Consider the following 181,855-nt stretch of genomic DNA (forward strand, 5'->3'; position numbering starts at 1 on the left):
CATTCAGGTGAATTCGAAAATTGAAAGTCCGGGATTAGTCGATTCCGGTGTCAATAGACCTGAAAGCGAAGTTATAAAAGATTAAGGAGGCAGAATCCATGCTGTGGGGAGCTCTAATCGGGATCACGAGTATTGATCTTGATGGAATGGCCAAAACTTCGGCACTTTCGAAAAGAAAGAGCCGCGTTCGTCGTACTTACAGTCATCGGAAATGCACTTGCCTTGTTGCTGCTATTTAATCCCGAGGTACCCGGTCCTACGCAAATGTTCGAAGCGCTCTATAAACCATTGTCGGGTTTTCTTGAGTAAATTTTTGGTTCCAAGCTTTTGCAGCACTTGGCTACGTTGATGATGTGACAACCGACGTGGGTAGAGAACTGTCATCATAGCATGAGTCACAGCTTTGTTGGGATCAAAACCAACCATGAAACGACTCCTAGTGCAAAAAGGCCAAGTCCTCGATATAAGGAAAAAATGAAATCTACAGTGGTGGTGCATATGTAATGGATAACGCAATTCAGAGGACAGAGATCGCTACATTTGCAGGAGGCTGTTTCTGGTGTATGGTGCAGCCGTTCGACACACTACCCGGGATTGATTCTGTCATTTCCGGTTATACAGGCGGCCATACTATAAATCCGACCTACCAAGAAGTCGGTACGGAAACGACAGGTCATGCCGAAGCTGTTCAAATTACATTTCAGCCGGAGTTGTTTCCTTATGAGCGACTGCTTGATATCTATTGGCGGCTAATTGATCCCACTGATCGTGGCGGACAATTCGGGGACCGTGGCTCATCGTACCGAACCGCGATATTCGTACATAATGAGGAACAGCGCAAGAAGGCAGAAGCCTCTAAGCAAGCGCTGCAGAAGAGCAAACGATTCAAGAAGCCGATTGTGACCGAGATCGTACCAGCGGTGCAATTCTTTCCTGCAGAGGATGAGCATCAGGATTATTACAATACGCACCGAAGATCCTACAATCTGTATCTTGAAGGCAGCGGACGAGAAGAATTCGTCGAACGAAACTGGAACACGAAGAAAGACAAGGATCATCTGCGTCAGCAGTTAACGGAGCTGCAGTATAGGGTTACACAGAATAGGGAGACAGAACTTGCATTTCAGAACGAATATTGGAATAACGAGCGTAAGGGGCTTTATGTCGATGTCATAAGCGGCGATCCGTTGTTCAGCTCTAGGGACAAGTACGATGCGGGAACCGGCTGGCCTACCTTCTCAAAGCCCATCGAAGAGGGCTGGATTCGGAAAGAATCCGATCTAAGCAATAGTCAGGTGCGAACGGCGCTGCGCAGTCGAATATCCAAATCGCATTTGGGTCATCTAGTCCAAGATGGTAACAAGCCTCAATACCGCGTCAATTCCGCTTCATTACGCTTTATTCCGGTAGTACAATTGGAGACGGAGGGGTACGGCCGCTATATGCCCTTTTTTGAATAAATAACTCAGGGTCCGAGACGGTGGAAAGCTGTGTTGAGATGTCCCGTTTAACGACTGGACGTGCTTTTTTTATGTACATTTGTTTACATAATTAAAATTATGTATCTATATATAGCGCGACATCGTATGTGTTGATTGAGTTATTTAGAGGCGATCCGGAATGTGTTTGGGAAGAAATAATGATGAATGATCAAGCGAAAAAACAATGAAGTCCGCGGAAAACGCGGACTTCATTGTTTTTATCGGATCTAGTTCATGTCATTTGGCGATGTCAAGAACCTTGTCCGATAGCCGACTTCGACAACTATCACAAGGAAATATTAAGCTCCATGGCAGTGTTTCTGATGTAATCGGCAGCTTGCCGATACTCTTCGTTGGTCGACAGATGCTCGATGATCAGCGTAGTATCCGGATGCAGCTTGTTCAATTCCGTGAGGAATGTTCGATAGTCAAGATTACCTTGACCCGGTATCACCTCGTCCAGATGAACCGTTAAATGACTCTTCAACAAAATGTCCTTTGCGTGACAGTTTCGAATAAAAGGACCGAGCTTTGCGAAAAAGTCGCGTATCATGTCGCCGTTGCGGTAATAAATACGAGGACTGCTGATGATATTCACCGGGTCGAAGTGTACTCCGAAGCCTTTGCGGTCGATTGCCTTGATCAGAGAGAGGTAAGAGTCCGCGGAATCCGGGTAAACCCACGGCATCATTTCCAACGCAAATACCGTGCGCTCCGGTTTAACGGCATCGATGATTTCACGCGTCGTGTCTACGATCAATTCAAACGTTTCGCTGCTGAAATTTTCCGGATCCGGCCCATCCCATTGCTGGCCTCGTGATCCTGCAATATTGAGGCAGCAATGAGCGCCAATCCGCTCGGCAAGCTCCAATCTTTTGATACAGTACTCTATGGCTTTGTGTCTTGTGTTTTCGTTCCGACTGATCGGGTTGCTCCAGGCGCCAACCTCGGAAATTAAGATATCATATTTTTTTGCTATTTTCAGATAATCATCAAGCTCGGCAATGTCTTCTTCTCCGCTGATGGGGCAGGTTGTTGCGCGAAAACCCGCATCTTTGATCGCATTCGCCCAGCTCTCTGGATTTTTTTGTTCAAGAAAGACCTGACCGCCCAGCCGCATTGGAATCCCATCCTTTTATTAGGTTCATATATTTGATTGAATATTTGTTTGTAAGTATAACATAAACGCGTGTTTACACAATGGCGATTATTTCACTCGCTCTATTATATACTATTTATAACATTGACAGCGTTTTAATGCGTTGTGTATGATGAGACCATAAAACCGTGTTCACAAAACTGGGCAATATATTGGCAGGGGAAGGAGAGCTTTTACATGTTTAACGTCAAAGGCCGCTGGGCACTAATTACAGGTGCAAGCAGAGGAGTAGGTTATCAGACAGCCATTTTTATGGCGAAGCAAGGATGCAACCTAATTCTGCACAGCAGAAAATTAGAACATACAAAAGAGGTAGAGCAAGCGGTAAGAAAACTTGGCGTTGAGGCATATAGCGTCGAGGCTGAACTTGCAAATTACGAAGAAGTAGCAGCCATGCTGAATGAAATTGAAGCTAAGGAATTCCCAGTAGATATCCTATTCAATAATGCCGCGGTGCAAATTGCTTATAGAAAAGATTATTGGGAGACGCCGGTTGAAGATTTTGAAAAGAGCTTTCAAATCAATTTTATTTCTATTGCAATGATCTGCAATCGCTTGATCCCTAAGATGATCGAAAGGGGCTACGGCCGTGTCATCAATACAACAAGCGGAATAAAGAATGAACCGGAACAGGCCGGGTATGCGGCAAGCAAGGCAGCCCTTGATAAATTCACAAAGGATTTGGCATCAAGACTTGAAGGAACCAATGTTATGCTGAACCTGACGGACCCCGGCTGGTGTAGAACGGATTTAGGCGGGCAGCATGCGCCAAATGCAGTGGAAAGCGTGATCCCAGGAATCGCAGTCGGCGCCTTTGCAGACGACAAAAAGAGCGGACGATTTTTACATGCACAGGCATTTACCGGAATGTCATTAGAGGAAGCTGTTGCAAAAGCGGAGTCAATGGAGGCAAATCCTTATATCATTTAACGTAAGCGGAGGCGAAGATCATGAAATATAGACGTTTAGGGAAGACGGACTTGAATGTATCTGTAGTAGGCATAGGCACGTGGCAGTTTGGCGGGGATTGGGGCAAAGAGTTTACGCAATCTGAAGTTGATGGCGTGTTGACACGCGCGAAAGAGCTAGGCATCAACCTAATCGATACGGCAGAGTGTTACGGTCCGCATCACCGCTCCGAATCTTTTATCGGTGATTTCTTACGTCGCGACCGAAGAGAGGATTGGGTAGTGGCATCGAAATTCGGCCACTGTTGGCACGATCATTGGAACCATGCATGGAGCGTTGCCGAAATTCGCGTACAATTGGAAGAATCGTTAAAAGCACTTCAAACCGATTATATCGACCTCTATCAATTCCATTCGGGAAGCGACGAGGTATTCAACAACGACGATCTATGGACGATGCTGGATAAGCAGGTACAAGCGGGCAAAATCCGTCATTTAGGCATTTCGATCGGTGCGAACGATAATATCTACCAGACCGCAAAAGCGACCGAGATCAACGCCAAGGCGATCCAAGTCGTATATAACCGAATAGATCAAGCCGCGGAACGCGAAGTTTTCCCGTCCTGCATCGAACAAGATCTTGGCGTTCTTGCACGTGTTCCGCTTGCGAGCGGTTATCTAAGCGGCAAATACAAGCCTGGAGCAACCTTCGTGGACAACGTGAGGAGAGGTCACGATCGTCAAGATATCGACAGAAAGTTGGCGCTGGTTGAGCAGATACGGGAAACGGAAGTACCTGAAGGTATAGGCATGGCAGAGTGGGCATTGGCGTGGTGCCTCCAGCATCCTGCGGTTACCTGCGTCATTCCGGGGTGTAAAAGCAAAGAACAAGTAGAGGCAAATGCGCGTGCAGCTGAGCTTGATTTTGTCAAATAGTTTGAGTGCAAAAATAGATGAAATAGTATGAGCGTATGTAGGGGCGACTTCGTGAATAGATGAAGGCCCCTTTTTGTATGTTTTGATCGTTAATGCAGGTAGCGTACAAATATTGACAACGTTTGAATGGCATGGTTATGATGAATTCGTGAACGCGTGTTTATTAAGAGGGTGGGCAGTAACTTGAAAAAATCAGAAATCAATAGCTCCGAGATTGCCCGGCTTGCCGGGGTATCCAGAAGTACGGTAAGCAGGGTTATAAATAACTATTCAAACGTACCTGCTGAAACGCGTGACAAAGTTTTGAAAGTGATTGAAAAATATAATTATTTTCCAAATGCTTCCGCCCAGGTTCTCGCGGGGAAGCGTGCTCGCACAATTGGGCTCTTTCTCATTGATCAGGGGAACGTTTCTAGCGATATTTTGACGAATATGCTGATCGTAAGCGTGATTGAACATGCCTCGGTATTGGATTATTACGTCTTGACTCACATTATTCGTAATGCAAAGGATACCGAAGTGATTCGAAATGTCAGGGAAATCTTCTATCAACGCAGAATCGACGGAGGAATCTTTATCGGAGCAGCGAATCGTGAACCGTTCATTGAACAGTTGATTGACGAGGGCTTTGTGGTAGGTGTCGTTGACCAAGAACTTCCGGATCACCCCGAGCCCAACCGGATCGTATCCAATTTTAATAATGATTCGGGCATGAAACAAGCTGTAGCGTATTTGGCCGGGCTCGGTCATAGCAGAATTGGAGTCGTCAATGGCGACATGAATCGTCTATCCGGCCAGACGAAGTACGAGGGCTTCAAAACGGCGATGCGAATGTGCGGTCTGCAGGTGAATCCGAAGTGGGTGATGGACGGCGATTTTCACGAGACAAGCGGTTATAATGCCATTCAGACGCTCCTCGGTATTGAGTCTGAGCTGCCTACAGCGATTGTAGCCGCGAATGACAGCGTAGCGTTTGGGGCAATTCGGGCGATTAAAGAACATGGGCTGCTTGTACCCGACGATATCTCCATTATTGGGTTCGATGATCATGCCCTCAGCGAAAAACATCACCCGCCCTTGACGACGATACGCGTCGATTTTAGCGCTATGCTGAAGCGCATGACTACCTATCTGATCGAAAAAATCGAACAGAAGACGCTGACTGTGAAAGAGATCACGCTTGATTGCAGTCTGGTTGTTAGAGAATCTTGTCGTAGAATTTAATTCATAACAGAGGAGAATGTCGGATGAAGCGATTAAAAGAGCCCCGTAAAGAAGTAGGAAGAAACGTAACTAGTATCCTGGAAACCGTAGATGTGCGAAGCGGCGATCGCAGCGTCCTGGCCGAGTTCGATTATCTGATAGAGGCGCCCAATTGGACCCGCGACGGCAAATATCTCATCTATAACAGTTTGGGGCGTCTTTATGCATTTGACCTCATTACGGGGGATAGCAAGGTCATCGAATCGGGATTTGCCACTCAATGCAATAATGACCATGTGCTTTCACCTGACAACTCCCATGTAGCGGTAAGCCATCATACATATGAGGATGGCCAGTCCCGCATTTATATCTTTTCATTGAAGGGCGGCAATCCGGTGCTTGTCACTCCGATGGCTCCCAGTTATTTGCATGGCTGGTCGCCGGACGGAACCACGCTGGCTTATTGCGCCGAGCGGGATGGTGAATATGATATCTACGCCATTCCCGTAAACGGAGGCATCGAAACGCAGTTAACGCATACGGCCGGACTTAATGACGGACCCGAATATTCACCGGACGGCAAACACATTTGGTTCAATTCCGTACGCACGGGTCTTATGCAGGTATGGCGCATGAATGCCGATGGCAGCGAGCAGATTCAGATGACGTTCGATGAGAGCAACAATTGGTTTCCGCATATCTCTCCCGATGGAGAAACGGTAGCCTATATTACTTACCGCAAGGGCGATGTCGCTCCCGGTGACCATCCCGCAAACAAGGATGTTGAAATCCGCATCATGCCCAGCTCAGGCGGCGAATATCGTACCCTTGTCAAGCTGTTCGGAGGACAGGGAACCATTAACGTCAATTCCTGGTCTCCCGACAGCAGTCGAATGGCATTCGTTAGCTATAGAATGAAGGAAGACAATTAGATTTGAATGTGCACCTGGATGTTTGGGTGCACATTTTTTATTGGTAGAGGCACGGGTCTTTTCAATATACTTGTTTGCACCCCCTAACGAAAAACTGTTGACATGAAATTTAACGGACTATATAATCTGGGTAAATAACATAATTTAATACTTTTATAAAAGTATTTACACTGATGCTTGTTAGATTTAAATAAAGCACAGAAGAATTGCGCAAAGGTACAACAACGAGCTAAAAAAGCCACTTAAAGTAAGCTTTTTATATACTTAATTAATTTCTTAAATAAACACATTATATAAAACTAAAAGATTAAAAGTGAATTATAGTTGTTGGTAACACGATGGACCTACATTAGCAGCTTCCACTTGGTTTCAGGGATGTGCTCGTTCTGCCTCATCACTGGCGATAAAAAGCACAGAGAAGGGGAGATGACTATGATTAGAGTTACAGTATCGAATGAAAATTATCGTGAAAAAAACCAGTTCTTATGTCAGCAAAAACTATCCAAAAGGGAGTCGCTTTGCACTGGCGTGGATCGGTGAAACCCTTATTGACAGCCGATTCTCCGTAAGATAGTATGTGGATGACAGCACATTAAATAAAGCCATTTAAAAAGCTTTTTATTTTGTAATTCACATCTAAGCGTTTGCAGGGGAGAGATTCCTATGAGTAACGGAATTATTTTGAAGAAAAATAATGTTCTGAATGTCATTAAGACAATTAAAAATTATGGTCCTATCACCAAACTCGATGTGGCGGACAAGACGAAGATGACTGCCGTGTCGATTCATAACTTTATTAGTGAATTAATAGCCAAAGAGATTCTCATAGAATACGGTAGTGCAGAATCAAACGGAGGACGAAAGCCGGTACTTTACAAATTGAATCCCAGTTTCGGATATGTTATCGGTCAATGCTTGACTTTAACCGGCATAAAAACTGCCTTGTTTGATTTTAGCATGGAAAAAAAGGTTGCGCGGGAAGTCTCTTTCGAGAATTTGTCCGTTACGGAAGTCATTAATCTCATGACAGAGCAAATCAAGAATATGATGGCGGATTACGGATCCGAATATAAACAATGCCTTGGCATCGGTATCACGGTCCCCGGACAAGTTAATCCTGAAAGCGGCACGATTAACAATCTTACGAATATGCCGATGTGGAACAAGGTTTCCTTAAAGACCATGGTCGAGCAAGAAGTGAAATTGCCGGTCTTCGTTGAGAACGATAATAAAGCTACGATCCTAGGAATTAAATGGATGGAAGAAATCAGTGAAAATTCATGCATCGTTTATGTTGCGATCAGCAGCGGTGTGGGTTCAGGGATCCTATACAACGGAGAATTATTCAACGGAAAACATTTCAGTGCTGGCGAGATTGGGCATATATCGGTACAGTATGACGGCGAGATGTGCAATTGCGGAAACAAGGGCTGTCTGGAATTAATGATCTCGGATAAAGCAATAGCTGCAAGGATAAAGCAGGAGCTGGAAAAAAGTGAATCTACGGACCGCATCAAACCATGGCTTACGGCGGACTGGAATATGGAGAAAGTAATACGATTAGGCGAAGAAGGGCATCCAATCGTCATGGATGTTTTGAAAGATATTTGCAACTATATCATCATTTGCATCGACAACATCGTTAAAGTGTATGATCCGGAAGAAATCATCTTTGAATGCTCATGGCTTCAAGCTTTTCCAGAATTATTGGAAGCTGCTGCGGAACAATTCTTTAAAAGAACCCATTGGACAGATAGAAAGCAAGTCAGAATTAAGTTAAATAAGACGAAGGATGTCTTTGAGATCGGAGCAGCCACCTTGGTCATCGAGGATCTGTTCAAATTAAGCGCGAACAATAAATTATTGCTTTAATGAGTAACCCCCAACATAAAATATTGCAAAAATGAACCCCTTGTTTTTCTTCTCAATGCCTCTTTTGATCCGACCGACCGCTGCGAAATCGAACAATAAACTCACGAAAATTAAAGGGGCGCCTGAACAATGATTCGGTGCCCCTGTTTGTCCGAATTTTTGATATCAACTTCAATTATTCGATTAGGGGAGTCTATTCGATGAACGATTGGTATAAACGATCATGGCGGCGCTGCATTATTGATATGCATATAGGCGATAGTGACGATCGGTATTTAAGCAAATTGGACGTAAACCGGTATGTCGATATGTTCAGGCTAAACAAGGTCGATTCGGTTATCGTTATTGCACAAGCCATGACAGGGCTGTGTTACTACCCGACGAAATACGGAGAGATGCACAAAACTCTCAATGGCCGGGATATTCTGGGCGAAGCGATTCGTTCATGCCGTGAACAAAATTTGAATATCGTGCTGTATTACACGCTGATCTTTGATAATTGGGCTTTCTACAACCATCCGGAATGGCGTATTATCACGGCGGACGGGAAAGAGCTGGATGAGAAGCTCTTTGGAAGAACCAAAGTCGTATGTCCCAACAATCCGGAATACCGGGAATTGGTTGTGAAGCGGGTTACGGAGGTTGCCAGTCGATATGACTTCGACGGCATTCGATTCGATATGACATTCTGGCCTCACATATGCTATTGCAAGCATTGCCTGGATAAGTATGCCGGGGAGACGGGAGGAGAGCCTCCGCGGGTCGTGGATTGGCAGAACCCGGAATGGGTGCGCTTCCAACGGACTCGGGAGAGATGGATCAATGAATTCGCCCAAATGGCCACTTCTCTTGTGCGGACGATCAAGCCTGACGTCACCGTCGAGCATCAATCATCAACCTATACTTTTTCATGGAAAGAAGGCATTACATCGGACTTCAGCAAAAGCAGCGACTTGCTGGAAGGGGATTTTTACGGCGGCCACGCCGGCGGATCGTTCGCCTGCAAATTATTTTATAATCTCAGCGATCATTGGCCGTTCTGCTATGAAACCTCGAGCGGCGTTTCTTTGCAGGACCATATGACCATCAAGAGCAAGGCTTTGCTGGAAACGAAGGTCAGCATGGCGCTTGCGAACGGCGGAGCATTCCTGTTTATCGACGCGATCGACCCGGTTGGGACATTTCGTCATGAAGTGCATGCCACGATGGGGGACATTTTCAAAAATACGGAAAAGTACTTGCCGTACCTCGGTGGAGAACTTTGTCAGGAAGCTGCGATTTATTTCAGCACCGAATCGAAAATGACCTTCGACGACAACGGGAAGCCTGTCATGAAAGCTTCGGGGAAATCCCCCCATTTGGATGCTCTCATGCAGACGACCGGCGCTTTAATTCGCCATAATATCCCGTTCGGTGTTGTCACCAAGAAAAACATCCATGATCTTTCCAAATACAAAGTTCTGATCCTGCCTAATGTATTAATGATGGATGATGAAGAATGCGCCGGCATCCGCGCATATGTGAAAGCAGGCGGGAAAATTTATGCCAGCAAATTTACTTCATTAACAACCAAAGACGGCAACCGCCTGGACAATTTTATGCTAAGCGATGTATTCGGTGCGTCTTACGAAGGGGAAACAGCTGAAAGCTTTACTTACATTGGAGGAATTGGAAACGGGTCGGAGCTTCTTGGCGGTTCGACCACAGAATATCCGCTGAGCCTATATTCGTCGCAATTGACGGTTCGCGCTTCCGATGATGCGGATATACTTGCGAAAACAGTGCTTCCATTCGTTCATCCGAAAGAACATCGGTTTATTGCTTCCATTCTCAATCATCCGCCGGGCAACGCGACGGACTACGATGCAGCCATCCTGAATCGTTATGGTCAGGGTTTAAGCTTATATATGGCCGGAGACCTGGAAAATTCGGAGTTTCATGAAGAAACCTTCGCGGGGCTTATCCGGTTTCTTGCCGGAGAGCCGTTCACGGTTGAAAGCAACGCGCCTAAACCGGTGGAGCTGACGACTTTCCACCAGCCGAATCGGAGCAGGTATATCGTTAACATGCTTAATTTCCAGGATCCGATGCCGAATCTCCCGGTCTATGATATAAATGTCCGGCTGAGAATAATGGATCGTTCCATTAAGAGCGTCCTTTCTATAACGGATGGAATAGAGCTTAACTTTTCCGCGACCGGCGGGTTTGCTGAATTTACTGTCCCTAAACTCGAAACTTACCAAATGATTGAGGTTCGATATTGAGGTCAGGTTACAAGGGATGGATTATAGCCGAGGAAGAAGCATCATGGATCGTGGGACGCAAGGAAAGAGAATCGCAGCTGCCCCAAAACAGGATCTATTTGGAACGGATAACATTTTCTAATGAAGTAGAAAGGAGGAACGAGAATGGGAACGTATAAAGTTGCGATTGCTGGTCTTGGAACGCGGGGGAAAACCCACCTAAAGGGGTTTTTGGACAACAACGACCGTTTCGAGGTGATTGCTTTATGCGACATCAATGAGAAAATGTTAAGTGAAGTCTCGGAAACATCGGGAATCCGGCGGATTTATACGGATGCGGATTCGATGTTGGCCCATGAAAAACCGGATGTGTTCTGCTTCGCCACGCTTCCGGATGTACGAAGCTCGATGGTAGAGCTTGCGGTAAAGCACAAAGTAAAAGCGCTCGCGTTCGAGAAACCGATGGCGACCTCCCTGAAAGAAGCGCATTACATCACTTCCCTGTGCAAGGAGAACGGAATCAAAGCCATTGTCAGCCACCAGCAAAAATATTTGACCTCCTTCCAAAAGCTGAAGTCCATCGTCGACTCTGGGGAAATCGGAGCAATCACCAAAATACATGCCACTACGATTCCCTGGCTATCTCAGTTGGGCACCCACTTCATGGATTATATGATTTGGATCAATGGGGGAGGCAAGGCCAAATGGGTGCTTGGCCACGTTCACGGGAAAGATAAATTGTCGGATCACCATCCTTCGCCCGACTACATGCTGGGCAAGGTCCAGTTTGAAAACGGCATTCACGCCTATATTGAATGCGGTTACTTGAGCCCTTCTTTCATGAAGGATAAATTCTGGGCGGATAACCGGCTGACCGTTCATGGAACCCACGGCTACGCTTGGGCAGACTCGGACGGCCGTTGGGGAGGCTTCACCTCCGCAACCAAAGGGGATATGGTGATCGGGGAAGGGCCTGACTGGGATGCTCAGCAGCATCTGATTCAAACCCCGTACCTTAAAGATCTTGCGGATTGGCTCGATGACGACAGCAAGGTTCATTCCTGCAATATCGAAACCAGCTATCACGGCTATGAAATTTTGGAAGGGTTGGGTTTAAGCGCGCTGGAGCACAGGCTTGTAACGCTGCCGCTTCTGTCGCCGGAATCGATTGACGTGATCGAGCGTATGAAATCCGAATTGCCTGAATAATTTGAAAGGGGCTGAATCCTTGTTCAAAATTACGTTCATCGGTGCTGGTAGTTTAACGTTCACGCGCAATTTCTTATCGGACTTAATGACGTATCCGGAGTTTGACGGCAGTGAAATCTGCCTAATGGACATCGACGAAAAGAAGCTTGGAATGATGGATGCGCTGGCCAGAAAGATGATTGCACAAGAGTCGTTAAACATGCGGGTGCACTCGACAACGGATCGTCGGGAGGCGTTGCGGAACGCCGATTATGTCATCATCACCATTCAGGTTGGAGGGCTGGACGCGTTTGCTCTTGATATAGAAATTCCGCGCAAACATGGTGTTTTGCAATGTGTCGGAGATACGATGGGACCCGGTGGAGTGTTTCGCGGGCTGAGGCATTTGTCCGTCATTTCGGAGATATACAAAGAACTCGAGGAAGTAAGCCCGGACGCGCTTGTCCTGCAATATTCCAACCCGATGGGAATCATATGCCGTGCGGTCGCGGCCTCTTCAAGCATCCGCACCGTGGGGCTTTGCCATTCGGTTCAAGGCACCTCGGAGCAATTGGCACAATTTATCGGCGCTCCCTACGGTGAGATAGATTACTGGGTAGCCGGAATCAATCATATGGCCTGGTTCCTCGAATTCAATTGGAATAGCAAAGATGCCTACCCCTTACTAAGGCAAAGCTACAACGATCCGGAAATCTACGGGATGGAACCGGTCCGTTTTGACCTCATGAAGCATTTCGGATATTTCGTTACGGAGTCGAGCGGGCATGCATCCGAATACTACCCTTATTTCAGAAAACGGCAGGAGCAAATAGATGAACTGGTTACCAAATTCACTCATCCGTCCACGGACTGGTACGGCTTTGGCCGGACTGCGGGAGCCTTGGATTATACCCGAAACGAGAGAGTGGCGGATTATTACCAATTTTTCGAGAAACAACTTGCTCCGGATGCAAACATTCCCATTTGCCGTTCCAATGAATACGGCGTACGGATTATCCATGCCATAGAAACCAACTCGCTTCTGCGCATCAATGGAAACGTAACGAATAACGGCAGTATCTTCAATTTGCCGAAGGAAGCGTGCGTAGAGGTTCCGTGCATTGTGGACGCTTCGGGGATTCGTCCCTGCATCGTGGGTGAGCTCCCGGTGCAGCTGGCAGCGCTGAATCAAACGAATTTGAACGTTCAAGAACTCGCTGTACAGGGCTTTTTGCACAGAGACAAATCTCTGATTTACCAGGCCGTCAAGCTGGATCCTCTTGCCGGAGCCGCATGTACGCTGGAGCAAATTGATTCCTTGGTAACGGAAATGTTCGAATCTCAGGCTGAATGGCTGCCGCAATTTAAGAGTTAACGGCAAGGAAAGACATGAATGATATTGATATTTACGGAGGTGCGTGATGTCATTCGTAGATCAATACAGAGAAGAAGGCTATGTTTGTTTGCGAAATGTCCTCTCGGAACAGGATCTGAACCCCGTCATTGGCGTGATATCGAAATTTATAGACCAGAAGGCGAAAGAGTGGTATGCGGAAGGCAAAATTTCAGACAAGTTTGAACACCTTTCCATTTATGACCGCTGGGCCAAGATTAGCAGCATGCATTATGAGAATAAAGGGCTTATGAACCTCGAGCTTTTCTCCCGGGAAGTCTATGATTTGATCCGCAATCCGAAATTGGTCCAATTCGTAGAGCAGGTTGTGGGCCAAGAGCTTGCAGCGAACGGCGACTGGTGGGTACGCTCGAAGCTGCCTCATGAGGATAAAACCACATATCCCTGGCATCAGGACAGCTTTTACTATGGCGGACAAGATGCGTGGAATCCGGATTTTCATATCCTATCCGTTTGGATTCCCCTTCTGGACGTCGACACCGTAAACGGCTGCTTGCAGCTGATCCCGGGTAGCAATAAATGGGGACGCGTCCCGTTCCAAATGAATGAGCACAATCATTTGGTTCCCGCCATAAATGTCGAAGAGAAGGGCGAAATTCTTACGATGGAAATGCAAAAGGGTGATGTTCTGTTCTTCAATCAGCTCACGTTACATCGTTCGCTTCCGAATCTTTCCGAACATGTCCGATGGTCGATCGATCTTCGCTACAGCCCGGCCAACCAACCTTTTTCCTGGCATATTGATCCTGATTTCGGCAAAAGATTTCCGAATTTGATTGTGAAACGGCCTTCCGACCCCTCGAAAGAGACGACATGGGAACAATGGTATGACCGCCACTTGAACCGGATGTAGAGAAGCGGTCGAATTGCGGCTTTCAGGTGCTATACGAACCTATTAAAAATACTAACATCTGCAATATCTGAAAGCGGTATCACTCAAAAATACATAGGAGGACAGCTTATACGAAGAAAGAGGAAAACCGTGTCATTGATGTGACGAAGCAAGTGGCGGATTAAACACATCGATTTTTAAAATAAGGAGCTGATCAACCTTGTTTAATATTAGAGATTTTGGAGCTGTTGGAAACGGGATCCAAGATGATACCGCAGCGATTCAATCGGCCATTGAAGCTTGCCGTGCAAAGGGCGGCGGCCAAGTAGTCGTACCGCAGGGGACTTATTTGTGCTCGCCATTTGTATTATATTCCTATATCAATTTACACCTGGAATCGGGATCCGTTCTTTTGGCTACGACAGACCTCTCGAAATATCCGGATAATATTGAAAATCAAAGGGCCGGAATGATTCGGGCGATAGATGCAAAATCCATCTCTATCACCGGAGTGGGAACGATTGATTTGCAGGGTATGAAATTTATGGATGCTTCCCGTGCTCGAATAGGTGACGCTGGTGTCCTCGACTACGATGAAATGCGTACGCGCCAGAAGGAAACATTCAGAAAAATGGATGACGGCGTAGAAGACGGTCCCGCACTTGATCTAGAACGTCCGGGGAATCATATGCAGTTCCACCGATGCGAGAATATAACGATGCGGGATATCGTGATTTTGGATTCGCCTCAATGGACCGTCCAATGTACTGGCTGCCAAGATATCGTGATATCCGGTGTTACGATTAAATCGAATCTCCTTATTCCAAATTCAGACGGGATCCATTTGCAGAATTGCCAACGTGTCCGTATATCCGACTGCCATATTGAATGCGGCGATGACGCATTTGCATTTACAGGATACGGACCCGAAGGCAGTTTTACTGAGGATGTAGTGGTCACAAATTGTACGTTGATTTCCCGATCCTCTGCCATTCGCATGGGTTATGGCAAATCGAATATGCGGAACATGCTCTTTAATAATATCATTATAAAAAATTCCAACCGCGGCATTGCTGTGTTCCAACGGGATGCAGGAATCATGGAGAACATCATCTTCTCCAATTTCGTAATCGAAACCCGACTGCACACTGGACACTGGTGGGGACAAGGCGAACCGATTTCTATCACTTCAACGATTCACAATTCTGCCGAAGGCTTCGGTAAAATAAAGAATGTTCTTTTCAGCAACATCTTCGCGAAAGCTGAATCCGGGATGCTGCTGTACGGATGTCCGGAAAGCATTATCGAAGATGTGGTTTTCGACAACGTTCGTTTTGAAATCACTCCGAGTAAGCTGGCGGAGCGATATGGCGGCAATATCGACCTCAGACCGGTCAAAGATATCACTTTCGGTTTGTTCGAACATAAAGAATGCGGCTTATATGCCGAAAAAGTCAACGGCTTGAGGGTGCACAATTTTAACTTGCACTGGAATGGAAATCCGCCATCTTATTTCGAGCATGGCCTCGAATTTAACGATTGCGAAAATGTGGTCGTGGACGGGTATACGGGCAAAGCCCCTCACCAGTCCGAGAAAAGCCGGTCGATTTGTGTTGAACGCTGCAACAAAGTAACAGTAAGAAATTCCGATGATGCTTCTGAACTCTTGACATCGAATTAATTTAAAAAGAACGAACAGGGCGGTGGGGGGCCAACCCCTCACCGCTTTCCTCATATCCTTTTTTGGAGGGGAACAGATGAACGGAAATACAATGGCAAAAGAAAAATATGAACAGTTGATGCGGGATGGATATTGTGTATTCGAACAAATACTGGATGAGCCGCTGCTGGAGCAGCTACGCGACAAAACCAACGATCTACTCGATAGGCAATCAGAAGAATTAACCAGATCTCTCCGTAATATGGGGAGCGATATTCCTGTAGAGGTAGACCCGTTTTTCGCCGAATTGATTGCTTGGCCGAAGGCATTGGAAGCTCTGGCTTCCTTGGGATTTCCCAAAGCTCGATTCAGAAGCGGTTATATTATCAGCAAACCGCCGCACAGCCCGAGACTGTTCTGGCATCATGACTTTTCCGAGTGGACGGCTCCGGATGGTTTCGGTCCCCTTCCGCAGATGGTGTTCCTTATGTATTATCTGGTGGATACGACGCCGTTTAACGGTTGCCTGCGGGCGATCCCGGGTTCACATGTAAACGACAACCCGCTGCATGATGAGCTGCTCCAGACGGCTGATGCCCACTCCGCTCACATGAGGAGTACGCTTGACCTGGATCAGCCGGCTTTCTCCTTCCGTCCCGACGAGGTTGATGTTCCGGTCAAGGCAGGGGACTTGCTGATCGGAGATTCCAGATTGCTTCATGCCGCGCACGCCAATCAGTCGGATGTCCGCAGGACAGTCATTACCTTATGGTACCATCTGGATGTGGAGGCTTTATCGGAAACGGTTCAAGCAGCCTATGCGAAGTATAATATGAAGCTTTCTGAAGGATGGCAAAAATGGCCGGAGGAGGCAAAGAAGAAGGTCGAACCACTCTTTGCCGTTTATGAAGGAACCGCCGAACCCCTGATGGGATCCCGGAAAAGACCCAAGCGGGGGTATGGAAATCGAACGTAGCTCAGTCGATTGGAAGTCATACCGTATTGGTCATAGAACAAGAGTATAAACAGGGAGGCTAATTAAAATGAGCTCAACAGTCAAATCTGCTGTTATCGGTTATGGCATGGGGAAGCATCATGCGTACCTTATGACGGAGGCGGGAATTGATTTTGTCGCGGTATGCGAGCCTGATCCGTCCCGGAGAGAGCAGGCGAAAATCGATTATCCGCAAATCCGTACTTACGCGAGTGTTGACGAATTATTGGCACAGCCTGATATTAATTTAGTCGTTGTCGTTACGCCGCATAATACGCATGCCGATTTGATCAGGCAGGTGTTGGAAAGCGGGAAGAACTGCGTTGTCGACAAACCGTTCGTCATCCACGCATCCGACGCATGGGCACTGATCGATCTAGCCAAACAAAAAGGCGTTATGTTGTCGATCCATCATAACCGCCGTTGGGATGCGTGGTATGTAACAGCGCAGCATATCATTCAGCAAGGCTTGTTGGGTGATATCTTCAGCGCTGAATGCGACTTTAGCGGCTTCGGACATCCGGGGACGACTTGGCGTTCATTCAAAGAAGCATCCGGCGGAGCTTTCTATGATTGGGGCGCCCATTATATGGACTGGATGCTGGGAATCATCCCCGGGAAAATGAAATCGATCCGCGGCTATGCACAGAAACGGATGTGGCACGATTACTCGAATGAAGACCATCTGGACGTCATGATTCAATTTGAAAGCGGCGCCGTTGTACACGCTCAATCCTCCAACATCGCGTATGCCCCCAAGCATTCATTCCGCATATTGGGAACGAAGGGGGCAATTGTTTGCACCAAAGGGGAAGGCCCAGAGGAAGAGAGAATCATTCGACTGTACTCGGAAATAGATGGAGTTCTCGTAGAGACGCAGGTTCCGTTTCTATATCCGTATGGAGAGAAAGCAAGAGATGCAAACTGGAGGAAGTTTTACGATAATATTCTCGATCATTTGACGAATGGAGCGGAGTTAATCGTCAAACCGGAGCAGGTTGCACGCGTTATCGCTGTTCTCGAAACCGCGACCAAATCGGCCGAAGAAGGACTCGAGCTTCCCGTGCCGTTCGAAAACTAATTTTAATAGTAGACAAGGCTGCAAACGGAACGCGTCTATCGGCGCTTCCGTTTGCAGTTTTTCGGGAGGAGACCTATCATGAACGATAACTTTAAAACGAAAGAAGATATTTGCGCACATTTGGGCGATGATTACGCTCGTTTCTTGGGAGCCATAGTCCCCCCCATCTTCCAGACCTCAATCTTTACCTTATCCGATAATCAAGGCTATGCGTACACGCGGGGTGCAAACCCCACCACGGAAATCGCCGAGAAGAAAATCGCCGCATTGGAAGAGGGGGAGGAAGCCAGATGCTTTTCTTCTGGAATGGCTGCCATCAGTGCATCGATCATGCGGGTATTGAGCAAGGATGGGCATGTGATTTGTCCTTTGAACGCCTATCATCCGACAAGGGTATTTCTTAGTGAATATTTGCAACGCTTCGGTGTGGAAACCACTTTTGTTTCCGGGACATCCATAGAGGAAATCGAGCAGGCGATTCGGCCGAACACCCAATTAATCTTTTTGGAAAGCCCTGTATCCTATGTATTTACCATGCAGGATATGGGAGCCATCGCAGAGCTCGCCAAAGCCCATGGGATCAAGACAATCATTGATAATACATGGGCAACACCGTTATATCAGAATCCTTTGGCTTTCGGTATCGACATTGTCGTGCATTCCGCCTCCAAATATTTGGGAGGGCACAGTGATATTGTTGCCGGGGTTGCGATTGCCAGCAAGCAAATGATAGCCGAGCTTACGCAAGAGCGGCTTCTTTACGGGGCTTGTATGGATCCGCATCAATCCTGGCTGCTTCTGCGCGGCTTGCGTACACTTCCCGTTCGCATGCGTCAGCATCAGGAAAACGCGATGAAGATTGCAACATATCTGGACCAGCATCCTAAAGTCACGCAGGTGTTGCATCCAGGTTTGCCGAGCCATCCTCAGTATGAATTGGGACGTAAACAATTGACGGGATACACCGGGTTGTTCGGTTTCTGTCCGACGGGCAGTGCCGACGCCATTATGGAGATGGTGAACGGGCTGCGCCACTTTACAAACGCCCCTAGTTGGGGAGGTTTCGAAAGCTTGGTAACGACACCCGGTGTAGGGATGACGGGAGATCAGTCGAAGCTGACCGGAATCCCGCAAGGGCTTCTGCGGGTTTCCATTGGACTGGAGAACGTTGATACTCTGTTAGAAGATTTAGAGCACGGTCTAAGCAAAATTTGAATAAAGGCGAGTCATACAACTGCTGAAATGGAATCTCAACGAATGATCAGGATGAGAGAAAGGAAGGTGCAAAATCTTGAGCCGATTCATGATTTCATGTACGACTTGTTCGTTAAGAGGTTATGGGAGAGACGAAATTCTAAGCACCTTCGAGCATGCCCCCCAAGCAGGCTTTAAGTACTGGGGCCTTGCCGGCCCTCCTTTATGGACGCTTGGCGCCGCACGCTGGTTTGACGCGGATAAGGTCCACCGCTACTCCACCCAAAGCGGTTTCGTCGGTTGTACCGAAGCATACGGCCCCTCATTCCCGACAGATTCCGTCGAGTCGGCGGAGCTGGCTGCGGCAGACGTCGCCCTGATGTTCGACGTAGCCGACGCGGTTCAAGCCCCTCTCGTCGTCATTACAGGCGGCAAACCAAACGGAGAAACCGGACTGCGGGCGGCCGTCTCCGGCATTCGCCAAATGCTCCCTTTGATTCGAAACAAGCGGGCAAGGCTAGCCCTAGAGCCGCATTTCGGTTCGCAGTTTCAGACTAGAGCCGATTATGACTACTTGTTCTCGCAAATCGACGATTCTCGCGTAGGGATTACGATCGATACCGGCCACTTCCATTCGGCCGGCGTGGACTGGAAAGCGATCATCCGCGATTTCGGAAGCAAAATTTACAATATTCATCTCAAGGATCATATCGGTAAACAATCCGTCGAAATCGGCAAAGGGGAGATCGATCTTCACGGACTGATCGAAGAGCTGCACAAGATCGATTATAAAGGTGCACTGGCTGTGGAAATGGAAGTCGAAGACCCGCAAAATCTGCCGCAATACTGCAAGCAATCTTATTCTTATATTAGCAAGCTGGTTAAAGAAGTAACAGGAGAGGACGCTTTGTAACCGCAGCTTGATGCATAAACATGCAAAGCCTGCATGCCGATTCGGCGTGCAGGCTTGTTTTCATTCGTTTAATGGACCTTAACCGCCTATCGGCTCCTTCCACCAATCCAAAGGTCCGTTCAAATAGGCTTTATCTTCTTCGATCCATTCTTTCCACTTGGCTTCATTGGGTAAAGTAAAGCCGCTATTCGCACGGCTTTTCTCAATTTGTCCATTAACGCCAAGCAAACGCAAGATACGGCGATCTTTCAGTTCCGCAGCTTTTTGAATCAGCCGCTGAATGTTGGGTCCGTTAAAATTACAAGTAGGTCTATACCAAGAATACGTATACATCCCGCCCATTAATATACGATTGACGTTCGAAGTATTGGGAGTGCCCGAATGCAAAATGCCGGAGAATATAATCACATCACCGGCCTTCAGGGAAAGCAGGACTTCATCCGGATGAGGTTTAAATTGATCTTCCGGATCGATATAAATTTCGTTCCGATGGGATCCGGGAATGACTCGTAATGGCCCGGTTTCCTCGGTCATATTCTCCAGGTAAGTCAGCGCCAAGGCTTGGCGCGGAATCTGATAGTCCATGCCGTTCGGAGCAAACCCATACATATCGCGATGCCATCCACTGACCCTGCCTGCTGAGGTCTCTTTAGGTTGGGGGTGGAATCCATTTAAATTGGCATCGCCTATTTGAACAAACGGTCCCATGACAAGCTCCAAGAAATCCAAAATGTCAGGGTGTGCGGTCATGGCCAGCATGGTTCTCGGTCTGCGTTCCACCATGTCAGTAATGACGTAAGTGCCTTGTTCGCGGTCTCCATAAACTTCCTCTCGAACCTGTTGATAGGTTTCCTTCCATTCATCAATTTGTCCTCGATCGAATAGTTGAGGCAATATCGTGAATCCGTCTCTCTTAAATTGTTCCAAATGCTTCGCGAAATCTATAGTACCAGCCAACATCTCCCAGCTCCTTCTTTCAAACGTTTTTGATCATAAACGACCAATGAGCATTTGCGCATCTTCGTCTCTAACAGTACATGTATATAGAGTAATTTCAGATAAATTTGTTTTTTTTCGAGATTTTGTTGGATCATTATAGACCACGGATTTCGGCAAGTTCATAGCGTGCAGAGTACCACTTTCGGGGAGAGTGGTTAATCCATATGTTCTGAGCTTAGGAAACAAACATCTCAAAAAGCACTAACAAAAAACTGTTGACACCAAATTTGACGCACTATATAATTCATTTCAAGATCATTAATTAATTCTTTTATAAAAGTATTTTAATTTATGTTAAAAGACCTAGAAGCGTTGCGTAAAAGTTCTCGATCAACTCTACAGCTAGATCATTTTTACTCTTGATGGTCAGACCCTGCCCCAAACCGTTTTTCTGTCGGAAGTAGGACAGAAATCCCGCACTTGCTCTTTCCTTCTTCATGTGCATATCGCCTGCCTATACCCGAAAGGCGATTTCGACAAAGTCGATTCCACCACATCATACTACAGTGCAACCGGCAAGCCTTCAGACTATTAGAAAAACTATCAGGACGAACACATTAAGCCGGCAATCAACGGTCTGAAGTATTCGATAATTGAATCAAACAGAAGAAGGAACCGCTTCAACATAGCTGTTCCTTCTTCTGTTTATATGGATTCCAATCACTGGGCTGAAGATCAATTTGACGATGGAAACGGTCGATTTAACGCTTATCGCAGCAATTATAATTCCCATGAGCATTTCGGGGTTACTAAGGAGAGGGTCAAATTGATCAATCATAAATTGGCTGTAGCGTTATTCACCTTGCGGGACGTGCTGCCGAACCGGCTTCCAGAAGGACTAAAGAGGCTGAAAGAGATGGGTTGTGTCGGCGTAGAAACCGGGGACTACTTCGGCTACACGGTTGAAGAGATTGCCGAAATGCTAAAGGAAACCGGCATGAAAATGGTATCCTTACACAGAAGTTTGGAAGATTTCTCCGATCCGGAGTGCTGGGAACGAATAGTCAAGGATGCCCGTCTGCTGCAAACCGAAATTCTGGTTTTTCCCGGGACCGGGCCGGACTTTACGGTGGAAAGGTACAAAAAACATAAGGAACTGTTGGATGCAACAATCGTAAAGGCGGCGGAAAACGGTTTTCGGATCATCATGCACAATCATAATTGGGAAGTTAACACTCAAATAGATGGTTCGAATGGGCTGGATTATTTGCTTGGACACGGTAAAGAGGACAGCAAGGCTCTGGCGGAATTCGATATCTATTGGTTGGCCAAAGGCGGTCAAGATCCTCTTGCGTTCATCAGCAAATATCCGAACAGGGCCCCGATCCTTCATATGAAGGATATGACGGGCGATGAAAGAGGAACGTATGCCGAAGTCGGAAACGGAATTATCGACGTTCCTGCCATTATCGCCTGGGGTGAGAAAAACGGGGTCGAGTGGTATATGGTTGAGCAGGATGAATGCCCTGGAAATCCTTGGGATAGTGTACAAATGAGCTTGGAATATCTGCAGGGATTGAAACTGAAATAAACAAAATACCGCTGAACTTTAATCAATAGGAGCTGATTCAAAGTGAAAGAGAAACTAGCGGTAATCCTCGACATTTTATACCCTGTTCTGACGAAGGAGCGCTCCGTACTGGTCAATACGGTAAAAGGAAAGTGAATTGAGGAAGGAGGAGATTCGGTGAATTTGACGCATAGTGATGTAGAGAAATATCATCGCGATGGATATTTGCTGGTGGAAAATGTATTCACTCAGCAAGAAGTCGATTATATGCTTCATGAGATCGAGCACGGTGAAAAGGTGTCTGCTTTGACGGCGGAAATGAGCGATAAGCGGGGAAGGAAGGCGAAGCTGGCCATTTGGGAAGACCTTACAGACGACATCTGGTCGGCCGTTTCTACGTGTCCGCGAATCGCGAATTCGGTTCGAATTTTACTGGGTGAAGAAATCTCTTTTTATCATGGGAAAGTGATGCTGAAGAAAGCGCACGAAGGAGGTGCGTGGGAGTGGCATCAGGATTACGGATATTGGTACCCTAGCTTTATGTTTCCGCATATGATCAGCGCTTTTACGGCTCTCGACGAGGCAACTTCCGAGAACGGTTGTTTAAAGGTGCTGAAGGGCTCTCACAAGCTTGGCCGAATCGACCACGGAATGCTTGGCGGCCAGTTGGGGGCCGACCTTGAACGATTAATGATGGTTGAACAAACGTTGGAACAAGTCGAGGTTCAAATGAAGCCAGGCTCCGTACTGTTTTTTCATTGCAACCTGCTGCATGCGTCAGGCCCTAACCTTTCCGATCAACACCGGCGCTCATTCATTGTCTGTTACAACGCGTTATCCAATCCGTGCACCTTAGACCAGGTGGACAGGAATTGCATACCGGTTCCGGCAGGCAGCGACAAGCTTTTTTAAAGGGATCTTAAAGGATCGAGTAGATGATAAAGGAGGAAGTCAAATTGGAACAACGGATTGTGTTTACCGGAAAACAACAAGTGGAGCTTGAGACGTATCAACCTGAAGAGGTAGGATCGGGTCAAGTTGGTGTGAAAAGTTATTATTCTTTATTGAGCACCGGAACAGAAAATATTGCGTTTAATCAGGTTTTTGAGAAAGGGACCCATTGGGCGGGCTGGGTAAAATACCCCTTCTATCCCGGCTATGCGGTTGTAGGGGAAGTCGTAGACATAGGGGAAAATGTAACATCGATTCACAAAGGTGATTTGGTCGCTCTACGCAGAGGGCATGGCTCCTATCATATTGTTTCGGAAGAAGAATGTTTCCCGATTCCTTCCGATATGGATGCTAAGGATGCCACATGGTTCGCTTTGGCGAAGATTACATTCTTGGGAGCTAAAGCCGCGAATTACGGTATGGGCGAAAATATACTGGTTATTGGAGCAGGGCCGGTTGGGCAAATGACGCTTCGTTGGGCTTACGCGCTTGGAGCGGAGCGCATCATCTCCACTGATTTCTTTGAAGAGAGGCTTACATATTCACGACAAGGCGGCGCAAGCTTCGTACTGGACCAGCCTGTTACGGATTCCGTTGATCGGATTAAGTCCCATTTTGACGGGAGACTGCCGGATATCGTCATTGATTCGACAGCAAACCCGAAGGTTCTTAAATCCGCGTTAAGCTTGGTTAAGACGCAAGGTAAAGTTGTCATTATGGGGGATTGCGGAAGATTTTCGGAACAGGAATTGATCAGCGATGTCGTTACCCGAGGAATTACGATCGTTGGCGCACATGACGGGTTGGCAGTTGGGGAGTGGAACGCGCATCGGATTCATCGTTCATTTTGCAATTATGTCCAATCCAAACGCTTTCATCTAGAAGGACTGATCTCGCATGAATTTAGGCCAAACGAGTGTGTCGAAGCTTACCGTACTGCAAACGAAGCCATTCGACAAACGATGGGCATTTTATTCAATTGGCGTTAATTAGGTAGAGCGACTTATTCGAAGGAGTGTGCTCGACGTGATATTTTCCCCTTGTATTGATATTATCTTTTCTCATCATGACCTTTCCTTCTCGGAAAAAGTACGTAAAGTACATAAACTAGGTTATTCGGCATATGAGTTTTGGAGCTGGACCGATTTGGACTTGAATGAAGTAGAAAACGTACAAAACGAATTGGGAATCAAGGCAGCCACTTTTATCGCGAACGCGTCTCCTTTGATTCATCCGAACTACCGTAGTCATTATGAAGAAGAAGTCATCAGGAGCATTGCTGTAGCTCAACGCCTCGGGACGAAAAACCTGCTGACTCTCACCGGTTGGCAAACCTATGACGAAATTCCGCGGGAATCGCAATATCAAAGTATTGTCGAGGGGTTGAAAAGAGTGGCCCCCCATTTAGAACAATCCGGGATCACGATCGTATTGGAATCCTTAAATGAGTTTGATCATCCAGGCTATTTTCTGCGTTCCTCTCAAGAAGCTTTCAGTATCATTGACGAGGTGGGAAGCCCGAATATAAAAGTGCTTTTCGATATTTACCACCAGCAAATTTCCGAAGGCAACCTTACTCCGAATATTATCAATAATCTTGATAAGATCGGTTATTTCCACATTGCCGATCATCCTGGCCGCAACGAACCCGGAACAGGTGAAATCAATTATCACAATATCCTTCGGGCTATCGAACAGGCTGGTTATACAGGCTTTCTCGGGTTGGAATATAAACCTGAAATGGATCCCGAGCTGAGCTTACAGACATTTAAAGAGAATTACATCCTAATCTCCAAGTCCAGCTCAAGATGAATCCAAATCATTGGAGGGGTATTGGTGAATCCATCTTGTTTGAAGTACGCCTTGACTGAGGAAGAGAGAAGGACGTTCAATGAAACCGGATATTTGATCGTGGAGAATGCGTTGTCCCCCGAGCAAGTCAGGATGCTGACGGCGGAATGCGACCGAGTACACCAGCAAAAGATCAGAGAAGGATATGACCCGAAAACGGTGCTGACTCATAAAAATTTTGTTCCCGACTCCGATTTATTTCTTGATATGGTCGACTATGAGAAGATTTTGCCGAAAGTTTGGGGCGTTCTAGGCTGGAACATTTACTTATATCACGCCAGTATGATGTTGACGCCTCCGACTGGACTGGAAAAGAAAGAGTACACGTTCAGCTGGCATCAGGATAGCGGACAGGTGAATCATGAACCGGAATTTCACCCGCGGCCGCGTTTATCGCTTAAGGTGGCTTACTTCTTGTCCGATGCCTCGGAACCGGACCGTGGAAATTTATGGCTTATTCCCGGAAGCCACTTATATGAAAACTTGGAGTTACCAGAGAAAGGCCAACCCGAAGGAGCGATCCCGGTTTGCGTTAAGCCGGGTACGGCAGTCTTGTTTGATAGACGGATATGGCATGCAGGAACCATGAACTGGTCGGACATCACGCGCAAAGTACTTTTTTACGGTTATGGATATCGTTGGATTCGCACGCGGGAAGAAACCACAGTAGAGCAATTATGGGATAAATGCGATCCGATTCGCCGGCAACTGCTCAGTGCGGCTGTGAACTGCGACGGATATTATACTCCGACTGACGAAGACGTCCCATTGCGAACGTGGCTGAAAGAACATCAACCGAAGATGGCTTAATCAATGACTTGAGTGATCCGGTGAATATCTGGGCAACTACGGTGTAACATGAAGCATGTTCACCCAAATGAGACAAAGAGGGAGATAGGTATGAAAATCACAGACATTAAGAGCGCGGTTATAGGCGAACAGATCGTATTGAGAGTATGCACGGACAAGGGTATTGACGGCTTTAGCGAGATGGAGAAAAAGGATTATATAATACCTTTGATTCCGTTTTTTGCAGATGTAATTAAGGATTGCGATCCGACGAACGTGGCTTCCGTCGTTCGTCGTATGCGCCGTCTTGGTGGTTTTAAACCTTGGGGTAAAATCATGAGCGCGATTGAAATGGCAGTATGGGATATCGCAGGCAAAGAAGCCGGCCTTCCTGTATACAAACTGCTAGGCGGTAAGGTGCGCGACAAAGTTCGGATATATAACGGAGGCGTTGTCAATCCAAATCCACCGCACCCAATCGCTGATACGCCGGAAAAAGTCGGCGAGAATATTCTTGCACTGAGCGAAATGCCTGAAGGCTTGACAATTGTGAAAATGGGAATTGGATTTCATGGCCACTTCCACGAGAAGAATTTCGACTTAACCGATTATACATATAACGCATATCCCGATCCAAATGACAAATTAACTCCTTTCAAAATCGGTGGATTGCTTACTGAAAAAGGACTCGATTTGTATGTTGACTACATTTCTAAAGTCAAAAGCGTCATAAAGGATCGAGTAGGGCTTGCACTTGACTGTGGTCCCGGTATGACAGCTATCGATGCATTAAGGTTGGCCAAGGCTGTCGAGCCGCTCAACGTTCTGTGGTTGGAAGACACCATCGCTGGAGATTTCACACCATACACGCTTGCACATATTTATCGCGATATCACAATGCAAACGACGACTCCGATTCACACGGGGGAACAACTTTACCTGCGTGAAAATTGCCGCGAGCTTATTGAGACGCGCGCGATCAACGTAATCGGTCCTGACCCGGCGGATGTTGGCGGAATCGCGGAATTAAAATGGATTGCTGAATACGCTGATCTGCATGGAATTATGATGGCTCCGCATGGTGGTGGTGACGGAATATTTGGTATGGCGGCGTTGACGCACGTATGTTCAACCATGCCCGATAATTACATCGCCTACGAATTCCCACCAGGCAGACCAAGCTGGTACTACGATATCGTCGAAGGGTTACCAGATCAATTCCTTAGGGACGGACATGTACAAGTTTGGGATAAACCCGGCCTTGGCGTTGAATTTAATATAAACAAAGCGTCGAAATATCTCGATCCGGAAGATAGAAACTTCTTCTTGAAATAACCAATAGCCGCAATATGAGCCGGGGCTTAGGAAACGAATATCTTAAAAAGCTCTAACGAAAAAACTGTTGACACCAAATTTTACGTACTATATAATTCATCTCAAGATCATTAATTAATACTTTTATAAAAGTATTTATATTTATGTTCGTTAGTAGAATCAACCGAAAAGGTACATACAAAATAGCATACGGGAAGTGTAACGGAAGAATTCATGATTTGGCGCTGATCTACAAATGCGACAACAATTTGAAAGCGGTTACGAATAATTTCTTTGTAAAGATAGCTCATCAAATAGGGGGATATCTAATGAAGATCATAGACGTTAAGAGTGCAATTATTGGTACCAATATCGTAGTAAGAGTAGTCACTGACAAAGGTATTGATGGCTATGGCGCGGTTGAGTATGGCAAAGATTATGTACAGCCATTGATTCCGTTTTTTGCAGAAGTAATTAAGGGCTGCGATCCTACGAACGTGGCTTCCGTCGTGCGTCGTATGCGCCGCCTCGGCGGTTTTAAACCTTGGGGCAAAATCATGAGTGCCATCGAAATGGCGGTATGGGATATAGCGGGCAAAGATGCCGGCCTCCCTGTATACAAACTTCTTGGCGGTAAGGTTCGCGACAAAGTGCGGGTCTATAACACAAACTATGTCAATCCAAATCGACCTCACCTAATCGCCGATACGCCGGAAAAAGTCGGCGAAAATATCCTTGCGCTTAACGAACTGCCAGAAGGCTTTACAATTGCGAAAATGGGAGTCGGGTTTCACGGCCACTTCCACGAGAATATCAGCTTAACCGATTACACCTATAACGCATATCCCGATCCAAACGACAGATCTCCTTATAAGATAGGTGGACTGCTTACTGAAAAAGGACTCCATTCGTGTATCGACAGAATTGCAAGAGTCAAAGACGTCATAAAAGATAGAGTAGGGCTTGCAGTTGACTGTGGCCCCGGTATGACATCTATCGATGCGTTAAGGCTGGCCAAGGCTGTCGAGCCGCTGAACCTTTTGTGGTTGGAAGACACCATCGCTGGAGATTTCACCCCCTACACGCTTGCGCATATTTATCGCGATATCACAATGAATACGACGACTCCTATACATACGGGGGAACAACTTTACCTGCGTGAAAATTGCCGCGAGCTTATTGAAACGCATGCGATCAACGTAATCGGACCTGACCCGGCGGATGTTGGCGGAATCGCGGAATTGAAATGGATTGCTGAATACGCTGATCTGCATGGAATTATGATGGCTCCGCATGGTGTAGCCGACGGACTCTTTGGTATTGCGGCGTTGACGCACGTATGTTCAACCATGCCGGATAATTACATCGCCTTCGAATTTGGTTCTTGCATGCCCGAATGGTGGTATGATATCGTCGATGGGCTGCCGGATCAATTAATTAGGGGCGGACATATAACAGTTTGGGATAAACCTGGCCTAGGCGTTGAATTTAACATCAACAAAGCGTCGAAATATCTCCGTGAGGAAGATAAAACCTTCTTCTTGTCGTGACCAATAACCGCAATTTGACGGGAATCATAGTTGATTAAAGGCAGTTGCCAGTCTAGGAATTTATGATCTTATTCCAGACCGCAACTGCTTTTTTTTACGAGCTACAGGTAAAATCATTTAAAGGAGGAGACCATTGGTGAAAGTAGCAGTAACAGGTGCAAACGGCAGAGTAGGCAAGAAAGTCGTACAGGAGTTGCTTGAGCATCAACATGAGGTGAGAGCAATAGATTTGCATTCGTGGGAAGGGGATGTCCTGATAGAGCATAGGATTGCAGATATTACGAATTTTAAACAAATTATGCAGGCAATTAACGGTTGTGATGCGGTTATTCATCTTGCTGCAATTCCTGGGCCCAGAGATGATCAGGATGGCGAGGTGTTTCAAAATAATGTAATGGGTGTCTATAACGTAGCCTTGGCCTGCGGTTTATCAGGCATTCATCGGCTGGCGATCGCTTCGAGTGATTGTGCATTGGGCTTTGCCATGGCTCACCAAAAGATTAACCCGGTTTATTTGCCTTTTGATGAGAATCACCCGGCAGCACCGGATGACGGATATGGTTTATCTAAACTGGTAGGAGAACAGGTAGCTAAGGGCATCGCTAAACGTTTTGGTATGTCGATCGCTTCCTTACGCATAAGTGCAGCTATAAAGCCCGAAGAGTATTTAAGTGATTCTTTTATTGAACATACGACCTCATTGAAACCAAGTGGTAATTTCTGGTCCTATACTGACATTCGAGATTGTGCGCGCGCATTCCGTCTTGCCATCGAAGCCGATTTACAGGGACATGAGGTATTCCATATCATGGCGAAATATAGTTCATCAGCGATCCCATCACAGCAGTTGATCGATCTGTATTATCCGAATATCCCGCTCAATAAGCAATATACCGCAAATGAGAGTTTTCATGATTGCTCCAAAGCGGAAAAAATCCTTGGATTTGTGCCAAAGTATCGTTGGGATGTAGATTAATAAAGTCTATTACAATATCTAAATGCCACGGAGAATTTTTTTTAAACACTATATTAATTCCTTTAATAAAGAAATTATTCGGAACATGAATACGGAAGTGATCTACAGAAGCGGGGCGCATTATCGGCAGGCTGATAAAGAGGGAGATTAATGAAAGGAGATGATCGGACTGAGGAAAATTCGGATAGGCGTAATAGGCGGGGGAGGATTCTCACGAGCCTCGCATATCGTCAACTATAAAAAACTTAACGACAAGGTTGAACTGGTTGCGCTCGCAGACGTAAACGAGCAAATTGTGAAACAAAATCTAGACGAATTCGGGTTTCAATACGGTTTCACTGATTATGCCGAAATGCTGGCCGATGTAGAACTGGATGCGGTTAGCGTATGCACACCGAACAAGTTTCATGCTCCGGCGACGATTGCTGCATTAAATGCCGGCTGCCATGTGCTTTGCGTCAAGCCGCCAGCAATGACCGGTGCAGAAGCGATTGCAATGAAAGAAGCGGCGGATAAGGCCGGAAAAATTTTAACTTATGGTTTTAATTTTAGACATACGAACGAGGCGCAAATTTTAAAGCGTTTTGTCGATGCCGGCGAACTGGGGCGCATTTACACCGGTCGCGTTTCCGCTCTTCGCAGAAGCGGGATTGCAAGCTGGGGTGCATTTACGAATAAAGAACTGCAAGGCGGAGGACCGCTCATCGATATCGGTGTGCATATGCTCGACCTCGCGCTGTATTTGATGGGCTACCCGAAACCGAAGACAATAATGGGCGTGACTTACCAAGAACTCGGCAATCGTCCGTTGACGCCGACTTGGGGAGGAAGATGGGACTATAAAAATATTTCCATCGAAGACATGGCGACGGCGATGATTATATTCGAGAATGGTGCGTCGCTTCAGCTGGAAACGAGTTTTATTGGACATATGAAAGAACTTGATGTCATGAACATAACATTGCACGGTACCGAAGGGGGCTGCAACTTCTCGCCGCTTTCCATCTTTCAGGACAAGCATGGAACTTTGATTGATATTACTCCAGCTTACATACCGGATTCAAATGCCGGCAAATCAGAAATCGAAACGTTTGTCAATGCCGTCTCCGGACAAGGTGAATTGATATGCACCGCTGATGAAGGCATTAAGGTGCAGCAAATTATCGAAGGCATATACCGCTCCGCCGAAACAGGAGAAACTGTGCATTTTCAATAATATCTCGACCACGGTATAACCCATACATCTTGGATTGCGGAAAAGCGAAAGGTCGATGCATCATTCGTTCTATTCATCTATACACAAACGAAACTAATTAATGATATCTAAAGTAATCATTTTGTATATACAAAAGAAATAATCATATGATGATCATCATATGATCATAATACGATCATATATAATCATAGAGTCAATCAGAAAAGTTTTATAACGTAGTTTGCTGTGAAAACGCTAACAAATAAAGAGGCAGCATTTAGACTTGGTGGAAGAAAAGGTGGTGTACCGTGGCCTTTCTCCTGATGACGCTCGTTCAAATGAATGAAAGCGATTGCAGTTAACTTTCTTAATGATTAAAAAAACACCTACATAGTGATAAAGAAAGGGGTATTTCAACTCATGAATGTCACCAAATTTTCAAAGCAGTATGTGCTGCACTTATTTTTAATACCTGCGTTGGTACTCACTCTGTTGTTCAATTATGCGCCGATGTTTGGCAATGTCGTAGCGTTTATGGATTACAGCATGTTCGACGGCTGGATGGGGCTGGGCAGCCCGTGGGTCGGATTAGACAATTTCAAAACTTTCTTGAGTGAACAGTGGTTCTACGACCTGGCGCTTCGCACGTTGACGTACAGCATCTCCATTCTAATCTTCAGCTTTCCCGCTTCGCTGATTCTGGCGCTGCTGCTTAATGAATTGAGAAATCAATTGTTCAAGAAGATCGCCCAAACCGTCTCCTATATTCCGCATTTTGTGTCCTGGGTCACGGTAGCAGCCATGCTTTATATGTTTCTCAGCGTCGATATGAACGGACTCGTGAATAATATCAAAGTTGCGCTGTTTGGCGGGGAACGGCTTATCTTTATGCAGGATACGAAATTGTTTTTACCGCTGCTCATTGTAACGCAAGTATGGAAAGAGATGGGTTGGGGGTCAATCCTCTATTTGGCGGCCATTTCCGTGATCGATCCTCATTTGTACGAAGCAGCCGCGATCGACGGTGCGGGACGCTGGCGGCAGATGATTCACGTCACTCTTCCGGGGCTTGTACCGACAACGGTTGTATTGATGATCTTTACTTTGGGCTCGTTGTTCGGCGGCAATTTCGATCAGATGTTCAATATGCAGAACATCGTTATTCAGGATCAAACGAATATCATCTCCACCTACATCTATTATCAAGGTGTAAAAGGGGCACAGTTTTCCATTTCGACTGCGGTCGGTCTGTTTGGCGGAGTAATCAGCTTTATCCTGCTAATGATAGGCAACTACGTAGGCAAAAAAATCAGCAATACGTCGATCGTATAAGTTAGGGGGAACAGATACAGATGGCGAATGCAAGTACGAATACAAGAACGAATGCAAGTGCGAATGCAAGTGCAGTAGATACAATGCCAGCCGTGCGGAAACGCCATAAAATCCGAGTTTCAACAGGTGAGCGAGTTTTCGATACGTTAAATATATTGTTCATGCTGGTGTTGATTGCTATAACCATATATCCATTCTGGTATATCATCGTCATGTCATTAAATGAGGGTAATGATGCGATGGCCGGACCGATCTGGTTCTGGCCTCGGAAATTCACATTGATAAATTATGAGTATGCGTTGAATAATCCCTACTTAATTCAATCTTTTTTAGTAACGGTTGCCCGTGCGGTGCTAGGAGCACTCCTCTCGATTTCCGTTCTGCTGCTTGCCGCTTATGCGTTATCAAAACGGTATCTGAAATTCCGCAAGACCTATATCTTTCTCTTCATGATTCCTTTATTCATCGGCGGCAATGTCGTTACCAATTATCTGGTCATTGCCAAATTCGGATTGTTGAATAACTTTCTCGTTTACATTTTACCGGGAGCGTTTAGTTTCTTCTTCATGATCATTATCCGCACCTTCATCGAACAACTGCCCGAAGGGATGGAAGAGTCGGCGATGATTGATGGAGCCGGGTACCTCAGGGTCTTTTACCACATTATTATTCCGCTGGCGAAGCCGATCCTGGCCGCTATGGCATTTTTCGTGATGGTGTCCGCCTGGCTGGATTTCTCGTCGAACCTGTTTTATATAACCAAGAAATCGTTGTATGTCATGCAGTACTGGCTATATCTTGTGACTCTCGGACAGAGCAACACCGATTTTATGGATGCAATGAAGGTAGGTGCGGCGATACAGAATGCAGCCCAAGGCGTTTCCGCCCAGCCGACGCCGCAAGTTCTGAAAATGTCTACGCTCGTTATTGTCACTTTGCCGCTCCTGTTCATATATCCGTTCTTCCAGAGATTTTTTATCAAAGGGATGCTCGTTGGTGCAATCAAGGCTTAAACGGTTGAACCTCCTTCGAGACACCGGTTCTTTGTGGTTTGCTCACAGTGGGGCAGTGCACGGCAACACTGTGTCAAATAAAAAAATTAAGGGGTGTACATTCAGGTATGAGTAAGAAACACAAGTGGTTATCTCTCTCTCTGTCGATTGTACTCATTCTCTCGCTTATTGCTGCGTGCAGCAATAACAACGCAACATCGAACAATACAAACGGGAATAAAAACGCAGCGACGAACGATTCAAACAACGACACAGCGACGAACACAAGCAGTTCGAATGACACAAGCACGAATACGGGCGATGCCGTCAGCTCCGATGATCCGCCCGAGCTGGCAAACTGGAAGGAATTGACTTTAACTGGGGTGTGCAACATGCAAACGACCAGTTACGTTCCGGGACAGGATGTTCTGACGCCGATCTGGCGTGCAAAGACGAAGGTTAAACTTGATTGCAGCGAACACAGTACTGCCGGTGGGCCGACGATACAGCAGAGGCTTGCGGCCGACAATCTGCCCGACTCGATTTTAACGAGCGGCGCCGGATTTGGTACGGATAACTACAAGCTGTTGAAGGGTGCAAATAAGCTTCACGTCATTACCAAGGAAGACATCGAGAAATGGATGCCTAGGTATGTGAAACGTCTGGAGAAATATGGCGTTACTCTCGATCAGGTGATGGAAGCCAACAAGGATCCCGAGGACGGAAAAATGTATGGTCTTCCAATGGGGGGGGCGATTGGGGCTTATCCGGGCTTGCAAGACACCCGTTTGATGGATTTGGGCTGGGTAAATCAGTACAATGCCTTTTTCCGCGACGATATTCTCAAGAAGATTTTTCCGAACGCCAGAACGGAAAAAGAGCTTAGACAATTGTATGTGGAAAAGAAAGGCCAGCTGACCTATGAGGATATGACCTCCGACATTCCGATCAACAGCATGGACGATATGCTCAACTATTTGCGTAAAGTGAAAGAGTTGAACATTAAAGAAGGCAACAAACCGGTATCGGCCGTTCTGCAGTCTACTACGACAAACATCAACTCCGTACTGTGGTCGATGTTTACGTTCCCGGGATGGTTCTGGTCGGAAACGGGTGAAAGAGTGCAGAAGGACGGCGTGCTGACCTACTCGCCGATGACACAGGAATACAAGGATTACTTCAAATTCTGGAACACGGCATACAATGAAGGTTTGGTCGATCCGGAGTCCTTCATTATGAAGGACGACCAGTTGAACGCGAAAATCATCAACGGCGAGCTAGCGGTCTTCAGCGGATGGGGACCTATCGCACAGGCTCGCGACGTGGTGAAGAAAGAAAATCGCCCTTATGGTTATAGAATGATTCCGTATTTTCCAAACTCCGAGTTGGTTACCAAATATCAGGATTTAAGGTATAGACCGGCAAGCCTTAACGCTGGTGTTGCCATGTATCTGATTACGACAAATATAAGCGATGAAGATTTGCCGCAAGTATTGAACTGGTTTGACTGGAATTCAAGTGAAGAAGCGGCAGATCTGCGCACTTGGGGTCTTCCTGAATTCAGCACCGGGACGGGCGCGGACAGAAGGTTCAAACCGGAATACAAGGCGCTTGAGGATTGGGCGGTTCGCGGGATCAAGAGCGATAAAGATGGATGGTATTACGGTCTGCGGGCGGCAATTGACGGAGACCCGAACAATGGCGTTCCGTATGTAAACCATGAAACGCAAATGGTAAGCATGCTTTATCCTTATGAGCTCGCGCCTGCGCTTGTATATCCTCCTGACTTGACTGAGGATTTTAACATGGAAGCTTTGCTCTCTGCTTTAGAACACAAACATTTCAGGGATATGGGCATGAAATACTATCCGCAACAGGGCTGGTCGTTTGCCGATCTTGACCCTAAGGGCGATTTTGACAAACAAGATGCCAACAAAGCTTATTACAGCCAAACCGGGAAAACTAAAATAGCTAAACTGATAACCGGAAAGCCGGGAGACTTTGAGGCGAACTATGCCGATTATATGAAAATGTACGATGACCCATTATGGAAAAAAGAATGGGCAGCTATGCAGGATCGTTATAAAAAGCTCTATGATGAACACATAAAACCGGCAATTGATAGCGTGCAATAGCAAGGCGTAAAAGAGGGAGAAATCGCATCAGTCGCTGCTGTTTCTCCCTTTTTTTCATTTTGATATGAACGTCGGGGAGTTGAAATAATTGATGGCGGAGTCAATAGATTTAACCAAACACGTGGCTGAATTTCAAGAAAACGGTTATACCGTCTTTCACGGGCTTTTTGACAAAGAGCAGGTTGCGAAGTGGAAGGATGCTTTCCATCAGCATCGGATCGAGCTGTTCGGCGACGTCGTTCATCCGCACAATATTAATATTCCGGACATGGTGGAACGATCTCCGGATCTCATGTTATCTATGTCGGCGAACGGTATCCTTTTGGATTTTCTCGAATCGATCATGGGACCCTTCATCCAAATCGGCAGTCATGGGTTCAACGGACTCGCTCCCCAGCCCGAAGAGGCAGTCAAGAGTGCAGTGGTCGGCTGGCATCGGGACCAGTTTAATTTTATGCCCAGAGGTACCGATTATCAAATTCCGCGTCAAGTTCTGGCTCTTACCTATTTGGAAGATATGACTGCGGAAAACGGCCCTTTGCGCGTGATTCCCGGTTCCCATCGGAAGACGATCGAAATACAGCCTCATGAACGTTATTTGCCGCATCCAGATGAAGTGGTTCTTTCGCTTAAAGCTGGCGACGTGATCGTTTTCTCTGGTGTACTGCACTCCGCCGGTTACAATACTTCGGATAAGTATCGAATCTGGTTGGGAGGGATGTATGGTTTCAGCTGGTACAAACATCCAAATAGCAATTTTGACGGGCCTAATGTACGGCGTTTGATTCAACAGGCTGCTGAAAGAGACGACCGCCGCATGCTTCGGTTGCTTGGCGTTTTTGGGTTGATGGATCAGGGCAGAATCAACTACGGTTGCCTCGATCCGGATGAGGTGAAATGGAAAAAATGGATAGAAGAGGATAAAGCCGCATTTAAAGGTCCTGCCGACTGGTGGAAAACCCCTTTGGGCGTATAGTAATGGCGAGCGGAGAATACCCCGCCCGTTTTATTTGTCATTTGCCTAAATCCGAGCGGCATACCGTTAAACCACAATCACTTCAACCCCGGCCTGATCCAATTTAGTAACGATATCGTCGGAGATCCCGTCGTCTGTTATGAATTTGTCCACTTTTGAAAAATCGGATACGAAGCTGAAAGAAACTTTATTGATTTTGCTGCTGTCCATAACCACTATAATTTCTTTTCCGCATTCCATCATGATCCGCTTGCACTCGGCTTCGCCGGCATTTACGGTAAATAAACCTTCTTCCGGCATCATCGACGACATTCCGATAATTACCCTGTCGGCGCGAAATAGACGAAGCGTCCGTTCGGTGATCGAGCCAATCATCATTCCCGTGCTGCGCCGCAGCTCACCACCGCATACGATAACATTGCACTCATTAAAATTCATAAACTCATCGGCCAGGCTCATGGAGTTCGTGACGATCGTCAAATCCTTTTTCATTCTCAGATGCTTGGCTATCTGTAATGTGGTACTCCCGCCATCGATCATAATCGACTCGCCATTGCGAATGAGTTGTGCGACGAACTGGGCAATCCGCTCCTTCTGGCTGCGATTACGCATCTCCCTCTCTTTGAGAGGAGGTTCATCAAGGCCGTTATCTATTGGAATTGCACCGCCATGCGTTCTGCGAATGAGACCGCGTTCTTCCAGTTCGCTCAAATCTCTGCGAATGGTAATTTCGCCAAGATTGAATTCTTTGGAAAGTTCCGCTACACTAACCCGATTTTTCTTTTGGATAATCTCAAGGATTCTATTTCTTCTTTCTTCGACATATATTTTCTCTTCAAAAGTCAAAGGCCGCCCCTCCCGAAACATTCTGAAAACGCTTTATATACTATAATATAGCACTAGAATTTAACTTCTTCCACATAAAGGGTTTTCGCTTCATTTACCTGTAGAAAGTAGGGTGAGACAGGATGAACAGGAATGTCACGGCTAAAGTAAAACGTGAACAATTGATCAGAGACGGTTATTGCGTAATCGAGAATGTGCTAGACGATGAGCTGCTGCAAGGATTAAGGGATGCTACGGAAAAGTTGATCAAGAAACAGACTGAGGAAGAGATCAAGGCGCATCGGTCTATGGGAAGTGATATTCACATTTTCAAGGATCCATTCTTTGTCAAGCTGATTCTTTGTCCGAAAGCTTTAGAAGCGCTTGCATCATTGGGATTCCCGAATCCGAAATTTACCAGCGGCCATATTATAAGCAAACCGCCGCATAGCCCCAGGCTGTTCTGGCATTTTGATTATGCCGGTTGGGACGATCCGGGTTGCTTCGGTGAAACGCCGCAGCAGTTGTTTCTAATGTATTATCTGGTGGATACGACCCCCTATAACGGTTGTCTTCGTGTCTTGCCCGGATCGCACCGGCACGACAACCCGTTTCACGAGGAATTGGGCGAAGCGCACACCTTGGAACTAAGGGCGGGGAAAAATATGGATTCTTCGGCATTTTCATCGCGTCCCGATGAAATCGACGTTCCGGTGAAAGCGGGGGATTTGTTGATAGGGGATGCCCGGCTGATTCATGCCGCCCATGCCAATCAATCGCCAGAACGCAGGACAGTGATCACCATGTGGTATTTTCCCGACTTGGAGGCTTTATCGGAACGCGAACAAGCTTTTTATGCAGGGTGGGGTAAAACAGCCCGAATGTCGGAGGATTTGAACGAATGGCCTGAGCATGTGAGGCAGTTGTTGGAGCCGATGTGGCCGCGTTATGAAGGAAATGCGCAGCCATTTGCCTTTAATCGGATACGTCCAATGCGTGGAGAGTAAATGAATGTAAACGGAGGGGAAAGGGAGGCTCTTTATGTCTCACGATGAAAACCATGATTTAACGGATATCCAGATCGAGCACTACAAACAGAATGGATATTTACTCATCGAGCAACTTCTGTCATCTGAAGAATGCGATGAACTTAACCGAACCGCAGCGGATATCGTAATGGGCAAAATTCCGCTCGAGGAAGGCAACGGGTTTGAGATGGAGCCGGCGGCCGTATCGTTGGGACTTGCTTCGCAGACGAATCCGGATCCGGCATATCTGTTCAAAATCGGCCATCGCATTCATGTCAGCAATCCTGTATTTCGGCACTATGCCATGTGCAAGAAGATTACCGACGCCATTGCTTCGTTGATCGGGCCCGATCTATTGTGCGTTCAAAGCATGTACATCGATAAGCCCAGAAAGATAGGGATCGGCCAACCTTACCATCAGGATTCGCATTATATCCGGATGGAACCGGATACACTGATCGGTGTCTGGATTGCTTTGGACGATGTCGACGAGCAGAACGGCTGTCTTCATGTGATTCCCGGAAGCCAGCGGGAAGAGGTTCATCCTCATGAGACGGCGATTGATGTTCGGCAAAAGCAGTTGTATCTGGAGGTACACTCGGCTAGAAAACGACCTGAAATAGCCTGTCCACTGCCGAAGGGAGGAGTCGTTTTCTTTCCTGGAACGATGCTTCATCGCTCGGGAAATAACATAACGGCGGATCGTCAGAGAAGAGCGTATGTACTGCATTATTGCAATGCTCGTTCCATTTTGAAACATAAACCCGAATACGAGCAATATTTGCTGGTTAGAGGAAATCATTACTGCGGTTCATGATCGTTATCCGGGTTGAAATAATCCAATTAGAAATGAGTGTTGGGAAAATGAAAATCGGTTTTCGGTCATTCATTACCAAGCGGGATATGGAAATAGCCATGCGACTCGGCATAGAAGTGATTGAAGTGAATTGGGAGATTGTGACGAAGTCGCGGGCGGATGAGGTAAAAGGCTTATTGCGAGAATACGGGCTGAAACCTTCGGCAATGACCGTTAGTTCTACCAGTACGCCTACGGATTTAGAAGGGTTCAGAAAAGACTTCGAATTCGCTGAATCTATTGGCTGCGCTGTTTACGTCGCGCATTTGGGACCGCTTACATATAAGGATCGTGATGCTATCGCGGCATTTAAGACATTTTGGACACCGATCTGTAAAGTTGCCAAGGATAAAGGTGTTAAGATAGCGGTGCAAAGCTGCGGATTGGACCCGGAATCATGGGACGTTATGCTGGAGGCGGTTCCGGAATTCGGATTGAAATACGACCCCTCGTTCTCGGCCCAAGCGGGCAGGAATTATCGGATGGAAGTCATCAAATACGGCAGTTTCATTACCCACATTCACTCAAAAGATGAAATTGCCCTCAACCGTACATCCAATTATGAAAGTGGAATTACCCACTTCCGTTATGTCCCTTCGGGAATGGGAGATATTCATTGGGCCAGCATCATTGCCCTGTTATACGAGGCCGGGTACAAGGGTGACATTGCGATTGAACCTCATTCAGGCTATTGGATGGAAAATCTTGAACAATGTCTAAGTCTCTCCAAGCGGCACTTGGAACAGTTCATTGTTTAACGGCGAGGGAACAAATTTTTAGACGATGATCCAGATTGTTTAATGATATTGAACCCTACTAGAATCATAAGGGGCTACATAGGATGGATGATTCAATAAAATTCACAGGACTTCCCAATCCCTGCGGGGTCGGAGAATACGGTGTTAAGGAAAACGCGAAGAAGCTGCTGCGTTTCTTATATTTTCATCAACAGCTTATGCTTATCGGCTGCGGGCAGCTCCCGGCGCGCGCCGATTGGGAGCTGAAGCAAGGAATCGGGCGCCATGCCTATGAGGATGGCATGGCAGCCTCGGCACTAAGGATAAGAATAACCGAACTTAGGACACCGGCCCATTCGCTCGGCAAGCTCTCGGATCCACTAATGGAGCTGTTTTTCGATGAGCTGATCCATGTCCGAAGCGATCTGGAATTTTCAGTGCTGATCTATGGATTTGTGAAACCAGAGCTGCTGCGAATCTACCGCGATTACATCCGGAAGACACAACAAATTGTAGATCATCCTACAGTTCGAATGCTTCGGCCGATCATTTGGGATTTGGAGGAGCAAACGGCCTGGGGGGAGAGAATGATAGCGCACCTAAAGGCAAAGGAATCGCTGGATCCGGACCAAGAGCAATATATCGACTACCTGAAAGATATCGTGCAAACGGCGGGCGGTTTCGACGCGAACGGCGATAAATCATTTGTTTTTCCGGACCGGCGCCGCTCACATACGCCCTATGTTCTGCCTGCAAAGTCAATCCGCGACTCTTCCATGGGTCCGTCTGTCAGCTATCGAACCGGAATGGGGATCCCATTTGATAACCCTGATCAAGAAGCTCTGGCAGACATGATGCGAATAAGGCAGGAAGAAATGGGCGCTGCGGAGACGATCGCCGGCGTTATTTATTCCCAGAAGGGAATGGATTGGGAATTTTATACGGATTTGGCTAGGCATTTGTGGGATGAAATCAGACATACCATGCTTGGTCAAGCGGCGCTGGAAGCGGAAGGATACAACTGGCGAAGCCGCCCCCAATTCGTGTCGGACTATAACTTCGTATTCCCCAAAGTCCCGGCGGTACGGTATGCGTGGCTATCTCTCGGAGTAGAAGAAAAGGCGATGAAAAGGCCGGGAAAGGTCGGGGAATACGAGTTTTGCCGGGATGTCGTCAAGCATCCATTAATGACGCTATTCCAAGATTATGATTGGGCGGATGAAGTGGTCCATGCGCAGCTTGGGAGGAAATGGACACCCGCCATGTTCGATGAGAATTTGGAAACGATCAGGGGAATTGCGCTTCCGCTCGCTGCCGAAAAACTCGATTATCAACAACAGCTTAAAAATTCGCGGGATACGAATCCAAAATAGGAGTGATCTATTCATGGGACTTAAAATCGGCGTCGTCGGAAGCACAGGCTTCGCAAGCGCTTTTATCCCTCTGTATCAAGCGCACCCCCTTGTGGAGGAGGTGGCCGTAGCAGAATTGATTCCGGAACGGCGTCAAGAAATCGCGGAGAGATATAACATCCGCAGGACCTTCTCTTCCCTCGATGAATTATGCAAAAGCGACGTTGATGCCATCGCTATCTATACGAACCGTCATCTGCACGGTCCGCATGCGATACAAGCCTTGCGTGCCGGAAAGCATGTATATTGCGCCGTCCCGATGGCTTCCAGCCTGGAGGATATTCAAACCATCCTGGAGGAAGTGGAACAGCGGGATTTAATCTATATGACCGGCGAAACCAGCTATTATTACCCGTCGGCCATTTATTGCCGCAATCGCTTCAAAAAGGGAGATTTCGGCAAAATCGTGCATGCGGAAGCCGCTTATCTTCATGATATGACTCACGGCTTCTATGACGCTTATCAACATTCTGACGGGGTTAATTGGAAAAAGGCAGCCGGTCTTCCCCCGATGTATTATCCCACTCATTCCGTCAGCATGGCCATATCGGTGACCGGGACCTACGCCACTCATGTTGCTTGTTTGGGATATGTCGATCAGCACGATGACGGAGTATTTAAGGCGGGAGCAAATTATTGGGACAATCCTTTCAGCAATCAGACCGCATTGATGCGAATGGCCGACGGCAGCACCATGCGGATCAATGAATTCCGGCGCGTAGGCTGGATTGGCGTAGGGGAACGGAGTGTCCACATGAGCCTCTACGGCACGCTCGGCAGCTATGAAGAACAAGCGAATGCCCAAGGCTGGACATCGCTGAACAGCGAGGATATCACGGATTTAACCGAGCTTCTCGCCTGCAGTGAAGCGCCTATCGGCGATGAGCACGATTATTTGCATCAATATACGAGACGGGACTATTACTCCTGTGTTTCTAAGGTTCACCCGGTCCATCGACTTCCGGATGAATTCAAAGGACTTCGGAACGGCCACGCCGGATCGCATCAATTTTTGGTGGATGATTTCGTGAAATCGGTGTCCGCGCATAAGCTGCCTCCGAATCATGCCTGGAATGCGGCCAAATATTGCGCTCCCGGATTGGTAGCCCATCAATCGTGCTTGCGCGGCGGCGAAATGCTGAGCATTCCCGATTTCGGCTCGCCTTCGGCGAAATGGGAGTATCTCAATCCCGATGGAGAGTACTCATTTTGATAATTAGGACAAAGCGAGATTTGAAAGAATGGAGTGGTTTTGCATGTTGATGAGGCCGCTTACAGACGAACAAATCAATCAGTACGAGAAAGACGGTTACGTTATTATCCGAAATGGGTGCAGTGAAGATTTAATTGATGCCTTTAATGCGCACATTTATACCATTCGCTCGGCAAAAGAAATTGCGGATTGGGCGGTACCGGGCAAAACCTGGACGGATAAGGACCGATTTTCCACCCGTTTATTCAATCCGCATAAGCAAGACGGATTTTCTTTGCAAATGATTAAGCTGCCCATTATCAGGGGGGCGCTTTGCCAGCTGATGGGGGACGAGGCGGTTGGCATTCAAAGCATGTATTTCTTCAAAGAGCCGGGGGCAAAAGGCCAGGCCGCCCATCAGGACTACTATTATATTAAAACGGAGCCGAATACGATGATTGCCGCCTCCATAGCCATGGATAAAACGGATGAAGAAAACGGATGTCTCTGGGTGATCCCGGGAAGCCATAAGCTTGGGCTGTTAACCCATGGCGAAGTGAAGGATTTAGTCGAACATGAACATTGGACCCACGAGACCGAAGGCATCGATCTGGGAAAACAGATTCCGGTGATTATGGAAAAGGGTGATCTATTAATCTTTCATAATCTGCTGATCCACTCTTCCACTCTCAACAGGTCAACCAACCGTTGGCGCAGGTCCTATGTATGCCACTATGTTCATCATGCATCATTTGTCGGGCCGGAGCATCTGAGGTTTAAGACGCCTCTTATTCGCGAAAATATGCGATTTTGAGGGGAACACGCCTACACATTCTGACGGAATTTTGGAATTCAATAACGGCTTTTTAAGAAGGGGGAGCTAATGTGTCTGAAGTCATCCATAAAAGAGATTATAGTCTCCTAGGAACAGAAGGCAAATTGGCGGAGGAAAAAGGACTGGTATCGGCTGATTGGTATACTTGCCCGGTACCCAGTAAACGGCTTAAGGAGTTAATGAAACGAAAGGACGGTCCCGCTTTACTTCACACGTTCATTTGGTTCGTTCTCCTTGCCGGCTCAGGGATCGTCGCATATTATGCTTGGGGCACTTGGTGGGCGATCCCCGCCTTCTTTCTGTACGGCATTCTATACGTCACGCCTTCTGATTCCGGTTGGCATGAGTCCGGCCACGGCACCTTGTTCAAAACTTCATGGCTCAATACGGTTATGTTTCGGCTGCTTAGCTTCATGACCTTCAAAAATGCAACGGTGGGGCGCTGGAGCCATGTCCGGCACCATTCCGATACCATTGTTGTAGGACGTGATCCGGAGACTCCTGTAAGGCCGCCTGTTTACTATGTTTTACTCATGGAATTCCTAAGATTGAACGGCGCTCCGAAAGAAATGATGAAGATCTTTCTGCACTGTTTCGGTAGACTGGATAAGCAAGAACGGGAATTCGTCCCTGTTTCTCAATACCGCAAGGTCATTTGGGAAGCGAGAATAACCATGACACTTCTATTGGGCGTAATCGTTTGGTCCATCCTCATAAAAAGCATGCTGCCTGTCATGTTCATTGTATTGCCGATGTTCTACGGAACCGCTCTTTCCTATTTGATCACCATGGCACAGCATTTAGGATTAAGCGAAGATGTATTGGATCACCGTTTAAACACGCGGACGTACTATATGAATCCAATTTTTCGGTTCCTCTATTGGAACATGAACTATCATATCGAGCATCATATGTTTCCTTTGGTTCCTTTTCACGCGCTTCCGGCTTTGCATAAAGAGATGAAAGACGATTGCCCGGCGCCATACCCCAGCCTCTGGGCTGCGCTTAGGGAGATTTATTCCTTACTTGCCATCCTGAGAAAAACTCCGTCCTATTGTATCGTCCGCCCTCTTTCTGACAAGGCACGCCCTTACAGATTCGGACCTCAGGATAATCAAGAGCAGCAAAAGTATGGCTGAAAAATATGGCGTTAGCATTTATATTCATTCACGAAATCCGTCTTCTTGTGTTAACATGAGGTTAGAAATTCTATTGGTAAGGGGTGGAACATATGGGATTACATATGAATGATGGAAGTAAAAAGCCGCCTCGGATCGAAATTCACCAAGCCATGTGGGGGATGGTCGGGCTTGGGGAGAACGGTCGTGAATGGACGATCGAGGAGAAACTGGACAAAATCGCTGAGGCGGGCTTCACGGGAATAGCCGGGGTTCCTGATTCGGAATCGTTTAAGAAGAGGGTAGAACGTTATGGATTGAAATATGGCAGCGGGGGATTTCCATGGACCGCAGACGATCTGGAACCCATGCTGATAAGAGCTAAAGAGCAAGGAGCCATGTATTTCAATTCTCAAGTTCTTGATAATTTCGTCATTGACGAAGAGGCGATTCGCAGGCTGGATCAGATGACGGAAACTGCGCTGCGGGTCGGTCTTCCGCATTTCGTAGAGACGCACCGGGGCCGAATCACGCAGGATTTGATCCGTACTGCGGCCTATGTTAAGGCGATCCCCGATTTGAGGCTCACGATTGATTTCTCGCATTATGTTGTGAACGGGGAATTGGACGGTTTTGTGCCGGAAACAGCAGCGACGGCGGAATCTTACTTTCAGCTTTTGTTACAAAGAGCTTCTAGCATTCATGCGCGGATTTCCAATGGCCATCAGGTACAGGCCGATATTGGGGCAGATGGTAACGAGACGCAAGCCGAGAGATTCTACAAGTGGTGGGAAACGGGGATGCGCCATTGGCTCAAACTAGCCGGTCCCGGCGACATTTTCCCGTTTATCGTTGAACTAGGGCCACCGCCGTATGCACTTGCAAGAACGGTGCGCAGCTACGCGGATACTGAAATAACTGACCGCTGGCAGCAATGTTTGGCTATTAAGAAGCGGATGGAAAGCATCATAGCGAGCTTGGCGGCGGAAACATAGGGTGCCCGATCAGACTCCGGTTCTGTAAGAGTTAGAAAGAGTCGTGTCTAGGGACACAAGTCTTCCTACATAAATGATTGAGTGAAAGCTTGAGAAATCAAGCTTTTTTCTTTTTTTATGTTGGTGTAAGAGGGCAAGAACATATATCTATTTGAACCCGCATTTGAGGTATCGACTGGCAACTCCCTCATTATGTTCTTTCAATGGTTCGGCTTACGAACGGTCTGGTTTATAAGAGGAAGCCTTTTTATGGCTATTAAGTTAACATAAATATTATTATGTATCATACATTTCATTCCGTCCCGATCGCTTTAGGCCAGCTTCTTCAAAATACGGGTCTTTACAATATACTTGTTTGCACCCATGTGTATACCTGGCACCAGGCTTTCTCCGCATATCGCGCATCCTGCTGCCGTGAATCACTTACTCATCTATCTTTCGCTCGGCCGTCTGATCTCCTTTAGCTACTCCGGGGGACGTTCTGCCACGTATCTTTTCATATTTCATTCGTGCATCGGGGGATCTTTTGCCACCGTCGACCGATTCTTACTGCTTGTCTGCCATTTTTTTATTGGTTTTCCCGTTTCTACCCGGTTTTCGCGCTTTGCGCGGCGTCCGCCCCGACGGTCGGATTTAGTAACTTGATCCGGATAAAGAAGTAGGGAGGGGGACTTCAACTAGGTACGTACTTAGCCAAAAGATAAACACGAATATAGTTGAAAAGTTGCAGATCTGCGACTGGATATGAGTCTAGGTACAGACAACAGAGGAAGATCAGGTATAAAGGGGCAAGATAAGAAGATTGAAGTGAGGTGGCGAGTTCATAGTAAGGGTGGAAACAAGTATAGTGATGGCACCCATATTGTGGTATAATGTGGTTTAGGAGGATTATTATGTAAGGTATTCTTTTTCTGGAGGAATGGGGCGCGGAAAGCGAGAATTACATAAGAGGTGGTGAAGATGATGAATCAAACGATGATATTAGCGGCAAAGCTCTATGAACACAATGCCGAAAATCGTATGGCATTTTATTGCCTCATCCCTGGTGTAAAAGAAGGCTGCATGGCACTCAACATGGGGTACGGCAGAGCTGATCGTGCTTTTTGGTCTGGACTTCACAGAGTCGTTTCTATTCTTCATCGCTCCTACCGCAGTTTCAGTATTGAACTGGCCGTATCTCCTGCACTGTTTTCTTTAGTCGGAAATGCAAGACCAAACGTTCTTGCGATGTTAGAGGAATTTGCTTCGTTTCGGCACATTCTTTGCGATCCTTATCATGAGCGCCTGGATACAGTCCATAAACTTAGCATTGTAGATCCCATAAAACAGGGTGAATTAAAAGGATACAAACTCAAAGAAGTGGACGCAGCCGAGCAAAGCTCTCCTAACATTGAAAGAGAGAATCGGAGGAAGTTTGACTATTATAGCGACTTGACCATGCCAAGTGAAGGCGTTGTGCTTGATTTTGAGACAACTTCTCCTATTGTAGAGTATGCCAAGATCATTGAGATTAGCGCTATAAAATTCAAAGACGGCCAAGTTATCGATTCCTTCCATACCCTAGTCAATCCGAAATCGAAAATCCCGAAGCAGGTTAGAGAGCTAACCGGTATCACCGATCAAGATGTTTCTGAAATGCCGACATCCTTCCAAGCTATCAAGCAGCTCAATAAATTCCTCGGTGGGGTGCCAGTGCTCGTTGGCCACAATATTCAATACGATTATCGCGTCTTAAAGGCGATGTCCCTCAAAGCAAAAACGCGTTTGTGGAATGGCAAGCTGCTTTGTACGATGAAGCAAAGCCGGCAGTTGCAGCTGCCGATCTCTAACTATGACCTAGCCACACTTTGCGAAGTATTTGAAATTGTGAATGAGCAGCCGCATCGTGCCTGGTCGGATACAAAAGCTACATTTGAATTAATGAAGTGTATCTATCATTCGCAAATCGTTTAACTTTTCTCTATTAGATAGGAGGACAAGTTATGCCACGCAATGAAAATCCGATTGAAAAAACAGAGTCGTTTGGGCATGTCGTTAAAGTACAGCAGGTCATTGATTTTATGGTTCTTTCCGACCTAATGGGAGGGCAGAGGTATCATAGTGAAATGGAACAATTCATTACCCAAACGTTTAATGGTGTCGGCGTCAATGACGCGTATTTCAGCAACCGTTTAAAGGCACTTTTCGAAGCTGGACACGTCACGCGGCACTGGGACGGCGATAACCGGTACAATCGATTCTACCGAATTACGGATTCGGGCATGGAATACTTTAAGCTTATGCTCCGTGAGATGCCGGAACGGGTGAAACGTGCAAAGCGTGTTTACGATAGCTTTGACTCGTACATCGAGAAGTTCGGGAAAATGAATTTGAAATAGGGTGGGGGGATCTCCATGAATGAGTTCAACTACCAGGAAGTGATTGCGCGGATCAAAGAGCGTTTTCCTGCAGGCACGGTAAAACAGCGGGAAGATATCGGCCGCGCCTACATTCCCAACCAAGTTTATAATGACCGAGTGGAAGTAGCTACGCAGAGCCAATGGAACCAAGAATTTCGGGAGGTCGAGATCAATGTCCCGCATCGATACGTGAAGGTCGTTGCCCGAATCACGATTGGCCCCCACTTCCGTGACGGCATCGGCTTTTGCGAAATAAACATAGATGAGAGCGGTAAAGCTAAGAGGCTGGCAACAGCGGTTGACCAAGCAAAGGCTGAGGCTGTTCGTGAGGCACTTGATACATGGGAAATCGGCTGGCAGGACCTTGCACCGTACTATCAGGACGCGAAGGATTGGGGGAGCAACCCTGCGCTGCGGCATCTGCTCAAGACAGCCCCGCCTGCATTGCACGACACGAACACGCAGTCGGCATCGATGGTGGATCGCAAGTGTATCTTCTCGAACTGCGGCGTCAAGCTGTCTCGAGATGAATGGGAACTGCTCGGATATATACCGAACCTTGATCGTACTAGAATGACTTATTGTTATTCTCATATTCCCAAACACATCAAGAAGAAGATCCCTGCGGAGAAGATCGAGGCTTTTGATCGTAAAGCAGGCGATCGGTAACGATAATTGAGTAAAAGAAGGGCCTTCGAACGGATAGTTCGCAATACTCGTGTACCATTCGCCAACGAATTTGTAGTATTCCTCGGGCGTCATAGGAGGGATGCTCCGGTTCGTCGGCACATAGCGCACTGTGCGCGCAAAGCCGCAAAACCGCGTCCTCTCCAATGGGCGAATCTCCGGCCCGACGCTACCAATATGATGAAGCATTAACCAATCCATTCCGTCTCGCACATCTGCAACTCGAAGCTTTGAATAAATCGCCATAATTTCCGCTTTGTTCGCTGGCAATACGTTCACACTCCCCGAATAGTTGTTCGTGAGAAAAAATTGGATAAAAAAGGCCTCAGCACGTAGTATAGGACAAATCTGGAAATTGTCAATCAGTTGCCATGAAGTCAACGTTCATTACCAAAAGGAACAGCTTCGAGTGTAGGTGTGTTGTTATCAACAAAGTTAACTCGTGCGTTTAAACGAGATAATCTCGGCCGTAGTAACAAGAAAAAGAAGGACGGCTAGCCGGGTAAACTGCTTATGCAAATTTCTCTTTTTTTTACTCAAACTGTAATCAAATATGATACAGTTAGGTTATCCATATTAATGACAGGTGGTGCACGATGAGCTTTGCGATCAGTGATTGGGTACAAGGCAAAACGCAACGATCCTAGACTTTATCGAGCTGGGCGCTGTCCACGCGTGACGAAGAATGGTTCGCGGAGCTGACGGAGCGGCTGCACGAGGTCGTGCAAAAGCAAGTGAGCGGCAGCAACAACGCTCCGATTCTGTATAAACGAGATAATCTCGGCCGTATCATCAGATGAGGCTAACGGCTTGTCATCCGATGTCGTGGTGCACAATGAGCTTTGCGATCAGTCAGTTGTAAGAGGACATAATTCAGTATTCTTTATATGTTTATAATGGAGCGGATAACGATGCAAAATCCGGCTTCACCCCAATTGTTGAATACCTGAATCACAGGTTATAAGCTTTACCACAAGCAAACTGCTGCATGAGCTCATTCTTGTATGAATTAGATGATGATGTTGTTTAGAGGCAGGATAACGTGGTGCTACCTTGAGGCTAATGAGGAAAAATAGACGATTGATCGAGATTATATGGATTGTATGATGGCGACAGGAGTACATACCGTAACAAGAACACCACATAAGATAATATCGAGTTTTCTTTTTTCAAAAGAGTAATGTATCTGTAAAAGTGGAGGTTATCAACATGAATGTTTGGAAGTCCATCCCAATACTTCGGTCTAGGAATCGTTTAAGAAATGTGTATATGGTTTTAAGCCAAAATAGCGATCACGAGAAGAAGAGTTTCCAAAAAAATATAACACCTGTGAAACAAAATAGAATGAAAGACGCACCTCTAAAATCAAAATCTAAAAATAATAATTCAATTCGAGAGAAACGCATACAACAAGGCATGAGAATGAACAGTTCCTTTAATGAATTGGATATCTTAGATTAGCGATTCAACTCGTTGACCTAATAATGATAAGACCATGAGTGCGTTCGTCCGGCGAGTACATTGGACTCCGCGGTTATGCGTGGACTTTGGGTAATTGGGAACGTTCCGCAAACGAGTATCAGAACACTTGAACTCCCTCGGTACGTCCTTGACATTTTGAACTGTAACTCATATAATTACAGTAACGAGAAAAAAGAAGGACGGCTAGCCGGGCAAACTGCTTATGCAACGTCCTCTTTTTTTACCCGAACTGTAATCAAGTAAGTTACAGTTTGGTTATCCATTCTAATGACAGGTGGTGCTGACGATGAGCTTTGCGATCAGTGATTGGGTACAAGGCAGAACGAAGGACGGGGAACTTATTCAAGGATTTATTACGTCGATGAACGAAGAACAAAACATTGCAAGTGTTTATGTCGTTCAATCCGATCACGATACGGCGGTCGGCACTACGGTCGCCGTGTTGAGCAGCTGGATCAAGGAGCAGCCTGCGGTGCAGATGCTGGACTACGAGGAGCCGATCCTAGATTTTATCGAGCTGGCGCTGGCCACGCGTGACGAAGAATGGTTCGCGGAGCTGACAGAGCGGCTGCACGAGGTCGTGCAAAAGCAAGCGAGCGGCAGCAACAACGCACCGATTCTGTATAACCGAAATAGTCTCGGCCGCATCATCAGATGAGGCTAATGGAATATCAGGCTTGTCATCCAATGATCATATTGCGTATCTTACAAATAGGTTATATTAAGAGAGCCTTGCCAAGCCTGGTATTGGGCTACGTGCCTTAGAAGAGAACAAGAAACCCGCTCCTTTTTGGAAGCGGGTTTCTTGTTCCTGCTTGCGTGACAGTCCGCTTTAAGAAAAGAAACTGCTCATTAACTGTCGGACAACAAGAATTTTGCATGGGAATGTAGCCATATCAGAACTCTCGGTGAAGTTTGGTAAGTATATAAATCAATTTGGTGCAGTCTAAGGAGATTGCTTTTGATCTGTTCAGCTCCCTAGAAATGATTCAGTTTCCTTACTCAGGCTTATGAATTAGCAGGATCCTTTTCTTCGTCGCGATCTCATGGTTTTTCTGTCCTTATGTAATATTGTTTCATATTTTATATATATGATATATTCTGCTTGAACGTGACGCGTTGGGGGTGATCCTGCTGCAAAAAGAGAGGTGTTGCATTTCAAGTCCGCGCTGACTCAATTGATTCCGAGACCCGACCTGGGCTCCGTTTTTCTCTTCCACAACGCCGTCTGGCACCGCACCTACACGTATGATGACGATTACGACCGCTATACCATGCACATTAGCTGCCCCTGCCGCTGATTGACGGCTCAAACTGTCTGATTGCCCTCACTGAACTGACTGCTCTCATTAATTGACCACTTCCACTGTATGACTGCTCGCACTGACTAACCTTTGCAAGACGAATGCACCCAAAGTCGAATAAGCAGCGAGCCGCCGTTTATAACATGGACTTGGAGGGATTCTCGAATGCTAAATGTCGCCATGCTCAGCAAGTGGCATGTTCATGCCGACGGGTACGCCAAACACCTGCAATCGCTTGGAAACGCTAACATTACGGCCGTATGGGATGAAAACAAGGAACGGGGTAGCGCTTGGGCGGAAGAGCTCGGAGCCGGGTTCGAATCCGACCTTAATGCGCTGCTCCGCAGGGAAGATGTGGACGCCGTTGTCGTCGACGCTCCGACGAGCATGCACGCCGAAGTGATGATCGCCGCCGCGAACGCGGGCAAGCATATTTTCACCGAGAAAGCGATGGCGCTTACCGTCGCGGAATGCGACCTTATCTCGGCGGCTGTCCGGCAGGCAGGCGTCAAGTTCTGCATTTCGTTCCCCGCCCGGACAAGACCGCATCATCTGTTCGCCAAGCAACTGCTGGACGAGGGCCAACTCGGCGCGATCACGCTAATGCGCATTCGGAACGGCCATGACGGCGCGCTCCGTAATTGGCTGCCCGACTACTGGTACGACGAGAAACTAGCTGGCGGAGGTGCCATGATGGATCTCGGCTGCCACCCGATGTACCTGGCCAGCTGGCTGCTCGGCCAGCCGAAGCGCATCACGTCGATGTTCAACCATTTCACGGGCCGAGCAGTCGAAGACAACGCGCAATGCTCGATCGAGTTCGCGAACAATGCGGTCGCGCTGCTGGAAACCAGTCTGGTCACTTACCGGACGCCGCCGGCTTTCGAGCTGTACGGAACGGAAGGAACGCTCATCGTCTCCGGGGACAGCGTGCAAGTCGCATCCAAGAATGCCGATTCTCCGCTGCAGGGCTGGATTGCGCCCTACCGGCTGCCCGAAGCGCAGCCGCTGCCGTTGACTCAATGGGTGAACGGCGTCCTGAACGACGGGCCGATGCCCTTCGGACTGGAGGATGGCACGAAGCTGACGGAGCTGCTAGAAACGGCCTATATTGCGCATCGCGAGCGAAGAACGGTCGAGTTCAAGCAGCCGGGAGGGATGTAAGCAATGCGTATAGTCAAGATAGGAATCATCGGATGCGGCATGATCGCGAACGGCAAGCATATGCCGAGCCTGGCCAAAGTGGAACAGGCAGAGATGGTTGCTTTCTGCGATCTGATCGAGGAACGCGCGCGCGAAGCCGCCGAGAAGTACGGCGCGCTCGGCGCCCGGGTATTCACGGATTACAAACAACTGCTCGCCATGGAAGAAATCGAAGTCATTCATGTTCTGACGCCGAATATCTCGCATGCCGAGATTTCGATCGCGGCATTGGAGGCCGGGAAGCATGTCATGTGCGAGAAGCCGATGGCAAAAACCGGAGCCGAAGCGAAAGCCATGTACGACGCTCATGTCCGGACCGGGAAGAAGCTGACGGTCGGCTACCAGAACCGGAGCAAGGCGCAGTCCCAGCTGCTGAAGAAGCTGATCGAGAACGACGAGCTTGGAGAAATCTATTATGCCAAAGCGGTCGCGACCAGACGGAGGGGCGTCCCCACATGGGGCGTGTTTCTGGATAAAGAGAAGCAGGGCGGAGGTCCGATGATCGATATCGGCACCCACTCTCTGGATCTCATCCTCTGGCTGATGAACAATTACGAGCCGGAAAGTGTCGTGGGCAGCGTCTTCCACAAATTAAAGTATACGGAGAATGCGGCGAACGAGTGGGGTTCCTGGGATCCGAAGGAATTCGAAGTGGAGGATTCAGCCTTCGGCTATGTGAAATTCAAGAACGGCGCCGTCGTTTCGATCGAAACCAGCTGGGCGCTCAATGTCGCCAAGACGGAAGGGTCGTATTTGTGCGGCACGAAGGGCGGAGCGGACTTCAACGGCGGCCTGCGAATCAACGGCGAGCGGGACGGCAGCCTGTTCCTGAACGTCATCGACGTGGATCCGAAGGCGAGGGAACGCTTCAGAGGCGAGAATCTGACGGACTTCGAGTACGAAGCCAAGCAATGGATCGACTGCATCGTGAACGATGCGGAGCCGCTCGTGAAGCCCGAAGAGGCGATGGTTGTTTCGGCGATTCTGGAGGCGGTCTATATTTCCGCCGGAACCGGGAAGCCGGTCTACTTCGACTGACCGGACGGATCGGGAAGGGGAGGACGGGAAGCCGCCTCCCTTTCATTCGCTCGTTCCGATGTCGGGTGACAAGAATATATATGCTTAAGAAGCCGCGTGGTTGCGGCTTTTTTCTTTTTAACGATATATTGGAGAGTGTTTGGTTGAAAAGTATCCAGAAAATTATTTCGAGCATTATACACGGATACGATGATAGCCGTAAAGGCCTTTATGCTCCTCGTAGATGCTCTGAATGAGGAGTTTAAGTTCTGCATCAGGATCAGGCTTGTCTAACTATTTTAATTTTCGGAGTCATCAGTCAAACCGTCTAATTAGTATGGTGACTTTTTGGAACTGATGCCCTCTTGGCCAAAGGGATGTCTTGGTTGCTGTTTATTCAAGCATAGAATTGCCATATTCGATTATTACCGTTGTAAATCACCTGATTGATAAAAAACTACGTGATTATTTGTATAGAGCTCATTAGACAATTGATTGTAATTTTCTTGCTTATATAAATAGGACTGGAATAAAAAGGATAAAAATAGAGACATGTATAAACAATGAGAAGTCTCATATAATTTTGGATATATTCTTTTCTAATACAGAGAAAAATGTTAAAGCTCAGTTACCGGTACATCTTTGTTGGCCTCACCTTCTACAATCTAGGCATGAGCTTCTCGGGATCCAAAACTAATGACTCCCGCGGGACTATAGATAACGATTGGCTTAGTCTCTAAAAAAGAAATGGGGAGCATTACAATATCAAGATTTACAATGGACAAAGAGCATATGGAAAAAGCAACGATTAAAGTAAGTGAAGAAAACACATGGAACCTAATTGAGGTTGGTCAGGTTTATTTCATTACTTATAAATGGACAAAAAAATCTAGTCCTACATTAGATCAAGTCGATATAGTGAAAAATTACAATCCGTCAGATTTAAAAAAGCTCAAGAAGAACTTTTTCACAAAACCCGTATTTTATACATATGTCAGTCAGGCTGCCGAGTTGCGACTCCCCCTCGTCCAATTTGGCTTTGCTGATTAATTTCCCAATTTTGTTATATGCGTTGTCCATACTACGACCAATATAATACCAAACCCGGATCTCATTCTCATTTTTATAATGAGCATACATCTCATCTGCTCTAAAGCTAGCATCGCTTAAGACAGCATAAGCTCGACCAATGTTGTTCGTCTATAATTCTTAAATGGAAATGGTATCCAGTAGCCCATTCAGTTCCAGGTTTTAATTTTAACTTAGATTTTGCTATTTCAACTAAAGTTGGCGAGTCAACTTTAACATCATCGAGATTGACGAGTTCATACTGATTCAAGCCCTTATGAATAAAATTATTAGTTATTCTTTTTTCGGAAACAGATAATATAAGGGTTTCTGTTCGTTCAGGGTTTATAAATACTAAATTCCAATTAAATCGTCTCCCATTAAATCCTCTAGAACCACCTTTGTTTTCATCGACACTGGTAATCCAAGCTAACTTACCATCCCTATTCCATTCTTTCGCCTTTACTACTCCAATTTGAAGCGCTTCTTTTAATGTTATTTCGTTCTCGACTGTTTTACCAAATGCTTGATTCGGCAAGAAGCTAAACAAAAATGTGAGCAGCAGAATGATTTTGATTAGTTTCATAAAAACCCCTTCATTACAAGTTATCTTTACATTTTTCCCAAATAATTCTTTACTAATCTGCCCGTTAGCTGAATAAGCGCAGATTCTGCCGGCAGCCTCCTTTGAACTCCATCTAACAAAAAAGCCGCAACCACGCGGCTTCTTAAGCATATATGTTCTTGTCACCCGACATTTTTGTACCCGTTATTATCAATCATGTCAGTCAGGCTGCCGATATTGGCAGCCTGTTCAATATTGTGTTGTTTTTGTACCCGTTATTATCAATCATCAGAGTATCATCAGATCTAATTCTCTTTCGAATAGAAAAAAACAGGTGATGGTTAACCGTCACCTGTTTTTTTTCTATTCTTTGTATTCGAGGATGTCGCCGGGCTGGCAGTCGAGCGCTTTGCAGATTGCCTCCAGCGTGGACATGCGAATCGCTTTGGCTTTGCCGTTTTTGAGAATCGAAAGATTTGCCATCGTAATCCCGACTTTTTCGGACAGTTCGGTTACGCTCATTTTCCGCTTGGCAAGCATGACGTCGATGTTGATTTCTATCATACCGTCAGCTCCTGTTCGTCTTTCAGCTCGATCGCTTTTTGAAGCAGCTTCTCCAGCACTGCCGCAAACACGGAAATGACGACCGGCGCGCAGATTGCAATTAGTCCCATGACCATGACGCCCGGCGCATCCGCTCCGTCAGCTACGAAGTAGAAAAGCGGAAGCTCGCATGCAAACATGAACGATACGACAACGGCTGACCGCTTAATTTTTCTGAGCGCCAAAACGGATTTTTCCGAAAATGCCGTATTTTTATCGATGTACATCAGAAGTTTGAATGCCTGAAACAGCGTGAAGACATACGCAATGGAAGCCGCATACGCTGCTAAGGCGGAAAGATAAACCTTCACTTCCGGAAAATCCGGCATCATGCTATGCGCCATCGCCGGCAGTCCATAAAAGCACATGACCAGCGCCGGCGCTGCCATTACAAATAGGACGATCTTTAAAAATAACGTCTCTTTTTTCATCACTTTCACCTCGTCTTTGATTTTAACAATTATTTTATCGAATTACAATAAAATTGTATTGTTTCCTCTTTCATTAGAACAAAAGCAGCCGATCGTTGTGATCGGCTGCATGAGTGAATCGTTAAGTTATCGTGCCCGTTTGCTTATTTACTACGATTCATTTTCTTATCAAAGAAATCATTTAACTCTGACCCATTCAGAATGTATTTAGTCAGTGCGTTACCTGACTTCACATCATTTCTTGTTACATATACATTCTTTTGGTCATACTGTATCCGGATTTCGTAGTTAGATTTTAATTCAATCCCAATCCCTGCTACGAGAGCTGAAGTGTAGTTTTCCACTTCGGTAATCTCATTTTCTGGTACGGAATTAAACCAAGAGAGAATTTCATTAACTTCAAGTTCGCTTAAAGTGACATTCTTCCATTTCCATGTTGGACCATCCTGAAACCCAATTGTCATTTTTACATTTACCACTTCATTCGATGCAATTTCTTTATGTGGAATTACAGGTTCTTCTATCGACTCTTCGCGGTCGTATAAAAATAACAGTACAAGCCCCAAAAGCACAATTCCAAAAATTATAGCAAGTGACTTTTTATTATTAACCAAAACTTCGCTCCTCCTCAATATATGAATCAAGTTTAGGAACGTTCAATAATTTGATGTTCAACTTACCCAAAAATCTTCCGACTAAATCCCTTCCGACCCAACTGGTTAAGAAAGTCTATTTTTCTTCTTTCATAAAAATCACTTGCATCCCCCCGTTCAAAATACCAAATACAATCAATTAATATGCTTAATTTATAAACATCAAACAAATGTTCAGCTTCATTTGTCGTTAACGGTCTAAAGGAGTTATACGTAAACACAACCTTCTTCGCTTGATCAAAATTTAGTCCGTGGTCTTTATCACGACGCCATGCCGAATACTCGATTAATCCAATTAAATCGAAGAGAAGATATGTATAATTAGCGTCGTCAAAATCCAACAAAGCGCTAACTTCATCATCTATAAAAAGCACATTGGAAAAGTGAAAATCAGCATGACACACTCCCATCGGCAATGCCGCTGGAAGCTCTAATTTACCCAATTCATTTTCCAACCACGCCAGCTTTTGATATGCATTATAATTATTAATGCGCTCGGCTACCTCACCGCCTAATTGCCGACACCGCTCCGCGTTATAATTCAATCTCATGTCCTTATGGACGGGCAAATAATTTTCCGTAAGCTTGTGCAGCTCCGCCACTTTTTGAATCAGTTTCTGTTGCTGTTCGGCAGTTGGTTGACCGATGTGAGCACCTTCCATACATTCAAATATTGCGTACGGCTTGTGTTTGCAATTCCCGACATAACTCCCCTGATTGTTTTTATATGGTGCTGGGCAAGGATAATTGTGCTCCTTAAGGTAGAGAAGCAAGTCCATTTCGAACAAGACAGCTTCGGGAGGGCGATGCTCATAATATCGGAAAACAAATTTTCCCTTTGTTGTGATAATCCCTATGTTTGTTTGTACTGTACCTCCAGAAAGAGAAAATGAGCTAACAAATTTCCCCAAATCATACTCCTCAACTATTTCTGACAACTCGCCTTCGGAAAACTCCGTTTTGATCGCCATAATAATTCTCCTTTAACAGTGGAACTCTCCTGATTTAAAACTCTCTCAAGGTTTCTCCCCCTTGCATCATATTCCATTATAGTTATTCTATGATGTAATTGAGCAATCCTGCCCATAAACGTAATGAAGCCACCGATCGTGCCGGCAGCTTCTACATAGTTGTATTGAGAAAACCATGCCGATTTCACGCCTCAGCTTGTAGCTTGTCGGTCACGTCGATGTCGTTGACGGACAGACTGCCGCTCGTAAGCTCTTCCCCGTGCCGGACGGACCAATGACAACGACGACTTCACCCTTTGCAATGTGCAGATTGATGCTTCTCAGGACATGAAAATCGCCAAAATGCTTCTCCACGTGCTGAAATACAATCATCGCACTCCACTCCCTTCGCCTTGCAGACAACTATAACGAAAACCTACGCTATCCGAATGAATCCGAAATTACCATCGCGATTCTTTTTCCATTCGGTGACTTCGGCTTAAGTTAAGATAGCCTCCTCGTCGGGGGCATGGTAAATTAATCTTATGGCCGAGCCTCTGAGGGTCGGCGGAAGAAGCGAAAGAACGGAGTGAGCCCATGAAATCTGTAATTGGTTGGGGTTTTATCGGAGCAGGCGGAATTACGAAGCGGGTTATGAACGACTTCAAGGAATTGAGCGATGCTAAATTGGTCGCTGTGTTTTCCCGTACGGAAGCTAATGCGGTGCAGTTAGCGCTGCCTTACGGTGCAAAGGCTTACACCGACTGCGAAGCCATGATCCGGAACCCGGAAGTGGATGCCATCTATGTCGCCACGCCGCACCATCTCCATATGGAACATGCTTGTTTGGCACTTGAATTAGGCAAGCCGGTGTTATGCGAGAAGCCGTTCGCTCCGAATGCCGCGCAGGTTCGGAAGATGGTTGAGAAAGCGAGAGAAACCGGAACGTACCTTATGGAAGCGATGTGGACCCGATTCTTCCCGGTAACGCGCAAGGTCATGCAGTGGGTTTCGGACGGCGCCATCGGAGACGTGCATTACTTAACGGCGGACTTCGGATTCTCTGCTGCGGAGAACCCTCAATCGCGCCTGTTCAATCCCGATATGGCCGGGGGCAGTCTGCTCGATGTCGGCGTTTACGCAGTCTCCTACGCCTCGATGGTTTTCGGCTCCAAGCCCATCGAGGTGCTCAGTCGTTCCCGCTCCACTTCTACTGGAGTGGATGCCCGAATGGCATGCTTGCTGGAATATGAGAACGGACAGATGGCTTCGCTCTTCTCTTCCATCTCGACTTCGACGCCGCAAGAGGTTCGCATCATCGGAACCAAGGGCCATATTGAAGTTCCGCGGTTCTGGTCCCCTAGAGAAGCCAGATTAATCATAGGGGATCGGCTTGAGGACACAATCAAGGATGAACGGATCGGGGAAGGATTCGGCTATGAATTTACAGCCGTACATGAAGACTTGCGGGCAGGCCGGAAGGAGAACGCCTTGATCACGCTCGACGAATCGATCTCGGTCGCCGAGACGCTGGATACCTTAAGAGCCCAGTGGGGGCTTGTCTATCCGTTCGAGGGGTAAGCTGTCGTATTTGGGGGAAATAACAACCAAAATAGAAATAGAAATTGAAAAAGTAATTAGAAAATAATAAAGCCGCCTGAATCGGGCGGCTTTTCTTCATTCTCAACAAAATGCCGGTAACGAACGGCGGCCTAAGATTTTGCCGGCAGCCTCCTTTCAAATCCGTTTCACTGAGATCCATTATCAACTGCGGTTAACAGTGTAAGTTCATGTCCTGATTCGGCTAACGATAAATGTTCTTGTCACCGGCTTTTGACAAGAACATTTATCGTTAAAAAGAAAAAAACCGCAACTATGCGGCTTCTTAAGCATCTATGTTCTTGTCATCCGACACGTCTCTAGTTGTTTAAGTCGTAGTGTATAAAGACTTATCTAGTCTCCAGCGAAGCTCTGCAATGACTGGATAATGATCTGAGACATCCGAAGGTTGTACCCAAGCTGAGGCTTGTTCGATCAGCATGTTTACAAAGATATGATCGATCTCTCCACCATTATCTTCTGTTGAATGTTTTTTCTGTAACGCGATTTTTTGCCAACGGGATTTCAATTGTTTCATTAAAGGATCGTCCATCTCCATATTAAAGTCCCCAGCTATGATCGCAGGACGTTCAAGCTTGTTTAAAGCGTCCCAAAGAATCGGGATCTGCTTCATTCGTTCCTTTGTATGTACCCCTAAATGGGTATTTAATACGGTGACCGATTCCTCTCCTATTTGAAGTCTTGCAGTTAAGGCGCTCCTTCGCTCTATAGACCCACCAATATACTTGATTTCTTTTGAAATAATCGGATAGCGGCTCAGAATGGCATTACCATATTGGACAATGAGGAGGTTCACACTAGGAGAGAAGCAGGAATACATCCTGAGCTGTTTGGCCAGCTTCTTCAACTGATCTTTAAAGCCACTCTGAGGTAAAAAACGATCAACCCCTTGTAGGGTAACAACATCTGCATTCGCTTTCGCTATCTCTTCTACTAAGCGACGCAAATTGGTTTGCCCATCCATGCCTTTTCCGTGTCGTATATTATAGGTCATTACTCTCATATTTAAGATAGTGTCCACCGAATTCACCACACCCTGCTCATTTTCACGAAATGACTGGCTCTAGCCGACAAAAAATTCCTAAGTAGTTTTTATCAAAATTAATTAAATTAGTCTTAATATTGATTCTTTCCAGCTCCATTGTCATCTTAATGATGTGATTTTCATCCACTCTTTCGAATGTTCTGCCAGAATTTTGATGCTGTATTTTTGGTTGCTTACTTATAAATTTTATTGTCCAATACAATCACTTTTTGTCCATTTGTGGCCTTCCCTGTCTTCCCTGTTTGTTTCGTGTTTTCAACCAACCGGAAAATTTGATCACAGCATTGTTTGGCACCCATGACTAATAAGGGTACACCTATAAAATCAATTTTTAATCCTCTGGAGAAGAATCCTCCTATTGACATGACAATGGGTACGGTTGGTGATGTATTGGAGAATATGATGGTCTCATCAAATTGATGTCTGCTTTGCAGTAATAATGTTAAGTCTTTTAAAGCAGGAACAACAAGCTTCGAGGATTTTCGTCCTATTGTGTAAACGGGGTTCTTATCCTCATCTATCCCGTGATAGATGAGTTTTCCGAAATCTTTTTTAGTTAGCTTATTGAAATAATTAACGTTTAATATTTCCCTTGTCGATAATTTTAGTTCGGATTGAGGTAATTGTTTTAAATGATAAGCAGCTGCCAGAGATGTAGTATGTGTCCCGCCATAATCATTATAGATATAAATCATAATCAGCCAGCCTCCCTAGACATTGATGGGCCGACTATTTTCAATAGCCGGCCCGTTCTTTGATTTATTACATTTTCCAGCCGCTTTGCGCACCACCAAGACTTTGCTCAGCGATCCGAACTAATGATGGATCCGCTTATTTTCCTAGCATTGTAAGTCGTGAGGTTTGCTGGAAACCAAGTTCCTGAGCAACCTCAAACTTCATTTGATCGAGCGCATGAGAAGGCATGGGGATCCACTAGCGTATTTTTAGCCATTTAGTAATCCCTAATTTAGGATTAACATTAATTTCCCCTTCACCAATATAATTGATTTTCGGTCCCAGATCACTACCGATTACTTTGGCATACACCAGAGATTCACGAATTATACCGTCTGTTCCTTTAATGTTTTTGCCGAGCCGGCTAATTGCTTACATGATTCCATCGCTTATCTATTCGTGAAAACCCTGTGTTACCTTTTGTTTCGTAGACCATACGGTAATGTAATCAAGTTCTTGTCCTCATACGGCAATGTTACCAAGTTCTTGTCCTGACATTTGGACAAGAACTTGGTAACATAAAATAAAAAATCCGCGGAAACCGCGGATCTTCATGAATCAATGTTTTTGTCCCCCTAAATCATTAATGGCATAAATTATCTAACATTTAATCATGTCTCCTCCCCTCCCCCCCTAGTCCATAGGTCAAAAAGCGCATACTTGCGATCTAAGGCAATTGACTTGGCATCGGGCATCACCGGCTAGCCATCCTTATCAGACTTGATGGTGATATTCAAATGAAAAGCCGTGCGCAAAAATGTATTCAGGTTTCCTAGTTTTTGTGAAAATTAGTTGTTTAATTGTTCCTGGTTTTTTCTAAAATATCAACTATACTGGTTAATCCATTTTTTCTTGCTATTTCCAAAGGAGTCTTTCCGTTTTTATCTTTAATATTAATGTCTGCACCGTGTTTAATTAGTAAATTTGTTATGTCTGCATATTTTTCCCCTCTGTTAGGGAGAAATGTTACTTCATACAGAGCGGTATATCCTAATTTATTAATATGGTTAACTTCTACATCTGTTTTTTCCAACAGTATTTTTGCCACTTCATAATATCCTTGTTCGCAAGCAGGTATTAATGGAGTTCCGCCATAAATATTTAGAAGCTTCATATTTGGTTTATATTCAAGCAATATTTTAACAACATCAAGTAAGCCATTCGCAGAAGCATAATTTATAGGATTTCTGTCTTCAGTATGAATACCGTAAGCATTTACATCAGCTTTGTTTTCAAGCAAATATTTCACTACAGCTGGGTAATTATTCATAACTGCTACCATTAGTGCCGTCTGGCCGTTTACATCTTTTTCGTTAATATCTACACCATTTTCAATAAAAAATCTTATTTTGTTTAAATCTCCATTTGCAATTTCTTTAAAAAATTCTTCAATCCTGTTCATTTAGCACATCGTTATTTAATATATTGAAATAAATTATTGCCAAAATAACTTTATGATAAGTTTGCCATTGGTCGATAATGCCGCTCCCAAGGGAATGTAAGTATTATTGTTAAAAAGTTCTTTTAATAGGAGATCTACCTAACGTAATTATAGTAAGGTAGAAAAAGAATGTATAATAAATAAATCGTTATATTATATAGTACGTAGGCTATTAAAATAGAAGCTGAGCTGACGAAACGCGCAGATGCGGCCGATGGCCGCCTTCATTATGCGATTTCCTGCCTATCGTCGGGAAGGAGATCAAGTTCTTGTCAAATTCGGAAATGGGATCAAGTTCTTGTCACTTGGTTTTGACAAGAACTTGATCCCATAACATAACAAAGCCGCGATTTTACGCGGCAATTAATGAGATAATGTTCTTGTCACCCGACAGTTCATTTCATCCGAACAATTGACGGATATTCGCCCGTTCTCCACGCGTTCGACAGCGCCTTGAAAGGTCTTAGTCTTCTGCTCCCAGTAGCCTGTAAGCGCGATGGCAGCCGCAAGCAGCGCGACACCGGCTAACTCTTGTTATCCATCTTTTCGCATTTATCATGCAAAAATCTTCGTTTTTACTATGGCCGCTCTACGTCATCGCCGGGATTGATACCCCAATATTCGGACAGTTGCATGGCTCTCGACGAAATCTCGAACCCTTTCCTGCTCTTGCCGGTGACGACGTCGATCCGGATGAAAAAAATGTATACGCATGCTTCATTTCTCCAATACACGAAAATCCCCTGCCGGCCGACTAGCCGACAGGGGATTTTCGCCGGGCGACGAAAGATTGAGCCCCTGCTGCCTCAGAGCGATCACCCGCGCGCCGGCTCCGCCATCTCCAGGCGCGCCTTGGCACTCAATGCTGCCAAATGGTCGTCATTGGCCATCACCTGTTCCAAATGCACCCTGCGTTCCGGCGACGCCGTGTTCATCATCGTCTCGGAGAAGGCGCGGTCGATCCAGAATCTCGCAGCGCCGGCGATATAGTCCCGCAGCTCCTGAACGTCTTCTTCCGCATAACGCTGGCACATGTTGATCGTGAACATTCTGCGGCTCGTATTGCCTTTCCACGAAGAATGGAAGATATTGTGGTCGAAGACCAGAATATCGCCCGGCGTCACGTCCAGCACTTGCGCCGGCACGTCGGCTCCCACGACATCCCATGTCTTCAATGAATCTCTCATTCTGAACGTCAGATCATCACCGTATTTATCATGCAGCCAATGAGAGCCCGGAATTACGCGAAGCGCGCCGGAGTCCCCGCCCAGCTGGTCTAGGTAGAAGGCGATCTTTATATGCCTGTATTTCTCATGATAACCGTCGCGGTGCCAGCCCGTGTCGCCGGTGTAATAATTACCGTCGCTGCCCATGTAATTGAAGTCCTCACCCAGTAATGCCCGGCCGATCGCGAGAATGCGAGGATCGTCGAGCAGCACGGACATCCGCTGATCGATGAACGGTACGATGCACGTCCGCTTCGTACCGTCATGCTTGTTCTCCTCCGGAAACGTCTTCGTAAATTCATCGATGATCCAGTCCAGGCGGTCCGCCATCAGCTGCGGAAACTTGAGAAATCCGAACGTCTCGAAGAAATCGATTTGCGCTTGGCTTAACTGCATGCTTCACCCTCCGCTTATTTGAGTCGATGAGATACTTATGTTCCGCAAGAATGCGTTTTCAATTAACACTTTCCACCTTGCTTCGACAACTCCTGCACGCATGCAAAAAAACTCCCCCACTTCAAAGGCTATGCAGGTAGCTGCGTCATAAGAAGAGAGAGAGTTTGGAATTCGGAAGATGCCTATTTCAAAAGGTCATGGTCGACATAACGCGCGCCGTTCAGCGCCGTCACCTGCCTTAACGATCGTATGCATGTTGACGCCCGCGCAAGTGCCGGCAGCCCAGATGCCTTCGACGTTGATACGGCGAATACAGACTGTTCTCTAGCGCGTTTTTGTCCTTCTGCCGATGCAGCCAGGATGATATAATTCCTGCTCTTTCGGGGTCACGGGATTGTATAGATGTTCTTGTCCTAGTACGGCTTTGTATAGAAGTTCTTGTCTTGAGCAAACGCAAACGACAAGAACATCTATACAATAAAATAAATAAGTATTGATGTTCTTGTCGTCCGACAAAAGTCTCTCCTTTCGAGTAAAAGGAGCAGTCAACTTAACTGCTCCACTTCATTATGGGTCACAATGATCCAGAAACGATCGCTCCTCCGAATAAAACCGCTTCACGCTTTGATCTCCGCGCTACCGCTTCCGCAGAGCAACCGGCTTGCACGAATACGGCGTCGGCTACATCGCCAACCGCAGGCCAGACACGTTTTCCTTCGGCGTCGAGTGGTATCACTCCTCCGGTGATGAAGCCGAGCGCCTCGGCGAGCGAGCGTTCGTCAATATAACGGTACAGTTCCGCTAAACGTCCGGCCTTCTCCAAATTGTCGCCGATGCCGAACGGCGACCAGTGGTCGGTGATGCTGTCATTGCCGAGCTCGACCTTGACGCCTTTATCTTGCAGCATCGGAATCGGCATCTGAACCGCACCGATCGGAACGGTGGATGTAACCGAAATACCGAGTGCGGCAAACCGCTCCGCAAGCTCGGCGGCCGCTCCCGCAGGGGCCCCTGCAAAACCGAAGGCGTGGCTCACAGTCACTCTCCCTTGCCAGCCGGCTTCCTCCGTCAGATCGGCGAGTCTGTTCATTGTGAAAATACCCAAATGATCCCTGTCGTGAATATGGACATCGATCCCAGCGTTCGCCTCGACGGCAATGTCCATAATCGTCTGCAGCGATTTTTCGATGTTCTCGTCCACGGTAGCCGGATCGACGCCGCCCACGAAGGCAGCGCCTTGACGCATTGCTTGCCTGACCAAATCCGCAGCCTTGGAACGCAGCAGTCCGTGCTGCGGGAACGCGACGACTTCGCAAGATAGTTTACCGGAGAACGACTCCAGCGCCAGCATCGTCGCTTCCAAGTTTTTCAGTCCGATTACTGGATCGATGTTGCAGTGGGTACGGACATGCGTGGAACCGAATCCGAGCAGCAGGTCGAGCATTTTCTCCGCTCTTTCCCGCGCCGTAGGTAGCAGCTTCGGAAGGAGCTCCCGCTCTTCTTCTATCCGCCCGAAAATGTCCGCTACCGGTCTGACCGCTCTCCAGGATCCGCCATAATACGTTTTGTCGATGTGGATATGCATCTCTTTAAACGAAGGCAGCATCAAAAGCTGCTTTGCATCCATGATCGGCAGGTCACCCCATTGCGGAGGCGCATCGGATACGATTTGCGCGATTTTGCCGTCTTCAATCCGAATATGGCAAATTTCCGTCTCCGTACCCGTCACTCTGTCGTTCTCGTATTGATATCCGCTTTCCAACCGAACATTTGCCAGCCAATAGGTCAAGCTCATGATTCCATTCATCCTTTCAAAGGTAAATTGGTTTTTAATCCGGAGACTTGCCCGACTCGTCAGTCAAAGCTTCCCGAAACTAACTTCCCCTTGTACATGACGGCGGGTCGATTCGCTATTCTGGCTACGGCTTCCGCGGAGCAGCTTGCTTCCGCGAATACCATGCTCGCTTCGTCCCCAACTTTCGGCCAAACGCGCTGTCCTTCGGTATTCAGCGGAGTTATACCGCCTGTAATGAACCCCAGCGCTTGCGATAAAGAAAGCTCGTCGACCCAACGGTAACGTTCGGAAAGACGCCGCGCTTTCTCCAGAACATCGCCATTGCCGAAAGGAGCCCAGGAATCATAGAACCCGTCACAGCCTAGCGCAATCGGGACTCCCCTTTCGCGAAGCAGAGGTACCGGAGGGATCAGCCTGTTGATGGGGGCCGTGGACATGACGGATATCCCCAATTCCGCAAAAATGTGCGCCATTTCACTCGCATGCTCGTGCGGAACTTCACCTAGGGCGAATGCATGACTGACGGCGACTCTGCCCTGCCAACCGGAATCTCGCGTCAACTCGGACAGTTTCTTCATTGTATACCATCCCAAATGGCCCGGATCGTGCAGATGCATATCGATATCCGCGCCGCTCTCCACCGCAATGTCCATCATTTGATCCAAAGACGCTTCGATCCGGCCATCGACTCCAGCGGGATCAATCCCGCCAACCAGTGTGGCCCCCTCGCGCATCGCTCCTCTCATTAAACCAGCCACCTGTTCGCGCAGCAATCCATGCTGCGGGAAAGCGACGATCTCGTACGTGAGCTTATCTTCGAAATGTTCCAACGCCTGCCGCACAGACTCCAAATTTTTCAGACCGATGTACGGGTCGATATTGACATGGGTGCGTACATGGGTCACTCCCGATTGAACGAAAAGGGTGAGCAGCAGTTCCGCTCGTTCTTTGATGGTTTTTACTAATATCGGAAGTTCTTTCGCTTCCAGATCCAATCGTTCGATCAGATTTTTCACGGGTGTACATGGTTTCCAAGGTCCTCCCAAGTACGTCTTGTCCAAGTGATTGTGCATTTCTCTAAAAGGCGGAAGCGCCAAAAGGCCTTTTGCATCCTGTTTGTGAAGATCCGTTTCAACGGCATGCGCGGCGGACACGATGCGGGCAATCTTTCCATCTTCAACCAGAAGCTGGCACGATTCGCTCTCCGTCTCCGTAACGATGCCTTTTTCGAGCCGATACCCGCTTTCCAGGCGAACATTCGTTAACCAAAATGCGTTGGGCTTCATGCGGCATACGACCTCCTTCTGCTGAACAGACCTATCTTCGTCCAAGGGAACCGGCTACGATCATCCCTTTGTACATCACGGCTGACCGATTCGCTCTTCTGGCCACCGCTTCGGCGGAGCAGCTAGCTTCCGCGAACACCATGCTCGCCTCGTCCCCCACTTTCGGCCAAGTCCGCTGACCTTCTTTGTTCAGCGGCGTTATGCCGCCGGTAATGAACCCTAGCGTTTCGGCCAGCGCCAGTTCCGTGCTTCTTCCGAAACGCTCCGCTAAACGGCCCGCACGCTCCAATATATCTCCGTTTCCGAAAGGAGACCACGAATCGAAAATGTTATCGCTCCCTACCGCTACCGGCACCTTCTTCGTTTGAAGGAAGTTGACCGGCGGAATCGCTCTGCCGATCGGCACGCTCGTAATGATCGTGATTCCGAGTTCGGCAAGCATTTGTGCCACTTCGTCGGCTTCCTGTCCGGCCATATCCCCTAAAGCGAAAGCGTGGCTCACCGATACTCTGCCTTGCCAACCCGCTTCTTCCGTGAGCGCCGCCAGTCGCTTGATGGTCGTAAGACCCAGCCTGCCCCCATCATGCAGATGCAAATCAACGTCCGCGTTCGCTTCCACCGCAAGCTCCATCATTCGCTGCAAAGACGCTTCCATGTTGCCGTCGACGGTAGCCGGATCGACGTTGCCCACCAAGCCGGCTCCGCTGCGCAGCGCTTCCCTGACCAAATCTGCGCACTTGGTGCGGAGCAGTCCGTGCTGCGGAAACGCCACAATCTCGTAAGACAATTTGCCTGCATAAGCAGCCAGCGCCTCTTGAACCGCCTCTAGGTTCCGGAGGCCCGCTTCCGGATAAATGTCAACATGAGTGCGAACATGCGTCGAACCGGCCCGCAACAAGATGCCGAGCAGTATTTCGGCTCGCTCCTTCATCGTTGTTGACAGCTTGGGCAGCGTGTTCTTCTCGATCTCGAAACGTTCAAATATCGTTGACGCTGGACGAATCGGACGCCAACGGTCGCCGAGCAGCGTCTTGTCCAAATGGCAATGCTTCTCAACGAAAGACGGTAGCACGAGCATGCCGCGCGCATCAAGAACGGACAGCGCTCTATCTGATTTCGCTTCATCGGGCATTGCTCTATGCGGCGTCTCGATCGCCGGCGCGATTTCCGCAATCGTGCCGTTCTCAATCCGCAGATGATATAAATCCGTCGCCGTTCCCGCGATGGAACCGTTTTCTTTTAAATGTCCAATCTCCAAACGGACATTCCTCAACCAAAAATCCTCTTGTATAACCTTCGCCTCCCTATGTGCGTACATTCTATCGGGTTTGTTCAGCTTTCAGCAAAATTTGCTCGATCTCGCTATAGCCTCGCCTCTTGGCATGCGCGAGTGGTGTTACGCCGTCCTTGTCCGCAATATGTACATCGGCCTCATGATCGACTAACAGTTGTACGATTTTTTGATGCTTTTCTCTTCCGTTACCTAGAATGACCGCTTCCAATAATGCTGTCCAATGCAAATTGTTGATGTGATTGACATCTATATCCGAATGAGTAAGAAGTTCATTAACTACTTCAACATGTCCACGATCCGAAGCTGGGATGAGCGCCGTCCCCCCATACCGGTTCGTAAGTTTCGTATCTGCATCGGCATCAATTGCAAGTTTTACGATATCGAGCAAGCCTTCCGCTCCAGCATACAAGAGAACATTATTTAAGTTGTTATCGCGGATGTTAATGTCCGCACCTTTTTGGATAAGAGCCTTTACCATTGGGACATTATTGTTGTAAGTCGCTGCCATGACGGCTGTTCTTCCGCGTTCATCCGTTGCATTGATGTCTGCTCCGTCTTGAAGCAGTTTCAGAACGATTTCAGTGTCTCCTTTCTCTGCCGCAATAATCAACTGTTCGTTCATCATTTCCACCTTCTTTTCTTTAATTATCGTTTCTTTCGGTAAATTCTGCGAGGAGTTCGGAACCGTACGACACGCGGTAAGCAAAATAACAACTACTATCATGAAGAGGCGATACATCATCAGACTCCTTTTTCCCTCTATACAACTATGCTAACATGATAATAACTATATGAAAAATATATTATAATTACGTTTTACTTAAGTTTTTCATATATATAAATGAGGAGGCTTTCGACAATGGACATCAGACAACTGCGATATTTTATAGCGATTGTGGAGGAAAGGAAAATTTCCGCTGCTGCGAAAAGACTCCATATCTCTCAACCGCCATTAAGCCAATTATTGAAAGCAATGGAGGAGGAACTCGGCTCAACATTAGTAGAAAGAAGTGGTAAATTTTTAGAAGTAACAGAAGCAGGTAAAGCCTTGTATAAATATGCCTTACAAATGGATCAGTTAATGGAAGAGGCTAAATTGGAAGTGAAGGAAGTTGGAAACGGGGTAAACGGTAGACTAAATTTAGGAATCAATACGTTTTCGGATGTCGAGTTGCCTGATCTCCTCAATCGATTTCGTAAACAATACCCGAAGGTGACTTATAAAATTCAACAAAATGAATCGGCTCATCTTTGTGAATTAGTGAGAGACAGGGTAATCGAACTTGCGATTATCCGCTTGCCACTCGAGCTAAGCCATTTTTCAGTTATGCACCTGTATACCGAGCCGTTTTATTTTATTACATCCCAAAATCAAAGACAGTTTGACCATGAAGTATCGCTTGCGGACATTCAAAACCATCCACTCCTATTACCAAGTACCCCGGGATTAGGCGTGCACTATTTAATTTTGGAGTCATTTTCCAGGCTCCATCTACGCCCAAACATTATTGGCGAATGTTCCGACATTATGCTTTTGATGGATTTGATTTCATCTGACTTTGGCGCATCGATCGTTCCTGAAACACTGCTTAAACGGTATAAAGGGTATTCTATACATGTTCACAAAATCTCCAGCGTTACTGAGATATCTTCCCCTGTCGGATTCATATGGTTAGAGAATCATTGCTTATCAAAAGCCGCTCAAAACTTTGTCGATTTATTCAAAAAAGAAGTAATGTACGCACAGCGACATGTGCTTCATGATATCTATTGAAAAGATATGGGAATTTACAATTATCGTTTCGAACATAAACGAAACAACGTTGCACTCAACCGTTCTGATCGGAAGTCGGGTGAAGCTTCGATACGAGGACGACGACTCCTGTGAGAGCTATACGGTTGTCTTTCCGAATGAAGCGCAGCCCGAATTGAATCGGATTTCGTTTCTTTCCCCGATCGGGAGAAAATTACTGCTGTCGAAAGTCATGCAGAGCCATGAACTCGATATACCTTTGGGCGTAATAAAAATTAATATTGAAGGTATTCAATTTGGAGGGTGATTGTGTGATACAAGTGAAAGAATTTATCGATACGGATAACTCCTTTGCAGAGAAAAAGGTCAATCAGTTTCTAGCAACACTCGATGAGAGTCAAGTTGTTAATATTTGTTATGGATCGGTCATGAAGGCAGCTCTGAACGGCACGGGACAGCAGAGGAGCTCGATTCTGGTCGTGTATAGAACGAGTGAATAGTTTGCTCCATCATGCAGCATGAAGGGATTCTGCCGGCTGTTTAAACTAGCGGAACGTTTTACCCGATCAGCTTTACACCGAAATGGGGCTATCCCAAAAGTCATCAATGATGACAAAGGGACAGCCCCTTTCTCTTAAAAGCAATTGGTTTTAACCGCATTCACTGCGCAGGCGAATGTTCTTCCAATCGCGGTTGTTCCCGGATTCCCCCTAGATACAATGAATTGATTTTCGGTGCCGACCTGCACATTGTGGCCAGGCGTTTAATTTAAAGGACTTCAGATTTTTATCCTATCCCATGGGGATGATATTGATTGTTTTTTCTATTGTTGCATACCTCAATATTACTTTTGCTTATACATTTATTGAAGAAATATGGATGCCATACGCATCAACATTTGGGCTATTATTGCCTTTGTTATTATTAGGTGTGGCTACTATACGCTAAGTAAAATATTACAGTGCGTTCATATCACTATTATTTCGCTATATGTCTTATTTTTCCAATAGTCTCAAATGCCTATTTTTGATTTGAATGTTTGCATCATTCCGTTAAAATTCATTTGAATACCCTTTATCTAATGGTAGCCCCATCTATAATCGCCTTATTGACTGAAACGAACAGCTCTTGCAGGTTATTGGTGCTTCCTTGGGCACCTTTCTCCAAAGCTTCTCGTTTATGCTCCGGTAGATTCGATCCGGCATAAATAAAGAAAGGCGTTAAATTACCCATCTTGCGGGTCGATTCCAATAATACATAGCCTTCTCTAGGCCCTTCAAGCCTGCCCATATCTGAAATAATGGCTGCAAATTTATTGTATCTGAGCATATCAAGTGCTTCATTTGTTGACTTTGCTATAGAAAACTTCAAACCGAGCTCTTCGAAAGCTTTTCTTTCCATAATATTGTTATCTGGATTGTCATCGACCCAAAGGATTCGTTTATGCCAGAGACTCGAAGACGCGCTGCTATTAGGAGCAGCTGCTTTGATGGCACCAGCTATTTTGTCGGGTATATTGTCAGGCAATTTGTTGATGTCCATTTTATTATCTTTCAGTTGTCTTCGAATCGTTGCTTCAGTTAATGCCGAGGCAACACGAATAAAGTTGTGTTCATCGCGATAATCGCTCGGACTGTACAATTTTCCAGTGTGGCGGCTAACCAACCATGCGAATACTCCGAGGACCAAGACAGGAAAACAAACAAGAAAATAGATGATCGGCAGCCTCTCTTGCGTAGTTAACGAATTTGAAAAAACAATGATTAATGAGGCGAATCCATATACCAACACGATAAACAGCGCTATGATTCCCAGAGGATTTTTCGACAAGCCTTTCGCAGTGTCTCCAAATGATTGAAAATCGCTCATAAATTGATGGTCACTTCCTACTTTTTAGGCATAGGTAATAATTCTAAACTATGTACCGCCGTGAACGGCTTAACGGTTTCAGGGATATATAGCAAATATTGCGGTGTTTAATATTTCCATGTGTGATTACAAATTTATGCGATACTTTATTGACCTATGACGCCAAGGCAGTATGGGTAACATGGAGCGGGATTCGAGATGACGGAAATTCATGCGTATGAGTGTTCGATATTCAACTGAGTTGATCAAGTGGGCCATCTTCGCGACTGTCCTGCTGCTCCAATAAAATGATGTAAAAGAAAGAAGAAATCCGCTGTTTCAGCGGATTCTTCTTTCTTTATATTCGATTACATCGGTTGAATGGGATTGTCCTTCAAGATATCTTCCACTTCTTGGTAGCCATCAAGGTAGGCAAAGTTATATCGCGCTGGAAGTGCGAACACATATTTGTCATTGCGAGTTAGTTCGCTTGGTCCCATAGGCGCTGCGCCGATGAAAAATTTCTCCTGCTGAAGCGCGTTCCATTGATCGATCGTAAAGACATAAATAGGGATGTCCTGTCTAGGCTTGTCAGCTGTCCATTCGGGATGGCGGATGCCGATGGACGCGCCGCTTTCTGCGACCTTACCATCTGTCGCATCCTGACCATTCCATTTGTCCGTTACGATCGTGTACCCTTTCCAACTGTCCGGCAGCGTGAAACGGAAGCCATATTGGGTATTCTCATAGACGGTTTGGTGAACTTGATTCGCTTGTGCAACGATTGGTACTACCTGTTCAGCATGATTCGCTCTGTTTGCGGACACTATAGCCGGTACGGATACGGCGACTACAGCAACCAGCAGCAGCAGCGCTGCGGCTCCCTTGTTTTTCTTTTTCATGTTCATTTCCTCCTCAAAAGCTTTTCGTTTTTATTTTGACCTTAATTCACTACCGCGAGCGGCCAGTGAGACGAAATCGCTTTCGTAAATCTTATAAGGCCTCGGTGTCGTCATAGCTTTAAACATGGATACGAAATAAGGTACGTCCCAAAATTGCGCAAATCGTAGATGACGCCGGATTTATTGACGCCGAAGCCATATCCGCCTCTTCCCATGCCGAGATTGTACATTTCGTAATGGTTGCCTTTCAGGTCACCGCCTACATCCGGTTCGCCTCATTTGGGATTTTTCCTACGCTCGCAAGCTTGTAGATACTCTTAATTTAGCCCTCCTGCGAGTTTGTGCTAGCGCTGGCTGCTGCCGCGTGGACATTCGAATGGGAGAGTGCCGTCATGGAGCTTACCGCGATCAATCCGGTCAAGGCCAGCTTTGCGGCTAATTTATACGAGTGTTTCGATTTGTTCAACACATAAAATTTCACCTCTTATTTTATTGGAGACAAGCGACGGTTGGCTTACAACCTCATATTACCCAGACCAGCCTCGAAAGGAATGACAGACAGGTAACGAAACAGTTACAAGTAGGTAACGAAAGATTTTACATGTAGGAATGACAAAAGATGATGGTTTGGGAGATTTGTCCGTATGCAAAGCGACACGGGGCAATATTGGAATGCATATTGGAATGCATTGCGAACTTTGTCTGAGGAAGCCTCAATGAAGCGTAGTCGGTCATTTCAAGCTGGGCTACCTTCAGCATGCGATTCCCTGTCTTTCGACAAAAAGCCGCTAATGTGGATTCAAAGAAATAGGCATTAGTAAGTTCAAAATAAATTCTTCCTGAATAGTATGTCAGAGCCTGGTTCCAAGGAATCTATTTTGCCAGAGGAGGCGAAAATCCCATGGCGCTCCGTGTAAAGATCGAGTTGCAGCAGATCGATCTCCACAAGCTCAATGAGCCTTTCAGGAATGAATATATCTTTCGGATCAAGTTTTTTGGTGATTTGATCGTTTTTGAGCGGAAGCAAACCACTTCTGGGGCAGCGCTTTTCCCGATATCATTCCATTACAATGAAACGATCGTCGACCATACTTTTATCGAGGTTGAAAACATGCCTTATCAATTCACGTTGGATGTACGAGTCGTCGAAGATGATCCCTTCTTTGATGACATTGCAGAATCATCTTTCTCTTTCTCTATTGAACCGCAAAATGCGCAAAGTCCGTTTGCAATGAATTTTAGCCCTAGAATCAAAGATGACAGCGAAGGAATCGATGCGACTTTCTATTTCCTGTTCCAATTGGAGCCGACGTCGTCGCCGCCCATACCTTGAATGAACCATCCCCCATCCCCTTGTACATGCCGCTAGTTGAACAAAGGCAGCCGATCGTTCCTGGTCAGCTGCCTTTGTGTATTTGTTGAGCTATCGTTCTCGTTAGCTCAACGAATTCGACGCTGTTGCCATCGAACCATCGCTTATCTAAAAGTTTACTTCGGATGCTGTTTTAATTCGTTACAATTTCGCTGATTACTTTCTTGCCCCGTAACCCAGTATTTGATTTATAGATCCGTCAACGTATACGACAAATGGTCCTAGCATCGCATCGCGAGTGGAATTAAACGTAACTTGATATAGGTTATCCACTTCTGGCGCGTTTCCATCGGCCTGAACGATTTCGTTTGATAATTGTCGTTCCTTATCATGCTGACGCATGTTATGATGTGTTTATTGAAAGTGCTTACATTTATTTACTACTATAAAATAATGAGAGGACATGCCATGAAATCTATGAGATTTGATATCTTAACAATCCAAGATATCCTCGAGAAGCATAGCCTCGGACGAATTGATCGTATAGAATATTCGGATCGGGGAATCGTGAATCCGTGTGTTTTTATTAACGATCATTATGTAGTTAGAGTAAATGCTAGAGACGTGGAGCTCCCGAAATTTGACAATGAGCAGCAAGCGCTTCGAATGATGAAATCGGAAGGCATACCGGTTCCAGATGTTTATGTATTTGATAACAGCCATGAACATTTACCATATGAAATATTGATTACAAGCAAGATGCCAGGCATTGATATATGGAAAGCATTGGAGACGGCTACCGATGAATCAAAAATCAAGATGGCATACAACTCGGGCGTTTTACTTGCCAAAATTCATGGTATTGGGCGGGATGAGTTTGGAGAGCTTGCTCTCTCGTCTAATAATCAATATGACAGCTGGCAGCAGTATCTAGTAGAAGGCATGAAGCAAAGAACCAATCGTTGTCTGAAGCTTGGAATTTTAAATCCTGAGGAAGCCGAGCGTTATGTCTTCGTATATAAGAGAGCAACTAGTTTGTTCAGTGGAATATCAACAGCATCGTTGGTTCACAACGACTATCACTTTGCGAACATGCTGTGCGTAGATGGAGAGATTACAGCTATTCTAGATATGGAGTGGTCGATTGCCGGCGATCCGGAGTTCGACTTCAAATCGCTGCATTTCAAGGATGTATTCACGGATGCATCGGAGATGCAGCAGGCATTCATGGCAGGTTATTCAACCCTACGCAAGCTGTCACCTTTATTTGATATCAAGCAGCTATATTATCAGCTCTTTGAAACAGTCGAGCTCATTTCGGTGTCCTATCTGCACTGGGGAGAAGAATCCTACCAGGGGTTTAAAGCTAGTGCCAAGTCATGGTTGGAGCAGATTGAAGCTTCATGGTCAACAGGATACTAGAATTAATCATGATTCATAATCTTACGTCATATGTTTTGTCTTTTTATCGTGCCCATTAGCTTAACGGTTCTTTTCAGAGACGCTGAATTTGGTTACGACAAACCCACGATGTATTGTATTTTCAAACCAAATAAAAACCAGATCTGTCTTTTTGTCATGATGGATTTCCCCTTCAACTTTTATTGTATAACCACCTCTCGGTCGCTTTTGTATGTCTTTTACAGTGAATGGTTTATCAAACGTGTATCCACCTGTGCCTGGCACAAAGTATTCTTCCTGCAATACACTATGTACTTTCCGCTGCAACTCAAGAATAAGAACACGTTCTAGCTGCTCAACACGGGTTTTCGGTTCCATGGTAAAGGAATTTTCTTTTTGTAATTCATTAATTGAACTTGAAGATGGCTGAGCAGCATGACAAATCGGAATACATACAAATAGAGATAGGAAAACAGTAACAATAATTTTCATTTTTTGAACCCCCAAGCAAGTCTTATCTTCGATTTAAAGGGTATTTTTTCCTTGCTTCTATGATATTATCCTCTCCATGATCGAAACAGGCTGCCGATATTGTTCGGAAGCCTGTTCAATGGTGTGTTACTTTCATTGTTCTAGAAGGTAACCACTCTAACATGGCTTCAATTATTTCCCTTGACTCCTCTGTCTCAAAATGACTAGAACTTGATCCGATAACTAAAGAAGTCCGCGATTTACGCGGACTCCGATTCCCTATTTCCAGGCTTCCAGTTTTATGGCTACCTGATCCATTTGTCGGCAGCCTCATTCCGATGTTATTGAACTCTCCCGATAGCTTAATTGCGATAAAACCGATTTCGGCAGTTTGCAAACTACGCTATAGGCGGGATTAAACGTGTTGGCAATTTCATATTCCACTGCCTGTCCCATCAACAAGCTGGCTTCCGAAGACGTTAGGCCGAAATCTTCCTGCAACAGCCGATACATTTCGGTCGTTGCATGTTGAAGCGCCTGGTCAAGCGGCCGTGCATTGCCGATACAAAACCAATACGTATCGGATTCACCTCTCGGCCAGCCTATCATTTTTCCTTTTTGAACGCTTACTGTGAACCGAACATCCATAGATATTTCGAGTCCTGTACCAATGATTTCACCATCGCCTTGCAAAGCATGTCCATCACCTAAATAAAACAATGCACCTTTGGACGACACCGGAAAATAAACTGTAGTGCCTGCGACCAGTCCTTTATAGTCCATGTTTCCGCCATAGTCGCCGCTCGTAGCAGTTGAGATGAACTGACCATTTGAAGGTGCTACACCAAAACAGCCTAGAAAAGGCCGCAAAGGCAGCTTCAATTCAGCCAGCCCCGGAGATGGCTCCTTGAGATAAGCAACCCCCTGTGAAACATCCACCGTCCAGCGTACGATGTCCGATGCCGGCAATGAAGCAGCAACAAATGGTTCGATAACTGCTGGGGCAAGCATGTTGGTTGTCCAAGCCCAATCGCGGTTCGGAGTGATTGATTCGAATTTAACCGCTAGCGTATCACCGGGCATCGCTTCTTCCACATAGAAAGGTCCTGTCATTGGATTCCCGCGAGTAGCTGCGCTTTCGCCGTTGATATCCCAGCCTCTTGCATCGACTGTCGTCGTAATGACCGTATCCCCATCCCGAATCGTCAATATAGGTGGATGCTGGCCTATCGTATTATAGTAATGTTGCGGTATGAACTGAAAAATCATGACTACTCCTCCTTGTCAATTGGATCGTCTATTATTTCGACAACTGTTATAAATTCCCTACCCCAGCTTAACAGTGATTGAAGAAAAGCGATTGATTGGATCTATAGCTGTGCTCTCGTGCCCGTTAGTTTAAGGAATTAACTGCAGCATTAGCGCAATAACCAGTTGTTGACCTACAAAATTAGTGTTGGTACAATCTATAAAACAAATTGGAGGAAAAACCATGGAAGCCATCTTACAACAACTTAATTATAGGATTACGGATGTTCCATCCAGAATCCATACTGATTCTGAACTCGATTTTTCTATTCGTACCCGACCCAATAGTTGGTCAAAAAAGGAGATATTAGGGCATCTGTGTGACTCCGCACTTACAAATCTACAGCGATTTGTGCGTTCTCAATATGAATCTCAACCTTACTCAGTGTTAAAATACGCCCAGAATCATTGGGTGGAACTCATGAATTACCAAAACCTAAGTATTGATCACATTTTGACTCTTTGGGTTATATTGAATAAGCAAGTAGCTGGAGTCATTGCAAACATTCCTGAAGACAAGTTGCTATATTTATGCGACATTGGAGAAGAAAAACTTGTTACGTTAGAGTGGCTTATAAAAGACTATGTTGAGCACTTGGATCACCATCTCGAACAAATTTTTAGTACGTAACTGCCCGTTAGCGGAACAGGCTGCCAACAATGTTGGCAGCCTGCTGCCCGCTCACCCTCCATTTTCCATTTCGAAAGTTCTATATTAAGAATCAACACCGAAGCGACCTGTTTATAACGTACTAAGCCGTAGTTCATAAAAATACTGCACAATAGGATGCTTTAATTTTATCTTTTCGCGCATGTTTAAAATCCGCTTTTTTCCAATCCGTCTATCCACCAATGCTAGAACATTTATTAAGATATCATTGCTCTCTATGCTTTCCTCAATAGAACGGGCTAAAAACCTAGTGGCTTCAACATTAAAGTTTGATTTACTTAAGGTTGACTGTGCTGACAAAAGATCTTTTGCATATTCCGATATTTTTCTACCTCTTGCAATTACTTTTAAACGCTCCTCGGGAACTAGCCCCTTGGTATCTTTTCTGACCGCTTCAATTTCTTCATTGTAGATAGGAATTTGAATATCCGAATCATTCTTAATTTCCAGCTCCGTCTGATACCATCTGATTAACGAAGTTACATCACTCATATTGAATACGTTCTTTTTATCTACCGCAATATAACAAGTTCCTGCTTTATCGGGTAAATAACGGTAGCTGGTTGCAAGATATTCGACCCTCCCAATTAATGCAGGACAGAGAAAACTCTCCAGTTGTTGCTTCAATTTGCTCCAGGACATGTAATCCACCTACGTTCTAAATTGTTAATACCTATAAAGGAAGTCATTCTATTATATCCATAATACAATAACTAACACATCGAATATAACGCGAAACAGGCTGCCATAATAATGGCAACCTGTTGTCATTTAGCGAAGAGTATCATTAATCATCAATGGTTTTTTCGGTTCTGGTTTATTTGCTCATCCCAACGATGCTCTGGCACAAATCCAAGGATTTTTCCGCTTTGGAGCAATCATGAAAACTCTCATTTGCGGATACGCGGACTTCATTCGGACAATGTTCTTGACAACCGACATTTGCTCTACTTCGTGATTCCCGTCTCTTCAATATCCATCTTTACTTTTATTTTGACGTTTAATGAGCTATATTCTTTTTTCCATTCCTCTTCGTTCCAATTTCTCGTTTTGCTCCTAACGAAATCCCCCAAGCCGAGCGGGTCGATTCCTTCTTTCTGAAACTTTTCGATAAGTTCGGTTCCAGAATCGATGAGATCTTTTTCGAAACTAGTTTCGATTTTCTTAATCATTTGTCTAGTCAAGGTCACCGCCTTTGAATCGACAATTCGGGCTTTTAACCGAAGGTTCAACGAAACGTTTGAACCTTCCGTATCTTTCTCGATCCGAAAACGCACTTTTGAGCCTATAACTTCGACTGCAACATACGTTCCGTTGTTCAGCTTCGTCTCAAGAGCACCGTGCTTCACATTTTCCTTAAGCAGCTTCATGACCCGCATCTGCTTTTCGTTCAGCTTCGCGACATATTTGTCATCCTTGAACAAAGCTAGACCGGCAATGTAAATGTGATCATCCTTTATTTGAAGCATTGGCAAATAAGGATCCATTCCTTTGCCCAGATAGGCGTACCCGAACTCATGAAGATTTTGACTGGGAACAAGCTTGTTCCGTTCGTTCATGTCGAGCAAGTTATACAAGTACAACCCTTTTTCTTCATCCGAGCTGAAATTTTTCCGCAGCACTTCCTTTGCATTTCCGTCAACAACGGCCAAATACATCCTTCGAGAAGCTTGTGCGTCGCGCAAAACCATATCTAACTCGTTCCGTACCCCTTTTGCCGCCAGATCTGTTCCAATTAATACCACCGAAAGCTTTCCCGCATTGAGGGGTTTGTCCATTCGAGTGTTCATTAGCTCGATAATCCCCACGCTTGTATGGCCGACCTTCGAGAGCAATTGATTGGAGATCGAGCCGGGTTTGCCGGTCTGAAACCTGGTCGTCGCAAGCGTAATTTCGATTTGATCGTTCTGAGCTTCATCGAAGGCACAGACGATAAACAAGGTAATTCTGTCCAAGATCTGTTGATTGGCGCACCCGGTTAATAGGAGACAGCTGACCGCAAGCATAAGAAAAATACGGCTCATACCGTTCTTCCCGCTTTCACTCTGACCATATCGACTAAAAAAACAAACGGGATGTACGCAAATATCATGTAAAAGCCGATTTGGGACAGCAGGTCTTGAAAAGCTTCAATATGATTGCGCCCTGCAATCAGGCTTACGGCGACAAACACCAAAATCAAGAATATCGGCAGAACGGTCCGCTGTTTAACGGCAAACATGATTTTGACTGCCCTGCTAGAAGCCCAAATACATAGGCATATAATTGGAATCACGAAAAAAATTTGGGCAGACGCGCCAACGAATTCGAATCGATCGATAAAAGGGAACCGTACAAATTTATATTTGGTCAATTGCGGCCATATTTGAGTGGATAATTGTTCGAATTTGAACAATAACAATGAAAATAGAACAACGATGAGATAGGATACCGTCGTAACAAAATTGGCCAAGTGCGCCCATTTTTCCGACTTTTCAGGCGTTTTAATGAACGTATACACGAAGAAAAGTATTTCTACGCCAACATAAGGAAATGCCAGCTCCTTGACCGCCATAAGAAGCTCATTCAATGAATGATCCATGACAGGCGACAAATTATTGAAATGAAAATAACCTGCCGTAAATAGCATGGCTGCGATTAATAAATGCCGCAACAAGCTAAACAAACAGATGCCGACGATCACCCGAAAACCGCCGGCAACGATATAATAAACAAGAAGAAGCAGCACCGACGCCAACAGCCATGTCGCAAGATCGGGAAACAGCCATACTTGCACGATTTCGATAAATAGTCTCAGCAACAAGCTTGCATGGAGCAAAAAATAAACGATGAAAATGAAATTTAGGCCTCCACCCGCCCATTTTCCGAAAAATCGCCGGTGAATTTGAATCAGATCCGTCTCGTTGCGGTTAAGAATGCGATAAACCATCCAAATGACGACGTGGAAACACAGCCCGCAAAGAATGACGGAAATCCATGTGTCGTGGCCGGCTAATTGGATGGGTTTGATCGACATGTTGAGATACTCGGACCCGAACTGCATCGAATGAACCAACGGAAAAACGAGATAAGGCGATACGGTAAAACGCGCTTGTTCCATTGCCTTCATCTTGCCTCCCTCCCAAAGTTCATTCGTCTATGTCTTTTTTTCTGTTCAATTGTTTCTTATCGACTCTCACGGGTCTTTGCGACCTGAAGTAGCTTAATCGATGATGAAACTTAGAGTAGGAAGGTCGTATCACGGTATCGTACGCATCCGAAGCGCGAAAAGGATAATACGGAACGAGATAAGGCATCCCCAGAGACGTTAATCGCAGCAAATGCGCACAAATGGCAATGGTGCAAATAAAAATGCCTAGCAGCCCCCCTAATTGCGCGGAAAAAATAAATGGGAATCGAAGAAGGCGTATGGTGGCGCTCATACGAAATATGGGGGTAGTAAAGGATGCCAACGCCGATAACGCTACGATAATCAATAAAAAGTTACTAGTCAGCGCGGCCTCGACAGCCGCGGTACCGAGAACGATACCTCCGACAATACCTATGGTTTGCCCGATTTTCGTAGGCAATCTGGCGCCAGCTTCCCGAAGCAGTTCAATGACAAGCTCCAAAATGAGCACTTCCACGAAAGGAGGAAAAGGAACATTGATCCTCGAAGAAACGATCGTGGGCAAAAAAACGTTCGAAATGCCCTGACCGTGATAGGTCATCACGGCAATATACAAGGGGGAGGCAAAAACTGAAAATAGCACGGAAGACATGCGAATGATCCGCAAAATCGAGCCAACGATCCATGGCAAATAATAGTCTTCGAACGTAATAAAAAAATACCCCAGATTGACCGGTGCAAAAACCGCAATCGGGGACCCGTCCATCAACACGCAAATTTGCCCCGATGAAACGGCCCAAGCCGCATAATCCGGCCTTTCGGTCCCGATCGTCAGCGGGAATATGGTGTTGGAGTTATCTTCAATCATTTGTTGAAGGATTGTGATATTCGTAATTTGATCGAATTGCACATCCGCTATGCGTTGAATGCACGTATTTAAATATTGTTCGTTCGTTAATCCCTTTATGTAACATACCGCTACCCTCGCCTTTGATAATTCCCCCACTTCAAGCTCCTTAACGCGCAGCTCGGGAAAGGGGACGCGCTTGCGAATCAAATTGAGATTCATGTCCAACGATTCCACGAAAGCTTCTTTGGGCCCTTCCACCGTAAATTCGATTTCGGGCGCCGAGATGCTTCGTCCCTTGGATGCTACGGCATTGACCACCATGCATTGATCGGGTTGAAGGCCGTATTGAATGGCGACATATCCCCGCAGAAGCTTGTTTTGAATAGTATCCCAGTCGAAGGCTATTTCTTTTTCCCCAACCGGGATGGAACGGTACAAGTCATCGAAAGACAGGTTCGAATCGTTGCTCAGAGGACCTAGGATATGATCGTGCAATACTTTTGGTTCAATAAGGGAATGAAAATAGCCGATAAAAATGGGCTCATTGTTCGTTGGATGTTCGTAGCAGACGAAATCTGATGATTCGCTAAGCTCCTTCCATTTTCGAGGGACCGAAGTCATTTCTCATCACTCTTTTCCTGCATGTCAATGTCACAAATTCATTGTCTCTCTGCGAGTCGAAAATTATGCAATTATCCCTGATTACTGCGATTCCGCCAAAACATGAAAAAGCCAAAAGAAGCTATTCGTATCGCTCCTTTTGGCTTTCTATCGATCGGAAATGCTTATGCATTTTCTAACATGACAGCTACTAAGACCCTCACACGCAAGAATCGCTCATAGTTGCATAGCCAACGATGTACTTCTGCAAAACGTCTTTACTTTGTTGTCCGACTAATGTTTCTACTTTATATCCATCTTTAAATAACATTAACGTTGGCACGCTCGACACACCGTATTCAGTTGCGAGTTCTTTCTCCTGATCTATATCGACTTTGGCTACAGCAGCTTGATATCTTACTTCTTGAGCTAGGCTATGATCAATGGAAAGCTGTTCGTGACAAGAGTCGTTTCCGGGTTTATAGAAGTCTACTAGTGTGATTCCATGACTAATTTGTTCCCTAAACGTTTCTTTGAATAATGAATGGACCTCCAACCTTACGACCTCCTCATGTAGTTACAGCTGTTGATAAGCCTTAACCGACGATGTTCGAGATGACTTCAATATTGCCTCGAGTCGCTTTTGCGTAAGGACAAACCTTATGCGCTTCATCGACGACTTCTTGCGCGATGCTGCGCTCTACTCCTTTAATCGTAATGTCCAGCGTCACAGAGAGCGCATAGCCGTCATTCGCATCCTTGCCGAGCGTGACGTTAGAAACAATGGAAATACCTTCCGATTTGATTTTTTTCAAACGAAGGACGGTGCCCATCGCGCCTTCAAAGCAAGCCGCGAATCCTGCGGCGAACAATTGCTCCGGATTCGTTCCCTCTCCGTTACCGCCTATTTCCTTCGGATATCGCAAATCTACATTCAGCCTGTCATCGCTGGAAACCGCTTTGCCATCTCTTCCGCCTTGAACAGTTACAGTTGCTGTGTATAGTTTCTTTTCAATTTTGTTCATTTTCGCATATTCTCCTGTTCATTATCTTTTGTGGACACATCATCTAGGTTATCATTGTGTTTTTGTGTTCATTAGTATACATCGCGAATATCCACGTTATCCTATGCCTGCGGATTACCAGTAGTAGCAATCCAGGTATTGTTCATTCTCCTCAACCCATTTCCCATATGCCTGCATGATTTCATTTATTCGGGAATAAACGCCCCATAAGTTAGTCATCACTAAATTGCGCAGCATATGCCCCATATCCTCTCCGAACAAGATCGGCTTTCGGAATAAATGCCATGGATGCGGAGTTCATGCAGTACCGTTGTCCGGTCGGCTGTGGTCCATCGTTGAACACATGGCCAAGAAACGAATTGGCGTTACGGCTTCGAACTTCCATGCCAGTAATTGCCGTAAATAATCCATAGCTTTTAAAGACCACGTTGTTTGATATTAAAGGCTTCGTGAAGCTAGGCCAGCCTGTATGCGCATCGTATTTATCTTTGGAACTGAACAAAGGTTCGCCTGAAACAATATCGACGTATATCCCCTCTTCATAGTTATCCCAATATTCATTATGAAACGGCGGCTCGTCCGCACCTTTTTGGGTTACGTTATACTGGATTTTCGTTAGAGACTTTATTTTTTCTTCTTTGTCGAAGTCACCATTTAAGCTATGAGCGGAGCAAGTGTTCATTTTGCTAACGAGCCGGCTGTCCAATAATTCCCCAATAAACTCGTTTCTCATTGTTTATCGTCCCCCTGAAATAGTTTGACGTATTTCACGTATCCGTTTTGTGCCAGTTCGTCCTTCGGAATAAAGCGCAGCGATGCGGAGTTCGTGCAGTAGCGAAGTCCCGTCGGTTCGGGACCGTCTTCGAACACGTGGCCGAGGAATGAATCCGCGTAACGGCTTCTCACTTGGGTCTCATCCGAGATGAATCCCCCGACTTCCCGGTAGACCACGCTGTCCGGCTCCAAGGGTCGCGTAAAGCTAGCCCAGCCCGTACCGGCGTCGAACTGGTCCTTCGAGCTGAAGAGCGGCTCTCCCGAGACGATGTCTACGTAGATACCGTTATCAGTGTTATTCCAATACGCATTTTGGAACGGCGGTTCGTCCTGATCCTGCTGCGTGACCGCGAATTGCAGCTTCGTCAGCGATTTCAGTCTTTCGTCTTTATCGATTCGGAAATACGGGCTTTCCAGCTCTCTCACCTCTCGGTCATCGCCCCATACGCGTTCCAGGAACGCCTCTCGTCCGGAGGCGACGTCGTTGTATTTGTAATCGTCGGGATGGGTTCTGAAGAAATTTTGATGGATGTCCTCGGCTTGATAGAACTCGGAAACCGGTAAAATTTTCGTCACTAGCGGCTTATCGAACTTGCCTTGCGCCGCCAGCGCCGCTTTCGAAGCTTCCGCGGCTGCCTGCTGTTTCTTGCCGTCGTAGAAGATGACCGAACGATATTCGTTCCCGCGGTCGGCGAATTGCCCCTCCGCATCAGTCGGATCCGTGTTGCGCCAGAACACTTGGAGCAGTTGATTGTACGAGATCCGGCTCGGATCGTACCGGACCTGGACGGCTTCGAGATGCCCCGTCGTTCCCATGGATACTTTCTCATAGGTGGGATCGGTCGTATGTCCGCCCGTATAGCCGGTAATGACGTTCAAGACGCCGTCCAGCTTCTCGAACGGAGCCTCCTCGCTCCAAAAGCAGCCTCCGGCGAAAACGGCGGTCTTGGTGTCGCCGGCAACCTTTTCGACAATGTGATTCACTTTATTCGTCATGCCCTTCGCCTCCGCAGTATCGCGTTTGTGATACGAGCCATATGCGGCGAACAACACCATGGCCATCACCCCAACGGGAAGCACGATTCGTTTTAATCTCATAAGCCTTCACCTCCGACGGAATCCACCCAAGCCCGCACATGCGCTCAGTAATTCAAGAAGCAATTGAGTTCAAAAAAAGAGCCGACCACCAGCACCAGCAGAAGCGACACCGTCACGATCCGAAACGTTAACCTGACCTTTTTCTCCGCCATCATGTCCACTCTCCTACGCTTAATGAGCTCAACCGAAGGATGCGCTGCTGCGCTCGCCTTCGATCTTGCACCTTGATCTTACCAAGGATAGCGGACCGCCAAACGTGTTGAAGGTCATGAATATGCAGAAAAAAAAGCATCGCCTTCGGTCATCGCGCATGACGAATTTCATGCGCTATGCCAAAAGTAATGCTTACCGTACTCAGATCGAATGACGAACCGCATACACGGCTGCTTGCGTGCGGTCGCGCAGCCCCAGCTTCGCGATCACGTTCGAGACGTGATTTTTCACCGTGCCTTCCGTGATCGATAGCGTTTCCGCGATTTCCTTATTGTTGAAGCCCTGCCCCAGCCGTGCTAGCACTTCTTTTTCCCGTTCGGTCAGCAGCGCCAATTCGTCGGGCGTTTCTTGTCGGCTCGATGGAGGCGCTTGGTCCGCATGCAGCTCCGGCATTTTTTTCATTTCCCTTAGCAGCATCGCCGTAATGTCGGGCTGGAGCACCGTCCCACCGTTGTAAACCGTTTGGATCGCGCTTACGATTGCTTCCGAGGGCAGGTCCTTTAATAAATACCCTTGAACGCCTTTCTCCAGCGCCTGCAAAATCAATTCCGCGTCGTCGAACGTGGTTAGAATCAGCACCTTGGTTTCCGGGAAGTGCCGGAGAATCAACTCCGTCCCTTCCACACCGTCCATGCCGGGCATTCGGATATCCATCAGCACCACGTCCGGCCGCAGTTCGACGACTTGGTTGTAGGCGTCTCTTCCGTCAACAGCCGTCCCCACCACCTCCATGCCCTCTTCCAGGCCGATGATGGTCGCAAGCCCTTCGCGCATGAGACGCTGATCGTCAACGATAAGAATTTTCAATCGCTACAGCTCCGTTTCCGCCGGAGAAATACGGGAAGCGAACGTCGACCGCGAAGCCCGTTCCCGGCTCCGTCCCGACATGCACTTCTCCGTTCCACTCCTGTACTCGTTCCTGCATATTGATCAAACCGAAGCCCGGATTGAGCTCCCCTGGCGTTTCGCCGTCGTTTCGGATGCGAAGCGAGAATCCGCTTTCGGCATAGGCCAGCACGATCTCGGCTTTCCTGGCATGTCCGTGCTTCTGGGCGTTTGTAAGGGATTCCTGCACGATGCGATACGCCGTCAATTGAAGCTTGCCCGGCAGCTCGACAGGCTGGCCTTCCACATGGAGGGTCGTTTTCACTTCGGCCCACTTGGTGAACTCCTGCGCGAGCTGTTCAAGGTGCTCCTTCAGCGAGGTCGAGCGGACCGGCTCTTCGCGGATCGCCCGGACCGACAGTCGAATCTCCTGCAGCGACGCGCGAATCAAGTTCTCGCATTCCGCGTAGGTTTGTTCGCTGCGCTGCGGATCCACCTGGCTTAATTTCCGCGCCGCCTGCATTTGCACGAGAAGCGCCGTCAGCTTATGGCCGACCGTATCGTGTATCTCGCGCGCGATCCGGATCCGCTCCTTGGCCGCGCCCCACTCTTCCGTTTGCAGCGCGTACGCCTGCAACTGCGCATGAGCCTGCGCCAATTCCCCGAACAGCTTCAGCGTATTGTCGCGCGCGTTCCGTTGAACCTGGATCAGAACGCTCACGATGCCCGCGAACACGATAAAAGACCCGGTCGTAAAATAGCCGATTTCATCCAATTCCCGGTAGACATACCAATCCACGCTCCCCATCGTGATCGCGTAAACCAGCAGCAGCAATAGACAGGTCAAGATGATCCTGCGGGTACCCTGGACGAACATCAAAATCGCCAGTGCCGTAATACCGACGAAGAGATGATTCGGGAAGTTCCCCCCGATATAGATATAGCCGTACGCCGCGGATATGACGAAATCGAGGATGAGCAGGTGAAATAGCCCGCTTCGCCGCCTGCTCCTTCTCAAGTAGACGTAATTGACGAACATAAAGGCCGCGATGGAGATGAAAATAAAGCTGATTCTCCAAAACAGGTCGATCGAATAATCAAAATAAAAGATGCCGGCCATGGCTAAATTAAGAAAGAGCTTGGTGCCGAAAATCAACTTCCACGTTCGGGAATCGCTCCATCCGCCTCCGGCGGTCGTCTGGCTCTCGACGTTCGTTTCCTTCATAGGCTTGCAACCCGCTCCCCTCTGGAATGATGATGGCTTCTTTAAAGTACCATGCCGGTTTCGACAAAATCAAACCCCTCCAACGGCCATCATGAATACCGCGTACAGCGCGGATATATTTTTCGATTCAATGTTCATGTCAACCGACAGTTGCACTAATGAACGTGAAAACAGTTTTTTTCCACTAAACACAAAAAAGCCGCGATTTTACGCGGCACATAATGAGATAAAGTTCTTGTCATCCGACACATGGCTGTGACAAATAAGGTTAAGAGATCCTGAGCTCGGTTCGTTTATAAAAATTAAAACGTATTATATACATTTTCACATTCTTCCGCGGTCGGTTCATAAAAGCAGTGCTTCTTCCATCGTCCTACGAACGGCTGATTATACCAAGTTGGCGGACATGGTCCGGGATTTTCAAACGATCCTGGACGGAAATACCATAGGGAGAATTTGGCTGGCCAATTCCGCTCCCCATTCACAGTCCGCTGTGCCAGACGGCGTTCCCTATCTCTTGCGCTTTGATAGTACATACCATGTTGCAACGCTTCGAACGCGTGCGGCTGGTTGATCATTTGAGGAATTGTCCGGATTCCTTTAAAATCAGAGCAATTCGCTCTTATTCGGTTGATGCCAACATTTCCAACAAGGAGCATGCCCATCTCGCCTTCGGTCTCAGCTTCAGCTCGAAGCAACCTTGCCAGCATATCAATATCCTGTTTCCTGGCCTTTACGACTGCCATTGGCTCACCTCTTTTTATTTCTAGACTCATCATATTGTACGTGAAGCGGATGTGTTCCTCTGTCAAAGTAGTGAGCGATAATAAATAGCCAATCCCCACAATTTCTCACTGATCACCAAAAATCCACTTCTCTCCATATCGATTATCGAACCCGCCTCCAGGACTCTGATCATGGATATTGTTGATGGTCTTAACACCTCGATACCAAGCAATGTGCCTTGTATTTCCTATTGTATATTCGATTTTAAAGACGATATTGTAATTTCCTGCTTCTGATTCAAATGGAGTTAAGTCTTTCTCCACATTCATTTTTTCAATTAGAATAACTTGGCCACCTCTTTGCTCAATCACACGAGCAATTTCTTTCTTTAAATTATCATCATGCAATTTTGCAACAATTAATACGAGTGGTATGCCAATTAATAATGTCACAATGATTGATCCTAACATTGCTCCCTTTTGCTTCCTAAACAATATCGAAACAATAACTCCAGATATTATCGTGATCAGTAATATAACTACTAAAATTGTCATCACGGTTCCCATTTCTTTTGTATGTCCTCTTTCTCAGGTATTTAAGGAATGGTATTCACGAAGTTCGAAATTCCATCCAAATGATTCGATCCAGGTATTTGTCATCGCCAAATGACAAGAACTTGATCCGATAAACCAAAAAGCCCGCGTATTACGCGGACTTCATTCGGACAATGTTCTTGTCAAACGACACTGTTTTGGAACCTTGCTCTAGCGAATTCGTAGAACGCCAATGCTTCGTTCAGTGTCCCGAATCCAGCCTGAGCCATGGTGCTGCTGCCTCCGCCTTTGCCGCCGTACGCCTCTAGATGTTCCTTGAAAAATGCGCCGCAAGAAAGCTCGAATCTCCCGCTATGCGACAGTACTACTTTCAAATCAGCAAGATCGGCGAGCAGCACGGGATCGTTGGTCAAAGACGTGAGCTTTATCGCCAGGCTTTGCATATCTTTCAACGGCTTGTTCTCAAACTGATGCGCGATCAAGCAGCTTTCCTGCAATTCCAAGAGCTCTCGCGCGACAAACGAATCATTCTGCTCCTTGAGAGCGGCCATTTCTGTTTGAAACTGTTTTTGCTCTTGCTCCCACTTTTCAACGCGAGCAATTATTTCATCTTTACCGGTATTGAATTTTAAAGACAGCTTCCCTATAATCCCCAAGCAATCGTTAAATTCCTTTAAGGCGCGGTTACCGCATTTGAATGAAATTCGGGTATTCCCTTTCATCTTTTCCGTTCTCAGCAACTTGATCATCCCGATTCCACCCGTAGACGAAACATGCGTCCCGCCGCATGCATTGTATTCCACCCTCTCAATTTCGACAATCCGTATGTTCCCCGACACTTTCGGCGGCTTTGCCAGCGGCAAACTGCCAGCCTCCTCCTCGGAAACCATATAACTAGCAATTCGGTGATTATCGTAGATGGCCTGGTTCACTTCCCGTTCCAGATGGGATAGCTGCTCCGGGGTTAGCTCGGGCTTTGCCACATCGATAGTCGCGAATTCGATGCCCAAGTGAAAGCTTAGCGTCATCGCATCAAATAACTTTAGACAGACCGCCGACAGCAGATGCTGACCGCTATGCTGCTGCATATGATCGAATCTTCGTTGCCAATCGATCCGGCATGACGCTGCCGAACCCTCCGGCAATCGCTCTACTTTATGCAGCACTTCATCTTCCTCGCTAATAACATCCAGTACAGGGACACCGTTAATCTTTCCCGTATCGCAAGGTTGGCCCCCTCCATGAGGATAAAAGGCGCTTTCCTCCAAGAGGACATACCACCCATCATCTCTCTTGAGCGACTTCGTAATGTTCGTCTCCCATTCGGTTACATAGGAAGAATTATAATACAATCTAATCGTCATCGTTCAATCCCTTTTCTTTCGCATAATCACTTCTCATTCTATTTTATCCTTTTGATTCTGAATTAATAGGTCCAGCCACCCGTTAGCGGAAAAGGCCGCCGTTATTGTCGGCAGCCTTGTTTCGAGTTATCAATTCAACAAACGTACATACTATTCACTAAATTCTTTGTATTCATTAATGTAAAAAGCTACATAACCGCAATTTGAACAAACGGCTGCTTTAGTTTTTGCAGATACTTTGTTGAAAAGTCCTTTTCTCTTTTTAGATATTTTAATTCCAGCCAGATCACCTTCAACTTTAATGTTACAATCTTTTATCATTTCATTTTGACATTGATTACATTTCATCTATATACCTCCTTTGGTTTTTACTACTTGTTTCTTTAGATACGAACAAAAAAATGTATAGTTTCACCATAATTCCCCCTCCTTCATTAGTTTGTACGGTTTTCCGATTCCGAAGGAAATTGTGATCCCATCGAAAAAACGTTACGATAGAGTCAACAGCGAGATTAGCAGACTCCGTTCGCCAAATCGATCGACGAAATCCGAGGAGGAATCGAAAATGGAATACACCCGCCTGGGCCAAACCGGCCTGGAGGTATCCAGACTATGTCTGGGCTGCATGAGCTACGGCATACCGTCAAGAGGAACGCATTCGTGGACGCTGGACGAAGAGCGGAGCCGCCCCTTCATCCGCAAGGCACTTGATCTAGGCATCAATTTCTTCGATACCGCCAACGTTTACTCGGACGGCACGAGCGAAGAAATCGTCGGGCGCGCGCTGATGGATTTCGCCCGGCGCGAGGACGTCGTCATCGCGACCAAGGTTCACGGCCGCATGCGGACCGGCCCGAACGGCGCCGGCTTGTCGCGCAAAGCGATCCTGAGCGAAGTCGACGACAGCCTGAGAAGACTCGGCACGGACTATATCGATCTCTATCAAATTCACCGCTGGGACCCGCATACGCCGATCGAAGAAACGATGGAAGCGCTGCACGATGTCGTCAAGTCCGGCAAGGCCCGCTATATCGGTGCTTCGTCCATGTACGCCTGGCAGTTTCTCAAAGCGCAATTCACGGCGGAAAAGCACGGCTGGACAAAATTCGTCAGCATGCAAAATCATTTGAATCTGCTGTACCGCGAGGAAGAACGGGAAATGCTTCCGCTCTGCCGGGATCTCGGCGTAGGCGTCATCCCGTGGAGCCCGCTGGCCCGCGGCCGCTTGACGCGCGGCTGGGACGATATCAGCGAAAGGTCGGAAACCGACGCGTTCGGCAAGACGCTGTATACGTCCGCCGTCGAGTCGGATCGCGCGATCGTCGAACGCGTCGGGCGCATCGCGGCCGAGCACGGGGTATCGCATGCCCAGGTCGCGCTGGCCTGGGTGCTAAGCAAATCCGCGGTCACAGCGCCGATCATCGGCGCGACGAAGGCCGGTCATTTGGACGACGCGGCCGCGGCGCTCTCGCTTGCGTTGACTTCCGACGAAATCCGGGAGCTGGAAGAGCTGTACGTGCCGCATCCCGTACTGGGCTTCCAGTAACACGGGAACGCGTGCAGCCTGCCCGGACGTGACTGTGCCCGCGGAAAGAGCAAGCCCAGTAGCACGTTTGCGCTTGATACAGCACCGAGAGGCGGCCTCCGAAATTTCGGAGGCCGCCTTCTTCATGGCCGATCATCGCAGCAACAGGTTCTGTCCTCAAAATCACCTAGGATCATCTGATCCAGCGTCGTGCCGACGTTTTGCACGCAATCGATACTCCTTTCGTTATGTTCTCGCCTATCACTCGCGCAATCCTTGAACCGGTTGCTATAATACGAGATGAAGGAGTGAGCCATGATGAAACGATTCATTGACAGCCCCATTCGCAACGAGGAAGAACGCAGCCGTGCCTTGCTCGTCGAGCGGCTGGCAGCCCGATTCGCGGAGCGAGCGCCCCGGTACGATCGCGAGGGCTCGTTTCCGTTCGATAATTTTGCCGACTTGCGGGAGAACGGATATCTAAAGCTGACCGTTCCCCGGGCTTTCGGCGGCGACGAAATCCCGTTGTACGAGTTCGTCCTGCTGCAGGAACGGCTTGCTTACGGGGACGGCTCGACCGCGCTTGCCGTTGGTTGGCATCTCGGCCAGATCATGCATTTGCGCACGACCGGAAAGTGGCCGGCAGTGACGTTCGAAGCACTGTGCCGCTCCGTCGTGAAGGAAGGCACGATGATCAATACGTTCGCCAGCGAAGCGTCCTCCGGCAGCCCGAGCCGCGGCGGCCGTCCGGAAACGACCGCGGTTGCCGCGGACGGAGGTTGGCGGATCACGGGACGCAAGACGTTCAGCACGCTGTCGCCGATTCTCGACCGTTTTGTCGTATCCGCCTATATCCCGGATGAAGACTGTACGGCCGACTTTCTCGTCCATCGGTCGGAGCGGGTGTCGATCGTGGAAACATGGGACACGATCGGGATGCGCGCGACGGGCAGCCATGACGTCGTGCTGGACGGAGCTTTCGCTGGCGCGGACAGCCGGCTGACCGGCAAAGGCACGGATGACGGCGGCGGCTGGCTGCTGCATATTCCGGCCTGCTATATGGGCATCGCCCTGGCCGCGCGCGACTATGCACTCGCATTCGCCCGCACGTATAAGCCCAATTCCTTGGATAAACCGATTGCAGCCCTCCCTGCCGTTCAACAGACGATCGGGGAGATGGAGGTCGAGCTTCGCACCGCCCGCACGCTGTTGTATGAGTCGGCCGACAAATGGGACAAGGAACCGGCGGAACGGACCGCGATGAAGCCGGAGCTCGGCCTGGCGAAATATACGGTCACGAACAACGCCATCCGCGTCGTCGACTTGGCGATGCGCATCGTCGGCGGCACCAGCCTGTCGCGCGCGAATCCGCTGGAGCGCTATTACCGCGACGTCCGCGCCGGCTTGCACAACCCGCCGATGGACAGCTCGGTCATCCAGACGCTGGCCGCGTCCGCGCTTGGCGAGGGTTCGCCTTCGTAGGCGAGCCGCTGCTGATGATGCACGGCCGACGCCATCGCGCTGCGTCTTGAAACAAGGCGCCTTCGGCGTTATTATGCGCGCCGGGGGCACGGACCGCGCGAGGCTGCTGAGCTAAGGTCCTGTAAATACAACGGACACAGAAGCCGCTAGATTCTACTAGCGGCCTCTGTGCCGTTCATGGACGTAAAATTTAAGACATTCAAAACAAATCGTCATTCGCCCGCTGCGTCGCGTTGACGTCCCCTTTCAGGAAATATTCATACTTTCCGAACCGGGTCAGCGCCGCTTTATCGGATTGCCATACCCATTCGTCGATTTCGGTTTGGCATCGGTGAGCGCGGAACGCGGCAAGCTTAGCTGCGTTGTGCGCCTGCACGTCGACACGGACGACGTCCTTTTTGGTGTATCCGTAACGCTCCGGACGCTCCATCGCGTCGCCGAACGTAATGTAGTACAGCGCTCCTTTGTCCGCCGAACGCCGGAAGGCGGCCGTCGCGGCCTTGCCGATCGCGCAGTGGTCCGGATGTCCGCCGTACCGTTCATGGAACGTCAGCACGACGTCCGGCTCCACTTCGCGGATAAGCGATTCGATGCGCCCGATCAGCGATGCTTCGTCCTCGAATTCAACGGTTTTGTCGCGGATGCCGAAGAAAATCAGCCTTCCGATGCCCAGGCAGTCGCAGGCTTCCCGCAGCTCCTGCTCGCGGGCGAGGGCCATCGTTTCGCGATTGAGGTACGGCGGGTTGCCCATTCGGCGGCCCATATCGCCCTTCGTTGCGCTTACTAGCGTGATCTCGACGCCTTCGGAGGCGTATTTGGCCATCGTGCCCCCGCAAATAAACGACTCGTCGTCGGGATGGGCGAATACCGCCAGCAGCTTGCGTTTCGGCGCTTGTTCATGGTTCATTCCGGAAACGGCTCCCTTCCTAGATGCAGCGCTACGTTCATGCGCCCTCTATCGTCATAGCCAGCCAGCAGCAGGCGGCCCTGCCCGTCCACCTCGAAATGCGTGAGCGCTTCCATCCGCAGCCAGCCATGGCCGTCGAAACGGAGCGCGGCGCGGAAAGACCCTTCCCCAGCGATAAAAGCGTGCGTTACCCGTACCTTGAAATTGCGAACGAACAAGAATGACGTCGCTTCGCTGTGGACATAAGCCTCGGCCCCGATGAATTTCCGGAGCTCGGCCTCCGCTTCCATTCTGTTAATAGGGATCATGGCGCGAATCTCTTTTCTATAGTGATTTTGACTTCCAGCTTATTGTAGCACGGGAGGCATGCCGCGTTCGATTGCCGTCTTGGCCCGAATCGGCCGCTCAGCCTCGATCCTGGGGCATGAAGGAAGAAAAGTCCGAGGCGTGCTCGCGTTTCCTGTAATTCTAGCGGCGAAGCAGCTTCGTTATTGCTTCTTTCGCAAAAAAAACCCGGGTCGTATAAACTTATACGACCCAAGGTTTTATGTCCGTGATTTAATTAGCTCCTTTTGGTGCCGTTGGATTTTTCTCAACAGAAACGATTTCCCCGGTTTCGGCGTTTACAAATACCGCGTAAATTTCGCTCTTATAGCCGTGATCTTTGCCTGCCTTTACTTTCCGTTTCGCTTCGATGATTTCGTCGTCGGAAAGCTCATCCATTTCTGAATTTGAATAGGTTATAAAATAGAACGTTCCTTCCATGTCTACTCGGGTGCCCAAATCATAGGAAATTTTAAAGCCGCTTAATGAAACCTTGAATTTTTCTTGAATCGCTTTCTCCGCAGTCACAACCGCTACCTTTAGGCTCACCGGCGCATCTTTGATTTGTGCAATTTCGGGCTGCTGGTGTTTACCGGTGACCTCCACCTGTTGAGCCTTGTCAAATGAAGAAGCATTAGCCGAAATCACACTGTTTCCTGCAACCAGAACGGCTGCTACTCCTAGAGTCATTGCTGCAGTGACAAACTTTTTTTTCATTGTTGATTACCTCCAATATTTTTTGGTGTTTCGTAGCTACAAACCAACTATAATGGAGCCGCGTAATGAACTAATCTTCAAGTTGTAACGGAGTTGTAAAATAAACGGAGACCCTTGTATATTCATTTTCTTTTGAATCGATTTGTATGTTAGCATGATGGAGCTGGGCAATCTGATTGCAGATGGATAAGCCAAGCCCAATCCCACCCAGTTCTTTTGAACGGGATCGGTCCACGACATAAAACGCTTCCGTAATTTTCGCAATATCCTTCTCAGGTATGCCTCTGCCATTATCCAAGACTTCAAGCACAACGCCTTCGTGGCCATGGTAACTTCTCAATTTGATCATCCCCCCGGACGAGGAAGCTTTGATGCTGTTTTCAACAAAATTAATGAACATGGACTGCAGTAGCTCCTGATCCCCATAGACTTCATCGGCCAAGCATTCACGTATGATCGTCATCTGCTTTGCCTCTAGATGATGCCGCTCCATATTTGCCACATATGAAAACAGTTTCTCGATATCAACGGGTTTCAAGGCAATCTCTTCACTCTTCAAATATAACAATTGCATCAATTTTCCTGAGAGAACATCAAGCCGCGCAATATGCTCATAAATGTACTGGACCGCCATTTTCCTTTCTTCCTCATTATGATTGGCATGATTTAAAAACTCGCTATATCCCTTAATAGCCGTAATAGGTGTTTTTAGTTCATGAGTGAGGTTGTTGATGAATATTTCTTTGTCTTCGCTCGCCTTGTTGATCGTGTCAATATGATTGGAAACAGCATCAGCCATCCTGTTAAAATCTTGGGCTAATTCCCCAAATTCGTCGTTTGCTCCCACTTTCACTCGTTGATCATACGCTCCTGCGGCAATCGCCTTTACGCCTTTGTTTAACCTGCGAATAGGTGCGGTCAATTGAATTAAAAGAAAAATAAGCGCCGCCGATAAAATCAATGAAATCACAATGCTCAATTTAATGAAGTACTGCCGTAAAGTAACATGATAGTCTTGCAAATACTCCGATTTTCTTGACATAACGAGTCTTAAGCCCTGGAATTCCATTTTCCCGCCGATAAACAACCATAGCTCGTCATTCATTTTTCTGTAAACGGAATGGTATGGATCTCCCCGCAGCTCTGCCCGATCCCCTGTGAATTGATAGGCATTGGAAAAGATCAATTGATCCGCTTGGTAAACCTCTAAAAGGATATCCTCTTTATAATAATTTTCCGCAAAACTAGCGATTACCGTTTCATAGTTGGTGCTGCCCGTGCTTTCCTTATATACGCCAAGGATATAGCTTAATGAATTTTCAATGCTCCCGTATACGCTCACACCTCTTGAGATATCCAACTGTTCGTTTAATTGGTAGCTCTTTTTGAGAAGAGCATAGGCTCCGAGGTCGAAGGCGATCAGAAATACAATCAACACGCTCAGATACGTTTTCTGCCAGAATTTCACCTCTACACCTCTAGCCTGTAACCGTATTTATAAACCGTTTTGATCCGGTTCTCCCAATTTAGTTTCTTTCTCAGCTTCTGAATATGCACGTCAACGGTTCTTGTTTCTCCATAAAAATCGAAACCCCAGGTTTGCTCGATAATTTTCTCGCGGGATAGCGCGATATTTTTATTTTGCACAAGGAGATCTAATAATTGGAATTCCTTATTGGTTATTTCGATTTCTTGTCCATGGACAGTCACAATATGCTTTTCCAAATCTACTATGGTGTCATCCAGCCTAAATTCGTTTGCGGCCTTTTGGTTTCTTCTTAATACGACATGGATGCGAGCAATGAGTTCTACTGCTTCAAAAGGCTTGACTATATAATCTTCCGCTCCGATCTCCAAGCCATGCACTTTATCAGAAACCGTATTTCTTGCGGTTAAGAAGATAACCGGTACGCCCCGTTTCACAATATCCTGCACGATTTCAAAGCCGTCCCTGCCAGGCAGCATCACGTCCAGGATGACTAAATCGATTCGCATTTCATTTAATGTGTTCAATACTTGATCTCCACTATACAATTGAACATACTCATGCCCGACCATCTTTATATTTAAGGCAATCAAATCGTTAATTGCCTTCTCATCATCTACAATCAGTATTTTCGCCATAAGAATACACCCCTACGTAATGATAGCAATTCGGTAATTGAAAGTTATCATAGAGTTGTAAAATTCTTTATTCTATAGTCTTAATCCATATCAGTTTATCCATTCAAAAGAGATGAAATACAGACAGACTGATTCGCCTCTAATTAAAAAACCTTGGATCGTGTTATACGACCCAAGGTTTTATGATTTTGTGTTACCAAGCAGCTTCCTCCGCCAAGATACCTTGAAACAACTTGATGGCCTCCACCTTGGTTTCTTCTCCTAAATCATCCCTGATCCATACGGTTCGAGCACACTCAATTAGATCTTGAAGGACCCTTTCTAAACGGTAGTAGGCGAGCACCTTCTCATCAACCTCTACGGCTCCGTACCCCTGAAAAAATGCCTGGGCATATGGATGACTGACAAAAATGAAATCACGCTCTTTGGGAGCGAGCATCACCTCGTCCCAATCGATTACAAACACTTGCCCAACCTGATCTCGGATCAAATTGGCCGGATGCAGATCCGCGTGACAAATTACATACGGGATTGTTCGCGACTGGAGCAACCCTGCCAGCTTTTCCAATGAAGTCAACTTCGAGTGTATCGTCAACCTATGCTCTACCCAAGAAGCATGTAGTGTGCGATCCAATGTACTTCCGCTTTCAAAGAGTGCAAGTTGTTCCTCAAAGTACCGTATCCATCGAACATATTCCGTCGGATCAAAGGTCTCCTGTCGGAGCGGCTTAAATCCTTCAGGCGGCAAAATGATCTGGTGAATCCGTTTTAAGATGGTCCCCAACGTCTTCCACTGCTCGGCTAACATCCCGATGAAGCTTGACTCTCCGTTGATAAAGGGATAGACAACGACAGTCCAATCCTCTAGATGGGTCCACAGGGTACCGCTCCTGGTAGAAAAGGGAGCTACGACGCATGTAATCCCTTGCTCGTTGAGATATCGAGGAACGAGATATTGCGGTTCGTATAAAGGCCTAGACGTGACTTTGAGCAAATAGGCGGTTCCATGCTCGCTAATGACATGATACACTGCGGAGCTGTAATCAAGTCCCAGCGGAAGAAACTCAAGTGTGGCGGGAGTCAAATCATACTGTTCCCTTAGACAAGATCGAAGATGTTCCTCTGAAATCCTCGGTGAATTGCGAATAGTTCCATTCATCCCTTCTTTGACAACGAATGCTTCCAGACAATCTTACCCTTTAGTTGAAGCTACTTGAGATACAATTACTGTTCAAGTCCTTCAAAATTGCATCGCCAATCAGACACCCATGCGGGAAAATACCCTAATCGGTGAGCTACTCTCTGTGAAGCAATGTTACTGGCGATGACATCATAACTCGGTATCTCTCCACGTTCCAATATTTCCATAGTTAACCTGTTTACTAGATAACTAGCCAATCCCAAATTACGATATTCGGGTAATACTTCTATGCCAATTTGCCACAGTTTTGCACAGGTTTTGCTTGCTCCTGCCACACCGACAATTTCCCCATCTTACTTTGCAAGCACAGCTAGATCAGTCTGCCAGGGAAGATTCGTATCATATATTATTGCTTCATTGAATCTTGCAACATCAAATAAACGGACCACTTCTTCTCGCTTAATCAGTTCAAATGAAAAAAAATTCGGCGGTGACATTGGCTTTATTCTTTTTACATCAGGCAGAAAATGCAAGTAAAGACCTCTGATAAATGGTAAGGAGAATACGGTATCCCTGTTAATGCCCTGCATCTGTGTTTTTGCAATGAACAACCGTTCGGGTGTAGCCGATACTACAATTGATTTTCCCATGGACAGGATTTCGAAATACCGTGCCTTCCTCGGGAATGGTCTGCATCCGGGATTTTCTTTAGCTTCAACAAAAATAATGCTGTCCTTTTCGCCGTTCAGGTCATCGATTGAGCAATTCAGGTCAATTGCAAGTTGTGATTGCACGTTGAACAGCATTACTTTTTGTGTCATCATCATCGTTATCCTTCCTTTTTCTTCATAACTCCATAATACCACAATATGGATGGGTTCTTTTGTTTGAGTGAGACGATGAGATCTCGCATAAACGTGACCGTATCGATTATTATTTGGTGCCATTAATCCGATAAAAAAAAGCCCGCGAATTACGCGGACTCAACGGCTACATCATATTTCTCGGCAACCTTCATCAAATATTGTTCGATATTATCGTAATCCCCGACCTTGTTGCTGGCGATGACGATTGGATCATCGACGCCTCTGATGTGCATTTCGATCGCTTTCACCTCAACGGTGCGAAGAAGCTTCCTTACCTTTTCCTTCACCCTCACCAATCGCTCAAGCTTGTAATATTCGATCGTTTGGGCGTCAGTTCCCTTTTCCAGCTTTAACATCATTTCTTCTGCATCCAGATTCACATCTACTGCTTGTGGCAATTCAATCATCCTCCCTTGTTTCCAAATGGATAGCGTCATGTCTGCCGGCTTATCATCAATTAACCCATTCATGGCACTTTGACTCACCTTGCTCCAACTCCCCAGCCCACTTTCGCCTCTGGCGCGGGTCGGACTTCATTCGGAAACTGACAAAAACAAAAAAAGATCCGCGGAAATCGCGGATCCACCAATTGTTACCAGCTTATCTACAAGGATATTTAGGTTTGGTCTAGTACTCCTGTAGTCTCCTGTGATGCGATTTGTTTCTGAGCTTTGGCAACTTCATTATTTTCGTGGTTAAATTCGTTGTTTTCGCTGAATTTACTATTGTTTTTCTGGTTCTGTTCTTGTTGCGATAATGCTTCTTGTTCCTTCATCATATCCTCCCTCTGCAAGCCGCGCATCGATCTTATTCTTGTTCGGTATCCATATTGGCTGCGACATCAAAAACATTAGATTCCGGCACTTGTGTCATGTCTTCCGTTTGTTGTACCCATTTTCCCATATTCCGGTACCAGTCTTCAAAAGAAGCATCCAGTTGCTGCTCGCGCCCAAGGTCCTCATTAACATCTGAATCAAATTCCGTATTTTTATTGAGATTGCTATTGGTCGGTTCTTGCTTTGATTGTCTTTCCATTCCTTTTCACCATCCCTCGCTTTAGGCTGGATTAATGAATGTACAATTATGTATGAAAAGTTATTTTACTCCGGATTCGACCCTTTCGTTTCCATCCCCAAAACCAGCACGGCGAAGGCTCCGATCAATATGGCAACGAAAAATATCATGAAAATGGATAACAGGGGCATTTCCCTCCCAACCAGCATGCCGACAAGAAACGGTCCGATAACTCCTCCGACGCGCCCGAAGGAAGCCGCCAAACCGACGCCGGTGGATCGGATCGAGGTAGGGTACAGCTCGGGCGTATAAGCGTACATGGCCCCCCAAGCTCCGAGATTAAAGAACGAAAGACAAATTCCTGCGGTAAGCAGCGATGTCACCGTCTGGGCCGAGCCGAACCAAATCGCGCTTGCCGCAGTGAACAGCAAATAGGTAACGAGCACAAATTTGCGCCCGAATCGTTCGATGAAATAAGCTGCGGTGAAATATCCGGGAAGCTGGGCGAGCGTCATGATCAGAACGTACTGAAAGCTTTTCACGAGCCCAAAGCCCTTGAGCACCATCACCGTCGGCAGCCAAAGGAATACCCCATAGTAGGAAAACACGACCGTAAACCACAAAATCCAAAGCATCACAGTTGATTTGCGATACTCGGCCGACCAAATTAATGCCACGCGTTCTCCGATCGGCGGTTTTCGGGCATCTTGATCTACATAGCGAGGCGAATCCTGAATGGCCTGTCTGAGATATAACGCATAAACGGCCGGAATCGCGCCTATGACGAACGCTATCCTCCAGCCGAAATGAGGTATGACGAAGTAGGAGATCAGAGCCGCGAAGATCCATCCTGCTGCCCAGAAGCTTTCCAGGAGTACGACAGCACGTCCCCTTTCTTCGGTAGGCATCGTCTCGGAAACGAGCGTGGAAGCAACAGGGAGTTCTCCCCCGAGGCCGAATCCGGTTATGAAACGCAGAATGCACAGAATGACAAAGCTTCCCGCCAAAGCAGAAAGCCCGCTAGCGGCCGAGAAGATGAGAAGCGTATACAGCAGCACAGCCTTGCGGCCGTACTGGTCTGCAAGCAATCCGGCCACAGCGGCACCGGCAGCCATTCCGATCGAGTTGATCGCAGTCAAGAGACCGATCTGCTGCGCCTTCAAATGCCATTCCGCGGCTAATGCCGTCACAATGAATGAAATGATGCCCACGTCCATCGCATCGAACAGCCAGCTTAAGCCAACGCGGAACAGAAACCTCTTTTGATTAGAATCGTTGAGTAGAGCGGTTTTTTCCATTTCAAGCACTCCTCCCGGTCTTCCGAATTAAGCATACCTGTATGATTGTCAAATACTTCCTCATTGATTCCGCGTGTATCGGCCATTTCCCCAACAAAAAAACACCCCGCTTGTTAGATGGCATCTAACAAACGGGGTGCAGTTCATTTACGCGGCCTTTCTTACGTATCGGCTGTAGCATTAGATGTCGATCCTTGTCCAGACCGTCCCAGTAAAAAGTATGCGAGCATTGCAGTGGTGCTCGACGCGAGTATAATGAGGCCCAATGGAACGGCGGTATCTTCTCCTGCAATGCCAACGAGCGGAGCGACAACCGCACCTAGAAGGAATGGAACGACGCCAAGCAATGCAGCTGCACTACCTGCCATGTGAGCTTGACCCTCCATCGCAAGAGGAAATGCAGCCGTTGATGTAATACCGATTGCAGCTACAAAGAAAAACAATGGAATCACCAATGAGAAAAGCGGTCCATGGACCGTGGCTACCACTAAAACAGCGACGCTAGCCAATAAGGCAAGCCCTAAGCCGAATAAGAGGAAGGCTTGTTCGGATACGCGATGCGCCATCCGTCCTACGATTTGGGAGCCGATGATTAGGCTGATGCCGTTCGACCCGAACAGAAGAGCAAATACGGTGGGGCTGACCCCATAGATATTTTGATAAATAAAGGGCGTTCCCGAAACGTACGCGAATACCCCCGCGATCATAATGCCCTGAGCCAGCATGTATCCTAAAAATTGGCGATCTTTCAAGAGCAAACCATAGCTGCGCAGCTGAAACGCGAAATTTATAGGACCTCGTTTAGCCGTAGGCAGCGTTTCCCGAAGACGCCATTTGGTCATCGAAAATAAGTACGTTCCAAGCAGAGCCAACGCGATAAAGACGCCGATCCAAGACGTTAATGAAAGCATGCCGCTGCCTGCGACCGGAGCCGCGAGGGGTCCCAAATTGCCAACAAGCACCAGCAACGAGAAAAATTTGGTTAGCTCGTTACCGCTGTACAAGTCCCGTGCAATCGCGCGAGAGATGACAATGCCCGCTGAAGCTGCAAAACCCTGCACAAACCGGAATGCGATCAATAGCCCTATATTGGGCGAAAATGCACATGCGAGCGATGAGGCGACGTAAAAGGCCATCGAAATAAGCAATGGATTTCGCCTGCCGTATACATCGCTTAGCGAGCCCATCACGAGTTGGCCTACGCCGAGTCCCAGTAAACAAGCGGTTAGACTGAACTGGACTAGTGATGCAGTTGAATCGAATTGCTCTACAATCTCCGGGAATGCCGGCAAATACATATCGATAGTAAATGGCCCTAGTGTCGAAAATAAGCCCAGCAGCAAAGCCAGTCTAACTACGGACTGATCGCTGTTATTGGCCATGACAATCTCCCCTATTCTTCTTCAAAATGTCCAACTAAAGAGAGGCACGCCGATAATGGCGTGCCCCATAATAGTAGTAAGAATATAAGAGCGGAGCGGGAACGTCAAGCCCCAATCTTGCTTGATTTCGACAGGCTGGATACCCCTGTTCGCAATCTATCTTTCAAGTCTGAGTAAATTCTCACTATTTTCTCATAAAGTGCCAAAATGGCCGTTCTAACGGAAATTTTTCTCTCAGAGGAAAAGATTAGGATTTTGGATATGTGATAGATTGAAATCCGGGAGGGATTCACATGTCTGCAAAGTCTAATCTACGAAAAATTATGGCCATTGGCCTATGCACCGCTATCGGATTCGGAGCTTTAAGCATCGGACAAGCTTCGCTTCTGCCGAAAGCAGCTGCCGCAACCGTCTATGAAACGAAGGTCACGTCCGGAGTGAATATGCGCGCAAGCGCTAGCACGAGCGGCCGCGTCGTCCGCCTTATTCCGACCGGTGAATCGGTTCACGTCATTTCCCAGGTAAATAGCTATTGGCTTAAGGTCACCGATAAACGTGGAAATACCGGCTACATATCCGCAAACGATAAATATACTAGCTATGACGGTTCAAGCTCATCTTCTTCTTCGTCAAACACTTCAAGCTCTAGCAGCGCGAAAGCCGATCGCGTAATCGACATCGCCAAAAGCTATATGGGCCGCGTCCACTACGATTTCGGAACGCGCAATCCGTCGAGGCTGATCTTTGATTGCTCGTCGTTTACGGAATTCGTGTTCGCAAAAGTAGGCGTAGATCTTAAGTGGGGCACGAGATCCCAGAAGTACCAAGGCTCTTACGCGAGCAAGAGCAGTCTGCGCAAAGGCGATCTCGTCTTCTTCGATACGATCGGAAGCAACAACAAAGTCATCAATCATGTCGGGATTTACATGGGCGGCGGTCAATTCATTCACAATACCCCGTCCAAAGACGGGCTTGCGATCAATTCACTGACTTCCGGCTATTGGTCCACGCATTACGTAACAGCTAGACGCGTACTCTAGTCGGGTGGAAGAAGAATGCGGAACAGGCTGCCGAAATGAGTCGGCAGCCTGTTGTTATTGTGCTAGTCAAAACGTATGCCTACCTCTTAGCTTTGCTTCGAGTTTATCATTTCCAAAAATATAGCATTGAGAAAATGGCGAAAGTTACTTATTTTAAAGAAGCTTTCGTTTTTATTTTGTGCCAATAAGCTGCTAGATATGACAACTAGATTAGAGGTGGATGATGAAAAGATCGATTCTTGCATTGTTGTCGCTATTGTTCGTATTCACTTTAGCTGTTCCGGCCTCCTATGCGGCACCTACAACGATCCAACTGTTTCTTGACGGTCAAAAGCTAAGCTCGGCCGTTGCCCCCCGCCTGATCCATCAGACCACGATGGTGCCGATTCGCGTCATCGCGGAAGGTTTAGGCGTTAATGTAGAATGGAATAAGAAGAGCCAGATCACCACCCTCTCCAATGAAAAGACGACAATTGTACTACCGATTAACGGTGCTTATGCGATTCTGGGCGGAAAAACGATGCCTTTGGAACAGCCGGCAATCATCATTAATGGAGTAACGTTGCTCCCGATTCGTTTCGTCGCCGAAAACCTAGGTCTTGTCGTGAAGTGGGATGCTTCAGCTTACGCTGTCAGTTTATGGAGATCGAATAGCGGGGTATCCGGCAGCGACCCGGCCGCCGATCCGAGCGTGCCCGCTATACCTCCGGATCAATATCCTGCGCTGCAAACGATTCAATTGGAAAATAATCAACTAACTATAGCAACCGATGGGAGCTTCTCTCCTAGCGTTACCACATTGACCAATCCGGATCGTCTGGTCGTCAATCTTCCGGGTGTAACGTTTAAGGGGCCCATTAGTAAGCCTGCCAAGAATACAATGGGTGAAGTATCGAACATCTCTCCTGGCAACCCTTATATTTCGGATATCCGTTACATCATGAAGGATCCGGAAACATCAACCATTCAAGTCGTAGCGTATTTAAAACAGAAAGCGAGCTACCAGATCCAAAACACCGGCGACCCTTCTAAGCTGGTCATTCGTATTAATTCGGCATCATCCGCAAAACCGGATTCGAAGTCGGCGATCTATATTTACCACTCGCATAATCGGGAATCGTGGATCCCCGAATTACCGTGCGTAACGAACCCCGATCTCGCATACAATGCGACAACCAATGTCTCCATGTTAGGGGCACGGTTGACCGGTATCCTGCAAGCGATGGGCGCGGAGGTTTATCATACTGCCTACGACTACAATTCTATTTACGGAAACCAATTCAATTACGCGAAATCATACGTTTATTCGGAAAAATCGATTATCAATCAACTTGCGCTGCATCCGCAAATCAAATACGTATTTGATATTCATCGTGATACGAGTCCCAGAAGCGAGACGACTGTCAACATTCGCGGCACGAATTATGCCAAAATATATTTTGTGATTGGGCTCGAAAATCCGAATTGGAAGCAGAACGATGCCTTCGCCAAAAAAATACTAGCTCTGGTCAAGGCCAAATATCCGGGTTTATCCAGAGGGATCTTCTATAAAGATAAAAGCGTCGGCAACGGATGGTATAATCAAAACTACTCTCCTACCAGCGCATTGATCGAAGTCGGCGGAACGGCAAATACGCTTGCTGAATCTAATCGAACGATGGATATTTTGGCTCAAGCCATAAACCAAATCCGTTTGAGCGGGAAATGAGTTACTTACAGACATAATGCTGATGTCGTTTTCCAAGTAATTTCGTTTCCATCCCAGAAGCTGTTTAAGTAAAACTAACGTAAAGAGCAGATTGCCTGATCCGCAGCAATCTGCTCTTTGTATTAACCTGCTATTATTGGTCTTCTTGTTTTACAGATTGCTCAACTTCTGTCAGATCTGTTACAAGCCCTACATTTTTAATATCATTTATTTTTTCTATAAACTTCGCTTCATCTAATACTTGAACTTCGCCTTCTGAAATGAGTAGTTCATTAGTCCTTGCCTTATCCTCAATATCGGATAAGAATGTCTCAGGATATGCCCATTTCATCAATTTACCTGAACCTAGATCTTGATAGATACCTGTTTCTTCCCCTAGAATCCAATAAGTATTAAAATTTTCATATGCTTCACCAATAGCTTTTTTCAAGTAAAGAATATATGAATCTCCAGATTTAAATAATTTGTTATTATTAAATTTCCACTGACTATTTCCTGCTTGCATAACATTTATCTCTTTCAGATCGGTCTTATTCAGGAAATCTTCAACAACTTCAGCTTGATACAACGTTTTTTCTGACGGTTCATTTATCTCTTTTATCTTACTAGTAATTTTGACCTTAGCAATTAAATCTGCCTTACTTACGGCCTCATTAAGAGTATAAGCCTCAACCTCCGCATGTATTGTTCCTACTTGCTGAGGCGAAGAGAAGCGGTTTGGTTTTGAGAAGATCCTCCATTGTTCGCATCGGGCACTAAATACATTGATCCAAATACTGCCATGCCCATACAAATAGTCATCACTGTTATTTTTCTCTTTGATAATTTCATTCTTCGACTCCCTTACTCTCAGTTATTGATAACAATAGAATTCTATTAATCTGTAACCCCGTCTGAGTCTTTAAGCATTTTAAAACCAGTACTAATCATTCTCGCGTTATTTTTGATGTCATTTGCATACCTCACCTTTTTCTCAACATCGCAATTATATAAGACTTAATTAGCGTGAACTTCTCTAGGCATCGTCCTTATTTGTTTTCTTAAAATTTTGTTGCACTCATTAATAAGAATATGTATACCATGTTTTGAAGAAAGCCGGCTTTCGTAAGGTATGTAATGAAAAGTAACTTTTCAAAGGTGAGTAAAAGTTCCCCATTCCCCTTAGGAATCTACTATAAAGATAAAAGCGTCTGTAACGGGTGGTATAATCAAAACTACTCTCCTGCCAGCGCACTGATCGAAGTCGGCGGAACTGCAAATACGCTTGCTGAATCTAATCGAATGATGGATATTTTGGCTCAAGTCATAAACCAAATCCGTTTGAGCGGGAAATGAGTTACTTACAGACATAATTCTGATGATGTTTTCTAAGCAATTTCGTTTCCATCCCAGAAGCTGTTTAAGTTAAACTAACGTAAAGAGCAGATTGCCTGATCCGCAGCAATCTGCTCTTAGTATTAACCTGCTATTATTGGTCTTCTTGTTGTACAGATTGCTCAACTTCTGTCAGATCTTTATTATCAAAAGCTTTCTGAAAGGTATTAATTCCGTTGTAGTCATCTCCGTCATAGACTACTTTATTTGAAATGACATTGAATTTTCCTTGATAAACTCCTGCAATAGTATACGCATCTTCTGTTATAGGCCCTACATACTTTTTCAAAAACAATAACAATTTATCACTTTTTTTAGTCAAGTTTAAATTAAAAACTGATACTTCAAGTAGATTAATTTTCGAGTGCAAATCATGTTTTCCTTTTAAAACTTTTTGGATCTCTGCTTCTGTGAGTGTAAAATTAGCACTTTGATATGCAATTGGTTTTACGTTTCCAGTCAATTTAACCACTGCTACCAACGCTGAATCTTGTTCAATTTCTTTTAATGATTGATATTCCGTTTCAATATCCATCAAAGAATAATCTACTGGAGTTACATCTTGCTCAACAGATTCATTAGTACTTGAAGATGTAGTTTCATTTGCTGAAGAGCATCCTGATAAAACAAATAAGAGAATACCCAGTATAATACCGATACTATACCTCATAAAAGTAAGTTTCCTCCTCTTTAATTAATATAGATTATTTACTCCATTGATATCATCTGGCTGTGGAACAAGCCAGTTATTAGTAATAAAGCCTACACCATCCCTCATTATGGAAGCTATTCCACTAGTATTTTGATGAGCTAAACCTAGCGCATGACCAATTTCATGTGTATAAACAGCTCTTCTTTGATTGTAAGTCATTGGAGTACCATCCCACATGTCATATGAATTTCCATATACCACTGCTTTTTGATAATTGTCTGTCGGCAGATTTGTTGGGCTAGAAGTAGTTGTTTTTAAGAACTCTGTCCAACCGTTCAATCCAATATCGCCCATACTGTAACCTTCCGCCCAAATAAATGCACTAGCCGAGCTATTGGTGGGTGCAAAATAAGCCTCTGTATCGTTATTCCATTGGTTCATAGCCCCATCTGCAGTTTGAGCCATATTATAGACAGTTCCATCTGGTAATGAACTACTATAAACGGCATTGTTAGTAAATATTCCATCCCCTATTCCGCCTGAAAAACGATATTTTGAACTATACCAATAATTAGCAGCAAAAGCACTTGGAATAATCGAGAAACTAATTGCAAGCATAATTGTAAGCGAAACTGTTTTTCTCATTTGCTCCTCCGATTCTTTGACGTTATAAAAACTTATTTAGTTGCTATAGAATGATTGCTGACAATTTGATAAGGAATTAGCACAACCTTAATTAGTCCAATTTTTTTGAGTTAATTCTTTCCCTTTTTACGGCTGTAATTAGCATCGCGGCTTTTCAACAGCAGATGAAGCACTACATTTTAGTCAATCCCTTGTTTCTCGCTTGTTTCCAACAATTCTAACCTACGAACTTTATACCTTAATGGGAAGACTTGTTGATCAAATACTTCTTCCCATGCTTTTTCGATGTCATCTGCTTCTACTTTGACAGCGAATGACGAGCCATCATTCAATACTATCCAGAATACGTATATATTTTTAGCCATTTCTTTCACCCTTCTTGAGATACATGAGCCCTTATTAACTCACTTGAACTTGAATAGATACTGCTACATCCTTAATCAATTGGCTGCTCTCATTTTTAACCGCAATGTAGCAGCTTCCGGCTATGGCTGGCTACCATCAAAACTCTATGGGTTTATCTTTTCTGAAATCGTAAGCAGCTGACATAAATCCATGGCCTGATTAATTTTCGAACTAACCACATCTGGAAGCTCGGCAAACTGAATCTCGAAATACTCCCTCAATTTTTGATCCAAGTCAATATTCATGATCAACATTCCTTTCATGAGCTTGTAATAATGAAGCTAGATCTAATCGTGCACGATATAGGCGAGATTTAATGGTGCCCTCTGACGTTTCCAGCAATTCAGCTATCTGTTTAATAGACATATCATCAAAATAATAAAGAATAATGACTATCTTAAGCCTGTTCTCTAGCCGATCCACTGCGTCCCTCAGATCGATTTTCTCAACATCGCAATTATATAAGACTTCATTAGAATGAACTTCTCTAGGTATCGTCCTTATTTGATTTCTTAAAATATTGTTGCACTCATTGATAAGAATACGTAATAACCATGTTTTGAAGAAAGCCGGCTCTCGTAAGGTATGTAGTGAAAGGTAACTTTTCAAAATCGTTTCTTGGATCGCATCTACACAATCTTCATCTTGCTTGATAATCGATCGGGCCACAACGTACAGATTCTTTTCATATTGCTTTATAAGGTGAGTAAAAGCTCCCCATTCCCCTTGTTGGGCAAGCTTTACGTATTCGACTAATTCCAAATTATTGATCCTCCCGCTGCCCGGTCATGATGTTCTATTAATTAGATGTTTTAGCTAGTAGTTCGGTTCACGGATTACAGCTTATTTCCAAAACTTTCAAGGTTCGTTAAAGGTAAAGCCATCAGGACCATATAAAACTTCCTGATGGCTTTGTCTGAGTTGAACTGTCCTTCCCTTTTATCATCCAAAACATGATCTTGTTGAAAACACTTCTAGCAGGAACATCCTTCATTCCTTGAGTAAATATATCTTTGATTTAACTTGAAATCGATACCATATATGTTATTTAATTAAATATAATAATAATAGGAGGTTTTGCGGAAGTCTAGCGGATTAATTAAAAAATATGGTATTTTAGGTAATCTTTATAAGGTAATCCTCCTTTGTGTGATGAATAAAGTACTAGAGTAGAATCACTTTACCTTAGAGGGGATGGGATATGAATAACAAGAGTCGTTGGGTTATGATAGCTGTATCCGTTACTTTTATCTTTATAGGAGCGTTTCTTATTTTACGAGCTCCTTACTTTGGATCGAGAGCCGTAGATCTGTTTTTTGTCGATAAAGGTGGTTGGTCTAGCTCTAGAAGTGAGGAATACAATATCTTCTTTGAATACGTAGTGAACGCTTATATGTTGTGCGGTTCGCTTTCTATGATAGGCGGATTCTTTTGTCTATTTGTTACAGCAAAGTCCATTTCCAAACAGTAGGATCTAGTCATTCTGAAGACCTGGTTATATAGACCTATTATTTAGATGTTTCAGCTGGCAGATCGGTTCACCGGATTCCAACATTTTTTCATGTAATTTTCGAAGATCAATACGGGAAAAGCCACCAGGACCATATCATTTCCTGGTGGCTTTTCCAATCTTGAAAGTCAAGTTATATGAAAGGCTACTGTTACTTTGACTTGAAAAATGAAGGCAGCCGATCGTTAATGACCGGCTGCCTGTTGTTTCCAAAAAACAATTAAAATATTGTATCAGGAACGTAATAAATTTTCTGAGTATTTTGCTTATTGACCGGATCAGTAACGACAGTAAAATAAACTTTGCTGTTTTTGGTCTGGACGCCCTCGATTTCATGGGTTCCTACATTTGTAATTTTCACAAGTGTTTTGTATGCCCCCGTGTTTGACAGCATAGCAATCTGCGGAGTCTGACCTTCCGCGCCGCCCGTCGTATAGATTTCCGTTTTATCTAACATATCGAGACCTTGGAAAGAACCATTCGGTCTGATTATAGCGCTGCCTGACTGCTTAAAGCTTGCAACGCACGCGCTTTTCGCCGCCTTGCTATCAAGTCGTACCTGTTCCTTGCTGTCCAGAAGCTTGTTCAACGCCGCCGTATTATAGATGGACCAAGTGACGGTGCCTTCCGAAGTTTGTACGCGGAAAACGGTATAGATACTGTTGCCGCCGCCATCAACGCGGTATGTCGTGCCTAATCTTGTACCGGTCTTGTTGGCGTAGTTCATATAGGTGAATCGATGGAGATCCGTATAATTCACTGTCTTGCCCGGCGAGTATTGAAGTCTTGCCACCTGGAGCGACCAGTAATACGAGGTGGAAGGATCCGCTTTTGAACTGAAATAAAAGTAATTGACTCCTTTATAGGTGTACATATCCAGGGTTTGGCAATGGCCGGAATTGGTGATGGTCATTTCATCCACGTATGTGGCGTTATATCCCTTCATGAGCAATCTTGAAAGATAGCATTTACCCCCTGACCGCTGAGTTATGTAGACATATTTGGATGCGATGTAAGCCTTCTGGACAGCCGCATTGTGCTTAAGTCCTTTGAGATTGTAGGCGAGTGTTGCCGAAGCCTTCACCGTTTTCCCGGGATTTGCCGCATATGCCGGCAGCACGGACATACCAAAAATAAAAATGGCGAGCACAAAAGACGTAAGTAGTATGAATGGCCTTGTACGATGTCTTATTGCTTGAACTTGAAACATTTGAACACCTCCATTTAATCGGTTCCAATATTCGGACGGATATCCATCTATACCTCATTTCCACTTAGATCAAACATTCCATTCATCCTCTTCCCGTATCCTAATGTTGATATATGAACATAAGAAAACCACCTTTGTGAAAAGGCGGTTCATTAAACAATCGTACCCAGTAAGCGCAATTCAGAGTCTCAATTTCACCATGAACAATAAATATAATATAACAGGTAATCCTATAGCAGATATTAGTGTGATTACGGTACGTATTTTTTTCTCATCTCGTAATATAAATGCTAGAAACTTATACCCTGAAATACCAATCGATCCACCCAAACAATTTAAAATGATATCATCAATATCTGATGTTCCGATGCCTAAAAGCCCCTGACTGATTTCAACAGATAAACTCACAAAGAATATAAACAATAGATTGGTTATTACTCTTTTGTCCTTTTTGAATAATGACAAATAAGTACCAAGAGGAGTAAGAATAAATATATTACCAACTACATTACTAAAAGCGAATTTTTTTATAGTTGCAGAACCGCCAATCGTATATTCCTTTATACTATAAAAAGGAATAAGATTGATTGACCTATTTATAGCCCTTTGACTATTAAACATCTCCAAAAGTGAAATTCTTGATAAGAACAATAAGTTAAACAAAAAAACTATGTAAAAAATGAAAACACCATATAAAAAAATTGTTTTAATTCGTTCTCGTTTATTCATAATACCTCATATTTCATATTTCATATTTCAAATTAGCACTACCGAGCAAGGTGAAAAACCAGCAGAATCTGCCGGTTTTTCACCTTACTATCGCATATATACGTTTGCTCACGATTATGCCGTCTGAGCTCGTTCCACTTGCTATTATTCTGCTGCTGGCTGCTGCTTCAATTCTGCCAGTGACGCTTCGATCTCTGACGTTAACGTCGGATCGAGATACTGCGGCGCGGACCGTTTAGCCGGCGTGTTAAAACGATTTATGGCCTCCAGCTCCGCCTCGATCATCAGCACTCTCTCTTCCGCGCGGGCAAATCCTCTGACAATGCCATCCGTCTGAAACGATACAACGCTCCGGTTCAGCTCCTTCAGGGAGCTTGCCACATTAACCCGGGATTCGAGCAGCAGCCGGCGGTGATTGTACTCCTCCGATTGCACTTGCAGCTGGGCGATGCGCTCCTCAAGCACCTTCGTTTGTTCCTGGATCGTCGCGTACTGTTCGCGGTAGACGGCCAGCTTCTTCTCCTGCATCAGCTTCTCCTGCAGCGCCAGCTTCGCGATCTGATCCTCGCCCTGGGCCACAGCAAGCCTCGCTTGGCGGTCCCGCTTCTCAACTACCGTCTCGGCATGCGCGATCATCGCCGCTTGCCGCTTCTCAATAAACAGCTGGCGCGCCAGCGCCCGCTGCCCTTTCTCCAGCTCAACACTAAATTCCCGCATATATTGATTCACCATATTGAGCGGCTTCTCGCACTTGTCGATCAACTCGTTCGTTTCGGCTAGAAACACATCTTTGACACGTTTGAAGATACCCATCTTACTTCGACTCCTTCGTTTGATTTTGCTGCATTTCCCATTGGTCCAGGAAGTCCGATGCCGTCGGAATGCCTGCAAGCACATTCGCCCCATCCGCGATTCTTGACCGTTTGCGTCGCTTGCTCATCCAGAACAATAAAAGTCCGGCAAGTAGAATCGTTCCGCCCACCGCTACGCCAGGACCAATACCATGCTCATGACCCCGCTCGATGCGTATGCCGCCCTCTCGAAGCATCAGCGCTTTACCCGGTACTGGCACAGTTGCTGCATCACCGCGCAGCGCCGGCACAGCCGGGACCTCGCCGCCTCTTATCTCCACTTTCATGTCGCCTGCTGGTTTGGCATGAAACTCCTGACTAACCCCCACAACAGTTACATCACGCCCGTGCTCACCAGCCACCAAACTTAAGCCGGCTCCGACAGCTACGATGATGACGGATACGAGCAGCGCTTTTTTCACCCATGGTCTAATGCGTCTCACGCTTTGATCATCCTTTCCTAACCGTGTTCTTGTCTCTACATGTACAACTATATCGATCAATGGTAAAAGTACGGTAAAGGGTAAAAAAATACCCTTCCGCTTCATCTTCCAAAGAGAAAGAGCCCCTCGACTTCTTCGCGTGCTATACGGGAAACTCTACGGAAAACGTACTTCCTTTCCCAGGCGAACTCTCGAGAACTACCGAGCCCCGATGGGCGATAACGATCTGCTTCGCAATCGCGAGTCCAAGCCCCGCGCTGCCTTCTTCGCGGGAGCGATGCTTCTCGACCCGGTAAAACCGGTCGAAGATGCGCGGCTGATCCGCTTCGGCAATGCCTATGCCGCTGTCCCGGACAATGATCCGCCACTGCTTCGGGTTAGGGTCAAGACCAACGTCGACCTTGCCTCCCTCGGGCGTGTACTTGATCGCATTATCCAGCAGGATATAGACCAGCTGCTTTAGCCGCTCCGGGTCGCCCTTCACGGTCAGCGTATCCGGCAGCATCGTCCGCAGCGTGATCGCCTTCTTCTGAGCAACGCCTTCGAAGGCAAGCACCCACTGGCGGAGCTTCGGCGCAATGTCGAAAGCGCCCATCTCGAACTCGACTGAGCCTGCGTCGGACCGGGCAAGCATCAACAGATGCTGCACCATGCGGCTCATCCGGTCAATCTCTTCCTTCATATCCGAAACGACTTCCTTCGAATACGGCGTAATAGTATCCCCGTTCTCCAGCTCAATCACATCAAGGGACGTGTTCATAATGCTGAGCGGCGTCCTCAGCTCATGAGAAGCATCCGCCAAAAATTGCTGTTGCTGCCCGAACGTTCGCTGAATCGGAATCATCGCTTTTTTGGACATCGAGGAACTGAGCTTGACGGCTGCAATAATGAAAATAATAAGAATGATGATGAACACGATGAGCAGATTGCGGAGTATATCCCAATAAAACGTGATATCCTTGGCTGCAAAGATCGTAGCCGGTCCATTCGTCGTCATAATAGGATGAGCGCCTACGAAGAGCAGCCGGTCATCCGTCCTGATTATAAGGTCCCCATAGCGTTGCTGCTGCTCGGGCTGCCAGCGCAAACGAAACGAATCTCCGTCTGGCTGCCAGTTCTCAATCTCCGCCAAATTGCGTTCGCTAAGCTGCGGGATTGCATCGCTCTGAGCAAGCACTTGACCGCGATTATCAAGCACATAGAAGAAGTACAACTCATCGCTGCGGCTGTTCTCCAAATCCGGAACGACAACGCGGCCGTCCTGTGTCGCATACATGGTTGAAGAGAGCGAATTGCTCTGCTCCCGGTATGCCATGAAGATGAAGAAGAGCGATACGATGATCGAGAATAACGCCAGAAACAGAATGATGAGCCACGTGTAGGTAACCGTGAGCTTCCTCTGCGTGTATTGGAATAAGTCGCGCTTCTTCCCTTTTTTAAGCGTCCATTTCAAACCGGTAGCCTACCCCCCTGATGCTGTGAATGACCGGTTCCCCTCCGGAATCAACCAGCTTGTCCCGGAGCATCTTCACGGTAACATCGACATTTTTGTAGGAGACATCACTGCCGAGCCCCCAGATGCGATTGAGAATCGCCTCTCTCGTCAGCACATTGCCGGTGTTCTGCAGGAAGAAATCGAGCAGCTGATACTCCCTCGGGCTAAGCTGAATCTCCGCGCCGTCTCGCGATAGCTGGTGTGAGGTCCGATTGAGCGTGAAATGCCCGAATGTTACAATATCCGACTTCCTCGGGGCAAAATTCCGCCGTGCCAGCACGCGAAGTCGAGCGAGCAGCTCATCCATCTCGAAAGGCTTCGTCAGATAGTCGTCGGCTCCCGCATCGAGGCCGAATATTTTATCCTGCAGCGAATCCTTAGCCGTCAAGAGGACGATGGCTTGTCCATAATTGTCGCCGCGCAGCCGCTTGCAGACGTCGACCCCGTCCATGAGCGGCATCATCCAGTCCAGGATGAGCACATCATAAGCCGATCCACGGGCATAATCGAGCGCATCCTCGCCGTTTTCCACCCAATCGACGTGATAGCCGCCCTTCTTCTCCAGTATGTATTTGACAAGCTTGCCGAGCTTCTTATCATCTTCCGCCAGCAAAATATTCACGTTTACGCTCACCGCCGCTTCATTCGAAATAATAGGTTAGTATACCAAACAAACGGTAAAAGTACGGTAAAAAAATAATTCCATTCCTTTTCACCGTTCTTCCGAATTAAGAACACATGAATGATTGTAAAATATTCCCTCGTAGATTCCGGTCATTATCACAGAATATGATCATACAAATAAAAAACCACTAAAACCGCGGATCTTAGTGTATCCATGATAATGTCCTCCGGCTATCTAACCATTCTAATTTCTCTTCTAATTCTTCTAATTTTTTGGTAAAATAGATGTTCTGATTGGTAGGCATTTTGTCGAAGGGAGACGTATGATCCCTGCAGTGAAAGTATGAGGAGAGATTCAAAAGTATGGAAACGAACATCCAGACGTCACCAAATCGTTCTGCCGCAAGAACAGCACGCAAATCAAAGTCTTCTGTCCCGTTGTTTCTAGCAGTCTGGGTACTGTTGATCGGCTGTGGCGTCATCGGCTCGGTATGGTATACCAACCATTTGAAGGCCAAGCTGACTAAAGACATTAGCGTACAGACGGCACGGCAAATTACGGCGATGCAGCAAGATTACGATACACAGCTGAAGCAGATGCAGACCCAATTCTCAGGCGAGTTGATCAAGGTGCAGAGCAAAGTCGACGCACTCAACGAGCTGCTTCAATTTACGAAGGATAACACCAATTCAAAAACCGACAACAGCAATAAGCTGTTCTCGCAGTTGAACGAAGTAAAGAAGAAGCTGAATGAGCTGCAAAAAAGTTTGGACGTGCTGAAATGAAGTTGACCATCAAGCGAATCAATCGTTTCTGCCTCATTTTGTGCGCGCCGTTCATTGGGTTTGTCATTTGGCTGATGGCCGCGGATAAGTCGATCACCCTTCCGGACAGTGCATTTCCAAAACTTGCCCTGCCGCAGGTGAACGTGCCATCGGATCTAGAGAAGCTGACATCAGGTCTGGATCAAGCGAAGCAGACGGCGCTCGTGACAGCCAAGTCACTCAAGAAATCGATCGGCATCTATTCAACAACGGGCAAAAGCATGGACGCCATCGTTTCGATCACCATCGCGCAGGCAGATAGGCCTTATCGGATCTATGACCGCCGCATTACGCGGAAGATCGGCGCACCTGCGCAACAGATCGAGTCCGGCAACGTCCGTGCGCAGTTGTTTACGATCCATGCACAGCACTTCAATGGCTACGCGCTGAAAGTCTTGCTGAAAACGCCCAAATCGATGAAAATGGTACTCGGTCACGACAAGAGCGGCGGGGCCGAGACGACGCTGGCCGCTGCCAAGCGCTATCAAGCAATTGCCGGAGTGAACGCCGGCGGCTTCGCAGACGATGGCGGTAAACGTTATCCGCTCAGCACCACGGTGATGAACGGCAAGTATTTGAACGGCTTCGATCCGTCATTCAAGGATTTATTTTTCGTCGGGCTGAATGACAAGCTGAAGCTTATCGGAGGCAAATACAGGAGCAAGGCTCATTTGGACCGCGAAAAGCCGAGATTCGGCGCTTCTTTCGTTCCGGTGCTGCTGCAGGGCGGCGTACCGCAGCCAATTCCAGACAGGTGGCGGTTAAGCCCGTTGCGTGCTCCGAGGACGGTCATCGCCAACTATAAGGACAACCAGCTGCTATTTCTCGTCATCGACGGGCGTAACGAGAATGGAAGCTCGGGTGCGACGCTGATGGAGGCGCAGCTCCTGCTTCAACGGTACGGCGCGGTCGATGGCTATAACCTGGACGGTGGGGGCTCGTCGACACTCGTCTTCAATGGCCGCGTCGTGAATCACCCGTCGGATGGAAAGCCACGACCGGTACCGACCCATTTTCTCTTTTTTAAATAAATGATTTTGCAAGACTCACTCTCCGTTTCCTATATCCCTCTATTTTCATTCAAAAAATCCGCCAATTCATAATTGGCGGATTTCTAAAAACTCAACTTCGCGACATAACACCTGATGAGATGATATAAATGAATGCTTCGCCTACAATTTAATCGACACTTCCGTGCCGTCCTGTGCCCGGACATCGACCAGAACCGTCCCTTTGCAGCGCTGCAGCTCCTTGATGAGCCGCCTGATCGCTCGCTTCGTGCTTCGGTTTTCGAGAATCGACAGCACCATATCAATCCCGTTCCGGCTGCTATCCGAATCGTGCTTGTTCAGCCAGACCTTCAATTTTCGCTGGACTAAATTGGAAGTCAGGATACCGCTCCCCATGCGCAATACGGAATAAGGGATCGGAATCGTAAAAGCGTGCTCCTTGCTCTTAACCTTCACAATCATCATAGCCCGTTACTCAATCACTACGGTGACGGTATCCTTTTCACCGGAGCGGACGTCTATGATTTGCCCGTCAAGTTCGTTCTCGATTGCATCGATCAGCAGGTCGATATTGATATCCTTCACATATTTCGCAGCCTGCGGAATATTGGACGCGATGCTGTGCCCCGCTCCGAGAACAACCTTCACCAGTTTAATCGGCAAATTGATGCTGACATTATCGTTTTCATGGGATGTTATCCGTATTTTCAACGTTTTGTCTAAATAACCGCCGGATGCCGATGACAATTTCTTCGAGTAGTCGGGTTTCCCCAGTACCTGCACGGCTTGCGATGGCTTCTCCTTTAGCGCGTCAATCAACTCCGAAGCCTGTTCTGAATCAATTTTGCCTTCCTGCATCATGGACAGCACTTTACTGATTTCTTCTTTCATCGGTTCTTCCTCCTTATTCATCCTTCAACATTTTGAGCGCTTCATCCGCAGTGATTTCGCCATTCTCCAGCATGGAAATTACCTTCTTCTTATCGACTTCCGGCTTCTTCCGCGTATCGTATCCGAGGGCCGTAATAATATCATTGAGCTTGCCGCGCACCGTCGGGTAAGATATGCCGAGCTCTTTCTCCACTTCCTTAATGTTGCCCCTGCTCACTAGGAATGTGATCACAAAATGGAGCTGTTCTGGCGTGAGTAGAGCGAGCTTTGATAATTCAAAATTGTTCTCAATCGTCGTCCGGCAATGTCCGCATTCCAGCTTGACGGCGTGCAGCTTATGGGCACATACAGGACACTGTGTGATGATGGGATATTTCATACTCTACCCCTTTCTTAATTTGAATTATAAATCAACATATTCAATTTGTAAATTCAAAAAATCAATTATGTTAATTGTGAAATTGATTTTATTGATTTCGTGAGTTGTTAACCCTGAATTTTTAAAATGCTCTATACAAAAAAAGAGAGCCCCAACGAATCCATCGGGATAAAGCCCGGTTTCAACCTGGTCCATCCCTATCGACTCGATGAGGCTCTTCATTTTGGCAAAGTGGTTACACACCATTTAATTAACAGATTTCAAATAGTTCAGTTAAGCTCGAGATTGTGTACGTGCTTTGAATGGCCGCCGGGCTTTTTAGCTCCTTGCTGTTGATCCAACAGGTATCTATCCCCGACTGAATACCGCCTCTGATATCCGTATTTAGCGTATCCCCAATGACAAGCGCATCTTCTCGACTAAAATCAGAAATATGATTCATCACGAAATCAAAAAATTCAATGGCAGGCTTGGAATAGCCAATGCTTTGCGAATCAAAGATGTCTTCAAAAAAATCGTATAGTCCCGACTGCTTCAATCGTTTGATCTGCGTGCGTGTAATACCGTTCGTGATGATAAACAGTCGATGAGTTGCGGATAAGCGCTGACAGACCTCCAAAGCGCCTTCCATATGCAACTGGTCTCCATCACCCAATAGTTCTCGATACTGATTCTCCCACTCCGCGCCGTCCACAATCTGCCCCAGCTTAGCCATCGTTTCTGAAAATCTGGAATTCAGCACGACATCAAGCGCGATGATCCCGTTTTCGTAATCGGCCCATAATTGTTTGTTGACGGAGTTATATAATTGAAACAGTTCATCCGAAAACGTATATCCGTTTTGTTGAAACAATTGGGTTAACGAAGCCGTTTCATTTGCGCCAAAGTCCAGCAACGTATCATCTAGATCAAATAAAAGAATCTTGTAGCTCATTTTTCCTCCCGTCTGTGATTACGATGACTCACCATACTTGAAGTCAGTTTGTACTCTTTCAAAGAAATTAAGTACTTGGACCAAACTAACAATGTTCTCGTCAAATCGATCAATTAGATCACTTCCTAGTGTACACAAATTATAATTATTTTGCTTCGCGGATTGATTTAACTATCCTGCCATTAAATAAGAAAATGGCAGCCCATATTCCGGCCGCCATTTTTCGAGCGTTTACGATATTTACGTGAAGATTCCCTCGCCTTATACTTCCGACCACAGGCGTTTTAAGTTGTCCATACCAACTCTGGAGCCTAGTTTGCAGTCTTCCATGCCTTCAAATTCAACCGAGAGATACCCGTCATACCCGGATTGCTTAATAATGCGCAGTACCTCTCTCATATTGATGTCGCCTTGACCGACAATGGCACCGCGCAAATAATTGCCGCTTGCCGTCTTGAAATAGCCTTCGCCAGGGTTCTGATCCGATGGCCGGAGGTAGAAATCTTTAATATGGAGCATGGATGAAAACGCGATATTTTTCTTCACGGCGGAAACCGGATCCTCGTCTGCGCACATGAAATTGCCGACGTCCATCGTCGTTTTGAAGTTCGGACGGTTTACGGCATGAATCAAAGCCTGTACCCGATCGCTGGCTTGAACGAAATAGCCGTGATTTTCCACACTGGTCGTAATCCCGAACTGAGAAGCGTAATCAGCAACTTGTCTGCAAGCCGAGGCCATTCGTTCCAGCGCTTCGTTGAAATGCTTAATCGAAATGTCGGAGGACCATGCAACGTCATGCCGCATGAGCTTCAAGCCGAGGCTGCTCGCAATGTCCACTTCACGCTTGACGCGCTCGATTTCCTGTTCGAACGCTCCGTCTCCGGCTTTCAAGAAATCAGCGCCAATCGCGTAATTAGACAACTCAATGCCGGCTTCGGAAGCTTTGTGCCGGATGGCATCGATTAGTTCGGGATTGCCGTTAAGGTCGAACCCGATCGGCACTACTTCCATATGCTGACCGCCATGGTCGGCAATCCATTGGACAGCTTCCAGAACCGTCATTTCCTTCGATTGAATGGCACGATGCAAGCTATATGAGCTTAAGCCTATTCTCATTTTCTTTCAGTGCTCCCTTCCCTAGCTCCTATTTATGGAAACAACACTTTAAGCATAACGAAAAAGGCCGTCTCATGTAAATAACCGAATGTTAAAACCCGCCATACTCGTCGAATGGCGGGTGTGTCGTTTGCGGACTTTTTCACTTTATAAAAGCCTGGTCACTCCCTTGAAGATCGCTGCCGCGACGCGCAAGGTTCCGATTGTCACTCGGATAAAAATTCCTTTATTGCTATTGTGCGCGTACCGGCTCAAGGCGATCAGGTAGTTGTCTATGCCTGCCGCGATGATTTTCGCCTTTACCGCGAAACGCAAGTCTTTCCAGGACTCTTTTCCGACCTTATACTCCGACTCGAAAAATTGCTTAATTTGCTTGATCTGCTCTTCTGGAGGCTTTCCATGAAGCTTACGCTCGCGGAACTTCGCGTACAATTCCTTGTCCACGTACGGCAATTCTTCTTCGGCGATCGCGAGAAGGCGTTCTGCCCGCGCTCTCATGCCGCGCGCTTTCCAAGCCTCGGAATCCGTAGCGTTATTCTTGTACGATTGATAGAGGTGCTCGATCAAAATATCCGCCGTATCCATTCGTCCCCACATCATATCGCTTACACGCCACTTCCTGTTCAAAAAAGAGGCGAATGCGCCTAAATCGTTGCCGACCAGCTTGTCATTGCCGTTCATTTCGATCGTTTTCGTATCCGAAGCGCTAATCCGCAAAAGCTCGATTCTGCTCAGCTCGCCTTCTCGGCCGATGCTCAGCGGGAACAGAAAGACATCCAACGAGAGGAATCCGCGCATCGCTTTTTTTAGATCGCCGATTTCGGAGACGACGAAGCCATCCTTCTGCAGCCGCTCCAAGTACCCGTTCAACGATTGGCGCATGTAATCGACGATATAGGCAGCCTCCAAGGTTTCTTGCCGAAGATAGAAACGTTTGATTGCTTCCGCGAGCAGCGGATGATATGGCTTCGGAGGATCCAGCTTCTTCTTGTCCTCCTCGTCGTTCCACCACGTCCACTCCAGTTGGCGCAGCTCTTCCACGATCTCCCACAGTCGATTCTTTTCCTTAAGAAGCGTCGGCAGCCGGCTATCCTCATCCGGAATATCCTGCAGCTTGCGGTTGATTTTCTGAATATGCGAATGGAAAAAGTGAACGCAAAACGCGATATCGGGAAGCCAATTGTCCGCGATCAGGGCGGCAAGATCCCCGTTCGTTATCCTATCGACCTCGAATGACTTGAACAACTCAAGAGCCGGGTGATCGGCGGGAATCAGTTTGCCGTCCGCGGAATAGTGATGCATGTACGTTCGGAGGTTACCAACGAGCGACTTTTTCCATTGAGACTCTCTTAAACTGCAGTACGGTAAAAACGAGGGCATCTTTTCGGCATCTGCGGTACCGTCGGCCAAATCAATGCCATCGAACGCTTTAATGACGGCTTCCACTTGCTCTTGGCGGTCCTCGATCGCCTTCAAATGCTTGTAAATGGATTGATACCGAGGAATGGATACGAGGCTAGTCGCCGCTTCCATGATGGTCGGAGCCTTATCGTAATGATCGGCGAACGACTCTGGGGGCACCGGATCGAGAAAAAGCAGCCAGCGGTCCACTTTGCTGTCGGCGGAACGATGGAAAAGCGCGTTCAGCACCGGAGCGAACGGCTTATTGTCAGTCAGCAGCCCGTCATGAAGATACACTTCGTCCCGATTATCGTAATTGGTTTTGCCGGCATAAACCTCCGCGTTCGTGAACGATTCCTCCGGAAACACCGTAGGAATCGCCGAAGTCGCTCTCGATATTCGCGAAAGGGCATCGTTCTTATCCTCGGAGAAATCGTTCTGGTCATACCCTCTTTCTGCGTTCGGTCCGTACTTTTTCCGGTATTTCTTTTGGAACATGACGTCGTGCGTGTAACCTTTAATATCGTTGCCTTTGTCGTCCTTGACGCCCCACCTCCGCCCTTTGATATCGCTCGCCGCGACGAATAAGTCCAAGATGCTTACTTTATCACGCCGATTCGATGCTATTTTGTTAGGGGTATCCCTGCCCGTTTGTTCGTCCATTATGCGGAAGCATTCTTTCAGTTTGCCGAATATGAACTCTCCGTTTAACAACGTATCCGGCTTCTTGCCATGGAAATCGAGCAATGTTTGAAGGTTCGCCGCGTCTCTCCACAAATCTTTGATTTCCTCGACGTTCAGATCGGCTCCCGTCGCCAACGCCTTGGCAAGAAGCACAGCGTTGATGCCTCCTGCGGAGTTGCCCGCGATAATGTCGATGGCGATTTCGGCGTTCATTTGTTTCAGCAAATCGGTGTAAGGATTGTTTTCCGCATCGGATGGATCGCCTTTGCGCGCTCGCGTCGCCATCAGCAGCTCTTGCACGACTCCGTTCATATACACGGAAAGAGATACGCCTCCGTACATAACGATGGCCAAACGGATTTCCTTGGTTAAATTCATCCTTCATCCCTCTTCGCGTTTTGTATACTTAGTTATGGGTTTTATATGCTGCGAAGATTCGGTTGGTTTATAAATAAGTGCTTACAGCTAAAATATGGATGAATGCGCAAAAAAACGGAAGCGTCTCCGCCTCCGTTTCGAAATATAAATAGCTCCACGCTAGCGACCTCATCTACTTTACGATTTCCAACGCTCGAATTGCTGCCGCATGTTCTCTCGGGTCAGCTTCCACTTCTGCAGTATCGGGCTTGGCACCATGCTATTGTACTTAGTAATTTTTGCGTTAATTTCTTCGAGTGTAGAATCCGAAATGCCGGCGGAATCGGTTTCGAGCAGCCGCTGCAGCTGATCATGGATTTCATGCTGCAGCGTAAGCCAAGCCGGTAAGAAGTTTGCCTCCTTCAGGATACTATTCGTCAAATCGCATGACGGGACATCAAGCGGTTTGCCTTTGCCTGCCAAATGCTCGAAAGCCCCTTTCCGTTCCTGTTCCCGATACATCTCGCTGATCCAATCCTGCGCGGACATCCCGGAGTTCCAATACTGCCTGGATGATACAGCAACGTCGTTAGCAGGTTCCTCTTCTGCCACAGTTTCAGGAAGTGCCTCGCTTGTCTCGGATGATGCTGGTGCTGCCCCTAAATCGGTCTGGTTTTTTTTCTTTCTGAACCAAAAACCCATCACGCTCACCGCCTCTTCAGGTTAACTAACCGGAAAAGCTTCACAGTATTATTGTACCTACCATAGCGGTGTCGCGTGCTTGCAGCCTTTGGCGATTTGATGAACGGAGGCAGCCGATCATTTCTTAAGTGAATCAGCTGCCAACCGTGTAATGCGTTTAGACTTTCTTTTTATACACCTTCATTGCAAACATATAAGCTATAAGCATAATTCCGACGCACCACGCAAGTGCGATCCAAATGTCGGTGCCCACCGGCTGACCTGACAGCAATGAGCGGATGGATTCTACGATTGAGGTCACTGGCTGGTTTTCGGCAAATACGCGAACGGCGGTCGGCATCGACTCGGTTGGCACAAAAGCCGAACTGATAAATGGAAGGAAGATTAGGGGGTAAGAAAAAGCGCTTGCTCCATCGACAGATTTTGCGGATAGTCCGGCTATAGCTGCGACCCAAGTTAGGGCCAGCGTAAACAGTGCGAGTATACCAGCTACGCCAAGCCATGGCAGCACTCCCGCGGTCGAACGAAATCCCATAATTAACGCGACGAGAATAATGACGACCACCGATACGGCGTTGGATACAAGCGAAGTCAGCACATGTCCCCAAAGCAAAGCGGAACGTGAAATCGGCATCGTGTGAAAACGCTCGAATATGCCTCGCTGCACATCGGTAAACAAACGGAATGCCGTGTAGGATATTCCGCTGGCAATAGCCATAAGAAGTATTCCAGGCAAAAGGTAATTCACATAGTTATCCGTTCCGGTTTGAATGGCTCCGCCGAATACATAGACAAACAGCAACATCATTGCGATCGGCATGATGGTAACCGTGATGATCGTATCCATGCTGCGGAAAATGTGACGCATGGAACGTCCAAGCATAACGGTAATATCGGTGAAGAAATGGCTTTTTGCCGTTTCCATCTACTTCTCCTCCTTTTTACCGATGATTGCGAGGAAAATCTCCTCTAAGGTCGGTTGTTTCTCGACATACTCTACCTTTGCGGACGGGAACATCATTTTCAGCTCCGCGAGCGTGCCGCTTGCGATAATTCTACCTTCGTGCAGAATGGCAATCCGGTCGGCCAGCTGTTCGGCCTCCTCCAAATACTGCGTGGTGAGAAGGACTGTCGTCCCGCCGTCAGCAAGCTCCTTGACAATCTTCCAAACCTCGATCCGTGCCTCGGGGTCAAGCCCGGTGGTCGGCTCATCCAGAAAAATGATCTGTGGTTTTCCCACAAGGCTCAAAGCGATGTCGAGCCTGCGGCGCATCCCCCCTGAGTAAGTGGACACTCTGCGGTCTGCAGCGTCAGTCAGGCCGAAGCGTTTTAACATTTCGTCCGCAACTTGGCGCGGGTTTTTGAGGTATCTCAGCTTGGCAATCATGATCAGATTTTCCCGACCAGTCAAAATTTCATCCACGGCGGCAAACTGCCCGGTCAGACTGATTGCCTGACGCACATGATCAGGTTTTGAAGTAACATCGAATCCGTTTATGGCTGCGGTTCCGCCGTCTGGATTGAGCAGCGTGGTGAGAATTTTGACAACCGTAGTCTTGCCTGCCCCGTTAGATCCGAGGAGGGCGAAAATACTGCCCTTTTCTACCTCGAAATCTACGCCTTTCAGCACGTGATGCTGCTTGTAGGACTTCTGCAGTCCTTTTACTTGAATGGGTTTGGTTTGCAAGGTTTGCATCGGTTTCCCTCCCATAATTAAATGACTTTAGCTTTTGACAAGTCGGCTCCCATGCCTTTGAGATGAGCAAAAGTCAGTTTATCCATCGTCGCACCGTCAAAGTTGATGGTTTTGATCATACGATAGTACTTATTCGTGAGCGTAAACCCAGGCTGGAAAGAAACATTGTTTAAAGTAGCACCATTGAACGAGACTTCGGTTAATGCAGCTTTGTCAAACTTTACGCCGATGAACGTCTGGCCATCTAAACGTTGCCCGGTCAGATCGGTGTACTTAAAATCGACCCCATCAAATACACAGCTTTCAAAAGTCGTTTTTCTAAGATCGGTCAACGTTAACGTCACGTCGGTTAGTCTTACGTTTGTGAATTTGGCCCCATCAAGGCCCGATTTGCTGAAATTGGTTCGTACAAGGATCGTCTTATTAAAGCTTGCATTCGTCAGGTCCAGCGTGGACAAGGTGCAGTCTGTCAGATTCGCGCCGTCAAAATTGGCTTCGCGCACGTCACTGCTCTTAAACGTACTCCCTGTCAGATCGGCTCCAGAAAAGTCGGAACCGTGTAAGGCACTGGCATTAAACCGACCTTTATGGGCTTTAACGCCTGCAAAGTCGCTATTCACCAAATTGCTGCCGCTAAAGTTTGTCAGTACTTGCCTCTCCAGCGATCGGGAGAGATTAGCAACCTCAAGGATGGTTTGCTCGATATCGCCAATACTATCAATTGTCATCTTGAACGCGGTCTCATCGTCCTTACCTTCCGCTTTGAGTTCACGAAAGCGTTCCTGCAAATCCGTGTGCAGATCGGACTTTAATTCGTTCACGCTCTTTACCCCGTTGTATGGCGTGAAAACGCCGTTCAAATAATCCGTCACTCTTTGATTCATAATGTTCCATCTCCTTATAATAAATTTTCTAATACGCGTTTTGCATACTCCCAATTGCTTTTGTTGCGGGCGTAAGTCTCCTTGCCCCTTGCGGTAATCCTGAAATATTTGCGTCGTCCGCCCTGTGATTCATCGCCCCAATACCATTCGATGTCGCCGTCTGCTTCAAGCCGCCGGAAGCTGGAGTACATCGTGGCTTCCTTTAGTTCATACTCGCCGTCCGATCGATCGGCAATCAGCTTGACAATCTCGTAACCGTATCGATCAGCTTCTGATAAGAGCCGTAAAATCATCGTATCTGTATGTCCGCGAAGCAGGTCGGATGTGATCTTGTTCTCGCTCATTACAATCACCTCCATAACTGCATCATAAAGCATATTACTGTGACTGTCAAGGTACTTTCTGTATTATAATACTCTGTCTAAAATAATTGGTGCATCCACAACAAAAAAAACCGCGCAAAGCGCGGTTTCCTTGGAAGTATACTTATTAGCTTGTGGTTGGCTCTGGGTTCCAGTTCTTGATGCCGTTGTCTTCAATAATGCCAATGGTAACATCTGCGATATCAGCATCATTGAGCAAGCTGTCTCTAATTCTGAATTTAATATCATCGGCATCGGCCAACGTTAATCCCGGTCGTAACTCAATGAGTCCCTCTATATGGTAATAGCGACCTTCTTGGAGAATCCTCATCTGATAAATGTCGGTAACATAATGATTAGCGAAAATGATTTTGGCGACCTTTTCTTCTACATCTCTAGGTGCGGAAACCCCAATCAGCCCGACCATATTGTCATAACCGACTTTGAAGGCTACACCGATCATTAAGAAGCCAATAAGGACCGTCGAAACTCCATCAAGAAGCGTAAAGCTTGTAAGAGACGTTACGACAACGGCAACTAATGCCAAAAGTGCACCTGTTGTTGCCACTAAGTCTTCATAAAAAACTAGGCGAGTTGGAGGAGCAGCGCGTCCAACATTTCGAAAGGCTTGAGTAACAATTCCGAAGCCCTTTGCTTCTACTCTTGATTCATGAACAATTTCTTTCATTGCCTTTATCAATACAAATCCGTCAACTGCAACAGATAACAGTAAAACGAATAAATTAAGCCAGAATCCATGTGATTCTACGGGATGTGCCAATAAATGAAAACCTTCCCTTATGGTCTCGTAGGCCATGACGGTAACTACAATTACAGCGACCATACAGAACAGATTTATCACCCTACCAAACCCTGTCGGAAACCGGCGTGTCGGTTTCTTCTCTGCCAGAACACTTCCGGCAAATACAAAAGCCTGGTTTACGGCATCAGCAATCGAGTGCATTGTAGAAGCGAACATTGCTCCGCTCCCTGTAATTGCAGCAGCAACTCCTTTCACAATCGCAAGACCAGTATTGCCGATTGCGGCTGTTGCCGATGAGGTGTTCCCTTTCTTCAGTAATTCAAAGAAAGTGCTCTGTCTACTGTCGGATTCCATTTCTAAGTATTCCCTCCCGAATTAGTTACAATTGCTTATTACGAAACCATCGACCAAGGGTTTCATGCAATTCCTACAGTCCCCTTTGCTGGTTTCAACAATATTACCACAAACCGAATTCAATTGGTAACTAACCCCTGCCTGACAAATGAAAAAAAGAGCAGCTGCCGGTCACGGCGGTCTGCCCCCAAGTTCTAAATTTGATCACGCCAAGCATGCTTGGGCTGCCAATTCAGCAGACGCTTTGCCTTCTCATTACTTAAGAAAGTTTCATTCCCTTGGAACGGTTGCCGGAAATCCGTGACATCCGGGTACCTAGCCGCTATCAAGTCTCGGCTCGCGATGTCCATGCTCGTATCGTCCGCCGCAAGATTAAGCGCCACGCTGCCCAGCCCGTCTGCCTCGATCGCCAGCTGAAATGCAACCGCCGCATCCCTTGCGTCGATATAACTCCATAAAATCCGATCGCGCTCAGCAGGATCGTGTATGAATTGCGGGAAGCGACTATAAGCGTCCGGTGCGATGACATTGCCGAGGCGGAACGAGACGATCTGCATGCCCGTGCGTCTGTGGAACATATCCGCTGTTTGTTCGTTCACAACCTTCGATAGGCCATAGCTATCCTGAGGTAGCTGAGGGTGCTCCTCATCCACCGGGACATATAGAGGACTAAAGCGTTCCATTGCGAAAACTAACCCGTAGGATGACTCGCTCGATGCAATGACGGCCTTGCGAATCCCCAAGCCTGCTGCCGCTTCCAACACATTGTACGTGGACATCACATTATTGCGAAATGTTACTTCGTTCGGATGCGAATACGCGACGGGAATGGCGGCAAGGTGCACAACTGCGTCAGCTCCTGCCAAAACGCCATATACTTCACCCAAATCGGTCAAATCAACGATCACGGTTCTGCATAAGGCTTGTTTCGGATGTTTGAAGTCTGCATTTACCACTTCATAGCCTTGTTCGACGAAATGTTTTACCGCCCATTCTCCCAGCATCCCGCTTCCGCCGGTAACTACTACTTTGGACATGTTCTATTTCTCCTCTATCGGCCGTTATGCCAGTATGCTTTCAATGCGCTCGATCATGTCGGAGCTCAGCTGAACGCCGGCTGCCTTTACGTTCTCTTCTACCTGCTCAGGCCGGCTAGCTCCTACCAGGGCACTGCTTACGTTCGTCTGCCGCAAAATCCAAGCCAAAGCCAACTGTCCGACCGTCAGGTTCAGCTCGGCAGCCGCTTCGTTCAGTTGCTGCACCTTGGCGATTTTCTCTTCGGTGATACCCTTGCGCATCCCCTCCAGTTTGGACGCCCGGCTATCTGCAGGAAGGTTCTGCAAAGACACGTATTTGCCTGTTAGTAAGCCTTGAGCAAGTGGAGAGAAAACGACTTGTCCGATCCCGCCACGCTCCCCGTAAGGAATGACTTCTTTCTCGATATAACGATTGAACATATTATAGACCGGTTGATTAGCCACTATACGATCGAGCAGGTAACGATCAGCGATCGCATGCGCTTCAGCCATCTGCGATGCCGTCCATTCGCTGACCCCTACATACAGCACTTTGCCCTGTCTTACCAAATCGTCCAATGCGCGAAGGGTTTCTTCCATCGGCGTGTTTGGATCGAATCGGTGGCAATAGTACAGATCGATATATTCGGCGCCCAGCCGCTTCAGGCTTGCATGGCATTGCTCCATGATGTGCTTGCGCGACAGTCCACGGTCGTTAGGACCGTCGCCCATCTGCCCGAACACCTTGGTCGCTAGTACGTACGATTCGCGAGGGAATGCCCGCAGCGTCTCACCCATGAGCTTCTCGGCCTCACCCCGCTCGTAGACATTCGCCGTATCGAAGAAATTAATGCCCAGCCCATAGGCGGTTTCAATGGATTTGACCGCGTTCTCCCGCTCGACATATCCTCCATAAGTCAGCCAACTGCCCAGACTAATCTCGCTGACCATTAAACCGCTCTTACCCAATTTCCGATATTGCATGTTCGGCTCATCTCTCTTTCTGCTCGGATTTGCCCTCAACTGGACTCGTTAACTATTATAAGTAAGTAGGATGCATAACGTAAGAAGTGAAAATATTATCACTAAATTATACGTTCTATATCTACTATACTTTAGATAACCACCATGTCCCATTTCATTTGCGTTTCCCTAAGAAAAGTTGACTCACTCGTTTAGAGAAGTCTTCTATTCCAAAGCTTGCCGTATCAATCCGGTTATACCAGTTCGTTATGGTTTCCAGGATCCATAAAGGTACCTGAACCTCGCTTATCAGAGGATAAAAATGTTTGTAGGTCCATACCAAGTGTTCCCATCGACTATCGTTTCCTTCCTTGATATATTCCGATACATCAAGAACCTTTCCTCTTCCATCTTGTAAAAGAACATTTTTTAGATGAATATCCCTTGGGTTCAGCCCTTGACTGCGGACAAACTCTCTTGCATTTTCAACATCTTGTATCACTTGCTCTGGAACGCGGACACCTTGAAGTAGACAATCATATAAGGTAACTCCTTGTTCAAAACTTAATACCAAGTAGTTGGGTCCGGCTCCATAACATTTGGGGAAATACTGTGATCCTTTTAAGCGTTCGTATATACCTGCTTCCACTTCCTTTTTCTCTAATGCCTGAGAGGAATACACTTTGTATGCGTAATTAGGGGTGTGCAGGTAATAAAAGACCGCGGCATCCGTTCCGATACCGATGCAACGCAAATCTTCTGAAAAACCAATGACGGAAACAGGCTTATTGTGTTCATGTCCAATGACCTCAATATCCCTCAATGCTTCCTCAACTTGTTTCCAGTCCGCTATCATAACCATCTTCTCCTTCTTGTTCTGTCATGATTTACGTCGAAGGATTCATTTTCATATCCATAATTATATAACGCTTAACATGTGATAACCGTTGCAACTGTCCTGCCAGTTCGAATGATGAGGCTAACAGAACTTACTGTCCGACCTCATATGAAAAAAGCCGCAACCACGCGGCTTCTTAAGCATTTATCTACAATACCCATAACCCCAGCCTTTCGAACCAGGTTGTCAGTTTCATTGGCCGCTAAAAGCTAAACAAGCCGCCGATGGATCGGCAGCCTGTTATTGTTGTATTAGCTTTCATGATTAGCCCCACTATTCGATGAATCAGACTGTCGGAACATAGACGCACTTCCCGTCGCGCGCAAGTACTGGACCGTTCGCATATACTTGACCGGTTTCCGGATTTTTCGCTCCCGCATGCGAATATTGCATGATATAGGCTTTTCGCACATCTTGACTCAAATTCGGAGTACTCCGATGAAAGAGGAGGGATGAGAACGCGACCATGCTGCCTTTTTTTAGCGGCACTGCAAGCCCAGGATTTTCACCGAAATAACACAGAAGGCCGGTTATCGTCTCCTTGTGCTCCACTACGCCTTGTTTGTGCGACTCCGGCATCACCCAGACGCATCCGTTCTCGATGGTCGCATCCGTCAACGCGAGCCAGCAGGTCAAATAATGACGGGGTTCGATGGGAGCGTAGCCATTGTCCTGATGCCAAGGGAAGTCGCGCTTCGCTTCCGGTTTTTTATAAACCGATTGGTCCCAGTACAGTTGGATATCCGGTCCGAGGAGGGCGGTGGAAATATCGACGAATTTTTGCTGGCAGGCAAACTTTTGCACATAAGGATCGATCAAGTTTGTATTAGCCCTGAACGTGATTTGGTTAGGGATGTTGATCCATTGAGCCCCGTTGGTGCGCAGAAAACGCTCATATTCTTCGTCGTATTTATCCAATCGTTCTCTAAGTTCATCGATTTCCTTCTCATCAAACAAATCCTCGAAAATAATGAAACCCGACTCTTCGTATTGCTTTAATTGTTCTTGTGTAAGCATGTCGTCCTCTCCTTTTGCTAGCTTTCAGCGCCAATCTGCAGAACGGAAACATCCGCTCTCGGCATTCGGACTTTGGTGCCATACAATCTATCCCTTAATTGAACCGATCGTCAGGCCCTTTACAAAATACTTTTGCACATAAGGATATACGAGTAAGATCGGGCCGATCGTTACGCAGACCGTCGCCAGTTGAACGCCCATAGCCGGAACGTTCGTGACAATATTGACATCGGTTCCTTGAACATAACGCTGTACATCAATATTAGACATCAGACTCCGGATCATAATTTGCAGCGGATGGAGCTCCTCTTTATCCACAAACAACATCGCATAGAACCATTCATTCCAATAACGTAACGAAACGAACAAACCAACGGTCGCGATCACAGGTTTGGATATCGGCATATAAATCCTGAAGAAAATATAACTTTCACTGGCCCCGTCAATCGTTGCGGCCTCATTGATCTCATATGGGATGGTGCGAAAATAAGATACCATTAAAAAAGCGTTCCACGGCCCGAATAGTCCAGGCAAGATGATGGCCCAGAGGGTATCCTTAAGATGCAGCCAATTGACCACTAATATATAGAACCCTACCAGCCCGGGACCAAACAACATTGTAAAGTACACAATAAACGATAGAACGCCACGATATTTAATTTTACGGTTGGCCATAACATAAGCCATCATCGACGTAATCAGAACGCTTAGAAACGTGCCGACTACCGTTATGATGATGGTATTTTTATAACTCACAAATACTTGTTCGCCCGACAAAAGAAACCGGTAAGAATTTAAACTGATTTCTTGGGGAAACAAGGAAAACCCTTGAGACCGGAGACTTCCTTCCGCGGTAAACGAACCAATGACGACAAGCCAAAACGGGATTACGCAGATGAGCGAAAGAAGCATAACCCAAACGTACATAGACAAGTGAAACAATTTTTCGGATATCGTTGCATCCTCTGCAATCCGTTTCGTTGTAAAGGCAGACTTATATGGCATGTTACGGCTCCCCCTACCACAAGCTTGAATCCTTATCTAATTTTCTGGTCATCCAATTCACTGTACAAATGCAAATCAGTCCCATACAGGATTGCCATAATACGATTGCGGCGGATGAAGAGAAATTGCTGCGAAGTCCACGATAGACATAAGTGTCGATAACGTCCGTTGTCGGAAAGAGCAGCGCGTTCTCACCGACTATCGAATAAATCAAGCCGAAATCCCCATAGAAGATACCTCCTACCGCAAGCAAAGTCAGCATGATCACCGTCGGACGCAGCAAAGGAAGAGTAATGAACCAGATTTGCTTTAAACGGTTCGCGCCGTCTATTCTCGCGCTTTCATAGTACTCTCCGGAAATCCCGGACATGGCGGCCAAGTAGATGATTGCCCCTGCTCCTACTCCTTTCCATACTTGTATAGTCGTAATAATCGCCGGCCAATATTGCGGCGAAGCATACCATGAGACGCCATCCGTACCTAATTGCGTCAGAACATTGTTTATAAGCCCGTCTCTTGTACTGAGTAAAGCAAATACCATATAGGCTACAACCACCCATGAAAGAAAAAAAGGCAGGAAAATAAACGATTGGGATATTTTTTTAAAGAGCACGAATCGAATCTCGTTCAAAAACACGGCCGTAATTATAGCAAATATCGTGCCGAAAAAGATGTTCAAAAAATTCAAATATAGCGTATTCCAAGTAACCGTAATCCAGTAGTCATTCAAAAAGAAAAAATAAAAATGCTTGAAACCGACCCACTCGCTGCCCCATAGACCCTCGGTTGGCCTGAAATTCTTGAACGCAATAAGATGTCCGAACATAGGGACATAGGCAAAGACGATCAAATAGATTAAAGCCGGCAGAGCAAGTAAATAGAGATGGATATTTCTTCTTATCTCCTGAATCGATCTAGTCAGCAAAATCGTCGACACTCCTTTCTTGTGGATTGTTTACTCGCTTATCCCCGGCCGGACCGCTAAGATTCAACGAATGCCCGCCGGGGATGCGACTGTTAGAGTAACTTACGCTACTGCTTGTTTTGAAGGAACTCATCGATTTGTCTCTGAGCTTCCTCCTGAACCTTTTTGGTGAAAGGGGCCGCTTTTTCTTTATACTCTTCCCATGTTTTCTCGGGATCTACCGTTCCGTAAAATAAGGGTCCGCTGATAGCGGAAAATAAAGCGGCAACCTGTTCGCTTTCGGCTTTTACTTTCGTATCATCGAAAGTAAAACCGGTTAATTTGTCTTCAATAAAGTTGTTCGGATCCTTGGACCAAAGGTTCCAACCGCGGATCTCCTCGGACTGGGCCGCATTTTCGCGGTTGCTTTCGGGATTCCAAATCCATGCATAAGGGAACCAAGGATAAAGTTCGTCAAGCTCTTTATAAGCATCCGTTCCCACGGCTTCCCAATGCTTACCCTCAATGCCATATGCCAATAAATCATAGTTTTCTTTTTCATTTGCCCAATTTAGAAACATAATGGCCCGTTCCTTATTCTTGCTGCTGACCGGAACATGCATGAAGTTCCATTGTTTGAAATCAGAGACCATCTTTTTATTTTTGTCGAAGAAGGTCACAAATTCCGCTTCTGCCGCAGGGTCTACGGACTTCAGTGCATCAACGACCGCTTTGGGCAAGTCAAAGCCATTAGCTGAAGCGGAAGCTGCTTTTCCCGCTTTAAAGGCTTCAACGCCGCTTCCGGAAGCCAGAACATCCTGGTCGATTATTTTGTCTGTAAACCACTTGCGTACGGTCAGAATAGCCTCCCAGAATTTAGGATCTCTTTCTTCAAACATGTTATATGCTTTTCCATCATTATTTTTATAGTACAGTGTATAGCCACCCCAGAAATTTTTGATATGCGTATCCTGGTCTGCAAGGAGCTGGAAACTTACCAAATCCAGTCCGCCCGGGTGGATCGGTGAAATTTTCGGTTCATTTTCTTTCACGGCGTATAAAAATTTCTCAAAATCGTCCCAGGTTTGAATAGGGGGAATCCCCAGCTTTTCCCGTAAATCTTTGCGGATATAGTATCCGCGTCCCGAAACGTTGTAAACTCCTAGCGGGATACCGTAAACCTTGCCGAACAGCTTATTGGCCTCCCACATTTGCTCAGGACGGGACGATTTGATCGTAGGTCCATATTTGTCCAGCAATGCTTCCAATGGTTCATAGTACCCTGCTTGAATCATTGCCGTTTGGATATTCCACGGAGCGTCGAAAACCAAATCGTAATCCTCTCCCGCAGCCAACGAAACCTGCAATTTCTTCCCATAATCCGCCCACCCGACGAATGTCATGTCTAGTTTCACGTTCAACGTGTCGGCCATTCTCTTCTCCGCTTCGGCCAATACTTCTCCCAAATTATTCGGCTTATCCCCGGGGACTAGAATTTTTAGGGTGACCGGTTCTAACGGTTCAGGCTCGGCTTGCTCAGTTGCAGAGTTGTTTGTTGTCGATGCTGCTGCATCTGATGCCGGCTCGGATTTGCCAGATTCATCTTTACTACATGCAACAACCCCAGAAAAAACTAGCAGTACGGCCAAAAGCATAACAAAGAACTTTTTTCTCTTCTGCATGAATGCGCCTCCCCAAGAGATTTAGGTCACACCCCGTTCATTATCAACGTGTGGGTCCATGACTAGAAATGTAGCTAAAGCTTAGCTGGTTGTATAGTTCTCATTCTTCGGAATCAGTTCTGAATCCACTAAAACTAGGGGTACTTATTTTAATATCAGTCCTGAATGACACAAAAAAACCGGAACCGTACGGCCCGGAATGTAATGAAACGGCTCATAGAAATTTCCCTCCCTCCATTGCATCTCTGTATTGAGCCGGAGTCATCCCTGTCATCTTCTTGAATGTTGTATAGAAGTGGCTCTTCGTCTGAAACCCGGTTTGTTCGGCAATTTCAGATATTGACCAGTCTGTTGTAATTAATAAATTTTGTACATGCTTGATTCTTAAATCTAAAATAAAGTTCGATACGGAAAGGTCCATGACGTCTTTAAAGATCTGAAGCACATAATTTTCCGAAAGGGATACATGACTGGAGATCATTTGAATGGACAGCATCGGATTGAATAGATTTTTCTTGATATATTCAATAATTTCTGAAATTAGTTCCTCTTTGCGGTTGTGTTTTTTTCTCTGCTGCATTTGCTCCATATAAGAAAGGAGCTGTGATTCCAACCACTCCGCCGCTTCTTTAATTGTTTCAAAATGACTCAATTGTTCCTCAATGCCCGTGATCCCTTGAGCTAGATTGATTTGTTTAAATGATTTATAAATCCAATAAGTGATTTGGATTAGCTGCAGCTTGCATTCCGTGTAGGGGAGCGCATACATGTGGGATATCAGGATGTTCAAGCAATTCTTCATCTGATCTTTTTGACCTAGCCGCGTGCAATTCAACATTTCATCCAATACTTGCTCGTCTAATAAAGTGAGGCTCACCGGTTTTGGTTCGGGATGATCCTCCTCGTGGTAAATACGTTCCTGGCCTGTAATAAATTTCATCATGGATAGCTCATATATATTTTCGTACACGAAATGCAAATCCGCTTCATGCGCCTGAGGCTTGCTTACAGCTATACTTGCGGAAATATGTATCCAGTGGAGTAATTGTTTCTTTATTTCCAAGAACATTGAAGTTAACTCGGTTTTTTCATATTGCATGGAATCAATCAGAAGAACGATGTGATCCGATGCAAAATCGATTACCTCCCCTTTTTCCGCTTTATTTCCCAAAACTTCAATGGCAATGTTCCCCATCGCATACTTTAACAGTTTTCTGGAAGAAAAATCATAGGCATCCGAGAACGAGGGATAGGCATCGATTCGGATGACGGCCAATCGGATGTGCTCGGAATGTAATAGGTCCGATTCCCTGCTTAAATATTCTTTTATCGGCTTGGTCAGCTTACCGCTCAAAACCCATTGTCGAATATACTCTTCTTTAACCAAGCTTTGATTGCTTTTCATGGCGTGGTCAAGCTGATCGATTTTGCCAAGCAGCGTATCAAAACTATGTTTAATAACCTCAACTTCATTAAAATGACGAGCAGTTTCCCTGCCGACTGCATCTATTTTAAATTTTTGCTGAATTTGCTGAACCAGTTCACTAAATGGCTTGTAATTTTTTCTCGAAATCCAGAATGACATGATCACCGCAGTCACAAGCAGAATAACGCATGACCATATGATTTTATTTTGAAACCCATTTAAATTCTTTTCCCACTGTTCTGTAGGCGTGATATGAAGAAGAATCCAGCCGATCGTTTCCATGTCTGCATAGCGAACGGAATAATTTTTGCCCGCAAAGTTCCAATCAAACCGCCCGAATCGGTCTTTTACGTAATTGGACTTGGCAATTTTGAAATATTCGCTCTTTTGGTGTCCTAATACGACCTCTCCGCTGTAATTGATCAGCATGACCTCGCTGCGCGCGCTTTCGTTCCATTGCAGCAAGTAGGTTTCCAAAAGCTGATTGTTCAGTAAAAGAATCAAGTAGCCATTCTCAAGTTTATTCGAAGGCACCGACGGAATGATCAAGGCAAGAGCCTGCGTCTTGCTTCGGTTCGAGTCCAAGCCGGGCTGGGCGCTCGTCATTTCATGACTGATAAATCTTAAAAAGTGAGGCCGATTGTTCTGAACAAGATGAAGCATTTCCTGGTCGAAAAAATCATCGAATACACTGATCCCGACTTTTCTCGAATCTCCGGCGATTTCCCCCTGGGAATAAATAACTCGCTTTGTTGAAAAATTTATTAAATACGCGGAATGGATAAACGGCTCCGTATTGAGATACCATCGAATCGCTTCATTGGCTTTGTATTGCAAGGTAGGGCTTTCTTCTTGCGCGATTAACCAGCTTCGGATTCTCTGATCCTCATAAATTTGAAGACCGCTTGTCTGGATATTTTTCAATACGAACTCCGTGTTTTGGATGGTTTGATTCATTTTATCGAGCGTGAACCTATCAATATCTTCCAGAGCGTATTGTGAGAATTGCCTGGTTAAAAATAATGAAAAAGGAATAATGATCATGGTAAAAAAAATCGTCATGATCAGGAAAATTCGAATGTACATCTGTTTCAGAGAGATTTCATTGAGCATAGATGTGCTTCCTCCGCAAGATTCATTGAAAGCGCTTTCCAACTAGTTGGTAATCATCTCATGAATATAAGGCGGTTTGAGTGTTTCAAATTATCATTATTAGTATATATACTTTTTCTTTCGCGTATGTAACTTGCCCGTTCCTAAATCGGTTATCGTTCGCATGCTTTTCCGTATGATGAATACATTTAAGTATTCGATGATCAGGAGGACAAGAAATGGCAATAAAGAAGGAATCGTTCATGAGAGGGACGATGACCTTATCTGTCGCTGCTTTCATCAATCGCATACTTGGTTTTATAAGCGGCATATTTGTCGCTCGCGTATTAGGTGCGGAAGGAATCGGCTTGTTAATGATGGCACATCCTCTGGTGCCGCTTGTCATTACGATTACTGAACTCGGCTTGCCAGTTGCGATTTCAAAGCTTGTTGCGGAAGCCTATGTTCGAGATGAGAAGATGAAAGTCAGGCGTATACTATACGTATCACTTTCTTTGACCTGTTTCTTGAGTATAACGCTGACGACCCTTTCCCTGCTTGGCTCCCAGTGGATCGCATCTATCCTGCTTAGCGACCAGCGCGCTTATTATGCCATGCTCGCGATTACACCGATTGCGCCGATTGTCGCAGTCTCTGCGGTGCTGAAAGGGTACTTCAGAGGCATTCAGCAAATGAAAATCATCGCCGCTTCAGATGTACTCGAGTATTCGGTACAGATTGCTTGCGTCCTCGCTTTGGTACATTTGCTTCTGCCATATGGCGTTGCGTACGCGGCAGCAGGTGCAATGGCTGCCTCTGTTATTAGCGAAGCCATTAGTCTTCTGTTCCTCGTGATTAGCTATAAGGTACGAGGTGAAGCCAAATTGCCGGGCGAGACATGGGCCGGACATTTGAAGCAAGGTAAACAAACTCTAAAAGAGTTGATGCAGATCGGCCTGCCGACAACAGGACAAGGAGTAGTGCAATCGGTATATAGCGCATTCCAGCCTTTGCTCATTGCGACCAGTCTCGCTATGACCGGTATAAGCACGGCGGTAGCCACGAAGCAATTCGGGATGTTGGCTGGTTACGCATTTCCGCTTCTCTTCATGCCTAGCTTTATCACGCAATCCTTGTCCACCGCGCTCGTGCCGGCTATCGGGGAGGCTGCTGCGAGTAAGAAGGATCGGTTAGTTCATGAAAGGATGAATCAAGCGCTGAACTTAGGCCTGCTGATTGGCGCACCGGCTACCGTTATTCTTTTCGAATGGGCAATCCCGCTTACCAAACTTGTCTACGGTGCGCCTGAAGCGGGATTGCTGCTCAAAATATTAGCGCCAATGTTTTTCCTCCACTACTTCGACGCTCCCCTGCATGCGATTCTACTCGGACTCGGCCGCGCGAATGCTACGTTTTGGAACTATGTTGTGTCCACTTCATTCAAAGCCATCGCGATATTCGTATTTGGAAGCCAGTTTGGCATTGTCGGCGTCACCTTTGGCATCGGAATCGGAATCGTCATGCAAACACTGTTAAACTTCTTCTCGATATCAAGCTCGATCGGAATCTATATGAGTATTCAGCCCTATTTGGCGGTCGGTGTGTCCATGCTGCTAATGGCGATTAGCGGTCACTGGTCTTTTGAATATCTATCCGTGGTCCAAGGCTTCTCGTTCTTATGGAGCGTAGTTGGATCAATCATCTGCTCTCTTTTGATCTACTTCGCTGCTTTTCTATTGATGAATGCCTTGCGAAAAGCAAGCCGAACAATATTGATACCGCGTTAGTCGACGTCGCTTCAGCCCCGGCGATCCTCGAGTGCCTTTTTCAGCGAATAATGGTAAAATGCTAGCTTAGGACGAATATATTCCAAGACATGGAGGTGTGCTTGACTATGGCTTCTACTTTTGCCTTTCTCGGCTCCTATGCGGACGCTGACCAACCTGGAATTTACGCTTGTGCATATGACAAACAAACTGGCGCATTAACGCTGATCGGTCAAGCGGACGGTCTGCAAAATCCGACATTCCTCGCACCTAACGGGGCGAATCGGACGATTTATACGATCATGGAGGGAAAAGATAGCGAAGGCCGTAAATGCGGTGCCGCAGCCGCATACCGTTTTGATCCGGCCGATGGCACCCTGCTTCGCTTGAACGAAATGATCACGCTTCCTGCCACGACATGCCATATTACAATCGACGCGACGAGCCAATTTGCCATGACGGCGAGCTATCACGGCGGTATGGTCAGCCTCTCGCCGATTCTCGACGATGGTCGAATTGGTTCGACAACCGACATGCACCGGCATGAAGGTTCCAGCGTTCATCCGGCACAAACGCAGGCGAGAGCCCATTCGATCATCGTCGACAACGCAGGCCGGTATGCTGTGGTGTCCGACCTCGGCCTTGATACTCTGTTTGTTTATGAGTTGGATTTGCCCCATCAACGCATGCTGCTTCACTCTAAGATAACGATCGTTCCCGGATCTGGTCCTCGCCATTTCGTCTTCCATCCGGTGCTGCCATTTGGATACGGTATTAACGAATTAAACAGCACGATCACGGTATATGCTTACGATGCCGATGAAGGGCGGCTCAGTGTCGTGCAGACGATTTCCACGCTGCCGGACTCGTACGCGGGCGACAATGCTTGTGCGGACATTCACCTGTCCCCAGATGGAAAGTTTCTGTACGGCTCCAATCGAGGGCATGACAGTCTGGTTGTCTACCGAGTCAACCCGGATGATGGCCGCATTGAGCCGATTGAATACGCACCCACGCTCGGCGGACACCCGCGAAATTTCGCTTTGTCGCCGGACGGACGGTTCGTGCTTGTCGCAAATCGTGATGGTAACAATATCGTAACGTTCAGCCGCGATGCCGAGACGGGCAAGCTGCAACCTACAGGCAGCGAGCTTTACGTTTCCAAGCCGGTTTGCATCCGCTTCACTGAAATTGGTATCTGACAACAATAAAAATTTATAAAAAATGGAAAAAGCCGCAAATATGCGGCTTTATTATTTCATTTTGGATCACCCATCAAGTTGAATCATTCTTTTCTCCACAGTCCACCGGAGCATGGAACAAAACCACATTCTGTATAAAATGCTTTATGTTCTTTGCCCGATCATTGTTCCAATTTAGTTTGGATCCGATAAATCAAAAAAAGCCTGCGTATTCCGCGGACTTCAATTGGACCATGTACTTGTCTTGGTCTTATTTATTTCTTGTTTTCTCACAACTGACTACTTCAACATTATTTGACTTCCCAATTAAAAATGGGTCTTTGTTTTGGTAAGCATCGAACTTCACGGATATGTACGCTTCTTCACCTGTGATTTTTAGATTTAATACATATTTAATCCTTGAATTAACAATACTCTTTAGACCAAAACCATTGAATATACTATCCAAAATAGATATTAGGTAAAATATAAATCTATACTTATTACCTTTATTTTTCATGCTCTCAATGACAATTTTAATCCTTGTAGCAGATAAACAAAAATCCATTTTTTTAGATAAATCTTCTTTATCTACTACGATATTATCATCAGACAAGATGGTAATGACTCTTGGAGAATCATCGAATGGGCCTTCAGTATACTCCAAGGACAGATTAACAACCAGATTAGCGATGTATTTTCCCTCCAGATATATCTGATGGTTTGTGCCAGGTGTCGGTAACGCTCCTTACAGGCTAATATGCCCAGTTAGGCAACCACGCTATTCTGTTGGTGAAGCTTAGTGTTGTCTATTGTCCAGACCATACCAAACCTGCGCACGTTCTTTCAAATGTTAAAATGATTCGTCCCTCTTTTTCGGAAGAAAAATCGACCCGGTCTTCGTCCGTCCTCTCCTAGAAATCATAGTTTAACTTCGCAAGAGCTTCAATATGAACTTCTGTCAGACGTACAATGGATTGTGTCCCAACCAGAATATCGACAATAGGCTTAGCAGCCAGCCCATGTACTGAAGTGCTGCCAAAGTGTTCAAATAACAATATCGGAAATTGCGTTTCTTAATCTGGCCCTTCGCCATGCGATCGCTTCATCCTTCCCAAATGGATGGCTTTCATGACGATGCAGCCGGCTAACAAAGCCCAGACCGGCGTCGCGATCCCAAGTAAATGGATGTGAAGCGCGGCAACGGTGAAGGTAGTTAGGGATGGAATGAGCAGCCCTTTGTTTGAAAGTGAGCTTCGGAGCCCATTTATAAACAATCCCAGCAAGGATAAACCCGTAATCAGTGTAATAAAGGAAGAAGGCATGACGGTAATCAGATCAACCACTCTCCAAGCCAATATTCCATAGCACATAACCATTACGCTCGACAGGACGGCTGCCCAATATCTTTTGTCCTTTGACCCCGAATCCGGACTGCTGCAAAGGGCACTCATAAGACCACCCACATTTGCTGCATTTCCGCCAAATCCCCCCGCCAACATGGTCGCAATGCCGGATGCCGCTAGAACTTTATTAACGGGCGGTTCAAATTGATTGCTTTTTAATGCTGCAAGAGCTACTGCAAGATCGTTGCTCAAGACCAGCACGGCCATGGGAATTGCAACCGAGAACAACCCTTCTACAGTAAATTGAGGCATGACGGGCCATGCGGTCATAAACTCGGATTTGGGCAGAGAGGTGAACCGGAATTCCAAGCTCAAGCCGATCAAACCGAAAATAAGCGCCCATAAGGTTGGTGGAAGCTTCTTTTCGATGACTGGAATGGCGAAATAACCGATGCCGGCAAGTATCCCGGAAAACGGCAATGAAATGCCTGCAGGAACCATTTTAACTACATAAGAAAGAAGCATGCCCGCGAGCAAGGCATCAATTAAATGTTTTGGTATCCGGTTCATTGCTTTAGCAAAGAGCCCGCTGCATCCTGCCAACAAAATGATCATTCCGGACATGATAAATGCGCCTGCTAATTCAGGGAACGAGAGCCCAAGCGCTGTTGTACCGAGAAAAGCTGTTGCCGTAATGGAATGAGCGCCTGCAAAAGGAATCTTATACTTTAAGGTCAGTAACAGATTTAACAAGCCCCCGATTATATAAGCCGAGGCAAACCATGATACTAGCTCGCTTTTTGCTAATCCCGCTTCATCGGCGGCCTTTACAAGCAATATCGCGCCGCCAGTACAAGCCAGTAGTGCTGACATGAATCCAGCCGTTATCACTTTTATGTTCGTGCTAATTCCTCCCCGCTACGAAGATAATCCCTTGCATTCATAATAATGAAATGATCCTGATTTGAAACCATCCAATCGGTTGAAATCAGAACCATCCGTTTTTTTAATGTTGAACTATTGTGTTAATATTTTATAATGATCTGAATTGACCTATTTTGGTAAGGGGATCGGTATGATGTGGAAGCCAGATCGCGGCAGTAAAAAAGCTCTTTATCAACAAATTGCCGATCATCTCGAACAGAGAATTTCGTATGGGGAATTTCCTCCCGGCAGTCTGCTCCCCTCGGAGAGAAAACTCGCGGATCGACTCGGCGTAAATCGAAGTACCGTTATCATGGCTTTTGCCGAGCTTCGATCCATGGGCATTATCGACAGCCGTACTGGCAGCGGAACCCGAGTGAGTGCCACAAAGTGGGGGGCGACACCGAGACACACCCCTAATTGGAGCCGATATGCCGAAGGAGGAAACTTTCTTCCTAACTTGCCGTTTATGAGAAGGATTCGGGAAGCGCTCATCCAGCAGCCTTCATTGATTGATTTTGCAAGCGGCGAGCTGGCGGCCGATTTGGCACCGTCAGAAGAAATAGCCAAGTTAATGAGCGGATTTCAATATACCTCTTATTTGGGCTATGACAATCCCCAAGGATCGATTCCGTTGAGACAAGCTCTGGTTGACTATCTGGAGAAATACCGGGAAATTCGGACGACAGAATCATCCATTTTGATTACATCCGGCTCCCAGCAATCGTTATATTTAATTACGCAATGTCTTCTGTCCCCAGGAGATGCAGTGGCTATCGAAGATCCATCTTATTGCTACTCGCTTCCCATGTTCCAGTCGGCAGGAATCCGATTATTCCGGCTTCCGGTCGATTCTCAAGGGATTCAGCCGGAGGAAATTCGTTCGTTGTTCAAAAAGCATCGGATTAAAATGGTGTTTCTCAATCCCAATTTTCAGAACCCCACAGGAACGGTGCTAAGTGATGCAAGCCGTCGGCAATTGCTTGATATCGCAAGCGAACTTAGGCTTCCAATCGTAGAGGACGATCCTTTCAGTCTAACCGCTTACGATGGCAACCCGCCTTCTCCTTTAAAAGCATCGGATAAAGTCGGGTCCATCATATACATTGGCTCTTTTTCTAAAATAGCCGCGTCCGGCTTGCGAATCGGCTGGATGGTGGCTCCCCATTCCATTGTTAAACGTCTAGCCGATGCCAGACAGCAGATGGATTTCGGTTTAAGCGTGATCCCTCAGCAAGTAGCTGGACAGTTTTTGCAATCTTCGCTTTTCGAGCCGCATTTGGATCGGTTGCGCATGGAATTGAGATTTAGGCGGGATTTGACAATCGAAGCGCTGAATAAGGAACTTCCGGACGCGCTTGCGTACACCATCCCCGATGGAGGATTGCATTTATGGTGTAGGTTAAACAGCGCGATTCAAGATGGCAGGCTTCTTGAGGAGACCATAAAAAGGGGGACTGTGTTTGTTCCGGGCAGCGTATACGGATCGGACCCGGGATTCGTCAGGTTCACCTTTTCGAGACCCAAAACGGAAGATATTGAACGGGGAATATCCCTTTTTTGCGAGGCGTTTCGGCAATTGAATAATTAGCGCTTTAGCCATTGCTATAAAAAAAGATCACCCACAGGGCGTCCTGCGGGTGATCTTTTCTATTACTCAATATCATGCTTGATCAGGTACAAGGCTCCTCCACCGAGCAAAAGCGATCCCCCAACCAGAACAAGAGATAAGATCGTCATACAAATAAAATCGAACATGTTTATCTACTCCCTCCTAATTAAAACCGTCCATCGTTTTCGTTGCTGCTGTCTTCCCATCTTCTCGAATAAGCCTTATTCGTAACCCATATTGTTATCCAGGTTAATACGATTGCAATTACAGCGGCGGCAATCCATACACCAGCTGGTACCTGCATATTTTGATCCCCTCCGGATGACAAACTGTTTATGTTGGTATCATAAACATGTTCAAAGCGTTTGTAACCGTCCAATTAAATGCCGCTGGGACCATCCAATTTTGTTAGCTAATGAAAAAAATCCGCGGAAACCGCGGATCTACATGTTTCTATGTCTTGCCAGTATGAGTGATATCGAGGTGCATGCGGAGCAATGGTCCGCCCTGTGAGTTAGCGACGCCGGCGATCAGCGCACTCGCAACGCCGTGGCGCATCCAGTCAGGATATCACTGAGCAAGTCTTAGTCTATCGAGCTATATTCGAAATGGCTTGAGCTAAGATTTCTGCAGCTCGATATTCTTCCTGAAGGCTGTTCTCCATTCCTCCAATCTCGATCAAAAGCGAATGATTAAAGAGCTCTTGATTATAGGACCGACTTGTATCCCCGGCAGGATTTTTCAATGATATCTGCGGCGAAAGACGTGGATATAATTGTTCAATTTGTTTTTTTAGTTCAGAAGCTAGTTTCAAATTCTCTTTATATTTTTCGTTTGAACTTGCGATTACAAAGTGAATTGTCGCTACGTCCTTACCATTTATTTTTGTGGTCGTTTTATCTCGAGTTAAAGAATCCCTATGGACATCGAACACCATTTTTAGTGAAGGGTTTGTTTTTAAAGCAGAGGACACTGTTGTTCTTGATAATTGATAAGAGTCACTGAAATTATAGTTAGGCTTCGTTGTGTAGTCCGTTTGATCCACAAGCGTCTTTACTCCAAACTCCTCTAACTTTTCACTAAGATACTTCCCCACCCGTGTAATGTTAATATCACGAGATTCAACTGACTTTCCAATTAAGGAACTTCCTAGTTCAGGTTTGAATGATTCAAGATTATGAGTATGATAGATAAACACTACCGGTTTGGCGTTTGTATTTGAGATCACACTAGATCTGGAGGTGAATATACTGAGACCTGCATGAATAGCTGTATTTAATTGTTGGCTCCCTGAGAAAAAGGTGAACCAAGCAACAAGCATTAAGGCGGCAACTAACCCCGATCTTAGTAAATATTTAATAAACATATTCTCATTCGTATTTGTGTTTTGTGCTCTATGCAGTAATTCTTGTCTTGTTCGGTTTACGAATTCGATACTGGGATTCATATCAGGAGAATGTTTTAAAGTGTTTATTATGAATTCTTCATTTTTCCGTGTCATAGCAATCCGATTCTCCTTTCAACCTTTTTGCTAGCTTTTTTTGCAGCATACCCAATGCACGATGGTAATCCACTTTAACCTTTGATTCTGAGCAATTTAAAATGACAGCCGTTTCTTTTATGGATAGTTCGTTAATAGCCCGCAGAATAAAAACGAGTCTGTACTTTGTTTTCAGTTTTGCAAGCGATTCTTGAATCATTCTTCTCGTCTCTTTATTTTCTAAGCTTTCTTGAGGTAATCCGGATTTAGAAACCATATGGATTAAGAAGTTCTCCTTGAACAAGAAGTAAAACTTTTTTCGTCTGTAATGATCAATAGCAACATGCTTAGCAATGGATAAAATCCAAGTTCGTAATTGAAATGCCCGATTGAACGAAGCAATTGATTTCATAACCTGAATAAACACCTCTTGTGTTAAATCTTCTGCGTCGCTTTTATTACCCGTGAAACCCCGTACACCGCTTTATAATGTTCCTCATAGATGTTTTTAATGGTTAGTTCTACATCTACATTTCCGTCCGTCTTTAAAAAGCTATAACTAACACCTGACTCCATTCAACTAACCACCTCCACATGATTTTCACTTCTATATTCGGTTACGCAATCGAATAAGTTACAAAAACCATCTCGCAATTCTCGGAATCGTATAGCATAAATTTGATTTTGAATTCCCGGCAGATGTACGTACTATCCTTTGAAGCGACTAACTATTCGCTTAATGGACTTATTAATCCTGCAGGTCTTCAATACATTGTTGAGCTGTAACAACAAAAATAAGCCTTGCGAGCACAATGCTCACAGGGCTTCATTAAGTCATCCACACAGGCATTGACTATATCGCCTGCCTTCGACAATCGGTTATTCCCGTTCAACAAATCCTTCAACCGTTTCTCTAAATCGAAAAGGCGAACCGCCTAGAAATTGATCGCTGGTGACAGTCGGGCACCAATAGCGCTCAATATGGCGAATAACTAACTCGGTTCCGGTAAAATGATCGACATAGGGCGGCATTGCCGGATTATACATCGAATCGGTCATATCACGCACAAGAATCGTGTTAAAACCTTGTTGCACCAAATTACGGATGCCGAACGGACGACCTAATACGCACATATTGGTCGCAACGCCCATAAAAAAAACGTTTACGATTCCTCTAGCAAGCATCAAATGTATGGCTTCCGTAGTATCGGTAATCGCATCGGAATCAAGGATGTCGATCAACTCGATCTGCCTCGTCCAAGCACGCCGCTCCACGCATGGAGGACTGCAGTCACATCCTCCGTCGGAATCGTCAATCGGCAGCGGACTCTCCAATGCAGGATTAAGATTTTTCCAATCATTTGGCAAGCTCTTTCCTTCCACCATAACGCTTCGGGCCAGTTCCCTTCCAGGATAGTGGCTGTAGAACGCCATTGTTTCACTTGGCGCGTGAATAATCAAAGCACCCTTGCTTCGCAATTCATCAATCAGCTCATTCATTCGCGGCGCCATTTCTGCTGCTCGTGCAGTACTTCGGACACACCAATGCTTATCCCACATATCGCAAACAATAACTGCGGTTTTCGCAGCATCTAAGCTTACGGTTTCCTCTATCACTTCATTTCTTCCATCGCCATTTGACAGCCGGCGTGTTTTCAAAATGAATTCCTTCAAAAGAAAAACCTCCTTTGCACTAAGTTAAACTGAGTTGTGCCCAAGCTTGCTTGTTATGTACTTCCTTCTCAGGATGACTCCGGCTACGGGCGATATGACCTTTCTCTTTGCGGAGAGTTGGTTGCGTCGCGTCCAAATAGCGCCAATCCAAACTCCAGCGAATATGATCGGAATGATTGGGCAGTCCCTGATGAAACAACAGGTTATGAAACATTACAACATCGCCAGGGTTAAGTTCCACATTAATGGCATCCTTCAATCTTGGTTGAAGCTCTTCCTCCGCGATTTCCAAATAGTATGTCTTCTCTACATGAGGAACAGCACCTAGCTTATGTGTTCCTGGGATGAACTGCATGCATCCATTTTCCACATTCACTTTGACGAGCGGAGTCCATAAATTAACCATTCTTAATTGAGCAACCTCCTCCCCGTTACCCGTATAGCCTGCATCCTGATGCCATAAAACGCGGCCTGCCTCCATTTCGGGGATTTTTGGACGCAAGGTATAATTGGGGTAAAGCAAAATTTCTTCCCCCAACTTTTTTTCTACGATATCCAGCAATCCACGGTTGAAAAACAATCCATAAAATCCTTCTCGATGCAGCTGTTTACGGAACATGGATGGAGCTTCGCTCAAATGATTCTCAAACAAACGCATTAGCCGCTTCTCGATTGGATCGTTTGGGTAGGAGTCGATCGTTTTATGATCGGCAAGCAGCTTTTGCGCGTACTCTTCAACCATTTGTTCAATTTCCAACCGAAGGTCTTCAATTACGGAGGGGTCCAGGAGATTCCGGATGATGCAATAACCTTCCGTTTCAAAATGGTCAAGCAGTTCACTGACACTAACATTGACATCATTCATGATCAACACTTCCCATTCCATGATAATGCAAGCGGCTAGGTTTGTTAAAGTCCCCGGTGCTCATTCCCGGGGACTTTCCTATCGAATTCGACTATTATTCCGATGTTCGTAGTAATCCGGATTGTTGCCCAATTTATCTAGCACGGGCTTGGTAATGCTATTGAGTTCCGACACCGTCTCAGGGGACAACGAAATGGAAAACGCTTGCAAATTCTGGATCAGCTGTTCTCGGTTACGAGAGCCAACAAGAATGGTGGAAAGTCCCTGGTTCGCAATCGCCCATGCAAGCGATAGAGAAATCATGTGTACGCCTAATTCGTTTGCCAGTTCGCGAATTTGTGCTATTGCCCGGAATACTTCCTCCACTGCTCCCTCTTCTCCATGTCGGGTCCCTTCGCCATGAGAATGATGAAAGTGACGTGAGCGGGCCTGCATCGGCTTAACCTCTTCCGCGAAGGTGTACTTCCCGGTCAGCAGACCTTGTTGAAGCGGCATATAACCGATGATGCCTATGTTCCGTTCCTTGCAATAGGGCAGAATATTTTCCTCTATTGCTCTGGAGAGCAGGCTGTATGCCAACTCATTGGCGATATAGGACCCTCCGGCTTGCGAGATTTCCTCCATTTGGTTGATCCCGTGGTTGCTAACGCCAATTTGACGAATTTTCCCTTCCTTTTGGAGCTGCTGCAACATGCCGAAAACCTCAGCAAGAGCAGGAGGTTCGGCGAGAACCGCTTCATCCGTCGTAAAATGAGCCATCGCGTGACGTTCGACCGGCCAGTGAAGCATGTACAAATCGATGTAATCGGTTTGCAATCTCTGCAGGCTTTGCTCGCAATGGAGCCTTAGGAGTTCGGGACACGCGTTGGATGGCTTCACTTTCGTTCCGATAATAACTTGGTCACGTTTACCTTTAAGCGCGATCCCTAACGAACGTTCGCTATCCCCGTCGTTGTAAACTTCTGCCGTATCGAAAAAGTTAACGCCTCGTTCAATCGCTAATGCTACCGTTTCGTTCACGTCTTGTTGATCCTGGCTTCCCCAATATTTCCCTCCGCCGTATTGCCAGCATCCCATGCCAAGCACGCTGACTCGAAGGTCGCTTTGACCTAACTGTCTGCTCTCCATACCGGCGCTCCTCTCAGCTTTCGCGATAAACACCTTTCTTCAAAAGAAGATTTGCCTTGTACGCCTGCTCGCCCGTCGTGACGATCGCAAAAGCTTTCCTGGCTCGTTCGTAAAAATCGAAACGTTCGACATAATCGAAATCGCAAACCCTTGTCTCATGTTCCGCGATCAATTGAAGATAGGTTTGCCACACCTCAGGTGTTGGATCGCCAGCGTTTAATGCCATGACCGCCGCAGGTTTTTCAACCGCATAATCGAGCGGAAGAAATTTCATGATCGCCTCCAATAGCTTTGCCGCAGGATGGCCATCGCAGCGTACGATACGCCGTGCGTTTGACACAGCGGGAAAGTTTGCGTCCGCAATAACGATTTCGTCGCCATGTCCCATTTCCATCAATACGGTCATTAACTCGGGAGAAATAATCGAAGGTATTCCTTTGAGCATTGCAGCTTCACCCCCTGCCGCTTAACATGGCCTGAGCCAATATTTTCTCTGCGACCTCCATCGTATGTACGGCATCGCCAAAGTGAGAGGAAGGGAGCGTTCCTGATTTTAAAGAATCAATAAACTCGCGGTGTTTGGCTTGAAAGCCCCCATAAATATAGAGCTCATTGCCGCCTGCGATCTCTCGTGCATCATACTCGATTCCTTTCGTATCTCCATCTGCGTATAAATACCCTTTCGTTTCATGCTCGGCCTCAACGCAGATGTTCGGCGCATGCATTTCTACCGAAAAAATCCGTCTTCCACTCGACCAACTATTAATCAAATATCCAGTGGAGCCGTTATCGAAATGAAGCGTCGCAGAAATAAAATTAATATTCGGCACTTGAATCCGCTTCGTTTCGCTCTCGATGCGCACCACTTCCCCGCCGCACATCCACCGCAACGTATCGATTGAATGCACGCTGTCGTCCAGCATGTGATCGCGCGCTCCTAGAAACGGTTTAATTTCGCTTTTGTAAAACTTGCAAACCGCATGAACGATTGGGCCTCTCTTTAAGCATTCATCCCTCAACTGAGACACCATCGGCGAGCTTCGTCGTTGAAAGCTGACTTGCGTGATGCAGTCATGCTTCTCGGCTTTGTAAGCCAGCGCTCGCGCCTGATGCATGTTCAGGCCCATCGGCTTTTCGATGTACAAATTTTGCCCATTCTCTAGACACCAGTCCCAAACGTCGTACAGAATATGCGGTTGTCCGATCACGTAAACGGCATCCGGCTCCACTTCCTTGATCATCTTCTGGTAATCGTCATACTTCCGAGGGATAAGATACTTCTCGGCGGTTGCATGAAGTCTATCGGGGTTAATATCACATATGCCGGCGATTTCCACATCCGGAAGAGAATGAAGCGACGGATAATGGACCGCATTGGCCATCCCCCCAGCCCCTACCACCGCAACTCTGACTTTCTCGGATTGAACTTTACCCATGTTTGAATGCCCCCTTCGTGGTTTTTATGAAAATAATGACTTCGCATAAACAATATCTTCGGCGATAAGCCGATCGAGCGATTTCACGTCGTCGTACTCCGCAGTTAAGCAAATAACCCCTTTATAACCGCGTTGTTTCAAATAGTCGGCAGCACGAGGCCAAGAAGCCAGACCTTGCCTGCCTGTCGTAAAGTAGCGCTCCCATACCGCATTCAGAGCTTCAGGTCCATTCTGACGGTAGTAGTACGCATTTTTGAAGTTGACCATTCCCAAATGGTCCCAAACGGTATCCAGTCCGTATTCGGGCACTTGGCCCGCTAAAGCATCATGGGCAGAATCCCAAATTGCACTTATGTATTTGGAATCAAAGCCGTTAAGCAAATACCTTAAACTCATCGAATCAACCAAGTTGTCCCCGTAATGCTGCTGAACCCCGATTTTAACGCCATACTTCTCACATAGAGGAAGTAAGCTTTCCAGTTTTTTTCGCTCTTCTTCCAGCGTCGCCATATAACCGTTTGGTCCGATGTCAATCATGATCCGAATCATTGGCACCCCTGCAGCCGCGCAGCCGGCGAATACGTTCTCTTTGGTTGAACTTGCGACGCTAAAGATGCTCAATCCATACGCCTTCAACTTCTCCGTAAGCTTAGGCAATCCCAATTCTGCGTTTTGCGGCTCCAACTGAAAGCCATCTCGCAGGGGAAACTCTATTCCGTCGAAGCCCAGGCCGCTAACGAATTCTCCGACCCACTCTATAGAAGAATTCTTCCATGGCTTTGTGAATACGGAAAATTGAATATCATTGGTTGACATTTCTAATCAACTCCTCGATCGATGTTTATCCGTTATGCTTAAGCTCATGATAAATCACTGCTCTATTTACGTCAATAATCGAATTAAATATTGGTTTCATTTAGAGAATATTGATCTAATTAGAGTGTTGTACTATAATTTGTTGTACGATATACCCACTTTATTTATGTATAATATTAAACTATATAGGCAAGGTGATACGAATGAGCAAGTCTCTGAATCCTATAGATAAAAAGCAAAGCAAGACGCAAATTTTAAGAAACCTTCATTTTCACGGTCCTATGTCCCGCATTGCGCTCACCCAACTAACCGGCTTAAGCAGGGCGACAATTTCAACTTGCGTTGGCGAGTTAATCGAAGCAGGATGGGTGTCCGAAGCCGAAAAGCAATTAACGTCGAGAGGCAGACCGGCTATCACGCTCGAGATGGTCCCTTTCACCTGCGCCGTTCTGGGGGCTGATTTGCACAATAACACTTGGACGCTTGGAGCCTTCGACTTGAACGGAAATACGATTAAGACTATTTCGTTTCCTGCTTTCGCTCATTCGCCCAGGGAAACCCTAGGCATTCTCATACGCGAGATACGTCCATTCATTAAGAAACTGGATGTAACGACGATACCGCTTATCGGACTCGGATTGCCTGGGCTAATCAATACAGAGAAAGGCATCATCCAGAGTGCAGTCGACTTGAACTGGTCAGAAGTCCCCATCAAAGAAATGATCGATGAAGAACTAGGTTGGCCTTCTGCCATTTTAAATCGCCATAAAGCGAGAGGCCTTGCGGAATGCCGGTTCGGGGCGGGCAAGGACTTTAATTATATGATCTACATCGGGGTCGGTTCGGGTATCGCGTCGGGTTTGTTTCAAGATCGTAAGCTTATTCATGGCGCTATCGGGGGATCCGGCGAGGTTGGTCATATTACGATCGAGCCTCGCGGGATCTTATGTCCTTGCGGTAACCACGGGTGTTTACAAGTATACGCAGCTGGACCTGCGTTGGAATCAGAGGCAAGAAAGCTAATACGTCAAGGAGAAACAAGCAGTTTGCTTGGCACCAAAGGCGATCTGCAATTACTTAAAGCTGAAGACATTTGTGCTGAAGCCGAGCGAGGCGACAACTTATCGTTAAAGGTTGTTAGTCAGGCGGCAGAATACATGGGAATCACGATGGCCAATCTCGTCAATCTATTCAATCCGGAAGCGATTATTTTAGGCGGCTCGATAGCGATGGCCAGCAGTCGGTATGTCGAAATTGCCACTTCTGTCATGAAACAACGTTCGATGAGCTCTCTCTCCGATGTGACCCATGTAACGCGCGCATCCATTACGGAATTTGGAGGTGCGCTAGGCGCAGCCAATTTTGCTTTGGATCGTTATTTGAGCTATCCCTTGCTAAGTCAAGTTTAGTGTAGTTGAACGTTCGAGGCGGGGTCGCACTCCAATACGAGGTGGATGAATGTTATGATCAGAATTCAGCTGTTTAGCGATCAAATCCAAATGCCTTTTATTAACGTAACAGGCTTCAATGCATTTCAAACAGCTGACAGGCTGAGCTGGCATAAGCATCATGGTTTTGAACTTACGTTCGTGCACAAAGGAATTGTACATTGGGAAATTCATAATCATCCTACCCAGCATCTTACCAATGGGTACGCGTCCTTGATGCCTCCGCATGTCGCGCATAGAGGTTTGGACGAAGTGACTTATCCTTGCGAAATGACCTATATTGTTTTTCAACCGGGCGATCAAGAAACCTTAAGACATACTCCTTTTACCCAGCATGAAATGAACGAGATCTACAGAATATTTTCCATGGCAGGTCCTGGAATCGTTAAAATCAATTCTTTTGTAATCGAGCTCTTGCGGCAATTAAAAAAAATATTCTTTCTCTTTCAGTCCGATGAAAGTCAAACTCATTTATTACCCATGATACGAGGTATTTTATGTCAGATTATAATAGAATGCGCTTTTGCATTTAGACAGAGTGAATCTCTGGAGGTATCAAATGAAATACAAGCCTCAATCGAATACATGGAGAAACATTGCTCGGAGGATATCGGTATTAAAACAATAGCAGACGTTATTAATAAAAGTGAGAGCTATTTATATAATGCTTTCAAGAACGAAGTTGGATTGACGCCCAATGAATACATTTTGAAACTTCGATTAGAACAAACAAGAGAAGAACTCCTAGCAACGGACAAGTCGATCACCGAAATTTCATTGGATGCTGGCTTTACGACGACACAATACTTTTCAAGTACATTTAAACGCTATTTTGGATGCACCCCGTCAAATTATAGAAAGATGATTAAACGGCCTAATGACGATACCATGTATTATTTCCCCTAATAAAAATATAGTCTTTACATTTATTTAATCATTTTAGATTCCCCTGCTTTAAGAGATAGGGTTTGATCAATGACCTTGTCTCCAACGCACAACTTATTCAAATCCAATGTTCCAGATAGGACAGTAATGATATACGTAACCTCCTCCGTTATTTCAATTATTCCGCAGGCATCGGGTGTAAAGAAAGGGAGTTTGACCGGTACGGCCATCTTTGGTTTTACAGATAAACTTTTATCAGGTTTCGAATACTGCTGGTCGATGAGCGCCATTGGAATGCTCCAGAGGATAAGCTGCCTTGAATAATGGGAGTTGCACCAAGGGTACCCGTTCCAGCCCGTGCTTAAATCTTTAATATCCCATAGGTCTCTTAGTTTATCACGCCACTTTAATACTATTTTTTCAGCTTCAGCCAGACAAATTTCTTTGTCAGTACCTAAATAAAGATTAAGCGCACTCCAATCCAAAGAAGCCGCTTCCCAAACTAAGTTGTCACGAGGACCATTACTCCCAATCAATTCAGGCATGGGATCGGGATAACTATCGTTGTCGCGTCCATCGCCTTGCATCACTTTAAGACCAAATTCACTGTTATTCTTTTTCATTTCCCAGTTTAAGTGCGATTTCATTTTCTCGCTGTCCAGCACTGGACCTAAGCCCAGCAAGAACGACCATAACTGTCCGTATAGCGTATCTGAGTGCAATGCATCGGGATAATTTTCCTTATTCATCCACCAGGAACGAAAATAGTCACCCGTCCAGAACTTTTCATAGAATTGCTGTTGGGAGGAGACGCTATTTTCTTGACATATGGTTTCTAGCTCTTTGTCTCCATGGATCTCTGCCAGCTTCTGCACGGCCTTGATTGTTGCAAGGTGCAAAACGGCATTGTAAGAGACCGTATCTTTATGGTCGAATTCCCACCAGTCATACGTATTGAGCAAATGATGAGGAAGACCGAATGGTTCACAACGCCGAACTTGCCATAAAGCGGCCTTTCTAATGTTCGGCCATAATTCATCAATGAAATCCTTATCCCCCAACCACAGATACTGTTGATACATAAGCAAAATAAAGGCCGGGTTGCAGTCTCCCATGGGGCGGAAATTCGTTGGTTTGGTTGATTTGTTAGTTCCTAAATCTTCCTGGATATAACCGTCCTCCCACTGAAACTCAGCATAACCTCTGATCATGCTTTTCAGCAGAGATGGAAAAAACATGATATAGGGCAAAGAACGATATAAATCAATGTGGATCGGAGATACGTTAGGACAAGAAAATGACTCCCATTGCCTCCATCTTTTGTCTTCAAACCACATTCCGGTTTTATAGATCGCAGCCGTGCTATTGACCATTGCATCTTGAAGCCACTCCGGCAAATCGTTATCAAAAACAAGCCGTTGCCATTGCAGAATTTTTATTACAGTTGCTTCGATCCGTGCAGCCACCTTTCGGGCTACATCATTTGCGCTAGAATAGAGTCTTGAATAATAATTGCCGACTCTTTCGATATCGTGCATTCGATTGGGAAAGTACCACGAAAGAATAAAACTGATTGTTCTCGTTTCACCTCGCCGGAGGGTTATATTCGTTCCAATTGCGCCAAGTCGATCCAATTGATTCAATCCGGAAATCGTCCCATTCGCAGCGAATTCAGTCCACAATTGCGAGAGATCGTTTGCACTTCCTGCAAAAATGTAGTCGTCCCCCCCTTTCAGATGGATGGCCATAGAACCGCTGGTTGCATCATCCCCATCCTTAGTCAGAGCTAATCCCTCTCTTCTTGAAAAACGCCCTTGAATATGATTGGGAAGCGTGAACATTAAAGCCACGTCCATATCCGAATCAGAAGGATTATTTAGATTGAAGCTGAAAATGACTGCAGGTGCAGCAGATGCCTCCGGATCGCCGATGTGGTATTCACAATAGCCAAACAAACTTACATCAATAGGCATTTCCGAATCTTTCAACTTAAGGCGAGATACGGGGAATGCTCCGGAATATTGAATTTCCTCAATAGCGGGTATTCCTTCAGGAGGAGACGTTCTCACGGAGCGCGTCGTTATCTTTTTATCTTTGTCTTTAACGCGGATACCGAACAAAGCCTCATTGAGCTCTACTTTTTGCCCTCCACCGGCAGGGGAATTATTAAAGATATTCCACTCCTTAATGCTCCCATCGCCTCTAAGTTCCAGAGTACCTGCACCTAAGCCGCCCAAGGGAACTGCCGATCTAATTCCGATCGGCGGATCGATTTTATTTCTAGCAGAACCATCAAGTTGGAAACAATATAAATAAGGTTCTTTCGCCCATTCTGTAGACCACCTGTCTAAAGATTCCGTATAATAACAAGGCTGTTCAAAATAGCCAAACTCCATATCTCTACGGATATTGCCGATGTGTTTGAACTTCAAGTCTAACCATGCGTTTACGCCACCAACGTTCATTCACGTAACCCCCCTTTTAATAATCACTGAATATATAAGTGATTTTATAAGCGAAGTTAATGCAGCGCTTTAATAATTCTCCTTGGAGGATTTTAAACGTTCAAGCTGAGACCAAAAGCCAATAAAAAAAGAGCAACAATTCTCATGCTGCTCCACAACAGGGCTCCGCTGACTCACGCAAATCTTAAAACGAGATGTACGCTTGCGCATGGTCGAATAAGAATGCTCGATCCAAGAAGTTTCTTGGATCCCCGCCTTCCTTTAATCTCCGTCCGATTTTCTCAATGATATCCACGAAAGCCGATTCAATTAACTCTACTCTAATCGGGCCCCATACGTCTTGTTTTTGTTGGGGGTAGTTGATGCTTTCCATCAAGGTCATCCCTTTCAATTTCTGAAAAAGAGCTGCCCACATAATCAAATCGCCCTTCAGGCATTTACAAGGAATCGCAAATTCCTTTATACCAACGATTCCTGTATTTGTGGAAATTGCGATTAGCCCGCAGATATCCGTCTCGTCTCCAAGCTGCAGCTTTTCCGTAAGCTTATGGTCAAACCGAAAACATTCTATTCGAGTAATCCTGAACTGCTGCAATAATTCAAGACCAATCGCCGATTTTTTCATATTCAGCAAAGCAAAATGAAGGGGATCCTGGTGATACTCAAACTTATCATCCATCGTAAAAATGTCAGGAATCGTGATCGGCATACTGTGCCTCCTTTTACATGTTTAAACTAGTTCATGAAAACAAAAATGACCTTCTCTGCAATAAGAGAAAGGTCATAAAAATTCAAAGTCAGATCCTCGCTCTTATCTCCCAGATTCGCTTAACGCAGCGTTTCCGCAAGAATTAGCACCGTGCATTCCTTTGTTGTGCAAAGGTTTGTCGGTTGCCGGGTTTCATCGGGCTAGTCCCTCCACCTACTCTTGATAAGAAAGTTCAACATATTCAATTATTTCAATAATACTATAAAGCACCTTGTTGTCAAGATATTTCAGGTGTCCATCTTAGAGATGGACTTCCCATTTAGTTATAGATAAATCATACGTATTGAGAATATCCATTACATCATTGCACAGTAACATGACTTCATCCATGGTAGTTGATTTCTTAATAACATCCAAATGTGCCTCGAACTTGTCGGTATCGATAAGTACATAGTTAAGTAATTTAAAAGGCTTGATAGTTTTTCCTTTATCCATATAAGCCCAGTTATGTAAAATTACTTCTACTCCAAACCCGTTAGCAGCAAAATCGTGAAGATTACCTTCAACACAGACAAGCAATTTCAGTGTATTGCCCTTTTTATATTCGATTTTGTTCGTATAAATTTCATGTACCTCTTGGCTTTTCAATCATGTATCTCCCCTTCCATGCCACTCCACGATCCCCCATTTGCCGATAATTTCCCGACCTATGTCAGAAGGTGACTTATTCTCAGTGTCTACAATTGCTTGCTCCAATTTCTTTTGCGCGAGTTCCTTGGCGAGCTGGGTTGAGCGTTGTAGATGCCAATTCAGTGAATCGATGGTCTTTTCCCTGCCACGTATCCGAGCATGGTTGACTTCAAGTGACGCAACAAGGCGTACGACGAATATATCAGCTCCCGGTACAGAATTTCGCATTTTGTCCAGATGTTCTTTGCTTTCCATGACACTTGGTATAATTAAACACTTGGCTCCAACAGAACGATAGTTATTCCAGACAGCAGCAAGATTTTTAAACCCAAGCTCCATGTTGAAAGTGTCTTCGCTTGGCGGAGGGAATGCACGCCTTACATGATCAAGGTCGACTACCGCATGAGGAAGCGAATAGTCATACTCCAAAATTTCTGAGATGGCATCAGCGGTACTGGACTTGCCAATGCCGACAGGCCCAATGATATTCAGCACAGGAACAAGCGATTCTTGCGTGTTCATAACAACCTCCTGCAGGTCTTCAATATATTGTCGAGCTGTATGGTACTGGTTTTCCAACTTAAATATAGTAGAATACCGATTTTCGTCCAACAAAGAAGCCTTGCGAGCGCGATGCCCGTAAGGCTCCTTTTCGTTAACCTATGAAATGGACCGTTGAATCAGCTGAATCGTCTTGCGAGCGCCTTCGATCTCATTGCCGTCAGCCGGCACGCTTTCGACACCCCAGGTGCCTTGAAAATCGTTGTCCTGCAGCAATTTGCAGAAGGCAGGAATATTCTGGGTCAGTTCTTGTCCATCCTCCGTGAAATGGAAGGTTTTGATATGGGTGACAGTTGCGTATTTTGCGCACTTCAACCAGCCTTCCGCCTGCTTCCCACGCGCCCAATTCCACGAATCCAGCAACAATCCCAGTCCGGGAACTGCATTCAGAAGTTTGACGACATTATCCGGATCTACGGTTGGCCCCCAGTGATTTTCCACGATCACCTTGATACCAGCCTTTTGGGCACGGTCAATGATATCTTGATAGCCATCAACAACAATGTCAAACACTTCATCCGTCCACTGCTGAGGTCCGCCGGAGTCGATTCGAATCGAGGATGCGCCGAGTTTCTCGGCAATGGCGATCCAGCGATATGCCCGCTGCCGGTTGCTGTTTCGCGCTTCTTCCGATTCTTCATAGATATGCGCCCCGTCAACGGCGATACAGCCGAATGGCAACCCGGCTTCGTCGGCCGCCAGCTTCACGCGTTCCAGAAATTCGTCGTCCATGGCCGTCAGATGCTGGGATTGGTTCGGGTTGGCACCGGCATGCAGCACCTCGGCTCCATGATTCAGCTGGGCTAGGTGCGCGTTCCAAGGATCAAGCTGCGTACACCCGAGTTGTTTGCAATCCTGAATATATTGGAAAATATCCTGTTCCCCTGCAGCCAACATTCTGTGAAAACTGAAAGAACAAATGCTAATATTCATACGGTATCCCTCCCATGTTTAGTTGCACAACCGGCATATTACTCATCGATATTCTTCGGCGAAGTGATTCAACAATCCTGCCCGGCGGTTAGATAACTTATCTAAAAACTCGCCTCAACCAGCAAGTTGGCCGACCATTCACGCACACTTTGTTCCAGTTGGCGAGCAATATCCGGATATTGAGATGCAACGTTGATTCTCTCGCCAGGATCCATTTCCAAATCGGATAAATGGACGACGTCCGGCTGTCCGCGGTCAAAGTCCAATTTGCCGTTTAGGACAAGCTTCCACTTGCCTTCACGGACGGCGAGCTGTCCGCCAGATTCCCAGAATATCTGCTTATGCGGGCTTCGTATACCTGCGGTAACGACAGACGCCATGCTAAGTCCGTCTATATCGCTAAGCTCAACGGTATGAAGTCCTGCCAGCTCAAGCATGGTGGGTACAACATCGGCCATCATGCCGATTTCACCGCATACTTGCCCACCGGCAATCGTCCCCGGATAGGCCATGATCGCAGGCATGCGAATGCCTCCTTCGAAGAGGCTTGCCTTATGTCCCCTGAATTTTCCGGCGCTGCCTCCGTAATAGACATCTTGCGTCCCATCGAGCCAGTTCCGCGATTCCGATGATGGTCCGTTATCACTGGAGAAGAAGATAATGCTATTCTCGTACAACCCATTTCTCTTCAACGCGGCCACAATCTCTCCCACGCCGTCATCCACGGCGGAGATCATCGCCGCCATCACTTGACGGTCCCAAGGTAAGTGCTTGTAGCGGTTCATATACTTCTGCGGCGCGTGCATCGGATAATGCGGCGCGTTATAAGCCGCGTACAAGAAGAACGGCTCCTCCTTGTGAGCTTCAATATAGTCCACTGATTTCTGAGTGATAAGATTGGTCAAATATTCGCCGTTGCTCCAGACTTCCTCATCATTGTGCCACAAATCGTGAAGCGGATTCACGTGCGGGACACCCCAATAGAAAATGTGCGAATAATAATCCACGCATCCCGACAGAAATCCGAAGTATTCATCAAAGCCGCGTGCGTTAGGGCGGCACTCCTCGGTAGAGCCCAAATGCCACTTGCCATATAAGGCAGTACGATAACCGGCTTCCTTCACTCGCTCCGCCAACGTCTTCGCATCCGGCTTCAAGCCGAGGGTTCTGCGGCTGCCGCCCAGAATTTCAGTGACACCCGCTCTAGCCGGAAATTTACCCGTTAGCAAGGCTGCCCTGGAAGGCGAACAAACTGGTGAATTCGAGTACCAATTCGTGAACTGAACGCCATCCGCGGCTAGGGCGTCCAAGTGAGGAGTCCGAATCATGTCCGATCCGAAACAACCAAGATCTCCATACCCGAGATCATCGCAATAAATAATGATCAAGTTTGGCTTTGCCATTGCTCTCCCGCCTTTTTCCGAAAAATGTGATCATGTCTTAAACATAGAACGCTTTCAGAATAAAGGAGGCTACTTCAATCCGTCAATTCGCATGATTCACTTTATTTTCAAAATTCGGAAATCAAATCCGTCACCGAACTTTGTTCGGACAATGTTCATGTCCTCCGACAAAGTAAAAAATCCGCGGAAACCGCGGATCTTCTTGCGTTTATTTCGGTAAGACCGCCATCATCTGATAATAGTCCATCGTCATCACTCCTGCGATTACGGCAGGATCTTCAGCGATGAGTTGTGGAACTTGGTCTGCGTTCTCGACTTCAATGATGGCGAGTCCATGAGGATCGTTCGGCTTTAGAACCGGTCCAAAAACCAGCGCAATTCCTTGATTCTGCCTGTCCGTCCAATAGGCGATGTGTTGCTGCATGATTTTTCGTTCTTCTACGGTCATATCCTGATGAAAAGTGGATCTTGGCGGCATAGACCATAACATGAAGTGCATTTTTCCTGGATTGCTTGCCGTATTATCCGACATTACGAAAAAACCTCCATTATTCAACCTTGTTAGAGTCCACCTTATATTACCACAAATGGAACGAACACGATAATAGAACGCTTTTAAAAAGAAAAGCCCGCTTCCATAGTGGAGCGGGCTACTTAATAAGCTTCAATTTGGGTCTTGACCATTCTGGTTTCGATATTTCATCATGCACTCTTAACCACCATGAATAATGCAACCCCAATGTGTATAGAGCCATTCGTAGTTTCAGTTCGAATTTCTCTCTGTCTTCAAAAGGGATGTCGTGAACGGTTTTAACAACATAATCATTCATATTAACGCTTTTAGGAACTCGTTTTCTGACTCTTTCTAACCGTTCTTGAAGTGTCATCTCCCACCTTTGTTTGGCCATTGACAATCCGTCCTCTATCAGTTATTTCACATGCCCTAGTATCAGCCAGGTCATGTGCCTATTAATTCAATTATTGCCGAATTAATAGATGCTAATACAAATTATCCTTTAACTCTCCTTATTGACCATCATTCTTCGACCGCGCGAAAATAGTGCCCATCCGGATCATAGAAGGTAAAATAACCGAAAGCATCAGTAAAAACAGGTTCATGATCAATATGGGCTCCGGCTTGTTTAATCCGTTCATGCAAAGCTAGCAAATCATTCGTTAAAAACTCAACCATCGTCACGTGCCCCATGCTGCTTGTAATAAAGAATGAACGAGGAAATACAAACTTCAATTGCGTGACATCCTCCGGCTTGGTTTCCATCAAAAAAATACCCGGGCCGTTTCCGTTTTTCAAAGCAACATGCGCCTCTCCAAATGAATAATCCGCTGAAATCAATTCATAGCCCAACGCATCGCAATAAAAATCCACCGATTTTTTCAAATTCGTGACTGGAACTCTCATGCAACAGTATCCGATCACGTCTGCACCACTCATTTTTTTGTTCAACATAGTCTACATTCTCCTTTTTTAAAGTAATCTCACTCTCCATTGCCTCTGCCCCACACCATGCTTTATACCGTAAACTTCCACATGGGTTACCCAGTAACCTTTCCGACAGCATAAAATAAAACATCCGCGGAAACCGCGGATCTAATCGTTGGTAATCACGTTGATTTGTGAAGCTTAAATTAGACCTTTCGTTTTCATAACTTGATCGAAAACTGAAAGAAGCCCGCGTTTTCTCGCGGACTCCATTCGGACAGTGTTCTTGACGACTAGATACCTAACCCTCCGGCGATGGAGAGCTCCGTTCCCGTTACCTGGCTGGATTCGTCCGACAGCAGGTAAACGACCCCATACGCCATATCCTCCGCAGTCTGCATGCGCCCGCTCGGAATGCGGGTTGCCGCCCATTCATGCAGCTGATCCTCGGAAATGCCGTTTTTCCCATGAAGCTCCACTTCCCCTTCGGACGCCACCCAGCCAACGGTTACCCAGTTAGAACGGATGCCGTCCTTGGCATAATTGACCCCGATATGACGGTTAAGCGTCCGCAGCGCACCTTTTGAGCAGGCGTATGCCGCAAGATCCTTGGATCCTTTATATCCGTTTGTAGAACCGATTTGAACGATTGAGCCTCCACCGGTCCTCATCATCGCCTGTATGGCATATTTCGAACAGAAGAAAGCCCCTTTTACATTGACATCGAATATGGAATCGAATAATTCCTCCGTCGTATCCAGCATCGTACCTCGGGGAAAAATGCCCGCGTTATTCACAAGACCGTCGATTCGTCCGAAATGCGCTGCCGACTCCTCGAACAATTCGCGGCAAGCCGCCTCGCTGCCGATATCTTTTTGAATGAACAGCGCTTCGGTGCCCGTAGTTTCCGCAATCTGCGAGACTACCTGACTCCCGTCCCGTTCGTTCCTCCCGCTGATCACCACTTTCGCGCCTTCGGCCGCGCACATCAGGGCGATGCCTTTCCCGATCCCTTTCGTCCCGCCGGTCACTACGATCACTTTGCCATCCAGACGGTTACGCATGATCCATCACCCTCCCGTCTATTGCTTGGATCTAGCCAACGCTTCCATACCCGCTTGCAGCGTTTCGACGATTCGATCGACATCGTATATGCTGCCTCTCCACGTTCCTCCGCTTGCTGCTTGAAGAGCAGCCCAAAGCCGGGTGTCGTCCGGCAGCTTTGGATCGGCCGCAAGGTCCTGGTGCAATGGACGAGCAGCCAGTATAGCCGCGCCGGTTTCCGGACTAAAGCGCTCATCGCCTTGACCGATAAAATGAATGCTGCCTTCCAGCTTATTGCGATCTATGCAGACTTCAATCCAATCGCCGTTTTGCACTTTACCGATTGGACCGCCGGCCAGCGCCTCCGGACCGATATGACCGATGCAGGCTCCGGTCGACACCCCGGAGAAGCGGGCATCCGTGAGCAGCGTCACATGCTTTCCGAATGGCAAATGCTTTAAAGAGGAGGTCAACTGGTAGGTTTCCTCCATCCCCGTTCCCGAAGGACCTCTGCCGATCAGCACCATAATATCGCCCGCCTTTATTTGGCCGAGCTTAATCGCCTTAACCGCCTCTTTCTCGGATGTGAAAACCTTGGCCTGCCCGATATGGCGATAAAAGCCGTCTTCGCCGACAACGTCGGGATCGATTGCCGTGGACTTGATGACGGATCCTTCCGGGGCCAGATTACCGGTTGGAAAAGTCACCGTGGACGTCAATCCCCTGGCGGATGCCCGCTCCGGGCTCATAATGACCTGATCCGGGTCAATGCCGTCGGTATCCTGCAGCCGTTTGCGAATTTCATGGCGCCGCTCGGAATCCTCCCACCAATCCAATAGATTAGCAAGAGATTCGCCCGCTACGGTCTTTACCTTCAGATTGAGCAGACCGAGTTTACGAAGATGCAGCATGACCTCCGGAACGCCGCCCGCCATAAACACTCGAATAGTAGGATGATATTCCGGTCCGTTCGGAAGTACGCTCACAAGCCGCGGAACCGCCTTGTTCATTCGGGTCCAATCCGCTACATCCGGGATGCGGCATGAGGCCGCATGGGCAATAGCGGGGATATGAAGCAGCAAATTCGTGGAACCGCCGAATGCGGCATGAACCGCCATGGCATTCTCGATGGATGCGTCAGTCAAGATATCCCGCATGGTCATTCCGCTAGCGTTCATCCATTGAACAGCCCTCGCCGATTGTCTGGCAATGTCGCGCCAGATCGGCTGGCCGGAAGGAGCGAGCGCCGAATGCGGCAGTGACATGCCCAGCGCCTCGGCGACAACCTGTGCCGAGGCGGCAGTGCCGAGAAATTGGCAGCCGCCTCCCGGCGTGGCGCACACGCGGCAGCCCAAATCGGCCGCTTCGTCCAGCGTGATTTGACCATTCGCGAAACGCGCGCCGATGGTCTGGATCTTGGCCGCGTCTTCGCCGACAGTCGGCGGCAGCGTGACGCCCCCTGGTACGATGATCGCGGGAAGATCATGCATCGCCGCGAGGGCAATCATCATGGCGGGCAGTCCTTTGTCACAAGTGCCCACCCCAATGACGCCGCTCCTTGTCGGTAACGAACGGATCAGGCGCCGGTATACGATTGCCGCATCGTTGCGGTAGGGCAGCGAGTCGAACATCCCGGTCGTCCCTTGCGAACGGCCGTCGCAGGGATCACTGACAAAGGCGGCGAACGGCACCCCGCCGAGCGCGCTCACCTCAAGCGCCGCATCCTTTACGAGAAGGCCTACTTCCCAGTGGCCGGTATGGTAGCCGAGCGCGATCGGCGTTCCGTCCTCGCCGCGGACACCGCCCTGCGTACTTAGAATAAGAATCTGCTTGCCGAGAAGCCGATCCGGCTTCCAACCCATGCCGACATTTTGGCTCATGCCGAATAAATCCCCGCTCGGGAGATTCATCAGCATATCGGAAGTCAGCGGCAGCTTGCCCTCCGGGCCTGCTGCGTGGGTGAAGATGTCATAATGGCTCGGCTCCTCCGGCCCCATGATGAAACGTAATGCTTCTGTCATTGCTTTACCTCACCCTCAAGTACGTTATTTCCAGCATACAATCGTATCGCCGGATAAGGCGTCCGAAGCGGAGCCGCACAGGAACAGGACGATGCTTGACATGTCTTCGGGCTGCGCGATGCGCTGCAGGCGGGATCGCCCTTCTTCGCTTCGCACCGTCCGCGTTGCAAGAAATCTGCCGGTATAGGTCGGAGCCGGCGATATGCAGTTCACGTTCACATCATAGGGACGCAGCTGTTCCGCAAGGCTTCTCGTGTACGAAGAAATGCCCGTCTTGGCCGCGGCATAAATGATCCCCGTTGTCACCGGCACATGCCCCGCAATCGAGCCAACATTCACGATCTTGCCGGCTCTCCTCTCCCTCATATGCGAGCCCGCAAATTTGCAGGCATACATGGTGGACAGCAGATTTCGTTCGACAACCGAACGAATATCGTCAACGGAAATATCAAGGGCATCGTTCGGATCCGGGCGAGGCGTGTTAAGGCCTATATCTCCCCCCGCGTTATTAACGAGAATATCCAATGAACCCAACTCGGTTATCGCGTTTTCGATTAGCCGCTGCACTTGAGCCGGATCGGCCAAATCGGCTGCGATAAATGCCGATTTGACGCCAAGCTGTCTGATTTCTTCGGCAACGGCATGGCCGGAGGCCGCTTCGTTGAATTCGGCTGCCGAACTATCCCGAATGTCATGAATGATGACGTTGGCACCGGCGCGGGCCAGGTCTAGGGCGTATTGCTTGCCAAGTCCCCGGCTGGAACCGGTAACTAACGCATTTTTACCTTGCAATCCCGTCGTAAGCAAAGCTATCCCCCCTGAGTCAATGTGGATTCACTGCGCTTCTCAAGCTTGCGGATTTGATTCGAAAGGTACGCCATGGCGATATCCATCTCTTCCATCTCGTACTTCGCAATCTCATCCGGTGTCTGCCCTAACTCGAATGGCGTTCTCCAATCGCCTTTATATCTGGCCCGATCCTCCACGAAGCGAAGGAGACGGGTTAGCTGCCTTGCCGTGCGCGGCGGATATTCGGTCCAGAAATCCTCCTGAAGCACCCGCACATGCCGCGCTTCCAGCGCGCCGTGTTCCACGGACATCGTCACATCCGGGTTCATCTCGCCCATCACCTGGAAAAGATCCGGAAAGTCGATGACTCCTTGTCCGAGCGGACAGCGTACGAGCCGGTAGCCTTCCTCCGACCAATAGATTTTGTAATCCTTCAAATGCGCGTTCTTGACATACGGCGCGACGCTCCGAAAGAAGTCGGCAGGATGTTCGGCCGTGGCGAGCGGGTTGCCGGTATCCAGCGTAATCCCGAACCGTTTAGAACCGATCGTTTCGCACAGCCAAAGCAATTCTTCGGAAGCCAGATCCTGGTGGTTCTCCACCGCAAGATTGATTCCGGTCGCCTCCGCGACTTCAGTGGCTTCTTGAAACGCGCTCAAAATTTGCTGCAGAAACGGCTGCCATTTTCCTTCCATATGCCGCCGGTCGCCTCCGAATTTAGCGCCGCCCACTACAGTACGGAGCGTAATTGCTCCGGCCTGCTTGGCCATCTGAAGCGCCTTCGCTAGTGCGGCCGTATCGTAACCGCCGGTCGCGACATTGATGAACATGCTTTTCTGCTTCGCATAAGCGGCAACTTCAGCCGGGTCGCTCTGCGCAAGTATGTCCAGAGGAATTTCTACGCCTTGAAGGCCATAAGCCTCCGCCATATCGATCTGTTCCTTGGCCGTAATGCGGACCCGGTTAGACCCGGCAGGCAGCCCCATATGATATACCGTACCGTAAGCGGTAAGTCCGAATCTCATCTCGTACCTCCCTCCTTATTCAGCCGTCCATCCGCCGTCGATGACGATAGACGATCCAGTCATGAAGCTGGATGCATCGGAAGCGAGGTATACCAATAACCCCGACAGCTCGTCCGGCTTGCCCCAGCGTTTGATAGCCAGATGATTCATGAAGAATTGATTGGCTTCAGGGTTGTTCATGACGATTTGATTGAGCTCCGTGGCGAAAGGACCCGGGCAGACCGCATTGGCGGTTATGTTATGCTCCGCCCATTCCAGCGCCATCACCTTCGTTAACTGAATAAGACCGCCCTTGCTGGAGCAGTAGGCCGACCGTTCCGCCAGCGCGACTGTGCCCAGCATGGATGCAATGTTGATGATCCGACCGAATTTCCGCTTGATCATATGCGGCACGACTGCTTTCGCGCATAAAAATGGCGCTTTCAAGTTCGTCCCTTGCACGAGCTCCCAGCTTGCCTCGTCATATTCGAGAATCGGCTTGCGTACATTCACGCCGGCGTTATTGATCAGGATATCAATATGCCCGAACTTCTCGATGACTTCGGAGACCGCCCGCTCTATCTGTGCGTATTCGAGCACATTGAGCGCAATTCCTGCCGCTCTTTTTCCCGTTTCTTTGGTCAACGCGGCCGCCGCTTCCTCCGCTTTGTGTAAATCCCGGCTGGTCACGACAACTTCGGCTCCGGCGCGCCCTAGCGCACGGGCAAATTCCAGCCCAAGCCCCTGTGTCCCTCCCGTAATCAGCGCTGTTTTACCTTCCAATGAAAACATGCTGCAGCTCACACTCCTTCCATAGGTTGAATCGCTTGTATCGTTATTTGGTCAAGTTCAATATTTCACTTTACAAGCGCAAAGTCTGTCGAAATAGCTCTAACGCCATTAATTATTTAATAATCAAAACAATCCGCTGCTTAAACGCAAATAAGCCCGCGATTTATGCGGACAGGAGGTTTATGCGATTATTACCGTGAAATAGCATTTTACCGGAAGTTATGACAAATCGGCGAAAAAATACATTTGCGCGATGCGGTGATACATTTTACTTGTCAGCACTACATGATATGGAGGTATTGGAAATGGCGATTCACCGCACAATGCGCGGCAGTTTATCGGATCAGCAGCTGGAGCATTACAACCGAGAGGGGTATCTTGTTCTGGAAGGATTGCTGAATGACGAAGATATGGATGCACCTAGGCAGGCACTTCAGGAAAAGGTGTCCATTTGCTCAACAGGTGATAATAACCTTCAATCCGATCTCGCCAGCTGCGGCTGAATTTCAATAAATCTTTATCGGTCAATCCGTCGAACAGCTTCGCCAGTCGATATTTGAACGGTTCGTGCTCCAATTTATCGGTAATCAGTCCATTCGCGAACAAATCATCGGCAATTCCTAAAGTGCCTCGCGTTGCAGCCGGCGCGGTACCTTGGCATCAGGATAAATCCTACTGGCCGGATTCGAACGCCAACCCGGTCATTACGGTTTGGATTTCTTTTGTCGATGCAACCTTGGAGAACGGCTGCTTGCACATTAAACCGCGCACGCAAAATAAGAAGCTTCTCGAGTGGCATGCGGAATCCTACACCGGAACAAGCTATACAGCGCTGCATGATCATCAACTCGGTTCCCGGAAGACGATCGCGCTGCCGATTAAAGCAGGGACCGCAATCTTATTCAACGACCGGGTGCTGCATATGTCGACGCCGAATAATACGGATCATGTCCGCTGGAGCGTCGACCTTCGTTACCAGTCGACGGATCAGGACCCTATGCCGCAGCATGGCGTCGGGTTTCTCGCAAGAAGCGCCAAGTTCCCCGGCCGCGTAGCGACGCTCGTGGATTGGCTAGCCGAGAAAATGGAGCATGAGGAGTAGGCGGCAATTTGAATAGTACTTGAGCGCAATAAAAACAGCAGCCGATTATCTTACCGGCTGCTGTATTGTTTTTTGTCTCTAGCTAATCTTTTTGACTTAAAAACTCATTTTGCACAGCTTCACCATTAGGATTATTGTTCTTGATCTGGCTTTTACGTCCATTCCGAAACTCTCCGCCATGTACTGAATTCTCTCGCTGTCCATTATTATCGGTACGATCATACTTGTTAGGATTATAGTTGTTATTTGCCATTTATCCTTACATCCTTCCTTAAAAAGTTGCATTTAGATTGTGTATTCCTGATTAGGTTTATGCATTCCAAGGATTTCTTAAATGTTTCGACTTAGTCATTTCATTTTATCTAAGGTAACGGTGAAAATGAGACAAAGACTAACGGAAACGGCAACAGATAGCATGAGCGCAATCAGCGGTCTTAGAAAATGCAAACGCAACATGACGAACATAATGATGACGAAAGAAAGCGACCATAACAAATTCCAGTCATTATGGTAAGTAATTGCTCCTAATTTTACGGAAACATACTCAAGAATGACGAAAACAATGCAATACAGTCCAATGTACAAGGCTTGGAAGGATAGTCTCTTCCCCGATGGATAATGAGAAAGATAGATCCACGTCGAAAGAGGCATTCCAATCAACGTAAGCAACAGAATCGGAATCATTGAGTATTGCAGTCCATTCGGCTCCATCCTCCAAAGTGGATAGTTATAACAAAGGAGCTCGTATAACCCATTGCCAAGCGCCGCGTAAAGAAGTGTAGGATAATATGGCTTCCAGTTGCGATCGGCTAATTTCAAGGATGCGATAATCCAGAGTGTAGCATATACAAGCGCAACCATTCGTTTCACTTCCTAAATAGACTTATAATCAATGGCATTATTAACCATTTCATCTAATATTATACTATCTCGCATGTCCGCCTTCTGCACTGATATGGATAAATACCGCTAAAGCGAGAAACATTATATTCGTTCCTTTAGGTTATAAATTTTCGACTTAAGGTGGGTTTGCCGTCATGTCCGTAAATTCGAGGCAGGACCGAATTTCAATAGCTGCACTTGGTGGCGTTAATGAAATCGGCAAAAATATGTATGTGATTCAATGTAACGAAGACATCATAGTGGTGGACTGCGGTTCTAAATTTCCGGATGAAAGCTTGCTTGGCATTGACCTCATTATTCCGGACATTTCCTATCTGATTGAGAACCAAGATCAAATTCGGGGTTTGATTATTACCCATGGGCATGAAGACCATATCGGTGGAGTTCCTTACGTTATTAAACAGCTGAACATGCCGATTTATGCAACCTCCCTTACACTCGGTCTAATAAGAGTAAAACTTCAGGAGCATCGATTACTAAAAAATTCAGAGCTCCATGAAATCGATTCGAATTCTGAACTTACTTTAGGTTCTATTCTGGTACGATTCTTTCGTACAAATCACAGCATTCCCGATTGCCTGGGCATTGCTTTCCAAACGTCCCTGGGAACGATTGTACATACAGGAGATTTCAAGTTCGACCTGACGCCGGTTAACGAACAATATGCAGATATTCATAAGATGGCAGAGATCGGGAAGAATGGCGTTCTTGCGCTGTTATCCGAAAGCACGAATGCTGAACGGCCAGGTTTTACCCCTTCGGAGCGTCTTGTCGGTGGACATATCGAAGAGGCGTTTCAGAAAGCTCAAGGTAAAATCTTTCTTTCTACCTTTGCGTCAAACGTCCATCGGGTTCAGCAGGTTATTGACGCAGCAGAGAAGACAAACCGCAAATTGATTCTGCTTGGCAGGAGTATGGTCAACGTCGTCGATATCGCCTCCTCCCTCGGTTACTTGAGGTTACCGGAGGGGATGCTAGTAGATGCCTCAGAATGTACGCGGTTTGCACCGCACGAACTGGTCATTCTTTGCACCGGAAGTCAAGGAGAACCTATGGCAGCACTGGCAAGGTTAGCGAATGGCACCCATAGGCAAATTCACATCGATCCTGGCGATACCGTTATTTTGGCGTCCTCCCCTATTCCTGGAAATGAACGTAACGTAGGACGAATTGTCGATCATTTGTTCGAGAAGAGAGCATCCGTTATTTATGGTTCAAGTACGGTGACGGGAATGCACGTATCGGGACATGCCAGCCAAGAGGAATTAAAGCTCATGCTTACTTTGATGAAGCCAACATACTTTATTCCGATACACGGGGAATATCGAATGCTTCACCAGCATCGTCAACTTGCGGAGGCAGTAGGCGTTGATCCTAACCATATTTTCATTGTCAAAAACGGGGATGTTATAGACATTTGGGCTTCTGAAGCCCGGCAGGAACGAAAAATTCCCAACGGGAATACACTCGTTGACGGTCTGGGAATTGGAGACGTAGGCCAAATCGTTCTACGAGACCGCAAAGTCTTATCAGAAGATGGGATTCTCATCATAGTCATGTCCATCGCGAAGTCAGATAATAAAATCGTTTCAGGCCCTGACATCATTTCTCGCGGTTTTGTGTACGTGCGGGAATCCGAAGGCCTCATAGGAGAATTGCAGCGAATTGCTCGCTCTTCCATTACTCAGCTTCAGAGTGATAAAGAAAATACCGATTGGAGCGATTATAAACTAACCCTTAAAGAAGCGATCGGTAAGTTTGTATACACCCATACGAAGAGAAGACCGATGATCCTTACGATCATCATTCAGGTATAACATCACAGAAGAACCACAGTCCGCATAATGGACTGTGGTTCTCTTTTTTCTGCTTCATTCGTTAACCAGATTTTCACTGCTATAAAACTCTTTATAAAAAGAACCTAGTTTTGCATCAATATCATTGTTTAGTTTATAATACCCTTCTCCAATATGATAAACGCCTTTACCATTTGAAGTTATAGATGAAATTTCTACATTATTTTCATTAAAAAGCTTTAGACTGGAATTACCTGTCACAGGTTCGTATGCTTTAACCTTTGTATACGTTGTAGAGTCCATCGTTTTAACAAATCGGTCTATTTTTTTCTTATCTGTGATTGAATACAGTAACCCGGTGCCACTATTTCGTGATGTTATTTTAGCTATATTCCCCTTTATTATTTCATTAAAATGTAAATCATTTGAAGATTGATCATTCGAGCTGCAACCAATCAGAGAAACACATTGCAACAGTACAACTATTTTTAAAAAATGTTTTTTCATTTTACTCCCCCACATCGAGCCATTACTTATCTAACGCATTGAATCTTTTGGATGTTGCAAATAAGGCCAGATAACGAAAAGAGCAGCCCATGGTTCTAATAGAACCATGGGCTGCTTTTCTTGACGCATTCTGCCATCACAAGATTTCGATATATCCTTCTGTTCCATGTACGCGAATGCGTTGCCCATCTTTTATTAGTTTGGTAGCATTCTCCACTCCGACAACTGCTGGTAATCCGTATTCACGTGCGATCACTGCTCCATGGGTCATCAATCCGCCAACTTCGGTGACTAGGCCTTTTATGGATACAAACAATGGTGTCCAGCTAGGGTCAGTAAAGGAGGTGACTAAAATATCTCCATCTTCCAAAGCAGCATCTTCCATGTGTAAGATGACACGTGCACGTCCCTCAATGACTCCTGAAGAAACGGGTAGACCTACAATCGCTTCGGCTGGGAGATTTTCACGTTTGTATGCACCAACAATGATTTCGCCATCAGACGTGATCACACGTGGCGGAGTTAGTTTTTCATATAATTTGTACTCGTCTTTTCGTTTGCTGATGATCTGCCAATCCAGTTTTTTTGTGCGTACGACTTCATGAAGCTCATCAAAAGTAAGATAGTATATATCTTCTTTGTCATGAATAACGCCAGCTTGGACGAGTTGTTCGGCTTCTTTCAGTAAAGCCTGCTTATAAACGAAGTAGCGATTCACCATGCCGTATTTTGGATATTCCCGATAACCGATGAAATTCCGGATGAGATCGATCATTCGTTTTGTTTCTTTGGCTTTTTGTTCGCCATCCGGTAATTGCTTCAATCGATCTAACAACTCTTTTTCTTTTTTTAATGCTTCCTGACGCCCCTGTTCAAATTTCCGATTGCTTGCATTCGGCTCAAAGTTTTTGATGTTACCCAGAATCAACGGGACAAGCGTAATAGGATTCTCGCTCCAACGTGTTCGAGTGATATCGATTTCTCCGGCGCATCGCATTCCGTATTTGTTGAGATAAGCATTGATTGCGTCTCGGGTTTCCTGCCCGCCTTCGAACTTAAGGAGTCCATCCAAAAAATAATCGTCCGTTACCTGTTGCAAATAAGCTATGGCTGCCGGATAAGGACGAATCACATCCGCGACATCAAGCAGCGCCAGCCCCATCTCCGAAGTAATATTGTTAGGTACAGATTGAGAAAGCGTATCTGCCGCGCTTTTTTCACCCAACCATTTCTCCATATGTTCATTGATCCAGTGTGAAGCGTTCATAGCGGCCATAAACACAGATGTGCTTTGCGGGTCAAATAAGAACTTCTTTAACCCCTGCCCAATATCTTCTAAGATAAATTCAAACAAATCCGATCCCGATTTCGCTTGTATGTTAAGTTTGAGCGCTTCTATTGAAGCCTTATTACGCGAAATCAGGTCAGAAACGATTGCCGGATCGGGTTCGATTTGGGTTTGGGAACCAGCGGGCGATCTGCCATTTCTGCTCGTACTTGGACTCGAACTTGGATCATTCGTTGGCAGCGGTTTAATAAAATCTTCTCGCTTGATTATGGTCATAAGCATGTCTTTGATGAGCGGATCGGATTGTCCGAAGGTATTTAATACGGTTTCTCTGCCAGGTGAAGCCAGCATAGGTGTAACATCAACAAACAACCTTCCACCAGCTTTACGCATGGGTGCAGGAGTGATTAACAGGTAAAACGACAATCCCAACGGTTTTATGGGGTCAGTCATCATTTGTTGATGACCGACAGATAAGTAAACGTGATTTTCTTGATCATTCGCTTCAGGGATCGGGTATAAAGTCGTGATTGGCCGACTCTGGACAATATAAAATGTTTCATCAACCAAACACCATTCGATATCTTGCGGGCAGCCAAAATAAGCTTCGATCTGTCTTCCGATGCGTGCCAGGCGTAAAATTTGTTCATCCGCAAGCGTTTGAGTCTTTTGCTGAGCGGGATCGATCACCCGGGTCTCAGTTCCGCCTTCTTTTCGTCCATAGACAGCCAAATTTTTGGTTGCGATCCGCTTATCGACGATCTGTCCTTCCTGTACTTTATAACTATCTGCGGATACAAAACCGGAGACCAGCGCTTCTCCAAGTCCAAAACCGGCATCGATGGATAGCAGCTTTCGGTTGGAAGTAATGGGATCAGCGGTAAATAGAATCCCTGAAGCCTGCGGGAACACCATCCTTTGAATGATAACGGATAAATATACTTGACTGTGATCAAATCCGTTTTGCATACGATAGATTACCGCGCGATCCGTAAATAGAGAAGCCCAACATTTGCTGATGTGCTGCAGGATGGCTTCTTTGCCGATGATATTTAAATAAGTGTCTTGTTGACCTGCAAAAGAAGCATGCGGTAAATCTTCTGCAGTCGCACTAGAACGCACGGCATAAGCATGTTCCTCGCCAAACTGGGAGAGATAATGAGTAACTGCGTTCAAAACATCTGAAGGAATTTCGGCATCCATAATGATTTGCCGAAGCTTTCCGCTAATTTCACCAATTTGGTCTCGATCTTCTACGTTCAGCATGGTTAGTCGACTCAACAAAGCATGATATGTTTCATTTGATTCGATAACTTGTCGATATCCCGCCGTCGTAACGCAAAATCCTTTCGGTACTTGTATGCCTTGAATTTTTGATAATTCCCCTAAATGTAGCCCTTTTCCGCCAACGAGCAAAAGCTGCGTTTTATCCATTTCGTTAAAATCGAGAACCAAAGAACTCATTCTTACATCACTCCTTACCATTAAAATGAGAATACATTTGACAAGATTTTTCCGACGTGGTATACTTAAATTGTAAGATGAACTAACTATGCTCATTATTTCGCGCGCAGTCGTGATTTGATTATATCATCGTGTCTGTTTTTGCGCAATATAAGAAGAACCTGGTCAATTTGACCAGGTTCTTTTTTGATTTCCGGCTGGCATCACGGGAGCTCATGTTGTCCGGCTGCCGCGCATACTTAGGATCCTTTCTCTCTGTGAAGCGTTAACCGGTGCGTCGGGAGCGGATCAGAGTAAGCCCACCGAGGACCGCGCCGGTTAGCCCGGTCACGATAGCAACGATGGCCCCGGCTCGCCCGCTTCCGGTACCGAAATCACCTGTGAAGATAGCCATATGCACCACGGCGTAGACGATGACGATCAGCGCAAGTACCATTGCCACGATAGCCCCGCGTCGACCGGTGCCTTTACCGATACGACCGGCGGAGCGGGCCAGAGACAGCCCGCCGATTACTGCGCTGATCAGCCCCACTACCGCGTCAGTCGTAGCCCAGAGCCGCCCAGTAGTTAATGCGTATCCGGCGTTACCGCCGGCCGCTTCAGCAGAGACAATTGTTGGCACAAGCAGAAATGCGCAAAGTATAACGAATGAAACCAGCTTCATTCTCATTTGTTGAATCTCCTCCCTTATCCGCGAATTTTTCCCGCTTTTCTCAGCCAGTTTACTCTACGAATGTCGAGAACTTATGCAGATCTTCCTCTCTTTGCGTGGATTTCTTTCAGAACCTGCCGTATCACGGTATAATTTCGGTAAGCGATTTAACTCTGCTTTATGGAAGCAGGATGCAGACTAACAGGGAAAGAAGTGATGTGATGGGATTGGAACCGAAATTGCTGCTTGTGGAGGATGAACCGGGCATGCTGGAGGAGATGCAAACCTACTTGCAGCGTGAAGGGTTTCGGGTATTGACCGCCCGTACCGGCAAGGAAGCGCTGACGACTGCCCGGTCTGAACGGCCGGAACTCGTCGTGCTGGATTGGATGCTCCCCGAGAAAAGCGGCATCGACGTATGCCGTGAATTAAGGCAAACCTCGCATTGCGGCATTATTATGGTCACGGCCCGATCGGATGAATCGGACAAAATCGTCGGTTTGGAAATCGGCGCGGATGATTATTTGACTAAACCGTTCAGCTTACGCGAGCTCGCTTCCCGCATCCGGGCATTACTTCGCCGCTTGCGCGGTCTGGAAGATAAGTCGGTGTACATGGAGAGAGACAACTTGCTCATTTCCGAGGTTAAATGTCAGGTATTCAAAGACGGTCAGGAAATCCAATTGACACCGACCGAATACAAAATTCTGTTCACGCTGGCGGGTCGGCCCGGCATCGTCTTCAGCCGTCTGCAATTGTTACAGACTGCTTTAGAGTTTGAATACATGGGCTACGAAAGAACGATGGACTCCCATATCCGGAATCTTCGCCGCAAACTGGGAGACGACCCTGCCAAGCCTCGTTACATTCAGACAGTATATGGCTTCGGGTATCGATTCGGTGAACGTTCATGAACATGACGGTCCGCATGAAAATATTCGCCTGTATGGGGCTGCTGGTGCTCATTGTTAGCATTACGTTCTCCCTAACAACACAAGCATACACGGATAGCTTGATCGATCAATTTCAAAAGAAACACATCAATGCTGACTATTTGAGTGCCACGCCCGAAGAGCAAATCGAAATCTTAAGATCTTATTTCCATGACAAAATGCAACTGAACGAATTACTTCAAGTCACGCACGGCGCGCGCTTGTTCTTTTTTATTACGATCGGGTTGATCTTCAGTTTTTGGATATCGGGAGTGCTGACCCTCCCGCTCAAAAAGCTTATATCAGCCATAGAACGTGTGGCACAAGGCGACCTGAACGTCAAAGTACCTGTGGACACAAAGGATGAGTATGGGAAGGTCGCCCAAACGTTCAACGAAATGACCTTTCAGCTGCGTGGGGCCGAAGAAGCACGCAGACGATTGGTAGCCGATGTTGCTCACGAGCTCCGCACGCCGCTGTCCGTGATGCAGCTTAAACTGGAAAATATTCAGCAGGCCGGTCATCAGGTCCCGCCTGAAATGCTCCTTCGGCTTCAAGATGAGGTCATTCGGCTCAGTCGGCTTGTGGACGATCTTCATGTATTGTCGCTTGCCGAAGCGGGCCGGTTGTCGCTCGATCGCAAACCGCTCGATCTGACGGTACATCTGGAACGAATCGTGGACGACGTGAGATACGAAGCGGAAGAAAACGGATTGGACATTCGCCTTTATACGAGTTCGAGGGCGGTTACGGTAATCGCCGATGCGAGACGGATCACGCAGGTATTTTTTAACCTGCTGACCAATGCGATTCGCTACACCCCGCGCGGAGGGAAGATTACGGTTGAAATCGAAGACCGGATCGTTGATCGGAATGCGTCCTTTGCATGTGTCTCGGTGATCGATACCGGCATCGGAATACCTGCGGATGAGCTGCCCCACCTATTCGATCGATTTTACCGGGTAGACGAAGCGCGCTCACGGTATTCAGGCGGTACGGGGCTCGGATTATCCATCGCCCACCATTTTGTAAAAGCCCATGGCGGTTTCATCCGCGTTACGAGCCGGCCCGATGAAGGTACGGTATTTTCTGTTTTTCTACCTATTGCGGATATGACCGAAACACGTTAAATAACACAAAATTGCTTGCAGAAACGTCCGGTAGGACATTTATACAAGCATTTTTTGTTGTTATTTCGCAAGTTCAGGAAGCAGTTCCGCTAACTACAGGATGAAATCCTGCGAATTCATTTCGAGGGAGCTTAATCTAAACTCCATTTTTCTGCTTTTTGTTGACATTCCAATGGACTGATAAAAATGGATTGCATTTTGATTCGTCTCCGAAACCCCCAATTCAATACTTTCCACTTTCAATCCTCTTGCGAAATCAAACACATATTGCATGAGTGTTCTTCCGATCCCCTTTTTCCTAACCGTATCAGCAACACATAAACTGTTGACAAGTAAGATCTTCCTCGCATGAACAAATGAATTTTCAGGTATTTCTTCTTCTTTCATTACAACGACGCCGACTATTTCAATGCCCCGAGCAGCCACAAAGATATGTTGCTTATCATCGTTTAGTTGGTTATTAAAGTACTCTTCCCCCACTGGAGTCGAGTTCTTTTTATATAGGTCCGGCCGTTCAATAACGTGCAAATGATGAACTTGCCAAAACAAAGATAATAACGATTCGTAATCCTCTTTTTGAGCATTTCGGATAGAAATATCCATTTTTCCCCATCCTTTTGAATTGTAAATTCATTTAAATATACGAATGTCTAATTCGAAGCCCGCAATTGCTGCCATACTCGAATGACAACAGCGTTTTGAATAAAACGCCTCCATCGTATGTATGGGATTCGGTTACGACCACTCCCCAAACGAGTTTTTTCGCAACAGGAGTTTCTTTTGCAGTGGCCACTGGGATGCAGATTCTTATCAACATAACTGTATTTTGCGATAATGCGCATGACCTGCAGATTGACCTGTTTGACACCACGGCCGGGAACTTATTTACGACTCTCACTCCAATAGGCAATCTAACCGATGGATTATTAGATCCGAATACCGGAGTTGTCGACGACGTACCTTTCAACTGGCAAAATGTTCGCTATTACTCTATCTTTACTGCTCCTATTCCTGCTGAACGTAACTTTCACAGCATTCTCATTATCCCATCTTTCCAAGCTGTTAACTATAGTATTGCGCCTCCGGGATCATTCAATCCAGCAGCATTGGCTTTTGTTGCAGATCTATATCTAATAACGTAATCCAAACCCGCTTGCCCGCTCACCGATCGCTTTGGTTAGATACTCTTTGCTATTCAGTGGCTCCGGGCAAGCGGGTACTTCAATGGGATGCTACATAGGAAGATCAATTGACTTCAAGGGGAGCGTATAGCTCTCCTTTATTTATTGTCTTTCTATCGAAATAGCAGCTGACGCTGTTTTTCATAGTGAGATTCATATTTTTCGTTTAGAGTTCATACGATGTATTACAAAGCACGAACGCAGTCATGGAGACGCCCACCGTTATCTATCTATCAAATCGGAGGTTATGATCATGCTAATGAAACATCGCGTATCCATATATGCACTTATCGTATTTACTCTTTTATCCGTCGTCATCTGGCGCAATGGTCAGTCTGATTTCAACAATGTGCAGTGGGAGCAATATGTTGTTGGCTCCGGCGATACGCTCTGGTCCATCGCGAAGATGTCCAATGTCGAGGAAGATACTCGCGACATAATTGCGGTCATGCAAGACCATAACGATATGAAATCGGTTGACCTACATCCAGGTGATGTGGTGCTTTATCCGGTGTCCAAATAAGCCTGACGGCTTGATTTGGAAGTAAAAAACCGAGCCCAAAACCACTCGGTTTTTTCAATTACTTTTGAATTAATTCGCGCCCGAAGGGTCCGAAGGGTCGAAAACCGTTATATCCGTCCAGATATTGAGATACGGGAAATCCCCCTGCCACCACAGTGTGAACTCTACGAAGCCGTCATGAGATGCAATGTTTCCAACCACGATCGGCTTAGCGTCACCAATAAATCGATCTGGTACGGTAGCACTGATCCTTGCCTCAGCTGCGGTAACTACCACGAACGAATCGTTCTTTAAGATATCCCAATGGAAGGTGTAGCGGCTTAGCCGGGGGGCCGATCTCCAGAGATGTCGCCAGTGTTGGATAGTCATCACTGCTCCTCCTTTGTCGTGTCATCCGGGCTTTCCTCGGGTCTCGGCCGCCTAATCAGAAGCTGGTTACTCACAGGGAATGCTGTTAGGTTGATAATGTAACTACCGTCTTCTTGCCGCCAGGCTGTCCCGACCCGTTGCACCACGTCATCGGCGAAGGCCTTCGGGAGAGGTGCTTTATAGTCGGGGTGAGCTGCTTGAACGCCTAGCAGACTAACGAAAGCCGGCATCCAATCCGTTTCCTCAGGTTGCATTGATCTTCCTCCTTTGTTTAAAACCGTTCTTAAGGTATAACACGCTAAGGTGTAGCTAGCACTTAGATGGATTCCTTGCCCACCGATGCTGATGACTTCCTTTTGTAATAAAAGCCTACTTTAATATGTAGATAACGCGTTATGATTATTCAACTAATAAGGACAGCAAAAAACCCTTGCCTAAGCAAGGGTTTTCATTATAGAAGTGAATAAATGGCTGGGGATCTAGGATTCGAACCTAGGGATGACGGAGTCAAAGTCCGTTGCCTTACCGCTTGGCTAATCCCCAACAATTTTAAGTTGTCAGAAGTAATTATGGGGCGACCGATGGGACTTGAACCCACGAATGCCGGATCCACAAACCGGTGCGTTAACCCCTTCGCCACGATCGCCATAAAAACTATTCTACTGTCAGAGACAGCAAGGATGGTGCCGGCGATAGGAGTCGAACCCACGACCTACTGATTACAAGTCAGTTGCTCTACCAACTGAGCTACACCGGCACGATATTCAGGAGCACTTGTCACCCTGAAAACTGGATACGAACCTTTGCGAAGGTTTCTTGCTTAGCTGCTTACTCGAAGTATTTAGGATAAGCCCTCGACCGATTAGTATTCGTCAGCTCCACACATTGCTGCGCTTCCACCTCGAACCTATCAACCTGGTCGTCTTCCAGGGGTCTTACATACTGGGAAATCTCATCTT

Annotated in this window: 184 protein-coding genes, 3 tRNA genes, 1 rRNA gene, 3 pseudogenes and 1 riboswitch (1 of these 192 running past the window's edge); of the genes and pseudogenes, 71 read left to right on the forward strand and 120 right to left on the reverse strand. The window is 46.5% G+C overall.

What is annotated here, in order from left to right; genetic code table 11:
* On the forward strand, positions 1 to 85 hold the 3' portion of the coding sequence (locus DL346_RS29865; protein WP_420849538.1) for a Ger(x)C family spore germination C-terminal domain-containing protein. The gene continues 137 nt to the left of window position 1, outside the view; 85 of the gene's 222 nt are visible here — the last part of the coding sequence; its start codon lies beyond the left edge, outside the window; the stop codon is at positions 83 to 85.
* 418 nt (positions 86 to 503) lie between these two features.
* Complete coding sequence (gene msrA / locus DL346_RS08270; protein WP_112881528.1) at positions 504 to 1,460, forward strand: peptide-methionine (S)-S-oxide reductase MsrA; 957 nt, start codon at positions 504 to 506, stop codon at positions 1,458 to 1,460.
* Positions 1,461 to 1,767: 307 nt separating this feature from the next.
* Here msrA (DL346_RS08270) and DL346_RS08275 read toward each other — a convergent pair whose 3' ends face one another.
* Positions 1,768 to 2,601 (reverse strand): sugar phosphate isomerase/epimerase family protein, encoded by an 834-nt coding sequence (locus DL346_RS08275; protein ID WP_112881529.1) that lies wholly within the window; start codon positions 2,599 to 2,601, stop codon positions 1,768 to 1,770.
* A gap of 216 nt (positions 2,602 to 2,817) precedes the next feature.
* Between DL346_RS08275 and DL346_RS08280 the strand changes: the two genes are divergently transcribed.
* The 14 genes from DL346_RS08280 to DL346_RS08345 all read left to right on the forward strand — a co-directional run bounded on the left by DL346_RS08280 (position 2,818) and on the right by DL346_RS08345 (position 20,010).
* Positions 2,818 to 3,570: an SDR family NAD(P)-dependent oxidoreductase gene (locus DL346_RS08280; protein WP_112881530.1), complete on the forward strand. Its 753-nt coding sequence runs from the start codon at positions 2,818 to 2,820 to the stop codon at positions 3,568 to 3,570.
* Between the two features lie 20 nt (positions 3,571 to 3,590).
* Positions 3,591 to 4,484, forward strand: a complete 894-nt coding sequence (locus tag DL346_RS08285) for an aldo/keto reductase (protein WP_112881531.1) — start codon at positions 3,591 to 3,593, stop codon at positions 4,482 to 4,484.
* 183 nt (positions 4,485 to 4,667) lie between these two features.
* The gene (locus DL346_RS08290; RefSeq protein ID WP_112881532.1) at positions 4,668 to 5,708 is read left to right on the forward strand and encodes a LacI family DNA-binding transcriptional regulator; all 1,041 of its coding nucleotides are present in this window, start codon (positions 4,668 to 4,670) and stop codon (positions 5,706 to 5,708) included.
* Positions 5,709 to 5,731: 23 nt separating this feature from the next.
* On the forward strand, positions 5,732 to 6,619 hold the full coding sequence (locus DL346_RS08295) for a TolB family protein (protein WP_112881533.1): 888 nt from the start codon (positions 5,732 to 5,734) through the stop codon (positions 6,617 to 6,619).
* Between the two features lie 663 nt (positions 6,620 to 7,282).
* A complete protein-coding gene (locus DL346_RS08300) occupies positions 7,283 to 8,491 on the forward strand; it encodes an ROK family protein (protein WP_112881534.1) in 1,209 nt (402 codons plus the stop codon).
* 200 nt (positions 8,492 to 8,691) lie between these two features.
* Complete coding sequence (locus DL346_RS08305; protein ID WP_112881535.1) at positions 8,692 to 10,755, forward strand: beta-galactosidase trimerization domain-containing protein; 2,064 nt, start codon at positions 8,692 to 8,694, stop codon at positions 10,753 to 10,755.
* Between the two features lie 144 nt (positions 10,756 to 10,899).
* Positions 10,900 to 11,943 carry a Gfo/Idh/MocA family protein gene (locus tag DL346_RS08310; protein WP_112881536.1) on the forward strand — a complete coding sequence of 348 codons (1,044 nt, stop codon included), beginning with the start codon at positions 10,900 to 10,902 and terminating at the stop codon, positions 11,941 to 11,943.
* A 19-nt stretch (positions 11,944 to 11,962) separates the two neighbouring features.
* The gene (melA, locus tag DL346_RS08315; protein ID WP_112881537.1) at positions 11,963 to 13,297 is read left to right on the forward strand and encodes an alpha-glucosidase/alpha-galactosidase; all 1,335 of its coding nucleotides are present in this window, start codon (positions 11,963 to 11,965) and stop codon (positions 13,295 to 13,297) included.
* A gap of 46 nt (positions 13,298 to 13,343) precedes the next feature.
* The gene (locus DL346_RS08320; protein ID WP_112881538.1) at positions 13,344 to 14,189 is read left to right on the forward strand and encodes a phytanoyl-CoA dioxygenase family protein; all 846 of its coding nucleotides are present in this window, start codon (positions 13,344 to 13,346) and stop codon (positions 14,187 to 14,189) included.
* Positions 14,190 to 14,388: 199 nt separating this feature from the next.
* Complete coding sequence (locus tag DL346_RS08325; protein ID WP_112881539.1) at positions 14,389 to 15,849, forward strand: glycoside hydrolase family 28 protein; 1,461 nt, start codon at positions 14,389 to 14,391, stop codon at positions 15,847 to 15,849.
* Between the two features lie 76 nt (positions 15,850 to 15,925).
* Positions 15,926 to 16,804, forward strand: a complete 879-nt coding sequence (locus DL346_RS08330) for a phytanoyl-CoA dioxygenase family protein (protein ID WP_112881540.1) — start codon at positions 15,926 to 15,928, stop codon at positions 16,802 to 16,804.
* A 67-nt stretch (positions 16,805 to 16,871) separates the two neighbouring features.
* Positions 16,872 to 17,903 (forward strand): Gfo/Idh/MocA family protein, encoded by a 1,032-nt coding sequence (locus tag DL346_RS08335; RefSeq protein ID WP_112881541.1) that lies wholly within the window; start codon positions 16,872 to 16,874, stop codon positions 17,901 to 17,903.
* Between the two features lie 78 nt (positions 17,904 to 17,981).
* On the forward strand, positions 17,982 to 19,118 hold the full coding sequence (locus DL346_RS08340; protein WP_112881542.1) for a trans-sulfuration enzyme family protein: 1,137 nt from the start codon (positions 17,982 to 17,984) through the stop codon (positions 19,116 to 19,118).
* A 76-nt stretch (positions 19,119 to 19,194) separates the two neighbouring features.
* A complete protein-coding gene (locus DL346_RS08345) occupies positions 19,195 to 20,010 on the forward strand; it encodes a sugar phosphate isomerase/epimerase family protein (RefSeq protein ID WP_112881543.1) in 816 nt (271 codons plus the stop codon).
* Positions 20,011 to 20,088: 78 nt separating this feature from the next.
* Here the strand turns inward: DL346_RS08345 and DL346_RS08350 are convergent, their stop codons facing one another.
* Positions 20,089 to 20,970, reverse strand: coding sequence for a phytanoyl-CoA dioxygenase family protein (locus DL346_RS08350; protein WP_112881544.1), 882 nt, complete (start codon positions 20,968 to 20,970; stop codon positions 20,089 to 20,091).
* 805 nt (positions 20,971 to 21,775) lie between these two features.
* On the opposite strand from DL346_RS08350, the gene DL346_RS08355 reads away from it, so the two are divergent.
* The 13 genes from DL346_RS08355 to DL346_RS08415 all read left to right on the forward strand — a co-directional run bounded on the left by DL346_RS08355 (position 21,776) and on the right by DL346_RS08415 (position 36,580).
* Positions 21,776 to 22,540 (forward strand): sugar phosphate isomerase/epimerase family protein, encoded by a 765-nt coding sequence (locus DL346_RS08355; RefSeq protein WP_165822411.1) that lies wholly within the window; start codon positions 21,776 to 21,778, stop codon positions 22,538 to 22,540.
* Between the two features lie 156 nt (positions 22,541 to 22,696).
* The gene (locus tag DL346_RS08360) at positions 22,697 to 23,431 is read left to right on the forward strand and encodes a phytanoyl-CoA dioxygenase family protein (RefSeq protein WP_165822412.1); all 735 of its coding nucleotides are present in this window, start codon (positions 22,697 to 22,699) and stop codon (positions 23,429 to 23,431) included.
* A 44-nt stretch (positions 23,432 to 23,475) separates the two neighbouring features.
* Entirely contained in the window at positions 23,476 to 24,459 is a 984-nt protein-coding gene (locus DL346_RS08365; RefSeq protein ID WP_165822413.1) for a zinc-dependent alcohol dehydrogenase, read from the forward strand.
* A 37-nt stretch (positions 24,460 to 24,496) separates the two neighbouring features.
* The gene (locus DL346_RS08370) at positions 24,497 to 25,282 is read left to right on the forward strand and encodes a hydroxypyruvate isomerase family protein (RefSeq protein WP_165822414.1); all 786 of its coding nucleotides are present in this window, start codon (positions 24,497 to 24,499) and stop codon (positions 25,280 to 25,282) included.
* Between the two features lie 24 nt (positions 25,283 to 25,306).
* Positions 25,307 to 26,131, forward strand: a complete 825-nt coding sequence (locus tag DL346_RS08375) for a phytanoyl-CoA dioxygenase family protein (protein ID WP_112881549.1) — start codon at positions 25,307 to 25,309, stop codon at positions 26,129 to 26,131.
* Positions 26,132 to 26,221: 90 nt separating this feature from the next.
* A complete protein-coding gene (locus DL346_RS08380; RefSeq protein ID WP_206098485.1) occupies positions 26,222 to 27,445 on the forward strand; it encodes an enolase C-terminal domain-like protein in 1,224 nt (407 codons plus the stop codon).
* Positions 27,446 to 27,753: 308 nt separating this feature from the next.
* A complete protein-coding gene (locus tag DL346_RS08385) occupies positions 27,754 to 28,974 on the forward strand; it encodes a mandelate racemase/muconate lactonizing enzyme family protein (RefSeq protein WP_112881848.1) in 1,221 nt (406 codons plus the stop codon).
* A gap of 136 nt (positions 28,975 to 29,110) precedes the next feature.
* On the forward strand, positions 29,111 to 29,950 hold the full coding sequence (locus DL346_RS08390; protein ID WP_165822415.1) for an NAD-dependent epimerase/dehydratase family protein: 840 nt from the start codon (positions 29,111 to 29,113) through the stop codon (positions 29,948 to 29,950).
* 160 nt (positions 29,951 to 30,110) lie between these two features.
* A complete protein-coding gene (locus DL346_RS08395; protein ID WP_112881552.1) occupies positions 30,111 to 31,166 on the forward strand; it encodes a Gfo/Idh/MocA family protein in 1,056 nt (351 codons plus the stop codon).
* 399 nt (positions 31,167 to 31,565) lie between these two features.
* Positions 31,566 to 32,477, forward strand: coding sequence for an ABC transporter permease (locus DL346_RS08400; protein ID WP_112881553.1), 912 nt, complete (start codon positions 31,566 to 31,568; stop codon positions 32,475 to 32,477).
* 20 nt (positions 32,478 to 32,497) lie between these two features.
* A complete protein-coding gene (locus tag DL346_RS08405; protein ID WP_112881554.1) occupies positions 32,498 to 33,490 on the forward strand; it encodes a carbohydrate ABC transporter permease in 993 nt (330 codons plus the stop codon).
* A gap of 47 nt (positions 33,491 to 33,537) precedes the next feature.
* Positions 33,538 to 35,604, forward strand: coding sequence for a type 2 periplasmic-binding domain-containing protein (locus DL346_RS08410; protein WP_133257496.1), 2,067 nt, complete (start codon positions 33,538 to 33,540; stop codon positions 35,602 to 35,604).
* Between the two features lie 91 nt (positions 35,605 to 35,695).
* Positions 35,696 to 36,580 (forward strand): phytanoyl-CoA dioxygenase family protein, encoded by an 885-nt coding sequence (locus DL346_RS08415; RefSeq protein WP_112881556.1) that lies wholly within the window; start codon positions 35,696 to 35,698, stop codon positions 36,578 to 36,580.
* 66 nt (positions 36,581 to 36,646) lie between these two features.
* On the opposite strand, the gene DL346_RS08420 is transcribed toward DL346_RS08415, so the two are convergent.
* Positions 36,647 to 37,426, reverse strand: coding sequence for a DeoR/GlpR family DNA-binding transcription regulator (locus tag DL346_RS08420; RefSeq protein ID WP_165822416.1), 780 nt, complete (start codon positions 37,424 to 37,426; stop codon positions 36,647 to 36,649).
* A gap of 122 nt (positions 37,427 to 37,548) precedes the next feature.
* Here DL346_RS08420 and DL346_RS08425 point away from each other — a divergent pair, with 122 nt between their 5' ends.
* The 16 genes from DL346_RS08425 to DL346_RS08500 all read left to right on the forward strand — a co-directional run bounded on the left by DL346_RS08425 (position 37,549) and on the right by DL346_RS08500 (position 54,720).
* On the forward strand, positions 37,549 to 38,412 hold the full coding sequence (locus tag DL346_RS08425; RefSeq protein ID WP_112881558.1) for a phytanoyl-CoA dioxygenase family protein: 864 nt from the start codon (positions 37,549 to 37,551) through the stop codon (positions 38,410 to 38,412).
* Positions 38,413 to 38,446: 34 nt separating this feature from the next.
* Positions 38,447 to 39,250: a phytanoyl-CoA dioxygenase family protein gene (locus tag DL346_RS08430; RefSeq protein WP_112881559.1), complete on the forward strand. Its 804-nt coding sequence runs from the start codon at positions 38,447 to 38,449 to the stop codon at positions 39,248 to 39,250.
* Between the two features lie 47 nt (positions 39,251 to 39,297).
* Positions 39,298 to 40,047, forward strand: a complete 750-nt coding sequence (locus DL346_RS08435; RefSeq protein WP_165822417.1) for a sugar phosphate isomerase/epimerase family protein — start codon at positions 39,298 to 39,300, stop codon at positions 40,045 to 40,047.
* 83 nt (positions 40,048 to 40,130) lie between these two features.
* A complete protein-coding gene (locus DL346_RS28985; RefSeq protein WP_165822418.1) occupies positions 40,131 to 41,399 on the forward strand; it encodes a hypothetical protein in 1,269 nt (422 codons plus the stop codon).
* Between the two features lie 13 nt (positions 41,400 to 41,412).
* Positions 41,413 to 42,651 (forward strand): Gfo/Idh/MocA family protein, encoded by a 1,239-nt coding sequence (locus tag DL346_RS08440; protein ID WP_165822419.1) that lies wholly within the window; start codon positions 41,413 to 41,415, stop codon positions 42,649 to 42,651.
* Positions 42,652 to 42,694: 43 nt separating this feature from the next.
* Positions 42,695 to 43,444, forward strand: a complete 750-nt coding sequence (locus DL346_RS08445) for a phytanoyl-CoA dioxygenase family protein (RefSeq protein WP_240633065.1) — start codon at positions 42,695 to 42,697, stop codon at positions 43,442 to 43,444.
* A 71-nt stretch (positions 43,445 to 43,515) separates the two neighbouring features.
* Entirely contained in the window at positions 43,516 to 44,604 is a 1,089-nt protein-coding gene (locus DL346_RS08450; RefSeq protein ID WP_112881563.1) for a fatty acid desaturase family protein, read from the forward strand.
* Between the two features lie 92 nt (positions 44,605 to 44,696).
* Positions 44,697 to 45,578 carry a sugar phosphate isomerase/epimerase family protein gene (locus DL346_RS08455; RefSeq protein ID WP_112881564.1) on the forward strand — a complete coding sequence of 294 codons (882 nt, stop codon included), beginning with the start codon at positions 44,697 to 44,699 and terminating at the stop codon, positions 45,576 to 45,578.
* A gap of 960 nt (positions 45,579 to 46,538) precedes the next feature.
* A complete protein-coding gene (locus DL346_RS08460) occupies positions 46,539 to 47,531 on the forward strand; it encodes a 3'-5' exonuclease (protein ID WP_112881565.1) in 993 nt (330 codons plus the stop codon).
* A 29-nt stretch (positions 47,532 to 47,560) separates the two neighbouring features.
* Positions 47,561 to 47,956, forward strand: coding sequence for a helix-turn-helix domain-containing protein (locus DL346_RS08465; protein ID WP_112881566.1), 396 nt, complete (start codon positions 47,561 to 47,563; stop codon positions 47,954 to 47,956).
* A gap of 15 nt (positions 47,957 to 47,971) precedes the next feature.
* Positions 47,972 to 48,646, forward strand: coding sequence for a hypothetical protein (locus DL346_RS08470; protein WP_112881567.1), 675 nt, complete (start codon positions 47,972 to 47,974; stop codon positions 48,644 to 48,646).
* Positions 48,647 to 49,873: 1,227 nt separating this feature from the next.
* Positions 49,874 to 50,125 carry a hypothetical protein gene (locus DL346_RS08475; RefSeq protein WP_112881568.1) on the forward strand — a complete coding sequence of 84 codons (252 nt, stop codon included), beginning with the start codon at positions 49,874 to 49,876 and terminating at the stop codon, positions 50,123 to 50,125.
* A 307-nt stretch (positions 50,126 to 50,432) separates the two neighbouring features.
* The gene (locus tag DL346_RS08480; RefSeq protein ID WP_112881569.1) at positions 50,433 to 50,804 is read left to right on the forward strand and encodes a hypothetical protein; all 372 of its coding nucleotides are present in this window, start codon (positions 50,433 to 50,435) and stop codon (positions 50,802 to 50,804) included.
* Between the two features lie 811 nt (positions 50,805 to 51,615).
* Positions 51,616 to 52,614: a Gfo/Idh/MocA family protein gene (locus DL346_RS08490; RefSeq protein WP_112881570.1), complete on the forward strand. Its 999-nt coding sequence runs from the start codon at positions 51,616 to 51,618 to the stop codon at positions 52,612 to 52,614.
* Between the two features lie 3 nt (positions 52,615 to 52,617).
* The gene (locus tag DL346_RS08495) at positions 52,618 to 53,691 is read left to right on the forward strand and encodes a Gfo/Idh/MocA family protein (RefSeq protein ID WP_112881571.1); all 1,074 of its coding nucleotides are present in this window, start codon (positions 52,618 to 52,620) and stop codon (positions 53,689 to 53,691) included.
* A 771-nt stretch (positions 53,692 to 54,462) separates the two neighbouring features.
* Positions 54,463 to 54,720: a hypothetical protein gene (locus tag DL346_RS08500; RefSeq protein WP_133257497.1), complete on the forward strand. Its 258-nt coding sequence runs from the start codon at positions 54,463 to 54,465 to the stop codon at positions 54,718 to 54,720.
* A 106-nt stretch (positions 54,721 to 54,826) separates the two neighbouring features.
* Here the strand turns inward: DL346_RS08500 and DL346_RS08505 are convergent, their stop codons facing one another.
* The 6 genes and pseudogenes from DL346_RS08505 to DL346_RS08530 all read right to left on the reverse strand — a co-directional run.
* Positions 54,827 to 55,474: a hypothetical protein gene (locus tag DL346_RS08505; RefSeq protein ID WP_112881573.1), complete on the reverse strand. Its 648-nt coding sequence runs from the start codon at positions 55,472 to 55,474 to the stop codon at positions 54,827 to 54,829.
* A gap of 192 nt (positions 55,475 to 55,666) precedes the next feature.
* A complete protein-coding gene (locus DL346_RS08510; protein WP_112881574.1) occupies positions 55,667 to 55,867 on the reverse strand; it encodes a helix-turn-helix domain-containing protein in 201 nt (66 codons plus the stop codon).
* The gene (locus tag DL346_RS08515) at positions 55,864 to 56,337 is read right to left on the reverse strand and encodes a DUF2975 domain-containing protein (RefSeq protein WP_112881575.1); all 474 of its coding nucleotides are present in this window, start codon (positions 56,335 to 56,337) and stop codon (positions 55,864 to 55,866) included. Before DL346_RS08515 ends, DL346_RS08510 begins: the two co-directional genes overlap by 4 nt.
* A 143-nt stretch (positions 56,338 to 56,480) precedes the next feature.
* Positions 56,481 to 56,951 (reverse strand): hypothetical protein, encoded by a 471-nt coding sequence (locus DL346_RS08520; protein ID WP_112881576.1) that lies wholly within the window; start codon positions 56,949 to 56,951, stop codon positions 56,481 to 56,483.
* 62 nt (positions 56,952 to 57,013) lie between these two features.
* Positions 57,014 to 57,961, reverse strand: coding sequence for a homoserine kinase (locus tag DL346_RS08525; protein ID WP_112881577.1), 948 nt, complete (start codon positions 57,959 to 57,961; stop codon positions 57,014 to 57,016).
* A 249-nt stretch (positions 57,962 to 58,210) separates the two neighbouring features.
* Positions 58,211 to 58,333, reverse strand: a pseudogene (locus DL346_RS08530) (polar amino acid ABC transporter ATP-binding protein); the annotation flags it as partial.
* A 204-nt stretch (positions 58,334 to 58,537) separates the two neighbouring features.
* Here DL346_RS08530 and DL346_RS08535 point away from each other — a divergent pair.
* The gene (locus tag DL346_RS08535) at positions 58,538 to 59,521 is read left to right on the forward strand and encodes a Gfo/Idh/MocA family protein (RefSeq protein ID WP_112881578.1); all 984 of its coding nucleotides are present in this window, start codon (positions 58,538 to 58,540) and stop codon (positions 59,519 to 59,521) included.
* Between the two features lie 346 nt (positions 59,522 to 59,867).
* Here DL346_RS08535 and DL346_RS08540 read toward each other — a convergent pair whose 3' ends face one another.
* The 12 genes and pseudogenes from DL346_RS08540 to DL346_RS08590 form a co-directional block, all read right to left on the reverse strand.
* On the reverse strand, positions 59,868 to 60,581 hold the full coding sequence (locus DL346_RS08540; RefSeq protein WP_133257498.1) for an endonuclease/exonuclease/phosphatase family protein: 714 nt from the start codon (positions 60,579 to 60,581) through the stop codon (positions 59,868 to 59,870).
* 197 nt (positions 60,582 to 60,778) lie between these two features.
* Entirely contained in the window at positions 60,779 to 61,300 is a 522-nt protein-coding gene (locus DL346_RS08545; protein ID WP_112881580.1) for a DUF3189 family protein, read from the reverse strand.
* Positions 61,301 to 61,436: 136 nt separating this feature from the next.
* The gene (locus DL346_RS08550; RefSeq protein WP_112881581.1) at positions 61,437 to 61,529 is read right to left on the reverse strand and encodes a small, acid-soluble spore protein, alpha/beta type; all 93 of its coding nucleotides are present in this window, start codon (positions 61,527 to 61,529) and stop codon (positions 61,437 to 61,439) included.
* Between the two features lie 69 nt (positions 61,530 to 61,598).
* A pseudogene (locus DL346_RS29735) lies at positions 61,599 to 61,682 on the reverse strand (ArsB/NhaD family transporter); the annotation flags it as partial.
* Positions 61,683 to 62,136: 454 nt separating this feature from the next.
* Entirely contained in the window at positions 62,137 to 62,742 is a 606-nt protein-coding gene (locus tag DL346_RS08560) for an ankyrin repeat domain-containing protein (protein WP_112881583.1), read from the reverse strand.
* 617 nt (positions 62,743 to 63,359) lie between these two features.
* A complete protein-coding gene (locus DL346_RS28990) occupies positions 63,360 to 63,515 on the reverse strand; it encodes a hypothetical protein (protein WP_165822420.1) in 156 nt (51 codons plus the stop codon).
* Between the two features lie 81 nt (positions 63,516 to 63,596).
* Positions 63,597 to 64,403 (reverse strand): phytanoyl-CoA dioxygenase family protein, encoded by an 807-nt coding sequence (locus tag DL346_RS08565; protein WP_112881584.1) that lies wholly within the window; start codon positions 64,401 to 64,403, stop codon positions 63,597 to 63,599.
* 182 nt (positions 64,404 to 64,585) lie between these two features.
* Positions 64,586 to 64,709, reverse strand: a pseudogene (locus DL346_RS29405) (pyridine nucleotide-disulfide oxidoreductase); the annotation flags it as partial.
* Positions 64,710 to 64,977: 268 nt separating this feature from the next.
* Positions 64,978 to 66,198, reverse strand: a complete 1,221-nt coding sequence (locus tag DL346_RS08575) for an amidohydrolase family protein (protein ID WP_112881585.1) — start codon at positions 66,196 to 66,198, stop codon at positions 64,978 to 64,980.
* A 59-nt stretch (positions 66,199 to 66,257) separates the two neighbouring features.
* A complete protein-coding gene (locus DL346_RS08580) occupies positions 66,258 to 67,484 on the reverse strand; it encodes an amidohydrolase family protein (RefSeq protein WP_112881586.1) in 1,227 nt (408 codons plus the stop codon).
* Positions 67,485 to 67,515: 31 nt separating this feature from the next.
* On the reverse strand, positions 67,516 to 68,775 hold the full coding sequence (locus DL346_RS08585) for an amidohydrolase (protein ID WP_112881849.1): 1,260 nt from the start codon (positions 68,773 to 68,775) through the stop codon (positions 67,516 to 67,518).
* 28 nt (positions 68,776 to 68,803) lie between these two features.
* Entirely contained in the window at positions 68,804 to 69,400 is a 597-nt protein-coding gene (locus DL346_RS08590; RefSeq protein WP_112881850.1) for an ankyrin repeat domain-containing protein, read from the reverse strand.
* 237 nt (positions 69,401 to 69,637) lie between these two features.
* On the opposite strand from DL346_RS08590, the gene DL346_RS08595 reads away from it, so the two are divergent.
* Genes DL346_RS08595 through DL346_RS08605 form a run of 3 tightly spaced genes read left to right on the forward strand, consistent with a single transcriptional unit; the run spans position 69,638 to position 71,031 of the window.
* A complete protein-coding gene (locus DL346_RS08595; RefSeq protein ID WP_112881587.1) occupies positions 69,638 to 70,552 on the forward strand; it encodes a LysR family transcriptional regulator in 915 nt (304 codons plus the stop codon).
* A complete protein-coding gene (locus DL346_RS08600) occupies positions 70,539 to 70,838 on the forward strand; it encodes a GreA/GreB family elongation factor (protein WP_240633066.1) in 300 nt (99 codons plus the stop codon). Before DL346_RS08595 ends, DL346_RS08600 begins: the two co-directional genes overlap by 14 nt.
* Before the next feature lie 4 nt (positions 70,839 to 70,842).
* Positions 70,843 to 71,031 (forward strand): sporulation protein Cse60, encoded by a 189-nt coding sequence (locus DL346_RS08605; RefSeq protein ID WP_112881588.1) that lies wholly within the window; start codon positions 70,843 to 70,845, stop codon positions 71,029 to 71,031.
* A gap of 574 nt (positions 71,032 to 71,605) precedes the next feature.
* Here the strand turns inward: DL346_RS08605 and DL346_RS08610 are convergent.
* From DL346_RS08610 to DL346_RS28995, 3 genes are all read right to left on the reverse strand, one after another.
* Positions 71,606 to 72,400, reverse strand: a complete 795-nt coding sequence (locus tag DL346_RS08610) for a response regulator (protein ID WP_112881589.1) — start codon at positions 72,398 to 72,400, stop codon at positions 71,606 to 71,608.
* Between the two features lie 347 nt (positions 72,401 to 72,747).
* Entirely contained in the window at positions 72,748 to 73,281 is a 534-nt protein-coding gene (locus tag DL346_RS08615) for a hypothetical protein (RefSeq protein WP_112881590.1), read from the reverse strand.
* 322 nt (positions 73,282 to 73,603) lie between these two features.
* Positions 73,604 to 73,747, reverse strand: a complete 144-nt coding sequence (locus DL346_RS28995) for a hypothetical protein (protein ID WP_165822421.1) — start codon at positions 73,745 to 73,747, stop codon at positions 73,604 to 73,606.
* Positions 73,748 to 74,182: 435 nt separating this feature from the next.
* Between DL346_RS28995 and DL346_RS08620 the strand changes: the two genes are divergently transcribed.
* Positions 74,183 to 74,614 carry a hypothetical protein gene (locus DL346_RS08620; RefSeq protein ID WP_112881591.1) on the forward strand — a complete coding sequence of 144 codons (432 nt, stop codon included), beginning with the start codon at positions 74,183 to 74,185 and terminating at the stop codon, positions 74,612 to 74,614.
* Positions 74,615 to 75,061: 447 nt separating this feature from the next.
* Positions 75,062 to 76,015, forward strand: a complete 954-nt coding sequence (locus DL346_RS08625; protein ID WP_165822422.1) for a phosphotransferase family protein — start codon at positions 75,062 to 75,064, stop codon at positions 76,013 to 76,015.
* 60 nt (positions 76,016 to 76,075) lie between these two features.
* Here DL346_RS08625 and DL346_RS08630 read toward each other — a convergent pair whose 3' ends face one another.
* Both DL346_RS08630 and DL346_RS08635 read right to left on the reverse strand, forming a co-directional pair.
* Positions 76,076 to 76,486, reverse strand: a complete 411-nt coding sequence (locus DL346_RS08630) for a hypothetical protein (protein WP_112881593.1) — start codon at positions 76,484 to 76,486, stop codon at positions 76,076 to 76,078.
* 309 nt (positions 76,487 to 76,795) lie between these two features.
* Complete coding sequence (locus DL346_RS08635) at positions 76,796 to 77,734, reverse strand: acetamidase/formamidase family protein (protein WP_112881594.1); 939 nt, start codon at positions 77,732 to 77,734, stop codon at positions 76,796 to 76,798.
* Positions 77,735 to 77,957: 223 nt separating this feature from the next.
* Here DL346_RS08635 and DL346_RS08640 point away from each other — a divergent pair, with 223 nt between their 5' ends.
* Positions 77,958 to 78,404: a DinB family protein gene (locus DL346_RS08640; RefSeq protein ID WP_112881595.1), complete on the forward strand. Its 447-nt coding sequence runs from the start codon at positions 77,958 to 77,960 to the stop codon at positions 78,402 to 78,404.
* Positions 78,405 to 78,515: 111 nt separating this feature from the next.
* On the opposite strand, the gene DL346_RS08645 is transcribed toward DL346_RS08640, so the two are convergent.
* The 14 genes from DL346_RS08645 to DL346_RS08710 all read right to left on the reverse strand — a co-directional run bounded on the left by DL346_RS08645 (position 78,516) and on the right by DL346_RS08710 (position 91,154).
* Complete coding sequence (locus tag DL346_RS08645) at positions 78,516 to 79,085, reverse strand: SF0329 family protein (RefSeq protein ID WP_112881596.1); 570 nt, start codon at positions 79,083 to 79,085, stop codon at positions 78,516 to 78,518.
* A 305-nt stretch (positions 79,086 to 79,390) separates the two neighbouring features.
* Entirely contained in the window at positions 79,391 to 80,467 is a 1,077-nt protein-coding gene (locus DL346_RS08650; RefSeq protein ID WP_112881597.1) for a Ger(x)C family spore germination protein, read from the reverse strand.
* Positions 80,464 to 81,552, reverse strand: coding sequence for a GerAB/ArcD/ProY family transporter (locus DL346_RS08655; RefSeq protein WP_112881598.1), 1,089 nt, complete (start codon positions 81,550 to 81,552; stop codon positions 80,464 to 80,466). Before DL346_RS08655 ends, DL346_RS08650 begins: the two co-directional genes overlap by 4 nt.
* Before the next feature lie 19 nt (positions 81,553 to 81,571).
* Positions 81,572 to 83,023 carry a spore germination protein gene (locus DL346_RS08660; RefSeq protein WP_112881599.1) on the reverse strand — a complete coding sequence of 484 codons (1,452 nt, stop codon included), beginning with the start codon at positions 83,021 to 83,023 and terminating at the stop codon, positions 81,572 to 81,574.
* A gap of 199 nt (positions 83,024 to 83,222) precedes the next feature.
* A complete protein-coding gene (locus DL346_RS08665) occupies positions 83,223 to 83,558 on the reverse strand; it encodes a thioredoxin family protein (protein ID WP_112881600.1) in 336 nt (111 codons plus the stop codon).
* A 40-nt stretch (positions 83,559 to 83,598) separates the two neighbouring features.
* Entirely contained in the window at positions 83,599 to 84,027 is a 429-nt protein-coding gene (locus DL346_RS08670; protein WP_112881601.1) for an organic hydroperoxide resistance protein, read from the reverse strand.
* A gap of 211 nt (positions 84,028 to 84,238) precedes the next feature.
* Positions 84,239 to 84,709 (reverse strand): peptide-methionine (R)-S-oxide reductase MsrB, encoded by a 471-nt coding sequence (msrB, locus tag DL346_RS08675; protein WP_206098501.1) that lies wholly within the window; start codon positions 84,707 to 84,709, stop codon positions 84,239 to 84,241.
* Between the two features lie 47 nt (positions 84,710 to 84,756).
* Positions 84,757 to 85,899: a peptide-methionine (S)-S-oxide reductase MsrA gene (gene msrA, locus DL346_RS08680; protein ID WP_112881603.1), complete on the reverse strand. Its 1,143-nt coding sequence runs from the start codon at positions 85,897 to 85,899 to the stop codon at positions 84,757 to 84,759.
* A 354-nt stretch (positions 85,900 to 86,253) separates the two neighbouring features.
* Positions 86,254 to 86,919, reverse strand: a complete 666-nt coding sequence (locus DL346_RS08685) for a response regulator (RefSeq protein WP_112881604.1) — start codon at positions 86,917 to 86,919, stop codon at positions 86,254 to 86,256.
* Positions 86,900 to 88,162, reverse strand: a complete 1,263-nt coding sequence (locus DL346_RS08690; RefSeq protein WP_112881605.1) for a sensor histidine kinase — start codon at positions 88,160 to 88,162, stop codon at positions 86,900 to 86,902. The genes DL346_RS08685 and DL346_RS08690 overlap by 20 nt, the downstream gene beginning before the upstream one ends.
* Before the next feature lie 302 nt (positions 88,163 to 88,464).
* Positions 88,465 to 88,908 (reverse strand): cell wall hydrolase, encoded by a 444-nt coding sequence (locus DL346_RS08695; protein ID WP_112881606.1) that lies wholly within the window; start codon positions 88,906 to 88,908, stop codon positions 88,465 to 88,467.
* A 105-nt stretch (positions 88,909 to 89,013) separates the two neighbouring features.
* On the reverse strand, positions 89,014 to 89,454 hold the full coding sequence (locus DL346_RS08700) for a hypothetical protein (protein ID WP_240633067.1): 441 nt from the start codon (positions 89,452 to 89,454) through the stop codon (positions 89,014 to 89,016).
* 170 nt (positions 89,455 to 89,624) lie between these two features.
* Positions 89,625 to 90,806: an alanyl-tRNA editing protein gene (locus tag DL346_RS08705; RefSeq protein WP_112881607.1), complete on the reverse strand. Its 1,182-nt coding sequence runs from the start codon at positions 90,804 to 90,806 to the stop codon at positions 89,625 to 89,627.
* Positions 90,807 to 90,956: 150 nt separating this feature from the next.
* Positions 90,957 to 91,154 (reverse strand): hypothetical protein, encoded by a 198-nt coding sequence (locus tag DL346_RS08710; RefSeq protein ID WP_112881608.1) that lies wholly within the window; start codon positions 91,152 to 91,154, stop codon positions 90,957 to 90,959.
* Between the two features lie 217 nt (positions 91,155 to 91,371).
* Here DL346_RS08710 and DL346_RS08715 point away from each other — a divergent pair, with 217 nt between their 5' ends.
* Both DL346_RS08715 and DL346_RS08720 read left to right on the forward strand, forming a co-directional pair.
* A complete protein-coding gene (locus DL346_RS08715; protein WP_112881609.1) occupies positions 91,372 to 92,352 on the forward strand; it encodes an aldo/keto reductase in 981 nt (326 codons plus the stop codon).
* A 297-nt stretch (positions 92,353 to 92,649) separates the two neighbouring features.
* A complete protein-coding gene (locus DL346_RS08720) occupies positions 92,650 to 93,813 on the forward strand; it encodes an acyl-CoA dehydrogenase family protein (protein ID WP_206098502.1) in 1,164 nt (387 codons plus the stop codon).
* Positions 93,814 to 94,012: 199 nt separating this feature from the next.
* On the opposite strand, the gene DL346_RS08725 is transcribed toward DL346_RS08720, so the two are convergent.
* The 13 genes from DL346_RS08725 to DL346_RS08775 all read right to left on the reverse strand — a co-directional run bounded on the left by DL346_RS08725 (position 94,013) and on the right by DL346_RS08775 (position 103,586).
* Positions 94,013 to 94,720 (reverse strand): PIG-L family deacetylase, encoded by a 708-nt coding sequence (locus tag DL346_RS08725; protein ID WP_112881611.1) that lies wholly within the window; start codon positions 94,718 to 94,720, stop codon positions 94,013 to 94,015.
* On the reverse strand, positions 94,717 to 95,028 hold the full coding sequence (locus DL346_RS08730) for a DUF1806 family protein (RefSeq protein ID WP_112881612.1): 312 nt from the start codon (positions 95,026 to 95,028) through the stop codon (positions 94,717 to 94,719). The genes DL346_RS08725 and DL346_RS08730 overlap by 4 nt, the downstream gene beginning before the upstream one ends.
* 250 nt (positions 95,029 to 95,278) lie before the next feature.
* A complete protein-coding gene (locus DL346_RS08735) occupies positions 95,279 to 95,761 on the reverse strand; it encodes a hypothetical protein (protein ID WP_112881613.1) in 483 nt (160 codons plus the stop codon).
* A 70-nt stretch (positions 95,762 to 95,831) separates the two neighbouring features.
* Positions 95,832 to 97,229 (reverse strand): sensor histidine kinase, encoded by a 1,398-nt coding sequence (locus DL346_RS08740; RefSeq protein WP_112881614.1) that lies wholly within the window; start codon positions 97,227 to 97,229, stop codon positions 95,832 to 95,834.
* Positions 97,230 to 97,231: 2 nt separating this feature from the next.
* The gene (locus DL346_RS08745) at positions 97,232 to 97,885 is read right to left on the reverse strand and encodes a response regulator transcription factor (protein WP_112881615.1); all 654 of its coding nucleotides are present in this window, start codon (positions 97,883 to 97,885) and stop codon (positions 97,232 to 97,234) included.
* 193 nt (positions 97,886 to 98,078) lie between these two features.
* Complete coding sequence (locus DL346_RS08750; RefSeq protein WP_240633068.1) at positions 98,079 to 99,044, reverse strand: phosphotransferase enzyme family protein; 966 nt, start codon at positions 99,042 to 99,044, stop codon at positions 98,079 to 98,081.
* Between the two features lie 65 nt (positions 99,045 to 99,109).
* Positions 99,110 to 99,370, reverse strand: a complete 261-nt coding sequence (locus tag DL346_RS29410; protein ID WP_276311538.1) for a GNAT family N-acetyltransferase — start codon at positions 99,368 to 99,370, stop codon at positions 99,110 to 99,112.
* A gap of 9 nt (positions 99,371 to 99,379) precedes the next feature.
* Positions 99,380 to 99,853, reverse strand: a complete 474-nt coding sequence (locus DL346_RS29415; RefSeq protein ID WP_240633070.1) for a hypothetical protein — start codon at positions 99,851 to 99,853, stop codon at positions 99,380 to 99,382.
* Positions 99,854 to 99,999: 146 nt separating this feature from the next.
* Positions 100,000 to 100,290 (reverse strand): hypothetical protein, encoded by a 291-nt coding sequence (locus DL346_RS08760; protein ID WP_133257500.1) that lies wholly within the window; start codon positions 100,288 to 100,290, stop codon positions 100,000 to 100,002.
* Between the two features lie 218 nt (positions 100,291 to 100,508).
* Complete coding sequence (locus tag DL346_RS29000; RefSeq protein WP_165822423.1) at positions 100,509 to 100,667, reverse strand: hypothetical protein; 159 nt, start codon at positions 100,665 to 100,667, stop codon at positions 100,509 to 100,511.
* 32 nt (positions 100,668 to 100,699) lie between these two features.
* Positions 100,700 to 100,927 carry a hypothetical protein gene (locus DL346_RS08765; RefSeq protein WP_112881617.1) on the reverse strand — a complete coding sequence of 76 codons (228 nt, stop codon included), beginning with the start codon at positions 100,925 to 100,927 and terminating at the stop codon, positions 100,700 to 100,702.
* Between the two features lie 65 nt (positions 100,928 to 100,992).
* Complete coding sequence (locus DL346_RS08770) at positions 100,993 to 102,204, reverse strand: MFS transporter (RefSeq protein ID WP_112881618.1); 1,212 nt, start codon at positions 102,202 to 102,204, stop codon at positions 100,993 to 100,995.
* Between the two features lie 161 nt (positions 102,205 to 102,365).
* Positions 102,366 to 103,586, reverse strand: coding sequence for a multidrug effflux MFS transporter (locus tag DL346_RS08775; RefSeq protein WP_112881619.1), 1,221 nt, complete (start codon positions 103,584 to 103,586; stop codon positions 102,366 to 102,368).
* Positions 103,587 to 103,879: 293 nt separating this feature from the next.
* On the opposite strand from DL346_RS08775, the gene DL346_RS08780 reads away from it, so the two are divergent.
* Both DL346_RS08780 and spoIIP (DL346_RS08785) read left to right on the forward strand, forming a co-directional pair.
* The gene (locus DL346_RS08780) at positions 103,880 to 104,626 is read left to right on the forward strand and encodes a C40 family peptidase (protein WP_112881620.1); all 747 of its coding nucleotides are present in this window, start codon (positions 103,880 to 103,882) and stop codon (positions 104,624 to 104,626) included.
* Positions 104,627 to 104,846: 220 nt separating this feature from the next.
* Complete coding sequence (spoIIP, locus tag DL346_RS08785) at positions 104,847 to 106,334, forward strand: stage II sporulation protein P (protein ID WP_112881621.1); 1,488 nt, start codon at positions 104,847 to 104,849, stop codon at positions 106,332 to 106,334.
* Between the two features lie 133 nt (positions 106,335 to 106,467).
* On the opposite strand, the gene DL346_RS08790 is transcribed toward spoIIP (DL346_RS08785), so the two are convergent.
* Positions 106,468 to 107,127: a hypothetical protein gene (locus DL346_RS08790; protein ID WP_112881622.1), complete on the reverse strand. Its 660-nt coding sequence runs from the start codon at positions 107,125 to 107,127 to the stop codon at positions 106,468 to 106,470.
* 323 nt (positions 107,128 to 107,450) lie between these two features.
* Here DL346_RS08790 and DL346_RS08795 point away from each other — a divergent pair, with 323 nt between their 5' ends.
* Positions 107,451 to 107,669, forward strand: a complete 219-nt coding sequence (locus DL346_RS08795; RefSeq protein ID WP_112881623.1) for a stage II sporulation protein P — start codon at positions 107,451 to 107,453, stop codon at positions 107,667 to 107,669.
* A 133-nt stretch (positions 107,670 to 107,802) separates the two neighbouring features.
* Here the strand turns inward: DL346_RS08795 and DL346_RS08800 are convergent, their stop codons facing one another.
* The 10 genes from DL346_RS08800 to DL346_RS08850 all read right to left on the reverse strand — a co-directional run bounded on the left by DL346_RS08800 (position 107,803) and on the right by DL346_RS08850 (position 116,270).
* Positions 107,803 to 108,378, reverse strand: a complete 576-nt coding sequence (locus tag DL346_RS08800; protein ID WP_112881624.1) for a hypothetical protein — start codon at positions 108,376 to 108,378, stop codon at positions 107,803 to 107,805.
* A 24-nt stretch (positions 108,379 to 108,402) separates the two neighbouring features.
* Positions 108,403 to 109,005 (reverse strand): matrixin family metalloprotease, encoded by a 603-nt coding sequence (locus DL346_RS08805; RefSeq protein WP_112881625.1) that lies wholly within the window; start codon positions 109,003 to 109,005, stop codon positions 108,403 to 108,405.
* A 179-nt stretch (positions 109,006 to 109,184) separates the two neighbouring features.
* Positions 109,185 to 109,370, reverse strand: a complete 186-nt coding sequence (locus DL346_RS08810) for a hypothetical protein (protein ID WP_112881626.1) — start codon at positions 109,368 to 109,370, stop codon at positions 109,185 to 109,187.
* Positions 109,371 to 109,644: 274 nt separating this feature from the next.
* Positions 109,645 to 110,172, reverse strand: a complete 528-nt coding sequence (locus DL346_RS08815) for a sigma-70 family RNA polymerase sigma factor (RefSeq protein WP_112881627.1) — start codon at positions 110,170 to 110,172, stop codon at positions 109,645 to 109,647.
* Positions 110,173 to 111,140: 968 nt separating this feature from the next.
* Positions 111,141 to 112,130, reverse strand: a complete 990-nt coding sequence (locus DL346_RS08825) for a helveticin J family class III bacteriocin (protein WP_112881629.1) — start codon at positions 112,128 to 112,130, stop codon at positions 111,141 to 111,143.
* A gap of 180 nt (positions 112,131 to 112,310) precedes the next feature.
* Positions 112,311 to 112,859, reverse strand: a complete 549-nt coding sequence (locus DL346_RS08830; RefSeq protein ID WP_112881630.1) for a VanZ family protein — start codon at positions 112,857 to 112,859, stop codon at positions 112,311 to 112,313.
* A gap of 144 nt (positions 112,860 to 113,003) precedes the next feature.
* Complete coding sequence (locus tag DL346_RS08835; RefSeq protein WP_112881631.1) at positions 113,004 to 113,672, reverse strand: PspA/IM30 family protein; 669 nt, start codon at positions 113,670 to 113,672, stop codon at positions 113,004 to 113,006.
* Between the two features lies 1 nt (position 113,673).
* A complete protein-coding gene (locus DL346_RS08840) occupies positions 113,674 to 114,153 on the reverse strand; it encodes a hypothetical protein (protein ID WP_112881632.1) in 480 nt (159 codons plus the stop codon).
* 142 nt (positions 114,154 to 114,295) lie between these two features.
* Complete coding sequence (locus DL346_RS08845; RefSeq protein WP_112881633.1) at positions 114,296 to 115,606, reverse strand: sensor histidine kinase; 1,311 nt, start codon at positions 115,604 to 115,606, stop codon at positions 114,296 to 114,298.
* Positions 115,590 to 116,270, reverse strand: coding sequence for a response regulator transcription factor (locus tag DL346_RS08850; RefSeq protein ID WP_112881634.1), 681 nt, complete (start codon positions 116,268 to 116,270; stop codon positions 115,590 to 115,592). The genes DL346_RS08845 and DL346_RS08850 overlap by 17 nt, the downstream gene beginning before the upstream one ends.
* 365 nt (positions 116,271 to 116,635) lie before the next feature.
* On the opposite strand from DL346_RS08850, the gene DL346_RS08855 reads away from it, so the two are divergent.
* Entirely contained in the window at positions 116,636 to 117,058 is a 423-nt protein-coding gene (locus DL346_RS08855; RefSeq protein ID WP_112881635.1) for a hypothetical protein, read from the forward strand.
* Positions 117,055 to 118,128, forward strand: coding sequence for a phosphodiester glycosidase family protein (locus tag DL346_RS08860; RefSeq protein WP_112881636.1), 1,074 nt, complete (start codon positions 117,055 to 117,057; stop codon positions 118,126 to 118,128). Before DL346_RS08855 ends, DL346_RS08860 begins: the two co-directional genes overlap by 4 nt.
* 141 nt (positions 118,129 to 118,269) lie before the next feature.
* On the opposite strand, the gene DL346_RS08865 is transcribed toward DL346_RS08860, so the two are convergent.
* The 20 genes from DL346_RS08865 to DL346_RS08965 form a co-directional block, all read right to left on the reverse strand.
* On the reverse strand, positions 118,270 to 118,572 hold the full coding sequence (locus DL346_RS08865; RefSeq protein WP_112881637.1) for a hypothetical protein: 303 nt from the start codon (positions 118,570 to 118,572) through the stop codon (positions 118,270 to 118,272).
* Between the two features lie 6 nt (positions 118,573 to 118,578).
* The gene (locus DL346_RS08870; RefSeq protein WP_112881638.1) at positions 118,579 to 118,998 is read right to left on the reverse strand and encodes an SHOCT-like domain-containing protein; all 420 of its coding nucleotides are present in this window, start codon (positions 118,996 to 118,998) and stop codon (positions 118,579 to 118,581) included.
* A gap of 13 nt (positions 118,999 to 119,011) precedes the next feature.
* Complete coding sequence (locus DL346_RS08875; protein ID WP_112881639.1) at positions 119,012 to 119,377, reverse strand: DUF2089 domain-containing protein; 366 nt, start codon at positions 119,375 to 119,377, stop codon at positions 119,012 to 119,014.
* Positions 119,378 to 119,627: 250 nt separating this feature from the next.
* Positions 119,628 to 120,311 carry a YjjG family noncanonical pyrimidine nucleotidase gene (locus DL346_RS08885; protein WP_112881641.1) on the reverse strand — a complete coding sequence of 228 codons (684 nt, stop codon included), beginning with the start codon at positions 120,309 to 120,311 and terminating at the stop codon, positions 119,628 to 119,630.
* Positions 120,312 to 120,572: 261 nt separating this feature from the next.
* Positions 120,573 to 121,430: a sugar phosphate isomerase/epimerase family protein gene (locus DL346_RS08890; protein WP_112881642.1), complete on the reverse strand. Its 858-nt coding sequence runs from the start codon at positions 121,428 to 121,430 to the stop codon at positions 120,573 to 120,575.
* A gap of 147 nt (positions 121,431 to 121,577) precedes the next feature.
* Positions 121,578 to 123,893: a DUF3376 domain-containing protein gene (locus tag DL346_RS08895; protein ID WP_112881643.1), complete on the reverse strand. Its 2,316-nt coding sequence runs from the start codon at positions 123,891 to 123,893 to the stop codon at positions 121,578 to 121,580.
* A gap of 177 nt (positions 123,894 to 124,070) precedes the next feature.
* Entirely contained in the window at positions 124,071 to 124,484 is a 414-nt protein-coding gene (locus tag DL346_RS08900) for a DnaJ family domain-containing protein (RefSeq protein WP_165822424.1), read from the reverse strand.
* Between the two features lie 247 nt (positions 124,485 to 124,731).
* The gene (locus tag DL346_RS08905; RefSeq protein WP_112881645.1) at positions 124,732 to 125,499 is read right to left on the reverse strand and encodes an ABC transporter permease; all 768 of its coding nucleotides are present in this window, start codon (positions 125,497 to 125,499) and stop codon (positions 124,732 to 124,734) included.
* Entirely contained in the window at positions 125,500 to 126,270 is a 771-nt protein-coding gene (locus DL346_RS08910; protein ID WP_112881646.1) for an ABC transporter ATP-binding protein, read from the reverse strand. It abuts the gene before it with no gap.
* A gap of 17 nt (positions 126,271 to 126,287) precedes the next feature.
* Complete coding sequence (locus DL346_RS08915; protein WP_112881647.1) at positions 126,288 to 127,154, reverse strand: pentapeptide repeat-containing protein; 867 nt, start codon at positions 127,152 to 127,154, stop codon at positions 126,288 to 126,290.
* A 14-nt stretch (positions 127,155 to 127,168) separates the two neighbouring features.
* Entirely contained in the window at positions 127,169 to 127,498 is a 330-nt protein-coding gene (locus DL346_RS08920) for a PadR family transcriptional regulator (protein ID WP_112881648.1), read from the reverse strand.
* 145 nt (positions 127,499 to 127,643) lie between these two features.
* Complete coding sequence (locus DL346_RS08925; protein WP_112881649.1) at positions 127,644 to 128,633, reverse strand: cation diffusion facilitator family transporter; 990 nt, start codon at positions 128,631 to 128,633, stop codon at positions 127,644 to 127,646.
* Between the two features lie 194 nt (positions 128,634 to 128,827).
* On the reverse strand, positions 128,828 to 129,670 hold the full coding sequence (locus DL346_RS08930; protein ID WP_112881650.1) for an NAD-dependent epimerase/dehydratase family protein: 843 nt from the start codon (positions 129,668 to 129,670) through the stop codon (positions 128,828 to 128,830).
* A 24-nt stretch (positions 129,671 to 129,694) separates the two neighbouring features.
* Entirely contained in the window at positions 129,695 to 130,633 is a 939-nt protein-coding gene (locus DL346_RS08935; protein ID WP_112881651.1) for an aldo/keto reductase family protein, read from the reverse strand.
* A gap of 154 nt (positions 130,634 to 130,787) precedes the next feature.
* The gene (locus DL346_RS08940) at positions 130,788 to 131,468 is read right to left on the reverse strand and encodes a serine/threonine protein kinase (protein WP_112881652.1); all 681 of its coding nucleotides are present in this window, start codon (positions 131,466 to 131,468) and stop codon (positions 130,788 to 130,790) included.
* A 327-nt stretch (positions 131,469 to 131,795) separates the two neighbouring features.
* A complete protein-coding gene (locus DL346_RS08945; protein ID WP_112881653.1) occupies positions 131,796 to 132,527 on the reverse strand; it encodes a phytanoyl-CoA dioxygenase family protein in 732 nt (243 codons plus the stop codon).
* Between the two features lie 87 nt (positions 132,528 to 132,614).
* Positions 132,615 to 133,532 (reverse strand): carbohydrate ABC transporter permease, encoded by a 918-nt coding sequence (locus tag DL346_RS08950; RefSeq protein WP_112881654.1) that lies wholly within the window; start codon positions 133,530 to 133,532, stop codon positions 132,615 to 132,617.
* 13 nt (positions 133,533 to 133,545) lie between these two features.
* Entirely contained in the window at positions 133,546 to 134,457 is a 912-nt protein-coding gene (locus DL346_RS08955; RefSeq protein ID WP_240633071.1) for an ABC transporter permease, read from the reverse strand.
* A 107-nt stretch (positions 134,458 to 134,564) separates the two neighbouring features.
* The gene (locus DL346_RS08960) at positions 134,565 to 136,118 is read right to left on the reverse strand and encodes an extracellular solute-binding protein (RefSeq protein WP_240633072.1); all 1,554 of its coding nucleotides are present in this window, start codon (positions 136,116 to 136,118) and stop codon (positions 134,565 to 134,567) included.
* Positions 136,119 to 136,332: 214 nt separating this feature from the next.
* Complete coding sequence (locus DL346_RS08965) at positions 136,333 to 138,657, reverse strand: helix-turn-helix domain-containing protein (protein ID WP_112881655.1); 2,325 nt, start codon at positions 138,655 to 138,657, stop codon at positions 136,333 to 136,335.
* 242 nt (positions 138,658 to 138,899) lie between these two features.
* On the opposite strand from DL346_RS08965, the gene spoVB reads away from it, so the two are divergent.
* Positions 138,900 to 140,423 (forward strand): stage V sporulation protein B, encoded by a 1,524-nt coding sequence (gene spoVB, locus DL346_RS08970; protein WP_240633073.1) that lies wholly within the window; start codon positions 138,900 to 138,902, stop codon positions 140,421 to 140,423.
* Between the two features lie 107 nt (positions 140,424 to 140,530).
* Positions 140,531 to 141,604 carry a lactonase family protein gene (locus DL346_RS08975; RefSeq protein WP_112881657.1) on the forward strand — a complete coding sequence of 358 codons (1,074 nt, stop codon included), beginning with the start codon at positions 140,531 to 140,533 and terminating at the stop codon, positions 141,602 to 141,604.
* Between the two features lie 250 nt (positions 141,605 to 141,854).
* Here the strand turns inward: DL346_RS08975 and DL346_RS08980 are convergent, their stop codons facing one another.
* The 3 genes from DL346_RS08980 to DL346_RS08990 all read right to left on the reverse strand — a co-directional run bounded on the left by DL346_RS08980 (position 141,855) and on the right by DL346_RS08990 (position 143,820).
* A complete protein-coding gene (locus tag DL346_RS08980; protein ID WP_112881658.1) occupies positions 141,855 to 142,199 on the reverse strand; it encodes a hypothetical protein in 345 nt (114 codons plus the stop codon).
* A gap of 298 nt (positions 142,200 to 142,497) precedes the next feature.
* Complete coding sequence (locus DL346_RS29870; protein ID WP_165822425.1) at positions 142,498 to 142,641, reverse strand: GrpB family protein; 144 nt, start codon at positions 142,639 to 142,641, stop codon at positions 142,498 to 142,500.
* 18 nt (positions 142,642 to 142,659) lie between these two features.
* Positions 142,660 to 143,820 carry a benzoate/H(+) symporter BenE family transporter gene (locus tag DL346_RS08990; protein WP_112881660.1) on the reverse strand — a complete coding sequence of 387 codons (1,161 nt, stop codon included), beginning with the start codon at positions 143,818 to 143,820 and terminating at the stop codon, positions 142,660 to 142,662.
* Between the two features lie 187 nt (positions 143,821 to 144,007).
* Between DL346_RS08990 and pdxR the strand changes: the two genes are divergently transcribed.
* On the forward strand, positions 144,008 to 145,444 hold the full coding sequence (pdxR, locus tag DL346_RS08995; protein WP_112881661.1) for a MocR-like pyridoxine biosynthesis transcription factor PdxR: 1,437 nt from the start codon (positions 144,008 to 144,010) through the stop codon (positions 145,442 to 145,444).
* A 610-nt stretch (positions 145,445 to 146,054) separates the two neighbouring features.
* Here the strand turns inward: pdxR and spoIIP (DL346_RS09000) are convergent.
* From spoIIP (DL346_RS09000) to DL346_RS09035, 8 genes are all read right to left on the reverse strand, one after another.
* Complete coding sequence (gene spoIIP / locus DL346_RS09000; RefSeq protein ID WP_112881662.1) at positions 146,055 to 146,966, reverse strand: stage II sporulation protein P; 912 nt, start codon at positions 146,964 to 146,966, stop codon at positions 146,055 to 146,057.
* Positions 146,950 to 147,372 (reverse strand): RNA polymerase sigma factor, encoded by a 423-nt coding sequence (locus DL346_RS09005; protein WP_240633074.1) that lies wholly within the window; start codon positions 147,370 to 147,372, stop codon positions 146,950 to 146,952. The genes spoIIP (DL346_RS09000) and DL346_RS09005 overlap by 17 nt, the downstream gene beginning before the upstream one ends.
* 452 nt (positions 147,373 to 147,824) lie before the next feature.
* Positions 147,825 to 148,619: a cysteine hydrolase family protein gene (locus DL346_RS09010; RefSeq protein WP_112881663.1), complete on the reverse strand. Its 795-nt coding sequence runs from the start codon at positions 148,617 to 148,619 to the stop codon at positions 147,825 to 147,827.
* 19 nt (positions 148,620 to 148,638) lie between these two features.
* Positions 148,639 to 149,484, reverse strand: a complete 846-nt coding sequence (locus DL346_RS09015; RefSeq protein ID WP_165822426.1) for a phytanoyl-CoA dioxygenase family protein — start codon at positions 149,482 to 149,484, stop codon at positions 148,639 to 148,641.
* A 78-nt stretch (positions 149,485 to 149,562) separates the two neighbouring features.
* Complete coding sequence (locus DL346_RS09020; RefSeq protein WP_112881665.1) at positions 149,563 to 150,612, reverse strand: aldo/keto reductase; 1,050 nt, start codon at positions 150,610 to 150,612, stop codon at positions 149,563 to 149,565.
* A gap of 13 nt (positions 150,613 to 150,625) precedes the next feature.
* The gene (locus tag DL346_RS09025; RefSeq protein WP_112881666.1) at positions 150,626 to 151,057 is read right to left on the reverse strand and encodes an RbsD/FucU family protein; all 432 of its coding nucleotides are present in this window, start codon (positions 151,055 to 151,057) and stop codon (positions 150,626 to 150,628) included.
* A gap of 7 nt (positions 151,058 to 151,064) precedes the next feature.
* A complete protein-coding gene (locus tag DL346_RS09030; RefSeq protein ID WP_112881667.1) occupies positions 151,065 to 152,048 on the reverse strand; it encodes a Gfo/Idh/MocA family protein in 984 nt (327 codons plus the stop codon).
* Positions 152,049 to 152,072: 24 nt separating this feature from the next.
* Entirely contained in the window at positions 152,073 to 152,864 is a 792-nt protein-coding gene (locus DL346_RS09035; protein WP_112881668.1) for a sugar phosphate isomerase/epimerase family protein, read from the reverse strand.
* Between the two features lie 203 nt (positions 152,865 to 153,067).
* Here DL346_RS09035 and DL346_RS09040 point away from each other — a divergent pair, with 203 nt between their 5' ends.
* Together DL346_RS09040 and DL346_RS09045 are read left to right on the forward strand one after the other, a co-directional pair.
* Complete coding sequence (locus DL346_RS09040) at positions 153,068 to 154,273, forward strand: ROK family transcriptional regulator (RefSeq protein WP_112881669.1); 1,206 nt, start codon at positions 153,068 to 153,070, stop codon at positions 154,271 to 154,273.
* A 54-nt stretch (positions 154,274 to 154,327) separates the two neighbouring features.
* Positions 154,328 to 155,218, forward strand: a complete 891-nt coding sequence (locus tag DL346_RS09045; RefSeq protein ID WP_165822427.1) for a helix-turn-helix transcriptional regulator — start codon at positions 154,328 to 154,330, stop codon at positions 155,216 to 155,218.
* A gap of 20 nt (positions 155,219 to 155,238) precedes the next feature.
* Here DL346_RS09045 and DL346_RS09050 read toward each other — a convergent pair whose 3' ends face one another.
* The 13 genes from DL346_RS09050 to DL346_RS09115 all read right to left on the reverse strand — a co-directional run bounded on the left by DL346_RS09050 (position 155,239) and on the right by DL346_RS09115 (position 169,049).
* Complete coding sequence (locus DL346_RS09050; protein WP_112881671.1) at positions 155,239 to 157,662, reverse strand: GH116 family glycosyl-hydrolase; 2,424 nt, start codon at positions 157,660 to 157,662, stop codon at positions 155,239 to 155,241.
* 184 nt (positions 157,663 to 157,846) lie between these two features.
* Positions 157,847 to 158,371 (reverse strand): hypothetical protein, encoded by a 525-nt coding sequence (locus DL346_RS09055; protein ID WP_112881672.1) that lies wholly within the window; start codon positions 158,369 to 158,371, stop codon positions 157,847 to 157,849.
* Positions 158,372 to 158,470: 99 nt separating this feature from the next.
* Positions 158,471 to 158,600, reverse strand: a riboswitch (SAM riboswitch).
* Positions 158,601 to 158,671: 71 nt separating this feature from the next.
* Positions 158,672 to 159,019 (reverse strand): hypothetical protein, encoded by a 348-nt coding sequence (locus tag DL346_RS09060; RefSeq protein WP_112881673.1) that lies wholly within the window; start codon positions 159,017 to 159,019, stop codon positions 158,672 to 158,674.
* Positions 159,020 to 159,583, reverse strand: coding sequence for a hypothetical protein (locus DL346_RS09065; protein WP_112881674.1), 564 nt, complete (start codon positions 159,581 to 159,583; stop codon positions 159,020 to 159,022). It abuts the gene before it with no gap.
* A 138-nt stretch (positions 159,584 to 159,721) separates the two neighbouring features.
* Positions 159,722 to 160,555: a sugar phosphate isomerase/epimerase family protein gene (locus DL346_RS09070; RefSeq protein WP_112881675.1), complete on the reverse strand. Its 834-nt coding sequence runs from the start codon at positions 160,553 to 160,555 to the stop codon at positions 159,722 to 159,724.
* 101 nt (positions 160,556 to 160,656) lie between these two features.
* On the reverse strand, positions 160,657 to 161,958 hold the full coding sequence (locus DL346_RS09075) for a sulfatase-like hydrolase/transferase (RefSeq protein WP_112881676.1): 1,302 nt from the start codon (positions 161,956 to 161,958) through the stop codon (positions 160,657 to 160,659).
* A gap of 208 nt (positions 161,959 to 162,166) precedes the next feature.
* Positions 162,167 to 162,490: a YciI family protein gene (locus DL346_RS09080; protein WP_112881677.1), complete on the reverse strand. Its 324-nt coding sequence runs from the start codon at positions 162,488 to 162,490 to the stop codon at positions 162,167 to 162,169.
* A 504-nt stretch (positions 162,491 to 162,994) separates the two neighbouring features.
* Positions 162,995 to 163,426 carry a VOC family protein gene (locus DL346_RS09090; protein WP_112881679.1) on the reverse strand — a complete coding sequence of 144 codons (432 nt, stop codon included), beginning with the start codon at positions 163,424 to 163,426 and terminating at the stop codon, positions 162,995 to 162,997.
* Between the two features lie 266 nt (positions 163,427 to 163,692).
* Positions 163,693 to 164,463: an SDR family NAD(P)-dependent oxidoreductase gene (locus DL346_RS09095; RefSeq protein ID WP_112881680.1), complete on the reverse strand. Its 771-nt coding sequence runs from the start codon at positions 164,461 to 164,463 to the stop codon at positions 163,693 to 163,695.
* A gap of 18 nt (positions 164,464 to 164,481) precedes the next feature.
* A complete protein-coding gene (locus DL346_RS09100; protein WP_112881681.1) occupies positions 164,482 to 166,464 on the reverse strand; it encodes a YjhG/YagF family D-xylonate dehydratase in 1,983 nt (660 codons plus the stop codon).
* A 24-nt stretch (positions 166,465 to 166,488) separates the two neighbouring features.
* Positions 166,489 to 167,271, reverse strand: coding sequence for an SDR family NAD(P)-dependent oxidoreductase (locus DL346_RS09105; RefSeq protein WP_112881682.1), 783 nt, complete (start codon positions 167,269 to 167,271; stop codon positions 166,489 to 166,491).
* Between the two features lie 2 nt (positions 167,272 to 167,273).
* Positions 167,274 to 168,278, reverse strand: coding sequence for a sugar phosphate isomerase/epimerase family protein (locus DL346_RS09110; RefSeq protein ID WP_112881683.1), 1,005 nt, complete (start codon positions 168,276 to 168,278; stop codon positions 167,274 to 167,276).
* A gap of 15 nt (positions 168,279 to 168,293) precedes the next feature.
* Positions 168,294 to 169,049: an SDR family NAD(P)-dependent oxidoreductase gene (locus DL346_RS09115; RefSeq protein ID WP_206098487.1), complete on the reverse strand. Its 756-nt coding sequence runs from the start codon at positions 169,047 to 169,049 to the stop codon at positions 168,294 to 168,296.
* Between the two features lie 305 nt (positions 169,050 to 169,354).
* On the opposite strand from DL346_RS09115, the gene DL346_RS09120 reads away from it, so the two are divergent.
* Both DL346_RS09120 and DL346_RS09125 read left to right on the forward strand, forming a co-directional pair.
* On the forward strand, positions 169,355 to 169,552 hold the full coding sequence (locus DL346_RS09120) for a hypothetical protein (RefSeq protein WP_112881685.1): 198 nt from the start codon (positions 169,355 to 169,357) through the stop codon (positions 169,550 to 169,552).
* Positions 169,553 to 169,605: 53 nt separating this feature from the next.
* Positions 169,606 to 170,151: a phytanoyl-CoA dioxygenase family protein gene (locus tag DL346_RS09125; protein ID WP_276311530.1), complete on the forward strand. Its 546-nt coding sequence runs from the start codon at positions 169,606 to 169,608 to the stop codon at positions 170,149 to 170,151.
* An 82-nt stretch (positions 170,152 to 170,233) separates the two neighbouring features.
* Here DL346_RS09125 and DL346_RS29005 read toward each other — a convergent pair whose 3' ends face one another.
* Both DL346_RS29005 and DL346_RS29810 read right to left on the reverse strand, forming a co-directional pair.
* Positions 170,234 to 170,404, reverse strand: a complete 171-nt coding sequence (locus tag DL346_RS29005) for a hypothetical protein (protein WP_165822429.1) — start codon at positions 170,402 to 170,404, stop codon at positions 170,234 to 170,236.
* A 95-nt stretch (positions 170,405 to 170,499) separates the two neighbouring features.
* Positions 170,500 to 171,012: a CBO0543 family protein gene (locus DL346_RS29810; RefSeq protein WP_112881687.1), complete on the reverse strand. Its 513-nt coding sequence runs from the start codon at positions 171,010 to 171,012 to the stop codon at positions 170,500 to 170,502.
* 176 nt (positions 171,013 to 171,188) lie between these two features.
* On the opposite strand from DL346_RS29810, the gene DL346_RS09135 reads away from it, so the two are divergent.
* Entirely contained in the window at positions 171,189 to 172,871 is a 1,683-nt protein-coding gene (locus DL346_RS09135) for a ribonuclease J (RefSeq protein WP_112881688.1), read from the forward strand.
* 54 nt (positions 172,872 to 172,925) lie between these two features.
* Here the strand turns inward: DL346_RS09135 and DL346_RS09140 are convergent, their stop codons facing one another.
* From DL346_RS09140 to DL346_RS09150, 3 genes are all read right to left on the reverse strand, one after another.
* Complete coding sequence (locus DL346_RS09140; protein WP_112881689.1) at positions 172,926 to 173,357, reverse strand: hypothetical protein; 432 nt, start codon at positions 173,355 to 173,357, stop codon at positions 172,926 to 172,928.
* A gap of 136 nt (positions 173,358 to 173,493) precedes the next feature.
* Positions 173,494 to 176,109 carry a phosphoenolpyruvate synthase gene (gene ppsA, locus DL346_RS09145; RefSeq protein WP_112881690.1) on the reverse strand — a complete coding sequence of 872 codons (2,616 nt, stop codon included), beginning with the start codon at positions 176,107 to 176,109 and terminating at the stop codon, positions 173,494 to 173,496.
* A gap of 265 nt (positions 176,110 to 176,374) precedes the next feature.
* On the reverse strand, positions 176,375 to 176,779 hold the full coding sequence (locus DL346_RS09150) for a DUF6223 family protein (protein WP_112881691.1): 405 nt from the start codon (positions 176,777 to 176,779) through the stop codon (positions 176,375 to 176,377).
* A gap of 209 nt (positions 176,780 to 176,988) precedes the next feature.
* Between DL346_RS09150 and DL346_RS09155 the strand changes: the two genes are divergently transcribed.
* Both DL346_RS09155 and DL346_RS09160 read left to right on the forward strand, forming a co-directional pair.
* Positions 176,989 to 177,675 carry a response regulator transcription factor gene (locus DL346_RS09155; RefSeq protein ID WP_112881856.1) on the forward strand — a complete coding sequence of 229 codons (687 nt, stop codon included), beginning with the start codon at positions 176,989 to 176,991 and terminating at the stop codon, positions 177,673 to 177,675.
* A complete protein-coding gene (locus tag DL346_RS09160; protein WP_112881692.1) occupies positions 177,672 to 178,823 on the forward strand; it encodes a sensor histidine kinase in 1,152 nt (383 codons plus the stop codon). The genes DL346_RS09155 and DL346_RS09160 overlap by 4 nt, the downstream gene beginning before the upstream one ends.
* A gap of 93 nt (positions 178,824 to 178,916) precedes the next feature.
* Here the strand turns inward: DL346_RS09160 and DL346_RS09165 are convergent, their stop codons facing one another.
* A complete protein-coding gene (locus DL346_RS09165) occupies positions 178,917 to 179,426 on the reverse strand; it encodes a GNAT family N-acetyltransferase (protein ID WP_112881693.1) in 510 nt (169 codons plus the stop codon).
* A gap of 182 nt (positions 179,427 to 179,608) precedes the next feature.
* Here DL346_RS09165 and DL346_RS09170 point away from each other — a divergent pair, with 182 nt between their 5' ends.
* Positions 179,609 to 179,965: a hypothetical protein gene (locus DL346_RS09170; RefSeq protein WP_112881694.1), complete on the forward strand. Its 357-nt coding sequence runs from the start codon at positions 179,609 to 179,611 to the stop codon at positions 179,963 to 179,965.
* Positions 179,966 to 180,257: 292 nt separating this feature from the next.
* Positions 180,258 to 180,527, forward strand: a complete 270-nt coding sequence (locus DL346_RS09175; RefSeq protein WP_165822430.1) for a LysM peptidoglycan-binding domain-containing protein — start codon at positions 180,258 to 180,260, stop codon at positions 180,525 to 180,527.
* Between the two features lie 69 nt (positions 180,528 to 180,596).
* Here the strand turns inward: DL346_RS09175 and DL346_RS09180 are convergent, their stop codons facing one another.
* The 6 genes from DL346_RS09180 to DL346_RS09205 all read right to left on the reverse strand — a co-directional run.
* Positions 180,597 to 180,896 carry a hypothetical protein gene (locus DL346_RS09180; RefSeq protein ID WP_112881696.1) on the reverse strand — a complete coding sequence of 100 codons (300 nt, stop codon included), beginning with the start codon at positions 180,894 to 180,896 and terminating at the stop codon, positions 180,597 to 180,599.
* The gene (locus DL346_RS09185; RefSeq protein ID WP_112881697.1) at positions 180,896 to 181,150 is read right to left on the reverse strand and encodes a hypothetical protein; all 255 of its coding nucleotides are present in this window, start codon (positions 181,148 to 181,150) and stop codon (positions 180,896 to 180,898) included. Before DL346_RS09185 ends, DL346_RS09180 begins: the two co-directional genes overlap by 1 nt.
* Positions 181,151 to 181,364: 214 nt before the next feature.
* Positions 181,365 to 181,439, reverse strand: a tRNA-Gln gene (locus DL346_RS09190).
* Between the two features lie 27 nt (positions 181,440 to 181,466).
* Positions 181,467 to 181,542, reverse strand: a tRNA-His gene (locus DL346_RS09195).
* Between the two features lie 35 nt (positions 181,543 to 181,577).
* Positions 181,578 to 181,653, reverse strand: a tRNA-Thr gene (locus tag DL346_RS09200).
* A gap of 85 nt (positions 181,654 to 181,738) precedes the next feature.
* Positions 181,739 to 181,855: ribosomal RNA gene (locus DL346_RS09205) — 23S ribosomal RNA — on the reverse strand; the annotation flags it as partial.

The sequence above is a fragment of the Paenibacillus montanisoli genome, from assembly GCF_003268025.1.
Classification (GTDB): Bacteria; Bacillota; Bacilli; order Paenibacillales; family Paenibacillaceae; genus Paenibacillus_Z; species Paenibacillus_Z montanisoli.

Bases quoted from the DNA above. Each gene is read 5' to 3' on its own strand.
- DL346_RS08505 (WP_112881573.1), bottom strand. From the start codon at position 55,474: ATGCTTAAGAAGCCGCGTGGTTGCGGCTTTTTTGTTAGATGGAGTTCA.
- DL346_RS08835 (WP_112881631.1), bottom strand. From the start codon at position 113,672: ATGGGTATCTTCAAACGTGTCAAAGATGTGTTTCTAGCCGAAACGAAC.
- DL346_RS09040 (WP_112881669.1), top strand. From the start codon at position 153,068: ATGAGCAAGTCTCTGAATCCTATAGATAAAAAGCAAAGCAAGACGCAA.
- DL346_RS08610 (WP_112881589.1), bottom strand. From the start codon at position 72,400: ATGAGCGATTTTCAATCATTTGGAGACACTGCGAAAGGCTTGTCGAAA.
- DL346_RS08550 (WP_112881581.1), bottom strand. From the start codon at position 61,529: ATGCCTTCTCATGCGCTCGATCAAATGAAGTTTGAGGTTGCTCAGGAA.
- DL346_RS08745 (WP_112881615.1), bottom strand. From the start codon at position 97,885: ATGGCGAAAATACTGATTGTAGATGATGAGAAGGCAATTAACGATTTG.
- DL346_RS08950 (WP_112881654.1), bottom strand. From the start codon at position 133,532: ATGCCATATAAGTCTGCCTTTACAACGAAACGGATTGCAGAGGATGCA.
- DL346_RS08515 (WP_112881575.1), bottom strand. From the start codon at position 56,337: ATGAAAAAAGAGACGTTATTTTTAAAGATCGTCCTATTTGTAATGGCA.
- DL346_RS28985 (WP_165822418.1), top strand. From the start codon at position 40,131: ATGGATGATTCAATAAAATTCACAGGACTTCCCAATCCCTGCGGGGTC.
- DL346_RS08670 (WP_112881601.1), bottom strand. From the start codon at position 84,027: ATGAACAAAATTGAAAAGAAACTATACACAGCAACTGTAACTGTTCAA.
- spoIIP (WP_112881621.1), top strand. From the start codon at position 104,847: ATGATGAAAAGATCGATTCTTGCATTGTTGTCGCTATTGTTCGTATTC.
- DL346_RS09150 (WP_112881691.1), bottom strand. From the start codon at position 176,779: ATGAGAATGAAGCTGGTTTCATTCGTTATACTTTGCGCATTTCTGCTT.
- DL346_RS08340 (WP_112881542.1), top strand. From the start codon at position 17,982: ATGAACGATAACTTTAAAACGAAAGAAGATATTTGCGCACATTTGGGC.
- DL346_RS09165 (WP_112881693.1), bottom strand. From the start codon at position 179,426: ATGGATATTTCTATCCGAAATGCTCAAAAAGAGGATTACGAATCGTTA.
- DL346_RS08710 (WP_112881608.1), bottom strand. From the start codon at position 91,154: ATGAAATGTAATCAATGTCAAAATGAAATGATAAAAGATTGTAACATT.
- DL346_RS09095 (WP_112881680.1), bottom strand. From the start codon at position 164,463: ATGCGTAACCGTCTGGATGGCAAAGTGATCGTAGTGACCGGCGGGACG.
- DL346_RS08945 (WP_112881653.1), bottom strand. From the start codon at position 132,527: ATGCTTACACAAGAACAATTAAAGCAATACGAAGAGTCGGGTTTCATT.
- msrA (WP_112881603.1), bottom strand. From the start codon at position 85,899: ATGAGATTAAAACGAATCGTGCTTCCCGTTGGGGTGATGGCCATGGTG.
- DL346_RS08430 (WP_112881559.1), top strand. From the start codon at position 38,447: ATGTCTCACGATGAAAACCATGATTTAACGGATATCCAGATCGAGCAC.
- DL346_RS08580 (WP_112881586.1), bottom strand. From the start codon at position 67,484: ATGAAGCCCAACGCATTTTGGTTAACGAATGTTCGCCTGGAAAGCGGG.
- DL346_RS08600 (WP_240633066.1), top strand. From the start codon at position 70,539: ATGATATCTATTGAAAAGATATGGGAATTTACAATTATCGTTTCGAAC.
- DL346_RS08510 (WP_112881574.1), bottom strand. From the start codon at position 55,867: ATGATAGAAATCAACATCGACGTCATGCTTGCCAAGCGGAAAATGAGC.
- DL346_RS08620 (WP_112881591.1), top strand. From the start codon at position 74,183: ATGGCGCTCCGTGTAAAGATCGAGTTGCAGCAGATCGATCTCCACAAG.
- DL346_RS08895 (WP_112881643.1), bottom strand. From the start codon at position 123,893: ATGAATTTAACCAAGGAAATCCGTTTGGCCATCGTTATGTACGGAGGC.
- DL346_RS08705 (WP_112881607.1), bottom strand. From the start codon at position 90,806: ATGACGATTAGATTGTATTATAATTCTTCCTATGTAACCGAATGGGAG.
- DL346_RS08830 (WP_112881630.1), bottom strand. From the start codon at position 112,859: ATGAATAAACGAGAACGAATTAAAACAATTTTTTTATATGGTGTTTTC.
- DL346_RS08595 (WP_112881587.1), top strand. From the start codon at position 69,638: ATGGACATCAGACAACTGCGATATTTTATAGCGATTGTGGAGGAAAGG.
- DL346_RS08875 (WP_112881639.1), bottom strand. From the start codon at position 119,377: ATGAAATATCCCATCATCACACAGTGTCCTGTATGTGCCCATAAGCTG.
- DL346_RS08425 (WP_112881558.1), top strand. From the start codon at position 37,549: ATGAACAGGAATGTCACGGCTAAAGTAAAACGTGAACAATTGATCAGA.
- DL346_RS08310 (WP_112881536.1), top strand. From the start codon at position 10,900: ATGGGAACGTATAAAGTTGCGATTGCTGGTCTTGGAACGCGGGGGAAA.
- msrB (WP_206098501.1), bottom strand. From the start codon at position 84,709: ATGAACACTTGCTCCGCTCATAGCTTAAATGGTGACTTCGACAAAGAA.
- DL346_RS08350 (WP_112881544.1), bottom strand. From the start codon at position 20,970: ATGTTGGCTGGTACTATAGATTTCGCGAAGCATTTGGAACAATTTAAG.
- DL346_RS29000 (WP_165822423.1), bottom strand. From the start codon at position 100,667: ATGAAGGAACAAGAAGCATTATCGCAACAAGAACAGAACCAGAAAAAC.
- DL346_RS09140 (WP_112881689.1), bottom strand. From the start codon at position 173,357: ATGAAAAAACATTTTTTAAAAATAGTTGTACTGTTGCAATGTGTTTCT.
- DL346_RS08910 (WP_112881646.1), bottom strand. From the start codon at position 126,270: ATGCAAACCTTGCAAACCAAACCCATTCAAGTAAAAGGACTGCAGAAG.
- DL346_RS08565 (WP_112881584.1), bottom strand. From the start codon at position 64,403: ATGCAGTTAAGCCAAGCGCAAATCGATTTCTTCGAGACGTTCGGATTT.
- pdxR (WP_112881661.1), top strand. From the start codon at position 144,008: ATGTGGAAGCCAGATCGCGGCAGTAAAAAAGCTCTTTATCAACAAATT.
- DL346_RS08305 (WP_112881535.1), top strand. From the start codon at position 8,692: ATGAACGATTGGTATAAACGATCATGGCGGCGCTGCATTATTGATATG.
- spoIIP (WP_112881662.1), bottom strand. From the start codon at position 146,966: ATGACACGGAAAAATGAAGAATTCATAATAAACACTTTAAAACATTCT.
- DL346_RS08930 (WP_112881650.1), bottom strand. From the start codon at position 129,670: ATGTCCAAAGTAGTAGTTACCGGCGGAAGCGGGATGCTGGGAGAATGG.
- DL346_RS08635 (WP_112881594.1), bottom strand. From the start codon at position 77,734: ATGATTTTTCAGTTCATACCGCAACATTACTATAATACGATAGGCCAG.
- DL346_RS08860 (WP_112881636.1), top strand. From the start codon at position 117,055: ATGAAGTTGACCATCAAGCGAATCAATCGTTTCTGCCTCATTTTGTGC.
- DL346_RS09120 (WP_112881685.1), top strand. From the start codon at position 169,355: ATGGCGATTCACCGCACAATGCGCGGCAGTTTATCGGATCAGCAGCTG.
- DL346_RS08480 (WP_112881569.1), top strand. From the start codon at position 50,433: ATGAGCTTTGCGATCAGTGATTGGGTACAAGGCAGAACGAAGGACGGG.
- DL346_RS08285 (WP_112881531.1), top strand. From the start codon at position 3,591: ATGAAATATAGACGTTTAGGGAAGACGGACTTGAATGTATCTGTAGTA.
- DL346_RS08975 (WP_112881657.1), top strand. From the start codon at position 140,531: ATGGCTTCTACTTTTGCCTTTCTCGGCTCCTATGCGGACGCTGACCAA.
- DL346_RS09185 (WP_112881697.1), bottom strand. From the start codon at position 181,150: ATGCAACCTGAGGAAACGGATTGGATGCCGGCTTTCGTTAGTCTGCTA.
- DL346_RS08885 (WP_112881641.1), bottom strand. From the start codon at position 120,311: ATGAGCTACAAGATTCTTTTATTTGATCTAGATGATACGTTGCTGGAC.
- DL346_RS09100 (WP_112881681.1), bottom strand. From the start codon at position 166,464: ATGACAGAAGCATTACGTTTCATCATGGGGCCGGAGGAGCCGAGCCAT.
- DL346_RS08395 (WP_112881552.1), top strand. From the start codon at position 30,111: ATGATCGGACTGAGGAAAATTCGGATAGGCGTAATAGGCGGGGGAGGA.
- DL346_RS08935 (WP_112881651.1), bottom strand. From the start codon at position 130,633: ATGCAATATCGGAAATTGGGTAAGAGCGGTTTAATGGTCAGCGAGATT.
- DL346_RS08655 (WP_112881598.1), bottom strand. From the start codon at position 81,552: ATGAAGGCAATGGAACAAGCGCGTTTTACCGTATCGCCTTATCTCGTT.
- DL346_RS08500 (WP_133257497.1), top strand. From the start codon at position 54,463: ATGGAAAAAGCAACGATTAAAGTAAGTGAAGAAAACACATGGAACCTA.
- DL346_RS08385 (WP_112881848.1), top strand. From the start codon at position 27,754: ATGAAGATCATAGACGTTAAGAGTGCAATTATTGGTACCAATATCGTA.
- DL346_RS09015 (WP_165822426.1), bottom strand. From the start codon at position 149,484: ATGAATGATGTCAATGTTAGTGTCAGTGAACTGCTTGACCATTTTGAA.
- DL346_RS08455 (WP_112881564.1), top strand. From the start codon at position 44,697: ATGGGATTACATATGAATGATGGAAGTAAAAAGCCGCCTCGGATCGAA.
- DL346_RS08560 (WP_112881583.1), bottom strand. From the start codon at position 62,742: ATGAACAGGATTGAAGAATTTTTTAAAGAAATTGCAAATGGAGATTTA.
- DL346_RS08700 (WP_240633067.1), bottom strand. From the start codon at position 89,454: ATGGGAACCGTGATGACAATTTTAGTAGTTATATTACTGATCACGATA.
- DL346_RS08625 (WP_165822422.1), top strand. From the start codon at position 75,062: ATGAAATCTATGAGATTTGATATCTTAACAATCCAAGATATCCTCGAG.
- DL346_RS08300 (WP_112881534.1), top strand. From the start codon at position 7,283: ATGAGTAACGGAATTATTTTGAAGAAAAATAATGTTCTGAATGTCATT.
- DL346_RS08960 (WP_240633072.1), bottom strand. From the start codon at position 136,118: ATGCAGAAGAGAAAAAAGTTCTTTGTTATGCTTTTGGCCGTACTGCTA.
- DL346_RS08295 (WP_112881533.1), top strand. From the start codon at position 5,732: ATGAAGCGATTAAAAGAGCCCCGTAAAGAAGTAGGAAGAAACGTAACT.
- DL346_RS08320 (WP_112881538.1), top strand. From the start codon at position 13,344: ATGTCATTCGTAGATCAATACAGAGAAGAAGGCTATGTTTGTTTGCGA.
- DL346_RS08775 (WP_112881619.1), bottom strand. From the start codon at position 103,586: ATGGCCAATAACAGCGATCAGTCCGTAGTTAGACTGGCTTTGCTGCTG.
- DL346_RS08795 (WP_112881623.1), top strand. From the start codon at position 107,451: ATGAAAAGTAACTTTTCAAAGGTGAGTAAAAGTTCCCCATTCCCCTTA.
- DL346_RS08575 (WP_112881585.1), bottom strand. From the start codon at position 66,198: ATGAGCTTGACCTATTGGCTGGCAAATGTTCGGTTGGAAAGCGGATAT.
- DL346_RS09180 (WP_112881696.1), bottom strand. From the start codon at position 180,896: ATGACTATCCAACACTGGCGACATCTCTGGAGATCGGCCCCCCGGCTA.
- DL346_RS08810 (WP_112881626.1), bottom strand. From the start codon at position 109,370: ATGGCTAAAAATATATACGTATTCTGGATAGTATTGAATGATGGCTCG.
- DL346_RS09020 (WP_112881665.1), bottom strand. From the start codon at position 150,612: ATGGAGAGCAGACAGTTAGGTCAAAGCGACCTTCGAGTCAGCGTGCTT.
- DL346_RS09030 (WP_112881667.1), bottom strand. From the start codon at position 152,048: ATGGGTAAAGTTCAATCCGAGAAAGTCAGAGTTGCGGTGGTAGGGGCT.
- DL346_RS08400 (WP_112881553.1), top strand. From the start codon at position 31,566: ATGAATGTCACCAAATTTTCAAAGCAGTATGTGCTGCACTTATTTTTA.
- DL346_RS08545 (WP_112881580.1), bottom strand. From the start codon at position 61,300: ATGATTTATATCTATAATGATTATGGCGGGACACATACTACATCTCTG.
- DL346_RS08330 (WP_112881540.1), top strand. From the start codon at position 15,926: ATGAACGGAAATACAATGGCAAAAGAAAAATATGAACAGTTGATGCGG.
- DL346_RS08475 (WP_112881568.1), top strand. From the start codon at position 49,874: ATGAATGTTTGGAAGTCCATCCCAATACTTCGGTCTAGGAATCGTTTA.
- DL346_RS08870 (WP_112881638.1), bottom strand. From the start codon at position 118,998: ATGAAAGAAGAAATCAGTAAAGTGCTGTCCATGATGCAGGAAGGCAAA.
- DL346_RS08765 (WP_112881617.1), bottom strand. From the start codon at position 100,927: ATGGAAAGACAATCAAAGCAAGAACCGACCAATAGCAATCTCAATAAA.
- DL346_RS08780 (WP_112881620.1), top strand. From the start codon at position 103,880: ATGTCTGCAAAGTCTAATCTACGAAAAATTATGGCCATTGGCCTATGC.
- DL346_RS08715 (WP_112881609.1), top strand. From the start codon at position 91,372: ATGGAATACACCCGCCTGGGCCAAACCGGCCTGGAGGTATCCAGACTA.
- DL346_RS08535 (WP_112881578.1), top strand. From the start codon at position 58,538: ATGAAATCTGTAATTGGTTGGGGTTTTATCGGAGCAGGCGGAATTACG.
- DL346_RS08940 (WP_112881652.1), bottom strand. From the start codon at position 131,468: ATGATAGCGGACTGGAAACAAGTTGAGGAAGCATTGAGGGATATTGAG.
- DL346_RS09055 (WP_112881672.1), bottom strand. From the start codon at position 158,371: ATGCCGATCACGATTCCTGACATTTTTACGATGGATGATAAGTTTGAG.
- DL346_RS08525 (WP_112881577.1), bottom strand. From the start codon at position 57,961: ATGGCGATCAAAACGGAGTTTTCCGAAGGCGAGTTGTCAGAAATAGTT.
- DL346_RS08825 (WP_112881629.1), bottom strand. From the start codon at position 112,130: ATGTTTCAAGTTCAAGCAATAAGACATCGTACAAGGCCATTCATACTA.
- DL346_RS08925 (WP_112881649.1), bottom strand. From the start codon at position 128,633: ATGGAATCCGACAGTAGACAGAGCACTTTCTTTGAATTACTGAAGAAA.
- DL346_RS09065 (WP_112881674.1), bottom strand. From the start codon at position 159,583: ATGAACACGCAAGAATCGCTTGTTCCTGTGCTGAATATCATTGGGCCT.
- DL346_RS08855 (WP_112881635.1), top strand. From the start codon at position 116,636: ATGGAAACGAACATCCAGACGTCACCAAATCGTTCTGCCGCAAGAACA.
- DL346_RS08490 (WP_112881570.1), top strand. From the start codon at position 51,616: ATGCTAAATGTCGCCATGCTCAGCAAGTGGCATGTTCATGCCGACGGG.
- DL346_RS08915 (WP_112881647.1), bottom strand. From the start codon at position 127,154: ATGAATCAAAGAGTGACGGATTATTTGAACGGCGTTTTCACGCCATAC.
- DL346_RS09080 (WP_112881677.1), bottom strand. From the start codon at position 162,490: ATGTCGGATAATACGGCAAGCAATCCAGGAAAAATGCACTTCATGTTA.
- DL346_RS09075 (WP_112881676.1), bottom strand. From the start codon at position 161,958: ATGGCAAAGCCAAACTTGATCATTATTTATTGCGATGATCTCGGGTAT.
- DL346_RS08735 (WP_112881613.1), bottom strand. From the start codon at position 95,761: ATGAAAAAAAAGTTTGTCACTGCAGCAATGACTCTAGGAGTAGCAGCC.
- DL346_RS09035 (WP_112881668.1), bottom strand. From the start codon at position 152,864: ATGTCAACCAATGATATTCAATTTTCCGTATTCACAAAGCCATGGAAG.
- DL346_RS08630 (WP_112881593.1), bottom strand. From the start codon at position 76,486: ATGAAAATTATTGTTACTGTTTTCCTATCTCTATTTGTATGTATTCCG.
- DL346_RS08770 (WP_112881618.1), bottom strand. From the start codon at position 102,204: ATGGAAAAAACCGCTCTACTCAACGATTCTAATCAAAAGAGGTTTCTG.
- DL346_RS08905 (WP_112881645.1), bottom strand. From the start codon at position 125,499: ATGGAAACGGCAAAAAGCCATTTCTTCACCGATATTACCGTTATGCTT.
- DL346_RS08415 (WP_112881556.1), top strand. From the start codon at position 35,696: ATGGCGGAGTCAATAGATTTAACCAAACACGTGGCTGAATTTCAAGAA.
- DL346_RS08460 (WP_112881565.1), top strand. From the start codon at position 46,539: ATGATGAATCAAACGATGATATTAGCGGCAAAGCTCTATGAACACAAT.
- DL346_RS09160 (WP_112881692.1), top strand. From the start codon at position 177,672: ATGAACATGACGGTCCGCATGAAAATATTCGCCTGTATGGGGCTGCTG.
- DL346_RS29005 (WP_165822429.1), bottom strand. From the start codon at position 170,404: ATGGCAAATAACAACTATAATCCTAACAAGTATGATCGTACCGATAAT.
- DL346_RS09090 (WP_112881679.1), bottom strand. From the start codon at position 163,426: ATGTTGAACAAAAAAATGAGTGGTGCAGACGTGATCGGATACTGTTGC.
- DL346_RS09050 (WP_112881671.1), bottom strand. From the start codon at position 157,662: ATGAACGTTGGTGGCGTAAACGCATGGTTAGACTTGAAGTTCAAACAC.
- DL346_RS08495 (WP_112881571.1), top strand. From the start codon at position 52,618: ATGCGTATAGTCAAGATAGGAATCATCGGATGCGGCATGATCGCGAAC.
- DL346_RS09110 (WP_112881683.1), bottom strand. From the start codon at position 168,278: ATGAGATTCGGACTTACCGCTTACGGTACGGTATATCATATGGGGCTG.
- DL346_RS08335 (WP_112881541.1), top strand. From the start codon at position 16,872: ATGAGCTCAACAGTCAAATCTGCTGTTATCGGTTATGGCATGGGGAAG.
- DL346_RS08805 (WP_112881625.1), bottom strand. From the start codon at position 109,005: ATGAGAAAAACAGTTTCGCTTACAATTATGCTTGCAATTAGTTTCTCG.
- DL346_RS08660 (WP_112881599.1), bottom strand. From the start codon at position 83,023: ATGACTTCGGTCCCTCGAAAATGGAAGGAGCTTAGCGAATCATCAGAT.
- DL346_RS08645 (WP_112881596.1), bottom strand. From the start codon at position 79,085: ATGTCCTGGAGCAAATTGAAGCAACAACTGGAGAGTTTTCTCTGTCCT.
- DL346_RS08590 (WP_112881850.1), bottom strand. From the start codon at position 69,400: ATGAACGAACAGTTGATTATTGCGGCAGAGAAAGGAGACACTGAAATC.
- DL346_RS08725 (WP_112881611.1), bottom strand. From the start codon at position 94,720: ATGAACCATGAACAAGCGCCGAAACGCAAGCTGCTGGCGGTATTCGCC.
- DL346_RS08690 (WP_112881605.1), bottom strand. From the start codon at position 88,162: ATGAAGGAAACGAACGTCGAGAGCCAGACGACCGCCGGAGGCGGATGG.
- DL346_RS09175 (WP_165822430.1), top strand. From the start codon at position 180,258: ATGCTAATGAAACATCGCGTATCCATATATGCACTTATCGTATTTACT.
- DL346_RS08750 (WP_240633068.1), bottom strand. From the start codon at position 99,044: ATGAATGGAACTATTCGCAATTCACCGAGGATTTCAGAGGAACATCTT.
- DL346_RS09135 (WP_112881688.1), top strand. From the start codon at position 171,189: ATGTCCGTAAATTCGAGGCAGGACCGAATTTCAATAGCTGCACTTGGT.
- DL346_RS29415 (WP_240633070.1), bottom strand. From the start codon at position 99,853: ATGATGATGACACAAAAAGTAATGCTGTTCAACGTGCAATCACAACTT.
- DL346_RS08280 (WP_112881530.1), top strand. From the start codon at position 2,818: ATGTTTAACGTCAAAGGCCGCTGGGCACTAATTACAGGTGCAAGCAGA.
- DL346_RS09045 (WP_165822427.1), top strand. From the start codon at position 154,328: ATGATCAGAATTCAGCTGTTTAGCGATCAAATCCAAATGCCTTTTATT.
- DL346_RS08890 (WP_112881642.1), bottom strand. From the start codon at position 121,430: ATGAGAATAGGCTTAAGCTCATATAGCTTGCATCGTGCCATTCAATCG.
- DL346_RS08965 (WP_112881655.1), bottom strand. From the start codon at position 138,657: ATGCTCAATGAAATCTCTCTGAAACAGATGTACATTCGAATTTTCCTG.
- DL346_RS08470 (WP_112881567.1), top strand. From the start codon at position 47,972: ATGAATGAGTTCAACTACCAGGAAGTGATTGCGCGGATCAAAGAGCGT.
- DL346_RS08640 (WP_112881595.1), top strand. From the start codon at position 77,958: ATGGAAGCCATCTTACAACAACTTAATTATAGGATTACGGATGTTCCA.
- DL346_RS09025 (WP_112881666.1), bottom strand. From the start codon at position 151,057: ATGCTCAAAGGAATACCTTCGATTATTTCTCCCGAGTTAATGACCGTA.
- ppsA (WP_112881690.1), bottom strand. From the start codon at position 176,109: ATGAGTTCTTTGGTTCTCGATTTTAACGAAATGGATAAAACGCAGCTT.
- DL346_RS08405 (WP_112881554.1), top strand. From the start codon at position 32,498: ATGGCGAATGCAAGTACGAATACAAGAACGAATGCAAGTGCGAATGCA.
- DL346_RS09070 (WP_112881675.1), bottom strand. From the start codon at position 160,555: ATGAATATTAGCATTTGTTCTTTCAGTTTTCACAGAATGTTGGCTGCA.
- DL346_RS08650 (WP_112881597.1), bottom strand. From the start codon at position 80,467: ATGAGCCGTATTTTTCTTATGCTTGCGGTCAGCTGTCTCCTATTAACC.
- DL346_RS08800 (WP_112881624.1), bottom strand. From the start codon at position 108,378: ATGAGGTATAGTATCGGTATTATACTGGGTATTCTCTTATTTGTTTTA.
- spoVB (WP_240633073.1), top strand. From the start codon at position 138,900: ATGAGAGGGACGATGACCTTATCTGTCGCTGCTTTCATCAATCGCATA.
- DL346_RS08275 (WP_112881529.1), bottom strand. From the start codon at position 2,601: ATGCGGCTGGGCGGTCAGGTCTTTCTTGAACAAAAAAATCCAGAGAGC.
- DL346_RS08865 (WP_112881637.1), bottom strand. From the start codon at position 118,572: ATGATGATTGTGAAGGTTAAGAGCAAGGAGCACGCTTTTACGATTCCG.
- DL346_RS08380 (WP_206098485.1), top strand. From the start codon at position 26,222: ATGAAAATCACAGACATTAAGAGCGCGGTTATAGGCGAACAGATCGTA.
- DL346_RS08615 (WP_112881590.1), bottom strand. From the start codon at position 73,281: ATGAAAAAGAAAAACAAGGGAGCCGCAGCGCTGCTGCTGCTGGTTGCT.
- DL346_RS08720 (WP_206098502.1), top strand. From the start codon at position 92,650: ATGAAACGATTCATTGACAGCCCCATTCGCAACGAGGAAGAACGCAGC.
- DL346_RS09115 (WP_206098487.1), bottom strand. From the start codon at position 169,049: ATGTTTTCATTGGAAGGTAAAACAGCGCTGATTACGGGAGGGACACAG.
- DL346_RS08730 (WP_112881612.1), bottom strand. From the start codon at position 95,028: ATGATCCCTATTAACAGAATGGAAGCGGAGGCCGAGCTCCGGAAATTC.
- DL346_RS29810 (WP_112881687.1), bottom strand. From the start codon at position 171,012: ATGGTTGCGCTTGTATATGCTACACTCTGGATTATCGCATCCTTGAAA.
- DL346_RS08445 (WP_240633065.1), top strand. From the start codon at position 42,695: ATGTTGATGAGGCCGCTTACAGACGAACAAATCAATCAGTACGAGAAA.
- msrA (WP_112881528.1), top strand. From the start codon at position 504: ATGGATAACGCAATTCAGAGGACAGAGATCGCTACATTTGCAGGAGGC.
- DL346_RS08695 (WP_112881606.1), bottom strand. From the start codon at position 88,908: ATGGCAGTCGTAAAGGCCAGGAAACAGGATATTGATATGCTGGCAAGG.
- DL346_RS08465 (WP_112881566.1), top strand. From the start codon at position 47,561: ATGCCACGCAATGAAAATCCGATTGAAAAAACAGAGTCGTTTGGGCAT.
- DL346_RS08920 (WP_112881648.1), bottom strand. From the start codon at position 127,498: ATGAGCGAGAACAAGATCACATCCGACCTGCTTCGCGGACATACAGAT.
- DL346_RS08440 (WP_165822419.1), top strand. From the start codon at position 41,413: ATGGGACTTAAAATCGGCGTCGTCGGAAGCACAGGCTTCGCAAGCGCT.
- DL346_RS08435 (WP_165822417.1), top strand. From the start codon at position 39,298: ATGAAAATCGGTTTTCGGTCATTCATTACCAAGCGGGATATGGAAATA.